The organism is Streptomyces sp. H27-H1 (genome assembly GCF_026627445.1).
Taxonomy (GTDB): domain Bacteria; phylum Actinomycetota; class Actinomycetes; order Streptomycetales; family Streptomycetaceae; genus Streptomyces.
The window spans coordinates 29,654-214,067 of the sequence record NZ_JAPNLJ010000012.1; the positions used below are offsets into that span (position 1 = coordinate 29,654).

Below are 184,414 nucleotides of genomic sequence, written 5' to 3' on the forward strand. Positions count from 1 at the left end.
CCCCCCAAAACCCACAGACCCACCCCCACACCCTTCGTACGGACCACCGGAACACCCGGTCGTTCGACTGGTCAGCTGGGCGAGGGTTCCGGGGTCGGCGACTCCTCACCGATCCGGCTCCCGGACCGGTAGACGGTGACGATCCCGTCGTGGATCTCGTAGCGGTAGGGGTCGTTGCGCGCCGTGTATCCGGCGGCAGTCTTCTCTGCCGCATGGCGATCCCCGGCTCGCGCTGGTCGCTGAACTCGCCGAAGTAGTAGAGCGATCGGGATGACGATCAGTGCGAGGCAGCCATTGCCGCCACCGCCGCTCTTCCCGGCGGGCGGAGTCCATCCGGTCCGGCAGCGCTCTTCGCCCCGGTGCCGGTGCGGGGGCCGGGGCGTCCGGAAGCTCCCGCCGGCCCGGCCGACGAGGGCGTACGGGTACTCGCACCGGAGGCCGGGCGGGCGCCGGGGACCTTCGGCGCGGCCTTCTTCGCCGTGCCCTTCGGCACGCTGCTCTTGGCGTCCGTCCTCTTCGCCGCCGCGCGCAACCCGCCCCCGAGGAACATCGTCTGCGGACGTACTCCAAGTCCCAGTCCTCCCCAGGCGTCGACATACACCTGCCCAGCACGGAAGTCGGCCGCACATACGCGAAGACCCCGTTCTCAGCGTTGGCGCTGATGGCGGTGAGGGGTGTCGATCCAGGAGGCGCCCGGCTGAATCGGCAGAGCCTGATGACCTGGGGTCAGCGGGAGTGGCCAATCGGATACTCTGCGTTACTGGCGTTCGGGATGGGACGCCTGGGTCCCCGTGGGTGACTCCTCCGGCGGCGCCCGCGGGCGAGCGTGGGTCCCGCTGGCTGGGCGTCGGCGCACGACGCCTCCCCGCCGCCCCGGTGTCGTCGACGTGGATGTCGCAGTTCTTCGGCCGGGCGGCCAAGATGACCGTACAGCCGCTGCATCTGGCCGATGTGCAGGCGATGACCGGTCTTGACGCGGCGGAATCGGTGGACGCTCTGCTGATGACCGGGGGGTTCCCGGAGATCGTTCAGTCCTGGCGGCCGGGGATGCGCCGCAGAGACTTCCTGCCGTCCGGGCATCGAAGCCCATACGCGCGGCGGCAAGGTGACGGGCCCGGAGGCGGGACCGGGACCCTGCGTCGGCACTGAGCACGGCGGTCTGAGGGGCCGCGGCCGGTTCACCCCCGCGGGGTGACCGGCCGGCGCTAGCCTGGCCGGGTGAATGCGCGTACCGCCCTCGCGAAATGGCTGGGCACCCTGGATACCGAGCGGCTGACCGCCTTGCTGGAGGAGCGGGATCTGCCGCTCGCCGCCGAGTACCGACGGATCACCACCCTCGGCGAGCTCGCCGAACACCTGCTCACCGACGAGTCGGTGGGCCAGGGCCTGATGGCGGGCACCGCCGGAGAACTGGAACTGCTCGCCTCCATCGCCGCCCTCGCCCTGGAGCGGCACGGCCCCGTAGCCGGTTGCGAGGCCGAGGACGGGCCCCGGTATCCCTGGCAACAGCGGAAGCCCGTTGCCGCGGTGGAGCCCGCGGACCGACTGGTGCCCGAGCGGGACGTACTGGCCTGGTTCGAGCCGGGAGAGAAGCGGCGGCAGGCGGAGCACACACTCGCCCGACTGCGGGAGCGCGCGCTGTTGCTCCCCGCGCCCAAGGGGAAACTGGCGCTGCCGCCGCTGTTGCATGTCCGGGCCCCTGGGTTCGACGGTTACGGGCGCACCGCCACCCGGCTGCTGACCTGCGCCTACAACGCCCCCGAGGTCAAACGGATCGCCGTAAACCTCTTCGGCGAGGGCGCGGCCCGTACCCGCGACCAGGCCCAGGAGCTGATCATCGCTCTGCTCGCCGATCCCGCCCGGGTGCGGGCACTGGTGGCGGACGCCCCGGTCCGGGCGCTGGAGCTGCTGGACCACCTGGTACCCGGCCCGCCGCTGCTGCGCACCCACTGCTTCGTCGGCCGGTACGGGGCGCAGTACGCGGGCCCGGACGCCAAGTACGTCTTCCGGGAGGGCGGCAGCGGCGACGAGGGCACCGACTGGCTGGCGGAGCGCGGACTGCTGGTCCCCGTCGGTCTCGACCTGGTGGAGCTTCCGTACGAGGTCGCCCGTGCGCTCCGCGACGGTGGCGCGGCACCCGGCCCCGAGCTGGAACCAGAGCCGTTCACCGCCACCGAGCCGCTGCCGTCCGGCTGGGAGGGTGAGGGTGGAACGGCCGCCGCGGCGGCCGCCTGGCGGGCCGAACTGGTCCTGCGGGCGCTGGCCGCCCAGCCGGTCGCGATCCGCAAGGCGGGCGGGATCGCCGTACGGGACACCCGGCGGCTGGCCAAGGCGGCCGGGGCCGATGAGGCCGACACCCGGCTGTGGCTGGACCTCGCGGTCAACGCCGGCCTGGCCGCGACTCAGGACGACGAACCGGCCCCCGCTCCCCGCGGCCGCCGGAACTCCAAGGGCCCCAAGCCCTCCGCCCGGCTGCTGCCGAGCGACCGCTACGACGCCTGGGCCGCCGCCCCGGCCGCGGGCAAGCTGCTGCCGCTGCTGGCCGCCTGGGCCGTGGTTCCCGCAGTGCTCAGCCACTGGCCGGACCCCGACGAGACCCCGGTCGCGCTCGTCAGCCCGCAGGACGAGGACGCCGTGACCCTGCGCACCGGGATCCTACGCGCGCTCGCCCTCCTCCCCGACGGACACCGGTTGACCGGGGACGCGCTGGGATACACCGAACTGCTCTCCCGGGCCGCGTGGTTCCAGCCCGCCCTGCGCGGCCACCTGGCCGCAGACGGCGCCGGGGAGCTGACCGGCCTGGACGGAGTGCTCGACCGCCTGGCGGCCACGCTGACAGAGGCGGCCCTGCTCGGCGTGGTCGCTCACGGCGCGCTCACCCCCGCCGGGCGGGCCCTGTGCCGACTGCTGGAGGCGGGAGCTGCCCACCACTACCCGGCAGTGCCCGGCGCGGGCACGGACCCGTCCGCCCGCGGCTCCGAGGGCCTGGGCGACGACCTGTCCCTGCGCCCTGCCCTGGCGCAGGCGGTGACCGTGCTGCGCGAGGACCTGTACGCGGCGCTGCCCGAGCCCAGCGGGACGGCCCGGTTCCAGAGCGACCTGACCGCCACCGTCACCGGTGCGCCCGCGCCCGCCCTCGCAGACCTGCTCTCCGCCGTCGGCGACATCGAGTCCGAAGGGCACGCCGTGGTCTGGCGGATCACCGCGACCTCCGTACGCCGGGCCCTGGACGCCGGCTGGAGCGCGGACGAACTGCTCGACCGCCTCACCACCGCGAGCGAGCGCGGCACCCCGCTGCCACAACCGCTCGCCTACACGATCAAGGACACCGCCCGTACCCACGGACAACTCAAGGTCGTCCGCTCCACCTGCTGCATCCGCTCGGACGACACCGCACTGATCGCCGAGGTGGCCCAGGCCCGCGGCCTGGCCAAACTCCGCCTGCGCCGGATCGCCCCCACCGTCCTGATTTCCACAGCACCCCCGGAGGAGACCCTCACCGCCCTGCGCGCCGCCGGCTACGCCCCCACTCAGGAAGCCGAAACCGGCACCACGGTCCTCGACCGGGCCCCGATGCACCGCGCTTGCAGCTTCGTCCCCACCCTGGACGAGGCCCACGCCACCCCCGGCCTACCGGCAAGCGCCCGCGCCCTGGCGGCGGTGCTGCGGGCGCGGACCTAACCTCGGCTCACCTGCGCGACGAACACCTGCCACGCGCCCCGCCCGACCCCGATCACGGGCCCGGCGGGCCGCGTGCTGTCGCGCACGGGGACGACTCCGGGCAGATTGTCGGCGACCTCGACGCAATCACCTTGCCCGCCGCTGTAGCTGCTGACGCGCCACGACGCCCCGGTGAGGTCGGGGGCGGGGGAGTGGATCTGGCTCATGGTCTGTGCTCCTTGGCGACACGCCGGATCAGCGTGAGTGACTCCGTTGGCGGCAATGCTGCCATGCGGGCATCGTCGAAGAGCCCTCGATAGCAGGCTACTTCCGGCTCACGCTCCATCCAGATGTTTCCCGTGGGAGCCTCGGTGAGTACGAGGTCGAGCGACGCCAGCTGGGGGAAGCTGAGCAGCAGGTACGGGCCGAACATGCCCGAATGCGCGCCGCGGGCGAACGGCAGCACCTGGATCGTCACGTTCGGCCGCTCGGCCATGGCCAGCAGATGTTCCAACTGCGCTCGCATGACCTCTGGCCCACCGACCTGCTGGCGCAGAACTCCCTCCGCGAGTACGGCCCAGAACTCGATCGGGTCCGAACCCGCCAGCCGCTCTTGCCTGGCGAGCCTCACCTGAACGAACCGGTCGATCTCTTCGGCCGTTCGCCAGGCGCGCGAGGCAACGGTCACCGCCCGCCCGTACTCCGGAGTCTGGAGGAGCCCGGGCACCACCTGCACCTGGTAGGTGCGGATGCTGTCGCAGATCGACTCCATTTCGATCTGGTCGCGGTACGCGTCGCTGAGCACGGAGGCGTAGTCGTGCCACCACCCCTCGCGCCGCCGCCGGTTGGCCCTCAGGGCAAGGGTGGTCAGACGCTCCCGCACCTCGGCGTCCACCACCCCGTAGGCCTCCATGAGAGCGATGAGATCCGGTGTGCGGACAGGGACGTGACCGTTCTCTATGCGGCTGATCTTCCCCTTCGTGCAGTCGAGTACCTCGGCAGCCGCCGCAGTAGTGAGACCGGCGGCTTCCCGGGAACGCCTCAGATCGTCGCCGAGCTGGCGACCAAGGACCGTGGACGGCATGACGTTTGGCATAGGTAACTCCCTACCAGTGGGGGAGTCTTGGCGACACCCAATTGCCCGAACGGGTGAATCGTGAGCCGAATCCTCATTCAACGTTGCGTGACTGACCGTTCTGCGGGCACCCTCCTCGTGTAGACACCTGAACTCTCCGCCCCTGTAAGGGGGTTCGCATCTCATGGGAGCTGTCATGGCCTCACAGGTGGACGTTTCCTTCCGGCTGCCCCGCCGACCCTGGAGCGTGCCCAGGGCCCGCGCGGCACTGCACGCCGTACTCGGGGACTGGGGCGCGGGCGACGACCTCCTCCATACCGCCGAACTCGTACTCTCCGAGCTCGTCACCAACGCCCTGCGCGTACGGGTACCTGCCGACCGCCAGGTCGGCATCCGCATCGCCCACTCATCCGCCGCCGGACTGCTCCGCCTGGAGGTGAGCGACGCCGGATCCGGCTGGCCAGAGCGCACGTACCCCGCCACGGAGGACGAACACGGCCGCGGCCTCCAGGTCGTAGACACCCTCAGCCACCGCTGGGGCGTAAGCCCCCGCCCGGGCGGCATCGGCAAAACGGTCTGGTCGGAACTGAAGGCCCCCGCCCTAACCCCCGCACCCCACACCAGGCAACTCGCGGCGATCGCGATCCGCGCAGGCCACCAGATCCGAGCCTGGGGCACCTGGCAAACGATCCTCAGCGTGGCCACGCTCCGCCACACCACCGGCACCTTGACGGTCACCCTCACCCTGGCCGACGGCCCCCCACTCCGCCTCCCCGCGGCAGAACCAGTCGCCGTCCGGGGGCTCCCGTAGAGTGAAACGAACCGCAGGCAAGGAGGCGCCACCGCGGCCGGCCCAGCCCAGCACCCCATCCCCGTCCGCCGCGGCCACTTGCGCGAGGCCGCCGAGCGCATCGAGGAGGCCACGGGCATGCGCGTGGAGATCATCGGCGGCACCCTCGTGATGTCCCCGAGCCCGAGCGGCAAGCACGCAGGGATCGTCATCGACCTACGCGACGCGATCCGGCCGAACCTCTCGCCCACCTACGAGGCGTACGAGAACGTCTCCGTCCCGATGCCCGACGACCCCGACGACTACTCGACCCCGGACCTGACCATCGGCCCACGCGCCTTCAAGGAGGACGACGGCTGGCTCCTGGACGCCGACGCCGTCGCGCTGGCTGTGGAGGTCATCTCACCGAGCGAGCGCCTGAAGGGGATCAACGAGAAGACCGCCTGGTACGCGGCCGCCCGTGTCCCCCGCCTCCTCCAGATCGACCCCCGCACGGGCACCTGGTCCCTCTTCACCCACCCCTCGGCGGACGACTACAAAACCATCACCCACGGCAAGTACGGCGAACCCGTCCCCTCCCCACCATCCTCGGCGGCAACCTCCCCACCTCCGACCTCCCGTTGTACGGCCAACCCCCGGTCCGCTGATGGTCACCTGCTCACGGCAACGAGACTGCCCGGGTGGACGAGGGATCGGAGCTTTTCGCGTGTCTCGGTGTCGGTCGAGTAGATGACTGTGCCCACCATTCCTCGTGTCAGCAGCACCTTGTAGGTGTTCCGGATCAGCCGGGCAACGTCGGCGTCCGGTGTCGCCTTGGTGAAGACGGGATCCTTCGACGCGCTGCGGTCGACGATCCAACGATCAGTGCGCCAGACGAGGTCTGGGCCGAGAATCACGCCGCTCCAGTCGTATTCGAACCCCTGGGCCGTGTAGACGCAGCCGACCTGTCCAAACCCCGCCGGGTCGGTGGCCCACAGAGCCGAAGGAGGGGCGCCGAGCACAGACCGGTCCCCGTACAAGTTCCACGGCCGTGCCCAGTCTCCAATGGTGACATCGGCAGGGAGTGCCGCCTGGCCGGGCGCAAGTTTGGTGGTCCACCTCCAGCAGTATCCGGCGGACATGCGTGCCCCGTAGCCTTCGGCCAGCCGGGCGGCGAGAAACTCTTCGAGTTCCTGTGGGCTCTCGACCGTTTTGAGGTAGACCCGCCCGTCAGATTCCCACTCGGTCGGCTCATCGCCCTCCAACCCGAGCAGCCGTACGACCCATCGTAGGTAGGCGTCGCTTCCGCCACACCGGAACTGGCTTTCCAGGGAAACCACCTGGCAGTTGAGGCCCTTGGCGGTGGCCGCCTCTCGGATCTGCTCGATCGTTCCCATCTCACCGGGACGGACAACCTGATGCTGATCGAGCAGAAAGACCGGCACGCGCGCCGCGTCGATCAGCTCCTCGATCTGCGCTCGGCCATTCCGCAGCTCGGCCTTGGTGTACCGGTTGGCCGAGGTCCTGCGGAGGCGATGGGCCTCGTCGCAGATCAGTACGTCGAGAGCGTTGCGCTCGGCTGCCATGAAACTGTTGAAGTACTTGAAGAGGTCCTGCACTTCACGCTTGCGTGCGCCGACGACCTTCCGCATGGTCTTCGTGAACGACTGCGAGCCGGTTGCGTGCAGGGCGGCGACCCCACGCCGGTACAGCTCGCCCAGCAGCGACAGCGCGATCACGCTCTTGCCCGAGCCGGGCCCGCCGGCTACCACGACCACCTCCTTGTGGTCGGACCGCTGGGCCCTGCGCACGGCCGACAGCACCAGTTCGTACGCGAGGCGCTGCTCGTCCAGCAGTACGAACTGTTCGCGCTCGCGGACCTCCTGCGCCGCGACGGTCATCAGTTGTGTGGAGGGCCGGATCTTGCCGTCGCGCAGGGCGTCAGCGGCAGCCGCGCCGGACCTCGGCGCAAGCCTCGACCGGAGGAAGTCCAGAAAGGCACCCCGCTTGTCTGCTGTGAAGAGCATTCCGTGGTTGCTCTGCGCCACCCCGCGCAGACTGCTGACGCCGAACTCGGTGGCATTGTGCAGATACGCCGCTCCGGCGATCCGACCCGGATGCTCCGCGAGTGCGTCATTGAAGGAGAGCAGATACTCGCAGTATCCGCGGACCTGCTCGATGGGGTTGAGGACTGGCCGGGTGTACGGATCCACCCGGCACAGCATGGGGTCGTCCTCCTCCGGGTGAGCCTCACTCCACTGCTTGAGCTCGACCACGACATAGGAAGGCTCGCCTGTCGATGGGTGCACACCCGCCAGCACCGCGTCCGCGCGCTTGCTGGTCAACGGCAGGTTGTACTCCAGAAGCACTTCGACCTGCCCCAGCCCCGCGTCAAGCAGCGCGTTCGTCAGCGCGGGAATGCTGCGTTCCCAGGAACGCACCTCCGAGGGACCCGGACGGTAGCCGTGGGCATGTACAAAGTTCTCGGTCAGGTACAGAGCCAGCGACCCCTCGAGACTGCGAGCGGCGACGGACGCGGCGGACTCGCGAAACAGCAAGGATTGCCCCCAGGCAGCACGAAGTAGCTCGTGCGGGTGGGGGCATGTCCTTCAAGACTCCGCTGAAGCGGAGCGGAAGCCCGTCGGGCCGCTGAGATGTTTGCTCGAACTCTATCGAATTCCTCCTGGGTGATCACCGGCAGTGTGAACACTTTCAGCTCAGCAGGATGCTCTCTACACTGATCCACTGACGGATGCGGCCCGACGGGCTTCCCACGTGAGGACATGCCCCCACCCGCACGAGCTTTCTCGTGCCCTGGGGGATCCACCTCGTGCCAGCCCTGCTGCTCAACCTTTCAGCGAGCAACCTGCTCATGCTCCATCGCAAACGTCGTCTGCTCATCTCGCACCTGGCGGCACGCCACGCCGCGATGTCCGGTACCGAGGCAAGCGAGGGCGAGCACCGGGCCTGGGCTGAGAGCCTGATCGAGATGGCCGGCGAGCTGACCGAATTGGGGCGTGGCGAGGTTCACATGCTCGTCGAGTGCAAGCCCGACGGCGCTCCCGCGCCGATCGACGTTGTGCTCGCCGGCCGGCACCCCGACACCGGCAGGGACTCCTTCACCTTGGTCGAACTCAAGGGGTGGTCCTCGGCCGTACAGAGCAAGCGGGAGCCGGAGAAGGTCGAAGTGCCGGGACTGGGACTCAAGACTCACCCCGGAGACCAACTCGGCCGGACCTACGATTTCTTCACGGGCGATCACGGTCCGCTCAAAGGTCTGCAGATTCACTATGCGGGTTTCAGTTATCTGCACAATGCAGAGGAAGATGCCGTACGGGATCTCTTCGCCCCGGGTAGCGCGACAGGCCCGCACGCGCTCTACTTCACCCGGGAGACCCGGTTTGATCTGCACCGTGAACTGCTACGTCAGTTCGACAGCAACTCGGGCGCCACAGCGGCGGAAACGCTGTTGCAGCGCATGGGCGTCCGCAATCCGCCCCTGCTCGACGCGATGGTCCACTCCCGGGGAGAGGACACCGTCTTCACCCTGCGAGGAGAGCAGAAGCGAGCGGCGGACGCCGTGAGTATGGCGGTGGTACGCATTGCAGCATCTGCTGGCGAGAGCCTGCTGGTGGATATCCCCCAGAGAGACGCCGTGTTCATCATCCGGGGCGGCGCGGGGAGTGGAAAGAGTGCCATTGGCCTGGAACTCATGCGGAGGCTGAGCGGGCAAGGCCACACCGTCAAGTATGCGAGCGGCTCGCGGGCTTTCGATGCCAGCATGAGGGATCACGTGGGCTTCCGTGACGGGGCATTCAAGGAGCAGTTCGCCTTCTTCAGTAGTTTCATCGACCCGCCGGTCCCGAGGCTGGACCTGCTGATCTGCGACGAGGCGCACCGACTTCGGGAGCGGTCCACGAACCGTCGGTGGCCTGAGCACCGATGGGGGAAGGGGACGCAGATCGATGAGCTCATGAACGCCGCTCGGGTTACGGTCTTCCTGCTCGACGGGCGCCAGTCGGTCCGGCCCAAAGAAGTCGGCTCCGTCGATCTTGTGACGGAGGCGGCGCGTCGTCGCGGGATAGAACCCGTCACCTTCGACCTGCACGACCAGTTCCGCTGTGGCGGTAGCGACGCCTACCGTAGTTGGGTCCACGACTTGCTCGGGTTTGCGGGTCGGAGCGGCCAGCCGTGGCAGCCGGACGGACTGATGCACGTCGAGGTAGCTGACAGCCCCGAGGAACTTGAGCAGACAATTCTGGGGGAGCACCGGTCGGGGGCCAGTGCGCGTATGGTCGCGGGTTTCTGCTGGCCCTGGAACAAGCCGAAAGGACGCGTCAGGCGCCTGGTCCGGGATGTGCGCATCGGTGGCTGGCACCGTAAGTGGAATGCCTGGGGTGACAACACCTGCGAAGACGGGGCGCCGCCTGCCAAACTCTGGGGTGTCAACCCCGCAGGCGTGCATCAGATCGGCTGTGTCTATTCGTCACAGGGCCTGGAGTGGGACTGGTGCGGAGTAATCCTCGGGGATGACATGGTATGGCGCAAAGGCGCCTGGGTGTTCCAGAGGGGTACGCAGCGACGCATCAAGCACGTGGGAATCTGGCGCGTCCGCAAACGAGGATCCTTCGACCCGGAGGTCCGTAGCAAGAAGGTGGACCAGAACGACTTCGAGGAATGCGTCCGCAACGCCTACCACGTTCTGCTCACTCGAGGCAGCCGCGCTGTGGTCGTCTATTCCACCGATCAGGAGACCCAGGACTACCTGAAGCGCAAGGTCGGAGAGGTGGCACACGAGGGATTGCGCCCCACATGGAGGAACCTGCCGCCGTCGGCCCGGCGCACAGTGCCTGCGCGCGGTTCGGCGAAGCGAGCCGTTCGAATGCGTCAGGAAGTCCTCTTCTGAGACGGGTGATCGTCTACGGGGCGGGGGATACGATGACCCGGCAAAGCTGAAGAGCGGGCCGAGGCCAGGCCGTTGGACTCCCGCCGGATTGCGATGGGGGCACAGGGCATGGGCGGCATCGGCGCCGGATACACGTACTACGTGGATGATTCCGGCATTCCGCAGGACGGTCTCGCGCTGTACTCGTGGATCGGTGTACCTGACGACGCGGCGGCAGAGGTCGAGCAGCGCTGGCTCGACTTCCGCGCTGAACTCGAGCTGGATCTAGGTGTCCCCGCCGGCTACGAACTGCATGCCCACCTGTTCATCGGCGGCCGAGGCCGCCCGGGCGGCCTCAACCCGACCAAGCTGGCCCGACGCCGAGCTGCCCAGCGCGCTCTGGATACGATTGCCGAACTTCCCGGTGTCAGTGTCGGAACCGTCTACGCATGGGAACGTTACTGGCCGGCCGTCCCCCGGAGGAGCGCCTTCGCCGGGCTGCTGCGCATCTTCGACGAGCGTCTCGCGGACCGTGGAGTGAACGGGCACGTGATCATCGATGGGGATGGTACAGACCCCATGTACGGAGATCTCCACTTCGACCTTGAGCCCGAACACATCTCAGCAGCCCCGACAGCTCTCCCCGCCCACGAGAGCACCTGGCTTCAGATGGCAGACCTGGTCGCGTACACCGCATGCCACGCTGTGGCCCGCCGACCCAACCGCGAGTTCATGTGGGGTTGGTACAGTCGGCACCTGCCGAAGGCGGAGGGGCCGATGCAGGCGTAGTGCTGCCGGAGCCACACTCGTCTGGAAATGACGGAACCCCGGCCGAAGCCGGGGTCCGTGAAAGCAGACCTGCCACTCACTTCCGCGGCAACAGGACCGCATCCACACTCTACAGCGGACATGGGGCCACCAGCCATGCATGGGGGCTGCACACCGACAGCCCCGGAGTGCCTCAGTCTCTACCGGCACACGCCCCGAGCACGGCACCCACGCGTAACAACGACAAAGGCCCGGACTCAGTGGACTGAGTTCGGGCCTTTATGTTTGGCACTTCCTGCGAAGTGCCCCCGGCAGGATTCGAACCTGCGCACACGGCTCCGGAGGCCGTTGCTCTATCCCCTGAGCTACGGGGGCGCTGTCGCTGGTGTTGCTGCGACGGGTTGAACACTACCAGCATCCGGACGGTGATCAGGAACGGATTAGGGGGGAGGGAGTGGTGGGTCGCCCGGAGGGGGTGGAAGTCGCGAAAAGCCGGACGCGGGGGTGGGGGCGGACCTACTCTCGAGTTGTGTCAGGCGCCTCGGGTCGGGTGCTTGTTGTCGACGACAACAAGGTCATCCGGCAGCTGATCAAGGTCAATCTCGAGCTGGAGGGCTTCGAGGTCGTGACCGCGAACGATGGTGCCGAGTGCCTGGACGTTGTGCACCGTGTGTGTCCTGATGTGATCACTCTTGATGTGGTCATGCCCCGGCTGGACGGGTTCGGGGCCGCCGCGCAGTTGCGGGCCGATCCGCGGACCCGGGATGTGCCCCTCGCGATCGTCAGTGCTTGTACGCAGCGCGAGGTCGAGGCCGGGATCGCCGCCGGAGTGGACGCGTTCCTCGCCAAGCCCTTCGAGCCCGCCGAGCTGGTGCGGGTCGTGCACCGGCTCATCGAGCGCCGCGACCGGAGGGAGCGGAAGGGTGCTCCCGCCGGAAGAGGTAGAGGGTGAGAGAGGGATAGGGGTAGGGGAGGGGTACGGATAGAGGTAGGGACAGGGGGCCGGGGTGATTTCGGGTCCGCCGGTGGGTGTCTTGCCCGTCCCTTGCGGGCCCGCTGTTCACATGGCGAAACCGTTCGCGTGACGTGGGGGCTTCTCCCCTAGGCTGGTCACGTGATCCCCGCTGACCTCTCCCGCTCCGTCGTGCGCGCCCTGCGCCGCGCCGTCGAGGACGGGGAGCTGCCCGCCGGTGTGGTCGTACCCGAGCGGGTCGTCGTCGAGCGGACCCGGCCGGGGGGAGTGGGGGACTACGCCTCGCCCGTCGCGTTCGGGGTGGGGAAGGGTGCCGGAGTCGCGCCCCGCACGGTGGCCGAGGTGCTGGCCCCACGGCTGGCCCGGCTTCCCGGGATCGAGCGCGTGGAGGTCACCGGCGCCGGGTTCCTGAACTTCGTGCTCGCCGCCAGTCCCGTTGGTGAACTCGTACGGGGCATTCGCGCGTGCGCGGAGAAGGAGGAGCGGAGGAGGGGGGAGGAGCGGTACGGGTACGGGTTCGTCTCCGGTGCCCCCCGCCCGGCCGACCTGCCCGCCCCCGCCCCCGCCCGCCGTGAGGACCTCGTGCGGCTCGCCGTTCTGCGGATCGGGCTCAGCCAGGGCCGGCCGGCGGACATCGGCCTCGACGCCCCGGTTGCCCCCGTCCCCCCCGCCCCCCCCATCGCCCCCGTACCCAAGCGCGACGGGGACGTGGCCGCCCTGTACGGCCCCGACGCCGCCGCCTGGGCGATGCTCTGTGTTCCCGGGCACGAGACCCCCGTGTTTCCCGCGTGGCTGCTCGTCCAGGACGAGTCCAGCGAGTTCTTCCGGGTGCGGTACGCCCACGCCCGGAGCCGGGCGCTGACCCGTAACGCCGGGCAGCTCGGGTTCCAGGGCGAGCCCGGAGACGTGGACGGCGGCGCCGCCGGCGTACTGGTACGCGCCCTCGTCGACCACCCCCTCGTGCTCGAAGCCGCCGCGCACCACCGTGCGCCCGAGCGGCTCGTCCGCCAGCTCGTCGTGCTGGCCGACGCCCTGCTCGACTTCCAGTACGGCGTCCTGCCCAAGGGGGACGAGAAACCCTCGGCCGCCCACCGCGCCCGGCTGGCCCTTGCCGAAGCCGCCGGGACGGTGCTGGCCGGCGGCCTGGCCCTGCTCGGTATAGACGCGCCCGACCACCTGTGATGCCCGCGATACGTATGTGATCCGATGTGATTCGCCTGCGATCCGGATGATTTGCGAAGAGAGAATGCCGAGATGAGCCGTTCCGCACACCCCGCCGGGCCCCGCCACGCCGACGTCCTGCCCGAGGGCCACTACTCCCCGCCGCCCGCCGACCTCAACGCGCTCGACGAGAAGATCTGGGCGCGGACCGTCAGCCGGAACGGCAATGGCGTCGTGACCGTGGGGGGCATCGAAGTCACCGCGCTCGCCGAGGAGTTCGGGACCCCGGCCTACTTCCTCGACGAGGAGGACTTCCGGGCGCGCTGCCGCGCCTGGGCGCACGCCTTCGGGCCGGACGCCGACGTCTTCTACGCCGGCAAGGCGTTCCTCTCCAAGGCCGTCGTGAAGTGGCTCAAGGAAGAGGGCCTCAACCTGGACGTGTGCTCCGGCGGAGAGCTGGCCACCGCGCTCGCCGCCGGCATGCCCCCCCAGCGCATCGCCTTCCACGGCAACAACAAGTCCACCGCGGAGATCACCCGCGCCATCGAAGCCGGTGTCGGCCGGATCGTGCTCGACTCCTTCCAGGAGATCGCCCGCGTCGCGCACATCGCCCGTGAGCTCGGGGTACGCCAGCCCGTGCAGATCCGCGTCACCGTGGGCGTGGAGGCGCACACCCACGAGTTCATCGCCACCGCGCACGAGGACCAGAAGTTCGGGATCGCCGTCGCCGACGGGTCCGCCGCCGAGGCCGTACGGCGCGCGCTCGGGCACGACAGCCTGGAGCTGCTCGGCGTCCACTCCCACATCGGCTCGCAGATCTTCGACATGGCCGGCTTCGAGGTCTCCGCCAAGCGCGTCGTACGGCTCCTCGCCGCCGTGCGCGACGAGCACGGGGTGGAGCTGCCCGAGATCGACCTCGGCGGCGGACTCGGCATCGCCTACACCTCCGCCGACGACCCGGCCGAGCCGCACGAGATCGCCAAGGCCCTGCACGAGATCGTCGCCCGCGAGTGCGAGGCGGCCGGCCTGCGCGCCCCGCGGATCTCCGTCGAACCCGGACGGGCCATCGTCGGGCCGACCGCCTTCACCCTCTACGAGGTCGGGACGATCAAGCCGCTCGAGGGCCTGCGGACGTACGTCTCCGTCGACGGCGGCATGTCCGACAACATCCGGACGGCCCTCTACGACGCCGAGTACACGGTCACCCTCGTCTCCCGGTCCTCCGACGCCGAGCCCATCCTCGTGCGCGTCGTGGGCAAGCACTGCGAGAGCGGCGACATCGTGGTCAAGGACGCGTTCCTGCCCGCCGACATCGCCCCCGGGGACCTCCTCGCGGTCCCGGCCACCGGCGCGTACTGCCGTTCCATGGCGAGCAACTACAACCACGTGCTCCGCCCGCCCGTCGTCGCTGTGCGCGACGGCCGGGCACGTGTCATCGTCCGCCGTGAGACGGAGGAGGATCTCCTGCGTCTCGACCTCGGCTGATCCGCATTCTTCTGGGGGAAGCCCTCAGGACCCCCAAATAGGTGTCTCACTCAATGGACCGAGGGTGGAAACTGTTGTCCATTGAGTGAGACTGGTTCACACCTGGGGTGCAAACCGCGCACCGGGTACTGATGTGAAGATCGAAAGGCGTAGGTCGAATGATGCGTACGCGTCCGCTGAAGGTGGCGCTGCTGGGCTGTGGAGTGGTCGGCTCAGAGGTGGCCCGCATCATGACGACGCACGCCGACGACCTTACGGCCAGGATCGGCGCGCCCGTCGAGCTCGCGGGCGTGGCCGTACGCCGCCCCTCGAAGGTGCGCGAAGGCATCGACCCGGCCCTGATCACCACCGATGCGACCGCGCTGCTCAAACGCGGCGACATCGACATCGCGATCGAGGTCATCGGCGGCATCGAGCCGGCCCGCACCCTGATCACCACCGCCTTCGAGAACGGCATCTCGGTCGTCTCGGCGAACAAGGCGCTGCTCGCCCAGGACGGTGCCGCGCTGCACGCCGCCGCCGGGGCCGCCGGGCTGGACCTGTACTACGAGGCCGCCGTCGCCGGCGCCATCCCGCTGGTCCGCCCGATGCGCGAGTCCCTCGCGGGCGACAAGATCAACCGGGTGATGGGCATCGTCAACGGCACGACGAACTTCATCCTCGACAAGATGGACTCCACCGGCGCCGGGTACCAGGAGGCCCTCGACGAGGCCACCGCCCTCGGATACGCGGAGGCCGACCCCACCGCCGACGTGGAGGGCTACGACGCCGCCGCCAAGGCCGCGATCCTGGCCGGCATCGCCTTCCACACCCGGGTCCGCCTCGACGACGTCTACCGCGAGGGCATGACCGAGGTCAGCGCCGCCGACTTCGCGTCCGCCAAGCGCATGGGCTGCACCATCAAGCTCCTCGCCATCCTGGAGCGCGCCGCCGACGGCGAGTCCGTCACCGCCCGCGTCCACCCGGCGATGATCCCGCTGACCCACCCGCTCTCCTCCGTCCGCGAGGCGTACAACGCGGTCTTCGTCGAAGCGGAGGCCGCCGGGCGGCTCATGTTCTACGGGCCGGGCGCGGGCGGTTCGCCGACCGCGTCGGCGGTCCTCGGCGACCTCGTCGCCGTCTGCCGCAACAAGCTCGCCCAGGCAACGGGGCCGGGCGAGTCGGCGTACACCCAGCTGCCGGTCAGCCCCATGGGGGACGTCGTCACCCGCTACCACATCAGCCTCGACGTGGCGGACAAGCCGGGCGTCCTCGCCCAGGTGGCGACCACCTTCGCGGAGCACGGGGTGTCCATCGATACCGTACGACAGCAAGGACGTCAGGACGGGTCCGGCAAAGAGGCCTCACTCGTCGTCGTCACCCACCGTGCGCCCGACGCCGCCCTTTCCGGGACCGTCGAGGCGCTGCGGAAGCTGGACACCGTCCGCGGTGTCGCCAGCATCATGCGTGTTGAAGGGGAGTAAGGGCCCATGAGCAGCAATCGCACCCACCAGTGGCGCGGCATCATCGAGGAGTACCGGGACCGCCTGCCGGTGACGGCGAAGACTCCCGTGGTCACGCTCCGCGAGGGCGGCACTCCCCTCGTCCCGGCTCAGGTGCTCTCCGAGCGCACCGGCTGCGAGGTGCACCTCAAGGTCGAGGGGGCGAACCCCACCGGGTCCTTCAAGGACCGCGGCATGACCATGGCGATCACCAAGGCCAAGGAGGACGGCGCCAAGGCCGTCATCTGCGCCTCCACGGGCAATACCTCGGCCTCCGCCGCGGCCTACGCGGTGCGTGCCGGGATGGTATGCGCCGTCCTCGTGCCCCGCGGCAAGATCGCCCTGGGCAAGATGGGCCAGGCCCTGATCCACGGCGCCAAGATCCTTCAGGTCGACGGCAACTTCGACGACTGCCTGGACCTGGCCCGCGCGCTGTCCGACAATTACCCGGTGGCGCTGGTCAATTCGGTCAACCCGGTACGCATCGAGGGCCAGAAGACGGCGGCCTTCGAGATCGTGGACGCGCTCGGCGACGCCCCCGACATCCACGTGCTGCCCGTCGGCAACGCCGGCAACATCACCGCGTACTGGAAGGGCTTCAAGGAGTACAAGGCCGATGGCCTGGCCTCCCGTACGCCCCGCGTGTGGGGTTTCCAGGCCTCCGGGTCCGCGCCGATCGTGCGCGGCGAGGTGGTCAAGGAGCCGCACACCATCGCCACCGCGATCCGCATCGGCAACCCGGCTTCGTGGGACTACGCCCTGCAGGCCCGGGATGAGTCGGGCGGCTTCATCGACGAGGTGACGGACCGTCAGATCCTGTCCGCCTACCGCCTGTTGGCTGCCCAGGAGGGTGTCTTCGTGGAGCCCGCCTCGGCCGCTTCGGTGGCAGGCCTGCTCAAGGCCGCCGAGCTCGGTCTGGTCGACCCCGGCCAGAAGATCGTGTGCACCGTCACCGGCAACGGCCTGAAGGACCCCGACTGGGCCGTCGCCGGCGCTCCGCAGCCGATCACCATCCCGGTCGACGCCGAGGCCGCCGCGATCCGCCTCGGTCTGCTCTGACCGAGAGTTCCGGGACGGGGCCGCGACCCGGGGTCCCAGAAGCACGGCAGTAACCGAGTTGCCGGATTCCGGATTCCGGAAGTCTTTCGAAGGCTGAGGAATCCGGCAACTCGGGCCGTACGGCACCAAAACCCGGCCAGAACCCGGCACAATTCGGCGGGAGCCCGCGACACGCATCGTGCGCCCGCCGTGCGCCCTATGTCGGAGAAGAACCTTCCTTCGATAGGCTGTACTTACATCCGCCGCCGCGCATATGACCGCGGTGCTGCCCACAGGGCCTTCGGGTGTCGTACGTTCTCCAGTACATTCACAGCGAGCCAGCGAAGATTCCGTCTCGCACAGTCACAAGGAGTGTCATCGGAAGATGGCCGGTCCAGCGTTCCGCGCCGCCGCCGTACGGGTGCGCGTTCCCGCCAGCAGTGCCAACCTCGGCCCGGGCTTCGACGCCTTCGGGCTGGCCTTGGGGCTCTATGACGATGTCGTCGTACGCGTGGCCGATTCCGGCCTGAACATCGACATCGCGGGTGAAGGTGCCGACACCCTCCCGCGGGACGAGAGCCACCTCCTCGTACGTTCCATGCGCACCGCCTTCGACCTGCTGGGCGGCCAGCCGCGCGGCCTCGAAGTCGTCTGCGCCAACCGCATCCCGCACGGTCGCGGACTCGGTTCCTCCTCCGCCGCCATCTGCGCGGGCATCGTGGCCGCCCGCGCCGTGACCATAGGCGGAGAGGCCAAGCTCGACGACACGGCCCTGCTGGAACTCGCCACCGAGATCGAGGGCCACCCCGACAACGTCGCCGCCTGTCTGCTCGGCGGTTTCACCCTCGCGTGGATGGACGGCGGCAGCGCCAAGGCGATCCGCATGGAGCCCGCCGATTCCATCGTTCCGGTGGTCTTCGTCCCCTCCAAGCCGGTCCTGACGGAAACAGCGCGCGGCCTGCTGCCGCGCACCGTCCCGCACGTGGACGCGGCCGCCAACGCGGGCCGCGCGGGCCTGCTCGTGGAGGCCCTGACCAGGCGTCCCGAGTTCCTCCTGCCGGCCACCGAGGACCGTCTCCACCAGGACTACCGGTCCCCGGCGATGCCCGAGAGCGTGGCTCTCGTGGCCCGACTGCGGGCGGACGGAATCCCCGCGGTGATCTCCGGCGCGGGCCCCACGGTCCTCGCGCTGGTCGACAACGGTGCGGCCGACAAGGTCGCACGGCTCGCGGGCGAGGGGTGGGCGGCCAACCGGCTGGCCCTCGACGCCGCGGGCGCGAGCGTACTCCCGCTGGGAACCCAGGTCGGCTGATCCGAGCAGTAGCGGATACAGCCGGTCAGGGGCGGGCGGCCAGGGCAGGCCGCCCGCGCGGAAGGGCTCGATAGCCGGTGACGGAGAGGGGGAATGTCTGTTGGATCCGGTAGTGTTAGTCTCAAGTGCGCATCCGAAGCCGCCATGGCTTGGTGCTCAGTGTCCCTATCAGGGACCACCTTTCTTCCGGGAGCCTCCCCGACTGCTTTGATCGCTGCCAGCAGTTTCGAGCACGCTCCGGAATCGGCTTGACATTCCCACGCTTCCAGCTCGGGGGCTTCTCGCCGGAACCACCCACGCACATGCACGTTTCTCCCCGCCGTATCTCTATCGGCGGACCACCGCCCCGGCACAGTCCGCTCATCCAGGACTGCCGTCGGACAGCACAACCGGTCGCCGAGCCAGACAGGCCGACGTCCGCTCCAGGGAAGGACCCTTCGTGAGCGACACCACCGATCTGATGGGCGCTGCCGACACCAACGTCGGCACCAGTGCCCCCGCCGAGGGCGCCGCGCCGACCAAGCGCCGCCGCTCCGGCACCGGCCTTGACGGCATGGTCCTGGCCGAGCTCCAGCAGGTCGCGTCTGGCCTCGGCATCAGGGGCACCGCGCGGATGCGCAAGGGCCAGCTGATCGAGGTCATCAAGGAGGCGCAGGCCGGAAGCAGCGCCCCCAAGGCCGCAGCCGCCGCGCCCGCCGCCGCCTCCGCCGACAGTGGCGAGACCAAGCCGAAGCGCCGCGCCACCAGCAAGGCCCGTACGGGCGAGGCCGCCGCCGAGAAGACCGCCGAGAAGATCGCCGCGCAGGCCCAGATCGACATCCCGGGTCAGCCGGCGGGGGCCCCCTCCCGCGCGAGCGAAGCCGAGCGTGGGGGAGAGGACGCCCCGGTCGGCGAGCGCCGCCGCCGGCGGGCGACCGCCCCGTCCGGCAGCCCCGAGGGCTCGACCCCCGCCGCCGCCGTGCAGGTGGAGCAGAAGACCGAGACCGTCGCTCCGGCCGTGCAGGCCGACGCGAAGGCCGAGGCCGCCACCGCCGCTGCCGGCCAGGCGCAGGGCCAGGAAGGCGAGGGCCGTGGCCGTCGCGAGCGCCGCGAGCGGGGCAACGACCGCGCCGACGGCCGCCGCGAGCGCCGCGACCGCGGTGCCAAGGCAGACGACCAGGGCCAGGGCGCCCAGGGTCAGGGCCAGGCCGGTCAGGGTGGCCAGGGCCAGAACCAGGGTCAGGGCCAGCAGGGCCAGGGTCAGCAGGGTGGCCGTCAGGACCGGACCGACCGTCAGGACCGCCAGCAGGGCGGCCGCGGTCAGGGCCAGGGTCAGAGCCAGAGCCAGGGCCAGCAGGGCGGCCGCCAGGACCGGGACCGTCAGGACAACGGCCCCCAGGACGACTTCGACGAGGACGGCCGTCGCGGCCGCCGCGGCCGCTACCGCGACCGCCGGGGCCGTCGCGGACGCGACGAGTTCGCTCCGGTCGAGACGCCGGTCGCCGACGACGACGTCCTGATCCCCGTGGCGGGCATCCTCGACATCCTCGACAACTACGCGTTCATCCGGACCTCGGGCTACCTGCCCGGCCCGAACGACGTGTACGTCTCCCTCGCCCAGGTCCGCAAGGCGGGTCTGCGCAAGGGCGACCACACCACCGGCGCCGTCCGCCAGCCCAAGGACGGCGAGCGCCGCGAGAAGTTCAACGCGCTCGTGCGCCTCGACTCCGTCAACGGCATGGCGCCCGAATCCGGCCGCGGCCGCCCGGAGTTCCAGAAGCTGACCCCGCTGTACCCGCAGGACCGGCTCCGTCTGGAGACCGACCCGGGCGTGCTGACCACCCGCATCATCGACCTCGTGTCGCCGATCGGTAAGGGCCAGCGCGGTCTGATCGTGGCCCCGCCGAAGACCGGTAAGACCATGATCATGCAGGCGATCGCCAACGCGATCACGGTCAACAACCCCGAGTGCCACCTGATGGTCGTCCTGGTCGACGAGCGTCCGGAAGAGGTCACCGACATGCAGCGGTCGGTGAAGGGCGAGGTCATCTCCTCGACCTTCGACCGCCCGGCCGAGGACCACACCACCGTCGCCGAGCTGGCCATCGAGCGCGCCAAGCGCCTCGTCGAGCTCGGCCACGACGTGGTCGTCCTGCTGGACTCCATCACCCGCCTGGGACGCGCGTACAACCTCGCCGCCCCCGCCTCCGGCCGCATCCTGTCCGGTGGTGTCGACTCGACCGCGCTGTACCCGCCGAAGCGCTTCTTCGGTGCCGCGCGCAACATCGAGGACGGCGGCTCGCTGACCATCCTGGCCACCGCGCTGGTCGACACCGGCTCGCGCATGGACGAGGTGATCTTCGAGGAGTTCAAGGGCACCGGCAACATGGAGCTCAAGCTCGACCGGAAGCTCGCCGACAAGCGCATCTTCCCGGCCGTGGACGTGGACCCCTCGGGCACCCGCAAGGAGGAGATCCTCCTCAACAGCGAGGAGCTCGCCATCGTCTGGAAGCTGCGCCGGGTGCTGCACGCGCTCGACTCGCAGCAGGCCATCGAGCTGCTCCTCGACAAGATGAAGCAGACGAAGTCGAACGCCGAGTTCCTCATGCAGATCGCGAAGACGACCCCGTCGGGCAAGAACGACGACTGACGTCTCCCCGTAGCACCACCTGCGTGACCACGACCGCCCCCGCCGCACACGCGACGGGGGCGGTCGTGTGCGTACCGCGTCCTACGGGGCTGCGGGGTACGCGGCGGCGTACGGGGCATGCGGTACTTCGTGCGCGGGTGCGACCTGCGCCACACTCCGTACCCCGGTCAACCCTGCGGTGTCACCCCGCGTCCCCGGTGTAATCGCAGGTGGGCGACGTAGTGCGCCGGGCCCGCTCCGGGAGCCGCGACGCGCCGCGGCGGTTCAGGTGCGCCCGGGGCCGTGGAACCCTGGATGGCTTGTGCCCGTCCTTGTCAGAAGGGAGCGGGGAGCGGACCCGAACCGAGCAGAGACAGGCGGGCAGAGGAGAGCATGAGCCAGGACAACAGGGGCAACGGCCGCAGGGCCGGCGCGGGCCGACGCCGACGGAAACCGGCCGCGAGCCGCAGGGCCGTCGTCATCGCCGCGTGGACCGCCGCCGGCGTGGTCCTCCTGGGCGGGGCGGGGCTCGGCTACTTCTACTTCAAGTTCAACGGCAACCTCAAGACGGTCGACATCGACGCGGCCCTCGGCAAGGACCGCCCGCAGAACGTGGACAACGGCTCGATGGACATCCTCGTCCTCGGCTCCGACTCCCGCGGCGGAGCCAACGGGGAGTACGGCCAGGACGACGGCGGCTCCGCCCGCTCGGACACGGCGATGATCGTCCACCTGAACGAGGGCCACACCAAGGCCACCGTCGTGTCGATACCCCGCGACACCCTCGTGACCCGGCCCTCCTGCAAGACGTCGAACGGCAAGACCGACGAGGGCGGCACGCGCAAGATGTTCAACGAGTCCTTCACCGTCGGCGGGGCCGCGTGCGCGGTCGCGACCGTGGAGAAGATGTCGGAGATCCGCATGGACCACTACCTCGAGGTCGACTTCACCGGTTTCAAGCAGATCATCGACAAGCTGGGCGGCGTCGAGGTGACGACCACCAAGCCGATCAAGGACGACTACAGCCACCTGGACCTGCCGGTCGGCACCAACCGGCTGAGCGGAGAGCAGGCCCTCGGCCTCGTCCGCACCCGCCACGGCGTCGGCGACGGCGGCGACCTGGGCCGAATACAGCTCCAGCAGGCCTTCATCAAGGCCCTCATCAAGCAGGTCAAGAGCATCGGCGTCTTCGACAACCCGAAGACGCTGCTCGACGTCGCCGACACCGCCACCAAGGCCATCACCACGGACAAGGCGCTCGGCGACGTGAAGTCCCTCATGGGGTTCGCCCAGGGACTACAGGGCATCAGCCCGGAGAACATGCAGATGATCACGCTGCCGGTGGCGGGTGACACCCGTGACCCCAACCGGGTCGTCCCGCTCACCAAGGAGTCCAAGATGGTCTGGGAGGCCCTGCTCGCGGACCGGCAGGTCCCCGCGGAGGCCACCGCGAACTCGGCGGGCGACAAGGGCACGGCCGGCGCGGTCGTCCGGTAGGCACGGCATCCCGGCCGGAGGGGCTTCGGCCGGCCGTGGAATAGATGCCGGCCCCCCTCCGTTGAGGGAGGCGTCCTCAGAATTTTGACAGGCAGCCCGGTCCTGGCAGACTGGTCTGTCGGCCCCGGTTCACGCAGCGCGCAATTCGGCTCCTGCGACCCGGCGCCCTCCCGAATCTAGGAGACACCTTGAAGCGCGATGTTCACCCCACGTACGTCGACACCCAGGTCAGCTGCACCTGTGGCGCGTCGTTCACCACCCGTAGCACCCTGACCGAAGGCACCATCCGTGCCGAGGTCTGCTCCGAGTGCCACCCGTTCTACACGGGCAAGCAGAAGATCCTCGACACCGGTGGCCGTGTGGCCCGCTTCGAGGCGCGCTTCGGCAAGGCTGCTCAGAAGTAGCGAGCCTCTGGCGCCGGATTCCGGCTGCACCCTGTTGCTACGGGGGCAGCCGGACCGGCGCCTTTCTCGTCCCGCAGCCCTTTTTCTTCACGTTCACCATCTTCAGGAGCCCCCGATGTTCGAGGCGGTCGAGGAACTGATCGGCGAGCACGCCGATCTTGAGAAGAAGCTCGCCGACCCTTCGGTCCACTCGGATCAGGCCAACGCGCGCAAGCTCAACAAGCGCTACGCGGAACTGACCCCGATCGTCGCGACCTTCCGTGCCTGGAAGCAGTCCGCCGAGGACATCGAGACGGCGAAGGAGTTCGCGGCCGACGACCCGGACTTCGCAGCCGAGGCCAAGGTACTGACCGCGCAGCGCGAAGAGCTCACCGAGAAGCTCCGCCTGCTGCTCGTCCCGCGCGACCCCAGCGACGACAAGGACGTGCTCCTCGAGGTCAAGGCGGGCGCGGGCGGCGACGAGTCCGCCCTGTTCGCCGGCGACCTGCTGCGCATGTACCTGCGCTACGCCGAGCGCGTGGGCTGGAAGACCGAGATCATCGACGCCACCGAGTCCGAGCTCGGCGGCTACAAGGACGTACAGGTCTCCGTCCGCACCAAGGGCGGCAACGGCGCCACCGAGCCCGGCAAGGGCGTGTGGGCCCGCCTGAAGTACGAAGGCGGCGTGCACCGCGTCCAGCGCGTTCCGGCCACCGAGTCCCAGGGCCGCATCCACACCTCCGCCGCCGGCGTGCTCGTCACCCCGGAAGCCGAGGAGGTGGAGGTCGAGGTCAACATGAACGACCTCCGCATCGACGTGTACCGCTCCTCGGGCCCCGGCGGCCAGTCCGTCAACACCACCGACTCGGCCGTGCGCATCACGCACCTGCCCACCGGTGTGGTCGCCTCCTGCCAGAACGAGAAGAGCCAGCTCCAGAACAAGGAGCAGGCGATGCGCATCCTGCGCTCGCGCCTGCTGGCCGCCGCCCAGGAAGCCGCCGAGCAGGAGGCCTCCGACGTGCGCCGCAGCCAGGTGCGCTCCGTGGACCGCTCCGAGAAGATCCGGACGTACAACTACCCGGAAAACCGGATCTCGGACCACCGGACGGGCTTCAAGGCGTACAACTTGGACCAGGTGCTCGACGGGGACCTCGACTCGGTCATCCAGGCCTGCGTCGACACGGACTCCGCCGCCAAGCTCGCGTCCGCGCGCTGAGTCCCGCACCGCCCGAGCAGTACCCCCGCACCACCCCCCGTACGACAGCAGCCCGGAGGACCAGCGTGAACTTGCTGCTTGCCGAGGTGGCCCAGGCCACCCAGCGGCTGGCCGCCGCCGGCGTGCCCTCACCGCGCTTCGACGCGGAGGAGCTCGCGGCCTTCGTGCACGGCGTCAAGCGGGGGGAACTCCACCACGTCAAGGACGCGGACTTCGACGCCCGCTACTGGGAGGCCATCGCCCGCCGCGAAGCGCGTGAACCCCTCCAGCACATCACCGGCCGCGCCTTCTTCCGCTACCTGGAGCTCCAGGTCGGGCCCGGGGTCTTCGTGCCCCGGCCCGAGACCGAGTCGGTCGTGGACTGGGCCATACAGGCCGTCCGGGCGATGGACGTGGTCGAGCCGCTGATCGTGGACCTGTGCACCGGCTCCGGCGCCATCGCGCTCGCCATGGCGCAGGAGGTGCCGCGCTCGCGCGTGCACGCCGTCGAGCTGTCCGAGGACGCCCTGGTCTACACGCGTAAGAACGCGGAGGGCTCCCGGGTCACCGTCCACCAGGGCGATGCGCTCAGCGCCCTGCCCGAGCTGGACGGACAGGTCGACCTGGTCATCTCCAACCCGCCGTACATCCCGCTCACCGAGTGGGAGTACGTGGCACCCGAGGCCCGCGACCACGACCCCGAGATGGCGCTGTTCTCCGGCGAGGACGGCCTGGACACGATCCGGGGCATCGAGCGCACCGCCCACCGGCTGCTGCGGCCCGGCGGCATCGTCGTCATCGAGCACGCCGACACCCAGGGCGGACAGGTCCCGTGGATCTTCGCCGAGGAGCGGGGCTGGGCCGACGCCGCGGACCACCCCGACCTCAACAACCGCCCCCGCTTCGCCACCGCCCGCAAGGCCCTGCCGTGACCGGCCCCGCCGTGACCGGTTCGGTCGGCGCGCGCGTTCCCGCCACCACCCTGCTGCACGAGGAGGCCCGCTGATGGCCCGGCGATACGACTGCAACGACGCGACGGACCGCAAGACGGGCCTGCGTGAAGCCGCCTCCGCCGTACGCCGCGGAGAGCTCGTCGTGCTGCCCACCGACACCCTGTACGGGATCGGCGCGGACGCCTTCAGCGCGGAGGCCGTCGGCGACCTGCTCGCCGCCAAGGGGCGCGGCCGCAGCATGCCCACCCCCGTGCTCATCGGCTCCCCGAACACCCTGCACGGTCTGGTCACGGACTTCTCCGAGCAGGCGTGGGAGCTCGTCGACGCCTTCTGGCCGGGCGGGCTGACCCTCGTCGCCAAGCACCAGCCCTCGCTGGCGTGGGACCTGGGGGAGACCGGCGGGACCGTGGCCGTACGCATGCCCCTGCACCCCGTCGCGATCGAGCTGCTGACCGAGGTCGGCCCGATGGCGGTCTCCTCGGCGAACCTGACCGGGCACCCGGCGCCGGAGGACTGCGACGCGGCGCGGGAGATGCTGGGCGACTCCGTGTCCGTGTACCTGGACGGCGGTCCGACCCCGAGCACGCTGCCGTCGTCGATCGTCGACGTCACCGGGAAGGTTCCCGTCCTGCTGCGCGAGGGGGCACTGACCGCCGAGCAGCTGCGGGAGGTCGTACCCGACCTCGAGGTGGCCCCGTGAGCCCTGAGGGGCGTGGCATAGCCGGGGACAGCACCTTCCGCATACTCCACGTCAGCACCGGCAACGTGTGCCGCTCGCCCATCACCGAGCGGCTGACGCGGCACGCGCTGTCCCACCGGCTCGGCGGGTTCGTCACCGGCGACCTGATCGTGGAGAGCGCGGGCACCTGGGGCCACGAGGGCGCGCCCATGGAGGCCAACGCGGCCGCCGTGCTGGCCGACTTCGGGGCGGACGCCTCCGGATTCACCGGCCGGGAGCTGCTGGACGAGCACGTCATACGCGCCGACCTGGTCCTCACCGCCACCCGCGACCACCGCGCCCAGGTGATTTCGATGGGGCACTCGGCGGGGCTGCGCACCTTCACCCTGAAGGAGTTCACCCGGCTGGTGCGGGCGATAGACCCGGCGACGCTGCCGCCGCTGGAAGAAGGAATGGTGGAACGGGCCCGTGCGCTGGTCCGGGCCGCCGCCGCGCTGCGCGGATGGCTCCTGGCGCCGTCCCCGGACGCCGATGAGGTCTACGACCCGTACGGGGCGCCGATCACCTTCTTCCGCTCGATCGGCGACGAGATCAACCAGGCGCTGGACCCCGTGGTCACGGCGCTGACGGGCGTCACCGCCTCGCGCTGACCCCGCGACGCCGTTGTCGGGGGCGCTGCCCCCGGATCCCCGCGCCTCGCATTCCCCCGGCTGCCACCGGGAGAGCTCCCCGGGCGGGGCCGGATCGCCGCCGCGAGGCGCGATGAGCGGCCTCGGCCTACAGTGGCTGGTACCCGGTACGCGGTACCCCCCTGGAGTCGCGCCATGAGCGTCATCACCCAGCCGATGGACCTGCTGCGGCAGCAGGATCCGCAGATGGCCGACGTCCTCGACGGGGAGCGGCAGCGCCAGGCGACCGGGCTGCAGCTGATCGCCGCCGAGAACTTCACCTCGGCCGCCGTGCTCGGCACACTCGGATCGCAGCTCGCCAACAAGTACGCCGAGGGGTACCCCGGCGCCCGCCACCACGGCGGCTGCGAGTACGCCGACCTCGCCGAGCGGATCGCCGCCGAACGGGCCTGCGCCCTCTTCGGCGCCGAGCACGCGAACGTGCAGCCGCACTCCGGATCCGCCGCCGTGCTGGCCGCGTACGCCGCGCTGCTGCAGCCCGGGGACACCGTCCTGGCGATGGGGCTGACGTCCGGGGGACACCTCACCCACGGCTCCCCGGCCAATTTCTCCGGGCGGTGGTTCGACTTCGTCGGGTACGGAGTGGACGCCGAGACCGGGCTCATCGACTACCTCCAGGTGCAGGAGCTCGCGCACACGCACCGGCCCAAGGCCATCGTCTGCGGGTCCATCTCCTATCCCAGACATCCCGAGTACTCCGTCTTCCGGGAGATCGCCGACGAGGTCGGGGCCTTCCTGATCGCCGACGCCGCCCATCCCATCGGGCTCGTGGCCGGCGGGGCCGCGCCCAGTCCCGTGCCCTACGCCGACATCGTCTGCGCCACCACGCACAAGGTGCTCCGCGGTCCGCGCGGCGGCATGATCCTGTGCGGCGCCGAGTTCGCCGACCGGATCGACCGGGCGGTGTTCCCCTTCACCCAGGGCGGGGCGCAGATGCACACCATCGCCGCGAAGGCCGTGGCCTTCGGCGAGGCCGCCGGGCCCGCGTTCACCTCGTACGCCCACCGGGTCGTGGCCAACGCGCGCACGCTGGCCGAGGAGCTGGGGCGGCGCGGGTTCGCGATCACGACCGGCGGGACCGACACCCACCTGATCACCGCGGACCCCGAGCCCCTGGGCCTCGACGGCGCGGGCGCCCGGGGCCGGCTGGCCGCCGCCGGCATCGTGCTGGACACCTGCGCCCTTCCCCACGGCGACCGGCGCGGGATCCGCCTCGGCAGCGCGGCCGTGACCACCCAGGGAATGGGGAAGGCGGAGATGCGGCGGATCGCCGAGCTGTTCACGGCCGCGCTGAGCGGCGGGGAGCCCGCGAAGGTCCGTAGGGACGTCAACGAGTTGGTGTTCAATTTTCCGCCGTATGGGGTTTAAACGGGGTAAGAGCGACGTACCGCAACCGGGATACCGCCACCGCGCGTCCCCGACAGCGTGTGCATCGCAGCTAGTGTGTGGGGCTGAGATGGCCGGCGATACATCTGGGGCAGCCCGTGCGTGAATATCTGCTGACGCTTTGCGTCACGATCGCGGTGACGTACCTACTCACCGGGCCCGTGCGGAAGTTCGCGATCGCCGTGGGCGCGATGCCGGAGATCCGTGCCCGGGACGTGCACCGGGAGCCCACTCCACGGCTCGGCGGCATCGCGATGTTCGGCGGACTGTGCGCGGGCCTGCTGGTCGCGGACCACCTGCAGAACCTCAACGGGGTCTTCGAGCTGTCGAACGAACCACGGGCCCTGCTCTCCGGGGCCGCCCTGATCTGGCTGGTCGGCGTACTCGACGACAAGTTCGAGCTCGACGCCCTGATCAAGCTCGGCGCACAGATGATCTCCGCCGGCGTGATGTGCATGCAGGGCCTGACCATCCTGTGGATCCCGGTCCCGTGGATCGGTACGGTCGCGCTCACCCCGTGGCAGGGCAACCTGCTCACCGTGGCCCTCGTCGTGATCACCATCAACGCGGTGAACTTCGTGGACGGCCTCGACGGCCTCGCCGCCGGCATGGTCTGCATCGCGACCTGTGCCTTCTTCCTCTACGCGTACCGGATCTGGTTCGGCTACGGGATCGAGGCGGCCGCGCCCGCGACGCTCTTCGCCGCCATCCTGATGGGCATGTGCCTCGGCTTCCTGCCGCACAACATGCACCCCGCCCGGATCTTCATGGGCGACTCCGGCTCGATGCTCATCGGCCTGGTTCTGGCCGCCGCGGCCATCTCCATCACCGGACAGGTGGACCCGGACGCGATGGCGCTGTTCGCGGGCGGCGAGCGCAACGCGACCCACGCGATGCTGCCGGTCTTCATCCCGCTGATCCTGCCGCTGACGATCATCGCGATCCCGATGACGGACCTCATCCTGGCCATCGTGCGCCGCACCTGGAAGGGGCAGTCGCCCTTCGCGGCGGACCGCGGACACCTCCACCACCGGCTGCTGGAGCTCGGGCATTCGCACAGCCGGGCGGTGCTCATCATGTACTTCTGGTCAGGCTTGATCGCCTTCGGTGCGGTGGCGTATTCGGTTCATTCCGCCTCGATGTGGATCGTGTTGGCGATCGCCGCACTCAGCGCCGTGGGCCTGCTCCTGCTCCTGCTGCCGCGCTTCACCCCGAGGACCCCGCAGTGGGCGGAGAAGCTGGTCCCGCCGCGCTACCGGCACGCGGAACGGGCCGCCGAGGCGGCCCTGCAGGACGACTTGACGGTGGAACCCGAACCGGCCCGGCCGATCGCCGCGGGTGTGTCCGGCGTCAACGGGGCGACTGCGATCGGCCCCCGTTCTCGCTTCCCCGACCGGCGCAAGGCCGGATCGTCGCGCTGACTCCCAGAGCGCATGTCGGACATGAACGCCCTTTACCAGACAACCCGGTTGGCTGTCGCGCACACACGCGCAGGGTCACTCTCATGTGTGACAGTCGGCACACTTCCTGGGTAAAGCTCTCATCAAATACTTTGTGATACCGTTCACTAAACCCGGCGACAGAGCCGAAGGACCGTAGTGCGACGGTCCATTGGCCCGAGGTACTCACTCGGACCGGGCTTACGCTCGTCCTGTACGAGTCCCTTGCCCCCACCACCACGCGGAGCAAACCGCCATGCGGTCAGATGACGTCCGATCCCTCCTGCAATCCGCCGTACCCACTGCTGTCGCCGGCGCTCTCGCCGCCGTCATCAGTGGCATCGTCGTCGGTGGCAAGGGGGCCGTGGGCGCCGTCGTCGCGACGGTGGTGGTGATGCTGTTCATGGGCATCGGATTCCTCGTACTGCAACGCACGGCGAAATCACTGCCGCACCTGTTCCAGGCCATGGGGCTCATGCTCTACACGGCCCAGATCCTGCTGCTCTTCGTCTTTCTCGCCGTGTTCAAGAACACGACACTGTTCCACCCCAAGGCCTTCGCGATCACGCTCGTCGCCACCACCCTCGTGTGGATCGGCGCACAGGCGCGTGCTCATATGAAGGCCAAGATCCTTTACGTCGAACCGGAATCGATGAAGGGCGACAAGCCCGGAAATTCGGGACCGAAGCCGTGAGGGGTAGGGGCGGAATAAGTGGCCGTTCGGGATGCTGCTATCGTCCGGTTTCAACTGTGGCAATGCGGGCGCGGGTATCTGAGCTGACGCCTGTTCCATCGCGAGGCTCGATGCCCGACCGCCGCCCCCACATCCGTTACACCAGTCCAGTGCCGAACAGCGGCTGTCCGCCGCGCCGACACAACGAGGTTGCCGTACCTATGCGCCACGCTGAAGGAGCCCGCGGTGAGTGCTGACCCGACGACGGTGCTCGCCTTCGAGACCGATTGCCACATCTTCGATGGTTGTGGATTCCCGGCTCCCGGCCTGCACTCGTTCATGTTCCAGCCGATCTTCGGGGACGGTGACAGCAGCTCGTACTTCAACAAGACGATGCTGCTGGCGCTGCTCGGTACGGTCGTCATCGTCGCTTTCTTCTGGGCCGCCTTCCGCAAGCCGAAGGTCGTCCCGGGCAAGCTGCAGATGGTCGCTGAGGCCGGCTACGACTTCGTACGTCGCGGCATCGTCTACGAGACGCTCGGCAAGAAGGAGGGCGAGAAGTACGTCCCCTTCATGGTCTCGCTGTTCTTCTTCGTCTGGATCCTGAACCTCTGGTCGATCATCCCCGTGGCTCAGTTCCCGGTGACGGCGATCTTCTCGTACCCGGTCGCGCTCGCGCTGATCGTCTACGTGATCTGGATGAGCGTGACGTTCAAGCGGCACGGCTTCGTCGGCGGCTTCAAGAACCTGACCGGCTACGACAAGTCGCTCGGCCCGGTTCTGCCGCTGGTCATGGTCATCGAGTTCTTCTCGAACGTGATCGTCCGGCCCTTCACCCACGCGGTCCGACTGTTTGCGAACATGTTCGCCGGTCACACCCTGCTGCTGCTGTTCACCATTGCCAGCTGGTACCTGCTGAACGGGATCGGCATCGCCTACGCGGGCGTCTCGTTCATCATGGTCATCGTGATGACCGCGTTCGAGCTGTTCATCCAGGCTGTCCAGGCGTACGTCTTCGTCCTCCTGGCCTGCAGCTTCCTGCAGGGCGCGCTCGCCGAGCACCACTGAGCCAGGCCCGCACAAAAACCCCCTGTCGTCCGGTGGCCAACCCCCACCGGTCCGTGAAAGAGAAGGAAGAACTGGCATGTCCCAGATCCTCGCTGCCACCGAAGGCGTCACCGGCTCCCTCAGCTCTGTCGGCTACGGCCTCGCGGCCATCGGCCCGGGCGTCGGCGTCGGCATCATCTTCGGTAACGGCACCCAGGCTCTTGCCCGTCAGCCCGAGGCTGCCGGTCTGATCCGCGCCAACCAGATCCTCGGCTTCGCCTTCTGTGAGGCGCTCGCCCTCATCGGCCTGGTCATGCCGTTCGTCTACTAAGACGAACCCAACGACTAGTCCGAATCGACGAAAGGCACTGATGTGAACCTCCTGGTTCTCGCGGCTGAGGGCGGGGAAAACCCCCTCATTCCGCCGATCCCCGAGCTCGTCATCGGTCTGATCGCCTTCGTCATCGTCTTCGGTTTCCTCGCGAAGAAGCTCCTCCCGAACATCAACAAGGTTCTGGACGAGCGCCGCGAGGCCATCGAAGGCGGTATCGAAAAGGCTGAGGCCGCTCAGACCGAGGCTCAGAGCGTCCTGGAGCAGTACAAGGCCCAGCTCGCCGAAGCCCGGCACGAGGCCGCTCGCCTGCGCCAGGACGCCCTGGAGCAGGGCACTGCGCTCAAGGAAGAACTGCGCGCAGAGGGCCAGCGGCAGCGTGAGGAGATCATCGCTGCCGGTCACGCCCAGATCGCGGCCGACCGCAAGGCCGCCTCTTCGGCGCTCCGACAGGACGTGGGCAAGCTCGCCACCGACCTGGCCGGAAAGCTCGTCGGCGAGTCCCTCGAGGACCACGCCCGGCAGAGCCGCACGATCGACCGTTTCCTCAGCGAGCTCGAGGAGAAGGCCGAGGCCGCACGATGAACGGAGCGAGCCGCGACGCGCTGGCCACCGCTCGTGAGCGTCTCGACGCGCTGACGGACAACACGTCCGTCGACGCGGCGAAGCTCGCCGGCGAGCTGGCGGCCGTCACCGCGCTGCTCGACCGTGAGGTCTCGCTGCGTCGGGTCATCACGGACCCGGCGCAGTCCGGCGAGGCCAAGGCCGAGCTGGCGGGTCGTCTGCTCGGCGGCCAGGTGGGCGGGGAAACCCTCGACCTGGTGTCCGGCATGGTCCGGTCCCGCTGGTCGCGCTCCCGTGACCTGGTGGATTCGCTCGAGGTACTGGCGGCCACCGCCGACCTCACGGCGGCCCAGGCCGGTGGCGGTCTCGACGACGTCGAGGACGAGCTGTTCCGGTTCGGCCGGATCGTCTCCGCGAACACCGAGCTGCGTGCAGCACTGACCGACCGGTCGGCGACCACCGCTGCCAAGAGCGAGCTGCTGCGCAGCCTGCTCGGCGGCAAGGCGAACGCCGTCACCGAGCGACTGGTCACGCGTCTCGTCACGCACCCGCGTGGACGTAGCCTGGAACAGGGACTCGAGTCCCTGTCCAAGGTCGCCGCCGAGCGTCGTGGCCGCATGGTCGCCACCGTGACCACCGCGGTTCCGCTCAGCGACGTCCAGAAGCAGCGTCTCGGCGCGGTGCTGGCCAAGCTGTACGGCCGCCCGATGCACCTGAACCTCGACGTGGACCCCACGGTCCTCGGCGGGATCTCGGTGCGGGTCGGCGACGAGGTCATCGACGGCACCATCTCGGACCGCATCGCAGAGGCGTCCCGACGCATGGCCGGCTGACCAGCCACACCTTTAGAAAAAAGCATTCCTAGCGGCCCGGTTGGGCCGTGCAGAACTTGCAGAAGATTCCTGGGGGTCGCCCCCAGACCCCTAAGAAGCTTCAGGCCCAACAAGGAGAGCAGGGAACCCAGATGGCGGAGCTCACGATCCGGCCGGAGGAGATCCGGGACGCACTGGAGAACTTTGTCCAGTCGTACCAGCCGGACGCGGCCTCGCGCGAGGAGGTCGGTACGGTCAGCGTTGCCGGCGACGGCATCGCGAAGGTGGAGGGCCTGCCCTCCGCCATGGCGAACGAACTGCTGAAGTTCGAGGACGGGACCCTTGGTCTCGCCCTCAACCTCGACGAGCGCGAGATCGGCGCCGTCGTCCTCGGCGAGTTCAGCGGTATCGAGGAGGGCCAGCCGGTGCAGCGCACCGGTGAGGTGCTCTCCGTCGGCGTCGGCGAGGGTTACCTCGGCCGCGTTGTCGACCCGCTCGGCAACCCGATCGACGGCCTCGGCGAGATCGCGACCGAGGGCCGCCGCGCCCTCGAACTGCAGGCCCCCGGCGTCATGGTCCGCAAGTCGGTCCACGAGCCGATGCAGACCGGCTACAAGGCCATCGACGCCATGGTGCCGGTCGGCCGCGGTCAGCGTCAGCTGATCATCGGTGACCGTCAGACCGGCAAGACCGCTCTTGCCGTCGACACGATCATCAACCAGCGCGACAACTGGCGCTCTGGCGACGTGAACAAGCAGGTTCGCTGCATCTACGTCGCCATCGGCCAGAAGGGCTCGACCATCGCGTCCGTTCGCGGCGCCCTGGAAGACGCCGGCGCGCTGGAGTACACGACGATCGTCGCCGCCCCGGCGTCCGACCCGGCCGGCTTCAAGTACCTGGCGCCGTACACCGGTTCGGCCATCGGCCAGCACTGGATGTACGCCGGCAAGCACGTCCTGATCATCTTCGACGACCTGTCGAAGCAGGCCGACGCCTACCGCGCCGTGTCGCTGCTGCTGCGCCGTCCGCCGGGCCGCGAGGCCTACCCGGGCGACGTCTTCTACTTGCACTCCCGTCTGCTGGAGCGCTGCGCGAAGCTCTCCGACGACATGGGTGCCGGCTCGATGACCGGTCTGCCGATCGTCGAGACCAAGGCGAACGACGTGTCGGCGTTCATCCCGACCAACGTCATCTCCATCACCGACGGCCAGTGCTTCCTTGAGTCCGACCTGTTCAACGCGGGCCAGCGCCCGGCGCTGAACGTCGGTATCTCGGTCTCCCGCGTCGGTGGCTCGGCCCAGCACAAGGCGATGAAGCAGGTTTCCGGCCGTCTGCGCCTGGACCTCGCCCAGTACCGTGAGCTGGAGGCGTTCGCCGCCTTCGGTTCCGACCTGGACGCCGCTTCGAAGTCCTCGCTGGAGCGCGGCAAGCGCCTGGTCGAGCTGCTGAAGCAGGGCCAGTACCAGCCGATGCCGGTCGAGGAGCAGGTCATCTCCGTCTGGGCCGGTACCACCGGCAAGATGGACGAGGTCCCGGTCAACGACATCCGTCGCTTCGAGTCGGAGCTGCTGGAGCACCTGCGCGTTTCGCGCAAGGACCTCCTCACCTCCATCGCGGACGGCGGCAAGATGTCGGACGACACCCTCACCTCCATCGGTGACGCCATCGCTGACTTCAAGCGTGGGTTCGAGACCTCGGACGGCAAGCTCCTGGGCGAGGACGCGCCGGCCGTCAACGTCTCCAAGTGACGACGGAAGGGACCTGACTCATGGGAGCGCAGCTCCGGGTCTACAAGCGTCGCATCCGTGCCGTCACGGCGACCAAGAAGATCACCAAGGCGATGGAAATGATCGCCGCCTCGCGCATCGTCAAGGCGCAGCGCAAGGTGGCGGCATCGATGCCGTACGCGGCCGAGCTCACCCGTGCGGTGACCGCGGTGGCGACCGGTTCGAACACCAAGCACGCCCTGACGACCGAGGTCGAGGCACCGGCGCGTGCCGCGGTTCTGCTCATCACGAGCGACCGCGGTCTGGCCGGCGGCTACTCCTCGAACGCCATCAAGCAGGCGGAGCGGCTCTCCGAGCGGCTGCGCGGCGAGGGCAAGGAGGTCGACACGTACATCGTCGGCCGTAAGGGTGCCGCCTACTACGGATTCCGCGAGCGCAAGGTCGCGGAGCTGTGGACCGGCTTCACCGACAGCCCGGCCTACGCCGACGCCAAGCGCGTCGCGGCGCCGCTGATCGAGGCCATCCAGACGGTTACGGCCGAGGGTGGCGTCGACGAGCTGCACATCGTCTACACGGAATTCGTGTCGATGATGACGCAGAACGCGGTGGACGGCCGGATGCTGCCGCTCAGCCTCGACAAGGTGGAAGAGGAGACCGGCGCGAAGGGCGAGATCCTTCCGCTGTTCGACTTCGAGCCGTCGGCGGAGGACGTCCTCGACGCCCTTCTGCCGCGCTACGTCGAGAGCCGCATCTACAACGCACTGCTGCAGTCGGCCGCTTCCGAGCACGCCGCCCGCCGCCGCGCGATGAAGTCGGCGACCGACAACGCCGGGGATCTCATCAAGAGCCTCTCCCGGCTTGCCAACGCGGCCCGCCAGGCCGAAATCACCCAGGAAATCAGCGAGATCGTCGGTGGCGCGAGCGCCATGGCTGACGCGACCGCGGGGAGTGACAAGTAATGACGACCACTGTTGAGACGGCCGCCGCCACGGGCCGCGTCGCCCGGGTCATCGGCCCGGTCGTCGACGTGGAGTTCCCCGTCGACGCCATGCCCGAGATCTACAACGCCCTCAAGGTCCAGGTCGCCGACCCGGCCGAGGACGGCAAGCTCAAGACGCTGACCCTGGAAGTCGCCCAGCACCTGGGTGACGGCGTGGTCCGCACCATCTCCATGCAGCCCACCGACGGTCTGGTCCGCCAGGCCACGGTGACCAACACGGGCGAGGGCATCACTGTCCCCGTCGGTGACTTCACCAAGGGCAAGGTGTTCAACACCCTCGGTGAGGTGCTGAACTACCCGGAGGAGAACGCCAACGTCACCGAGCGCTGGCCGATCCACCGCAAGGCGCCCCGCTTCGACGAGCTCGAGTCGAAGACCGAGATGTTCGAGACCGGCGTCAAGGTCATCGACCTTCTCACCCCGTACGTCAAGGGTGGAAAGATCGGTCTGTTCGGTGGTGCCGGTGTCGGCAAGACCGTTCTGATCCAGGAAATGATCTACCGCGTCGCCAACAACCACGACGGCGTGTCGGTCTTCGCGGGCGTCGGTGAGCGTACCCGTGAGGGCAACGACCTCATCGCGGAAATGGCCGAGTCCGGCGTCATCGACAAGACGGCGCTTGTCTTCGGTCAGATGGACGAGCCCCCGGGCACCCGTCTTCGCGTCGCCCTGGCCGGTCTGACCATGGCGGAGTACTTCCGCGATGTGCAGAAGCAGGACGTGCTCTTCTTCATCGACAACATCTTCCGTTACACCCAGGCTGGTTCGGAGGTGTCGACCCTTCTGGGCCGCATGCCGTCCGCCGTGGGTTACCAGCCGAACCTGGCTGACGAGATGGGTCTGCTGCAGGAGCGCATCACCTCGACCCGCGGTCACTCGATCACCTCGATGCAGGCGATCTACGTCCCCGCGGACGACCTGACCGACCCGGCGCCGGCCACCACCTTCGCCCACCTCGACGCGACGACGGTTCTTTCCCGTCCGATCTCCGAGAAGGGCATCTACCCGGCCGTGGACCCGCTGGACTCGACGTCCCGCATCCTCGACCCGCGGTACATCGCGGCGGACCACTACGCCACGGCGATGCGCGTCAAGGGGATCCTGCAGAAGTACAAGGACCTCCAGGACATCATCGCGATCCTCGGTATCGACGAGCTGGGCGAGGAGGACAAGCTCGTTGTCCACCGTGCCCGTCGCGTCGAGCGCTTCCTGTCGCAGAACACCCACGTGGCGAAGCAGTTCACCGGTGTGGACGGTTCGGACGTGCCGCTGGAAGAGTCGATCACTGCCTTCAACGCGATCTGCGACGGAGACTACGACCACTTCCCCGAGCAGGCGTTCTTCCTGTGCGGTGGCATCGAGGACCTGAAGGCGAACGCCAAGGAGCTGGGCGTCTCCTGAAGCCGGGCTCGTCTCTGAGCACAGCTGAATGACGGAGAGGGGCGGGTGTGTCCCGTCCCTCTCCCCACGCCCATTAGAATTTGACCCAACACCCGGCTTTCCCGCCGGGTGGTGACCCGAGGAGCCACCTTGGCTGCTGAGCTGCACGTCGAGCTGGTCGCGGCGGACCGTAACGTCTGGTCCGGCGAGGCCACCCTGGTTGTCGCGCGCACCACGTCCGGCGACATCGGCGTCATGCCCGGTCACCAGCCGCTTCTCGGTGTGCTGGAATCGGGCCCGGTGACCATCCGTACCGTCGGAGGCAACACTGTTGTCGCCGCGGTGCACGGCGGATTCATCTCGTTCGCGGACAACAAGTTGTCGCTGCTGGCCGAGATCGCCGAGCTTGCCGACGAGATTGACGTCGAGCGTGCGGAGCGGGCACTGGAGCGCGCGAAGTCGGAGACCGATGGGGCCGCCGAACGTCGCGCCGATGTCCGGCTGCGCGCGGTTTCGGGGCGCTGAGCCCCGGTACCGGTAAGAGTTTCAAACCTCAGCCGCGGCCTGTTCCGGAATTTTCGGACCGGGTCGCGGCTGAGGCGATGCGGGTCCGGCCCAGACTGCGTCTGGCAAGAACTCTGTCGTGTGCGTCATTCGATGAGCGAGGAGGTCGGTGAAAGATGCTCCTCGCTCTGCTTGTGAGCAGCCTGGTCGTAGTAGCCCTGGTGGTGATCGGGCTGTTTGTCTTCGGGCTGCGCCGCAGGCTGATCCAGCGCTCCGGCGGCACCTTCGACTGCAGCCTGCGCTGGGGCGTGGCCGATGAACCCGACGTCTCCGGCAAGGGCTGGGTGTACGGGGTCGCGCGCTACAGCGGTGACCGCATCGACTGGTTCCGCGTCTTCAGCTACTCCCCGCGGCCGCGCCGGCTGCTGGAGCGGTCCTCCATCGAGGTCATCGCCCGCCGTGCGCCCGAGGGCGAGGAGGAGCTGGCCCTGCTCTCCGACGCCGTCGTACTCGGCTGCGTGCATCGCGGGACCCGCCTGGAACTGGCGATGAGCGATGACGCGCTGACCGGTTTCCTGGCCTGGCTCGAGGCGGCGCCGCCCGGGCAACGGGTCAACGTGGCCTGAGGCCGCTGCGCCTCGCAGGACGTGAGGAAGCCGGGGAGACGGGGGCGGACCAGTCTTCCCGGCTTCGTCGTTCACCGGCTTCGTCCTTCACCGGCTGTGCATGTCACCGGCTGTGCATGTCACCATCCGTGCGTTTCAGAGGCCGTGCGTACGGGGCCTACTGAAGGCCGGTGTGGATCGCGGAGGCCAGTTCGCCGTTCGTGGTGTCGCCGCTGAACTCCCAGAAGAAGGCGCCCTTGAGGCCCTGCTGCTTCACCCAGGTCATCTTCCCGGCGATGGTGGCGGGGGTGTCGTAGCTCCACCAGTTGCTGCCGCACTTGGCGTACGCCGTGCCGGCGATGGTGCCGGTGGCCGGGCAGCCGGCCTTGAGCACCTTGTAGTCCTCGATGCCCTGCTCGTAGGTGCCCGGGGCCGGTCCGGTGGCGGTGCCGCCGGGGGTGGCCTGGGTGACGCCGGTCCAGCCGCGGCCGTAGAAGCCGATGCCGAGGTTGAGCTTGGAGCCGGCGATGCCCTTGCCCTTGAGCTTGGTGATGGCGGCCTCGGAGTTGAATCCGGCGATCGGGATGCCGGTGTACGAGGTGAGCGGGGAGTGCGGGGCGGTCGGGCCCTTGGCGTCCCACGCGCCGAAGAAGTCGTAGGTCATGACGTTGTAGAAGTCGACGTACTGGGCGGCGCCCGCGTAGTCGGCGAGGTCGAGCTTGCCTCCGTTGGAGCCGTCGGCGGAGATGGCGGCGGTGACCAGGTTGCTGCTGCCGAACTTGGTGCGCAGCGCGGAGAGGACGTTCTTCAGGGAGGCGGCCCCGCTGGTGTCGCAGGACAGGCCGCAGGCGTTCGGGTACTCCCAGTCGATGTCGATGCCGTCGAAGACGTCGGCCCAGCGCGGGTCCTCGACCAGGTCGTAGCAGGACTGGGCGAAGGCGGCCGGGTTCGCGGCGGCCTGTCCGAAGCCGCCGGACCAGGTCCAGCCGCCGAAGGAGTAGAGGACCTTGATGTTCGGGTACTTCTTCTTCAGCTGGCGCAGCTGGTTGAAGTTGCCCGCGACCGGCTGGTCCCAGGTGTCGGCGGTGCCGGAGACGCTGGAGCCGGCGTCGTAGGTCTTCTGGTAGTCGGCGTAGGCATCACCGATCGTGCACTTGCCGCCCTGGACGTTGCCGAAGGCGTAGTTGATGTGCGTGATCTTCGCGGCGCTGCCGGAGGTGACCAGGTTCTTCACGTGGTAGTTGCGCTGGTAGACGCCCCAGTCCGTGAAGTAGCCGAGCTTGACCGCGGAGCCCGGGGTGCCGGGGTCGCCGGGGTCGGTCCCGCCGCCGCCGGTGGTGGTCACCGAGAGGGCGCCGGAGGAGGGCCCGGTCTGGTCGATCGTGTCGCGGGCGACGACCGTGTAGCTGTAGGTCGTGCCCTTGGTCAGGCCCGTGGCGGTGTACGAGGGGCTGGTGACGGTGGCGACCTTGGCCCCGCCGCGGTAGACGTCGTAGTTCTTGACGCCCTTGTCGTCGGTGGCCGCGGCCCAGCCGAGGGTCAGTCCGGTGTCGGTGACGCCACTGGCCGTGGGGGTGCCGGGGGCGCTGGGCGGATTGTCGGTGGGGGTGGTGCCGCCGTCGCAGCTGCCGCCGTTGATCCTGCAGCCGGCGGGGGCGCCGCCGCCCGTGCCGTTGAAGCCGAAGCTGACGGTGGCGCCCGGGGCGAGGGTGCCGTTCCAGCCGACGTTCTTGCCGCTCCAGTGGGTGCCGGAGCTGGTGACGGTGGCGTCCCAGGCGGAAGTGACGGCGGTGCCGGCCGGGTAGTCCCACTCGACGTTCCAGCTGCTGAGGGTGGTCGTGCCGGTGTTCTTCACCGTCCACTTGCCCTCGAAGCCGGAGCCCCAGTCGGAGACCTTGGTGTACGTCGCGGTGGCCGAGGCGGCGGCCTCGGCGGGACCGGCGAGGGCCACGAGTCCGGCGACGGGCAGGGTGAGGACGGCCAGTGCGGCCGCGACTCTTCGCAGTAGCGGTGCGCGTCGTGGGGGTGCTGTGCTCAAGGGTGCTCCTCCGAGGTCCGCGGCGGCCGTGGGGACGGCCGCCGCATGGGGGTGGGACCTGCGCCGCCCGTGAGCGTGTCCGTATGACGTCTTGTCATGGCACGCTCACCACAGTTTTGCGTGAGAGTAGAAAGGTCTGGACCAACCGTCAAGAGGTCCAGACCTTCTGTATCCGCCCCGGAAATATTTCCGGCCGGATTCGGCTAGATCCCCAACTCCTGTGCCAGCACTGCCGCTTGAACCCGGCTGCGCAGCTCCAGCTTCCCCAGCACCCGGCTGACGTGGGTCTTCGCCGTCGCCTCCGCCATATCCAGGCGTACCGCGATCTCGGCGTTCGACAGGCCCTCGCCCAGGCACCCGAACACCTCCCGCTCGCGCGGGGTCAGCGATCGCACCGCCGCCGGCACGGGCACCCGTACCGGCCGTGGAGCCGCGAACTCCGCGATCAGCCGACGGGTCACCGCCGGGGCGATCGTGCCCTCCCCGCGCGCGACGGTCCGTACCGCCGCGATCAGCTCCGCCGCGTCCGCGTCCTTCAGCAGGAAGCCGGCGGCGCCCGCGCGCAGCGCCCCGAAGACGTACTCGTCCAAGTCGAAGGTGGTGAGCACGAGGACGTCGGCCAAGCCCTCCGCCACGACTTGGCGGGTCGCCGAGACCCCGTCCAGGCGCGGCATCTGCACGTCCATGAGCACCAGATCCGGCCGCAGCTCGCGGGCCAGCCGCACGGCCTCCTCCCCGTCCGCCGCCTCGCCCGCCACCTCGATGTCGCCGGCGCTGCGCAGGATCAGCACCAGCCCGGCCCGTACCGCGCTCTGGTCCTCCGCCACCACGACCCTGATCGTCACGCCCGTACCCCTTCCTCCGTCACGGGCAGCGTCGCCCGGACCCGCCAGAGCGCGCCGGCGCGGCCCGCTTCGAATGTTCCGCCGAGCAACTGCGTCCGCTCCCGCATCCCGGTCAGGCCGGCGCCGGAGCCGGGTGCGCGGGGTCCGGGGCGCTCCCCGTAGGGGGAGTCGACCACGACCCGCAGCGCGCCGTCCCCGTCCCCGTCCCCGGTCCTGCTCCGCCCCGTGGGGTGGTCGCGGGCCAGGCGGACGGTGACCGTGCCGGGGGCCGCGTGTTTGAGGGCGTTGGTCAGCGACTCCTGGACGATCCGGTACGCCGCCAGCTCCACCGGGGCGGGCAGCTGCTCACGGGCCTCCCCGGATTCCGTGGCCTTCCCGGGCTCCCCGGGCCTCCCGGGCCTCCCGGTCTTCCCGGTCTTCCCGGCGGTGGCCCCGGGCCGGTCGTCGAGGAGTACGAAGTCCAGCCCGCTCCCGGCCCCGGTCGTACGCGCCTGCGCCAGCAGCGCGTCCAGCCCGTCCAGGGTCGGCGTGGCGACGGCCCCCTGCCCGGCCCCCGCGTCGCGCAGCAGTCCGATCAGGCGGCGCATCTCGGCCAGACCCTGGACGCTGTTCTCCCGGATCACCCCGAGCGCCTCGCGGCTGGTGGCGGGGGAGTCGATGGAGAGCGCGGCGGTGGAGTGGATGGCGATGGCGGAGAGGTGGTTGGCGACCATGTCGTGCAGTTCGCGGGCCATCCGGGCACGCTCGGCGACGACCGCCTGCGCGCGGTCCATCTCGGCCAGCAGCGCGGTCTGCTCGGCGCGCAGCCGGGCGGCCACGGCGGCCTCGCGGTGGTTGCGCAGGGTGGCGCCGGTCAGCGCCGGGCCGAAGCTCACGATGCCGGTGATCACGCCGATCAGCAGGGCCTGCGGGGTGCGCAGCCAGGCGACGGAGGCGATGGTCACGGCGACGGTGATCAGCCCGGTGGTCACCGGCAGGCGGCGGGCCATGGCCGGTTTGCCGTAGACGACGGCCGCGTACATCAGGTCGGTGAAGATCAGGACGGTGGCCAGGCTCCCCACGGTGAACTGGTCGGCGACCAGCCCGGCGGTGCCGACCGCCAAAGTCGTGCGGGGCATGCTGCGGCGGAGCAGCTCCATGGGGCCCAGGGCCAGGAGGGGCACCAGCGCCGCCCAGGCGGGGAACAGGTCCCGGGAAGCGGAGCTGTACACGCCGAGCGACCACAGGAGCAGGCCGGCGGCCACGCTGACCACGGCGAGGAGTACGTCGTCGCGGTGCGGGGGCGGGATCTTCCTGTTCACGCTCTCATCCAACAGGGTGCGGCGCGGGCGGGCATCGCCATCGGGGCCGAGGCGCCGTACATCGAAGGATGCAGTGCGCCGCGCCCGTCTTTCGTCATCGGTGACGAGGTACCGGGGCGTGCGGGGCGGGAGGCTGGATGCGTCCCCCATCACCATCACTCACCATCACCATCACCGCCGGAACGGAGAGGCCCGTGCTCGTCGCCCTGATCATCGCCTGCGAGGTCGGTTTCTGGGTCCTGCTGACCGGCGGCCTGGCCCTGCGCTACCTCGCGAAGAAGCCGAAGCTCGGCGCGGCCGTCCTGCTGTGCGAGCCCCTGCTGGAGCTGGTCCTGCTGGTGGCCACCACCCTGGACCTGCGCGGCGGCGCCGAGCCGGACTGGAAGCACGGGGTGGCCGCGCTCTACCTCGGCTACACCGTCGCCTACGGGCACTACACGGTGAAGTGGCTCGACGGCCACGCCGCGTACCGCCTGGCCGGGGGCCCGAAGCCGGCCGGGGCCGGCTACGGGAGGGCGCGGGCCGTCCACGAGTGGAAGCTGGTCGGCCGGACCGTCCTCGCGGCGGCCGTCGCGATCGGCCTGCTCCAGATCGCCGTCTGGTACGTGGGCGGCTCGGGCGACACCGGCTCACTGCAGGGGTGGCAGTTCACGGCGCTGCGGATGACCGGCATCCGCGCGCTGATCGCCGCCGCCTACACGCTCTGGCCGAAACGCGCCCCCGCGCAGGCCGAACTACAGAACCGGTAGCTCCGGGGCTCAGCGCTCGCCGCCCGGAACCCACAGGACGTCGCCGACCTCCTTGTTGGCCGTGCGGGCCAGGATGAAGAGGAGGTCGGAGAGGCGGTTGAGGTAGGTGGCCGTCAGCGGGTTCATGACCTCGCCGTGCGCCTCCAGGGCCGCCCACGTGGAGCGCTCTGCCCGCCGGACCACCGTGCAGGCCTGGTGCAGGAGGGCGGCGCCGGGGGTGCCGCCGGGGAGGATGAAGCTGCGGAGCTTCTCCAGCTCGCCGTTGAAGAGGTCGCAGTCGGCCTCCAGCTTGTCCACGTAGAACTGCTCGACGCGCAGCGGCGGGTACTCGGGGTTCTCGGCGACCGGGGTGCAGAGGTCCGCGCCCACGTCGAACAGGTCGTTCTGCACCCGGACCAGGACCTTCACGACATCGGCGGGCAGCGCGCCGAGCGCGATGGCCGTCCCGATGGCCGCGTTGGCCTCGTTGGCGTCGGCGTACGCCGAGATCCGCACATCGGTCTTGGCCGTGCGGCTCATGTCGCCGAGCGCGGTCGTGCCCTTGTCGCCGGTGCGGGTGTAGATGCGCGTGAGGTTCACCATGCCGCCAGCCTAGTGCGGGTCAACTACGGGCCCCTGGCGCACTGCTGGGCCGTCCCGGTGTGATGTCCGTCATCTGAGACGTGACGCGTGTTACTTAGCGGTCACACCGCCCCCCACGAGCGCTAGTCTCCGCCGGAGAACGAACGAGGCTGTGCCGTATTCGAAAGCGTGGGGTGTGCAGTGGCTGGGAAGCTCGCCGTCATCGGTGCCGGACTGATGGGTTCCGGAATCGCGCAGGTCTCCGCTCAGGCGGGTTGGGACGTCGTGCTGCGCGACGTCACCGATGCCGCTCTGACGCGCGGTACCGACGGGATCAAGGCCTCGTACGACAGGTTCGTCTCCAAGGGCAGACTGACGGCCGAGGACGCCGAGGCCGCGCTCGCCCGCATCACCACGACCACCGAGCTCGAAGCGGTGGCCGACGCCGACATCGTCGTCGAGGCCGTCTTCGAGAAGCTCGAGGTCAAGCACGAGATCTTCCGCGCGCTCGACAAGCTCGTGCGCGAGGACGCGATCCTCGCCTCCAACACCTCGGCCATCCCGATCACCAAGATCGCGGCCGTGACGGAGCGTCCGGAGCGGGTCGTCGGCGCGCACTTCTTCTCACCCGTCCCGATGATGCAGCTGTGCGAGCTCGTACGCGGCTACAAGACGAGCGACGAAACCCTCGCCACCACCCGGGCATTCGCCGAGTCCGTCGGCAAGACCTGCATCGTCGTCAACCGCGACGTGGCCGGATTCGTGACAACCCGTCTGATTTCCGCACTGGTCGTCGAAGCCGCCAAACTGTACGAATCGGGCGTCGCCTCGGCGGAGGACATCGACATCGCCTGCAAGCTCGGCTTCGGCCACGCGATGGGCCCGCTGGCCACCGCGGACCTCACCGGCGTCGACATCCTGCTGCACGCCACCAGCAACATCTACACCGAATCGCAGGACGAGAAGTTCGCGCCGCCGGAGCTGATGCGCCGCATGGTGGACGCGGGCGACATCGGCCGCAAGAGCGGTCAGGGCTTCTACAAGCACTGAGCATCCGTTCGAATTCCTGCACCCCACAGGGTGAATTAGGTATCGGTTCGCTCACGGTCGGCAACTTCCCTGCCCCTGAGGCAGTCAGTTGCAGTGAGAGTTGCCGACCACGGACCAGTCGGACCATCCGTACTCCGTACCGCACTGCCGGGAGCACACATGCACATCAGGGGCGACCACGCCGAACTCGCTGTCGGGGGTCGCCTCGACGTGCGCAGCGCGGCGGACGCCCGTACGGTCCTGCACACCGCCCTGGACGACGGTCACGGCGACCTCGTGCTGGACCTCACCGGGCTCGACTCCTGGGACGCGACGGGCCTCGGCGTGATCATGGGCGCCCACCGCCGGGCCGGCCGGACCGGCCGGCGGCTCGTCCTGCGCGGGGTCCCGCCGCAGATGCAGCGGCTGCTCGTGGCCACCCGGCTGCACCGGATCCTGGCGATCGAGGGCGGGCTGGAAGCGGAGTCGCTGCCCCGTGCCTGACGCCCGCAGGCTCTCCGCGGGAGCCGCCCGAACGTAACGGTCCGGTGGTGAAGGGACCCCTGCGGTTCCCGCACCACCGGGCACGGTTTAGGGTTCGGGCGGAAACCGGACCAGTAGCGACAGCGGCGTGGGCGAAGGCCGGGCGAGACGACGGCGCACGGCGCGATCGGGGGACTGGGTCATGGACCGCAGCAGCACACAGGGGCAGGCCGATCCGGTGGAGCAGCCCGCCCGGGTGGTGACACTGACCGCCGGGGCCTTCACCGTCACCGTGAACCCCGTCGACGGCAGCGAGATCGTGTCGACCCACCGCCCCGGCGGCGAGCCCGCCCGCACACCGGCCAAGCGCACCCCTGCCGCCCGCACCTCCCGCGCGGCCGCCGCGCGGCCCCCGGTACCGCCGGGCGCCCCAGCCGGTGCACGGCCCCTGCGGGGCCGAGAGGAAGAACGCGAGCGCCTCGTACGCCTCCTCGCGCGCGGCCGCTCCGTACGGCTGACCGGGCCGCCCGGATCCGGGCGCACGGCGCTGCTCGACGCGGTCGCCGACGCCTGCGCGGACATGGCCCCCGACGGGGTCGTACGGCTCTGCGCGTACGGATACCAGCAGCCCTCCGAGCTGCTCCACGCGCTGTACGCCACCGTGTACGAGGCTCCGGCCGAACGCCCCGACCGGGCCGAACTCCTCGCCCGCGTGGGGGAGATAGGCGCCGTCGTCCTGATCGACGACCTCGACATGGGCGGAACCGCCCTCGACGAACTGCTGCGGGCCACGCCGGAGTGCGCCTACTTGCTCGCCGCCACCCCCGACACCCGGGCCCCCTCCGACGACTCGCACCTCGAAGAGGTCTTCCTCGGCGGACTGGCCCGCGCAGACTGCGTGGCCCTGCTCGAATCGGGCGCCGGACGGGCGCTGACGGACGAGGAGACGGCCTGGGCGGGAGACCTGCGCTTCGCCTCCGAGGGGCTGCCGCTGCGCTTCGTACAGGCCGCCGCGCTCCTGCGGCAGCGCGACGAGCTCAACCGGACCGACGCGAAGGACGAGGGCGAGGAGCCCGGCGTCTTCGAGGAGCGGCCGCGCGACACCGTGTTCGTGCCGCTGCCTACGCTTGCCGAGGCAGCCGCTCCGGCGGAGCTGCTCGCCTCACGCGTCAGCGAGTCGGCGCGGGCCGCCCTGCGGATCGCCTGCGCGCTGGGCGGGGAGCTGCCGCACCACGCGCACCTGCCCGCGCTGGTCGGAGACACACACGCGGACACAGCGGTCGCGGAGCTGCTCGACTGCGGGCTGCTGAGCCCCGTCGGGACGCGCTACCGGCTGGCCGCGGGGGTCGCGCGACAGCTGGAGGAGATCGGGTACGGGGACACCGCGGCCGAGGAGGCCCGTACGGCCGCCCGGCACTACGCCTGGTGGACCGGGCACACCTCGGTGACCCCCGAGCGGGTCGCGGCGGAGGCCGACGCGGTACTCGCGGCACTGGCCGGGGCCGATGTGGTGGCCTCGGTACTCCTGGCCCGGACGGCGGCCCCCGCATTCGCGGCCTCGCTGTACTGGGAGGCCTGGGAGCGCGTGCTGCGCTCGGGTGCGGAGGCCGCGCGCAAGGCCGGCGAGGTCGCGGAGCAGGCGTACTTCCACCACGAACTGGGCGTACTGGCCCTGTGTGAGGGCCGCGTCGACCGGGCGCGGGCCGAGCTGGAGGCCTCGATCGGGCTGCGCGGAGCGCTGGCCGACAAGCGGGGCACCGTGGCGGGACGGCGGGCGCTGGCCCTGGTCACCGACCGGGAGGCGGCGGAGGTCCAGGTGTCGCCGCCGCTGCGGCTCGCTCCGCCGGCCGCCTCCCCGGCTCCGGCCGGGGGCGTCGCCAGGTCGGCCGGCTCGGGTCCGCTGACGGCGGCGGCGCTGGGGGTCGCGCCGGTTCCGGGGGCATCGGGTGTTCCGGGTGTTCCGGGGGCACCGCTGGTTCCGGGAACTGGCGCCACTCCGTCGGCTCCGGGCGCTTCCGGGACTTCGGGAGTTCCGCCTGTCGCAGGGGCTCGTGGGGCCGTAGGGGCTCTCGGGGCCGCGAGGACTCCGCTGGCTCCTGGTGCTCCTGGTGCTCCTGGTGGTCCAGGTGCCCCTAGTGGTCCAGGGACTGTTGCTGTTCCCGGGGCTCCGGTCACTCCGGTGACTCCTGCGGCTCCGGTGACCCCGGCGACCCTGGGGAAGGCTCTCGCGGCCCTGCCCGCGGTCGCCCCGGTACCCGAGCGCGCGGCGGCGGGGGCTTCGGGCCCCGGTACGACGGTGCTGCCCGCGGTGGCGCCGGCGGGCTCCGTGGCGCCCGCGACCCTGGCGGAGGTGTTCGAGGAAGCCTTCCCCCTCGGCACCGAGCCGGCCCCGGCGCCCAAAGCACTGCCCCAGCCGAAGCCGAAGGGGCCCGGCCGCAAGCCGCTGCTGCTGGCCGCGGCCGGGGCGCTGGCCGTGGTGGTGCTGGGCACGGTGGTCGCACTGGCGGTGACCACCGAGGACAAGACCCCGCAGCCGGCGCGCGCGCCGGGTGTCTCCACGGCGCCGACCTCGGAGGAGGCGCAGACGCCGCCGAGTTCACCCGGTCCGAGCGGCAGCGTTCCTTCGCCGGAGCCGGAAGCCTCGGCGCCCACCACGCAGGCACCGGGTACGACCCCGACGCCGCGCAAGTCGTCCACGCCGAAGCCGACGCCGACTCCGCAGACGTCGAGCCCGGCGAACCCGCCTCCGCCGCCGGTGAGCAGTTCGGCCCCGCCGGTGAGCAGCTCGCCGCCGCCGGCTTCCCCGAGCCCGTCCCCGTCCGTGTCCTCGTCGCCGAGCGCCACGCCGACGGGACCGGTCGTTCCTCCGGAAACCACTGCGGGCGGGACGGGCGAGACGGCCCCCTGACGGGCCGTGCACGCCGGCCGGCGGCCGCTGCTAGAACAGGCGGAGCTTGTCGTCCTCGATGCCGCGCATGGCGTTGTAGTCGAGGATGACGCAGTCCATGCCGCGGTCGTTCGCCAGGACGCGGGCCTGGGGCTTGATCTCCTGGGCCGCGAAGACTCCCTTGACCGGCGCCAGGTGCGGGTCCCGGTTCAGGAGCTCCAGGTAACGCGTGAGCTGTTCGACGCCGTCGATCTCGCCGCGGCGCTTGATCTCCACCGCCACCGTCGCACCGGAGGCGTCCCGGCACAGGATGTCGACCGGCCCGATCGCGGTCATGTACTCGCGGCGGATCAGCGTGTAGCCCTCGCCGAGGGTGTCGATCCGGTCGGCCAGCAGCTCCTGCAGGTGGGCCTCGACCCCGTCCTTGATGAGGCCCGGATCGATGCCCAGCTCGTGCGAGGAGTCGTGGAGGACTTCCTCCATGGTGATGATGAGCTTCTCGCCCGCCTTGTTGACGACGGTCCAGACGCCGGCGTCGTCACCGCTCCCCTCCTTGAGGGTGCACGGCGGCGACATCCAGTTGAGCGGTTTGTACGCTCGGTCGTCCGCGTGGATCGAGACACTCCCGTCGGCCTTCACGAGGATCAGACGGGGTGCCGAGGGCAGATGGGCGGTGAGCCGGCCCGCGTAATCGACGGAGCAGCGGGCAATGACGAGACGCATGGTCGGCAACGCTACTCGACGAGAAGGCCTGTACGCGATTCGCCCCCGAAAGCCCCCTTCGTGGATGGCGCGTTGTATGCGCATTCTCCTGGTGCGGTCCCCACCGGGCGCCTACCGTGGTGAGCGGGAGGTTGCGACACGGGCACTCTGCGTCGCGAACTCCCTCCCTGCCCGTAAGGCTCCGGCAACCCAATCAGCCGGAGTCGCGAGAGGAGAACCCATGTCGCTCGACGTCTCACCGGCCCTACTCGAACAGGCCGAGCGAGGCGAGGTCGACGAAGCCGCTTTCGTCGACTGCGTCCGGACCTCCCTGCCCTACGCATGGGAGATGGTCAGCTCGCTGGTGGCCCAGCTGAAGGTGGACGGCGGACAGTTCGCCGACAACCAGACGCCGCCGCCCGACGAGCAGGCGCGTGGCCAGCTGCTGCGCGCCCTCGCGAGTGACGCGATACGGGGTGCGCTGCAGCGCCACTTCGGAGTGCGCCTGGCATTCCAGAACTGCCACCGGGTAGCCGTGTTCCCGCTGGACTCCTCGGTGGACGACCGGCTGGCCAAGTTCACTTCGATCCGTGGTCAGCTGCTGAACCAGTCGCCCGAAATGCGCGACTGTTAGCCGGAAGTCCGCAGACAGCACGACCGCACCTCCGCACGACCGGTACCTCCGCACGACCGGTACCTCGCTGCCGCTCCGGAGCCAACGGAGCGGCAGCCCTGGTCTCACCCGAGCCGGGGCAGCACCTCGGCGCCGAGGCGGCGGAGGTTCTCCTCGGTCGAGGCGAGGTCACCCGATCCCTCCGTCAGCAGGGCGAACCGTGTGATGCCCGTACGCTCCGACGTGGCCGCCAACCGGTCGGCCGCCAGCTCCGGTGTCCCCACGGGATGCAGATCGCACAACAGCTCGGTGTACGCGACCGGATCCCGCATCGCCCGCTGCCGCCCGTCCACCGTGACGTGGGCGTCCAGGCCCTGCTTGAGCCAGCCCGGCATCGCCTTCAGCAGCGTTTCGCGGGCGTCCGCCGTCCGGTCCGCCAGCTGGCAGACCCCGGCCGACACATGGCCCGCCTCGGGCGAACGGCCCGCGGCCCGCGCCGTACGCCGCCACAGCTCGACCATGGCTGCTTTGTCCTCGTCCCCGCAGTGCATGCCCAGCAGCATCGGCAGTCCACGCTCCGCGGCCAGCCGAACCGAGCCGGGGGAGGTGCAGGCAACGATCAGTTCCGGCCCACTCCCGTCGCCGTGCAGCGCCTCCGACGCGCGCGGTACGACGGGCACCTCGCGGAAGCCGTACCGGCCGCCGGCCGCCGCTGCGGACGACTGCCCCACCCGGGGTTCGGCGAGCCAGCGGCGCAGCAGGTCCAGGTCCTCCGGGAAACGGTTCTCGTACGCGTCGAGCCCGCCGCCGAAGACCTCCAGGTCCACCCACGGGCCGCCCCGGCCCACCCCCAGGGTGAACCGCCCCTCCGAGGTCAGGTGCAGCAGGGCCGCCTGCTCGCCCAGGGCCACCGGATGGGTGCTCGGCAGCACGCTCACCGCGGTGCCCACGCGCAGCCGCCGGGTGCGTCCCAGCATCAGGGCCGCCAGGGTCACCGCGGACGGGCAGACCCCGTACGGGACGAAGTGGTGCTCGGCGAGCCAGACCGAGTCGAGCCCGGCCTCCTCGGCCACCTCGGCGGTCCGCACCGCCCGGTGCAGTGCCTCTCCCTGTCCCTGGCCCGGGAACTGGGCAGCCAGTACAAACGCTCCTACGCGCATCGCCTTTAGCCTCCTCGCGGCTGACGCGGCCTCCCCCAGGCGGACCGGTTACCTCACCGGCAACAACGTCTGACACGTGCCAAAGGCACGGCCTGACAGGAAAGTTATTGGGATTGTCGGGCCGGTCGCGTACTCACGACGGTCGTCTTCGGCCACCCTGCGGGTACCCGGCCTCGCTGCGCGTAGTCTGGGAGAAAGTCACTGCCGTCCGCCCATCCGTGAGGTATACGTGTCACCGCGCCACAACCGCCCCAGGGGCGGCGAGAATCCAGTCGATCGTTCGGACCAGGGCTCGGCCCCGGGCGGCCTGGACCGGTACGGTCTCGAGCGCACGGAGGAGTACCAGGGCGAGGAGTGGAAGATCCGGCACGTCGCGGGCGCGAGCTCGGTGGGCAAGCGTTACCGCTGCCCCGGCTGTGACCAGGAGATCCCCTCCGGCACCCCGCACCTGGTGGCCTGGCCCGAGTACGGTGGCGTCGACGACCGCAGGCACTGGCACAAGGCCTGCTGGAACGCGAAGGACCGCCGCACCTCCAAGGTGCAGCGGTCCCGCAACGCTCCCAAGTACTGAACGCTCCCGAGTACTGAACGCTCCCGAGTCCTAGACGTCCCGGCGGCCGACCGCCACGTACGAGGCGGCGACCGCGACGCCCGTCACCAGCAGGATCAGCGCCAGGTGGCTCAGGCTGCCCGGGGCAGCCACGCCCTCGGCGACGGCCGAGGGGTCGGATCCGGCGGTGGGCAGGCCGAACAGCTCTATCAGCGCCACCGGGGAGTTGTACTGGAGCAGGGCGCGGCCGGCCGGGACGAGCGCTTCCCAGATGCTGAGCACCGCCCCTATCACCGGCGGCAGCGTGACGACGCCGAGCATCACGGCGATCGCCCCGGCGGAGTGCCGCACCAGCGCCCCGACCGCGAGGGCCAGCACGCCGAGCAGCGTGACGTAGAAACTGCCCAGGAGCCCGGAGGCCCACTCCGCGCTCGAATGCGCCCCGGAGCCCGTGCCGTTGCGCAGGATCGTCGCGGCCAGCCCGACCAGACAGACCGACCCGGCGATGGCGAGGAACGAGGTGACGCCGAAGACGAGGTACTTCGCGGTGAGCACCCGGTACCGGTCGGGGGCCGCCGTGAAGGTGGTGCGGACCAGGCCGGTGCCGTACTCGGAGGTGATCGTCAGCACCCCGAGCACGATCACCGCGAGCTGCCCCACCAGGAGGCCGAACAGGGCCGGGGCGATGAACGGCATCTGTTCGTAGTCCATGGACGCGGTCTGCAGGATGACCGCGCCGCCGATGCCGACGACGAGCAGCACCATCGAGCCGAGCGTCCACATCGTGGAGCGCACGGACGTCAGCTTCGTCCACTCCGAGGCCACCGCGTGGCCAAGGTGCGGCCGGGGGGTCGGCAAGGGCGAGGTGTAGCCCGCCGGGCCCGGCTCCCCGGCGGTCGCGGTCGTCGGGGCGGTCATCGGCTGTCCTCGGGCTTCTGCGCGGGGGTGCGCACGGTCGCGGGGGAGTGCGCGGTATCGGGGTGGGAGGTATCGGGGGAGTCCGCGGCCTCGCGGGCGGCGAGCTGACCGGGGCTGCCGGGCATCAGGAACGGCTGTCCGGCGCTCCCGGGCGGCGGGGGCGCGAAGAAGCCCGACTGCGGGACCTGGAGGGCCTCGGCCGGCTCCTCGTCCTCCCACTTGGGGACGGTCAGCGGTTCGGGTTCCCACAGCTCGGCGCGCGGGTCCTCGGTGGAGGTGAACTCGACGGAGGACTGGGTCATGCGCATGTACGCCTCCTCCAGCGAGGCCCGGTGCGGCGACAGCTCCCACAGCCGTACGCCGGCGGTGTGCGCGAGGTCGGAGATCCGGGGCAGTTCCAGACCCGTCACGCGCAGCGCTCCGTCGGGCTCCCGCAGGACCCGGCCGCCCGCCCGGGCGAGGACGGAGCCCAGGGTGTCCCAGCCGGCCGGGTCGGTGTCGGCCGTCCGGACCCGGGCGAATCCGGCCGAGTTGTGCGTGATGAAGTCCTGGGTGCTCATATCGGCGAGCAGCCGGCCCCGGCCGATCACGATGAGGTGGTCGGCGGTCAGCGCCATCTCGCTCATGAGGTGGGAGGAGACGAAGACGGTGCGGCCCTCGGAGGCGAGCCGGCGCATCAGGTTCCGGACCCAGAGGATGCCTTCGGGGTCGAGGCCGTTGACCGGCTCGTCGAAGAGCAGCACCTGGGGGTCGCCGAGCAGGGCGGTCGCGATGCCGAGCCGCTGGCCCATGCCGAGCGAGAAGCCCTTGGCCCGCTGCCGGGCCACGTCCTGCAGGCCCACGACCCCCAGGACCTCGTCCACCCGCTTCTCTGGGATCCCGGAGAGCTGGGCGATCGACAGGAGGTGGGTGCGGGCCCGGCGGCCGCCGTGCACGGCCTTGGCGTCGAGCAGGGCGCCGACGTGCCGCTGGGCGTTCGGGAGCTCGCGGAAGGGCAGGCCGTTGATCGTGACCTGGCCGGCGGTGGGCCGGTCCAGGCCGACGATCATGCGCATCGTGGTGGACTTCCCGGAGCCGTTGGGCCCCAGGAATCCCGTCACGTGACCGGGCTTGACCTGGAAGGAAAGGTCGTCGACAGCGGTCTTCGCGCCGAAGCGCTTGGTCAGGCCGACTGCCTCGATCATCTTGCTGCCCCTTGCCAGGCCGGGACGGGTTTCGCCCGCGTAAGGGTTAAGAGGATATCCAGTCCCTTTCGGTTCCACCTCGTCCCCGACCCTGAGGTACCCCTGAGAACCGACCCGGGGATCCCCCGTAGTACCTCAGGCGTCCCTCTTCTTGAGGACCAGGTAGCCGCCGAGTACGGCGGCCAGTACCCACAGGGCCATGATCCCGAAGCCGCCCCAGGGGCCGTAGGGCACTTTCTCGCTGCCCATCGCTCCCGGGATCACCTGCATGATCTTGGAGCCGGCCTGGTCGGGGAAGTACTGGGCCACCTTCCGGGTCGCCGGGACCGCCCCGAGGATGTTCGAGACCAGCAGGAAGAACGGCATCAGGATGCCGAGCGAGAGCATCGAGCTGCGCAGCATGGCGGCCACGCCCATGGAGAACAGCGCGAGCATCGCCATGTACAGCCCGGCGCCGAAGACGGCGCGCAGCACGTTCGGCTCGTCGATGCCGATGCTGCGATCGCCCAGGATCGCCTGCCCGATGAAGAAGGACGCGAAGCTGGTGATCAGGCCCACGGCCAGCGCGAGCCCGGTGGCGACGAGCAGCTTGCCCGTCAGGAAGCTGCCGCGCCGGGGCACGGCGGCCAGCGAGGTGCGGATCATGCCCGAGCTGTACTCGGTGCCCACGACCAGCACGCCGAAGACGATCATCGCGAGCTGACCCAGGGACATGCCGGCGAAGCTGGCCAGCGTCGGGTCGAAAGTGGCCTGTTCCTGCGCGGGCATGTCCTTGAAGGAGGAGCTGATGAACGCGCAGAGCAGGGAGCTGATGCCGACCGTGACAAGGGCGGCCGCGGCCAGGGTCCAGACGGTCGAGGCGACCGAGCGGATCTTGGTCCACTCGGACTGGAGGACGGCGGAGTAGGAGGACACGTCACTTACCGCCCTTGCGCGTCGCCTCGAAGCCGGTGCCCCACGCGGGTACGTCGGCGGGCCGGGCCGGGTTGTCCGCGGCCATGCCCGGACCGGCCGGATGCCCGGCCGCTCCCGGTGCGTGGGCGTGGTACTCGACGGAGTCCGCCGTCATGCGCATGAACGCTTCCTCCAGTGAAGCCCGTTGCGGGCTGAGTTCGTGCAGCACGATCTGGTGCTGGGCGGCCAGCTCACCGAGCCGCTCCGCCTGCACGCCGTCGATCTCCAGCGTGCCGGTGGCCGGGACGCTGATCGCGTCGATCCCGGCTCCGTGAAGGATGTCCTTCAGCCGTTCCTGCTGCGGAGAGCGCATGCGGACGTAGCTGCGGGAGTTCTGCTGGATGAAATCGGCCATGGACAGATCGGCGAGCAGCTTTCCCTGTCCGATCACGACCAAATGCTGTGCGGTCAGAGCCATTTCGCTCATCAGGTGGGAAGAAACGAAGATCGTTCTTCCCTCTGCCGCGAGCCCCTTCATGAGATTGCGGATCCAGAGAATTCCCTCCGGGTCCAGACCATTGACGGGCTCGTCGAACATCAAGATCTCCGGGTCGCCGAGCAACGCGGAGGCGATGCCGAGCCGCTGGCCCATACCCAGCGAAAATCCCTTCGACTTCTTCTTCGCCACGGCCGTCAGGCCGACCAGGTCCAGCACTTCGGAAACCCGGCTGCTCGGGATCCGGTTCGACTGGGCGAGGCAGAGCAGGTTGTTGTACGCGCTGCGGCCGCCGTGCATCGCCTTCGCGTCCAGAAGTGCCCCGATGTACTTCAGCGGCTCCGGCAGGTCCCGGTAGTGCTTCCCGTCGATCCGGACCGTACCGCTGGTCGGATTGTCGAGGTCGAGCATCATGCGCATGGTCGTGGACTTGCCCGCCCCGTTGGGGCCGAGGAAGCCGGTGACCACCCCCGGTCTGACCTGGAAGCTGAGGTTGTCCACGGCGGTCTTCGCGCCGAATCGTTTCGTAAGGCCCTCAAGCTCGATCATTACGCCACGCTAGAACGCCGAAGGGCCCTACGCCACCTCTCACAGGTGACGAAGGGCCCTCGGTGTCGAATCGGAGTATCACCTTCCGGCAATCTTCCGGCGACTGGCGGCCGGCCACTGGCAGCCGGCAATCAGCGACTAGCGGCTCTGCTGCGCCGGAACGCCGCGGGTGACCGGCTCGTCGTCGATCGGGGCAGACGCGGCGGCGACCGCGGCACCCGTCAGCGTCGCCAGCATCTCGCGGACGTTGGTGAGCTGCGCGTTGATCGAGTCGCGGCGGTTGGTGAGCGCCGCCAGCTCGCGCTCGGACTCGCTGCGGATCCGGTCGGCCTTGGCGTTGGCGTCGGCCACGATGTCCTCGGCCTGGCGCTGCGCGGTCTCCACGGTCTGGCGGGCGCGGCGCTCGGCGTCCGTACGGAGCTTCTCGGCCTCCAGGCGCAGCTGCTCCGCGCGGTGCTCGATCTCCGCGAGGCGCTTCTCGGCCTTGGCCTGACGGCCGGCCAGGTCGCGCTCGGACTGCTCGCGGCGCTTGGCCAGGTTGGTCTCGAAGTCCGCGGCGGCCTGGGCGGCCTTGGCGCGGGTCTCCTCGAAGAGCGCGTCGGCCTCCTCGCGCTTGGAGGCCGCGTCCTTCTGGGCCTCGGTGCGCAGGGTGGAGGCGTCGCCCTTGGCCTTCTCGACGATCCGGACACCCTCGTCCTCGGCGGTCGACTTCCGGTCGGCGGCGAACGACTCGGCGTCGTTGCGCACCTGCTGGGCGGCCGACTCGGCGAGCTCGCGGTGCTGCTCGGCCGCGCGACGGGCCTCCTCACGGAGGTCCTTCGCCTCCTCCTCGGCCAGGCGAAGGATCTTCTCGACCCGGGCGCCGAGGCCGGCGTACGACGGCTCGGCGTCGTTCACCTGAGCCTGGGCGTTCTGCGTTTCGAGGTGCAACTCCTCGATCCGCTTTTCCAGAGAGTTGATACGTCCGAGGGCGCTGTCACGGTCGGAGACCAGCTTGGTGATGCGGTCGTCCACCTGACCGCGGTCGTAACCACGCCGCACGAGCTCGAAGCCGAAGGGGGAGGATGTGTCGCTCATGGGGTTCCTGTCGAATGAGACCGATGAGGTGCTACGCGAGGTGTTGGGTATGTAAGGGGAATCCTAGGCGCCAGGACGGCGTGTCATCGAGTCAATCCGCGTTTGATCTGGACAATGACACCCCTTTTGAGTGGCAAGGCGACAGAATGCTTGTCACTCGTTCGCCTGAACCTCCATCAGGAGCACATAGCCTCACGTGCTGACTAGCCCTCTGACGTCTTGCCACCCGAACGAGTGGAACCCGCTGTCGCACCGGCCTTCACGCCCCCCGCGCCCTGGCCGCCGACCCCGGGCTTTCCGCCACCCGAAGGTGCCTCGAATGATTCCAACGCCTCAAGAACGTCCTGGACACGGGAGATCTCCGCCTGAATGTCCTCGCGCCTGCGCACGAGGACCTCCAGCTCGCGCCGGCCCTCCTCGACGATACGTCCGGCCTCCGCCGTCGCCTCCGCGAGAGTGCCCTCGGCCGCCCGGACCAGCTCGGCCTTCTTCTGCTCGGCCTCCTTGAGCAGCGCCTCCGCCTTGCGCACCGCGGCGATACGGACCTTGCTCGCCTCGCTGCTCGCGTCCGATACCAGCTCCTTGGCCTTCGCGTCGGCCTCGATGCTCTGCTCGGTCGCCGCCCGCACCAGCTTGTCCACGCGCTCGCCGGCCGACTTCATCTGCTCGGCCGACTCCCGGCGGGCCCGCTCGTGCAGCTCCTCGACCTCCGCCTCGACGCGGCCGCGCAGCTCCTCCGCCCGTTCCCTTATGGCCGACGCATCGCTGCGCGCCCCGACCAGAAGTTCGTCGGCGTCCGTACGGGCCTTCTCCACCAGGGAGTTGCCCTCCACGGTCGCCTCCGAGGCGATCCGCGCGGCTTCCTTGCGCGCCGCGTCGACCATCGCGTCCGCCTGCTCCTCGGCCGCCGTCGTGGCGGCCAGGGCCTGCTTCTGTGCGTCCCCGGTGAGCTTCTCGGCCTCCGAGGAGGCCTCCGTGATGAGCCGGTCGACCTGCGTCGCGGCCTCGCTGCGGCGCTTGTTGGCTTCCTCGCGGGCCTCGTCGAGCACCCGCTCCGACGCGGTACGGGCCTCGCTGCGGATCCGCTCCGCCTCGGTGGCGGCCTCGGCCTTGACCCGCTCGGCCTCGGACCGGGTCCGGGTCGCGTGCTCCTGCGCCGAGGACAGCGCCTCGGCGGCCTCGGTACGCAGCCGCTGGGCCTCGGTCGCCGCCTCGCCGACCGTGCGCTCGGTGTCCTTGCGGGTCTGCTCGGTGAGCCGGTCCGCCTCCGCGACGGCCTCGCCGATCAGCTGGTCGGCCTGCTCGGCGGCCTCGGTACGGATCCGGCCGGCCTCGGCGCGTGCCTCGTCCAGGGTCCGCTCGGACTCCCGCTCGGCGCCGGCCAGGGTCTCGTTCGCCGCGACCGTGACACGGTCCGCCTCCGCGGTGGCCTCGCCGATGATCCGGCCGCCGTCCGCGCGGGCGTCGTCAAGGGTGCGGGCCGCCTCGGCGCGCAGCCGGTCGGCCTGCGCCGCGGCCTCGCCGACGGTGGCCTCGTTGGCCCTGCGCGTCTCCTCGACGAGCCGGTCGCCCTCGGTGCGCGCATCGACGAGGATCCCCGTCGCGTCCCGCTCGGCCCCGGCCAGGGTCTGTGCGGCCTGCGCCGTGAGCTGCTCGGCCTTCGCGTTCGCCCCGTCCAGAATGGCGGCCGCCTCGGCCCGCAGGGCCTCGGCCGCCAACTCGGCCTCACGGGAAGCCAGCGCGGCTGCCGCACGGGCTTCCTCGGTGTGCCGGTCGGCTTCCGAGGTGGCCTCGGCGATCAGGCGGTCGGCCTGCTCGGCCGCCTCCGTACGCAGCCGGTTCGCCTCGCCGCGGGCCTCGTCCAGCGTGCTCGCGGACTCGGTGCGGGCCGCCTCGGCGGAGGCCTCGGCCTCGGCCGTCAGCCGCTCCGCCTCGGTCGCCGCCGCGGCGACCGTCAGCTCGTTGGCCGCGCGGGTTTCCTCGGTGTGGCGACCGGCCTCGGCCGTGGCCTCCGCGACGATCCGGCCGCCTTCGGTGCGCGCGGCCTCCAGGGACTCCGCGGCCTCGCCACGGATCCGGTTCGCGTCGTCCCGGGCGTCGGCCTTCGTACGGGCCGCGTCGCGCTCGGAGGCGGCCAGTGCGTCGGTGGCCTCCGTGCGGACCCGCTGCGCGTATTCCGCGGTGTCCGTGCGCAGCTGCTCGGCCTCGGCGATCGCGTCGCCGACGGTCCGCTCGGCCAGCGCCTTCGCCGCGTCCGTCTCGGTGCGTGCCTCGCTGCGGATCCGGTTGGCGTCCTCGGTGGCCCGCTCCCGTTCCGCGTAGGCGTCTGCGCGGACCCGGCCGGCCTCTTCCCCGGCCTCCGTCCTCGTACGCTCCGCGGAGTGCTCGGCCGCGCTGCGCAGTCCCGCGACCTCTTCCTCTGCCTGCTCGTGCAGCCCGGCGACGGAGTCGCGCACCTGCTGGGCGGTGGCCTCGGCCGCCGCGACCACCTCGGACGCGCGCCGCTCGGCCTCCTCGGTGAGCCAGACGGCCTCGGCCGTGGCCTCCTCGGAACGCTTGCGGGCCTGGGCGAGGAGCTCCTCGCTCTCCTCCCGGGCCTGCGCCCGCTCGCTCTCCGCGTCCGTACGCGCCGAAGCGAGGGTCTCCTCGGACTCCCGGCGGCGCCGGGCGGCCTCCTCCTGGGCGGCGGCCAGGGCCTCGGCGGCCTCCTGCGCGACCCGCTCGGCGGCGGCCTTGGCCTCCGATCGCAGCCGGTCCGCGGTCTCCTGCGCCTCGGAGCGCAGCCGCTCGGCCTCGGCCTCGGCCTCGCCGGTGAGCCGCAGCGCGGACTGCTCGGCCTCCGCGCGGACCCGGCCGGCGTCCTCGGCGGCGTCGGTGCGCAGCTGGTCGGCCTCCGCCTCCGACTGCGCCTGCAGCGTGCGGATCCGCTCCGCGGACTCGGCGCGCAGCCGGTCGCTCTCCTCAGTGGTCTCCTTGCGGATGTTCTCGGCGGCCGCCCGGGCGTCGCGGAGCGTCTGCTCGGCGGTCGTCAGGCGTCCCTCGGCGTCGGTGTGCAGCCGGACGAGTTCCTCGTCGGCCTCCGCCCGCTTCGCCGCCAGCGCACGCTCGGTCTCCTCGCGCCGCACGGCCGCCGCGGCGTCCGCCTCGGCCCGTACCGACTCGGCCTGCTCCTCGGATTCCGTGCGCAGCCGCTCGGCCTCGGCACGGGTCCGCTCCAGGGTCTCCTCGGCCTGCTTGCGCAGGGTGGTGGCGCGCTCGACGGCCTCGCCGCGGACCCGCTCGCTCTCGGTGTTCGCTCCGGAGCGCACCTCGTCGGCGTCGGCACGGGACTTGCCCAGCAGCTCCTCGGCGGTCCTGGCCGCCTCCTCGATCTGCTGGACGGCCTCGCGGCGGGCCTCGCCGCGGATCCGCTCGCCCTCGGCGACGGCCTCCGCGCGCAGCTGCTCGGCCTCGCCGCGCAGCCGGCGGGCTTCCTCCTGGAGCTCGACCGTACGGGCCCGGTACTCCTCCGTGTCGTCCTTCGCGGCGCCCTTGAGCTCATCGGCCGTGGTGGCGGCCTGGGCGCGCAGCCGCTCTGCCTCTGCCTCGGCCTCGCCGCGGATCCGCTCGGCCTCCTCGGACGCGGCCCGGGTGGTGGCGCGGGCGTCCTCGGAGGCCTTGTTCAGTACCTCTTCGGCGGTGCGGGCCGCCTTCGCCAGCTGGGCCGCCGTGTCCTCGGCCGCGGCGGTACGGGCCTGCTCGCCGGCCTCGGTGCGCAGCCGGTCGGTGTCCGCTCGGGCGTCGGCGAGCGCCTGCTCGGCCTCGGCCTTGAGGGTTTCGGCTTCCTTGTTGGCCTCGCCGACGAGGCGGGCCACCTGCTCCTTGGCCGTACGGGTGCGCTGCTCGTTGACGGATTCCGCCGAGGCCAGCTGCCGTGCGGCGCTCTCCTTGGCCTCCGCGAGGAGCTTCTCGGCGGCCGCGCGGGCCTCCCGCAGGGTGCCGTCGGCCTCCTGGGCGCGCTGCTCGGCGACCCGGGCGAGGTCCATCGTCTGCTGGCGGGTCTGCTCGGCCTCGGCGGAGGTGGTGGAGCGCAGCCGCTCCGCGTGCTCGGTGGCCTCCTGGGCCTGCGCGGAGGCGGCGGTCAGCAGCCGCTCGGCCTCCTTGCGGGCGCGCAGCAGCGTCGACTCCGCCTCGGCGCGGGCGGTTTCGTTGTCGGCGGCGAGCCGGCGGGTGCCCTCGGAGGCGACCCGGGCGGCCTCGGCGCGCGCTGCGTTCAGGGTCTGCTCGGCCTCGACGCGGGACTCGTCCATGAGCCGGCGGGCCTGGGACTCGGTGCGGGCACGCAACTGCTCGGCCCAGGCCACGTTCTCGTTGACGTGGGCTTCCACCGTCTGGCGGCGCTCGCTGAGCTCCTGGTCCAGGCGCTGGCGGCGGTTGACGGCCTCGGCGTGCAGTTCGGCCTGGAGCCGCGCCTGGTGTTCGGCGTGCTCCTGGAGGATGCGCTGGGTCTGCGCCCGGACGTCGCGCAGTTCGCGCTCGGCGTCGGAACGCATCTGGTCGGCCTGGATCTGGGCATTGCGAAGCAGCTGCTCCGCCTGGTACCCCATGTCCGCGCCGTCGTAGGCGGGGCGGGACGCCAGGTTGCGGCGTACCTCGTGGAGCTTGGCGCGCAGCACCTCGACCTGGTATCCCAGGTCATCGGCGTGCTGGACGGCCTTCCCGCGTTCCTTCTTCAGCCGCTCCATCTCGGCTTCGAAGCGCGAGAGATGGTCGGCCTCGGCCTGATGGCTCTCCTGGCTTTCGTAGCCCCGCACAGCGCGGTCCCATCCGTCCCCTGGTCGCAAGCTCAATCCCAAATGAGCGCCGTCCGCCCGCTGAACGACGCCCCGGGGAATCGTGTCAGACAGCGGGGCTGGGGATACAGGCCCCGACCCCGTCTCCGCGCCGAACCCCGGCCGAGCCAAAGCCACTCTACCGGCCGGGGAAACGGGACATCAGTGGTCGGGGTTGCTCGTCACCAGTTCCGTCAGGACGCCATGGCAGTCCTTGGGGTGCAGGAAGGTGATCGAGGAGCCCATCGAGCCGGTGCGGGGCTGGTCGTAGAGGACGCGGACGCCCTTGCCGCGGATGGCCTCGGAGTCGCCCTGGACGTCCTCGGTGCCGAAGGCGATGTGGTGGACGCCCTCGCCGTTCTTGGCCAGCCACTTGCCGACCGCGGAGTCCTCGCGGGTGGCTTCCAGCAGCTGGATGTACGAGGCACCGCCGTCGGAGGTGCCGTTGATCTTCAGCATGGCTTCGCGGACACCCTGCTCCTCGTTGACCTCGGAGTGGAACACCTCGAAGCCGTACGTGGCACGGTAGAACTCCACCGTCTTGTCCAGGTCGAAGCAGGCGATCCCGATGTGGTCGATTCTTGTCAGCATGGACACAGTGCAGCGCCCCGGGACGCGGTTACGCAACGTGCGCGCGATCACACTGACGGGCCGATGACGGCACGGGTACCGCTCAGTACATTCGGGTAAACCCTCGTTCACTCCTCATCTTCAAGGGGCTGTGCTCCATGTCCGGAACGAACAACACCACGTCAGTGATCGTCGCAGGGGCCCGCACGCCCATGGGGCGACTGCTCGGCTCGCTGAAGTCCTTCTCGGGTGCCGACCTCGGCGGCTTCGCCATCAAGTCCGCGCTGGAACGGGCCGGGATCTCCGGCGACCAGGTCCAGTACGTGATCATGGGGCAGGTGCTTCAGGCCGGTGCGGGCCAGATCCCTGCCCGCCAGGCCGCCGTCAAGGGCGGAATCCCGATGAACGTGCCCGCCCTCACCATCAACAAGGTGTGCCTGTCGGGTCTGGACGCCATCGCCCTGGCGGACCAGCTCATCCGCGCCGGGGAGTTCGACATCGTGGTCGCGGGCGGCCAGGAGTCCATGACCAACGCCCCCCACCTGCTGCCGAAGTCCCGCGAGGGCTTCAAGTACGGTGCCATCGAGATGCTCGACGCCATGGCCTACGACGGTCTCACCGACGCCTTCGAGAACATCCCGATGGGCCTGTCCACCGAGACCCACAACGCCCGTCTGGGCATCGAGCGGGCCCCGCAGGACGCGTTCGCGGCCACCTCCCACCAGCGGGCAGCCGCCGCGCAGAAGAACGGCGTCTTCGAGGCCGAGATCACCCCGGTCGAGATCCCGCAGCGCAAGGGCGAGCCCGTGGTGTTCTCGCAGGACGAGGGCATTCGGGCGGAGACCACCACCGAGTCCCTCGGCAAGCTGCGCCCGGCCTTCGCGAAGGACGGCACCATCACCGCGGGCACGTCCTCGCAGATCAGCGACGGGGCCGCGGCCGTGGTCGTGATGAGCAAGGCCAAGGCCGAGGAGCTCGGCCTGGAGTGGCTCGCCGAGATCGGCGCCCACGGCAATGTGGCGGGCCCGGACAACTCGCTCCAGTCTCAGCCCTCCAACGCGATCCTGCACGCCCTGAAGAAGGAGGGCCTCGGAGTCGAGGACCTCGACCTCATCGAGATCAACGAGGCCTTCGCGGCGGTCGCCGTGCAGTCAATGAAGGACCTCGGAGTGACCCCGGAAAAGGTGAACGTCAACGGCGGCGCCATCGCCCTGGGCCACCCGATCGGCATGTCCGGCGCCCGTGTGGTGCTGCACCTGGCGCTGGAGCTCAAGCGCCGCGGCGGCGGGGTCGGCGCGGCCGCCCTGTGCGGTGGCGGCGGCCAGGGCGACGCCCTGATCGTCCGCGTCCCGTAGTCGCGGGGCGGCCGCCCGGCCGCCCCGCACCCCTGCCCGTACGAGACCCGCGGGACCCGCGAGAACGAAGGAGCGCAGCAAGAATGACGGCGGTGGACGTCCCCCAGCTGGTGGCCCAGGCCCGTGAGGGCAGGCCGCGAGCGGTCGCCCGGCTGATCTCGCTGGTCGAGGGGGCGTCCCCGCAGCTGCGCGAGGTGATGGCGGCGCTGGCCCCGCTCACGGGCGGCGCGTACGTGGTGGGCCTCACCGGCTCCCCGGGCGTCGGCAAGTCCACGACCACCTCGGCGCTGGTCTCCGCGTACCGCAAGGCCGGCAAGCGGGTCGGCGTCCTGGCCGTCGACCCGTCCTCGCCGTTCAGCGGGGGCGCGCTGCTCGGGGACCGGGTGCGGATGTCGGACCACGCCTCCGACCCCGGGGTGTACATCCGCTCCATGGCCACCCGCGGTCACCTGGGCGGCCTCGCCTGGGCCGCCCCGCAGGCGATCCGGGTGCTGGACGCGGCCGGCTGCGAGGTGATCCTGGTCGAGACCGTCGGGGTCGGGCAGTCGGAGGTGGAGATCGCGGCGCAGGCCGACACCTCGGTGGTGCTGCTGGCCCCGGGCATGGGCGACGGGATCCAGGCCGCGAAGGCGGGCATCCTGGAGATCGGCGACGTCTACGTGGTGAACAAGGCCGACCGGGACGGTGCGGACGCCACCGCCCGGGAGCTGAACCACATGCTGAGCCTGGGGGAGTCCCGGGGCAAGGGCGACTGGCGGCCGCCGATCGTGAAGACGGTCGCGGCCCGGGCCACGGGCATCGACGAGCTGGTCGAGGCGCTGGAGAAGCACCGGGCGTGGATGGACGAGCGCGGGGTGCTGGCGCAGCGGCGTACGGCCCGGGCAGCGCGAGAGGTGGAAACGATCGCGATCACCGCGCTGCGGGCGCGGCTCGCCGATGTGCACGGCGACGCCCGGCTGGAGGCGCTGGCCGCGCGGGTCGCGCGGGGCGAGCTGGACCCGTACGCGGCCTCGGACGCGCTGCTGGCGACTCTGACGGAACCGGATGCGGAGCCCGCGGGCCGGTCATAGACTGGCGAACGCCCGGAATGCCCCGACGCAGGGAGGTTTCATGGCGAAGCGCGGTAACAAGAAGCGAGCCCGTAGGAAGAAGAAGGCCAACCACGGAAAGCGTCCCAACTCCTGATTCGGAGCGGCACGCCGCACGTGGACCTACGAGAGGAGCCGCGCCCCCGTTGCGGGGGGCGCGGCTCCTCTCGTAGGTCGTACGGGGGCGGTCGACGGCGGGCCGGTCAGTTCCCGTCGTCGTTGTCGTCCGAGTTGGACGAGAGCACCTTGGCCGTGGCGGTGTCCACGTGCACGTTCTGGGTCTTCCCGTCGGTCGTCTTGACCTCGACGTCCCAGTAGGCGGCTCGACCGTTGTCGTCGTCGTCATCGTCCCACTGGACGGACCAGACCTTGCCGGGGTGGGCGGCGACGGCCGCCTTCATCGCCTGCTCGGCGGTCACCTTCGCGGCGAGCAGTCCGGCGTAGTCGTCGGCCTTCTGCTCATCGTCCTGGTTCTCCTTGGTGACGCCGCCGCTCGCGGAATCCACCTCGAGTTCCGAGTGGGTGCCGTCCTTGCTGATCACGTCCACGTGCCAGACGGAGCCGTCGCGCTCGAGGGACTCGATGACGCCGGGGTTGGCCTTCAGGGCCGCCGAGGCGGCCGCCTCGGCGGTGACGTCGGCTCGCGCGGCGGTGGCCGCGGGCACGGTTTTCGCCGTGTCGGCGGTTGCCGTCGCCGCGGCCGCCACCGGCCCTCCCAATGCCAGGACCACGGCCGCGGCCGCCGAAACAAGAGTGTTGCGCTGCATGACTGAACCTCCTCAGGCCGGCCAGGAGCGCCTACGGTTGCTCGGCGGGGCCGGCAGCGAGTGGTGCGTTCCCCACCATTGTCCGGTGATTCGCCCAGATGGGCGCGCCGGGCCCCCGGAGGGGGCTCAGCCCTTGCCGCGGCCCGCGCGAAGGTGTTCGGCGACGGGGCCGAGCGCCTCGCGCAGCGCCGCGAGGGCGTCCGGCGGGAGCAGGCCGATGAAGTGCCGGCGGACCGACGCGACGTGGTGCGGGGCGACCTTGCGCATCATCTCCATGCCCTCGGGCGTGAGGACGGCGTAGAGCCCGCGGCGGTCGGACTCACAGTTCACGCGGCGGACGAGGCCGGCCGCTTCCATGCGGGTGATCTGGTGGGAGAGCCGGCTCTTGGACTGCAGGGTCGACGTCGCGAGGTCGCTCATCCGCATCCGGTGCTCGTCGGACTCGGAGAGGTTGACGAGGATCTCGTAGTCGTTGTTGGTGAGCCCGAACGGCTGGAGGTCCTTTTCCAACTGGTGCATCAGCAGTCTGCTGACGTCCAGGTGGGTGCGCCAGGCGCACTGCTCGGCGTCGTTCAGCCAGGGGGCGGCCGTCTCGGTCTCGATGGTCTCCATGAAAGAACTCTACCTAAGAAGTTGAATTGCGTACAAAAATGCTGTGAGGTCAGAGGTTTCCTACAGTCCGAAGCGCCGCTGGAGATCCCCCAGCTGCCCCGGCATCCGCGGTACGCCGACCTGGCCCAGCGGACCCTGTTGCGCTCCGGGCACACCCTGCGCGTTGCCCGTGGCCGCGCCGGCGCCCACGGCCCCGACCGCCTTCTCCGCCATCAGCATCTCCGACGACTGGAGCAGCACCGTACCCGCGCCCACGAACTCGAACTGGTGCTCCTCGCCGGAGGAGCCCCCGATGCCCGTCAGCGAGCGCAGGCCCCCGATCACGCCCGACATGTACGCGTGGTCGTAGTGGTGGCAGGGGGAGGGGCAGTCCGCCCATCCCACCAGCGCCTGCGGGTCCACGCGCAGCGGCGGCTCCATGAACACCACCGGGCCGTTGGAGGCCGCCACGAACTTCCCGGTGCCGATCAGGGTGAGGAAGCCCGGGACGATCGACTGCTTCAGCGCGAGCGAGGGCTGATAGGCGAGCAGGTTGCCCGACCGGATGGTCAGGTTGCCGTTGTCCAGGTCGTACGAGTTCACGTCGAAGGCCCGGTCGGCCAGCAGCATCTTGCCCTGGCCCTCGGCCACCACCCAGTCGCTCGCGTGCAGCGGCGAGTGGAAGCTCGTACGCAGCAGCCGGTCGAAGCGGCCGTGGCCGATGCCGTTGAACTCGATGCTCCCGTAGTAGGCGATCATCTTGCCCTTCTGCAGGAACCACTGGCTCCCCTTGAGCTCCACGCAGAAGGTGTAGGCGTTGACGTTGTCGTCGGACGGCAGGGTGTACGGGTCGAAGACCGTCGGGCCGCCGGGTCCGCCGGTCACAGGGCCAAAGTTCACAATTTCTCCTCGGAGGCCTGTACGTACACCGCGCCCTGGCCGGACAGCTCCAGCTGGAACCCCTCGCCGGAGCCGCGCCCGACCATGTCCCGCCAGCCCAGCGCCGTGGACAGTTTGTTGCGGACCTCGCCGTGGTGGGCGACGTAGGCCTGCGGGTCCACGTGGACCGGCCGCTGCGGGGTGATCGGCAGCTCGATGACCCCGCCGTGGGCCATCACGGCCACCGAGCCGTGGCCCTTGAGCGTGGTGGTGAACAGGCCCTGGCCGGTCACCTGGCCGCGCACCATGCCCATGACCCCGCCCTGTGAGCCCATGAACATCGTGCCCTGCTGCAGGGTGCCGTCGAAGGCGAGCAGCCGGTCGGCCTCCACGTAGAGCGTCTCGCCGGTGAGGCTGATGACCTGGATGTGGTGGCCGCCATGGCCGAACATCACGGTGCCGCTGCCCTCGACCTCCATCAGCGGGGTCTGTTCGTTCGCCACCCGGCGTCCGATCATGCCCATCACGCCGCCCTGGCCGCCGGTCAGGCTCGGGGTGAAGGAGACCTCGCCGCGGTAGGCGAGCATCGCGCCGCGCTGGCTGTACATCTTCTGCCCCGGTACGACCTGGGCCTCGACCATCTTCGAGTTGATCTCGCGGAACGGCATCAGACGTCGCCCCCGACGGTGTTGCGCTCGCTGGGCTGCACGTACACCAGGCCCTCGCCCTCGAAGCGGATCTGGAACGCCTCGCCGGAGCCCTCGCCCATCAGCGTGCGGAAGGTCACACCGGACTGGAAGGACTGCTGGAGGTTGCCGGTGTGCGCGATGTACGCCCCCGGGTCGACGGAAAGCGGGTACTGGGCGCTGACGCGCAGCACCACGGCGGGGCCGTCGGACATGATCGCCGCCTGCCCGTTGCCCTCCACGGTCGTGGTGAACAGGCCGTTGCCGCTCGTAGCGCCGCGCAGGCCGGTGAAGGTGGTGCCGGTGCGCAGACCGGCGTCGGTGCACAGCAGGTTGCTGGACTCGACGTACAGCTTCTCGCCGCGCAGATTGACCAGATTGATCTCACTCGCGCGGTCGGCGAAGAAGCAGGTGCCGTGCCCCTGCACTTCCATCACGGTCATCTGCTCGCCGGTGAGCCGCCGGGTCACCATTCCGCGGAGGCCTTCGCCACCGCCGGTCATCTTCTTGAAGGCCATCTGGCCGTCGTACGCGACCATGGCGCCGTTCTTCGCTTTCACGGCGTCACCGGTCAGGTCGACGGCGAGCACCTTGCTGCCTTGGAGTCGGAACTGAGCCACGGGAAGACGTTATCGGCAGCGGGCGGCAGCGAACAGGGCCCGTTGGCCGATATCCGCCCTGATCCGCCCCGATCCACCGGGACCGGGCCCCGCGCCGAGACCGGCCGGGGCGGCTGAGACACTGGGACGGACCCCCGGCATCCACCCCGAAGGCTCCCCGTGGACATCAAGACCGCTTCCGCCCTGCACAGGCTGCGCCTCGTCTCCGTACCGGAGGCGCTCTCGTTCCCGGCGCTGCTGCTCTTCGGCTCGGTGCTGAGCCGGGTCTCGGACATCGACTACCTGATGATGCCGCTCGGCATCCTCCACGGGTTCCTGTTCGTCATCTACGCGGTGTTCCTGCTGGACGTCTGGAACAAGGCGAAGTGGCCCCTGAAGAAGGTCGCGCTGTTCTTCCTGCTGGCCCTGGTGCCCTTCGGCGGGCTCTACGGCGACCGGCTGCTGAAGCGCGAGGAGTCGGCCGGCGTGCTCGCGGCCCGCGCCCGTGAGGCGGCCCGCGCATGATGATCGCCTTCTCGGTGACCCCGCTGGGCGTCGGCGAAGAGGTCGGCGAGTACGTGGCCGACGCCGTCCGCGTGGTCCGGGAGTCGGGGCTGCCCAACCGCACGGACGCCATGTTCACCACCATCGAAGGCGAGTGGGACGAGGTGATGGACGTGGTCAAGCGCGCGGTGGCCGCCGTGGAGGCGCGCGCCCCCCGGGTCTCCTTCATCCTCAAGGCCGACATCCGGCCCGGAGTCACCGACGGCATCACCTCCAAGGTGGAGACGGTGGAACGCCACCTCGCCGAGGGCTGACCAGCTCACACGGCGTGTACCCGTAGGAACAGCCCTTCGAGGGGCGGGCCCTGAAGCGCTTCCCACCCCCGCGCGGTCCTACGTGCTGGACGCGGCCGGCCGATGCCGGTTCCGGCACGGCCCCACGGGGTCCTCGGCGGGCCTCCTAGGAGCCGGCCGGGCCCGTCGCCAGGGCGATGGCCAGGGGGGTGCGTTCGTAGAGGATCTGATGGCCGTGGCGGGAGGCGATGAGGAGGCCTGCTCCCCGGAGGGCCTTCAGGTGGGCGGAGACCGTGGAAGGGGCCAGCGACAGCCGGTGGGCCAGGGCCGTGGTCGAGGCCGGGTCGGTCAGGGCGCAGAGGATGTCTGCGCGGGCCCGGCCCAGCAGCCGGGCCAGCGCCTCCGGGGCCGGGCCGGCCGGGGCCGTCCACAGGGCGCCGATGCCCCGGGCCGGGTACACCAGCGTCGGCTGCCACGGCGGGTCGTAGCCGCCGACGACCTCCGGCCAGACGAAGGCGCTCGGCATGAGCAGGAGGCCCTGGCCGTCGAGCGAGCGGTCGTGGTGGCCCCGGCGGGTGATCGTGAGGGTGTTCCCCGACCAGCGCAGGTCCGGGTGGAGGCCGTCGAAGAGCGCCTCCAGCCCGCTCGCCGCCAGCCGCCGCGAGTGGAACAGGATGTCCGCCTCCAGCAGGGCCCGCAGCCGCGGCCAGTGCGGGGCGACCAGCACGCACCAGGCCCGTTCGTACAGATCGGCCAGCTCCCGGACCGCCCGCGCCGGATCCGCCAGCATCCGCTGCCCGGCCTCGCTCTCCAGCGCCCCCGGGGTGCACACCAGGGAGCGCCGCAGGTCCTCCCGCGCCGCCCCCGGGTCGGTGGACCGGACCCGCGCCAGCTCCTCCTCGAAGGTGACGGAAGGGCCCGTCGGAGGAGGGCTGAGGAAATCCGGATTGTGTCCCGCCAGGGGCATCAGCAGCCACAGCGGCCGCAGGTCCAGGCCGGCCGCGGCGGCGCGGATCTGCCGGAGCCAGGGCAGGTGGTAGGCCTGCCGCTGCGGGCGCAGCAGAACGCGGACCGCCTCCTGGGTCTCCCAGCGCGGAGAGATCGAGAACCGGCAGCGCAGCAGGTCGGCGGGGCCGAAGCGGAAGTGGAAGGGGATGGCCGTACCTCCTGAGTGATTCGGCCGGGAACGAATCTCTGTCCCGTCAGCCTAGGCGCCGCCAGGGTGACCGCTATGACCACCGCACCTACGGATACCGGGGCCGGCACCGGGGCGACCCCGGGCCCGGCCCCGACCGGATACCGCCCCGTCTTCCGCGTCCGGGAGTTCCGGCCGGTCTTCGCCGCGCACCTGCTGTCCGTGCTCGGCGTCGTCATCGCCGAGATCTCCCTCACCGTCCTCGTCTACCGCGCCACCGGCTCCCCCCTGATGAGCGCCCTCACCTTCGCCCTCGGCTTCCTCCCCTACGCCCTCGGCGGCACCCTCCTCGCACCGCTGGCCGACCGGCTGCCCGCCCGCCGCGTGCTCGTCGGCTGCGACCTCGTCTGCGCGGCCTGCGCGGCGGCCATGGCCGCGCCCGGCACCCCGGTCGCACTGCTCCTCGTACTGCGCTGCGCGATGGCCTTCGTCGCGCCCCTGTTCCAGGGCACCCGCAGCGCCTCTCTCGCCGACATCCTCGGCGCGGGCGACGCGTACGTCCTGGGCCGCTCGCTGCTGCGCATGGTGGCGCAGAGCGCCCAGCTCATCGGCTTCGGACTCGGCGGGCTGCTGCTCACCGTCGTGGCCCCGCGCGGGGCCATCCTCCTCACGGCCGCCGGGTTCCTCGGCTCCGCGGCCCTGCTGCGCCTGGGCACCCGGGCCCGGCCCGCCCGGAGCGCGGGCAGCGGCGCCGGCCCGCGCGTCTCCCCGCTCGCGGGACTGCGCGCCGTGCTGGGGGAGCGCCGGCTCCGGGCGCTCACCCTGCTGTGCTGGCTGCCGCCGCTCTTCGTGGTCGTCCCCGAGGCGCTCCTCACCCCGTACGCCGGCGCGATGGGCATCTCCACCGCCGGGCTCGGGCTGCTGATGTGCGCGATGCCGGTCGGCGCCATCGCCGGGGAGGTGTGGGCGGGCTCCGCGCTCACCGCCCGAACGCGTTCGCGGATCACGGCCCCGCTGGCGGCCGTCTCCCTGCTGCCGCTGCTGGCGTACGCGGTCCGGCCCGGCGTACCGCTCCTGGTGGGCACGCTCGTCGTGGCCGGGCTGGCCCACGCGTACACCCTCGGGCTCGACCAGTGGTACGTCGAGGCCGTACCCGAGGAACTGCGCGGCCGGGCGATGACCCTGCTCACCACCGGCCTGATGACCCTCCAGGGCGTCGGCATGGCGCTCGCCGGAGTCGCGGCGGAGTTCCTGCCCGTCCACGTGGTGGTCGTGGCGACCTCGGTCCTCGGCACCGGGGTCGTCCTGCTGCTGCTCGCCGAGGTGCGCCGGACGGACGGGCCGAGGCGTGAGACGCATCCCGCCGCCAAATGACCGCCCGGTAGGGTCTGGTGCGTGCCCAAGCCGCTCAGCCTTGCCTTCGACCCCATCGCCCGCGCCGACGAACTGTGGCAGCAGCGCTGGGGTCCGGTGCCCTCGATGGCCGCGATCACCTCGATCATGCGGGCGCACCAGATCCTGCTGGGAGAGGTCGACGCGGTAGTCAAGCCGTACGGCCTGACCTTCGCGCGCTACGAGGCGCTGGTGCTGCTGACCTTCTCCAAGGCCGGGGAGCTGCCGATGTCGAAGATCGGCGAGCGGCTGATGGTGCACCCCACGTCAGTGACGAACACGGTGGACCGGCTGGTGAGGTCCGGTCTCGTCGCCAGGCGCCCCAATCCGAACGACGGGCGCGGCACTCTCGCGTCGATCACGGACAAGGGCCGCGAGGTCGTCGAGGCGGCGACGAAGGCGCTGATGGAGATCGACTTCGGGCTGGGCGCCTACGACGCCGAGGAGTGCGGGGAGATCTTCGCGCTCCTGCGCCCGCTCCGCGTGGCCGCGGCGGACTTCGAGGAGAGGTAGCGGTCGTCACATCGGCCCCCGTCAAGATCGTGCAAACCGGACGGCTAGGCTCGACGACATGAAACGAAGCGTGCTGACCCGCTACCGCGTCATGGCCTACGTGACCGCGGTCATGCTCCTGATCCTCTGTGCCTGCATGGTGGCGAAGTACGGCTTCGACACCGGCGCCGACCTGACCTTCGCGGTCTCCCAGGCGCACGGTGTGCTGTTCATGATCTACCTGGTGTTCGCCTTCGACCTGGGCTCCAAGGCCAAGTGGCCGTTCGGCAAGCTCCTGTGGGTCCTGGTCTCCGGCACCATCCCGCTCGCCGCGTTCTTCGTCGAGCGCAAGGTCCGAGCCGAGGTCGAGCCGCTCGTCGACGGCGGCCTGGCCACCGCCCGCGCCTGACCCGCGACGCCGGCCACCCCCCGGGGACGACTCTCCGGGGGCTGGCCATCGACATTTACTAGGACGTCCTAGTAAATTCATGGGTATGGACGCTGACGCGATTGAGGAGGGCCGCCGTCGCTGGCAGGCCCGCTACGACAAGGCCCGCAAGCGCGAGGCCGATTTCACCACGCTCTCCGGCGACCCCGTCGATCCCGTCTACGGACCCCGCCCCGGCGACTCGTACGAGGGCTTCGAGCGCATCGGCTGGCCGGGGGAGTACCCCTACACCCGCGGTCTGCACGCCACCGGCTACCGCGGCCGGACCTGGACCATCCGGCAGTTCGCCGGGTTCGGGAACGCCGAGCAGACCAACGAGCGCTACAAGATGATCCTGGCCGCCGGCGGCGGCGGGCTCTCCGTCGCCTTCGACATGCCCACCCTCATGGGCCGGGACTCCGACGACCCCCGCGCGCTGGGCGAGGTCGGCCACTGCGGGGTCGCCATCGACTCCGCCGCCGACATGGAGGTCCTCTTCAAGGACATCCCGCTCGGCGACGTGACCACTTCCATGACCATCAGCGGCCCCGCCGTGCCCGCCTTCTGCATGTACCTCGTCGCCGCCGAGCGACAGGGCGTCGACCCGGCCGTCCTCAACGGGACGCTCCAGACCGACATCTTCAAGGAGTACATCGCCCAGAAGGAGTGGCTCTTCGAGCCCGAGCCGCACCTGCGCCTCATCGGCGACCTCATGGAGTACTGCGCGAACGGCATCCCCGCCTACAAGCCGCTCTCCGTCTCCGGCTACCACATCCGCGAGGCCGGGGCCACGGCCGCGCAGGAGCTCGCCTACACCCTCGCCGACGGTTTCGGGTACGTGGAGCTGGGCCTCTCGCGCGGGCTGGACGTGGACCACTTCGCGTCCGGGCTCTCCTTCTTCTTCGACGCGCACCTCGACTTCTTCGAGGAGATCGCCAAGTTCCGCGCCGCCCGCCGGATCTGGGCCCGCTGGATGAAGGAGGTGTACGGGGCGAAGTCCGAGAAGACGATGTGGCTGCGCTTCCACACCCAGACCGCCGGGGTCTCCCTCACCGCCCAGCAGCCGTACAACAACGTCGTGCGCACCGCCGTGGAGGCCCTCGCGGCCGTCCTCGGCGGCACCAACTCGCTGCACACCAACGCCCTCGACGAGACCCTCGCGCTGCCGAGCGAGCAGGCCGCCGAAATCGCCCTGCGCACGCAGCAGGTGCTGATGGAGGAGACCGGCGTGGCCAACGTGGCCGACCCGCTGGGCGGCTCCTGGTACGTCGAGCAGCTCACCGACCGCATCGAGGCCGAGGCCGAGAAGATCTTCGAGCAGATCAAGGAGCGCGGGCTGCGCGCCCACCCGAACGGGAAGCACCCGATCGGGCCGATCACCTCGGGCATCCTGCGCGGCATCGAGGACGGCTGGTTCACCGGGGAGATCGCCGAGTCGGCCTTCCAGTACCAGCGTTCGGTGGAGAAGGGCGACAAGCGCGTCGTGGGCGTCAACGTCCACCACGGCTCGGTCACCGGGGACCTGGAGATCCTGCGGGTCAGCCACGAGGTGGAGACCGTGCAGGTCCGCGAGCTCGCGGAGCGCAAGGCCGGCCGCGACGACGCGAAGGTGAAGTCGGCGCTGGACGCCATGCTGGCCGCCGCCCGGGACGGGTCGAACATGATCCCGGCCATGCTGGACGCGGCGCGCGCCGAGGCCACGATGGGTGAGATCTGCAACCTGCTGCGGGACGAGTGGGGCACGTACACGGAGCCGCCCGGCTTCTGACGGCCGGTAACCCGGGAACGGTGACCCGGGAACGGTGACAGACCCTAAGGTGACGGCCATGACCGGCCGTCACCTTCCCGTCCCCGTGTACGGGGTGAGCGCCCGCGTGCTCATGCAGACCAACCGCGGGCCCTTCGCGTACATCGCCGCCGACTTCGAGCCGCCCGGCCGGGACGGGCTGACGGAGGTCCTCAACGCCCTGCCGGACCGGCTGCTGCCCGAGGTGTACGTGTCCTGCGTGCGGGCGGGCATCGTGCGGGGGCTGGACGGGGCGGCGGCCTCGGTGCTGCTCACCGACGCCCGGTTCCACGAGGCGGACTCCTCGGAGTACGGCTACCGGCTCGCCGGGCTGGAAGCGGGCCGGGCGGCCCTCGTGGCCTCGGGGCTGCTGCCGCCGCAGGAGGCCGACAGCCTGCGCTGGGCCGACTGGCCGGGCCGCCCCAGGCCCTGGCCGGGCCACAACCCGCGCTCGGACGCGCTGACCGCGACGGCCCCGGCCTGGTGCGCCGACTTCCTGCCCCTGTCGGACGGCGGCCGGCCCGCGGTGCTCACCCCGTCGGCGCGGGCCCGGAAGGGACGGCGGCGGCGGAGCCCTGGAGGCCGTACATGAGCAGGGCGGTGAAGGTGGCCACCCACAGCTCGTCCACCGGCTCGGAGCTGACCAGCGCGCGGTGGACGACCGTGCCCGCGATCACGTCGAAGATCAGGTCCGTCGTGTGCCCGGCGAGGGACTCGTCCTCCTCGTAGGGGAGTTCGCCCCTGGCCTGCGCCCGTTCGCGGCCCAGTACGACGAGACGTTTCTGCCGGTCCACGATCGCCGACCGGATCCGGTCCCGCAGGGCCTCGTCGCGGGTGGACTCGGCGACGACCGCCATCAGGGCCGTACGGGTCTCCGGGCGCCGCAGCAGCGCCGCGAACTCGAGCACCACGTAAGCGATGTCGGCTTCGAGCGAACCCCGGTCGGGGAGTTCGAGGGAGTCGAAGAGTTCCGCGACGGCGTCCACGACCAGTTCGCTCTTGCCCGCCCAGCGCCGGTAGAGGGTGGTCTTCGCGACCCCCGCCCGCGCCGAGACGTCCCCCATCGTCAGCTTCGACCAGCCCAGCTCCACCAGCGCGTCCCGGGTCGCGGCGAGGATCGCGGTATCCGCGGCGGCGCTGCGCGGGCGGCCGGTGCGGCCGGGCGGGGAAGTGGGCTCTGACCTGGGGTTGCGCATGGCCGAGACCATACCCGCCAGTAGGGATACGGATCCGCCCCCGGGAGGTGTGGTTCAGATCACGGAGCGCGGGCCGCCGGGGGGAGTTACGCTACGACTCGTAGCGTAAGAGCGACAACCACGCGAAGAGCTACCGGCGCCAGGTGGGGACCCGGCGCCACAGCACGGCAAACACGGCGGTACCTCCGGGCGGCAGACAGCACGGCGGTACCGCGATCGGCTCGTTTCGGCCGATCTTTTTCATCGGCGCGCGCACTCGGGGGAGGATGTACGCATGCAGCCCAGAAACATGTCCATGAGCGGCGTCGTCGACCTCGCCGCGGTGAAGGCGGCCGGCGAGGCCAAGGCGAAGGCCGAGCAGGCCCGCGCCGAGGCGGCCCGCAAGGCCGCCGAGGGCGGTGCGCCCGGGCCCGCCGGGGCCGTTCCGCCGTCCGCGCTCGTCTTCGACACCGACGAGACCCGCTTCGAGAGCCATGTCGTCCCGCTCTCGGGCGAGGTTCCGGTCATCCTCGACTTCCGCGCCGACGGCTTCGAGCAGGGCCAGGAGTTGAGCCTGCTGCTGGAGCGGCTCACGGTCGAGGCGAACGGCCGCCTCGCGCTGGCCGCGCTCGATGTCGCGGCCAACCAGAACCTGATCCGCGAGTTCCGCATCCAGGCCCTCCCGGCCGTCTTCGCCGTGGTCGCCGGCCAGGCCATGCCGCTGTTCCAGGACTTCGCCCCCGAGGCCGAGGTCCGCGCGGTCCTGGCCCAGCTGGTGCAGGTCGCCGAGGAGCGCTTCGGGGTCATCGGTGTCGCGGTCGACCCCGGCGCCGAGGGCGAAGCCGCCCCGGGTGCGGGCGCGGAGGGCGACGAGGAGCCGGCCGGTCCGTACGACGCGCTGCTCGACGAGGCGATCGAGGCGCTGGACGCCGACGACCTGGACGGGGCGGTGCGCGCCTACCAGAACGTACTGGCGGCCGATCCGTCCAATACCGACGCCAAGCTGGGCCTCGCCCAGGCCGAGCTCTTCGCCCGGGTCAAGGGCGTGAACCCGCAGGCGGTGCGCGCCGCGGCGGCCGAGAACCCGCGCGATCCGGCGGCGCAGATCGCCGCGGCCGACCTGGATCTGGCCGGCGGCCACGTGGCGGATGCCTTCGGGCGGCTGGTGGACACCGTCAAGGTGACTTTCGGTGACGACCGGGATGCGGTGCGCGTGCGACTGCTCGAGATGTTCGAAGTGGTCGGGCCGGACAACCCGCTTGTGACCTCGGCCCGTACTGCGCTTGCGCGGGTGCTGTTCTAGCACCGGGACATCACCGGTGATTTGTTGACACGGAGATAAACAGCGGCCGCACTTTGCCAAAACTTGGCAATTGCGGCCGCTGTTACTCGCAGTAAATCGAACCCCGTGAACTGTCCGGTGTGTTCACTCTTCCCCCGATCTGTCGTGGCCCTCGGTGACACCCTGTGTTGCTGCCCGACGGCTATGGGACTCCCTCCGGTTATCTGGCCGTTACCCGCCAGTAACGAACCCCCTTGTGCCCCGGCCGTGAATGGACCACGATCGGCGACGCTCGGTCCTTCCCGCAGAGCCGCTCATCCGGAGCCGCGGTGAAGGGTCCCCACCGGGCCGGCCGGTGGCAGTGGCACCGGCCGTAGGACAGGGGGGTCTCCGCCACACGGCGGGGCCTGTCCTCCAGGTTGCGTGAACGCGTGGCCAAGTGGTTGTCGCTCGGGGGTGAACGCCGGTGTACGGACGCGGTTCTGCCGCGGCCCGGCCGCCTGCGCTCCTTCCCGAGGACGTAGCACTTCTCCCATCCCAGGACGGGTACGGCCCGGACCGGAGATGTACGTCCGAGAAGGAGGAACAAAATGAGTTCTCAGATTCGTGGCGGGACCAGATGGAAGCGCTTCGCGCTCGTCATGGTGCCGAGCATCGCGGCCACGGCCGTGGTCGGTGTGGGTCTGGCGCAGGGTGCCCTCGCGGCTTCCTTCGCAGTCTCGGGCCAGGACTTCAAGGTTTCGGCCGACAAGCTTGACGGCACGAACCTGATCCAGTACGGCGGCATTGCCGAGGGGCACGACCTCAAGGGCAACGTGGCGCACCACCCGGTCACCATCTCCGGGTTCAGCCACGCCGAGATCACCAACATGTGCCAGTCGCTGGTGACGCCGACTCCGATCGGCAACATCACGCTGCAGCTGCGGACGGGCACCACGCCGGGCAAGCCCGCCGTGGCCGACAACATCTACCTGGATGTTGCCGAGCTCGACACCGACGCCGAGTTCAAGAACCTGGACATCGGTGTCGCCGTCGGCGACGCGAGTCACAAGACCAAGCCGCAGGCCGGCACGGTCGCCAGCCCGTACGCGTTCTCGCAGCGTGCGGACCGCGCGATCCTGTCGAACGTGCGCCAGAAGGCGTGGGCGACGACGGCGGGCACCTTCAAGCTGCCCGACCTCAAGCTGCGCCTCCTCGGTGGAGACCAGCCCTGCTACTAGGACGCGAAGCCATCGCTCCGAGTGCGTAACCGGACGGGCGGGCGGTGCTGGCAGCCGCCGCCGTCGCCCGCCCGTCCGGGCTCCACATAGTTCTCAGTACCACCCGTTTCCAGGGAGCTGTTGTCCATGAACCCCCAGGCCCCGGTTTACGTGCGCGCCGAAGACGACGCCTGGCTCACGAGGGTGTACTACCGCTTCCACGCATGGACCGGTACCCGCCCCTTCTGGGCCGGACTGTTCACACTCATCGCCGGATTCCCCATCGCCTACTTCCCGTACGCGGACGTCAGGCTCGGCAACGTCACCATCGCGATGGCCACGACGGCCGGTGCCGGTTCGCTGATCATCGGCGTCCTCCTGACAACGCTGGGGCTGACGCTCTGGTTCCAGCAGGGCGTACGGATCTTCGCGGGTGTCGCGGCGATCCTGCTGGGGCTGGTGTCCCTGCCGGTCTCGAACCTCGGAGGCTTCGGCATCGGTTTGATCCTCTCCATGGTCGGCGGCGGTCTCGCACTGGCCTGGGTGCCGGCCAAGACGGTGACGGAAACGGACGGGGTGGACGCCAGGGTCCCGGCGCATGCCGTGGACCTGGGCAAGGCCGGGGCGATGGCGGGCCCCTACGGGGTCCCGGGACAGCGCGAAACGGACACGCCGGCATACGCCAGCGAGACGACTGCCCACGCCGATGGCGGGAGGAACAGTGCGGGGTGACCAAACGCAGCGGGGCGAGGCCCTGGATGCGGAGTCCCGTGAGAGGAAGGGCCCGCGTCACGCGGCGCCCAGGAAGTCGCTGCTGACCAAGATCCAGATACCTGTCGGCAAGACGATGGCGCTGGCCGCCATGCCGACCGCGGTCTTCGTCGGCATGAGCATGGCGCCGAAGCTGGCCGTGGCCGACGACAAGGACATCCCCTTCGCGCCCGGCCCGTGCGTGACGCGGTCCGACGAGCCCGCGGAGCCGTCCGCCCCGGCGTCGAAGCCGCCTTCCAAAACCCCTTCGAAGACTCCGCGGACGACGCCCACACCGGGCCGGTCGCCCAGCGCGGTGCCTTCGCCGAGCGCGAGCCCGTCGGCGTCCAATCCTGCCGAGAAGCCCGTGGAGAAGCCGGTCGAGAAGCCGGGCGTCATGCCGGCGGCGGTTGACCCGGCCAAGGCCGCGAACCCGCTGGACCCGCTCGGCGTCGGCGAGGCGATCACGGGCCTCATCGGCGAGCTCGGCGAGCTCGGCGAGCCCCGCACGGGGGCCACGGCCGCGCCCACCCCGTCGGCCTCGGCGACCGTCGCGCCCGCACCGGACCCGGCCGCGGCCGCGATCCGGGACGCCGCGAAGACGGCCGGTGTCACGGTCTCGGAGCTCTCCGAGGAGGTCAAGGGAACCGCGACGGCCCCGAAGGACGAGACGGGCAAGGCCGCCAAGCCGAAGCCGAAGCCGGCGACGGCGACGGAGGGGGCCAAGGATGCCAAGGACGCCAAGGACGCGGACGGGAAGCAGCCCTTCCCCTGCCCGACCTATGACGCCAAGGCACTGGCCGACGCCGAACTGGAGCAGGGCATCCCGCTGCTCCCGGACGAGCCCTGGTACCTGGACAGCTCGCTGCTGACCCTCTACGGCCTGGACTACGAGGGCATCGTCGAGGTGAAGACGGCGGGCGGCAAGACCAAGACCGTCCTGAAGTTCACCGCGGACTCGCTGGACATCAAGGACCTCTACCAGACGGTCGGCAAGGGCTCGCAGGTCGCGCACCTGAAGTCCCGTTCCGGGTCCACCTCGAAGATCCGCGGGGCCAAGGTGACGATGTACACCGAGAGCCTCAAGGGCAACCTCTTCGGCCTGATTCCGATCGAGTTCACCCCGAAGAGCCCGCCGCCCCTGAACGTCCCCTTCGCGTTCTTCACGAACGCCAAGGTCGTCCAGGCCGGCCAGTTCGGCGGCACGCTGACCGTCCCGGGCCTGAAGAACTACATCGGCCCGGCGGAGTAGACGCGTACGGCCTCGCGCGGCCGAACGCACCGAGGGCGGCACCCGGATCCTCATCGGATCGGGGTGCCGCCCTCGGTCTCTGTGCGGCAGAGCTTCAAGCGGTGCGGCGGATGCGACGTCAGTCGCGGGTGTCGCCGCCCAGGTGGTGGACCCGGACCATGTTGGTCGTGCCGGGGACGCCGGGGGGCGAACCGGCCGTGATGATCATGGTGTCGCCCTTGTTGTAGCGCTGGAGCTTGAGCAGCTCCACGTCCACGAGGTCGACCATGGCGTCGGTGTTGTCCACGCTCGGGACGACGTAGGACTCGACGCCCCAGCTCAGCGTGAGCTGGTTGCGGGTGCCCTCGTCGGTGGTGAAGGCCAGGATCGGCTGGTTCGCGCGGTAGCGCGACAGGCGGCGGGCCGTGTCACCGGAGTGGGTGAAGGCGACCAGGGCCTTGCCGTCGAGGAAGTCGGCGATCTCGCAGGCCGCGCGGGCGACGGAGCCGCCCTGGGTGCGGGGCTTCTTGCCCGGGACCAGCGGCTGGAGGCCCTTGGACAGGAGCTCCTCCTCGGCCGCCTCGACGATCTTCGACATCGTCTTGACGGTCTCGATCGGGTAGGCGCCGACCGAGGACTCGGCGGACAGCATGACCGCGTCCGCGCCGTCGAGGATCGCGTTGGCGACGTCGGAGGCCTCCGCGCGCGTCGGGCGCGAGTTGGTGATCATCGACTCCATCATCTGGGTCGCGACGATCACCGGCTTGGCGTTGCGGCGGCACATCTCCACGAGGCGCTTCTGCACCATCGGGACCTTCTCGAGCGGGTACTCGACGGCGAGGTCGCCACGGGCGACCATGACCGCGTCGAAGGCCGCGACGACGCCCTCCATGTTGGCGACGGCCTGGGGCTTCTCGACCTTGGCGATGACGGGGACCCGGCGGCCCACCTCGTCCATGACCTTGTGGACGTCCTTGACGTCGTCGGCGTCACGCACGAAGGAGAGGGCGACCATGTCGCAGCCCATCCGCAGGGCGAAGCGGAGGTCGTCGACGTCCTTCTCCGACAGGGCGGGGACGTTGACGGCGGCACCCGGCAGGTTGATGCCCTTGTGGTCCGAGATGACACCGCCCTCGATGACGATGGTCTTGACCTGGCGGCCCTCGACCCCGGTCACCCGGAGCTCGACGTTGCCGTCGTTGATCAGGATCTGGTCGCCCTTGGAGACGTCGCCCGGCAGACCCTTGTAGGTCGTGCCACAGATGGACTTGTCGCCCGGGACGTCCTCGGTGGTGATGGTGAACTCGTCACCGCGGACGAGCTCGACGGGACCCTCGGCGAAGGTTTCCAGACGGATCTTCGGGCCCTGGAGGTCGGCGAGGACCCCGACGGCACGCCCGGTGTCCTCGGAGACCTTCCGGACGCGGTCGTACCGCTCCTGGTGTTCTGCCTGGGAGCCGTGGCTGAAGTTGAATCGGGCCACGTTCATACCGGCCTCTACGAGAGCTTTCAGCTGCTCGTAAGAGTCGACGGCGGGGCCCAGCGTGCAGACGATTTTGGAACGGCGCATGGAGCTGATCCTATCGGTTTGTTTCGTAGCGGAATATTCCGTCTGGCGGAAAGTCCAAAGTGACTAGCCGGTAACCAGCGCGTACGTCTGGCTGGCGATCTCCAGTTCCTCGTCCGTGGGAACCACGGCCACGGCCACCCGGGCGTACTCCGCGGAGACCAGACGCGGCTCGGGGGACCGTACCGAGTTCGCCTCCAGGTCGAGCGCCAGGCCCAGTTCGGCCAGACCGGCCAGGGCCATTTCCCGGATCTCGGACGAGTTCTCGCCCACGCCCGCCGTGAACGCGACCGCGTCCACCCGGCCGAGTACCGCCGAGTAGGCGCCGATGTACTTCTTCAGACGGTGGATGTACGAAGCCAGCGCCAGGCGCGCCGAGGCGTCGCCCTCCGCCGCCCGCCGCTGCACCTCGCGCATGTCGTTGTCGCCGCACAGACCCAGCAGACCGCTCTTCTTGTTGAGCAGCGAGTCGATCTCGTCGACGCTCATGCCCCCGACGCGCGCCAGGTGGAAGACGACGGCCGGGTCCAGATCGCCCGAGCGGGTGCCCATGACCAGGCCCTCCAGCGGGGTCAGACCCATGGAGGTCTCCACGCAGACCCCGCCGTGGACGGCCGAGGCCGAGGCGCCGTTGCCCAGGTGCAGCACGATCACGTTCACGTCCTGCTCGGCCTTGCCGAGGAGCGCGGCCGTGGCGCGGGCCACGTAGGCGTGCGAGGTGCCGTGGAACCCGTACCGCCGGATGGAGTACTTGTCGGCCGTCGCGACGTCGATCGCGTACCGGGCCACGTGCTCCGGCATGGTCGAGTGGAAGGCCGTGTCGAAGACGGCGACCTGCGGCAGGTCCGGACGCAGTTCGCGGGCCACCTCGATGCCGGTCACGTTCGCCGGGTTGTGCAGCGGGGCGAGCGGGATCAGGGCGCGGATCTCGGCCAGCACCGCGTCGTCGATCAGCGTCGGGTGAGTGAACTTGGTCCCGCCGTGCACCACCCGGTGACCCACCGCGGCCAGCTCGGGCGAGTCCAGACCCAGCCCGTCGGCGGCGAGCTCCGCCGCGACGGCCCGGAGCGCCGCCCCGTGGTCCGCGATCGGACCGGTCCGCTCGCGCTTGCCGACCGCGGCGCCCGGGCCGGTCAGCGGCTCGTGCACGAGCCGTGAGGTCTCCTCGCCGATGCGCTCCACCAGACCGACCGCCAGGCGGGTGGCGTCCGCCATGTCGAGCAGCTGGTACTTCACCGACGAGGAACCGGAGTTGAGGACGAGTACGCGCGATGCGGTCACGATGGGGGTCTTTCCTTTGCGGTGGGGGTTCGGCGGGGGATCGGTGAGGGCAGGGGTCAGCCGGCCACGGGCTGGGACTGCGCCTGGATCGCGGTGATGGCCACGGTGGTGACGATGTCCTGGACCAGGGCGCCGCGCGAGAGGTCGTTGACGGGCTTGCGCAGACCCTGCAGGACCGGGCCGACCGCCACGGCGCCGGCCGAGCGCTGCACGGCCTTGTACGTGTTGTTGCCGGTGTTGAGGTCGGGGAAGATCAGCACCGTCGCGCGGCCGGCCACCTCGGACCCGGGCAGCTTGGTCGCGGCCACCGACGGCTCCACGGCGGCGTCGTACTGGATCGGCCCCTCGATCAGCAGATCGGGGCGCTGTGCGCGGACGATCTCGGTGGCCTTGCGGACCTTGTCCACGTCCACGCCCGAGCCGGAGGTGCCGGTCGAGTACGAGAGCATCGCGATCCGCGGCTCCAGGCCGAACGCGGCGGCGGTGGTGGCCGACTGGATGGCGATGTCGGCGAGCTGCTCGGCGCCCGGGTCCGGGTTCACGGCGCAGTCGCCGTACGCGAGGACCCTGTCGGCCAGGCACATGAAGAAGACCGAGGAGACGATCGACGCGTCGGGCTTGGTCTTGATGATCTCGAAGGCCGGGCGGATGGTGGCGGCGGTGGAGTGCACCGAGCCGGAGACCATGCCGTCGGCGAGGCCCTCCTGGACCATCAGGGTGCCGAAGTAGTTGACGTCGGTGACCACGTCGTGAGCCAGCTCGACCGTCATCCCCTTGTGGGCGCGGGCCTTGGCGTAGTACTCGGCGAACCGTTCCCGCAGCGGGGAGGTCGCCGGGTCGATGAGCTGGGCGGCCGAGATGTCGATGCCCAGGTCGGCGGCCTTCTTCAGGATCGCCTGCTCCTCGCCCAGCAGGGTGAGGTCGCAGACCCCGCGGCGCAGCACCACGTCCGCGGCGCGCAGCACGCGCTCCTCGGTGCCCTCGGGGAGCACCACCCGGCGGCGCTCGGCGCGGGCCTGCTCCAGCAGCTGGTTCTCGAACATCATCGGCGTGACGCGCTCGGAGCGGGCCACCGAGAGCACCTCGCGCAGCTCGGCGGTGTCCACGTGGCGCTCGAACAGGCCGAGCGCGGTCTCCAGCTTGCGCGGGGTCGCGGAGTTCAGCCGGCTCTGCAGCGAGAAGAGTTCGGCCGCCGTCGGGAAGCTGTTGCCCGCCACCGAGACCACCGGGGTGCCCGGCGCCAGCTTGGAGGCCAGCGTCAGGATGTCCTTGCCCGGACGCTCGTTCAGAGTCAGCAGCACACCGGCGATCGGCGGGGTGCCGGAGGTGTGCGCGGCGAGCGCGCCGATGACCAGGTCGGAGCGGTCCCCGGGGGTGACGACCAGGCAGCCGGGGGTCAGGGCGTTCAGGAAGTTCGGCAGCATGGCTCCGCCGAAGACGAAGTCCAGGGCGTCGCGGGCCAGTCCGGCCTCGTCGCCGAGGAGCACCTCGCCGCCGAGCGCCCGGGTGATCTGGGCGACCGTGGGGGCGGACAGGTGCTTGTCGTCCGGCAGGACGTAGCAGGGCACGGGCAGCCGGGCGGCCAGGCGCTCGGCTATCACCTCGCGGTCCTCGGCGGCCACCCGGTTGACGACCATCGCGCCCACGTGGCAGCCCAGGGCCTCGTACGCACGGTAGGCGTTGCGGGTCTCGGCGCGCACGGCCTCGGCGGGGTGCTTGGTGCCGCCCACGACGGGGATCACGAGCGCGCCCAGCTCATTGGCGAGGCGGGCGTTGAGCGCCAGTTCGTCCGGGAGGTTGGTGTCGGCGTAGTCGGTGCCGAGGACCAGCACGACCTCGTAGTCGCGGGCCACCTTGTGGTAGCGGCCGACGAGCTGGGAGACCAGTTCGTCGGTGCCCTTCTCGGCCAGGATGGCGGAGGCCTCGTGGTACTCCATGCCGTAGGCCGTGGAGGCGTCCTGGTCGATCCGGTACCGGCCCTTGAGCAGGTCGAAGAGCCGGTCGGGCCCGTCGTGCAGCAGGGGGCGGTACACGCCCACCCGGCCTGTCTGGCGAGTCAGGAGCTCCATGATGCCGAGCTCGACGACCTGTCGGCCGTCCCCCCGCTCGATACCCGTCACGTACACGCTGCGCGTCACGCCTGCTCTCCGTCCCATCGTGTGAAGTCTCGGGATCGCCCCACCACGATTCTGGCCGCGGCAGGGCGGATATACGAGTCGGTTGTCCCGGTAAATGTGGGCTTGACCTCTTGACGATACCCCTGTGGATCGACAGGTCGCCCGCCGGGAAAAGGGCCTGTCGGAGAGGGTCCAAAGGCCTGTCGGACCCCCGGTGGGTGGAGCAGCGCAGAGCGCGCCGGACCCCGTCCCCGTGGAACAATCGGACAGGCTTCATCCATTACGCCCTTCATACAGACCCTCATATGTCCGGTCGGCCGTTCGCCCGCACGCGAACGGCCAGGTACGACCAGGAGCAGGAGACACAGCACGATGCGTATCGGAGTTCTCACCGCAGGCGGCGACTGTCCGGGCCTGAATGCTGTCATCCGGTCGGTCGTACACCGTGCCGTGGTCGGGCACGGGGACGAGGTCATCGGCTTCGAGGACGGCTTCAAGGGCCTCCTGGACGGTAACTTCCGCCCCCTCGACATCAACGCCGTCAGCGGCATCCTCGCCCGCGGCGGCACGATTCTCGGTTCAGCCCGGATGGAGCGCGCCCGCCTCCACGAAGCGGCCGAGAACGCTGCCGACCTGGCCAGGCGCTATGGCATCGACGCCCTGATCCCGATCGGCGGCGAGGGCACCCTGACCGCCGCCCGGATGCTGTCGGACGCCGGCATGCCCGTCGTCGGCGTACCGAAGACCATCGACAACGACATCTCCTCCACCGACCGCACCTTCGGCTTCGACACCGCCGTCATGGTCGCCACCGAGGCCATCGACCGTCTGAAGACCACCGCCGAATCGCACCAGCGCGTCATGGTCGTCGAGGTCATGGGCCGGCACGCGGGCTGGATCGCCCTGGAGTCCGGCATGGCCGGCGGCGCCCACGGGATCTGCCTGCCGGAGCGCCCCTTCGAGGTGGACGCCCTGGTCAAGATGGTGGAGGAACGATTCGCCCGCGGTAAGAAGTTCGCCGTCATCTGCGTGGCCGAAGGTGCGCACCCGGGCGAGGGCTCCATGCCGTACGAGAAGGGCGCGATCGACCAGTACGGCCACGAGCGCTTCGCCGGCATCGGCAACCGCCTCGCCGTCGAGCTGGAGCGGCGTCTCGGCAAGGAGGCCCGCCCGGTCATCCTCGGCCACGTCCAGCGCGGCGGCACCCCCACCGCCTACGACCGCGTCCTCGCGACCCGCTTCGGCTGGCACGCGGTCGAGGGCGTCCACCGCGGGGACTTCGGCAACATGACCGCCCTGCGCGGTACCGACATCGTCATGGCCCCGCTGGCCGATGCCGTCACGGAGCTGAAGACCGTCCCCGAGGACCGCATGTACGAGGCCGAGTCCGTCTTCTGACCGTCCCGGCCGGGACGGCGGTCCCGAATTCCGCCGCGGAACGCCCCCCGGGGCGGGACTCCCGCCCCGAATCGGACCGCCGAAAGGCCCCGATCGCGTCCTCGTCCGGACGCGGTCGGGGCCTCTCCCGTAGGGTGCCGGCGGGTGGAATGTGTCCTACGACGCACCGCCCGCGAGGTACCAGAACCGCTCCACGATGTCCGTGAGGTACTCGCGCCCCGAGTCGCCGCTGCCGGCCGCGCCCTGACCGCCGCCCCAGCTGAGGGTCGCCACCATCCGCGACTGGTACTCGCCGTGCAGCTGTTCCAGCACCCGCTCCAGGTGCGCCTTGGGCACCGGAAGCAGCTTGGCCAGCGGCTTGACGTACGCCTGCCAGCGCGTGGTCACCGCGCTGCGCAGGATCTCGGCCAGCTCCTCGTGCTTCCCGGTCGCCGTCACGAACTGGGCCAGCGTCAGCCCCAGCGCCGTCGCCAGAGCGGCGGACTGCCGCTCGTTGCCCTTCCAGCGGCCGGTGTCCTCCATCTTCTGGTAGGCGCCCGCCTCCACTCCGACCCGGCGGGCCAGGTCATCGGCGCCGAGTCCCCGGGAGACGCGGTGTTCCCGCAGGGTGACGGGCTCGGCGAGCAGCTCACCGGGGGAGCACCAGAGCACGCCGGCCAGGGCCGTGAGTTCCGGGGAGGTGGGCGAGATCTCGCCACGCTCCCACGCCATCACGGTCTCGGGAGTGACGAGCAGACCGTACTGGGCGCGCAGGCCATAGGCGACATGACCGGGAGCCATGCCCAGGGCCGCGCGGAGACGACGCGCGGCGGGGGCATTGAAAGGTGGGCTGGAGTGCACACGGCACACCGTAGGAGTGGCCGGGGCGTGGCGACTACAGACCAATCAAACAAGCCCATAACTCGTAGGAACGTCCTATGAAGTAAAGGGCTTTGTGCCGTTTTCCCTGCGACTGTCCGGTAATCGGATCCATCCGTGATCCACTTCCTAGCGTACGTTTCCGGCCGCCCGTAGCGATAGTCCTGGGCGTGATCCCTCTCACATGACCGGACCGACTCGAACCGGCCATCCGCGCGCCGCGTACTCCAGAGGTGGGGGCCCTCGCGCACGGGGGTGGTGAGGGCCCCGCTTCCCTCTTCTCCCTTCCCCTTCCCCTGACGTCGGCGTCAAGGATTACGGTCGGGACATGCGAATCGGCGAACTGGCCGGGCGGGCGGGCACCAGCACCCGGACGCTCAGGTACTACGAGTCGCGGGGGCTGCTGCCCGCCCGGCGCGACGGCAACGGCTACCGCACCTACGACGAGGAAGACCTGCGGCTGCTCCGCCAGATCCGCACGCTCCAGGACTTCGGCTTCGACCTGGAGGAGACCCGCCCGTTCCTGGAATGCCTGCGCGCCGGGCACCCGTCGGGCGACTCCTGTCCGGCATCACTGGCCGTCTACCGGCGCAAGCTCGCCGAACTCGACGGCCTGATCGGGCGGCTCGGCGGCGTACGCGACCAGGTCGCGCGACAGCTGGCCGAAGCCGAAGCCGAGGCCGAAGCAGGTACGGGACCCGAAGCCGACGCCGATGCCCAAACGGCACGGCCCAGATGTGAGATGACCGGCTGACCGGCCGGGACGAGAGGGGAAGCAATGATCAAAGCACACGGTGTGGCCGAAGTGAGCGACGCGGACTTCGAGGCGGAGGTGCTCGCCGAGCGGGGCCGGCCCGTCCTGGTGGAGTTCACCGCCGACTGGTGCGGCCCGTGCCGCCAGCTCGCACCCGTCCTGTCCGCCGTCGCCGCGGAAGAGGCCGGCCGACTCAAGGTCGTCCAGATCGACGCGGACACCAACCCCGCCACGGTCATCCGCTACGGGGTGCTGTCCATGCCGACCCTGCTCGTCTTCCGCGACGGCGAGCCCGTCCTGCAGCTGGTCGGGGCCCGCGCCAAGCGGAGGCTCCTCCAGGAGCTGGAAGGGGTTCTGGCGGCTACCGCCGGGGCATCGGCCTGAGCCAGACCGTCGCCAGCGGCGGGAGGGTCATGCGCAGGCTGCCCGCCCGGCCCTGTGCGGGCACCGGCTCGGGCCGCAGCGGCTGGGTGTGGTGGACGCCGCTGCCGCCGTAGCCCTCCAGATCGGTGTTGAGGACCTCCTGCCACAGCGGGACGTCCTCCGGGACCCCGATCCGGTACCCGTGCCGGACCACCGGCGAGAAGTTCGAGACGCACAGCAGCTGCGAGCCGTCCTGCGCGAACCGCAGGAAGGCGAACACGTTGTCCTCCGCCGCGTCCCCCTCCACCCACGCGAACCCCTCGGGGACGGTGTCCCGCTCCCACAGGGCGGGTGCCGCCCGGTAGGTGCGGTTCAGGTCGCCCACGAGGCTGCGTACGCCCCGGTGGTCACCGGCCGCCGCGTACGAGGAGTCCAGCAGCCACCAGTCCGGTCCGTACGTCTCGGACCACTCGGATCCCTGCGCGAACTCCTGCCCCATGAAGAGCAGTTGCTTGCCCGGGTGGGCCCACATGAAGCCCAGGTAGGCCCGGTGCGCGGCCCGCTGCTGCCACCAGTCCCCGGGCATCTTCGACACCAGCGAGCCCTTGCCGTGCACCACCTCGTCGTGCGAGATCGGCAGTACGTAGTTCTCGCTGAACGCGTAGACCATCCCGAAGGTCATGTCGTGGTGGTGGTACTTGCGGTGCACCGACTCCTTGGACGCGTAGCGCAGGGTGTCGTGCATCCAGCCCATGTTCCACTTCAGGCCGAAGCCGAGCCCGCCCCCGTCCGTGGGGCGGGTGACGCCCGGCCACGCCGTGGACTCCTCGGCGATCGTCATCACGCCGGGGCAGCGCCGGTAGACGGTCGCGTTCATCTCCTGGAGCATCGCCACCGCGTCCAGGTTCTCCCGGCCGCCGTGCTCGTTCGGCGTCCACTCGCCCTCCTCGCGCGAGTAGTCGAGGTAGAGCATCGAGGCCACCGCGTCCACGCGCAGCCCGTCGACGTGGAACTCCTGGCACCAGTACACGGCGTTGGCGACGAGGAAGTTGCGCACCTCGCGGCGCCCGTAGTCGAACTCCAGCGTCCCCCAGTCCGGGTGCGCGGCCCGCTGCGGGTCGTGGTGCTCGTACAGCGGCCGTCCGTCGAACTCGGCGAGCGCCCACTCGTCGCGCGGGAAGTGCGCCGGCACCCAGTCGAGGATCACCCCGATCCCCGCCCGGTGCAGCGAGTCCACCAGGAACCGGAAGTCGTCCGGGGTGCCCATCCGGGAGGTCGGCGCGTAGAGGCCGGTGACCTGGTAGCCCCAGGAGCCGCCGAAGGGGTGCTCGGCGACCGGCATCAGCTCCACGTGCGTGAAGCCGAGCTCCGTCACGTACGCGGGCAGCTGCTCGGCCAGCTGCCGGTACGAGAGCCCGGGGCGCCAGGACGCCAGGTGCAGCTCGTACACCGAGAGGGGGGCCTGGTGGGGCGGGCGCTCACCGCGCGTCGCCATCCACTCGGCGTCCTGCCAGACGTACGAGGAGGCCGTCACCACCGAGGCGTTGGCCGGCGGGACCTCGGCGTACTTGGCCATCGGGTCGGCGCGCAGGGTGTGCGAGCCGTCCGGGCGGGTGATGTCGTACTTGTACAGGGCGCCCTCGCCGACCCCGGGCAGGAACAGCTCCCACACGCCCGTCGCCCCGAGCGAGCGCATCGGGTACGCGACGGAGTCCCAGTACGAGAAGTCCCCGCTGACCCGCACCCCCTGCGCGTTCGGCGCCCACACCGTGAACCTGGTGCCCGCCACGCCCTGGTGCTCCATCGGCTCCGCGCCGAGCGCCGTCCACAGCTCCTCGTGCCGGCCCTCGCCGATCAGGTGCAGGTCGAGCTCGCCGAGCGCGGGCAGGAACCGGTAGGGGTCGTGGACCTCCACCTCGTCGCTGTCGTACGTCACCAGCAGCCGGTAGTCCGGCACCCCGGTCAGCGGCAGCAGCCCCGAGAACAGCCCGTCGCCGTCGTCGAAGAGCTCCGCCCGCAGCCCCTTGGCGAGGATGGTGACCGCCTTCGCGTACGGGCGCAGCACCCGGAAGGACACCCCGCCCCGCTGGGTGCGGGCCCCGAGCACCCCGTGCGGATCGTGGTGGCGGCCCTCCAGCAGCCGGGCCCGTTCCTGCGCGGCGAGCCCGGGCGCCTGGCGGACCCCGTGCGGCGGGGCGGCCCGGCGGGCCCGTGGGGGCCGGGCCTTCTTCGCCGGCTCGGGGCCGGTGACGGTGGCCTGTGCTTCGTCGCGGACGGTCGGTGTCGGCTGTCGTGCGGCGCTCACGCGAGCGGCCTCCTCGGGGGCTTCGGGTGGGGTGTGGTGGAGCGGGGGGCCGGGGGATCCTTGAGGTGGGCGGGGGGACCCTGGGGCTCGGAGAGCCGCCGGATCGCCGCCATCGGCACGTGCAGCCAGTCGGGGCGGTGCCGGGACTCGTAGCGGGCCTCGTACACCGCCTTGTCGGTCTCGTAGGCGCGCAGGAGCACGGGGTCCTCGCGCGGGTCCCGGCCGGTGGTGCGGGCGTAGCCCTCGCAGAAGGCGGCCCGGCAGGCGTCCGCCCAGGCGGGGGCGAACGGCCGGTGCGAGCGGGCCGCGTAGTCGAAGGAGCGCAGTATCCCGGCGATGTCCCGGACCGCCGGCTCCGGGCGGCGCCGGTCGGCCAGCGGCCGGGCCGGCTCGCCCTCGAAGTCGATCAGCGCCCAACTGCCGTCCGCGGTGCGCAGGGTCTGGCCCAGGTGCAGGTCGCCGTGGATCCGCTGGGCGGCCACCCCGGCCCCCCGTGAGGCGGCCAGTGCGTCGAAGGCGCCGCGCAGCCCGGCTTCGTAGGGGCGCAGCGCCGGTACCTCGCGGGCGGTGGCGGCGAGCCTGGCCGTCATCCCGGCGGCCAGCCGGGCCGTCTGCTCCGGGCCGAGGGCGACGGTGGGCAGGGCCCCGGCCAGCGCGCTGTGCACCTCGGCGGTGGCCCGGCCCAGGGCGTGCGCCTCGGCGGTGAAGTCGGCGCCGGTGCGCAGCCGGTGCAGGGCGAGCTGCCAGCCGTCGTCGGAGCCGCGCAGGTAGGGCTGGAGCACGCCCAGGGTCAGGGGTTCGGAGCCGGGCAGCTCGGCCTCGTACCAGGCGACCGGCGCGGGGACCCGGGCGCAGCCCGCGGCGGCCAGGGCGCGGGGCAGCTCCAGGTCGGGGTTGACCCCGGGGCCGACTCGTCTGAAGATCTTCAGGATGTACGAATCCCCGTAGATCAGCGAGGAGTTGGTCTGCTCCCCGGCGAGCGGCCGGGGGGTGGGTGCCTCGGGGATCACGGCGGCCGGATCCCGGTCGAAGCGGAGCGGGCCCAGGGTGCCGGGGGAGCGCAGCCGCTCCAGCAGCAGCGAGGCGAGCCGTGGATCGCCCAGGCCCTCGTAGACCGACTGGCCTGCGTACGGGCCCTGCTCGGCGTGGCCGATCAGCGCGGGCGCGAGGGCCGGCGGCAGCGGGCTCGGGCGGGTGCCGAGCAGCAGCTGGTAGCAGTCACCGTCCACGTCCAGCAGCAGGTGCAGCAGTCCGGGAGCGGATCCGGGCGGCAGCAGTTCGGCCGCCGAGATCGCTCTGAGCCGTCCGATGGCGCGGCCCTTGCCCGCGAACCAGCGCTGTGCGGGCAGCCAGGCCCGCAGCATCGGCTCCAGTGGACCGAGCCCGGCGGTTCGGTCGGCGGTGAGCCGATTCCGGGCGGATGCAGCCTCCGACATGGCGTCGCGTCCTTTCCCCGGGCCGTCAAAGAATGCGCAGAGTGTCCCGGATCGCGATGATTGCTGCTCGGGCATGAGTGAGTGTCGGGTCAGGATGATCCGTACAGGGGCGGGCGATTGACCCATTCGCCCGCCCTCGTGCGTCTTCACTCCGAGCGGGACTTCACTCCGAGCGCAGGCGGAACCAGTAGAAGCCGTGGCCCGCCAGGGTCAGCAGGTACGGCCACTCGCCGATCGGCGGGAAGCGGACGTCGCCGGTGAGTTCCACCGGGATCCGCCCGTTGAACGACCGCAGGTCGAGCTCGGTGGGCTGCGCGAAGCGCGAGAAGTTGTGCACGCACAGCACCAGGTCGTCCGGTCCGCCCTCTTGCGAGGGGGCCTCCCGAAGGAAGGCGAGCACCGCCGGATTGGACGAGGGCAGTTCGGTGTACGAGCCGAGACCGAAGGCCGGGTTGGCCTTGCGGATCTCGATCATCCGGCGGGTCCAGTGCAGCAGCGAAGAGGGTGAGGCCATCGCCGCTTCGACATTGGTCACCTGGTACCCGTGGACCGGGTCCATGATGACCGGCAGGTTCAGCCTGCCCGGATCGCAGGAGGAGAAACCGGCGTTGCGGTCCGGGGTCCACTGCATCGGCGTGCGCACCCCGTCGCGGTCGCCGAGCCAGATGTTGTCGCCCATGCCGATCTCGTCGCCGTAGTACAGCACCGGCGAACCGGGCAGGGACAGCAGCAGGGCGGTGAACAGCTCCATCTGGTTGCGGTCGTTGTCCAGCAGCGGGGCGAGCCGGCGCCGGATGCCGATGTTGGCCCGCATCCGCGGGTCCTTGGCGTACTCGGCGTACATGTAGTCGCGCTCTTCGTCCGTGACCATTTCGAGGGTGAGCTCGTCGTGGTTGCGCAGGAAGATGCCCCACTGGCAGCGGTCCGGGATCGCCGGTGTCTTCGCCAGGATCTCGGAGACCGGGTAGCGGGACTCTCTTCGTACCGCCATGAAGATGCGCGGCATGACGGGGAAGTGGAACGCCATGTGGCACTCGTCCCCGCCCTTCTCGAAGTCGCCGAAGTAGTCGACGACGTCCTCGGGCCACTGGTTGGCCTCGGCGAGCAGCACGGTGTCCGGGTAGTGCGCGTCGATCTCGGCGCGGACGGCCTTGAGGAGGGTGTGGGTGCGCGGCAGGTTCTCGCAGTTGGTGCCCTCCTCGGCGTACAGGTAGGGCACGGCGTCGAGGCGGAAGCCGTCGATGCCGAGGTCGAGCCAGAAGCGGAGCGCGGAGACGATCTCCTCGACGACGGCCGGGTTCTCGTAGTTCAGGTCCGGCTGGTGGGAGAAGAACCGGTGCCAGTAGTACTGCTTGCGGACCGGGTCGTACGTCCAGTTCGAGGTCTCGGTGTCGACGAAGATGATGCGGGCGTCCTGGAACTGCTTGTCGTTGTCGGCCCACATGTAGTAGTCGCCGTAGGGCCCCTCGGGGTCCTTGCGGGACTGCTGGAACCACTCGTGCTGATCGCTCGTGTGGTTCATGACGAAGTCGATGATCACCCGCATGCCGCGGGTGTGCGCCGCGTCCACGAACTCCACGAAGTCGGCGAGGTCGCCGAACTCGGGCAGTACGGAGGTGTAGTCGGCGACGTCGTAGCCCCCGTCGCGCAGGGGTGAGGCGAAGAACGGCGGGAGCCAGAGGCAGTCGACGCCGAGCCACTGGAGGTAGTCCAGCTTGGCGGTGAGCCCCTTGAGGTCACCCACGCCGTCGCCGTTGCTGTCGTGGAAGGACCGTACGAGGACCTCGTAGAAGACCGCCCGCTTGAACCAGTCGGGGTCGCGGTCCTTGACGGGGGTGTCCTCGAAGGTGTCGGGGACGGGATCGTTGATCATCATGAGATGGGTGACCCTCCGGTGGGCGGGGACGGTCGCAGAGCCGCCAGTACGTGCGCGGGCGTGCGGCCCGGTTCCAGGCGCACGTAGTTGGCCCTGCCCCAGTGATAGGTCTCGCCGGTGAGCTCGTCGCGCACCGCGAGGGACCCGTGCCAGTCGAGGCCGAGTACCGGCATGTCCAACGAGACCGTCGCCTCCTGGGTGTGGTGCGGATCGAGGTTGACGACCACCAGTACGGAATTTCCGCCCGAGTGCTTCGAGTAGGCGATCACCTGTTCGTTGTCGGTCGGGTGGAAATGGATGTCGCGCAGCTGCTGGAGTGCGGGGTTGCGCCGGCGCAGCCGGTTCAGTGCGGTGATCAGCGGGGCGATGGTGCGGCCCTCGCGTTCGGCGCCGGCCCAGTCGCGCGGCCGCAGCTCGTACTTCTCGGAGTTCAGGTACTCCTCGCTGCCCTCCTTGGCCGGGGTGTTCTCGCAGAGCTCGTAGCCGGCGTAGACCCCCCAGGTGGGGGACAGGGTGGCGGCGAGGACCGCGCGGACCTCGAAGGCGGGGCGGCCGCCGTGCTGAAGGTACGCGTGCAGGATGTCGGGCGTGTTGACGAAGAAGTTCGGGCGCATGACGGAGGCGGAGCGGGTGTCCGCCAGCTCGGTCAGGTACTCCGTCAGCTCGGCCTTGGTGTTGCGCCAGGTGAAGTACGTGTAGGACTGCTGGAAGCCGGTGGCGGCGAGGGCCCGCATCATCGCGGGGCGGGTGAAGGCCTCGGCGAGGAAGATCACGTCGGGGTCCGACTTGTTGATGTCCGCGATCACCTTCTGCCAGAACATCACCGGCTTGGTGTGCGGATTGTCGACCCGGAAGATGCGGACCCCGTGCTCCATCCAGTGCCGCAGGATCCGTACCGTCTCCGCGACGATGCCGGCCATGTCGGCGTCGAAGTGGATCGGGACGATGTCCTGGTACTTCTTCGGCGGGTTCTCCGCGTACGCGATCGTCCCGTCGGCGCGGTGGCGGAACCACTCCGGGTGCTTCTCCACCCACGGGTGGTCCGGGGAGCACTGCAGGGCGAAGTCGAGCGCCACCTCGATGCGCAGCTCGCGGGCCTTGGCGACGAAGGCGTCGAAGTCCTCCAGCGTGCCGAGCTCGGGGTGGACGGCGTCGTGGCCGCCCTCGGTGGAGCCGATGGCCCAGGGCACACCCGGATCCCAACTCCCCGCGGACAGGGTGTTGTTCGGGCCCTTGCGGTAGGTGCTCCCGATCGGGTGGATCGGCGGCAGGTAGACGACGTCGAAGCCCATCGCGGCGATGGCCGGCAGACGCTCGGCGGCGGTTTCGAAGGTCCCGCTGACGGGAGCCGCGCCGGGCTCCAGCACCGCCCCCTCCGACCGGGGGAACATCTCGTACCAGGAACCGAAGAGGGCCCGCTTGCGCTCGATCAGCAGCGGCAGCCGTTTGGAGGCGGTCACCAGCTCCCGGAGCGGGCGCTTGGCGAGCAGCGCGTCGATGCGGGGGCCCAGGGCGGCCGCGTACCGCTCGGCGGTGGGCCGGTCCTCGTCCCGCATCACGTCGGCGGCGGCGAGCACGTGCTCGCGGCCGTCCCGCTTGGGGATCCTCGCGGCTGCCCGCTCGTAGAGCTCCGCGCCTTCCAGGAGGGTGAGCGCCGTATCGATCCCGGCCGGGATCTTCACCGCCGCGTGGGCCCGCCAGGTGCCCACCGGGTCGCTCCACGCCTCGACGGTGTAGGTCCACCTCCCCTCGACGTCGGTGGACACCCGCGCCCCCCACCGGTCGGTCCCGGGAGCGAGTTCGGACAGGGGCACGGGTGGTCGTAGCCGCCCGCTCGGATCACGGAGCACGACATGGGCCGCCACGGCGTCGTGTCCCTCGCGGAACACGGTGGCGGAAATCTCGAAGGTCTCGTCCACGACCGCCTTGGCGGGTCTGACGCCGCAGTCGACGGCGGGGCGGACGTCCAGCACGGGAATGCGACCGATCATGATGGGATCACCTGGGGGCAGTTCGCAGGGCTCGGTGACAACAGGCCAGCCGGCATGGCGGCTGGTAGTGCACGCTCTGTTCGCTCTGTTTCTAGCTGCTCGGAAGACGGCTGGGCTGCGGGCATGGCCGCTCCTGTCCGCGTTCACTCGGGTGGCGGGAGAGGTTCGGGGGAGGCTGCGCAGTGCGCGTACCCGGGAGCCCTTCCCACTCCAGCCCGGACCAATCCGCGTGCTCGGTCAACTACTGGTACGTAGTGGCCGGCCCGCGTGCGAGCCCCGGCCCGACATCCGCCGATGCTCCGTCAACTCGGAAAGGACTACCGGAGGTCCACCGCTGATGCCGATCGGGTACGCGGACCCCCGGAACGCAACGTCTCCTCCACGCTCCTGCCCCCTCGGGCCCGGCACACGCACGGACACCGCGAAACGGGGCGGTGCGGTGGGGCGGAACCGGGCCGCACCGGGCCGCTGCGCGAGGGCGGCGGCGGCCCGTCCGCCGGAGGCACCATGGCCGGACGGGACCGGCGGCGCTAGCCTTCCGGGGGTGACGCTCGCGGTGCACAGCGTGGTGCGGCCGCTTCAATCCGTAATCCCCTGCGAAGGTGGAACGCGTGAAGGCTATCCGTCGATTCACCGTGCGCCCCGTCCTCCCCGAGACCCTCTCGCCGCTAGCCGACCTCGCGCGCAACCTGCGCTGGTCCTGGCACGGCGAGACACGTGAGCTGTTCCAATCCGTCGATCCCGAGGGCTGGCAAGCCGCCGGCGGGGATCCCGTCCGGCTGCTCGGTGCCGTGTCCGCCGCGCGGATCACCGAGCTCGCCGGGGACCGGCGGTTCCTGCGACGGCTCGCCGTCGCCGCCGCCGACCTCGACGACTACATCCACGGCGGGAGGTGGTACCAGAGCCACGAGGCCGCCGCCGAGCTGCCCGCCGGCATCGCCTACTTCTCGCCCGAGTTCGGGATCACCGCCGCCCTGCCCCAGTACTCCGGCGGGCTCGGGATCCTCGCCGGCGACCACCTCAAAGCCGCCAGCGACCTCGGCGTCCCCCTCATCGGGGTCGGGCTGCTGTACCGGCACGGGTACTTCCGCCAGTCCCTCTCCCGGGACGGCTGGCAGCAGGAGCACTATCCGGTGCTCGACCCCAACGAACTTCCCGTCGCACTGGTCCGGGAAGAGGACGGGACCCCGGCCCGGGTCTCCCTGAGCCTGCCCGGCGGCCGGGCCCTGCACGCGCACGTCTGGCAGGCCCGCGTCGGCCGGGTGCCGCTGCTGCTCCTCGACTCCGACGTCGAGGACAACGACGCCGTCGCCCGCGAGGTGACCGACCGGCTGTACGGAGGGGGCAGCGAGCACCGGCTGCTGCAGGAGATGCTGCTGGGGATCGGCGGGGTGCGGGCCGTACGGGCCTACTGCCGGATCACCGGCCATCCCGACCCCGAGGTCTTCCACACCAACGAGGGCCACGCCGGGTTCCTGGGACTCGAGCGCATAAGGGAACTGGAGGGGCAGCAGGGACTCGGCTTCGACGCCGCCGTCGAAGCAGTCCGGGCGGGCACCGTGTTCACCACGCACACGCCCGTCCCCGCCGGCATCGACCGCTTCGACCGGGCCCTGGTCGCCCGCCACTTCGGCGAAGGCGGCGAACTGGAGGGCGTACCCGTCGACCGGATCCTGGCCCTCGGCGCCGAGACGTACCCCGGCGGCGACCCCGGGGTGTTCAACATGGCGGTGATGGGGCTGCGCCTCGCCCAGCGGGCCAACGGCGTCTCCACCCTGCACGGCGCCGTCAGCCGCGAGATGTTCGCCGGGCTGTGGCCGGGCTTCGACCCCGCCGACGTGCCCATCACCTCGGTGACCAACGGCGTGCACGCCCCGACCTGGGTGGCGCCCGAGGTCGTCAAGCTCGGCGTGCGCCAGATCGGCGCCGGCCGCACCGAGGACGCGCTGTCGGTCGGCGGCTCGCAGCGCTGGGACGCCGTCGCCGACATCCCCGACCAGGACGTCTGGGACCTGCGCCGGGTGCTCAGGGAGCAGCTGGTGCAAGAGGTACGGGATCGCCTGCGCGCCTCCTGGCGCCAGCGCGGGGCCGCCGACGCCGAACTGGGCTGGGTGGACTCCGTCCTCGACCCGGACGTGCTGACCATCGGGTTCGCCCGCCGGGTGCCGTCCTACAAGCGGCTCACGCTGATGCTGCGCGACCCCGACCGGCTGCGCCGCCTGCTGCTGGACCCGGACCGGCCCGTGCAGATCGTGGTCGCGGGCAAGGCGCATCCGGCCGACGACGGCGGGAAGCGGCTCGTCCAGGAGCTGGTGAGGTTCGCGGACGACCCCCGCGTGCGCCACCGGATCGTGTTCCTGCCCGACTACGGCATGGCCATGGCCCAGAAGCTCTACCCGGGCTGCGACGTCTGGCTGAACAACCCGCTGCGCCCGCTGGAGGCCTGCGGTACCAGCGGGATGAAGGCCGCGCTCAACGGCTGCCTCAACCTGTCCGTCCTGGACGGCTGGTGGGACGAATGGTTCGAGCCGGACTTCGGCTGGGCCATCCCGACCGCCGACGGCCTCGGCGCGGACGAGGACCGCCGCGACGACCTGGAGGCCAATGCCCTCTACGACCTGATCGAGGGCCGGGTCGCCCCCCGGTTCTACGACCGGGCCGGACACGGCGGTCTCCCGGTGCGGTGGATCGAGATGGTCCGGCGCACCCTCGTCTCGCTGGGGCCCAAGGTGCTCGCGGGGCGCATGGTGCGCGAGTACGTGGAGCGGCTCTACGCGCCGGCCGCGCTCTCCCACCGCGCCCTGGACCCGGACGCGGCGCGGGACCTCGCCTGGTGGAAGGGCCGGGTCCGCGCGGCCTGGCCGCAGCTCACCGTCGAGCACGTGGAGGCCCTGACCGCGGGCCCGGTCGGCGGCACCGCCGAACTCGGGGCGACCCTCACCCTGCGCGTGCAGGTCTCCCTGGACGCCCTGGCCCCCGAGGACGTGGAGGTACAGGCCGTCGCGGGCCGGGTCGACGCCCAGGACGTGATCCGGGACGGGCGGGCCTTCCCGCTCAAGCCCGCCGGCGGACCCGACCTGGAGGGCCGCTGGCTGTACGAGGGCCCGCTCGCCCTCGACCGTACGGGCCCCTTCGGCTACACCGTGCGGATCATGCCGGCGCACCCGCTGCTGGCGACCCCGGCCGAACTGGGTCTGGTCGCCGGGCCGGTGGACACGGACACGGGCGGCGGCGTAGTGCTGCGGTAGTGGCCGCGGCCGCTTCGGCGGCGGTGGTTCAGGGGGCGGGCGGCGGGTCGACCAGCCGCCCGTCCTCCACCAGCATCCCGGCCCGTTTGACGTTGCGCAGGGTCGGGATCACCTCCACCTGATGGATGCCGGGCACCGCGCCGATCCGCTCGGTCAGGTACGTGTACAGGGCGTCGGCGTCCCTGCACACCACCACCGCGAGGATGTTCGCCGACCCGGTGACGACGGCCGCGAACGGCACCTCCGGGTGGCTCCCGATCGCGGCGCCCGCCTCGGCCATCCGGGCCGGGGAAGCGGTCAGCATCAGGGTCGTCTCCGCCTCGTACCCCAGCGTCTGGGGCACGATCTCCACGTCGAGGTACATCGCCCCCGCCTCCCGCAGCCGCTCCAGCCGGCGCCGGGCGGTGGACTCAGAGAGCCCCGTCGCGCGGGCCAGCTCCGGGTATCCGGCGCGGCCGTCCCGGCCGAGTACGGCCAGGATCGCGAGCTCCGTGTCGTCCAGGGTGTACCGCTCGCTCTGGTCACCGGACGGCCGCGGCGGCTCCAGGGCGGCCACCTGGTCGGGGCGCAGTACGTCCAGGCCGAGCCACCGGTCCGGGCCGCCGGTGAACTTTCGCAGGATGGTGTGGGCCGAGACCCCGGTCACCCGGCGGGTGCGCGGCAGCTTGTCGAGGAGCAGGGTGTCGCGGTCGGAGCGGTTGCGGGCCTTGGTCAGGCAGTGGATGTCCGTGCCGCCGGAGCCCAGCTTCACCCAGCCGATGTCCGGACGGCGGGCCAGCGCGTCCGCGACCGACCCCGCGGCGTCGGGGGCGCACTGCACGCGCAGCCAGGACTCGAAGAAGCCGACCCGGTTGCCCAGGGGCAGTCCGAGCACCCGGACCAGGCCTTCGCCGTGCAGCCGGCGGTAGCGGCGTACGACGGTCTGGTCGGAGACCCCCAGGACCTCGGCGAGACGGCTGAACGCGGCCCGGCCGTCGATCATGAGGGCCTGGATCAACGCCCGGTCGAGGGAGTCCATCACGGGCGTCTGCATGGTTTCCATCATGGCAGGGCGCCCGGTAGATGAAATCCGCCGGATTCCGGGTCCTGGGTGGGGGATGCGGGGACCGGGCTGCCACCTTGAGATCCACGACCCCCTGCCTGTGGAAGCCGAGGAGAACCCCCATGCGTAAATGGCTGCCGCTGACGGCGGTGTGTCTCGGGGCCTTCATGCTCCTCGTCGACGTCACGATCGTGACCGTCGCCCTGCCCGACATGGCAGCCGACATGCACACCGGGTTCTCCGGCCTCCAGTGGGTGATGGACGTCTACGCCCTCGCCCTGGCCGCCCTGCTGCTCGGCGCCGGTTCGCTCGCCGACCGGATCGGCCGTCGCCGCGTCTACCTCGGCGGGCTCGGACTCTTCGCCGCCGCCTCCCTCGCCTGCGGCCTGGCCCAGGGCCCGGCGGCGCTCATCGCCTTCCGCGCCGTCCAGGGCATCGGCGGCGCCGCGATGTTCGCCACCACCATGGCCCTGCTCAGCTCCACCTACCAGGGCCGCGACCGGGGCGTCGCCTTCGGAGTCTGGGGCGCGGTCAACGGAGCGGCCGCCGCGGCCGGTCCGATCATCGGCGGGCTGCTCACCGAGCAGTTCGGCTGGCGCTGGATCTTCTTCATCAACCTCCCGGTCTGCGCCCTCGCCGTCTACGTCACCCTCAAGGCGGTGACGGAATCCCGCGACCCGCACGCCAAGGGCCTGGACCTGCCCGGCATGGCCACCTTCACCGCCGGCGCCGCGGCCGTCACCTACGCCCTCATCCGCGGCGGCGAGAACGGCTGGACCTCCCTCACCACCCTCGCCCTGTTCGCCCTGGGAGCCGCCTCCTTCGCGGCCTTCGTCCTCGTCGAACTGCGCGGCTCCCGTCCGATGCTGGACCTCTCGCTCTTCCGCAGCCCGGTCTTCGTCGCCGTGATGACCGCCTCGCTGCTGATGTCCGGCGCCGCCTTCGGCTACCTGATGTACGTCTCCCTGTGGCTGCAGACCGCCGAGGGCATGGGACCGGTCGGCGCCGGTCTGGCGCTGCTGCCGATGAGCCTGGCCGGCTTCTTCGTCGCCGCGGCCTCCGGCAAGCTCCTGCACGGGGCCTCGCCCCGGATCACCATCGGCGGCGGGCTGCTCCTCATCGCCGTCGGCGCGCTGCTCCAGGGCTGGATGCTCGACGCGGGCGACGGCTGGACGGCGCTGGTGGCGGGCCTGGCCGTCACCGGGGTGGGCGTCGGCCTGATCTCCCCGGCCCTGGCGGCCGCCGCGATGGGGGCCGTGCCCCCGGCCCGGGCGGGCATGGCCGGCGGCGCCCTGAACACCGCGCGACAGCTGGGCATGGCGCTCGGCATCGCGGTGCTCGGCGCGGTGTTCCAGTCCGGGCTGGCCGACGGCCTCGCCGGCTCCGGGCAGCCGCACGGCACGGCCGAGGCGCTGGCCGGCGGCGGGGCGGCGCAGCTGCTGCACACCGTTCCGGGGGCCGGGGCCTGGGTGGAGGCGGCCTTCGCGAGCGGGCTGCGCGACACCTTCTGGGTCTCGGGGGCGATGGGTCTGGCCGGGGCGCTGATCCTGGTGCTGCTGGTCCGCCGGCCGGCCGCCACCGCTCCGCCCGCCGGCCCGGCCCCGCTGCCGGGCCAGGCCTCCGGGGCGGCGGACCGGGCCGCCGGACGCGCCGCCGCCTGAGCCGCCCGGACGGGCGTACGGGGCTGCGCGCGAAGCCCCGTACGCCGCCTCGCGCACGACCTGGAACGCCCCGGATCCGACGCGGATCCGGGGCGTTCGGGCGTTCGGCCCCCGAGGGGGACCGGGAGGGTGAATCTTCGAACGCGCTGTCGTGCCGAATCGTTTCGCCGGGCTCGTCCGCTCCTACGCTGCCCGCGGATGCCAACCGGACCCGGCATCCGAGGAACCCGAGGAACCCGAGAAACGGACTCCCATGCGTCTTCGCACCACCGCCGCCGCACTCGTAGGCGCCCTCGCGCTCGTCCTGCCGACCGCCGGACTGTCGCACGCCAACGACCACGACGACGACCGAGAGCACCTCGGCACGCTGCACTACCGGTACACCGACGAGGACGGCGACCACCGCAACGGTCAGCTCCACCCGGGGGACAACGACACCTGCTACCGGCTGACGCACACCACCGAGCGCCGCCCGGCCTTCGAGGTGAAGAACGAGACCGACTCCCTCGCGGTGGTCTACAGCAACCGCGACTGCGGCGGGGTGGCGGTAGCGGAGCTGGAGCCGGGCGAGCGGCTGCGCGACACCGAGGTGGCCTCCGTCTACTTCAAGCCGCTCGACGACGACGGCCGCCACGACGGTCGCCACGACTGGCGCGACGAGGAGAACGACGGACGGCACGACGGCGGCCGTGACGAGTGGCGCGACGACGAGGACCGCAGCATCGGCGGACGCGCCGCCTCCGCGCCGGCCGGCCAGGCCACGCCGGACATGCTCGACTCGATCTTCCGCAACATCGGCTGATCCCGCGCCCGGCCCTGGCCGGGCGCGCCCGAAGGACCCGGCACCCCGATGGGGGGTGCCGGGCCCTTTCGTATGCCGTGGATGGCCGGGGTGTCAGCGGCCGGCGGGCCGGGCAGCTCCGGCCGCGAGCCAGTGCACCACGTCAGCGGCCGTGTAGGGCTCGGCGTTCGGGGCGAGCCTCGGGAGGAACGACAGGTCCTTGCCGATCGTCACCAGCGGGGGCTCCACCCGGCCGTGCGGCCGGCGCTGGGCCAGTCCGATGGTGGCCAGCAGACCGTTGCACAGGCACTGGCGGCCCTTGGTGTCGGCCGCGTCGCCACCCTTGCGGACGTAGGCGGCCACCGGCTCGGCCGCGCACCGGTAGGCCAGACCGCGCGGGCCCCGTACGGGAGTGCGCAGGAACCCGAGGTCGCAGACCCGGCGCCGGGCCTCGGCCACCTCCGGCTCGGCAACCGTCCCCGGCAGGTCCGCCACCTTGAACGGGAACGAGGTCGGGGAGGCCTCGGGGTCGTTGCGGACCGAGAGGGTGCCTGCGCGGGCCTGGTCGAGCAGCTCCTCGCGCAGGTGGCGGGCCATCCCCGACTCCTCGCACAGGGCGAACGCGCTGCCGATCTGGACCCCGGCCGCGCCGTCGTCGAGCGCCCCGGCCACGGCCTCGGGACTGGCCTGGCCGCCGGCGAGCCAGAACGGCAGCCCGAGCGCCGACATCTTGGCGAGATCGGGGTTGTCGCGCGGGCCGTAGACCGGCTCGCCCTCCTCGTCGAGCCGCATCGGCCCGCGTGGCGGGGCGCTGTGCCCGCCGGCCTGGCTGGTCTCGATGACGAAGCCGTCGGGGCGGGTGATCTCGTCCCGGGCCAGATAGGTGGCCAGCACCGGCAGCGAGACGATGGCCAGCACGTGGGGGCGGCGCAGCGGCCCGGGCAGGTGCCCGGCGAGCAGGGCCGCGGGGTCGAAGAGGTGCTCCAGGGGCTCCTCCCCCTGAGGTCCTCCCTCTACATGGATCTTGCTCACGCAGCGTTCGTACCGCGCCAGCCGGGAGGCGAGGGCAGGGATGTGACCGGGGACTCCCGCGCCCACGAGCACGTAGTCGACGCCTGCCAGGATCGCGCCGAACATCGCGGGGGCCGTGGCGAGCTGGATCTTCTCCAGGTAGTTGATGCCGATGACACCTTCATGTCCCTCCTTGGCGAGCCAGACCTCGACGAAGTTGCCGAGGACGGTGAGGATCTCGGCCTGCGACCCGCCCGTCGCCCGCAGTCGCGGGGTGGTGCGCATCGCCGCGCCGTCCGCGAGGCCCTCCTCGCGGAAATAGAGGTCCAGCGCGGCCTGGGCGAGCTCCGGCAGCGGGAAGGCCGCCAGCGCCCGGCGGGCGTGGCCGCCGGGGTCGCCGGTCTGCAGTACGCGGGCCAGTACGACGTCCAGGGCGGTCCCGGAGACCACCCCCAGCTGGCCCTCGCCGGAGACGGCCCCGGCCAGCCGCCAGCCGGAGACGCCGACGCCCATGCCGCCCTGGATCAGCCAGGGATGGTGCGCGGCGGGGGCGGTCGTGGGGGGCTGCGGCATGGGTCACGTCCTCGGAATCACCCGAACCTACGGTTCCGTAGGTTCGCGATTTCCACTATGACCCGGGAGTCGCCCGCCGGATGGCGCCGAAGGTCCCGGCCCTCAGGGGCGCTGGACCCTGTCCGGCAGGGCGAATGGAACAGGGCCGCCCGGGGAGGTCTTCTCCCGGGCGGCCCCGTGATCTAGCGGTTCAGCTCTGGTTCACGCCCGGCCCCGGTGGGGGTCAGAAGGTGAGCTTCCAGCTGTCGATCTTGCCGGTGTCGAGGTTCGCGTTGTCGTTGACCCGGAGCTTCCACACTCCTTGGGCGACCTCGGACGAGGCGTTGACCGTGACGGACTTGATGATGTTGTCCGCACTGCCGCCGGAGCGGTTGTGCAGGTTGTAGAGGGTGCCGTCGGGGGCGACCAGGTCGACCTTCAGGTCACCGATGTAGGTGTGCAGGATGTTCAGGTCCACCTTGAGCGTGCTCGGGGCGTTGCCCGTGCGGTTCACGGTGATCGGCGAGTCGACGGTCGCGTTGTCGGCGATCGCGTAGTCGGTGGTGTTCTCGAAGACGTTCGGCTGTGTGGTGCCGACCGTCCAGCTGAACGCCGCCGTCCCGGTCTTGCTCGCCGAGTCGGTCACCGTGACGGTCACGTTGGACGTGCCCGCCGTGGTGGCCGTACCCGAGATCAGGCCGGTGGAGGAGTTGATCGACAGCCCGGCCGGGAGACCGGTCGCCGCGTAGCTCAGGGCACCCGCGTTGGTGCTGGTGGCCTGGATCTGCAGGCTGACGGCGCTGCCCGTGACGGTGCTCTGGCTACCGGGGTTGGTGACCGTGACACCGCTGACGACGCGCGGACCGACCGCGATGGCGGCCCAGGCGTTGGCGGCGTTGTTGTACGTGGTCGAGCCGGCGCCGTACAGGTCGGCGGCGGCCTGCAGGGTGGCGGTACGGGCGGCCGCGTAGTTGGTGTTCGACCTGAACAGACCGGTGGTCAGGGCGCGGAACCAGATCTTGGACGCGGCGTCACGGCCGATCGCGGTGACCGGGAGGCCGTCGGAGGTCGGCGAGTCGTAGCTCACGCCGTTGACGACCTTGACGCCCGAGCCCTCGGAGGCCAGGTAGTACCAGTGGTTGGCCGGACCCGAGGAGTAGTGGACGTCGATGCCGCCCAGACCCGAGTACCAGGCGTCCTTGGACGAGCCGTCCTTGCTCGGCTTGTCCATGTAGCGCAGCGGGGTGCCGTTGCCGCGGATGTCGATCTTCTCGCCGACCAGGTAGTCGCCGACGTCCTGCGGGTTGTTGGCGTAGAACTCCACCGCCGCCGCGAAGATGTCGGAGGTGGCCTCGTTCAGACCGCCCGGCTCACCGCTGTACGTCATGTTGCCGGTGACCGAGGTCAGGCCGTGCGTCATCTCGTGCGCGGCCACGTCGGTGGAGGTGAGTGGCTTGGCGTTGCCGTCACCGTCGCCGTACGTCATGCAGAAGCAGGAGTCGTCCCAGAAGGCGTTCACGTAGTTGTTGCCGTAGTGGACCCGGCTGTACGGGGAGACCCCGTCGTTGCGCAGGCCGTTGCGGCCGTGGACGTTCTTGTAGTAGTCCCACGTCACCTGCGCGCCGTAGTGGGCGTCGGCGGCGGCCGTCTCCAGGTTGGCCGGCAGGTTGTTGCCCCAGACGTCATCGGTGCCGGAGAACAGGGTGCCGGTGCCGGAGGTGGCCCGGTTCAGGTTGTTCGTCTTGTGACCGCCGCGCGAGGCGTCGTTCAGCGTGTAGTTGCTGCCCGACTGCGAGGTCCCGATCGTCACCTGGCCGCTGTACATGGTGTTGCCGGTGCCGGTCTCGATGGCCTGCCACTCGGTGATCTTGGCGCCGGTCCTGGCGTTGGTCACCACGTGCAGGGCGTTCGGGGTGCCGTCGTGCTGGAGGCCGCCGACGACGGTCTCGAACGCGAGGACCGGAACGCCCTCGGCCGCCCAGATCACCTTGCGGGCGCCCTTGGAGGCCTTGGTCTCCTTGGAGCCCTCGGCGTTGGCGGCGGAGACCGCCTGGCCCTCCGCCGCGGACGGGGTGACGGTGGCGTTGGTGTCCGCGACCTTGATGTCGTGGTGGGTGGCCTTGGTGACGCTCTTGGTGACGCCGTCCTTGGCATGGATGGTCAGGTCACCGCCGAGCACCGGTATGCCGGCGTAGGTGCGCTCGTACGTGGTGTGCGTGGTGCCGTCCGCGTCCTTGACCACGTCACGGACGACGAGCTTCTCCGAGCCGCCGAGGCCGAGGCCCTTGGCGGCCTGCACGGTGGTGGAGTTGGCCTCGGCCAGGAGCGTCGCACGCTCCGAAGCGCTGAGTGCGCGGTTGGCCGCGCCCGGGTTGGACTGGGCGACCGCCGCAGCCTGCGACGCGGTGGCGTCGGCAGTGGCGGTACCGGTCTGGATGCCTACGGCGAGTAGAGCGGCCGCGGCAACAAGCGCGCCGGCCGTGGTGGCACGCCGCTGAGGGGTGGGACTCAACGCAGACTCCTTCTGCAAGGGGGGTTCCGGATGGCTGGGTGGGCCTCCGGGCAGATCGGGCTGGTGCGAAGAACGGTCGAAGAGTGCCACTTGAGCGTCGTGATGTCAGGGCCGCGTCAACATGTTGGCCGGAAATCGTTCGTTGTCCGAAGAGACGTATCCGGTATGCGGAACATTCACTTGAGTGTGAGAGAGAAGCCCTCAATATCCCGAATGTGCGACACCGACCGCTAACGCTTGAGCAACAAGATGTCCGGTTCCGGGAAACGGCATTTACCGTACGGGCGTTTGTCGTACTGTTTCCCGGTGCGTCTGATGTCCGCTGCCTGGGGAAGCCGCGGACTCGCGCCACCGTCATAGACCACGTGCCAGGGGGGCCCATGAGGCATGTCCATATACCTGTGCAAAGAGTGGCCCGAGCGGCCCGGGCATCGGCGATGCCGACCCGGGGCCTCGGCGACAAGGCCCGTTGGTACCTGCCGGCCGCGATAGCCGCGGACCTCGTCGGTGCGGGCGTGCCCGTCGGCCTGGTCTTCGAGGCCGCTCAGCAGGCCAGGCCCGTGTACTGCGCCCTGGGCGCGGCCCTGGCCTGGACCGGCGTGCAGCTGATGCGCCGGCGCTACGCGGGCCGCGCGCTCGGCGAGTCCCGGGGAGTTCTGCCGGTCGTACACGACTGGCTGATTCTGATCGGCGTACTTGCCGTAGCCCGCGTGGTCACGGGGGAGAACACCCCCCGGCTGGCCGCGCTCGGCGCCCTCGTACCCGCTCTGCTCGTCACCGTCGCCTGCCACAAACTGACCTATCGCCACCTCTCCGCCGCCCGGCGCGAGGCCCACGCGGTGAGCCGCGTGCTCGTCATCGGCGAGCCCGACGCCGCCGAATCCGTCATAGGGCACCTCGCCGCACGCACCGACCACCCCTACGTGGTGGTCGGCGTGGTCCCGGTGGGTCCCGGCGGACTGGAGAGCGGGGTCCCCGTAGCCGCGCGGCTCGGCTCCGCCATGGCGCAGTCACCGAACGGCGACTGTGCCAGCGTGCTCGGCGCCGTCGCCGCCCACCGCGCCGACCTGGTGCTCGTCGCACCGGGGGCCCGGCTCGCGGGGGAGCGGCTGCGGCGGATCTCCTGGGCCCTGCACGACGCCGGGCTGGAACTGGCGGTCTTCCCCGGCCTGGTGGAGGTCTCCGTCAAGCGGCTGGAGACCCTGTCCGCGGGCGGCCTGGCCGTACTGCGGGTGGCTCCGCCGGTGAGCCGGGGCGTGCAGACCCTGCTCAAGTCGGTACTGGACCGGGCGGGCGCGACGCTCGGACTCGTCCTGCTGTCGCCGGCCTTCCTCGCGATGGTCGTGGCCATCCGCCTCGGCTCGAGCGGGCCGGCCTTTTACCGGCAGCGGCGCATAGGGCGCAACGGAGTCCCGTTCGTCATGTGGAAGTTCCGCACGATGGTCGTCGACGCCGACGCGCTGAAGGCCGACCTGTCCGGGGCGAACGAGAACGACGGCCTGATGTTCAAGATGCGCCGCGACCCTCGGGTGACCCGGGTGGGCCGGCTGCTGCGCCGTACGTCCATGGACGAACTGCCGCAGCTGATCAACGTGGCGGCCGGGAACATGTCCCTGGTCGGCCCGCGCCCGCCGCTGCCGGAGGAGGTGGCCCAGTACGACGAGGTCGAACTGCGCCGGCTCGCTGTGCGGCCCGGCATGACCGGGCTGTGGCAGATCAGCGGTCGCTCCGACCTGTCGTGGGACGAAACGATCCAGCTCGACCTGCAGTACGTGGACAACTGGTCCTTCACCAGTGACGTCGACGTCATGGGCCGCACGCTCCGCGCCGTGGTCGACGGTCGCGGAGCGTACTGAGGCCCCGAGGCCCCGTCTTGGGATCAGCTCTGCTCGCGGGCCTGCTCGCGGTTCTGCTCGCGCCACCAGGCGTACGTCGCGGCGATGCCGTCGCGCAGCGGGACCGCGGGCTTCCAGCCGAGCCCGTGCAGCCGGGTCACGTCCAGCAGCTTGCGGGGCGTCCCGTCGGGCTTGGAGGTGTCCCAGGCGAGCCTGCCCCGGAAGCCGGTCACCTCGGCGACGGTCTCGGCGAGGGCCTTGATGGTCAGGTCCTCGCCGCAGCCGATGTTGACCGGCTCGGCGCCGTCGTACTCGCGCAGCAGGACGGCGCAGGCCGCGGCCAGGTCGTCCACGTGCAGGAACTCCCGGCGGGGCGTCCCCGATCCCCACAGCGTGACCTCCTCGCGCCCCTCGGCCGCGGCCTCGTGGAAGCGGCGGATGAGGGCGGGCAGGACGTGCGAGGACTCCAGGTCGAAGTTGTCGCCCGGGCCGTAGAGGTTCGTGGGCATGGCGGAGATGTACGAGGCCCCGTACTGCTTGCGGTACGACTGGACCTGGACGATGCCGGCGATCTTCGCCAGGGCGTACGCCTCGTTCGTCGGCTCCAGCGGGCCGGTCAGCAGCGCGTCCTCGCTGATGGGCTGCGGGGCCAGCTTGGGGTAGATGCAGGAGGAGCCGAGGAAGAGCAGCCGGCCGACCTCGGCGGCGTGCGCGCCGGCGATGACGCTCAGCTGGATCTTGAGGTTGTCCTCGAGGAACTGCACCGGGAACGTGCTGTTGGCCATGATCCCGCCGACCTTGGCCGCGGCCAGGACGACGGCGTCGGGCCGGACGTCGCGCAGGTACGCCGCGGTCGCGGCGGCGTCGCGCAGATCGAGGTCGGCGCGGCCGCGGGTGAGCACCTCGTAGCCGTCGGCGGCGAGCCGGCGGACTACCGCGGACCCCACGAGACCGCGGTGGCCGGCGACGAAGACGCGGGCGTTCGGGGGCAGGAACGACGAACTTGTCATACCGCCGATGATGCCAGTCCGCCGTCCGCGGTCCTACGGGGGAGCCCCCCTCCGCGCACCCGGCGCCGCGCCCCCGGAGCTGCCTTCCGGGGGTGGTCCCGGACCCGGTTTCCGGACCCCGTGGCGTCGGCGTCCAGGGCGGATTTCGGGCGGCCCCTGCCACTTGGGTACATACCGACCTGCAAGGGGGCGAGGGGGCCCGATCCGGCGGGAGGCCCTCCGGATGGAACGTGTACGGTACCCATCCGGTACCCGTCTCCTGCCCCCTGGGGGCGGACCCGCGCAGTACCCCGGGGCCCGGCCCCGATCCGAGGCCCGGACCCCGCACCCGGGGCCCGGCCCCGACCCACACTCCGGGGCCCAGGCCCCGAGCCGCACTCCGGGGCCCGGCCCCGACCCGTACGACGAGGCGCGACCCCGAGCCACATCCGGGGCGGCGCCCAGAACCGCAGCCCGGACCGCGCCCCGAGGTGCGGCCCCACGACAGCACCGAAACGATCCCCAGGGGGACCCACATGGGCAAGACCGCGCTGATCACCGGCGTCACCGGGCAGGACGGCTCGTACCTCGCCGAGCTCCTGCTTTCCAAGGGCTACACGGTGCACGGGCTCGTGCGACGGTCCTCCAGCTTCAACACGGAGCGGATCGACCACATCTACCAGGACCCGCAGACGGCGAACCGTTCCTTCGTGCTGCATCACGCCGACCTCTCCGACGGCGTCGCCCTGGTGAACCTGCTCCGCGAGATACGCCCCGACGAGGTCTACAACCTCGGCGCCCAGTCGCACGTCCGCGTCTCCTTCGACGCCCCGCTCTACACCGGCGACGTGACCGGCCTCGGCGCCCTGCGCCTGTTGGAGGCGATCCGGGCCAGCGGCGTGGACACCCGTATCTACCAGGCCTCCTCCTCGGAGATGTTCGGCGCCACCCCGCCCCCGCAGAACGAGGCCACCCCGTTCCACCCGCGCAGCCCGTACGGCGCCGCGAAGGTGTTCGCGTACTGGACCACGGTGAACTACCGCGAGGCGTACGGAATGTTCGCCGTCAACGGGATCCTCTTCAACCACGAGTCCCCGCGCCGCGGCGAGACCTTCGTGACCCGCAAGATCACCCGCGCGGTCGCCCGGATCAAGGCCGGCCTCCAGGAGAAGCTCTACCTCGGCAACCTCGACGCCGTCCGCGACTGGGGCTACGCCCCGGAGTACGTGGACGCCATGTGGCGGATGCTCCAGCAGGACGAGCCCACCGACTACGTCGTGGCCACGGGCGTCGCCGCCACCGTCCGGGAGTTCGTCGAGGCCTCCTTCACCCACGCCGGTCTCGACTGGAACGAGCACGTGCGCTACGACCCCAAGTACGAGCGCCCCAGCGAGGTCGACGCCCTGATCGGCGACGCCTCCAAGGCCCATGAGCTGCTCGGCTGGAAGCCGACGGTCCTGGTGGCCGAATTGGCCAGAATCATGGTTGATTCCGATATCCGGCAGGTCGAGGACCAACTGGCGGGCGTGAGCGTCCGCATCGACCGCTGAGGCCTTATATTTCGCCTACGATTTGCCCCGTCCCGGTCATTCGCGCAGCTATCGGCGGGTGTGACCGGGGCAAATCTGCCATATGTCCGTAGTGCTCCATCCGCGTGGAACCCGTTGATTCCAACTTGGTATGCAATGGGTCAAGCGTGGTGACCAGGCCCTCGCGTGAGCCCTAGTCTGCGCCAGTACATGTGGCTGTTCGGATAGTTCCAGCCATTCAAACCGGGCAATTGCCCTGGGGGGCTCATGCGTAGATCCAGAGGGCTGACTGCTGCCCTCGCTCTGTCACTGGCCGGTGCCGGCACCGCGATAGGCCTGGTGCTGATACCCGAGGCGTCGGCCATCACGCAGCCGGTGGCCTTCACTGCCGACAACCTGCCGACGTGGCAGCCCAACGGGATCGTCTGGGCCATGGACGAGGCCAACGGCATCGTCTTCGCCGGCGGCACCTTCTCGTCCGTCCGGCCGCCCGACGGCGCGGCCGGCGCCGAGCAGGGGGCCGTGAACTTCGTCGCGCTCGACGCGGCGACCGGCGCTCCCACCTCCTGCAAGCTCTCCTTCACCGTCGGCGAGGGCAGCGCGACCGTGCGGGCGCTCACCGTCTCGAAGGACAAGAAGACCCTTTACGCGGGCGGCTACTTCGGTGCCGTCAACGGAACCCCGGTCTCCAGCGTCGCCGCCATCGACATCGCGACCTGCACTCCCAAGGCTTCTTTCAAACCGCAGTTCCCGTCCACCGTGCGCGCGCTCGCCGTCACCGACGACACCGTGTACGCGGCCGGAGACTTCAGCACCGTCGAGGGCGCGACCCGTGAGCGGTTCGCCGCGGTCGACGCCACCTCCGGTGCGCTGAAGCCCTTCGTCGCCAACGCGGACGAGCCCGGCCGCGCGGTCAGGCTCAGCAACGACGGCAAGAACATCCTGCTCGGCGGTGACTTCTTCACGGTCAACGGCTCCCAGAGCCACGCGCTCGCCGTCGTGAACGCCACCACCGGCGCCGTCGCCAAGACGTACGGCACCATCCCGTCGATGTCGGTCGTCAAGTCCATCGCGGCCGACACCACGGGCTACTACGTCAGCAACGAGGGCACCGGCGGCTTCGACGGCCGTATCGCCCTCGCCACCGACTTCAGCGAGAAGTGGCGCGACCAGTGCCTCGGCGCGACCCAGTACGTGCTGCCGTACGACGGAGTCCTCTACAGCTCCTCGCACGCGCACAACTGCACCGCCGAGGGCCAGTTCCCCGACGGCAAGCGCCACTTCCTGCTGGCGCAGCTGACCGACTGGGCCAACGGTGAGGCCCCCGCGCCCGTGAAGGGCTTCGTCCGCAGCCCCGCGAAGCTCGGCTGGCACCCCACCGCCAACGACGGCCTCGGCGAGGGCATCGGCCCGCGCGTGATGGCCGTGGCGGAGAAGAACACCACCAAGTACATGTGGGTCGGCGGTGAGTTCACCCTCATCAACGGCAAGCCCCAGCAGGCCCTGACCCGCTTCGCCTCCACCGGCGACGTCGGCGTCCCGACCACCCCGGTCTCCAGCGTCGCCAGCGTCAAGCCCGGCGCGGTCCAGGTCCGCTGGCGCGCCAGCTACGACCAGGACGACAACAAGCTGACCTACCGCATCTACCGCAACGGCTCCGCGACCCCGATCGCCACCGTCAGCGCGAACTCCCTGGAGTGGCTGCGCCAGCAGGCCTCCTGGACGGACACCACGGTCAACGCCGGCGCGTCCTACAGCTACCGGGTCACCGCGACCGACGCCGCGGGCAACACCAGCGCCCTGTCGGCCAGCACCTCGGTCGCGGTCCCGAACTCGGTGAGCGCGTACCCCAACCAGGTCCGCGAGGACGGCGCGGGCCTGTACTGGCGCTACGACGACGTCGTCAGCCCGTACGTGGCCGACTCCTCGGTCGCCGGGAACACCAGCGGCATCCAGCTCAACGCCCCGGCGCTGCGCCAGACCCCGGGCGCGGTCACCGGCGCCAGCACGGCCATGGGCTTCAACGGCACCAGCCAGCAGGTGTACAGCGACCACCGTCAGACGGTCGGCAGCAGCTACACGCTGGAGACCTGGTTCAAGACGAACACCACGCGCGGCGGCAAGCTGCTCGGTTTCGGCTCCAACCAGGACCGCAACAGCAACTACCACGACAAGCACCTCTACATGACCAACACCGGCCGGATCTTCTTCGGGGTGAACCCGTCGGGTACGGCGAAGACCCTCTCCACCGGTCTGCTCGACACGTACAACGACAACAAGTGGCACCACGTCGTCGCCACCCAGGGACCCGCCGGCATGGCGCTGTACCTGGACGGCAAGTCCAAGGGCACCCTCAACGTCACCGGTTCCGAGCCGATCGAGGGCTTCTGGCACGTCGGCGGCGACAACCTGGCCGGCTGGCCGTCCCGGCCGACCAGCAACTTCTTCGCCGGCCAGATCGACGAGACGGCCGTCTATCCGAAGGTGCTGACCGAGGCCCAGGTCAAGAACCACTTCAACCTGGCCACGGCGGCCACCGACACGGTCTCCAAGGTCAACGCGACCGAGGACACCTACATCAACCAGGGTGCTCCCAGCACCGCCTACGGCGCCTCCAGCTCGCTCGCCGTCCGCGGCACCTCGGCCTACGAGACGTACCTGCGCTTCGACATCCCGGCCGCTCCGGCCGGCCAGGTGCTGAAGTCCGCGTCGCTCCAGGTCAAGACCACGACGACGGCGAGCGCCGGCACCATCGACACCGTTTCCGTGGTCCCGGTCACCGGAACCTGGAGCGGTGCGGGCACGACCTTCAACAGCAAGCCCACCCTCGGGACCACCCCGCTCGGCTCCTTCGCGGGAGTGCCGGACGGTTCGGCGGTCCAGAGCACGCCGCTGAACACCACCGCGCTCTCCGCGGTGCTGGGCACCAGCTACAGCCTGGGCCTGACGAGCACGGGCACCGACCCGCTGTGGATCTGGTCCTCGGAGTCGACGGCCGTCGACGCCAAGCCGCAGCTGATCCTCACCTTCGGCGCGAAGTAACCGCTTGACGGAGTGCGGGGCCCGGCCGCCCAAGCGGCCGGGCCCCGCACACCCATCTCATACGTACGGGAGCCACCTCATGTACCGACGCTCCGCAGCGGCTGCCGTCCTGCTGGCCGCCGCCCTGACGCTGACGGCCTGCAGTTCGGACGGGGACGCCAAGGCCGAGGCCTCGGCCGCCTCGCCCAAGCCGCCGGCCGCCTCGTCGGCCCCCGACCCGGCCGACGCCACGAGCAGCCCGGCGCCGTCCGCGCCGGACGCGAAGCCGACGGGCCCCGTCCTGCCGGACGCGAAGCTCGTCCCGAAGACGGGCAGTTTCACCTCGCCGGAGAAGCAGTACCTGAGCGGGCGGGTCCCGGACAAGACGGACCCGGCGGCCGTCCTGCAGGGCGGCCAGGAGGCCTGCCAGCGGGTGGAGCGCACGGCGAAGCGGGACAAGGACGCGGCCGTCGGCGCCATCGTGGCCGGGGAGATCCCGGGCGCGAAGGACGCGATCACCTTCCTCTGCCCGGAGCAGAAGCCGGTCCTCGCCGCGGCGGAGAAGGGCTTCCCGGACGGCACGAAGCAGTCCCCGGCGGCGGGCACCTACCGTGCGCTGACCCAGAGCACGACGTGCACCTGGGAGGCCAAGGGCAAGAACGGAGCCGCCCTCGCCTCGGGTCCGCAGTCCCCGTTGAAGCCGGGCGACAAGATCACCGCCAGGATTCCCTCGGGTACGGCGCAGTTCGTCTCCAACGGTTGCTACGCCTGGGTGCCTTCCGCCTGACGAACCGCTCGCGCACTGGCACCAGTGAACGCCCCCGCTGCCCGAACCCCCGGGCAGCGGGGGCGTTTTCGTTCCCGGAACGGGGGCAGTCGAGGTTCAACACGGCGGGGGGTTCTCCCCGACCACGACTGCGGAGGCGAATTCGATGAAGGGCATCGGCGGTTGCATAGGACTGATCGTGGTGGGGGCCATCCTCACCTTCGCGGCCGACTGGCAGATGCAGAGCGTGAACCTGGACCTGGTCGGCGTGATCATGATGGTGGCCGGCGCCCTCGGCCTCGCGGTCTACGCGAGCGTCCTCAAGCGCCGCCGCGTCGGAGCCCTCCCGGTGGTGGACGAAACCCGCCGCGGACTCTGACCCCGCCGGGCCCCCGCGCACCTCAACCCCGGTGCAGGGCGCCCTCGTACACCGGCAGCAGCGTGTCCAGGACCGCGTCCATCGAGAAGGCGGACGCGGCGAGTTCGCGGGCGGACTTCGAGGCCGCGGCGTTCTGCTCCGGGTCCAGCAGCGACAGCACCGCCTCGGCGACGCCGCTCGGTCCGGGCTCGACGGCCCGGCCCGCGCCGGCCGCCGCGATATCCCGGGCCAGGCCGTTGGAGTGGGTCACCACCGACGGGACGCCCACCGACAGGGCCTCCAGGACCGACATGGGGAACGGCTCGTCCACCGAGGGCAGTACGTAGACGTGCGCGCGGCGCAGCTCCGTCAGGACCTCCGCGCCGGACAGGGCGCCCGGGACCGTGAAGCGGTCGGACAGGCCCAGCTCCGTGATCCGGGCCCGGACCGCCGCGAGCTCGCCCTCGTCCGGGCCCGCCAGCACGAACTGTGCGTCCGGGTGCGCCGCCAGGACGGCCGGCGCCGCGTCCACGAAGTCCACCGGGCGCTTACGGGCCTGCAGCCGGGCCGAGTACAGGATCCGGGGAGGTCCGGCCGGGGCGGGCCGCTCCTCCTGGGCCGGGGTGCCGTTGACGAGGCGCACCGAGCGGGGCAGCGGGCCGCCGACCACCGCTTCGAGGCCCTCGCTCTCGTGCGGGGTCAGGTACAGCACCGCGTCGGCGCCGCGCAGTAGTCGGCGTACCGCCACCGCGTCCAGCACCTTGGCCAGCGCCTTCCCGCTCGGGTCGACCATGCCGTGGGTCTGCAGGACGAGGGGTTTGCGGGCCCGCAGCGCCGCCAGGGCGACGGGCAGGGTGACCAGGTCCCGCGCCAGGTGGACGTGGACCACGTCGGCGCCCCGCACCAGGCGGCCCGCCGAGGCGAGCAGGGCGGGCGAGGTGATACCGCTGAAACCGAGCGGCAGCAGCCGCCGGGCCGGGTAGAGCTTCGCCGGGACGCCTTCCACGGAGGTGGGCCAGGGGTCGGGGAAACCTTCGCCCAGAGCCAGCAGGCTCGCCTCGTGGCCGCGCGACCGCAGCCCCTTGGCCAGGTTCAGCGCGACCCGGACCGGCCCGCCGAAGGCGTGCGTGGGGGAGTGCAGGGTGACGGCGTGCAGGACTCTCATGTGGGCTCCTCGACCGGGCGGCGGCGCCCGTCCTGGGTCTGCAGGGTCAGCGCGGGAAGGTCCTTGTGGACCACGGAGCCCGCACCCGCCACCGCGCACCGGCCGATCGTCACGCCGGCCAGCACGGTGGCCCGTACCGCCACCCACGCACCGTCCTCGACGGTGATCGGGGCGTTGCGGTAGCGGAAGTCGGCGGACCGGTGGTCGTGCGAGCCGGTGCACAGCAGCGCCTCCTGCGAGACGCAGGCGTGCGCGCCGATCGTCACCGGCTCCAGGTTCAGCAGCCAGGCGCCCTCGCCGATCCACGCGTGGTCGCCCACGGTCAGCTTCCAGGGCCACAGCACACGCACCTTGTGGCGGATCAGCACCCCTTCGCCGATGTTCGCCCCGAAGGCGCGCAGCAGCGCGACCCGGAGCCGGGCCGGGCACAGCCAGCTCATGAACAGCGTGTTCATCACGGCGAACCAGAGCGCCTGCGTCAGCAGCCCGCGGCCCTTGTCGTATCCGGCCAGCGTGAAGGCAGGAAGATCACGCACAGGCACCCCTCACAGTCCGGCCCCCGACGGCGCCTTCGAAGGCGCCTGACCGGGCGCCGAGCGCTCAGACTAGACTGCGCGCGGATCAGGCACTGGGGGTGGGGGCGAGCGTGGCGACCGACATACGCGAGAGCACCGTCAGGCCGGCCCCGCCGCACCCCGACGAGCGGAAGAGCTGGGGCCGGGTCACCACCCCGCGGACTCTGCTCTCCCGGGCGCTGTCCGTGCCGATGGCCCTCGGATTCACCGTCTTCCTGCCCCTCTTCGTCGCCGTCCAGCCCGGTGACGGCCAGCACGACGCGGCCTTCTGGCTGCAGCTCCTGCTCACCATGTACGCGGGCGCCCGGCTGTCCGCCATGGTCCTGACCAGCCGCCGCAAGCTGCTCCAGGGCTCGTTCTGGCTCTTCGTCTACATGGCCATGGGCGTGGCCCCCCTCGCCCAGGCCGTCCTGGGCCGGGTGCCGACCCCCGTCGTCGGCCCGCGCTCCGATCTCACCGCCGCCATCGGCCTGGTGCTGCTCGGCTGCGCCGCCTTCGACGTGGGCGTCCTGCTGGCCCGGCACCGGCCGGCCGGCCGGGCCGGCGGCTCGCAGAGGGAGCCGCGCCCGGTGATGGCGCACCGGCGGCGGCTCCAGGTGCTGACCGTCGTGGCGTTCCTGGGCAGCGCCGCCCTGATCGTGAAACTCGGCGGTCCGGCGGTGTTCTTCTCCAGCCGCCAGGAGATCATCGCGGGCATCGAGGAAGCGGGCGTCTCCCAGGACGGCCAGGCCGGCCAGGCCCTGCTGCGCGGGTTCGGCACGGTCCCGGCGCTGCTGGCCCTCCTGCTGTACACGCGCTGGCTGATCACCTCGAAGTTCGCCCGCCGCAAGGTGTCGATCATCGTCACCTGGTCGGCGCTGGTGGCCCTCAACCTGATCGTCAACAATCCGATCTCGAACCCGCGCTACTGGTTCCTCACGGTCATGTTCTCGCTGCTCTTCACCGTCTTCCCGGTGAGCGCCGCGATGTACCGGGTGGCGCTGTCGATGGCCGTGGTGATCGCCCTGCTCGTCTTCCCGTTCGCCGACCGCTTCCGCTACGACGAGAAGAACTACAAGCCGGTCGAGACGACCTCGTTCCTGGAGCCGATGGCGCTCAAGGACTACGACCAGATCGGCATGTTCGCGAACACCATCACCTTCTCGGAATCGGGCCCGGGCCATTCCTACGGGCGCCAGCTCGCGGGATCCGTCTTCTTCGCGGTGCCGCGCTCGGTGTGGTCGAGCAAGCCGCGCGACACCGGCGTGATGGTCGGCCAGTGGATGGGCACGGTCAACACCAACCTCTCCTCCCCGATCTGGGCCGAGCTGTGGATCGACTTCGGACCGCTGGGCATGGGGGCCGGGCTCCTGGGGCTCGGCTACGCCTCCGCGCGCGTCGACCGCCGCTACGCGAAGCGCGCCCGGCGCAGCTCGCCGCCCGGCAGCCTGATCTCCACGGTGGTCCCGCTGGTCGCGGGGTACTCCTTCATCCTGCTGCGCGGGCCTCTGCTCCAGGCCTCGGGGCGGATCGCCATCGCGGGGATGTGCCTCGCGCTCGTGGCCACGTACCGGCAGGACAAGGCCACTTCCCTGCGCTGACCGCGGAGCCCGGGCGGGGTACGGCCCGACCGATATATGTATCCGCTCAACTTGTGCATCGGATCCACCGCGCCGGTACGGTGGTGTCATGACCGAGACCGTGGGGCGCCGTGAACGCAAGAAGGCCCAGACCCGCAAGGCCCTGGCCGATGCCGCGCTGCGCCTCTTCCGGGAGCACGGGTACGACAAGGTCGGCGTCCGTGACGTGGCGGAGGCGGCCGACGTCTCCGTGACCACCCTGTTCAAGCACTTCCCGAGCAAGGAAGCCCTGGTCTTCGACGAGGACGGGGACACCGAGGCCGCGCTGGTCCGCGCGGTACGGGACCGCGCGCCCGGGCAGTCCGTCCTGCACTCCCTGCGCGAGCACCTCGTGGCGACGCGGGCGACCCGGCGCATCGACGATCCGGAGGTCCTCGCGCACCTCACCCTGGTCCGGGAGACGCCGGAACTGCTGGAGTACTGGGACCGGATGTGGCGGCGCCACGAGTTCGCGCTGGGCGCCGCCATCGCGGAAGCGGCCGGCGCCCACGAAGGCGACCTCAGGTCCGCCGCGCTGGCCCGCTTCGTGATGGACACCACGAGCCTGATCCGCGGCCAGGAGGACCAGCAGCAGGCCATGCGGGACCTGTTCGCCCTGATCGAAGCGGGCTTCGGCGACACCCCGGCCTGATCCGGCGGGGACCCGGCGCCGCATCGGGCGGGGCCCGGCGCCTCAGGCCGCCCGGACCTGGTCCGCGGGGGCGCCCGCGGCCGGCGCGGGGACCCGCAGCCGGGCCACGCGCAGCCAGCCCGCCGCCGCCTTCGAGGCGGAGCCCAGCGCCAGCCCCCAGGCGGCCCCGGCCACGCCCCACACGGCGTACCCGCCCAGCAGCAGCCCGACCGACAGCAGCGAGAAGACCACCTGGAGCGAGAGGGTGGCCCTCGGGTTCAGCACCCGCAGGGTCAGCAGCGCGCAGGTGCCGAGCCCCATGACGGCGTACTGGGCGCCGGTCGCGGGCAGCAGCGCCGCCGCCGCCTGCCAGGTGTCGCCGAGCAGTTCGCGGCCGACCCGCTCCGGCAGTGCGTACAGCACGGCCCCCCACCCGGCGCCGGTCACCGCGAGCGCGCCGCCCATGAGGGCGGTCAGCCGGACTACGCCCCGCTTCCCGGAGGCCCGGCCGACGACCGGCGGGCCGAAGGAGTTCGCGGAGTTGAACAGCACGTTCAGCGGCCCGAAGAGGGTGGTGGCACCGCGCAGCGCGCCGACGGCCAGTGGGGTCGCGAAGGCGCCGAGTCCCAGGACGGCGAGCTGGCTGGATCCGTTGCCGACGGCGAACTCGACGAGGAACCGCTGCCCCAGGTACCCGCGGCGCAGGTACGGGCGCAGCTCTTGGAGCAGCCCGGTCGCGGTGGCGCCCCGGACCGAGGGCCGCAGCAGCCACAGGCCGAGCGCGAGCGCGGGCAGTGCGGAGAGCCCCCACACCAGCACGAGGCGTCCCGCGGAGGCGCCCTCGGGCTGGAGCAACAGCGCGGACACCACGCACGCGAGGCGCAGCGCGTCGGCGGCCAGCGCCCGCCCGGGGGCCCGCAGGGCGGAGAAGCAGTAGCGCAGCCCGTCCTGCAGAAGCACCAGGGGCAGTACGAGTCCCAGCGCGAGGAACGCCGCCCCCGTCGACCGAGCGTCCCCGGGCAGCAGCAGCCCCACGAGGGCCAGGAGGGCGCCCGCCGCGGCTGCGGCGGCTCCGGTGAAGCCGAGGCCCGAGCGGCAGGCCGTGGCGAGGCGCTCGGGATCCTTCTCCAGCACCAGTGGCTGGCCGACGTAGGCCATGTTCAGGCCGAGCAGCACGGTGAAGGCCACGTAGACCATCGAGAAGTCGGCGAAGCCGGCCGCCGAGGAGAGCCGGGCGGCCAGCACCAGGACCAGGATGTTCGTGGCGCTGGACGCGGCCTGGTCCAGCACCGAGGCGACCGCGGCGAGGCCGCGCCGGCTCACCGACGGCCCGTGCGGACCGTACGCAGGGCGACCGTGTCGGTGCCGTCGCCGGGGATGTGCTGCGAGGCGTCGGCGGCCGCCACCTCGTACGGGATCGGCTGCGGCTCCCGCGAACGGGTCGGGGCCGGGGACGCGGGGGCCGGCCGGGGCCCTTCGGCGGCGGGTCCGCCGCCCTTGGGCTTGCGGCCGAGCCCGCGCTTCTTGTCACCGGGCAGCGGCGCGTGCAGTACGGCGCCCAGCACCGTGCCGCCGGCCCCGCTGATCAGCTCGCGGATGCGGGAGAGGTCGGTGCGGCGCACCGCACCCGGGTTGCAGACCACCAGGACCCCGTCGACGCGGTCGACGAGCGCGAGGGCGTCGGCGTACGAGAGCACGGGCGGGGCGAGCACCACGACGGTGGAGTTGGGGGAATCGGCCTCGGAGATCAGCCGGGAGGCCCGCTGCGAGGTCAGCGCGCGGGGCACGTTGCGCACCCGCTCGCCCGGGATCAGGTCGAAGGTGCCCGACTCGCCGGCGTCCACGAGGAGCTGGCGTCCGTCGGGCCACTCGGCTTCGCCCTGGGCGCCTTCGGCCCCCTGCGACTGGCTCCAGCGCGGCCGGCCGGCCGCGTCAGTGGGCAGCTGGCTGGCCAGCACCGGGGTGCGCAGGTCGGCCTCGATGAGGAGTACGTCCTTGCCGGTCTCGGCGAAGGAGGCGGCCAGGTTCACCGCCACGGCGGCGGCGATCTCACTGCTGCCGCGCGGGGCGACCACCAGGAGGCGGCGCCGGTCGGCGAAGCGGGCGTCGTAGGCGAGCCGGAAGGCCACCGAGCGGAACTCCTCGGCCAGGCGGGGGTCCTCCTCGCCCGCCGCGAGCAGCGGTCCGCCGTCGGCCTTGCCCCGGGGCAGGGAGCCCAGTACGGGCGCGCGCAGGGCCCGGGCGACGTCGCCCTCGGAGCGCGGCGCCGGGTCGAAGACGAGGCGGACCCAGGCGCCGAGCAGGCCCAGGGCGAGACCGACGGCCGCGCCGAGCGCGAGCGACATGGCCAGTCCGGGGCCGTCGGCCCCGTGCGGCGGGACGGCGGCGCTGGTGACCCGGCCCGGGGTCATGTCCAGGGCCTGGAGCTTGGCGATGTTGCCGTTGAGCGTGTTGATCTTGCTCTGCTGGTCGGTCTTGGAGGCGTACGCCGCGTCCCGCGCCGGACCGGACGGCATGCCGCTGACCTGCTTGGCGAGGTCCTCGAGCTGCTTGGCCACCGGCTCGCGCTGGTCCTGGTAGCCCTTGACCATCTTGTCGCGGGTGACGTCGAGGGCCTCCTGCCGCTTGAGCAGGTAGGCCTCGGTCATCGCGTTGGCGCGCTTGGCGGCCTCGGCGGGGGTGGCGGCGGTGTAGGTGAAGCGCAGCACCATCGTCTGCGGCGGGTTGGTCACCTGCAGGCCGGCGCGCAGGGCGGAGAAATCGGTGGCCGAGACCCCGAGCTTCTTCGCCGCCTCGTTGGCTATGGAGCTGGAGAGCGCGACCTGGCGCTCCGAGCCGATGTTGATCGCCTTGTCGGGGGCGAGGCTCGGGTTGAAGGGGTCGTCGGTGGGCGCGCGCAGCACGATGTCGGCGGTGGCCACGTAGGTGTCCGCCGTGGAGACGCCGAGGTAGACCCCGCCGAGCAGGCCGATGCCCACGCCCGCGCCGATGAGCCGGCGGTAGCGCAGGAGCTGGCGGAACTGGTCCCGGAGCAGGTCCGGTTCGTCCTCGGCCGGAGCCGCTGCCGGTCGGTTGGTCTCGATCACGGCCGGGGACCCCCAAGTGCTTCGTCCATCAGTGCGTCGATGCGGGCCAGGCCCGCCTCACGGCTCAGGTGCGCCGCCACGTGGCGCGGTCCGGCCGCCCCCAGCGCGTCCGCGCCCGCCGGGTCCTCGGCCAGGGCTCGTACGGCCTTCAGCAGGGCCTCCGGGTTCTCCGGCGGTACGAGGACCCCGGCGCCCGAGCGCTCCACTTCCTGGGCGGTGCCGCCGAGTGCCGCGACGGAGGCGACGACGGGACGGCCGGCCTGGAAGTACGAGGTCAGCTTGGACGGCACGCTCATGTCCATCACGGCGGCGTGCTGCGTGACCGCGAGCACGTCCGCCGCGGCGAGAATATCCGGGAACTCGCCGTCCGCGGCAGGGGGGATGATGTCGAGATTGGGAACATCGGCCGCCAGGTCGGCGAGCGCGGAGCGCTGGCTGCCGTCACCCATCAGGACGAAACGGACGCTCGGGTCCAGCCGGGCGGCGCCGACGAGGACCTCCAGCCCCTGCTTGAGGCCCATGTTCCCGGAATGCAGGACGACGGTCTGGCCGGGAGCCCAGCCGAGGTGGCTGCGGGTCCGTGCGCGCGGCTTGGTGGGCAACGCCACATGCGACCAGTTGGGCACGAGGCGGATCCGCTTCGGGTCCACGCCCATGCCGACGACCCGGTCGACGAAGGTCTCGTGGATCACGCCGACGAGGGTGGCCCGCTTGAGGGCGTGGGCCTCGGCGCGCGCGGCGAACGCGGCCGCCTTGTCCCCGCCGCTGATCCCGCTCTGCGCGGCGGCGGCGCCCATCAGGTCCTGGACCACCGGGACGTACGGGACCTTCCAGCGGGCCGCGAGACGGGCCGCGAGCAGGCCGCCGGCCAGGCTCGGCATCTGGGCGAGGACCGCGTCCGCCTTCGGCATCCGGGGCGGGGCCACGGAGCCGTGCAGCAGAATCGATCCTTCGAACAGGGCCCGACGGACGGCGGTCTGGCGCGGAGGCACGGTGTGCGCGCGCCGGTGCACGGTGACTCCCGCGCGCTGTTCCGTGCGCCGTAGCGCCCCCCTGTACTCCGGCTCGACGGACCAGGCCGGGTAGTGGGGCATGCCCGCCAGCACATGGGTCTCGTGGCCGAGATCCGCCCAGTGCTCCGCGATCTGGGTGGCGTACGGGCCGATGCCCGTGTGCTCGGGGGCGTAATTCGTAGAAACCAGCAGCAGGCGCCGCCGACCGGATTTCGACACTGGACCTCCCCCTCTCACCAGGATGATGCGCACGTCACCCTATTCGTTCACCGGCATCAGGAGGAACGTGCACGCTATTGTCTGCTAATCCGCTACACCGGGGTGTGCGGCTTCAGGGGGATAACACGTGACGGAGCTGGACATGTCCCAAATAGGTACGCCCGAGCGCAGACCGTACCGAATCGGCTACGCACCAGGCGCCTACGATCTATTCCATATCGGACATCTCAACATCCTTCGCCATGCCCGGAGTCAGTGCGACTACCTGGTGGCCGGGGTCGTCTCCGACGAAATGGCGGAAATCGCCAAGGGGCGGCGTCCCATGATCCCGCTCGTCGAGCGACTGGAGATCGTCCGCAGCGTCCAGTACGTGGATGCCGCTTTTGTCGAGACCGTCCCGGACAAATTGGAAACATGGCGGCAAGTCCGGTTTGACGTTATTTTCAAGGGCGACGACTGGCGCGGAACCCCCAAGGGGGAACGGCTGGAGAAGGACTTCGCCGCGCACGGGGTCGACGTCGTCTACTTCCCGTACACGGTCCATACCTCCAGCACCCAGCTGCGCCGGGCACTGGACGCGCTGTCCCAGCCGCTCGCCGCGGAACAGCGGGGCTGAGCCGCCCGGGAGCGGCGGCGCCGGTCACCTCGGTACGGCGCTGAGCTCCCGGAACCACTTCGCCAGGAACGCCAGCAGGAACAGCGCCGCGACGGCCCCCAGGCCGGCGTACGCCCAGCGGAACAGCCCGCTGCCGCCGAGGAACACGAACACCAGGCAGAACACCCCGTAGTCCACGGGCAGCAGTGCCACCGCGCGCAGGGCCGACGGCGCGTCGGCCGCGCTCCCCGCAGCCGCCTTCGGCTTGAGCTTCTCCGTCAGCAGCCCCCCGAAGAAGGTCACGACCGCGGCGAACTGGAAGCCCAGCGGCACCAGCAGCCAGCCGGCCCCGACCGCTCCGTCCGCCCCGCCGCCGATCCCGTACTCCTCGGGAAAGCGGTAGAAGGCGATCAGTACGCACGTGTGCAGCGAGGTGAGCTTCGCGCAGTCGACGACGTGGTCCAGCCACTCGCCCGCCGCGCTGCCGCCCCCGCGCAGCCGGGCCAGCTGGCCGTCGGCGGAATCGAAGGCGAAGCCCACGGCGAGCAGGGCCCACACCGCGATCCCCAGCCCCCACGAGGGCGAGACCAGCGCGACGGCGGCAGCTCCCGCGAAACTCAGGGCGGCGCTGATCAGCGTCACCTGGTTCGGGTTGAGCCCGAGCGCGTACGACCCGGCGGCCAGGTACCGCCCGACGGGCCGGTTGACGTACCGGGAGTAGAGCGACACCCCCTTCGCCGACTTCTGCGCCCCGCGCAGCTCCCGCAGCGCGGTCCCGACACTCGCCATCGACCCAACCCCTAGAACATCCGTATGTGCGTGTGTGTGTACGAAGGCCACATCATCGCAGGGCGTCCGAGGGCTCCCGCCCGGGGTCCGCCTGGCCCCGGGGCCACCCCGTCCCTAGTGCTGTGACCGGAAAGGTTCACCGCGTCGCGGCGCCCGGCACGGCACCTCTCCCCCAGCTACCGCGGGGAGGTGCCCCCGGCGTTGTCGGACCACGCCGGTACGTCCAGTACGGGTCGTGGTCCTCCGCCTTGCGATGCACCGCACCGGACACCGCGACCCGGCAAACCTTTCCGGCCACAGCACTAGGCGCTCCCGGCTTGGCTCAGCCCGTCCGGGACCCGGTCTGCCACCACCTTCAGCAGCAGCACCGCGCGGGCCGGGACGCTCACGCTCGCGCCCCCGCGGTGCAGGGTGGCGGGAGCGGCCGCCTGGTCCTCCCGGGAGGTGTCCAGGACCAGTTCGTACGTCCGGCCCCACGGCGCCCCCGGCAGTACCCACGTCACCGGCAGGTCCCCGGCGTGCAGCAGCGCCAGGAAACTGTCGTCCGTGACCTGGCGCCCGCGCTCGTCACGGCCCGGGATGTCCTGCCCCGACAGGTACAGGCCCACCGATCCGGCCGGGGCGTACCAGTCCCGCTCGGTCATCTCCACCCCCGCCGGGGTGAACCAGGCCAGGTCCCGCAGCCCGTCCGTCCCCTGCGAGCGCCCCGAGAAGAACGCCCGCCGCCGCAGCACCGGATGGGCCCGGCGCAGCGCCAGCAGCCGCCGGGTCAGCGCCAGCAGCGCCTGCCAGGACGGATCCTCCAGCAGCGACCAGTCCACCCAGCTCGTCTCGTTGTCCTGGCAGTACGCGTTGTTGTTGCCGCCCTGCGTCCGGCCGAACTCGTCCCCCGCCACCAGCATTGGCACGCCGGTCGACAGCAGCAGCGTGGTCAGCAGATTGCGCAGCTGCCGCCGGCGCAGCGCCCCGATCCGCGGATCCGTGCCCTCGGCGGGCTCGCCCTCCACCCCGCAGTTCCACGACCGGTTGTCATTGGTGCCGTCCCGGCCCTCCTCGCCGTTCTCCTCGTTGTGCTTGGACTCGTACGACACCAGGTCGCGCAGGGTGAAACCGTCGTGCGCGGTGATGAAGTTGACCGAGGCGTACGGCCGCCGCCCGCCCCACGCGTACAGGTCGCTCGACCCCGACAGCCGGTAGCCGAGGTCCCGTACATCGGGCAGCGCGCCGCGCCAGAAGTCCCGTACGGCGTCCCGGTACCGGTCGTTCCACTCCGTCCACAGCGGCGGGAAAGCCCCCACCTGGTACCCGCCCGAGCCCACGTCCCAGGGCTCGGCGATCAGCTTCACCCGCCGCAGCACCGGATCCTGGGCGATCACCGCCAGGAACGGCGAGAGCATGTCCACGTCGTGCATGGACCGGGCCAGCGCCGCCGCCAGGTCGAAGCGGAAGCCGTCCACCCCCATCTCCGTCACCCAGTACCGCAGCGAGTCGGTGATCAGGCGCAGCACGTGCGGCCGTCCGGCGTGCAGGGTGTTCCCGCAGCCGGTGTAGTCCGCGTACCGGCGCTGGTCCGACTGGAGCCGGTAGTACGCCCGGTTGTCGATCCCGCGCAGCGACAGCGTCGGGCCCAGCTCGCCGGCCTCCGCCGTGTGGTTGTAGACCACGTCGAGGATGACCTCGATCCCGGAGGCGTGCAGCGCCTTGACCATCCGCTTGAACTCGCCGACCTGCTGGCCGGCCGTACCGCTCGACGAGTAGCCCGCGTGCGGGGCGAAGTAGCCGACCGAGTTGTAGCCCCAGTAGTTGCTCAGACCCCGGCGCAGCAGGTGGTCCTCGTGGGCGAACTGATGGACCGGCAGCAGTTCCACCGCCGTCACCCCGAGCCCGGTCAGGTGCTCGATCGCCGCCGGGTGGGCGAGGCCCGCGTACGTGCCGCGCAGGTGCTCGGGGATGCCCGGATGGCGCATCGTGAAACCGCGCACGTGCAGTTCGTAGATGACCGAATCGGCCCACGGGGTCTTCGGCCGGACGTCGTCCGCCCAGTCGTCGTCATCGTGGACCACGACCCCCTTCGGGACGTGCGGGGCCGAGTCGCGGTCGTCGCGCACGGTGTCCGCGATGTACTGCTGCGGCCAGTCGCGGACGTGCCCGTACACCTCCGGAGGCAGCCGGAAGTCCCCGTCCACGGCCCGCGCGTACGGGTCCAGGAGCAGCTTCGCCGGATTGTGGCGGGCCCCCGTCCACGGATCCCAGCGGCCGTGCACGCGGAATCCGTACCGCTGCCCGGGCCGCACGCCCGGCAGGAAGCCGTGCCAGATCTCGTGGGTCAGTTCCGTCAGCGCGCACCGGCTCTCGGACCCGCCCTCCGCGAAGAGGCAGACCTCCACCGCCTCCGCGCCCTGGGCCCACAGCGCGAAGTTGGTCCCCGCGGTGCCGTCCGGCCCGTGGTGGAAGCGGGCCCCCAGCGGATGCGAGGATCCCGGCCACACGGGTGGTCCGGGGCGGGTCCGCTCCCGTACGACAGGGGCTCCGACCTTGCCGTTCAACGTCCCGTTCCCGGATCCGTTGCCGTTCGGGGTCCCGTTCGGGGTCCCGTGTGGGGTCCCGTTCGGGGTCCCGGTCCCGTCGGGATGCCCGGTCCCGATGGTGGGGAGCCCGTTCCCGTCGGGGTGCCCGGTCCCCGGGACGGCTTCCACCGCTTCTTGCTCGGCTGCGCTCGACACTGCCCGCCTCCACGGCTCTCGGTACCTGCGGGGGTGGGGGAAGTGCGGCACCGGCGTCCCGGCCGGTGCCCGCCCCCGTCTGGTCCTTCCCACTGTTCTGCCCGGACTGTCCTGCCTGGAACGTGGGCCGCGCCCACGTTTCCCCCGGAGGGGCCCGGTCGTTGGAGGAACGTGACTTTTCTGACGAGGCGGGCAGGGGCGGGCTTGGCCGCCGTGGCGGTATGGGTGGGCCTCCTGGGCGGCCTGGCCGGATGCACCGAGGACGGCGGCTCCCCGATCGAGATCCAGCTGCCCGGCAAACCCCGGTCACCGGACGAGGCGATCAGGATCACCCCCGACGACAACGCCAAGGGGGTACCGGCCGAGGGCCCGCTGACGGTCACCGTGCCCGAGGGAAGACTGGAGCGGGTCGTCGTCACCAAGGTGGAGGACGCCCAGGAGGAGAAGGTGCCCGGCGCCATCGCCGTCGACGGGCTCAGCTGGAGCCCCGACCCGGCGGCGGGACGGCTCGCGCTCGCGGCCAAGTACACCGTGGACGCGGTCGCGCTCGATGGACACGACCGCCGCCAGGCCCGGCACACCACCTTCACCACCTACGTTCCCGAGGAGCGGTTCATCGGCTACTTCAAGCCCGAGAACCGCTCGACCGTCGGCACCGGCATGATCATTTCCTTCGGGTTCAGCCGGTCCATCGAACGCCGCGCCGACGTGGAGCGGGCCATCACGATCACCTCCGATCCGGCCGTGGAGGTGGTGGGCCACTGGTTCGGCGACGAGCGCCTCGACTTCCGGCCCAAGACGTACTGGAAGCCCGGCACCGAGGTCACGGTCAAGATGAGGCTGCGGGACGTCGAGGGCGCCGCCGGCTCGTACGGCATCCAGGACAAGACCCTGCGCTTCACCGTCGGCCGCTCCCAGATCTCCACCGTGGACGCGGCCGCGCACACCATGGAGGTCCGGCGCGACGGCGAGCTGCTGTCCACCGTGCCGATCACCGCCGGGGCGCCCAAGAACACCACCTACAACGGCAAGATGGTGGTGATGGAGCTCTTCGACGTCACCCGGATGAACGGGCAGACGGTGGGCTTCGGCGGCGAGTACGACATCCCCGACGTCCCGCACGCCATGCGCCTCACCCGATCCGGGACCTTCCTGCACGGCAACTACTGGGCCAGCCCCGACACCTTCGGCTCCACCAACGCCAGCCACGGCTGCATCGGGCTGCGCGACAACAAGGGCGGCGGCTCGGACACCCCGGCCGGCTGGTTCTTCGACCGGTCGCTGGTCGGCGACGTGGTGGAGGTCGTGAACTCGCAGGACAAGACGGTCGCTCCGGACAACGGACTGGGCGGCTGGAACATGTCCTGGCCGGCCTGGGTCGCGGGCTCCGCGCTCGGCTGACCCCTTGTCACCTGCCATTTCCCCTGCCGGACACCGCACTCGGGTGATTGTCGTACCGGAATGCCGTAGCGGGGGAGTGTCGGTCCGCCCGGCTCGCCGGAGCCCGCCGCCAGCCTGTACGGGCCCGCCCGCACGCGGCGGCAGGCAACGGACGGAGCCTCATGCCAGCAAGGAAATGGACCCTCGGCCCCTTGGGACTCGCCCTCGGGGCCGTACTGGCCGCAGGGGCCCCCGCGGCCCTGGCGGCGCCGGCCGCTCCGGGCCCCGGCGGCCGGCAGCCGGCGCCGGCCCCGGCGGCCGCGGCCCTGCGGGCCCCGCTGCCCGGCGGGCTCGGGCCCTGCCTCGGGTCCCTGTGCCCCGACCCGTTCCCGCCGGTCGAGGTCGACACCGAGCCCAACGGCTACGACGAGGCCGTCAACATCTTCGTCGGCGACGACTTCCTGGTCCGCGAGCGCGCCGCCGAGGCCGAGGGCAAGGTCGTCGTCCTCGGCAGCTTCGACCAGAACAAGAACCTGGCCGAGGCCGGCGGCGGGTACAACATCGGGATCGTCGGGGCGGGTTCGCTCGTGCGGCCCCCGGCCGGCTCGGACTTTCTGACCACCGGCCGCAACGTCACCATCGCCACCGACCAGCGGCTGATCTCGGACGGAGGCGTCGTCCGCCACGCGGGCACAGCCCCCGGCCCCGGCACCGTCACCGGCCCCCTCGTGGCCGACCCGGCCGCGATCGCCCCGTACGCAGGTCTGCGCGACCAGCTCACCGCGGCCAGCCGCTGCTACGCCCGGGTCGACGGCGGGCCGCGCCCGGCCACGGGCACCGCCGTCAACGAGAACGGCACCACCGTCTTCACCGGGGACAACACCTCCGATCTCCAGGTCTTCAACGTGGACTTCGACATGGTGAGCGCGACCGGCGGCGCCATCGGCATCCGCTTCGACCGGATTCCGGCCGACGCCACCGTCCTCGTCAACGTCCTGGGCGGCGGCCGCACGATCAGCACCTACGGCGGCACCATCAACGACACCGGGCCGTCCGCCGACCCGTGGAACGGCTACCGCACCCGGCTGCTGTGGAACTTCCCCGACGCCACGGAGGTCCAGTTGACCGGCAGCGGGCAGTTCCAGGGCAGCGTGCTCGTCGGCGAGCAGACCTCGCGCACCGTGGTCACCCTGCCGGGAACCAACGGCCGCTTCTTCACCACCGGCGAGCTCGTCCACACCAGCACGGGTGGCGGCGGCCAGGAGTTCCACGCGTACCCCTTCGACGGCGACCTGCCCGACTGCGGGGAGCAGGGTCCGACCGTGGGCCAGGTCAGCGTCCTCAAGCAGGACGACGCGGACAGGCCGCTGGCCGGAGCCACTTACGAGCTGTGGCACGAGACCAACGGCAACGACGGAGCCCAGTTCACGGGACCGGACGCCGACACCAAGGCCGGCGAGGACTGCGTCACCCCGGCGAGCGGCATCTGCTCCCGCACCGTTCCCCTCGGTACGTACTACTGGCGGGAGACCAAGGCGCCGGCCGGCTACGAGCTGGCCGGGAACCCGGTCGCCGAGCTGACGCTGACCGCGGCCAACGCCTCCGCCGGCGTGAGCACCCGCATGACCAACGAGATGACCCCGAACGTGGCCGTCGCCCAGGTGGTGCTGTGGAAGTCCGACAAGGACACCGGGGCCCCCCTGCCCGGCGCCCGCTTCGAACTGTGGCACGAGACCAACGACGTCGCGGGCCTGCAGCGGACCGGAGCGGACCCGGACGAGAAGCTCCCCGACTCCTGCACGACCGACGCGCGGGGCAGCTGCACGGTCCGGCTGCCGGTCGGTGAGCGGTACTACTGGCTGGAGACGCAGGCCCCGGCCGGCTACGCGCTGCTGGCCGACCCGGTCATCCCGTTCGACCTCGACGAGGGCGACGTGGAGACCGGCATCATCGTCAACGTCCCGAACGAGAAGCCGGCGGAGCCCGAGTACGACGGGACGATCAAGGTCCTGAAGAAGGACGCGAAGACGAAGAATCCGCTGCGCGGCGCGGTCTTCGAGGTGTGGAAGGAGACCAACAGCACCCGGGGCCTCCAGACGCGCGGCATCAACCCCGACCGCAAGGTGACGGCGGGCTGCGCGACGGACCGGGCCGGGGTGTGCTCGTTCCCTGACCTGGACGAGGGCTGGTACTACGTGGTCGAAACGGCCGTCCCGGAGGGTTACGTCCTGCCGCCGAACCGGGTCACGGGCCCGCTCCACCTGGACGGGAGCACCCCGGGCCACCGAGTGGTGATCACTCTGGAGAACAAGCGGGACGACCACGGCAAGGGCGGCAAGGGCGGCAAGGGCAAGGGTCCGAAGCCGCGTCCGACCGCTTAACCCGTAGGGCAGGCCGCCCGGGCAGGCCGCCCGGGCAGGCCGCCCGGGCAGGCCGCCCGGGTAGGCCGCGCGGGTGGGCCGGTGACCCTGCCGGCGCACCCGGCGCGCCGGGGCCGCGCGGGTCCTGTTGGCTCGGACCCGGCGGCCCGGCCGGCGGGTCCGAGGAGGCCCGTATGACCACAGGTGGCGCGGCAGGCGCGATAGGCAGGGCGGCCGTCACGGCCGCGATCCTCGCGGCGGCCGCTCTCTGCCCGCCGACGGCGAAGGCCGTGGCCGAGGGTGCGGCCTCCTCCGCGCAGGCGTGCACCGCGGGGACCGGGCCCTACCAGCGCGAGCTGGAGACCCATCTGCGGCGGAAGGCCGACGGGATGCAGGACGCCGGGGACTGCGAGGCGATCCGCGGCTTCCAGCAGGGCAACGGGATCCGGCCCGCCGACGGCTACGCCGGGCTGGTCACCTTCCGGAACGCGGTCGCGGTCGCCGCCCGAAGCGACCCCAACGCCGCGGGCGACTGCCCGGTCCGACCGCACCGGGTGACCTGCGTGGACATGGAGCGCCAGCTCCTGTGGGTGCAGCGCGGCCGCACGGTGGTCTTCGAGCCCGTGCCCGTCCGTACCGGACGCGACGACCAGGAGACCCGTCCCGGCTGGCACGAGGTCTACTGGCGCAGCGAGGACCACAAGTCCACGCTCTACGACGACGCCCCCATGCCCTACTCCCAGTTCTTCGACGAGGGCCAGGCCCTCCACGGCCGCCCCGGCGACCTGTACGCGCACGGCGGCTCGGCCGGCTGCGTCAACCTCTCCGTCCCGGACGCACGCAGGCTCTGGGACCTGCTCACCGAGGGCGACGCCGTCTACGTCTGGGGCACCAAGCCCGGCACGGAGGACTGACTCCCGGCGCGTCGGCCACTCTTGGGACGGAACGGTGACACGACCGTACTGTCTCGTGATCCCCCATGTGTTTTCCTGGCGATAAGCGCACGACTGTCCGTGCGCGGGGGACATGGGGAGAACGAGAGTGAACCTGCAGCCGATACTCGGCCGCGCCCGGACGGGTCTGCCGGCCCTTCTGCTGGGCGCGGCCCTGCTGTTCACCAGCGCGTGCAGCGGCGGTGGCAACGGTGGGGGCGCCGGCGGGAGCGGTGGGGGAGACGGGGGTACCGGCACGACCGGTACCGAGGCGTCGAAGGCCGTCGTGAACGTCAAGCCGGACGACGGGTCCAAGGAGGTCGCGACCAGCGGCATCCTGAAGATAACCAGCACCGGCGGCAAGCTCACCACGGTGACGGTCGCCGACACCAAGGGCAACGCGGTGGAGGGCAAGCTCGCCGAGGACGGCGCGAGCTGGGAGCCCGCCCGCAACCTCGCCGCCGCCACCGAGTACAAGGTGCACGCGGTGGCCAAGGACGAGGCCGGCCGGGAGTCCGCGAAGGACACCGCCTTCACCACCCTCACGCCCGCCAACACCTTCATCGGCCAGTACACGCCCGAGGACGGTTCGACGGTCGGCGTGGGCATGCCGGTCTCGATCAACTTCTCCCGTGGCATCACCAACCCCGAGGCCGTCGAGAAGGCCATCACGGTGACGGCCGAGCCGGCCGCCCGGGTCGAGGGCCACTGGTTCGGCAACGACCGCCTGGACTTCCGCCCCGAGAAGTACTGGGCCGCGGGCACCACGGTCACCCTCAAGCTCGCGCTCGACGGAGTCGAGGGCCGTCCGGGGGTCTACGGCAAGCAGACCCGTACGGTCACCTTCAAGGTCGGCCGCTCCCAGGTCACCACGGTCGACGCCGCCGAGCACCAGATGAGCGTGGTCCGCGACGGCACGGAGATCAAGAACATCCCGATCACCGCCGGCGCCCCCTCGAACACCACGTACAACGGGCAGATGGTCATCAGCGAGAAGTACAAGGTGACCCGGATGAACGGCGCCACCGTCGGCTTCGGCGGGGAGTACGACATCTCCGACGTTCCGCACGCGATGCGGCTGACCACCTCCGGCACCTTCGTCCACGGCAACTACTGGGCCTCGTCCGGCACGTTCGGCTCGGAGAACGTCAGCCACGGCTGCGTGGGCCTCAAGGACGTCCGCGGCGCCGGTGACGGCAGCCAGCCCGCGGCCTGGTTCTTCAACGAGTCGCTGATCGGCGACGTGGTCATCGTGAAGAACTCCAAGGACAAGACGGTCGCCCCGGACAACGGCCTCAACGGCTGGAACATGGACTGGGCGGACTGGATCAAGTAGTTCCGTTCCTCGAGCAGTACATCGTGGCCCGGCGCTGTGACCCACAGCACCGGGCCACGACGGGTTAACCGGCGCTAACCTTCCCGTATGACCATCTCTCTCGAAGTCTCCGAAGGCGTCGGCGTCATCCGGCTGGACCGGCCGCCCATGAACGCCCTGGACATCGCCACCCAGGACCGGCTGGGCGAGCTCGCCGCGGAGGCGACCGGCCGGGCCGACGTCCGCGCGGTCGTCATCTACGGCGGCGAGAAGGTGTTCGCGGCCGGCGCGGACATCAAGGAGATGCAGACGATGGACCACGCGGCCATGGTCGCCCGGTCCCGCGGGCTGCAGGACGCCTTCACCGCCGTGGCCAGGATCCCCAAGCCCGTGGTCGCGGCCGTCACCGGCTACGCCCTGGGCGGCGGGTGCGAGTTGGCGCTGTGCGCCGACTACCGGATCGCCGCCGACAACGCCAAGCTCGGCCAGCCCGAGATCCTCCTCGGCCTGATCCCCGGCGCGGGCGGCACCCAGCGGCTGTCCCGGCTGATCGGCCCCTCCAAGGCCAAGGACCTCATCTTCACCGGCCGCATGGTCAAGGCCGACGAGGCCCTGTCCCTCGGCCTGGTGGACCGCGTCGTGCCGGCCGCCGAGGTGTACGAGCAGGCCTACGCGTGGGCCGCGAAGCTGGCGCAGGGCCCGGCCCTCGCGCTGCGCGCCGCCAAGGAGTGCGTGGACGCGGGGCTGGAGAGCGACATCGACACCGGGCTGACCATTGAACGGGGCTGGTTCGCGGGCCTGTTCGCCACTGAGGACCGTGAGCGCGGGATGCGCAGCTTCGTGGAGGAGGGGCCGGGTAAGGCCAAGTTCCTTTAGGCGTCCCCCCTGTGGGTGGTTTAGCCAGGACTTAAGGGAGCCTTAAGGAGAAACGGTGATCCACTCTGGGTGACTATCGTTCAGCGGTGCGTCACCGCAGGTCAGGGCCCGGGTGGCGGCCCTCCGATTGCCAATCGCATATGCCAGGGCGACCCCTCGGGATCCAGAATCCCGGGGGGTCTTTTCCTTCGGAACGCCCCGAACGGCCGTACCGGCCCTCCATGATGGGTGCATGGCGGGTCTGGAGGGTGTGGAACAGCCGCGGCGGCGCAGCAGCGCTTCCGCCCTACGGTTCACGGCGGCCTTGGAGGACGAACAGGGCCTCAAAGCACTGGAGTTGTACGGTAATCCGGCCGAGGCGGAAGTGACGCTGCCGTCCATGCCGGAGTCGGCGAGCACCGCCCGCCGGCTCACCCAGTGCGTGGCCGTGCGCCTGTGGGGCCTCCCGCCGCAGATCGCCGAGCACGCGGTCCTGCTGGTCTCGGAGCTCGTGGGCAATGCCGTCCGGCACACCGGAGCCCGCTCCTTCGGTTTACGGATGCTCAGGCGGCGCGGCTGGATCCGGGTGGAGGTGCGCGACCCCTCGCGCGGGCTGCCCTGCCTGATGCCGGTCCACGAGATGGACACCACCGGCCGCGGACTCTTCCTCGTCGACAAGCTCTCGGATCGCTGGGGCGCGGACCTGCTGCCGCGCGGCAAGATCACCTGGTTCGAGATGCGGGTGGCGGACCGCTGAGCACGCACCGCGCAACGCCTGGCACCCCGGAATGCCAGAAACCCCCTGTCGCCGTTGTGGGGCGCTGCGGGGGTTTCATGGATCTGCCGAGGATCGAAGGGGGTGTGATCCTCGGCAGGGGACTTCGCTCGGGTCAAGGGGAAGTCGTGATTCCGACTATGGCAGACGAGGGACCAAATGCCAAAAGTCCCAAGTTGGACATAAGTGTGCATATCCTAAGACTTTCTACCTAAATCTTAGGTGAGATGGGCCACTGGCCTCGTAATCAGTGAATAAAAATCGACCGCTCTGAGTGAATCGTTGATCACATAGCGGACAGCGGCCTCGTGGTGCCGGTTCGACCGAAGGTCCCGAATTGGGTCAATCAGTACCTGGGCGGGCATCCACCTCTTAAATGGGCGGGTGCTCTGCTACCCGGACCGCCGATCCGCTCTCCGTGCCGGCGCGGTGGTCGCCGTCGGCGCCCTCTCCGCCGCCTGTGGCACGGATGCCCGTACCGCCCCCGGACCGTCCGCTTCAGGGACGGCTCCCGCGGCCCCCGCCAAGGCCGCCCCGGACAAACCGGCGGCCCCGGCCAAGGCGGCCCCCGCCCCGCGCCGGTTCGCGGGGCAGCCCGTGGAGATCGGGCACGGCCCCCGCGGCCGGCCGGACGTCGCGCTCACCTTCCACGGCAACGGCGACCCCGCCATCGCCAAGGCGGTGCTCGCCGAGGCGGAGCGGGCGGGCGCGCGGGTCACCGTACTGGCCATCGGGACCTGGCTCGACGCCCACCCGGAGATGGCCCGCCGGATCCTGGACGGCGGCCACGAACTCGGCAACCACACCCGGCGCCACCTCGCGATCAACGCCATGTCCGAGGAGGAGGCGTACGCCGAGATCACCGGCTGCGCCGACCGGCTCAAACGGCTGACCGGATCCATCGGGACCTGGTTCCGCCCGTCCCAGACCCAGTACGCCACCCCCCTGGTACGAAAACTGGCCCAGCGGGCGGGCTACCCGCACGTCCTCTCGTACGACGTGGACTCCCTCGACTTCACCTCACCCGGTGCCGCGGCCGTCGTCCGCACCGTCATCGGCACGATCCAAGGCGGATCGGTGGTGAGCCTGCACTTCGGCTACGCGGACACGGTCGACGCGATGCCACCCCTCCTCGACGAACTCGCACGCCGCAAACTGCGCGCGGTCACCACCACGGAGCTGCTGACCCCATGACGACCACCCGCCTTCCCCGCAGGGCCACCGCGCTGCTGGCCGGCCTGGCCCTCGCCGCCCTCGCCGGCTGCGGAGCAGCCGACAAGGGGCCCGCCGAGGCCCTCGGCACGAAGGGGCCCGCCGCGCCCGTCAAGGCCGTACCGGTCGCGCCGCCGGGCCTGGCCGGAATGCCGCCGCTCCTCGACCCGAACGACGTGTACGCGGCCGACCGGCCGGGCAAGCTCTCCCCGGTGGTCAAAGACTTCCCGTCCCGGGTCTACGTGCCGAACACCACCTCCAACACGGTGTCCGTCATCGACCCGGTCACGTACAAGGTCATCGACACCATTCCCGTCGGCGCCCAGCCCCAGCACGTGGTCCCCTCCTGGGACCTGAAGACCCTCTGGGTCAACAACAACCGGGGCCACACGCTCACCCCGATCAACCCGGCCACCGGTGAAGCGGGCAAGCCCGTAGAGGTGCACGACCCGTACAACCTGTACTTCACGCCCAATGGCAAGTACGCGGTGGTCATGGCCTCGATGGACAAGGAGCTGGTCTTCCGCGATCCGCACACGATGGACCGCGTGAAAACCGTCCCGGTTACCTGTTTCGGCGTCAATCACGCGGACTTCTCTGCGGACGGCCGCTACTTCATCGTGAGCTGCGAGTTCTCCGGTGAACTGCTCAAGGTCGACACCGAGAAGATGGAGGTCGTCGCCCAGCAGAAGCTGCCCTTCGAGGGCGCGATGCCGCAGGACGTCAAGGTCTCACCGGACGGAAAGACCTTCTACGTCGCGGACATGATGGCGCACGGCATGTGGGTGCTCGGCGGCGACAAGTTCGAGACCCCCAAGCTGCTGCCCACCGGCAAGGGCTGCCACGGCCTGTACGTCAGCCGCGACTCCAAGGAGATGTACGTCTCCAACCGGGGCGAAGGCTCCGTCTCCGTCTTCGACTTCACGCAGAACAAGCTGACGAAGAAGTGGGAGCTCCCCGACGGCGGCAGCCCCGACATGGGCGGGGTGTCCGCCGACGGCAAGGTGCTGTGGCTCTCGGGACGCTACAACTCCGAGGTCTACGCCATCGACACCGCCACCGGAAAGGAGCTCGCCAAGATCCCGGTGGGCGGCGGACCGCACGGCCTCGCGGTTTACCCGCAGCCCGGCCGCTACTCGCTCGGCCACACCGGGATCTTCCGGTAGACGCGGGCGTGCCCCGGGAACTCGCACAGCTCCCGGGGCACGCCCATCCGCTCACCGCCGCCTCCTCACCAGGCGACGGGGAGCCGTTCCGGAAGCCGCTTGATGAAGCCGGTCCGCCATACGAGGTTCTCCGCCGGCACCGCGAGACGCAGCTCGGGCAGCCGCTCGACCAGCACCTCCAGCGCGATCTCGGCGTGCGCCCGGCCCAGCGCGGACGCCGGGCAGAAGTGCCGGCCGGCGCCGAAGGCGAGGTTGGCGTTGGAGCTCTCGCGCTCCAGGTCCAGCTCGCCGGGGTGCTCGAAGGCCTCCGGGTCGAAGTTGGCCCCCTCCAGCAGGACGAGGACCAGCTCGCCCTCCTTGACCAGCACGTCCCCGAGCTGGATGTCCGCCATCGCGAGGCGGGGCAGGCCGTCACCGACGGACAGGTTCCAGCGGAGCAGCTCGTCCACGGCCTTGCCCATGCGCTCCGGGTGCTTCTGCAGATACCCGATGAGCTCGGGCTTCTGCAGCAGCGCCAGGACCGCCAGGGTCAGGAACGCGGAGGTGGAGACGGCGCCGGCCCCGAAGAGCGAGACGGCGACGGTGGCGAACATGTCATCGGTAAGGTGCGCCGACTCCGGGTCCGCCTCCTTCAGCTCGGCGAATTTGCCGAGGAGCCCCGTACGCTCCTCGGCGGGCAGCGCCAGCTGCGCCTTCAACCGCTCCTCGAAGTAGCCGACGTCCTTGTACCAGTTGAGCGCCGAGTCGGCGAACGGTTCGCGCGCGGTCATGAACGCGACGTCCAGCCCCGACATCAGCCGCCGCCAGTCCTCGAACGGCACGCCCAGCACCTGGCAGTGCATGGCCGCCGAGAAGGGATCGGCGAACCCGGCCCGCAGGTCGGCGGGCCCCCCTTCGGCGAGGAGGTCGTCGATGAGCTCGCCGGCCTTCGCGCGCAGCCAGTCCTGCAGGCCCTTCTGGCGCGGATTGAGCGCCTTCATGACCGCGTTGCGCAGTCCGGCGCTGTTGATGTTGCCCATGTTGTTGACGACCTCGGGCGGGATCGTCAGCGCGTACTGGCGCGGGACGCCGGCGTTGGCCGTGTCCTTGAGGCTGAAGCGCTCGTCCTCCAGCACCTGCTTGGCCAGCGCGTAGCTGCTCACCAGCCAGGCCGGGTCCCCGGTGAGGGTCCGGACCTTCGCGACCGGCGCCTTCTCGCGCAGCCAGGTGCACTCCTCGGGCAGCACGTCACCGCGTCGCGAGAGCGGGAAGTCGATGAGGGGCTCGGCGGTCCGGCCGGTGCCCTCAAGCTGCTCGACGCTCATCGACGGTCCCTTCGGTTGGTGCGGTGTGCGCGTGCGTGTGTGCGTTGTTGTCCGGGTGGTTCGGGCTGCTCCGAGTCATTTCATCCGACTCGGGGCGTACGACGGCGTATGCCTGGTTCCTCGTCGCGCGCAGTCCCCCACCGCGTGCGAAGAGGACATCGGTCATCGGCATCTTGACGTGGTAGGCCGCCACGGAGGACGGCACGTCGAGAATGCTCGGGGTGTCGATGAAGAACGGCAGTTCGGCCGCCATGTAGTCGAAACACACCTGCAACTGCGCGTCAGTGATTGATTCACCATCCTGCAACTTGGAGCCCACAAAATGCAGGGCCATTTCCTCGCAGCCCTTGCGGAATTCGTCGTCGGTCTCCAGGAAATGGAGTACACGTCGGTGCAGGAGTTGGTAGACGGGGTTCGTCTGGAAATCCGAAAGTGCCCTCACTCGGATCTCGGCAAGCGGAGGTCCTGACTCCTCCACGCCTTTGAGAATCCGTCGCTTGACCGCCTTGATTTCCTTCGTCGCACGCTTCTCCGCGTGTTCCTGGGTGTAGCCGAAGGCGGCGAACATCCGGTCCACGTGGAGGTCTGCGTAGACGAAGTCGACCTGCGCGAAGCGGGTCGTGGCCCATCGGGCGAGGTTGGATATGCGCTCGGAGCTGAAGTAGCTGTTTCCAGGACTCACTCCGATGAGCACATGGTCGCCATCTTCCCAGATGTTGCGGCAAGTGCGGGTGAAGGGCAAAACTTCGAATGATGCGTCGGCTGTGATCGTCACCTGTGTGATCGCCCTTGTTGCCGCTTGTCCCTGGGAGCCCTGCGCTCCCGGTGTGGCGGCAATGTCGTTACGTTATGCCGTGGTGCCGGAGCGTGACAAGTGGGGGCCGGAATTGGTGGCTGGAATTATCGCTTCCGCATTACGGAAGAGTAATCGGATTTCTATCTGCCGCTCGAACGGGACCCGCGGCGTGAGAGGTCCGGGGCTGCCGCTACCCTGAGCCGGTCAACAAGCACCAAGAAGGGGTGGACCCAGTGGCGGACATCGAGAGCGCACGGACGACGTTCGGCAAGTTCGACGTGAACGGTGACGGCTTCGTGACGGCCGACGAGTTCCGTTCGGCGATGGCCGCGATGGGCGACCCGTTCGTCACCGGCCCGGTCGCGGAGGCCGTGATCGCCGCGAAGGACTCGAACGACGACGGCCTGCTCAGCTTCGACGAGTTCTGGGACTCCCTGAAGAAGTAAGCCCCCCGCGCCGCCCCTCGGCCCGTGCCGGGCCGGGGGTGCGCGGTCAGGCCCGACCCGGCCCGGCGGTCATGCCCTCCACCTCGGCGAGGGCCTCCTCCAGCCAGCGCAGCCAGAAGGTCTCCAGCCCGGTTCCCGCGTGCAGCACGACCCGCCGCAGCCGGTCCTCTTCGGCGTCCCGGCCGGCCGGGAAGTCCTTCTCCTCGATCCCCTCGTACACGGCCAATTGCGCCCGGTGCAGCTCGAGATGGCGCCGCAGCTCCGCGGCCAGCCCCTGTGGCCCCACCACCGCGGCCGCCCGGATCCGCAGCAGCAGGGGGTCCCGTACCGGCTTGGGATCCTGGCTCTCGCCGACCCACCGGGCCAGCTCCCCGCTCCCGGCGGGCAGCACCTCGTACTCCTTCTTCTGCCCCCGTACGGGCCCCTGGCTGGGCAGCGCCCGGATCAGCCCGGCCTCCTCCAGCCGGCCGAGCTCGCGGTAGATCTGCTGGTGCGTCGCGGACCAGAAGTACCCGATCGACTTGTCGAACCGCCGGGTCAGCTCCAGCCCGGACGAGGGCTTCTCGAGCAGGGCGGTGAGGATGGCGTGCGGGAGCGACATGCCGCCATCCTAGGTTTGCGGACGCTCCGGCACCGAGACGGGCCCGGGGGCCCGCCTACCGCCAGGCGGCCAGCGCCTGCGGATCGCGGGGGCCGGGGGCGTCCGGCGCCAGGAGGCCGCGCCCGCGCAGGAAGGCCGTCACCGCCGGGGACCAGGCCGGGCGCAGACCCGCCGAGGTGAGCAGCTGCGGGTCCGACAGGACGGGTTCGGCCGGGCCGAAGCGGATGCCCGACGGGGTCAGGACCGCCGCGTCGTCGGCCCAGCGGACCGCCAGGTCCACGTCGTGGGTGGCCATGACCACCGTCGTGCCCGAGGCCCGGAGTCCCGCGAGGACGTCGAGGAGCCGCTCCTGGCCGTCCGGGTCCAGGCCGGCCGTCGGCTCGTCCAGGATCAGCACCCGCGGAGCCATCGCCACCGCCCCGGCGATCGCCGCGCGTTTGCGCTGCCCGTAGGACAGGAGGTGCGTGGGGCGGTCCCGCAGGCCCGTGATGTCGAGCGCGGCCAGCGCCGAGTCCACGCGGGCGCGGACCTCCGGGGCGGGCAGGCCCAGGTTCATCGGGCCGAAGGACACGTCCTGCTCGACGGAGGCCGCGAACAGCTGGTCGTCGGGGTCCTGCACCACGAGCTGTACGGCGGTCCGCAGCCGGGTCAGGCCGGCCCGGTCGTAGGAGACCTCCGTGCCGTCGAGCCGCAGCGCGCCCGCGCCGGGCCTCAGCCCGCCGCTCAGCAGCCGCATCAACGTGGTCTTGCCGCTGCCGTTGCGGCCGAGCAGGGCCAGCGCCCGCCCCGGCGCGATGGCGAAGTCGACGCCGGTCAGGACCGCGGGGCCGTCCTCGTAGGCGTAGCCCGCGCCGGACAGTTCCACCACCGGGTTCAGCGACGGGTTCACAGGTACAGCCCCTTCAGGGTGAGGGTCAGGGTGGTCAGGGCCGCCAGCAGGCCGGCGGTGGCCGCGAGGAACCGCCGCGACAGGGCCGCCTCCGGTACGAGGACCCGCAGCGCGCCGTCGTAGCCGCGTCCGGCCAGCCCCGCCTGGAGCCTGGCCGCGCGGTCGAAGGCCCGTACGAAGGAGGTCGCGGCGAGCCCGGCCAGGGAGCGCCACACCGCGGCCCGGCCGGTGTGCCCGAGCCGCGCGGCCTGGGCCCGGCGGACCTGGGCCATGGAGTCGAGCAGCAGGAAGCCGATCCGGTACATGACCAGGGCCACGTCCACCACCGGCGCCGGCACTCCGGCCCGGACCAGTCGGGGCAGCACGTCGGAGACCGGGGTGGTGAAGGCGAACAGCAGCAGCCCGAGCGAGGCCGCCGAGGTGCGCAGCAGCAGGTCGGCCGCCAGCCGGGGGCCGCCGGGGGCCAGGGACACCAATCCCGCCGGGCCGCCGACCGCGAACAGCAGCGGAAGCGCCCCGGTGAAGCAGAAGCCGAGCGGGATCCGGAAGGCCCGCCAGAGCTGCCGCCCGGCCACCCCCGCCGGGCCGAGCAGCACGGTGAGGGTGGCGGCGGCCACCAGGGGCCCGCCCGGCCAGGGCGGCAGGCACACGGCGGTGACCGTCAGCCCGATCCCGAGCAGGGCCTTCTCCAACGGGTGCCGGCCGCGCCAGCGACTGCTGTGCGCGGCCACGTCGATCGGCAGCAACGCCTACGCCTCCGGGGCGGTGGCGGCAGCGGCCGCCCCTTGGCGGCGGCCCTTGCGGACGCCGAAGTAGTACGCGAGCACGCCCGCGCCGAGCGCCGCCTGCAGGGCGAACAGCGCGGACTCGACCTCGTCGGAGGGGGGCTCGTAGAGAGGGGAGAACCAGGGCTCGTAATCCGGCTGCAGTTCGGTGATCGCCGCTTCCGCCTGCGCGTCGGCGCCGGTGAAGGGCTCCTCCTTGCCCTCGCCCAGCCCGAGCGCGATCGGGAGGACGGCCAGCGCCGCCACCAGGAGCAGCAGCAGGGTGTTGATCTTCGCGTTCTTCGACATGGAGCTCATCGGGCCGTCGCCTCCTGCTGTTCGCCGCGGTCGGTGGAGGTGGCGGACGGGGCGGACGGGTCGGACACGCCGGAGGGGGTGGCCACACCGGAGACGCCGGAGACGGCGGACGTGCCGGACGTGCCGGACACGCCGGACGTCAGCTTCGCGACACCCAGCCGGACCAGGTCCGACTTGCTCGACGCCATCAGCAGCCGCATCACGAGGACGGTCAGCAGGCCCTCGCTCACGGCCAGCGGTATCTGCGTGACCGCGAAGATCCCCCCGAACTTCGCGAGCGCGCCCAGGAGTCCGGAGGACGGGTCCGGGAAGGCCAGCGCGAGCTGCACGCTGGTGACGCAGTAGGTGACCAGGTCGGCGAAGAAGGCTCCGAAGAACACGGTCACCATCAGCGGGAGTCCGGACCTGCGCAGCAGCCGGTAGACGGCGTAGCCGGCCCACGGGCCGGCGATGGCCATCGAGAAGACGTTGGCGCCGAGGGTGGTGAGCCCGCCGTGCGCCAGCAGCAGGGCCTGGAACAGCAGGGTGATCGTGCCGAGCACCGCCATGATCGGCGGCCGGAACAGGATCGCCCCGAGCCCGGTGCCCGTGGGGTGCGAGCAACTGCCCGTCACGGACGGGATCTTCAGGGCCGACAGGACGAAGGTGAACGCACCGGACGCACCGAGCAACAGGGTGCTCTCCGGGTTGGCCTTCACCTCGCGGGTGAGCGAACGCACGCCGTGGACGACGAAGGGAGCGGACGCGGCGCCCCAGGCGACCGCGTGCAAAGGGGGCAGGAACCCCTCGGCTATATGCATGAGTAGGGAGACCTCTCCAGCACCTCGTGGATGGACAACGCGCCCCGGCCGGTCTCCTGGCTCACGGGTTGGCGTCCTGGCCCCGCCTTCCCGGGCAGCGCGGAACCTCCCGCGCAGCCCAGTGGCTTTCCCGCAGGAGTGGAGCCGGACTTCCCGATCACAGTGGCGAGGGCCGCACCGGTTTCTCACCGGTTTCCCGAACACCAAGGCCCGCTGACCCTAGTCGGCCGCGCGGACCGGTAACAACCCGCCCCATCGCGCCGGACGGTGAACAGGATTCCGCTTGGCGGTGACTCTTCGTGTTCGCGGCCGGGCCGGTCGCCCCAAGGGCGCGGACCGGTGGGGGAGTTCCGCATGCCCGCCACCACCGGGCACCGGCCGTTCCATGGGGCGGCGCGGTTCCGGACGGCCGGGGCGCGCCCGGATGGGCGCGGTCCGGTGGCGGGCCGGCCCGGCGGCGCCGAGGCTGGCGAGGTGACTGCCGAATCCGCTGCCGCGCCCGCTTCTTTCGACTACTCCGACCTCACCGCCGTGTACGTCAACTGCACGCTCAAGCGATCGCCCGAGCCCAGCAACACCGAGGGCCTGATCGACAAGAGCCGTGCGGTGATGGAGGCGGCCGGGGCCCGGACCTCGCTCATCCGGGCCGTCGATCACGACATCGCCACCGGTGTCTGGCCCGATATGACCGACCACGGCTGGGAGAGCGACCAGTGGCCGGTGCTCTACAGCCAGATCATGGACGCGGACATCCTCGTGCTCTGCGGCCCGATCTGGCTCGGGGACAACAGCTCGGTGATGAAGCAGGTCGTCGAGCGGCTCTACGCCTGCTCCTCGATCCTGAACGAGCAGGGCCAGTACGCCTATTACGGGCGCGTGGGCGGAGCGCTGATCACCGGCAACGAGGACGGCGTCAAACACTGCGCGATGAACGTCCTCTACAGCCTCCAGCACCTCGGCTACGCCATCCCCCCGCAGGCCGACGCCGGATGGATCGGCGAAGCCGGACCCGGGCCCTCGTACCTGGACCCCGGATCCGGCGGTCCCCAGAACGACTTCACCAACCGGAACACGGCCTTCATGAGCTGGAACCTCATGCACCTGGCCGCCCTGCTCAAGCGGGCGGGCGGGATGCCCGCGCACGGCAACCAGCGCTCCCAGTGGGACGCGGGCTGCCGCTTCGACTTCCCGAACCCCGAGCACCGGTAGGACCCGTTCCCGCCCGGCTCCCGCCGCCGTGCTTCAGCAGACGTTCGGGTGCGCGACGTCCAGGACGAAACGCTCCGGGGCATGCAGCTTGAACGAGGTGTAGGCGGGCTTGGTGTCGAAGGCGGCTCCGAAGGTGACGTACCCCTCGTAGTCGCCGGTCAGGGCGATGCCCTTCAGTTTGGGCAGGTTGATCTTGAGGAGTTTGGGCCCCTGGTAGACGTTGTTGCCCGCGTCGTCGTGTCCGGCGGCCGGGTGCAGACGGATCTCCAGGAAGTACTGTCCGGCGAGCGGGACGGGCTTGCCGGACCCGTCGTAGACGAGCTCCGTGACGGGGGTGACGGTGACCTCGGGTACATATCCCTGCAGGTCGACGACCACGCGGTCGTACGTGCAGTGCCCGCCCCAGCGGGCGTTGACGACGAGCGGCGTGGCGGTGGCGGCGGTAGCGGTGGCGGCGGTCCTGGCGGAGGCGGAGGCCGGTGCGGCGAAGGCCAGGGTGGCGGCGAGCAGTGCGCCCACCCCCAGTGCGGTGGCCTGCCGGCGGCGTGGACGGTTCATTGCGTCCCCTCGATCGGAGAGACGTGGAACGGTGTCACCCGGGAAGACGCGCCCGGTACGGCAGCGGTTGCACCGGGTTCAGCTGGACAGCAGGGCGCTCAGTTCGGCGTCGAGATCGTAGTGCCGGTGTTCCTGGCCGCGTGGCACCAGCTCGGTCATCCGGCCGCACAGCTCCCGTACGTCCTTGGCCCGGGCGGACACCACGCACGACTGCTCGCCGTTGCTGAAGGAGAGGAAGACCCGCGGCTCGGTGCCCTTCCAGCGCGGCCACACCTGTATGTCGCCCTCGCCGGTGGCGCAGACGTGGCCGTCGAGCAGCAGCTCCCGCGAGAAGACCCAGTGCGCGAGGTGCATCCCGGCACCCTCGAAGTCGAGGGAGAGCTCGTAGGGCCGCTCGGTGCGGTAGAGGAACACGCCGCGCACCGGGACGGACGCGGGCGCGGCCTCCAGGCGGAGCGGGAGGACGCGGTGCTCGGCGGCGGACATGACGGGGCGCCTCTCTCTCGGGTGGGGTCGCGTCGACGAATGCGCGGCATGCCCACTCGGGCAAGCTAACCCACCCCCCGGGCCGTCATCCGCGGCCGAAGGTCCCGTCCGGCCGGGCCTCTCGGCCCGTCTTTCGCCCGATGCGCCGAGCCCCGCCCTCCGGGGGAGGACGGGGCTCGGCGAAACGGCGTGACCGGGGCGGGGGCCCCGGCGGGAACTACGGCAGGGGGTTGTAGATGAAGGACTCGTGCGCGTTCGACTGGCCGATCGCGGTGAATCCCGAGCCGTTGGACTGGGCGCCGTTGTTCTGGTTGGAGGCGCCGAAGCCCGAGGCGACCTGCTGCGCGGTGGAGGAGTTCCCGAGGTTGCTGCCGCCGACCCCGCTGCCGAGGATGTCGGCGAGGGCCGCGTTCGACGCGGTCCCGGCCGCACCGGCCCCGTTGTCGGCCTGGGCGACGCCCGACAGGAGCGCGAAGGCGAAGGGGAGCGATGCGACAGCCGCCATCACGCGGATGCTGCGGGTGCTTGCCATGTTTCAAATCCTCCAAGAGAGCAAAACGGCTGTTGGTCCAAGACGGTTGGCCGAACCGCCGGGGGTATGGACGCGACGTCGTGCCTCCACCCTTGCGCAGGTGATCATCAAGAAACCAGCCCAGACCGCCTCGTTCCCCCTCAGGCGTGATCAACTCCTTCCCAAACCTCATATCCTGCTCAATCTGGAACGAAGTTACTGGCGTAACCCACCTGCCCGGCACCGGAAACCGGCGCGGAAAACGACGCGGGCCCCGACGCCAAGCGTCGGGGCCCGAATCGGTCAGATGGTGCGGGTCAGCACTCGATGACGTTGACCGCGAGGCCGCCGCGGGCGGTTTCCTTGTACTTGACCTTCATGTCGGCGCCCGTCTCCTTCATGGTCTTGATGACCTTGTCGAGGGAGACCTTGTGGGTACCGTCGCCGCGCATCGCCATCTTGGCCGCGGTGACGGCCTTGACCGCCGCCATGCCGTTGCGCTCGATGCACGGGATCTGGACGAGGCCGCCGACCGGGTCGCAGGTCAGGCCGAGGTTGTGCTCCATGCCGATCTCGGCGGCGTTCTCGACCTGCTCCGGGGTGCCGCCCAGGACCTCGGCCAGCGCGCCGGCCGCCATCGAGCAGGCCGAGCCGACCTCGCCCTGGCAGCCGACCTCGGCGCCGGAGATCGAGGCGTTCTCCTTGAAGAGCATGCCGATCGCGCCCGCGGCGAGGAGGAAGCGGACCACGCCGTCCTCGTCCGCGCCCGGCACGAAGTTCATGTAGTAGTGCAGCACCGCCGGCAGGACGCCCGCCGCGCCGTTCGTCGGGGCGGTGACGACCCGGCCGCCGGCCGCGTTCTCCTCGTTGACCGCCATCGCGTAGATCGTCGCCCACTCGCTGCGGTGCATCATCGGGTCGCCCTCGGTACGCAGCTGGCGCGCCGTGGAGGCGGCCCGGCGCTTGACCCGCAGCCCGCCGGGGAGGATGCCCTCGCGGGACATGCCGCGCGAGACGCAGGACTGCATGACGCGCCAGATCTCCAGCAGGCCCTCGCGGATCTCGTCCTCGGTGCGCCAGGTCTTCTCGTTCTCCAGCATCATCGAGGAGATCGACAGACCGGTCTCCTTCGCGAGGCGCAGCATCTCGTCTCCGCTGCGGAAGGGGTACTTCAGCACGGTGTCGTCGAGCTTGATCCGGTCCTCGCCGACCGCGTCCTCGTCCACGACGAACCCGCCGCCGACCGAGTAGTACGTCTTCTCCAGCAGCGGGGTGCCCGCTTCGTCGTACGCGAAGAGCGTCATGCCGTTCGCGTGGTACGGGAGCGAGCGCCGGCGGTGCAGGATCAGCTGGTTCGGCTCGTCGAAGGGGATCTCGTGGCCATCGCCTATCTCGGTGCCGAGCAGGCGCAGGCGGCCCGTGGTGCGGATGCGCTCGACTTCGGCGTCGGCGGTCTCCACGTTCACGGTGCGGGGGGAGTGGCCCTCCAGGCCCAGCAGGACCGCCTTGGGGGTGCCGTGGCCGTGGCCGGTGGCGCCGAGGGAGCCGAAGAGCTCGGCCCGGACCGCGGCCGTCTGGGCGAGGACGCCGTCCTTCTTGAGCCGGGTCACGAACATGCGCGCGGCGCGCATCGGTCCGACGGTGTGGGAGGAAGAGGGACCGATGCCGATCGAGAAGAGATCGAAGACGGAGATGGCCACGGTTGCGGACTCCTATGTCTGCTCGTGGGTGGGAAGCGTGGGCAGGAGGGGTTGATCGGGGTGATCTGCGGATTTTGTCCGGCAGACGAGCTTAACTCGGTGAAGTGAACGGCTCGGCTGCCGGACGGGTCGGGAAGGCGGGGATCAGGCGTGGGTCAGTGCGCGCTCCGGTGAGTCGGCCGCGTCGGCCTCCCCGGTGGGGGCGGCGTCCAGGACCGGGTCCGGGCCCGGCAGGCCCGCGTAGTGGGCCTTGACCCCGGACCGTACGGCCCAGAAGTAGAAGCCCAGGGCCGAGAGGCCCACGACGGCGATGTCCACGCCGCCGGGGATGACCCCGTGGCCGCCGAATTCCTTGCTGCCGAGCGCCGAGAGCGTGCCCAGCCACAGCAGGAAGACGATCATCCACCAGGCCGGGGCGAACTGCTTGGCCAGGTTCTTCTCGCCCTTGCGCTTGAGCACCAGGGCCGCGATCGGGGCGGCGACCAGGGTGAGCAGGACGACCTTGCCGGTGTCCGGCCACTTGGACCAGTACAGGGCGCAGGCGGCGAAGGCGAAGGTGATCGGGCAGAGGATCCTGGCCGCCGGCAGGCGGAAGGGGCGCGGCAGCTCGGGCTTGGTCCTGCGGAAGACGCCGACCGCGATCGGGCCGATCAGGTACGAGACCACCATCGCGGCGGAGACCACGCTGGCCAGCGCCTCCCAGCTGTGGCCGACGGTGACCAGGAGCAGCACCGAGAAGCCGAGGTTCAGCCACATCGCGGGACGCGCGGTGCCGTACTTGGGGTGGACCTCGCGGATCTTCTTCGGGAAGAAGCCGGTGTCGGCGAGGTTCTGCGCCATGTACGAGGCCGAGGCGACGTTGCCGATGTTGGCGCCGGACGGGGAGATGAAGGCACCGAACTGGAGCATCGTGACGACCCAGTGCAGCATCAGCATCTTGGCCAGGTCGGCGAACGGCGAGGAGAAGTTGATGCCGCTCCAGCCGCCGGCCTCGGCCAGCTTCTCCGGCGGGACACCGCCGATGAAGGCGATCTGCAGGGCCAGGTAGATGACCAGGCCGAGGGAGAGCGCGCCGACCAGGGCCAGCGGAATGGCGCGGCCGGGGTTCTTCGCGGCGCCGCCGAGGTTGACGACGGCCTGGAAGCCGTTGAAGGCGAAGACCACGCCGGACGTGGTGACGGCGGTCATGACCGCGGACCAGCCGTTGGGGGCGAAGCCGCCGTGCCCGGTGAAGTTGGAGGTGTGGAATCCGGAGGCGATCAGGGCGATCACGGCGAGGACGGGGATGGCGAACTTGACCAGGGTGAGCAGGTTGTTCGCCTTGGCGAGCAGCGCGACCGACCAGTAGCAGGCCAGCCACAGGGCCACGGTCAGGAACAGGGCCATCGCCATGCCGGAGGTGGTCAGGCCGCCGTTCTCGACCAGGCCCTTGGCCCAGCCGAAGTTCCAGGAGGACATGTACTGCGTACCGGCGATGGACTCGATCGGGATCAGCGCGGCAATGGCGATCCAGACCGCCCAGCCGGTGATGAAGCCCAGCACCGGTCCGTGCGAGATGGTGCCGAAGCGGGCCATCGAGCCGGGCAGCGGGTAGGCCGCGCCCACCTCCGCGTACGACATGGCGATCATGCCGATGAAGACGGCGCCGATGATCCAGGCGACGATGGCCGCCGGTCCGGCGACCGCGGCTGCCTGGCCGGCCCCGAAGAGCCACCCCGAGCCGAAGATCGAGCCGAGCCCGATCATGATCAGGGCGAAGAGGCTGAGCCCCTTCCTGTTGGCCGCGCTCATGTCCATGAGGTGTGCTGTCCGTCCTGCCTGGGGTGCGGTGCTTCCTTTATTCGGAGCCTATTTGCCAACTTTTGGCTTATTCAGTGGCAATGGACCGCATCCACCTGGGGCTTTGGTCATGAGAAGGGCCCGGCCCTGTGCAAAACAGTGCCGGGCCCTCCCCAGGCCGGTGCCTAGAGCGTCGGGTACAGCGGGAACTTCGCGGCGAGCGCCGAAACGCGCGCCTTCAGGTCCGCCGCGTCGTACGCCGGCTTCAGCGCCTGCGCGATGATCTCGGCGACCTCGGTGAAGGCCTCGGCGTCGAAACCGCGGGTGGCCAGCGCCGGCGTACCGATCCGCAGACCCGAGGTGACCATCGGCGGCCGCGGGTCGTTCGGGATGGCGTTGCGGTTGACCGTGATGCCGACCTCGTGGAGGCGGTCCTCGGCCTGCTGGCCGTCCAGCTCGGAGTTGCGCAGGTCGACCAGGACCAGGTGCACGTCGGTGCCGCCGGTGAGGACGTCCACGCCCACGGCCTTGACGTCGTCCTGGACCAGGCGGGCCGCGAGGAGCTTGGCGCCCTCGATGGTCCGCTCCTGGCGCTCCTTGAACTCGGGCGAGGCCGCGACCTTGAAGGAGACGGCCTTGGCCGCGATCACGTGCTCGAGCGGGCCGCCCTGCTGACCCGGGAAGACCGCGGAGTTGATCTTCTTGGCCAGCTCCTGCGTCGACAGGATGACACCGCCGCGCGGACCGCCGAGGGTCTTGTGCGTGGTGGTGGTGACGACGTGGGCGTGCGGGACCGGGTTCGGGTGCAGACCCGCGGCGACCAGGCCTGCGAAGTGCGCCATGTCGACCATCAGGTACGCGCCGACCTCGTCCGCGATGCGGCGGAAGGCGGCGAAGTCGAGCTGGCGCGGGTAGGCGGACCAGCCCGCGACGATCAGCTGCGGCTTGGACTCCTTGGCGAGGCGCTCGACCTCGGCCATGTCCACCCGGCCGGTCTCGTCGACGTGGTACGGGACCACGTTGTAGAGCTTGCCGGAGAAGTTGATCTTCATGCCGTGGGTCAGGTGACCGCCGTGGGCCAGGTTCAGGCCCATGATCGTGTCGCCCGGCTTGAGCAGCGCGAACATCGCGGCCGCGTTGGCCTGCGCGCCCGAGTGGGGCTGCACGTTCGCGGCCTCGGCGCCGAAGAGCGCCTTGATGCGGTCGATCGCGATCTGCTCGACCACGTCGACGTGCTCGCAGCCGCCGTAGTAGCGGCGGCCGGGGTAGCCCTCGGCGTACTTGTTGGTCAGGACCGAGCCCTGGGCCTCCATGACGGCGACCGGAGCGAAGTTCTCCGACGCGATCATTTCCAGGGTGGACTGCTGGCGCACGAGCTCGGCGTCGACGGCGGCGGCGACGTCCGGGTCGAGCTCGTGGAGGGGCGTGTTCAGTACAGACATCAGGGTTCCCTGGGTCAGTTGCCGGAGGTGAGCTTGGCGTAGTCGTCAGCGGAGAGCAGGTCGTCCGGCTCGTCCGTGACGCGGACCTTGAAGAGCCAGCCGCCCTCGAACGGGGCCGAGTTGACCAGCGAAGGGTCGTCCACGACGTCCTGGTTGAACTCGACGACCTCGCCGGTGACGGGGGAGTACAGGTCGCTGACCGACTTGGTCGACTCCAGCTCGCCACAGGTCTCGCCCGCGGTCACCGTGTCGCCGACCTCGGGAAGCTGGGCGTAGACGACGTCACCGAGCGCGTTGGCCGCGAACTCCGTGATGCCGACCGTCGAGACGCCGTCCTCGGCGACCGACAGCCACTCGTGCTCCTTGCTGTACCGCAGCTGCTGGGGGTTGCTCATGACCTGATTCTCCTGGATGCGGGGGAGTGAATACGAACGGTGGTCGTGCGTACGGCGCGGGGGCGCCGAGGTGCGGTACGGGGCTACTTCTGCCGCTTGTAGAACGGCAGGGCCACGACCTCGTACGCCTCATGCGTACCGCGAATGTCCACGCCGACACCGGAGGTGCCGGGCGCGGCGTGCGCCGCGTCGACATAGGCCATCGCGATCGGCTTGCCCAGCGTCGGGGAGGGGGCGCCCGAGGTGACCTCGCCGACGACCCGGCCCTCGAAGGTCACGGAGAACCCGGCGCGCGGGACGCGGCGGCCCTCGGCGATCAGGCCGACCAGCTTGCGCGGCGGGTTGCTCGCGGCGCGCTCGGCGGCGGCCTCCAGGGCGGCGCGGCCGACGAAGTCGCCCTCCTTCTCGAACTTCACGACCCGGCCCAGACCCGCGTCGAACGGGGTCAGGGAGGTGGTCAGCTCGTGCCCGTACAGCGGCATGCCCGCTTCCAGGCGCAGGGTGTCGCGGCAGGACAGGCCGGCCGGGACCAGGCCGACGCCCTCGCCCGCCTTGGTCAGCGCCTGCCACAGCTCCACGGCGTGCTCGGGGGCGACGAACAGCTCGAAGCCGTCCTCGCCGGTGTAGCCCGTACGTGCGATCAGCGCGGGCACCCCAGCCACCGTGCCGGGCAGGCCGGCGTAGTACTTCAGCCCGTCCAGGTCGGCGTCGGTGAGGGAGGCGAGGATGCCGGGGGACTGCGGACCCTGCACCGCGAGCAGCGCGTACGCGTCGCGGTCGTCGCGGACCTCGGCGTCGAAGCCGGCGGCACGCTCGGTGATCGCGTCCAGGACCACCTGGGCGTTGGAGGCGTTGGCGACGACCATGTACTCGGTCTCGCCCAGCCGGTAGACGATCAGGTCGTCGAGAATGCCGCCGTCTTCCCGGCAGATGTGCGTGTAGCGGGCGCGGCCGACGCCGACGGTGGAGATGTTGCCGACCAGGGCGTAGTCCAGGACCTTGACGGCCTCGGGGCCGGTCAGGGTGATCTCGCCCATGTGGGACAGGTCGAACAGACCGGCCTTGGTGCGGACGGCGTTGTGCTCGTCGCGCTCGCTGGCGTACCGCAGGGGCATGTCCCAGCCCGCGAAATCGGTCATGGTCGCACCGAGGGAACGGTGCAGCGCATCGAGGGCGGTCAGGCGGGGGGCAGTGCTCATGGGTGTGGCTCCCGGGTCCCAGGGCATGACATGACGAGGAGGAGTTCCTCCCCATCTGTCATCGGAACCTGAGAGGTTCGCCGAGAGTTCCCCGCTTCCAGGGGAAAGGCCTCGACTTGCACCTTGGGTGGAGCCGTCGCCGAAGCCCTCACGGGCGGTGGCGCGGCTCGCTTTTCAGATCTGCCTCATCCACGCGGTACGGGGCCTGAGAGATTCAAGGGAGGTACTTGCTCCTTCGGCGCCCGGGCACCGCCTTGCGGCGTGCCGGGACTCTCCCGCGCGGATTCAAGCGGCCGGTATGCAGTTTGGTGTCCAGATGGCGCACATCATTGCACGGCGTGCGGCCGAACGGGGGAGGGGGTCCGGAAGCGGAGCGGAACCGGGGACCCCGGATTACCGTCTCTTTACACTCAGGGGGACCGGGTCCAAGGCGACCCGTCGCGGGGGAGGCGATCACTGTGCGGAGATTCGGAGTACTGGCGGCGACGAGCACCGGCACCGTCGAGAACACGCTGGCCGGCGGGGTGCCGGGGCAGCGCGGCGTCGTACGGGCACCCGCGGCGGGCATGGCGGCGGGCCCGGCCGGGACGCCCGGAGCGGTACGGGACCTGCGCGGGACCGAGGGCCTGCGGCGGCTCGGCTTCGCCGACGGGGACATCGTGGTGGTCTCCGGACTGCCCGGCGGCGGCAAGAGCACCCTGATCAAGCGGGCCGCGGAGGGCGGCGGGATCGACTCCCAGGACGCCCGCGAGCGCTGGGAGCGCCTGATGCCGGCCGCCCTGCCCTACGCGGTGTACCGCCCGGCGGTCCGCGTCGCGCACTACTGGGGCCTGTGGCGGGTGCTCCGCTCCGGGGCCCCCGCCGTCGTCCACGACTGCGGTACGCAGAGCTGGGTACGGGCCCTGCTGGCCTCGGCGGCCCGGCGGCGCGGCCGGGCACTGCACCTGGTGCTGCTGGACACCACCCCCGAGGAGGCCCGGGCCGGGCAGGCGGCGCGGGGCCGGGGCGTGTCGGCGTACGCCTTCGCCCGGCACCGGGGCGCGGTGGCCCGGCTGCTGCGCGAGGCCGAGGCGGGCCGCCCGCCGGCCGGCTGCGCGTCGGTGACCCTCCTGGACCGCCCGGCGGCGTCCCGGCTGACGTCGATCGGCTTCGGCCAGGGCGCGTAGGGCGTGCTTTTCGCAACGTGGCCGGACACCATGGGCCGCGGCCGGTCCGAAGGACGCTCCCGGGGGTCGCGGGCGCGGCCGGTCCTGCCGGGGCGGCCCCCGGCCGGAGCGTCGGACCCGCCCGTTAATCTCGGGTCGCAACCAAGGGCAAGTGAGTGGAGATGTACATGTGGCCGGGTAACGAGCTGGAGCAGGTGCTCGGGGCGGCGCTCGGACAGCCGGGCGCCGGGGGACGCATCCTCGAAGTCCTCGGGCGGAGCCCGCTGTGGATCCCGCTGCCCGGCGGGGTGAACAGCCTGAGCCTGCCCACCATGGAGATCGACGGCGCCGCGTACGTGCCCGTCTACAGCTCCGAGGAGCAGTTCCGGGCCTGCGCCGGACCCGCCATGGACTTCGCCGTGGCCCCGGCCGTGGACTTCGCCCAGGGCCTGCCCCCGCAGCTCGGCATCGCGGTCAACCCGGAGGGCTCCGTCGGCGTGCCCCTGCCCCCGCCCGCCGTCGCGGAGCTCTGCCGCATCGGCAGCAGCCCGCTCGACGGCCCCGTCACCGGTGGCAGGGTCCGGCTCTTCGAGCCCGACTGGCAGGAGGACCCGGTCGAGTTCCTGGCCGCCGCCGCGGAGGAGTTCCGCGCCACCGGCGTCGTCGCGGCCGCGCACCGCTGTCTCGCCAGCGTCGAGGGCGGCTCGCCGGAGCTCTACATCGGAGTCCAGCTGGTGGGATGGGAGCCCGAGATGCGAAACGCCCCGATGGACGCGCTGGGCCGCGCCCTGACCCGCGTACCACCGCCCTGGCCGGTGCAGTTGATCCTGCTGGGCGCCGCCGAGGACCCGGTCGTCGACTTCATCGTCACGCGCGTACGCCCCTTCTACCTGCCGTAGTGACGCTTAAGCTGGTGGCCGACACGCGTGGACGACGGGCGGACGAACAGACGAAGAGGGGTACCGGGTGAGTGCGTCAGGCACGGCCGCGGTCGGGCAGGTCGAGCACATGCTGCGCCAGGTGACTCCCGGGCGCTACGAGAGCTACGAGGCCCTCCTGCACGCCCTGGCCGAGGGACGGCTGTGGATGCTCCTCTGGCAGGGGCAGCCCGGCTCCCCGAACGCCCAGTACGGCGGCATGGAGGTCGAGAGCCTCGGGTACGCGCCCTGCGTGACCTCCCCGCAGGAACTGGCCGCCAGCGGCTGGAACCGCGGGTACGAGGTGGTCACCGGCCGGGACATCGCCCGCGCCCTCTACCCCGACCGCTGGGGGCTCTGGCTCAACCCGCACGCCCAGGGCGGCGGCGTCGGCATCCCCTGGGCGGACCTGCGCCGGATCGCCACCGGACTGGACCGGATGCCGGCCGGCCCGCTGCGGCTGTCCGAGCCCGCCATCGAGCTGCCCCAGTTCTACGGGCTGCTCACGCAGCACGCGCACCGCACGCCCGCCGTCCGCTCGCTGCGCCGCGCCTGGGTGCAGCCCGCGCTGGGGTCCCCGTACCTCGCCGTCGGGCTCGACCTCTACGACGCCTCCGCGCACGCGCTGGAGTCCGTCCGGGAGATGATGCGCCAGTCGGTCGGCGCGGTCCCCGAGGGAGTGCCCGTGTGCACGGTCGCGCTCGCGGACGAACACGATCCGGTGGCGATGTGGCTGCGGGCGCAAACCAGGCCCTTCTACGACCGCGAGGGACAGGCGCCCGCCTACTGAGACATCGGTATCAAGCCACCCGAGGCCGCACGGAACAGTCGTTCCGTGCGGCCTTCGCGTTGTCCTGATTTCACCGCTGATGTGCGCCCAATAGGCGTGCTGGTAGAACGAGTTGGGCGACATGTCCGATTCCGTACCGAACAGGATGTCTTGCTCCGCTGAGATGGCAGCGAAGTCCGGATAACGGGAACTCGCGCCTCAGATCACGGTTGCGCATCCATTCACCTGCGGGTCTGGCGGCTGATCGAGCGCCCGATGAAGACTCCCCACCCAAGAGCGGGTCAGTCCTCCAAGGGTGTGCCCGTCACGGGAACTTCGCTTGTCGTTTCGTACAGCACCGCACGCACCACCAGCAATGCCCGTAGCGCACCGCCCGGCACGTACCCGTTCCACCGAGCACGTCCGCACCTCGCACTCCGAGCGCCACTCCGCACCAACGCCGCCACAGCGGCGGGCATGGGCCGGCCCACCCGTCGGCCGAGAGGGGTCCCCACCACGATGACGGCACCACTGCACGACATGAGCGCGGAGACACCCGCACCCGTGTCCGTAGCCGACGTCCCCGCCAAGGCCATCGAAGGCCGCTCACCCGGCCGTATCGCCTGGACGCGGCTCAAGCGCGACAAGGTCGCGCTGGCCGGCGGTTTCGTCGTGCTCCTGCTGATCCTCGTCGCACTCTTCGCGCCGCTGATCGTCGCAGCCCTCGGCCACCCTCCGGAAGAGCCGCACGAGGAGCTGCTGGACCCGCTGCTGGGTCTTCCGGCCGGCGCCAACGGCGGCATGAGCAGCGACTTCCTGCTGGGCGTCGAGCCGGTCAACGGCCGCGACGTGTTCAGCCGCATCGTCTACGGCGCCCGCGTCTCGCTGCTGGTCGCCTTCCTGTCCGCCGTCGTGGCGGTCTCGATGGGCACCTTCTTCGGCATCGTCGCCGGCTACTTCGGCGGCTGGGTCGACGCGGCCATCAGCCGCGTCATGGACCTGCTGCTCGCCTTCCCGCAGCTGCTCTTCATCATCGCGCTGGTCTCGATCGTCCCCAACACGCTCTGGGGCTTCGAGGGTTCGAACCTGCGGATGGGAGTGCTGGTCCTGGTCATCGGCTTCTTCGGCTGGCCCTACATCGGCCGCATCGTCCGCGGACAGACCCTGTCGCTGCGCGAACGGGAGTACGTCGAAGCCGCCCGGAGCCTGGGCGCGGGCCGGATGTACATCCTGTTCCGCGAGCTGCTCCCGAACCTGGTGGCGCCGATCACCGTCTACGCGACGCTCATGATCCCCACCAACGTGCTGACCGAGGCCGCGCTCAGCTTCCTGGGCGTCGGCGTCAAGCCGCCCACACCGTCCTGGGGCGAGACCCTCTCGACGGCCGTGCGGACCTACGAGGACGATCCGCTCTTCATGATCTTCCCCGGTACGGCGATCTTCATCACCGTGCTGGCCTTCAACCTCTTCGGCGACGGCGTCCGCGATGCCCTCGACCCGAAGGGCTCCCGTTAGCCGTCCCCGCAGGTCATCCAGCAGGGCACCCGCAGGTCAGAACCGCAGGGCACACCGGAACCCGGCTTCGAACCGGAATCACAACGGAGGGTTGCGAGCATCGTGACTACCCATCGCATGTCCAAGCGCAGGCTCGTCGCCGGCACGGCCGTCGTGCTCGCGACGATGCTGGCCGCGACCGCCTGTGGCGGCGACGACGGCAAGAAGGACGAGAAGCCGGCCGGCGCGGGCGGCTTCAACGCCGCCATCGGCAAGGTCGCCAACGCCTCCACCAAGGCCGGCGGCGAGCTGAAGTTCGTCGGTACCCAGGAAGCCGACTCGTGGGACCCGCAGCGCGGTTACTACGGCTTCATGTGGGACTTCTCCCGCTACTACGCCCGCCAGCTCGTGAGCTTCAAGGCGGAGCCGGGCACCAAGAGCACCGAGCTCGTCCCCGACCTGGCCACCGCGAACGCGGAGATCAGCGACGGCGGCAAGACCTACAAGTACACCCTCAAGGACAACGTGACCTGGGAGGACGGCACCCCCGTCACCGCCCAGGACGTGAAGTACGGCATCGAGCGCACCTGGGCCCAGGACGTCATCTCCGGCGGCCCGGTCTACCTGATGCAGGTCCTCGACCCGAAGACCGAGTACCCGGGCCCGTACAAGGACACCAGCCCGGACAAGCTCGGCCTCAAGGCGATCGAGACCCCGGACGCGAAGACCATCGTCTTCAAGCTCCCGGCGCCCAACGGTGACTTCGAGCAGATGCTGGCCATGCCGGCCGCCAGCCCGGTCAAGCAGGACAAGGACACCGCGGCCAAGTACGGCCTCAAGCCCTTCTCCAACGGCCCGTACAAGATCGACTCGTACGAGCCCAACAAGAGCATGAAGCTCTCGCGCAACACGAAGTGGAAGCCCGAGTCGGACACGATCCGCAAGGCGCTCCCGGACTCCATCTCGGTCACGTTCATGGCGAACGCGGACGACATGGACAAGCGCCTGATGAACGGCGAGTTCGACCTGGACATCAACGCGACCGGCATCGGCCAGGCGGCCCGTTCCACCGCGCTGAAGGACCACAAGGACAACCTGGACAACGGCCAGACCGGCTTCATCCGGTACGCCGTCATGCCGCAGACCGTCGCGCCGTTCGACAACATCGAGTGCCGCAAGGCCGTCATCTACGCGGCCGACCACAAGTCCCTGCAGACCGCCCGCGGCGGCCCGCAGGCCGGTGGCGACATCGCCCCCAACATGCTCCCGCTGGGCATCAAGGGCGCTGACGGCAAGTACGACCCGTACGGCGTTCTGACGAACGACGGCAAGCCGGACACCGCGAAGGCCAAGGCCGCCCTGAAGGCCTGCGGCAAGGAGAGTGGCTTCAAGACCACGATCGCGGTCCGCAACAACAAGCCGGTCGAGGTCGCCACGGCCGTCTCCCTGCAGAACGCCCTGAAGCAGGTCGGCATCATCGCCGACGTCGACCAGTTCGACGGCGCCCAGACCTCCGGCATCATCGGTTCGCCGAAGGTCGTCAAGGAGAAGGGCTACGGCATCATCATCATGGGCTGGGGCGCCGACTTCCCGACCGGTCAGGGCTTCTCCCAGCCGCTGGTCGACGGTCGCTTCATCCTGCAGAGCGGCAACAACAACTTCTCCGAGCTGAACGACCCGGCCGTCAACAAGCTGTTCGACGACGCCATCGCGGAGACCGACCCCACCAAGGCCGGCGACATCTACAAGCAGATGAACCAGAAGGTCTCCGAGGCCGCGGTCTACCTGCCCTTCGTCTACGACAAGACGATCTCCTGGCGCAGCAGCCGCCTGACCAACGTCTACACCTCCGACGCGTACAACGGCCGGTACGACTACGCCTCGCTCGGCGTCCAGTAGACAAACCGTCCGATTCAGTTCCAGTGCCACACCCGCTAGGCACGAAGGGCAGGTGATGGCCGCGGCGGCGGCTCGGGGGCGCTCTCCAGAAGAGGGCGTCCCCGGGCCGCAGCCAGGCCGAGCGCAGTGCTTGCATATCTCATACGGCGGATCTTCGCCGTCATCGTCATGCTGTTGGTCATCTCGCTGGTGACCTTCGGAATCTTCTTCCTCTTCCCGAAAATGATCGGGACGGACCCGGCCCTTTACTTCGTCGGCAAGCAGTCCGACCCCGCCGCCATCGAGGGCATCCGGCAGAAGATGGGTCTCGACGACCCGATCCTCGTCCAGTTCGGCAAGTTCGTCGTCGGGCTGGTGGCGGGTCGCACGTACGCCAACGGCAACGACGTCACGCAATGCGCCGCGCCCTGCTTCGGCTACTCCTTCAAGACCGAGCAGGAGGTGTGGCCGCTGCTGACCGACTGGTTGCCCGTCACCCTCTCGCTCGCCGCCGGAGCCGTCGTGCTCTGGGTGATCGGCGGCATCGCCGCCGGCATCATCTCCGCCCTCAAGCGCGGTACGGTCCTGGACCGTTCGGTGATGGGCATCGCCCTCGGCGGTGTCTCCCTCCCGATCTACTTCACCGGCATGCTCGCCATCGCGCTCTTCTCCGACCAGCTCGGCTGGTTCGGGAGGCCGAACAAGACCTTCGCCGAGGATCCGGGCACCTGGTTCAACGGCATGGTCCTGCCGTGGATCTCACTCGCCTTCCTCTACGCGGCGATGTACGCGCGACTCACCCGCGCGACCATGCTGGAAGTGCTCAACGAGGACTACATCCGCACCGCGCGCGCCAAGGGGCTGACGGAACCCGTCGTCATCGGCAAGCACGCGATGCGCTCGACCATGACGCCGATCCTGACCGTCCTGGGCCTCGACCTGGGCGCGCTGATGGGCGGCGCGGTCCTCACCGAGTACACCTTCTCGCTGCACGGCCTCGGCTACAGCGCCGTCCGCGCCATCAGCGAACACGACCTGCCGGTCATTCTCGGCATCACCTTGATCTCCGCCTTCTTCGTCGTCGTGGCCAACCTCGCCGTCGACCTCTTGTACGCGGTGATCGACCCCCGAGTGAGGCTGTCATGACCGATTCGACGACCGCCGCCGTGACGGGCGCACTGAACGAGCCCGTCGCCTCCGGCGCCCCCGGCACCGCGTTCCTCGACGTACGCGACCTCAAGGTGCACTTCCCCACGGAAGACGGCCTGGTCAAGTCCGTGGACGGGCTCTCCTTCACGCTGGAGAAGGGCAAGACCCTCGGCATCGTCGGCGAGTCCGGCTCCGGCAAATCGGTGACCTCGCTGGGCATCATGGGCCTGCACCGGGTCGGCCAGTACGGCCGCCAGCGGGCCCGGATCTCCGGCGAGATCTGGCTCGACGGCAAGGAACTGCTCTCCAGCCCCGAGGAGGAGGTGCGCAAGCTCCGCGGCAAGGAGATCGCGATGATCTTCCAGGACCCGCTGTCGGCGATGCACCCCTACTTCACGGTCGGCAAGCAGATCGCCGAGGCCTACCGGGTCCACAACAAGGCCGACAAGAAGACCGCCCGCAAGCGGGCCGTCGACCTCCTCGACCGCGTGGGCATCCCCGAGCCGCACAAGCGCGTCGACAGCTACCCGCACGAGTTCTCCGGCGGTATGCGCCAGCGCGCGATGATCGCGATGGCGCTGGTCAACAACCCCGAACTGCTCATCGCGGACGAGCCCACCACCGCCCTCGACGTCACCGTCCAGGCGCAGATCCTCGACCTGATCCGCGACCTGCAGAAGGAGTTCGGCTCCGCGGTCATCATGATCACGCACGACCTCGGCGTGGTCGCGGAGATGGCCGACGACCTGCTCGTGATGTACGGCGGCCGGTGCATCGAGCGGGGCAGCGCGGAGAAGGTGTTCTACGAACCCCGGCACCCGTACACCTGGGGCCTGCTCGGCTCGATGCCGCGCATCGACCGGGACCAGACCGAGCGCCTCATCCCGGTCAAGGGCTCGCCGCCCAGCCTGATCAACATCCCGAGCGGCTGCGCCTTCAACCCCCGGTGTCCGTACGCCGACCTCCCCAAGGGGAACGTCACCCGCACCGTACGGCCCGAGCTGGCCCTCGTCGACGGATCCGCCGAGGGTGCCGGCCGGCACTGGGCCGCCTGCCACCTCTCCCCGGAGCAGCGGGACCGGATCTGGACCGAAGAGATTGCGCCGAAGCTGTGACCGACATGACTGTGCCCAATGACAACAGGAACGACGCGACCGCGGTCGCCGTCCCGGCCCAGGCGGCGGACTCCCCGGAGCCGCTGCTCAGGGTGACCGGACTGGTCAAGCACTTCCCCATCTCCAAGGGGCTGCTGCGCCGCCAGGCCGGTGCCGTGAAGGCCGTCGACGGGCTCGACTTCGAGGTCTATCCCGGTGAGACCCTCGGCATCGTCGGCGAGTCCGGCTGCGGCAAGTCGACCATGGGCCGGCTGATCACCAGGCTGCTCGAACCGACCGGCGGAAAGATCGAGTTCGAGGGCAGGGACATCACGCACCTGAGCGTGGCGGGCATGCGCCCGATGCGCCGCGACGTGCAGATGATCTTCCAGGACCCGTACGGCTCGCTGAACCCGCGGCACACGGTGGGCACCATCGTCAGCGCCCCGTTCAAGCTCCAGGGCGTCAAGCCGGAGGGCGGCCTCAAGGCGGAGGTCCAGCGGCTGCTGTCCCTCGTGGGCCTCAACCCCGAGCACTACAACCGCTACCCGCACGAGTTCTCCGGCGGCCAGCGCCAGCGCATCGGCATCGCCCGCGCCCTGGCCCTGAAGCCGAAGCTGGTCGTCGCCGACGAACCGGTCTCGGCGCTCGATGTCTCCATCCAGGCCCAGGTGGTCAACCTGCTGGACGACCTCCAGCAGGAGCTCGGCCTCACCTACGTGATCATCGCGCACGACCTGTCGGTCATCCGGCACGTCTCGGACCGGATCGCGGTCATGTACCTCGGCAAGATCGTCGAGCTCGCCGACCGCAAGTCCCTCTACGAGGCTCCGATGCACCCGTACACCACGGCCCTGATGTCGGCCGTCCCGGTGCCGGACCCGCGCAGGCGCGGAGCGAAGAGCGGCCGCATCCTGCTCAAGGGCGACGTACCGTCGCCGATCTCGCCGCCGAGCGGCTGCCGCTTCCACACCAGGTGCTGGAAGGCGACCCGGCTCTGCACCACGCAGGAGCCCCCGCTCGTCGCGCTCAAGACCGGGCACCAGGTGGCCTGCCACCACCCGGAGAACGCCCCCGACCAGGCCCCGGGCGACCCGGCCCTCCCGAGCGCCGCAGAAGCGACAGCCACCCCCACGGCCTGACCCCACCCCGGCGCCGCCCGCCCCGGCAACGGACGGCGCCGGCAAAGTCAGGCCCTCGGCGGGGCTGCGGCAGTCCCCTCTGCCGACGGACCTGCACCGGCAAATTCAGCCTCGCCGGCGTTTGGGGCGCGGGGGTTCGGGGGCGGAGCCCCTGACGGCGGCGCCGCACCCGGCTTCGGTCCGTGCCCGGACGGGCCGCCGCCCGGCCCCGCAGGGGCCGGTGGAGCCCCCGGGCGGGGTGGCTACACCCCACCCGTTCAGGCCCGCTGCCAATCGACCGGCAGAATGAGCCGGTGCTCCACGATCTCTTCCCGCCCGGAGTCCAGCACAGCCTGGACCTCGCGGGCATCTTCGTCTTCGCCACGGCCGGCGCCCTGCTCGCCGTACGCAAGAACTTCGACGTCTTCGGCATCGTCGTCCTCGCGCTCGTCACGGCCCTCGGCGGCGGCCTGTTCCGCGACATCGTCATCGGTGCGACTCCCGCCGCCGCCTTCAGCGATCTCGGGTTCTTCGTCACCCCGCTGATCGCCTCCGCGCTCGTCTTCTTCCTGCACCCCGAGGTCCAGCGCATCAACCGCGCCATCAACGTCTTCGACGCGGCCGGCCTCGGGCTGTTCTGCGTGACGGGCACGACCAAGGCGTACGAGTACGGCCTCGGCCTCACCGCGTCCGCCGCGCTCGGCCTGGCGACCGCCGTCGGCGGGGGCGTCCTGCGCGACGTCCTCGTCAACGAGGTGCCCTCGCTGCTGCGCGACCGGGAGATGTACGCCGTGCCGGCCGTCATCGGCGCCTCGATGGTGGCCCTCTTCATCAGCTTCGACACGCTGAACGCCATCACGACGGGCCTGGCGATCGTCACCACCTTCGTGCTGCGGCTGCTGGCCATCCGTTACCACTGGCGGGCACCGCTCGCGTGGAACCGCCGCTCGTCGGTGGCGGAGGAGCCGTAGCCGCCGCGCCGCCTCATCGGACCCCGCTAGGAAAGCTACCGCTTAGTAGGTAGCGGGTGTAAGGTCGTTCCATGTCACACGCAGCTGCCAAGGCCTCCATCGGCGACAGCGAGTTCGACCGCGACACCACCGTCACCGCCCGCGCGGACGAGCCCGGTGTGTACGACGCGGACCTCTCCGCCGGGTGGACGATCATCACCGCCGTCAACGGCGGCTACCTCCTGGCCCTCGTCGGCCGCGCCCTGTCCTCGGCACTGCCGCACCCGGACCCCTTCACGGTCTCCGCGCACTACCTGACCTCGTCGGTACCCGGCCCCGCCGTGATCCGCACCGAAGTCGTACGGGTCGGCCGCACGCTCTCCGCCGGACAGGCCTCCCTCTTCCAGTTCGACGAGAACGGTGCCGAGATCGAGCGGATCCGCGTGCTGGCCTCCTACGGCGACCTCTCTGCGCTCCCGGACTCCGTCCACACCACGGCCCTCCCGCCCGTCATGCCCGCCTACGAGGACTGCCTCGGCCCCGAGGCCGGCCCGGCCCCGATCCCCGGCAGCTCGGCGATCGTGGACCGGCTCCGGCTGCGCCTGGACCCGGCGACGGCCGGCTGGGCCGTCGGACAGCCGTCCGGCAAGGGCGAGATGCGGTCCTGGTTCGAACTGGCCGACGGGCGCGACGCGGACCCCTTCTCCCTCCTCCTGGCGGTGGACGCACTCCCGCCGACCTCCTTCGACCTCGGCCTGCTCGGCTGGACCCCGACCGTGGAACTCACCACCCACGTCCGCCGGCGCCCGGCGCCCGGCCCGCTCCGCGTAGCCATCACCACCCGCAACCTGGCGGGCGGCTTCCTCGAGGAGGACGCGGAGGTCTGGGACTCGGCGGACCGCCTGGTGGCCCAGTCCCGCCAACTGGCCCGCGCCCCGCGCTGAGCCACCCCTTTTCGACGCGCCGCTCGCACGGCTCGGCCCCGGAGGGCCGCTCCTTTGTGACGCGCCGCTCGCACGGCTCGGCCCCGGAGGGCCTCACCGGCTTCGCGCCGCTGCGCCGAACTCCGTCCGGCGGGTGGCCGGGCGGAGTTGTCGCCGGCGCCGTCCAGGGCGGGACCGGTGGGCGGGTGCGGGTGGCGCGCCCTGCGGGGCTCGTTCCCCTACCCACCCTTCGCCCGTTCCCCGGGGCTACGCCCGGACCTCCCGTTCTGCGGACCCGTTCCCCGGAGCCCTTCCCTGGGGCTGCGCCCCGGATCCGTTCCCGTTCCCGGGGGCTGCGCTCCGGGACCCACTCCCGTTCCCTCGGGTCGGCCCCGGACCTGCGCACCTCACGGCGGCGGTCCGGGAAATTCCAGCCCCGCCGGCGTTTGAGGCGCGGGGTCTGGGGCGGAGCCCCAGGGGCCTTGGGTGCGGCCCGGGCTTCGGGGGTGGCGGGCGGGAGTTGTGCGGGTCACGGCCGGTACTGGGGCTTCGTCCCGGGGCCCGGGGGCACCCGGCTGGGAATCGGGGGTACGGGGGACTCGTAGAATCAGGGGATCATGGCCTACCTCGACCACGCCGCCACCACCCCGATGCTGCCGGAGGCCGCTGCGGCGATGACCGCGCAGTTCGCCGTCACGGGCAACGCGTCCTCCCTGCACGCCGCCGGCCGCCGCGCCCGCCGCACCGTCGAGGAGGCCCGTGAGGCCCTCGCCGAAGCGCTCGGGGCGCGTCCGAGCGAGGTGGTGTTCACCGCCGGCGGCACCGAGGCCGACAACCTCGCCGTCAAGGGGATCTACTGGGCCCGCCGCGACGCCGACCCCGCCCGCACCCGCGTCCTCGCCAGCCCCGTGGAGCACCACGCCGTCCTCGACGCCGTGCACTGGCTCGCCGAGCACGAGGGCGCACAGGTGGAGTACCTGCCGGTGGACCGCTACGGGCGCGTGCACCCCGACGCCTTCCGCGAGGCCGTCGCGCGCAACCCCGACGACCTCGCCCTCGCCACCGTCATGTGGGCCAACAACGAGATCGGCACCGTCATGCCGATCGAGGAACTTGCCGCCATCGCCCGGGAGTTCGGCGTCCCACTACACTCCGACGCCGTCCAGGCCTTCGGTCAGCTCGATGTCCGCTTCGGCGACAGCGGCCTCGCCGCGATGACCGTCAGCGGCCACAAGGTCGGCGGACCGTACGGCATCGGCGCACTGCTGCTCGGCCGCGACCAGAGCCCCGTACCCGTCCTGCACGGCGGCGGTCAGGAGCGGCACGTCCGCTCCGGCACCCTCGACGTCCCGGCCATCGCCGCCTTCGCGGTGGCCGCCGTGCTCGCCGCCGAGCGGCGCGAACGGTTTGCCGCCGAGATCGGCGCCCTGCGCGACACACTCGTCGCCGCCGTGCTCCGCGAGGTACCCGACGCGGTCCTGGGCGGCGACCCGGACGGCCGGCTCCCCGCCAACGCGCACTTCAGCTTCCCGGGCTGCGAGGGGGACTCCCTGCTGCTCCTGCTCGACGCCCAGGGCATCGAGTGCTCCACCGGCTCGGCCTGCACGGCGGGCGTGGCGCAGCCCAGCCACGTACTGCTGGCCACCGGCACCGATCCCCGCCTCGCCCGCGGGACCCTGCGCTTCTCCCTCGGCCACACCTCCACGCGGGCCGACGTGGACGCGGTCGCCGCCGCCATCGGCCCGGCCGTGGCCCGCGCCCGCACGGCGGGGCTCAGTTAGGGCGGGGTTCAGTCAGGGCGGGGCCCGGTCAGGACGTGCCGTCGGCGCCGGCCTCGTTGATCATGCGGATGTAGCGGTTCCAGTCCCAGTGGCGGCCGGGATCCGTGTGGTCGGCTCCCGGCACCTCGGAGTGGCCGACTATGTGTTCACGGTCGGCCGGTATCCCGTACCGCCTGCAGATGTCGGCGGCGAGCCGCGCCGAAGCCTCGTACATCGCGTCCGTGAAATCCCGCGGCCGGTTCACGAACCCGACGTGCTCGATGCCGACGCTGCGCTCGTTCATGGAGCGGCTGCCCGAATGGAAGGCGACGTCGAGCTCGCGCACCATCTGCTCGACGTGGCCGTCCCCGCCGACTATGTAGTGCGCCGACGCCCGGTGGAACGGATTCTTGAAGGCGTCCACCGACGAGCCGAAGCTGCCCTGGGTGACGTGGACGACGATCCGGTCCACCCGGTAGTCGGCGGGCCGGTCCGCCATCCGCCAGTTCGCCGGAGAGGCCGCCGTCCACGTCGCCCCCACGTGGTCCAGTTCGCCGTCCCGTCTCGGCTTGGAGACCCCGGGTACCAGCCACCAGGCCCGGCCGAGCTCGTCGCGCCCGGCGACCGCCGCCACCGCCAGCACCCCGAGCCCGCCGAACAGCACCGCCCTGCGGGTCCGCCCCGGCCGCTTGGCCCCCGTACCGCCCTTGTCGCTCCTGCTCCCCATGGTGATCCACCCCCTGCCAGCGAGAACGCGCTGTGACCCCGCGCGGTTCCCCCGTACCCTGGACGGTGCCATGACTGAGAATCTGCCGAGCGCCACCCGCCCCCTTCGCATCCTTGCCGCCATGTCCGGCGGCGTGGACTCCGCCGTCGCCGCCGCCCGGGCGGTCGAAGCCGGGCACGACGTGACCGGTGTCCACCTCGCCCTCTCCGCGAATCCGCAGTCCTTCCGGACCGGCGCCCGCGGCTGCTGCACGATCGAGGACTCCCGCGACGCCCGCCGTGCCGCCGACGTCATCGGCATCCCGTTCTACGTCTGGGACCTCGCCGAGCGCTTCCGCGAGGACGTCGTCGAGGACTTCATCGCCGAGTACGAGGCCGGGCGCACCCCGAACCCCTGCCTGCGCTGCAACGAGAAGATCAAGTTCGCCGCGCTGCTCGACAAGGCCCTCGCCCTCGGCTTCGACGCCGTCTGCACCGGCCACTACGCCACCGTCGTCCTGACCGAGGACGGCACGCGCGAGCTGCACCGCGCCTCCGACATGGCCAAGGACCAGTCGTACGTCCTCGGCGTCCTCGACGAGAAGCAGCTCGCCCACGCGCTCTTCCCGCTCGGCGACACCCTCACCACCAAGGAAGAGATCCGCGCCGAGGCCGAGCAGCGGGGCCTGGCCGTCGCGAAGAAGCCCGACAGCCACGACATCTGCTTCATCGCCGACGGCGACACCCAGGGCTTCCTCGCGAACCGACTCGGCAAGGCCGAGGGCGACATCGTCGACGAGGTCACCGGCGAGAAGGTCGGCACCCACGAGGGCGCCTTCGGATTCACCATCGGCCAGCGCAAGGGCCTGCGGATCGGCCACCCGGCCCCCGACGGCAAGCCGCGCTACGTCCTCGACATCTCCCCGGTGAACAACACCGTCACCGTCGGCCCCGTCGAGGCCCTCGACGTCACCGCCCTCACCGCGATCCGCCCCCGCTGGTGCGGCTCCACCGCCGCCGCCCCGGGCACGTACACCGCGCAGCTGCGCGCCCACGGCGGCGAGACCGAGGTCTTCGCCGAGCTGGTCGAGGGCGAACTGCGCGTCCGCTTCGCCGAGCCGGTCCGCGGAGTCGCCCCCGGCCAGGCGATCGTCCTCTACGACGGCACCCGCGTGGTCGGCTCCGCCACCATCTCCGCGACGACGCGGGCCACGGCGGCCGCGGTCTAGGACGGCGCGGGCCCCGGTCGGGCCGGGCCCCGGCCGGGCCCGGCCCCAGCGCCCCGGGGGGCCCGGTCAGGCCACCGTCAGCACGATCTTGCCGGTGGTCCGGCCGCGCTCGCCGATCTCGTGCGCCTTCGCGGCCTCGGCCAGCGGCAGCACGGTGTCGACGACCGGCCGCAGCCGGCCCTCTTCCACCAGCGCGGCCACGGCCTTGAGACCCGCGTAGTCCGGCTCCACCAGCGTCCAGCCGGTGTGCACCCCGGGCGCGTCCGCCGGTACGTCGTCCGGGCTCGGCAGGGTCACCAGGTGCCCGCCGGGCTTGAGGACCGCCAGGGAACGCTGCCCGTAGTCCCCGCCGACGGAGTCCAGCACGATGTCGACGGGCGCGCCGACGGCCTCGGCGAAGTCGGCCGAGTGGTAGTCGATCAGCTCGTCGGCGCCCAGGGAGCGCAGCAGCTCGTGCTTGCCGGCGCTGGCGGTGCCGATCACGTACGCCCCGTAGGCCTTGGCGATCTGCACCGCGAGGTGGCCCACGCCGCCCGCCGCCGCGTGGATCAGCACCCGCTGCCCGGCGGTGAGGCCCGCCGTGTCGACCAGCGACTGGTAGGCGGTCAGGGCCGCCAGCGGCAGCGCGGCCGCCGCGGTGTGGTCGATGTTCGCGGGCTTGCGGACGAAGTGCCGGGCCGGGGCCGTCACGTACTCGGCGTACGCGCTCGCCTGGTGCGGGAAGCGCGGCATGCCGAAGACCTCGTCGCCCGGCTGGAACAGGGTCACGCCCGGGCCGACGGCCTCGACCGTGCCGGACACGTCCCAGCCGACGGCCGGGACCGGGCCCCAGGAGATCAGGCCGCCGGTGGCGCGGGTCTTCCAGTCGACCGGGTTGACGCCCGCCGCGCGGACCCGCACCAGGATCTCGGCGGGGGCCGGCTCCGGCCGGTCCAGCTCGGTCTCGGTGAGTACTTCGGGTCCGCCCCACTGGCTGACGACGACGGCACGCATGGATGTCTCCTCTGGTCGATTCCCGCGGTTTTCGCAGGTCCCGGCGGTCTTCCGCCGCCCGGGGACCCCAGCCTGGCCGTACGCGGCTCCGCGAGGAACTGGCCGTACGGCCACTATGTGACAGAATCTGGCCATGGACTCGCCGACCCCGCCCCGACCGCCGCGCCCGCACCGCATCGCCGTGCTCGCCCTCGAAGGGGTTCCCCCGTTCGAGCTGGGCATGCCGTCCAGGGTGTTCGGCAATGCCTTCGACGAGGCCGGGAACCCGCTCTACGAGGTCACCGTCTGCACCGCCGACGGCGAGCCCGTGACCAGCGACGCCGGATTCACCGTCGGGGTCCGCTCCGGCCCCGAGGCGCTGGCCGCCGCCGACACGGTGGTCGTCCCGCCCACCCACGCCATGGACGGGCTGATGCGGGGCGCCCCGCTGCCGCCGGAGCTCGTGGACGCCCTGGCCTCGATCCGCCCCGGCACCCGCATCGTCTCCATCTGCACGGGCTCCTGCGTCCTGGCCGCGGCCGGGCTGCTCGACGGCCGGCCCGCTACCACGCACTGGGCGCACGCTCCCGCCTTCCAGCGGGCCTTCCCGCTGGTCAAGCTCGACGAGGACGTGCTCTTCGTCGACGACGGGGACATCCTGACCTCGGCGGGCGTCGCGGCCGGGGTCGACCTCTGCCTGTACCTGATCCGCGGCGACCACGGCACGGCCGTCGCCAACCGGGCCGCGCGGCTGTGCGTCGTACCGCCGTGGCGGGACGGCGGCCAGGCCCAGTACATCGACCGGCCCGTCCCCGAACCCACGCTCGCCACCACCACCGCCACCCGGGCCTGGGCCCTGGAACGGCTCTCCGAGCCGATCGCCCTGGCCGAGCTGGCCGCCCACGCCCGGATGAGCCTGCGCACCTTCACCCGCCGCTTCCGCGACGAGGTCGGCATGACCCCGGTGCAGTGGATCACCGGCCAACGCCTCGAAGTGGCACGACAGCTGCTGGAGGCCAGCGACCTCCCCGTCGACCTGGTCGCCCACCGCTCCGGCTTCGGCTCGGCCAACTCCCTGCGCCAGCACATGCGCTCCACCCTCGGTATCTCCCCGATCGCCTACCGGCGCACCTTCCAGCCCAACTCCCCTGCCCCTACGCACCATTGATGCACCGTCAGGACATCGGCATACTGCGTGGCCCTGCACTCTTCTGCTCAGGGGGAACCACGTGCGCAACCACCAGGCCAGGGCGGGGGCGGCCGCTTCGATCGCGGCGGCCGCAGCCCTCGCGCTCGCGGCGGGGCTGACCACCCCGGCCGCCGCGACGCCCGCGACCGGCCCGTCAGGCACACGATCCGCGACCGCGTCGTCAGCCGCGAACTCCCCGCACTCCGCGACCACCCGCGTCACCCTCGTCACCGGCGACCGGGTCGTCCTCGACGCCGACGGCGAGCCCATCGCCCTCGAACGCGCCCCGGGCCGCGAGCACATACCGTTCTCGATGCGCCGCGACAACGGCCACACCAGCGTCCTGCCGTACGACGCCCAGCCGCTGATCCGCGCCGGGAAGCTCGACCCCCGCCTGTTCGACGTCACCGAACTGAACCGCCCCGAGTACCGGGCCCACCCGGACGGCCGGCTCCAGCTGATCGTCGGCTACCAGGGCCCCGCCCCCGCCGCCCGGTCCGCCCTGCGGACCGTCGGCGGCCTCGAGGTCACCGGGACCTATCCCATCCTCGACGCCGAGGCCGTCAGCGCGGCCCCCCGCGCCGCCGCCGCCCTCTGGGAGGCGCTCACCGACCCCCGGCGGGACGTCGGGGGCCGCGCCGCGGCCCCGGGCATCGCCACGGTCTGGCTCGACGCCGTACGCACCGCCACCCTGGACAAGAGCACCCGGCAGATCGGCGCCGACCGGGCCTGGGCCGCCGGGTACGACGGCGCCGGCGTGAAGATCGCCGTCCTCGACACCGGCATCGACGCCACCCACGCCGACCTCGCGGGCAAGGTCGTCGCCGAACAGAATTTCTCCGCCGCCGCGGACGCCGCGGACCACTTCGGCCACGGCACGCACGTCGCCTCCATCGCCGCCGGTAGCGGGGCCCGCTCGGCCGGCGCCTTCAAAGGCGTCGCCCCCGGCGCGAAGCTCCTGAACGGCAAGGTCCTCGACGACCGCGGCTCCGGCCGCGACTCCTGGATCCTCGCCGGCATGGAATGGGCCCTCGCCCAGGGCGCCGACATCGTCAACCTCAGCCTCGGCGGCCCCGACACCCCCCAGCTCGACCCGCTCGAAGCGGCCGTCGGCAGACTCAGCGCCGAGACGGGGGTGCTGTTCGCCGTCGCGGCGGGCAACAGCGGCCGCCGCGGCCCCGGCACCGTCAACTCCCCGGGCACCGCGGACGCCGCGCTCACCGTCGGCGCCGTCGACGACGCCGACGCCCTCGCCCCCTTCTCCAGCACCGGCCCGCGCGTCGGCGACGGCGGAGTCAAGCCGGACGTCACCGCCCCCGGCGTGGACATCACCGCGGCCGCCGCCCCCGGCAGCGTCATCGAGCGCGAGAGCGGCCAGGACCCGGCCGGCTACCTGACCATCTCCGGCACCTCCATGGCCACCCCGCACGTCGCGGGGGCCGCCGCCCTGCTCAAGCAGCAGCATCCGCAGTGGAAGGGCGCCGAGCTCAAGGGCGCGCTGACCGGCTCGGCCAAGGGCGCCGCGTACACCCCGTACCAGCAGGGCACCGGCCGGATCGCCGTCGACGGCGCGCTGGGCCAGAGCGTGGTCGCCCAGACGGCGGCGCTGACCTTCGACACGCAGCGCTGGCCGCACGCGGACGACACCCCGCAGTCCCGGAAGATCACCTACCGGAACCTCGGCTCCGTACCCGTCACCCTCGACCTCACCGTCGCGGGCAGCGGCCCCGGCGGCGCGCCCGCGCCCGAGGGCTTCTTCGCCCTCGGCGCCGGCCGGCTCACCGTCCCCGCGGGCGAAACCGCCGAGACCGCGCTGACCGTGGACACCCGGCTCGGCGGCACGGTGGACGGCACGTACAGCGCGTACACCACCGCGACCGTCACCGGCGGAGGCCAGCGGGTGCGTACGGCCGCCGTCGCCGAACGCGAGGCCGAGTCCTACGACCTGACGCTCCGCCACCTCGCCCGCGACGGGAAACCGGCCAAGGACTACTCCACCACCGTCCAGGGCACCAGGGGCAGTGCGGCGGCCCGCCGCTTCGAGGCCTACGACGCCTCCGGCACCGTCACCCTGCGCGTCCCCAAGGGCGGCTACCTGCTCGACGCCTCCCTCGTCGTCGACCCGCTCGACCTCACCAAGGGCGCCGACTGGATCGTCCAACCCCGGCTCGACGTCACCGCCGACACCACGGTCACGCTCGACGCGCGCACCACCCGCCCGGTGGAGATCACGGTCCCGTCGAAGTCGGCGCAGGCCCAGTTCGTGATGCCCACCTACACGCTGCGCGAGGGCGACGCCAGTTACGACTTCGGCTTCTGGCTCGACTCGCTCACCGGGTTCCGCAGCCGGCAGCTGGGCCCGCAGCCCGCGCCCGGCACGCTCCGCCAGCAGTGGGACGTGCACTGGGCGGACGGCGCCTCCGCGGAGTACCACGCGGTGCTGGGAGGCCCCGTGAAGAACCTCGCCACCGGCTACACCCGGCACCTCAAGCACCGGGACCTGGCGGCCCTGGTCGTCGGCCAGGGCGCCTCGGCCCCGGGCAAGGAGGGCACGCTCGTCGCGATGGGAAACCTCCCGGGCAGCCGGTCCGGGAGCTCGATGTCCTTCCGGCGGCCACTGCCGAACACGGCCACGCTCTACGTGTCCTCCCTCGACGAGGTGACCTGGGACCTGCTCTTCACCCAGAGCGCCGGCCACGACGAGAACGGCTTCCCGCGGGAGGAGGCGGCCTACGAGGCGCAGGGCGGGCGCACCTTCGAGGGCGGTCGCACCTACCGCGAGCGCTTCAACGCGGCGGTCTTCGCACCTCGCACCGACGCCGCGCACGGGGTGCTGCGCGAGGGCGGCTCGATCGCGGGCTCCGTACCGCTGCTGGCGGACGGCGCGAACCACGCGGGCGGGTTCCACGACGCCACCGGCAGCACCGTCCTGCGCCGCGACGGAGTCGAGGCGGGCCGCAGCGAGAGCCCGCTGGAGTCGAGCGAGCCGTTCGCGGTCCCGCCGGGCGAGGCCTCGTACGAGCTCACCACCACCACCCGGCTGCGCCCGGAACTCTCCGGGACCTCCTCCGAGACCACGGCGACCTGGTGGTTCCGCTCGAAGGAGACGGCCGAACCCACCCCGATCCCCGTCTCGGTGGTCCGCTTCGACGCCCGCCCGGCCCTGGACGGCACCCTGCCCGCGGGCCGCACGGCGAACTTCCCGGTCACCGTCCAGGGCCCGGCGGCCACCGCCCCCGCCTCCCTGCGGGTCCAGGTCTCCTACGACGAGGGCCGCACCTGGCGCCCGCTCCACGTCCGGGACGGCAGGGTCGAGGTCCGCACCCCGGCCAAGGGCGGCACGGTATCCCTGCGCGCCGCCGTCACCGACCGCTCGGGCAACAAGTCGGAGGTGACCGTCCTGCGCGCGTACCTCGCCGGCTGACACCCGCCGCCCGCCGATGACCCCGGAGGTAATCGACCCCGGGGCGCCGACGGGGCAGGATCGGACCAACAAGCCGATCCCGCAGGGAAGAAGAGGCCAGAGATGACCGCCTACGCCATCGCCCACATACGCCCCGAGACCATGAACGAGGACATCCTCCGCTACATCGAGGAGATCCAGGCCACCATGGACCCCTTCGACGGCCGCTTCATCGTCCACGGCCGCGAGGTCGAGGTCATGGAGGGCAGCTGGCCCGGCACGATCGTGATGATCGCCTTCCCGGCCCTGGAGGCCGCCCGCGCCTGGTACGCGTCGCCCGCCTACCAGGCACTGATCCCGCTGCGCGCCGACCACATCGCGGGAGACATCATCCTCGTCGACGGCGTCCCCCCGGACTACGACGCCGCGAAGACGGCCGCCACCCTCCGCACGGCGGCGGGCCTGTAGCGATGGGAAGCCGGTCCAGCTACCTCGTCGACGGCCGCCGGTACCAGTCCTCCCACGGCGCCGTCGGCGTGGACCTCGACCTCCTCGCCGGGCCGGGGGTGTCCGCCCACCGCGCGGCAAAGGCCCGCGAGGTGATCAACCCGGCCCGCGCGTCAGCCCTCTGACCTGGCCGGAGCGGGATGGACACGCCGGCGGAAAGAGTCCGCTGCTTCCCCCGGACCCCTCCGCGAGGACCGCCCCTGACAGCGGACTCACGCGGTCGGCGCCGGATGCCGCCCCTCGGTGTTCGGGCCGCATCCGCGGGGCCGCCGCCGCGGGCCGGCGGTGGTGGGTGGGGTGCGAGCATGGACCGTATGGCTACTCACCTGATCACCGGTGCCGGATCCGGCATCGGCGCCGCCGTCGCGGCCCGCCTCCACGCCCGCGGCGACGACCTCGTCCTGCTCGCCCGCGACGCCGCCCGCGGCAAGCAGCTCACCGAGCGGTTCCCGGGATCCCGCGCTCTCGTCGGGGACCTCGCGGACCCCGACCGGCTCTCCTGGGCCTTCTCCAAGCAGGCCGTCCCGGAGCGGATCGACTCGCTCCTGCACATCGCCGGCACCGTGGACCTCGGGCCGGTGGGGGAGCTGCGGCCCAAGACCTGGCACCAGCAGCTCAACATCAACCTCATCGCCCCCGCCGAGGTGACCCGGCTGGTGCTCCCCACCCTGCGCGCCTCCCACGCCACCGTCGTCTTCGTGAACTCCGGCGCCGGGCTCGCCGCCCACGCCGACTGGAGCGCCTACGCCGCCTCCAAGCACGGACTGAAGGCCCTCGCCGACTCCCTGCGCGCCGAGGAGAAGGAGAACGGCATCCGCGTCACCTCCGTCTACCCGGGCCGCACCGCCACGCCCATGCAGGCCAAGGTCCGCTCCCAGGAGGGCGAGTCCTACGACCCCGCCGACTGGATCGACCCCGAGTCCGTGGCGACCACCATCGTGATGGCCGTCGACCTGCCCCGCGACGCCGTGGTCAGCGACCTCACCGTCAGGCCCGGCCGATGAGCGCGAGCCGCACCGGCGGAGCCACCGGAGTCGGCTCGCTCCCCGGCGGTGACGCCCGCGAAGCCGCCAAGACCGTCACCGGCTCCTTCGAGGAGTTCCCGTACCTCGCCGAGCTGCCCGCCCGGGGCCCGGGCGCGGACATGATCGGCCGTTCCCTCGGACTGCTCGTCGACATGCACGCGCACGTGGAGCCGAGCGGCTGGCGGATCAGCGACCGCCCCGGCCGCGACAGCAAGCGCTCCCGCTCCTGGCTCGGCGAGGACCTCGACGCCCTGGAGGAGTTCACCCAGGGGTACGAGGGCAGGCTGAAGGTCCAGGCCGTCGGCCCGTGGACGCTGGCCGGCGCCCTGGAACTGCACGGCGGCGAGGCCATGCTCCAGGACCCGGGCGCCTGCCGGGACCTGGCCGGATCCCTCGCCGAAGGCGTGCGCGCCCACCTGGCCGACGTACGGGGCCGCATCCCCGGCGCCGAGATCGTGCTCCAGTACGACGAGCCCTCGCTCACCTCGGTCCTGCTCGGCAGGGTGCGCTCCGCCAGCGGCTACCGCACGTACCGCGCCGTCGACCGGCAGGTCGTCGAGGGGACGCTGCGCGAGCTGTTCGCCGTCCACGACGGGGAGGTCATCGTCCACTCCTGCGCGCCCGAAGTGCCTTTCGGTCTGCTGCGACGCGCCGGGGTCTCGGGCGTGTCGTTCGATTTCTCCTTGCTCACCGAGCGCGAGGATGACGCCATCGGGGAAGCCGTCGAAGCCGGCACCAAACTCTTCGCCGGAGTGGTGCCCGGGACCGACGGCCCGTTGTCGGACCCGGGCGGTAGCGTCATGGGTGTCAGGAAGCTTTGGCGCAGGCTGGGGCTGACCCCGGGGACTCTCGCGGAGTCCGTCGTGGTCACCCCGTCGTGCGGTCTGGCGGGCGCTTCGCCCGCCTACGCGCGGGCGGTTCAGGCGCACTGCGTCAGGGCGGCGAGGTCGCTCGCCGACAACCCTGAGTGATGGATCAAGACGGGTCACGGGAGGACACGGCATGGCAGCCGAACAGAAGCAGGGCAGCGACACGGCCGTACCGGCGGCACTGCGCGAGCAGCACGCGCTGATCGCCGAGCAGGTCGAGGAGCACCGCTTCCGGTACTACGTGAACGACCAGCCGGTCGTCAGCGACGCCGAGTTCGACAAGCTGCTGCGCTCGCTGGAGGCACTGGAGGAGGAGTACCCGGAGCTGCGCACGCCCGACTCGCCCACCCAGAAGGTGGCCGGGGCGTACGAGACGGACTTCGCCTCCGTAGTGCACCGCGAGCGGATGCTCTCTCTCGACAACGCCTTCGACGACGAGGAACTGGCGTCCTGGGCCGAGCGTGTGGCCCGGGACGCCAACACCTCCGACTACCACTACCTCTGCGAGCTGAAGGTGGACGGCCTCGCCGTCAACCTCACCTACGAGAACGGCCGCCTGACCCGCGCGGCCACCCGCGGCGACGGCCGCACGGGCGAGGACATCACACCCAACGTCCGCACCATCGCGGAGATCCCCGACCGGCTCAAGGGCGACCGGATCCCGGACCTGGTCGAGATCCGCGGCGAGGTCTTCTTCCCGATGGAGAAGTTCGAGGAGCTCAACGCCCGCCTGGTCGAGGCCGAGGGCAAGCCCTTCGCCAACCCGCGCAACGCGGCGGCCGGTTCGCTGCGCCAGAAGGACCCGAAGGTCACCGCGAGCCGCCCGCTGCACATGGTCGTGCACGGCATCGGCGCCCGCGAGGGCTTCGAGATCGAGTACCAGTCGCAGGCGTACGAGCTGCTGCACGAGTGGGGTCTGCCGACCGCCCAGCACAACAAGGTGGTCTCCTCCCTCGCCGAGGTCCGGGAGTTCATCGCCTACTTCGGTGAGAACCGGCACTCGGTCGCGCACGAGATCGACGGGGTCGTCGTCAAGCTCGACGAGATCGCCCTCCAGGGCCGGCTCGGCTCCACGGCCCGCGCGCCGCGCTGGGCGATCGCCTGGAAGTACGCGCCCGAGGAGGTCAACACCAAGCTGATCGACATCAAGGTCGGCGTGGGCCGCACCGGGCGCGTGACCCCGTACGCCCAGGTGGAGCCGGTGACGGTGGCGGGCTCGGAGGTCGAGTTCGCGACGCTGCACAACCAGGAGGTCGTCAAGGCCAAGGGCGTGCTCATCGGGGACACCGTCGTCCTGCGCAAGGCGGGCGACGTCATCCCGGAGATCCTCGGGCCGGTGGTGGACCTGCGGGACGGCAGCGAGCGGGAGTTCGTGATGCCGACCGAGTGCCCCGCGTGCGGGACGGCGCTGCGGCCCATGAAGGAGGGGGACATCGACGTCCGGTGTCCCAACGCCCAGACGTGCCCGGCCCAGTTGCGCGAGCGGATCTTCTACCTGGGCGGCCGGCAGTCCCTGGACATCGAGAACTTCGGCATGGTGGCGGCCGCCGCGCTGACCAGCCCGCTGGAGCCCGCCCAGCCGCCGCTGCTGGACGAGGGGGACCTGTTCGGTCTGACCATCGAGCAGCTGCTCCCCATCAAGGCGTACGTCCTGGACCCGGACAGCGGGCTCCCCAAGCGGGACCCGAAGACCGGTGAGCCGAAGATCGTCACGGTCTTCGCGAACCAGAAGGGCGAGCCGAAGAAGAACGCCCTGTCGATGCTCGAGAACATCGCGGCGGCCAAGGAGCGTCCGCTCGCCCGCATCATCAACGGTCTGTCGATCCGTCACGTCGGACCGGTCGCGGCACAGGCCCTCGCCCGCGAGTTCCGGTCGATCGAGCGCATCGAGCAGGCCACCGAGGAAGAGCTGACGGCCACCGACGGGGTCGGCGCGATCATCGCGGCCTCCCTCAAGGAATGGTTCGCCGTCGACTGGCACCAGGAAATCCTGCGCAAGTGGCGGGAAACCGGCGTCCGGATGGAGGAGGAGGGCTCCGGCAAGGAGGAGGGTCCGCGCCCACTGGAGGGACTGACCGTCGTCGTCACCGGCACTTTGCAGAGCCACACCCGGGACGGTGCGAAGGAGGCCCTGCAGAGCCGCGGCGCCAAGGTGACGGGCTCCGTCTCGAAGAAGACCTCCTTCGTCGTGGTCGGCGACAATCCCGGCTCGAAGTACGACAAGGCAGTGCAGTTGAAGCTCTCCATCCTCGACGACGCCGGATTCGCCGTCCTGCTGACGGACGGTCCGGACGCGGCGCGCGAGGCCGCGCTCCCGGTGGACGGCGCCACCGAAGCGGAGTAGCGAAGGCGAACGGATGCGTGGCGTGCGGCCGTACGAGCGGGCGTGCGCCGGGCGCGGTCGGCGGTGGCACCCGGCGGCGAACGGCTGGTACCGGGCTCATGCGAGGCCGGTACAAGGCTGGTGGCGGGCCCGGGGCCTGTCGGATCATCGGACGGGCCATCAGGGGGCCTGGTCCAAACTCACCCGTTCGGCGGATACCGTACTGATGAGGATGGCTGGGTCGTATTCGGGCAACCGCCGCCGACCGCTGCCCCTGGGCGCCTCCCGCGTCCTACTGTTGAGGGGTGCGCCTGTCGTGCACGGCTGCTTGACGCGCTTCCAGCCGTGATGGCATGACATCGGGGCCATCGCGTGGCATCGGCATCGCCGGCTGTGAGAGGGACGGGCATGAAACCCACCGAAAGCGCCGACCCGTCACCAGGTTTCGGCGGGAAGTTCCCATCCATGCGGACGGGCCGGCTCGGTGTCCTGGGGGCCAGGACACCGCGAACGCGACCGCTCGACACCGGATCGGGCCGGGCGGGCGGGCACCTCGCGCTGCCCGTCGTCATCGTGGCCCTCGCCGCCATCGTGCTCGGCATCGGCATCATCACCGCGCTGACCAGCCGTCACGCCCTGTTCCCCGGCGGTCAGATCGGCTGGGCGCTCGCCCTGCTCACCGGCATCATCGTCGGCCACCTCGTCGCCCTCGGCCGTGACCGCTGGTGGGGCGGCACCGGATCGGGTGCGGCCCTGACCCTCGGCGTCCTCATCCTGTACGGATGGGTCCCCGCCGGCCTGGTCTCCCTCGCCGTGGTCTCCCTCGTCGGCGCCGCCCGCAGACACCGCTGGCGCCAGGGCCTGCTGCACGGAGCCACCGACATCCTCGGCATCGGCGCGGGCGCCCTCGTCCTCGCCGCGTTCGGCGAGTCCCCCTCCGTCGAGCAGCCGTGGCGGCCCACCGGCTGGACGCTCGACGCGGTCCCCGAGGTCATCCTGGTCGCCGTCGCGTACCTGCTCGTCACCCGCGTCCTGCTCTGGCTCGCCCTCGCCCCCAGCGGCGGGGGACTGCCCACGGTGGCCCGTACCGCACTCCTGCGCCAGGCCCTCGTCGCCGTCGCCCTCCTCGGCATCGCCCCGCTGATCTGCGTCGTCGCCGAATCACAGCCGGTGCTGCTGCCACTGTTCGCCGTACCGCTGATCGCGCTGGACTCCACCCTGTGGATCGCCCGCGCCCGCGCCGAGGAGCAGCTGCGGGACCCGCTCACCGGACTGCCGAACCGGCAGTGGCTGCTGGAACGCGCCTGGAGCGCACTCGACCAGGCCGAACGCATGGGCACCCGCTCGGCCCTGGTACTCATCGACCTGGACCGCTTCCGGGCGGTCAACGACACCCTCGGCCACCTCGCGGGCGACCGGCTGCTCCTGCAGATCGCGGACCGGCTGCGCCAGGCCCTGCCTCCGGACGCCGAGGCGGCCCGGCTCGGCGGCGACGAGTTCGCCGTCCTGCTGCCCATCGCCGACTCCACCACCAGCGCCCAGCGGGTCGCCCGCAACCTGGTCGCCGAGCTCAGCTCCCCCCTCGACCTCGACGGGCTCACCCTGGTCCTGGAGGCCAGCGCGGGCCTCGCCGTCTTCCCCGACCACGCGCTCGACGCGGAGGGACTGCTGCGCCGCGCCGACGTCGCGATGTACCAGGCGAAGCGCGACCGGACGGGAGTCGAGGTCTACGAGTCCAAGCGCGACAGCAACACCCCCGACCGGCTCGGCCTGCTGGGCGACCTGCGCCGGGCGCTGGACGCGGGCGAGGTGGAACTGCACTACCAGCCGAAGGTCCGGTTCGACGGCAAGGTGGCCGGGCTGGAAGCGCTCGTGCGCTGGGTGCACCCGGAGCGCGGACGGGTCTCGCCCGACGAGTTCATCGCGATCGCGGAAACCTCCGGGCTGATGCCGCACCTGACCGAGTACGTATTGGAGACCGCGCTCGCGCAGGTCGCCCGGTGGCGGGCCCAGGGCCTCAAGGTCCCGGTCGCCGTCAACGTGTCGCCGCGCGACGTCCACACACCCGGCTTCGCGGGCGCCGTGGCCGCGCGCCTCGCCCGGCACGGGGTCCCGGCGAGCGGGCTGCAGCTGGAGATAACGGAACACGTCCTGCTCGAGGACCCGCAGCGGGCCGCCGACACCATGGCCGGACTGACCGGCCACGGCGTGAAGATGTCCCTGGACGACTTCGGCACGGGCTACTCCTCCCTCGTCCACCTGCGGCGGCTGCCGGTCAGCGAACTGAAGATCGACCGCTCCTTCGTGGCCCGGCTCGCCGTCGACGCCCAGGACGCGGAGATCGTCCGCTGCACGGTGGACCTCGCCCACTCCCTCGGTCTGCTGGTCGTCGCGGAGGGCGTCGAGGACGACGAGACGTGGGAGCGGCTGCGCGACCTGGGCTGCGACGCCGTCCAGGGCTGGCTGGTCGCCGCCGCGATGCCCCCGCAGGAGGCCACGGCCTGGCTGCTGGCCCGCGGCGAGCGCGGCTGGCGCCGGCCCGCCGACATCAAGGCGGAGCTCGCGGCGCAGGCGGCGGCGCAGACTGCCGCCGTCCAGACGGCCGCGGCCCAGCCGCAGTGAGATACGTCGAAGCACCGACGGCGCACCGGCCCGCCGCGGGGGATCCGCCGTCGGTGTTCCTGGCGGGCGGGATCACGCACTGCCCGCCGTGGCAGTCGCGGGCGGCGGCCGCGCTCGCCGAATTCGTCGTGTTCAACCCGCGCCGGGCGGACTTCGACGTGTCCGACCCGGCGCAGACGGACATCCAGATCGCGTGGGAGTACGAGCACCTCGTCCGGGCGGACCTCACGCTGTTCTGGTTCCCCGCGTGTGAGCCTTCGCTGACCGTCCAGCCGATCACCCTGTACGAACTGGGGGCGGCGGCGGCCGCTCCCGCCCGCAGGCTGGTCGTCGGGACGGATCCCGGCTATCCGCGCTGCGCGGACGTCCACACCCAGCTGCGCCTCGCCCGCCCGGACCTCACGGTCCACCTCACCCTGCCGGCCACCCTGGCCGCGGCCCGCGCCGCTCTGACCGGCTGACGCCTGCCCTGCGGGGAGGGGGCAGGCCCCGCGCAGCGGCGTATGCGTCGACGGGGAACGGGTGGGGCGCAGCCCGCCGGAGGTGTGGAATCGGCCGCGCATGAGGGGCCCGTACCGCCTCCGGAGGAAACCGTTGCGTCGGCCGGGGGCCGGGCCCCATAGGATTGGGCCCGAAAGCTACACACTCACCACCCCCAGAGGATCGCTGCATGCCTGGCATCACGCGCGAGGAGGTCGCCCACCTCGCTCGGCTGGCCCGTCTGGAGCTGAAGAGCGAAGAGCTCGACCACTTCGCTGGACAGCTCGACGACATCATCGGCGCGGTCGCCCGCGTTTCCGAGGTCGCCGACCAAGACGTCCCGCCGACCTCCCACCCGCTGCCGCTGACGAACGTCATGCGCGCGGACGAGGTCCGTCCGTCGCTCACCCCCGAGCAGGCGCTTTCCGGCGCTCCCGCCCAGGAGCAGCAGCGTTTCAAGGTGCCGCAGATCCTGGGGGAGGACTAATCACCATGGCTGACATCAACATCATCAAGCTCACGGCCGCCCAGACCGCCGAGAAGATCGCTTCCGGCGAGCTCACGGCCGTCGAGGTCACCGAGGCCCACCTGGCCCGTATCGAGGCGACCGACGAGAAGGTCCACGCCTTCCTGCACGTCGACCGCGAGGGAGCTCTCGCCCAGGCGGCCGCCGTCGACGCCAAGCGCGCGGCCGGCGAGAAGCTCGGCCCGCTGGCCGGCGTACCGCTCGCCCTCAAGGACATCTTCACCACCGTCGGGATTCCCACCACCGTCGGTTCCAAGATCCTCGAAGGCTGGATCCCGCCGTACGACGCCACCTTGACGCGCCGGCTGAAGGAAGCCGACATCGTCATCCTCGGCAAGACCAACATGGACGAGTTCGCCATGGGGTCGTCGACGGAGAACAGCGCCTACGGGCCCACCGGCAACCCCTGGGACCTCACCCGGATCCCCGGCGGCTCCGGCGGCGGCTCCGCGGCCGCGCTGGCCGCCTTCCAGGCGCCGCTCGCGATCGGCACGGACACCGGCGGCTCCATCCGCCAGCCCGCCGCCGTCACCGGCACCGTCGGCGTGAAGCCCACGTACGGCGCGGTCTCCCGCTACGGCATGGTCGCCTTCTCCTCCTCCCTGGACCAGGGCGGCCCCTGCGGCCGCACGGTCCTGGACACGGCGCTGCTCCACGAGGTCATCGCCGGTCACGACCCGCTCGACTCCACCTCCATCGACGCCCCGGTCCCGCCGGTCGTCGAGGCGGCCCGCAACGGCTCCGTCGCCGGCATGCGCGTCGGTGTCGTCAAGCAGTTCGCCGGTGAGGGCTACCAGGCCGGCGTCGTCCAGCGCTTCAACGAGTCCGTCGTCCTGCTCAAGGAGCTCGGCGCCGAGATCGTGGAGCTGGACTGCCCGTCCTTCGACCTCGCGATGGCCGCGTACTACCTCATCGCGCCGTCCGAGGCCTCCTCGAACCTGGCCCGCTTCGACGCCATGCGCTACGGCCTGCGCGTCGGCGACGACGGCACCCGCTCCGCCGAGGACGTCACCGCCCTGACCCGCGAAGCCGGTTTCGGTGACGAGGTCAAGCGCCGCATCATCCTCGGTACGTACGCGCTCAGCTCCGGCTACTACGACGCGTACTACGGCTCCGCCCAGAAGGTCCGCACGCTCATCACGCGGGACTTCGAGAAGGCATTCGAGCAGGTCGACGTGATCGTTTCCCCGACCACGCCCACCACCGCCTTCCCGATTGGCGAGCGTTCCGACGACCCTCTCGCCATGTACCTCGCGGACCTGTGCACCATCCCGACCAACCTGGCCGGCAACTCCGCCATGTCGCTTCCCTGCGGCCTGGCCCCGGAGGACGGTCTCCCGGTCGGGCTCCAGATCATCGCCCCGGCGATGAAGGACGACCGCCTGTACAAGGTGGGTGCCGCAGTCGAGGCCGCCTTCGTCGAGCGCTGGGGACACCCGCTGCTTGAGGAGGCTCCGTCGCTGTGAGTTCGAATACGAGTGCGCTGTCCAAGGCCAAGGGCTTCAGGAAGTCCAAGTCCGGTACGTACCTGTCGATCGGCACCACCGCCTTCGGTGCCCTCAGTGTGGTCAAGCAGGCCAAGAAGGCCCGCACCGAGCACGACACGCTGAAGCTGCTCGACGCCGTCGTGTCCGCCGCCGCCATCGTCACCGGCCTCGCGATCCTGTACCGCGAGCTGAAGCGTCTCGGCGACGACGACGTCCTGCTGGGCTGAGAGGGAATTTCCACTGTGACTGTCATCGAACTGCTGTCGTACGAGGACGCCCTCGCGTCGTACGACCCCGTCATGGGCCTCGAGGTCCACGTCGAGCTCGGCACCAAGACCAAGATGTTCTGCGGCTGCTCGACCGAGCTGGGCGCCGAGCCCAACTCGCAGACCTGCCCGGTCTGCCTCGGTCTGCCCGGCGCGCTGCCGGTCGTCAACGAGATCGGCATCGAGTCCGCCATCAAGATCGGTCTCGCGCTGAACTGCGAGATCGCCGAGTGGTGCCGCTTCGCCCGGAAGAACTACTTCTACCCGGACATGCCGAAGAACTTCCAGACCTCCCAGTACGACGAGCCGATCGCCTTCAACGGCTTCCTCGACGTCCAGCTGGAGGACGGCGAGATCTTCCGCGTGGAGATCGAGCGCGCCCACATGGAGGAGGACACCGGCAAGTCGCTGCACGTCGGCGGCGCCACCGGCCGTATCCACGGCGCGTCCCACTCCCTGCTGGACTACAACCGCGCCGGCATCCCCCTCATCGAGATCGTCACCAAGCCGATCGAGGGCGCCGGCGAGCGCGCCCCCGAGGTGGCCAAGGCGTACGTGGCCGAACTGCGCGAGGTCATCAAGGCGCTCGGCGTCTCCGAGGCCCGCATGGACAAGGGCCAGATGCGCTGCGACGTCAACCTGTCGCTGCGCCCCACCCCCGAGTCCGAGCTGGGCACCCGCAGCGAGACGAAGAACGTCAACTCGCTGCGCTCGGTCGAGCGTGCGGCCCGCTTCGAGATCCAGCGCCACGCGGCGGTGCTCTCCTCCGGCGGCTCCATCGTGCAGGAGACCCGGCACTTCCACGAGGAGGACGGCTCCACCACGGCCGGCCGCATCAAGGACAACGCCGAGGACTACCGGTACTTCCCGGAGCCCGACCTGGTTCCGATCGCCCCGGCCCGCACCTGGGTCGAGGAACTGCGCTCCGGCCTGCCGGAGATGCCGCGCGTGCGCCGCAACCGCCTCCTGCAGGACTGGGGCGTCACCGAGCACGACATGCAGTCCATCCTCAACGCGGGCGCGGTGGACTCCATCGTCGCCACCATCGAGGCCGGCGCCGACTCCACGGCCGCCCGCAAGTGGTGGATGGGCGAGCTGGCGCGCAACGCCAACGAGCAGGGCGTCGTCGTCGACGAGCTGCCCATCACCCCCGTCCAGGTCGCGCGCGTCGCGGCTCTGGTCGCGGCTGGTGAGCTCAACGACAAGCTGGCCCGCAAGGTCCTCGAAGGCGTTCTCGCGGGAGAGGGCACCCCGGACGAGGTCGTCGAGAAGCGCGGCCTGAAGGTCGTCTCGGACGAGGGCGCGCTCGGCGCGGCCGTCGACGAGGCCATCGCGGGCAACGCGGGCATCGCCGACAAGATCCGCGGCGGCAAGATCGCCGCCGTCGGCGCGCTGGTCGGAGCGGTCATGAAGACCACCCGCGGCCAGGCCGACGCGGCACGCGTCAAGGAGCTCATCCTGGAGCGCCTGGGCGTCTGCGAGTAGCACCACCGTACGTACGCGGCGGCCCCGCACCGGTTCTCCGGTGCGGGGCCGCCGCGTTCCACCCGGGGGGTGCCCCTATGTCTTTCGTCAACCCCCGAGCCGCCTGGTTTGAGGTAGTTCATCCGTGTCGGGTTCATGCGGCGAGTTCGATGTTCTTCGGTT

General features: G+C 71.0%; 158 protein-coding genes, 1 tRNA gene, 1 pseudogene and 2 riboswitches. Of the genes and pseudogenes, 99 read left to right on the forward strand and 61 right to left on the reverse strand.

Annotated features, from left to right (window positions below; translation table 11 throughout):
* Positions 1-1,218: 1,218 nt before the first annotated feature.
* On the forward strand, positions 1,219-3,681 hold the full coding sequence (locus tag OTB20_RS15370) for a helicase-associated domain-containing protein (protein ID WP_267817947.1): 2,463 nt from the start codon (positions 1,219-1,221) through the stop codon (positions 3,679-3,681).
* Here the strand turns inward: OTB20_RS15370 and OTB20_RS15375 are convergent.
* Entirely contained in the window at positions 3,678-3,887 is a 210-nt protein-coding gene (locus OTB20_RS15375) for a DUF397 domain-containing protein (RefSeq protein ID WP_267817949.1), read from the reverse strand. The genes OTB20_RS15370 and OTB20_RS15375 overlap by 4 nt on opposite strands.
* The gene (locus OTB20_RS15380) at positions 3,884-4,756 is read right to left on the reverse strand and encodes a helix-turn-helix domain-containing protein (RefSeq protein WP_267817951.1); all 873 of its coding nucleotides are present in this window, start codon (positions 4,754-4,756) and stop codon (positions 3,884-3,886) included. The genes OTB20_RS15375 and OTB20_RS15380 overlap by 4 nt, the downstream gene beginning before the upstream one ends.
* 175 nt (positions 4,757-4,931) lie before the next feature.
* Here OTB20_RS15380 and OTB20_RS15385 point away from each other — a divergent pair, with 175 nt between their 5' ends.
* Positions 4,932-5,546, forward strand: a complete 615-nt coding sequence (locus OTB20_RS15385; RefSeq protein ID WP_267817952.1) for an ATP-binding protein — start codon at positions 4,932-4,934, stop codon at positions 5,544-5,546.
* 78 nt (positions 5,547-5,624) lie between these two features.
* Positions 5,625-6,254 carry a Uma2 family endonuclease gene (locus tag OTB20_RS15390; protein WP_267817954.1) on the forward strand — a complete coding sequence of 210 codons (630 nt, stop codon included), beginning with the start codon at positions 5,625-5,627 and terminating at the stop codon, positions 6,252-6,254.
* On the opposite strand, the gene OTB20_RS15395 is transcribed toward OTB20_RS15390, so the two are convergent.
* The gene (locus tag OTB20_RS15395) at positions 6,176-8,062 is read right to left on the reverse strand and encodes a DUF2075 domain-containing protein (RefSeq protein ID WP_267817956.1); all 1,887 of its coding nucleotides are present in this window, start codon (positions 8,060-8,062) and stop codon (positions 6,176-6,178) included. The genes OTB20_RS15390 and OTB20_RS15395 overlap by 79 nt on opposite strands.
* 272 nt (positions 8,063-8,334) lie before the next feature.
* Between OTB20_RS15395 and OTB20_RS15400 the strand changes: the two genes are divergently transcribed.
* Both OTB20_RS15400 and OTB20_RS15405 read left to right on the forward strand, forming a co-directional pair.
* Entirely contained in the window at positions 8,335-10,410 is a 2,076-nt protein-coding gene (locus tag OTB20_RS15400; protein ID WP_267817957.1) for a DUF2075 domain-containing protein, read from the forward strand.
* A 108-nt stretch (positions 10,411-10,518) separates the two neighbouring features.
* Positions 10,519-11,178 (forward strand): hypothetical protein, encoded by a 660-nt coding sequence (locus OTB20_RS15405; protein WP_267817958.1) that lies wholly within the window; start codon positions 10,519-10,521, stop codon positions 11,176-11,178.
* A gap of 282 nt (positions 11,179-11,460) precedes the next feature.
* Here the strand turns inward: OTB20_RS15405 and OTB20_RS15410 are convergent.
* A tRNA-Arg gene (locus OTB20_RS15410) sits at positions 11,461-11,532 on the reverse strand.
* Positions 11,533-11,614: 82 nt separating this feature from the next.
* Here OTB20_RS15410 and OTB20_RS15415 point away from each other — a divergent pair.
* The 25 genes from OTB20_RS15415 to OTB20_RS15535 all read left to right on the forward strand — a co-directional run bounded on the left by OTB20_RS15415 (position 11,615) and on the right by OTB20_RS15535 (position 38,100).
* On the forward strand, positions 11,615-12,109 hold the full coding sequence (locus OTB20_RS15415; protein ID WP_420716402.1) for a response regulator: 495 nt from the start codon (positions 11,615-11,617) through the stop codon (positions 12,107-12,109).
* A gap of 162 nt (positions 12,110-12,271) precedes the next feature.
* Positions 12,272-13,312 (forward strand): ArgS-related anticodon-binding protein NrtL, encoded by a 1,041-nt coding sequence (gene nrtL, locus OTB20_RS15420; RefSeq protein ID WP_267817960.1) that lies wholly within the window; start codon positions 12,272-12,274, stop codon positions 13,310-13,312.
* A gap of 72 nt (positions 13,313-13,384) precedes the next feature.
* Positions 13,385-14,776 (forward strand): diaminopimelate decarboxylase, encoded by a 1,392-nt coding sequence (lysA, locus tag OTB20_RS15425; protein ID WP_267817962.1) that lies wholly within the window; start codon positions 13,385-13,387, stop codon positions 14,774-14,776.
* Positions 14,777-14,934: 158 nt separating this feature from the next.
* Positions 14,935-16,239 (forward strand): homoserine dehydrogenase, encoded by a 1,305-nt coding sequence (locus OTB20_RS15430; RefSeq protein WP_267817964.1) that lies wholly within the window; start codon positions 14,935-14,937, stop codon positions 16,237-16,239.
* Between the two features lie 6 nt (positions 16,240-16,245).
* A complete protein-coding gene (thrC, locus tag OTB20_RS15435; RefSeq protein WP_267752070.1) occupies positions 16,246-17,316 on the forward strand; it encodes a threonine synthase in 1,071 nt (356 codons plus the stop codon).
* Between the two features lie 364 nt (positions 17,317-17,680).
* Positions 17,681-18,607, forward strand: coding sequence for a homoserine kinase (thrB, locus tag OTB20_RS15440; protein WP_267817966.1), 927 nt, complete (start codon positions 17,681-17,683; stop codon positions 18,605-18,607).
* Positions 18,608-19,046: 439 nt separating this feature from the next.
* A complete protein-coding gene (rho, locus tag OTB20_RS15445) occupies positions 19,047-21,236 on the forward strand; it encodes a transcription termination factor Rho (protein ID WP_420716403.1) in 2,190 nt (729 codons plus the stop codon).
* A gap of 372 nt (positions 21,237-21,608) precedes the next feature.
* Positions 21,609-22,712, forward strand: coding sequence for an LCP family protein (locus tag OTB20_RS15450; protein ID WP_267817968.1), 1,104 nt, complete (start codon positions 21,609-21,611; stop codon positions 22,710-22,712).
* 188 nt (positions 22,713-22,900) lie between these two features.
* Entirely contained in the window at positions 22,901-23,116 is a 216-nt protein-coding gene (gene rpmE, locus OTB20_RS15455) for a 50S ribosomal protein L31 (protein ID WP_267752074.1), read from the forward strand.
* Positions 23,117-23,231: 115 nt separating this feature from the next.
* Positions 23,232-24,311, forward strand: a complete 1,080-nt coding sequence (gene prfA / locus OTB20_RS15460) for a peptide chain release factor 1 (RefSeq protein ID WP_267817970.1) — start codon at positions 23,232-23,234, stop codon at positions 24,309-24,311.
* 65 nt (positions 24,312-24,376) lie between these two features.
* Positions 24,377-25,222: a peptide chain release factor N(5)-glutamine methyltransferase gene (gene prmC / locus OTB20_RS15465; RefSeq protein ID WP_267817972.1), complete on the forward strand. Its 846-nt coding sequence runs from the start codon at positions 24,377-24,379 to the stop codon at positions 25,220-25,222.
* A 73-nt stretch (positions 25,223-25,295) separates the two neighbouring features.
* The gene (locus tag OTB20_RS15470) at positions 25,296-25,943 is read left to right on the forward strand and encodes an L-threonylcarbamoyladenylate synthase (protein WP_254384243.1); all 648 of its coding nucleotides are present in this window, start codon (positions 25,296-25,298) and stop codon (positions 25,941-25,943) included.
* Positions 25,940-26,572 (forward strand): protein-tyrosine-phosphatase, encoded by a 633-nt coding sequence (locus tag OTB20_RS15475; protein ID WP_267817974.1) that lies wholly within the window; start codon positions 25,940-25,942, stop codon positions 26,570-26,572. Before OTB20_RS15470 ends, OTB20_RS15475 begins: the two co-directional genes overlap by 4 nt.
* 174 nt (positions 26,573-26,746) lie before the next feature.
* Complete coding sequence (gene glyA, locus OTB20_RS15480) at positions 26,747-27,979, forward strand: serine hydroxymethyltransferase (protein ID WP_267817976.1); 1,233 nt, start codon at positions 26,747-26,749, stop codon at positions 27,977-27,979.
* 104 nt (positions 27,980-28,083) lie between these two features.
* Positions 28,084-29,418, forward strand: coding sequence for an MraY family glycosyltransferase (locus tag OTB20_RS15485; RefSeq protein ID WP_267818154.1), 1,335 nt, complete (start codon positions 28,084-28,086; stop codon positions 29,416-29,418).
* 274 nt (positions 29,419-29,692) lie between these two features.
* Positions 29,693-30,130 (forward strand): hypothetical protein, encoded by a 438-nt coding sequence (locus OTB20_RS15490; protein WP_267817978.1) that lies wholly within the window; start codon positions 29,693-29,695, stop codon positions 30,128-30,130.
* Positions 30,131-30,340: 210 nt separating this feature from the next.
* Positions 30,341-31,177: a F0F1 ATP synthase subunit A gene (gene atpB / locus OTB20_RS15495; protein ID WP_267818155.1), complete on the forward strand. Its 837-nt coding sequence runs from the start codon at positions 30,341-30,343 to the stop codon at positions 31,175-31,177.
* Positions 31,178-31,253: 76 nt separating this feature from the next.
* Positions 31,254-31,487 (forward strand): ATP synthase F0 subunit C, encoded by a 234-nt coding sequence (atpE, locus tag OTB20_RS15500; RefSeq protein ID WP_073773063.1) that lies wholly within the window; start codon positions 31,254-31,256, stop codon positions 31,485-31,487.
* Between the two features lie 42 nt (positions 31,488-31,529).
* A complete protein-coding gene (locus tag OTB20_RS15505) occupies positions 31,530-32,072 on the forward strand; it encodes a F0F1 ATP synthase subunit B (RefSeq protein WP_254384247.1) in 543 nt (180 codons plus the stop codon).
* Entirely contained in the window at positions 32,069-32,884 is an 816-nt protein-coding gene (locus OTB20_RS15510) for a F0F1 ATP synthase subunit delta (protein WP_267817981.1), read from the forward strand. The genes OTB20_RS15505 and OTB20_RS15510 overlap by 4 nt, the downstream gene beginning before the upstream one ends.
* Positions 32,885-33,015: 131 nt before the next feature.
* Positions 33,016-34,611, forward strand: a complete 1,596-nt coding sequence (gene atpA / locus OTB20_RS15515; RefSeq protein WP_267817983.1) for a F0F1 ATP synthase subunit alpha — start codon at positions 33,016-33,018, stop codon at positions 34,609-34,611.
* A 20-nt stretch (positions 34,612-34,631) separates the two neighbouring features.
* Complete coding sequence (locus tag OTB20_RS15520; RefSeq protein ID WP_267817985.1) at positions 34,632-35,549, forward strand: F0F1 ATP synthase subunit gamma; 918 nt, start codon at positions 34,632-34,634, stop codon at positions 35,547-35,549.
* The gene (atpD, locus tag OTB20_RS15525) at positions 35,549-36,991 is read left to right on the forward strand and encodes a F0F1 ATP synthase subunit beta (RefSeq protein WP_267752084.1); all 1,443 of its coding nucleotides are present in this window, start codon (positions 35,549-35,551) and stop codon (positions 36,989-36,991) included. Before OTB20_RS15520 ends, atpD begins: the two co-directional genes overlap by 1 nt.
* Before the next feature lie 129 nt (positions 36,992-37,120).
* Positions 37,121-37,495 carry a F0F1 ATP synthase subunit epsilon gene (locus tag OTB20_RS15530; protein WP_267752085.1) on the forward strand — a complete coding sequence of 125 codons (375 nt, stop codon included), beginning with the start codon at positions 37,121-37,123 and terminating at the stop codon, positions 37,493-37,495.
* Positions 37,496-37,650: 155 nt separating this feature from the next.
* Positions 37,651-38,100 carry a DUF2550 domain-containing protein gene (locus OTB20_RS15535; RefSeq protein ID WP_267817986.1) on the forward strand — a complete coding sequence of 150 codons (450 nt, stop codon included), beginning with the start codon at positions 37,651-37,653 and terminating at the stop codon, positions 38,098-38,100.
* A gap of 157 nt (positions 38,101-38,257) precedes the next feature.
* Here the strand turns inward: OTB20_RS15535 and OTB20_RS15540 are convergent, their stop codons facing one another.
* From OTB20_RS15540 to OTB20_RS15550, 3 genes are all read right to left on the reverse strand, one after another.
* Complete coding sequence (locus tag OTB20_RS15540) at positions 38,258-40,117, reverse strand: glycoside hydrolase family 18 chitinase (RefSeq protein ID WP_267817988.1); 1,860 nt, start codon at positions 40,115-40,117, stop codon at positions 38,258-38,260.
* Positions 40,118-40,320: 203 nt separating this feature from the next.
* The gene (locus OTB20_RS15545) at positions 40,321-40,962 is read right to left on the reverse strand and encodes a response regulator (protein ID WP_267817989.1); all 642 of its coding nucleotides are present in this window, start codon (positions 40,960-40,962) and stop codon (positions 40,321-40,323) included.
* Complete coding sequence (locus tag OTB20_RS15550) at positions 40,959-42,263, reverse strand: sensor histidine kinase (protein WP_267817991.1); 1,305 nt, start codon at positions 42,261-42,263, stop codon at positions 40,959-40,961. Before OTB20_RS15550 ends, OTB20_RS15545 begins: the two co-directional genes overlap by 4 nt.
* Positions 42,264-42,457: 194 nt before the next feature.
* Between OTB20_RS15550 and OTB20_RS15555 the strand changes: the two genes are divergently transcribed.
* Positions 42,458-43,012: a hypothetical protein gene (locus OTB20_RS15555; protein ID WP_267818157.1), complete on the forward strand. Its 555-nt coding sequence runs from the start codon at positions 42,458-42,460 to the stop codon at positions 43,010-43,012.
* Between the two features lie 9 nt (positions 43,013-43,021).
* Here OTB20_RS15555 and OTB20_RS15560 read toward each other — a convergent pair whose 3' ends face one another.
* Positions 43,022-43,594 (reverse strand): cob(I)yrinic acid a,c-diamide adenosyltransferase, encoded by a 573-nt coding sequence (locus OTB20_RS15560; RefSeq protein ID WP_267752090.1) that lies wholly within the window; start codon positions 43,592-43,594, stop codon positions 43,022-43,024.
* A 180-nt stretch (positions 43,595-43,774) separates the two neighbouring features.
* Between OTB20_RS15560 and OTB20_RS15565 the strand changes: the two genes are divergently transcribed.
* From OTB20_RS15565 to OTB20_RS15575, 3 genes are all read left to right on the forward strand, one after another.
* Positions 43,775-44,623, forward strand: a complete 849-nt coding sequence (locus OTB20_RS15565; RefSeq protein ID WP_267817993.1) for a 3-hydroxyacyl-CoA dehydrogenase family protein — start codon at positions 43,775-43,777, stop codon at positions 44,621-44,623.
* 159 nt (positions 44,624-44,782) lie between these two features.
* The gene (locus tag OTB20_RS15570) at positions 44,783-45,106 is read left to right on the forward strand and encodes an STAS domain-containing protein (RefSeq protein ID WP_243336243.1); all 324 of its coding nucleotides are present in this window, start codon (positions 44,783-44,785) and stop codon (positions 45,104-45,106) included.
* Positions 45,107-45,287: 181 nt separating this feature from the next.
* The gene (locus tag OTB20_RS15575; protein WP_267817995.1) at positions 45,288-47,993 is read left to right on the forward strand and encodes an ATP-binding protein; all 2,706 of its coding nucleotides are present in this window, start codon (positions 45,288-45,290) and stop codon (positions 47,991-47,993) included.
* 30 nt (positions 47,994-48,023) lie between these two features.
* Here the strand turns inward: OTB20_RS15575 and nucS are convergent, their stop codons facing one another.
* Positions 48,024-48,695, reverse strand: coding sequence for an endonuclease NucS (gene nucS, locus OTB20_RS15580; RefSeq protein ID WP_267752093.1), 672 nt, complete (start codon positions 48,693-48,695; stop codon positions 48,024-48,026).
* Between the two features lie 220 nt (positions 48,696-48,915).
* Here nucS and OTB20_RS15585 point away from each other — a divergent pair, with 220 nt between their 5' ends.
* A complete protein-coding gene (locus tag OTB20_RS15585; protein ID WP_267752094.1) occupies positions 48,916-49,308 on the forward strand; it encodes an SCO5389 family protein in 393 nt (130 codons plus the stop codon).
* 104 nt (positions 49,309-49,412) lie between these two features.
* Here OTB20_RS15585 and OTB20_RS15590 read toward each other — a convergent pair whose 3' ends face one another.
* Positions 49,413-50,447 (reverse strand): LLM class flavin-dependent oxidoreductase, encoded by a 1,035-nt coding sequence (locus OTB20_RS15590; RefSeq protein ID WP_267817997.1) that lies wholly within the window; start codon positions 50,445-50,447, stop codon positions 49,413-49,415.
* A gap of 229 nt (positions 50,448-50,676) precedes the next feature.
* Here OTB20_RS15590 and OTB20_RS15595 point away from each other — a divergent pair, with 229 nt between their 5' ends.
* Positions 50,677-51,018 carry an ATP/GTP-binding protein gene (locus OTB20_RS15595; RefSeq protein WP_267817999.1) on the forward strand — a complete coding sequence of 114 codons (342 nt, stop codon included), beginning with the start codon at positions 50,677-50,679 and terminating at the stop codon, positions 51,016-51,018.
* Positions 51,019-51,048: 30 nt separating this feature from the next.
* Here the strand turns inward: OTB20_RS15595 and OTB20_RS15600 are convergent, their stop codons facing one another.
* From OTB20_RS15600 to mce, 7 genes are all read right to left on the reverse strand, one after another.
* Positions 51,049-51,915 (reverse strand): ABC transporter permease, encoded by an 867-nt coding sequence (locus tag OTB20_RS15600; protein WP_267818001.1) that lies wholly within the window; start codon positions 51,913-51,915, stop codon positions 51,049-51,051.
* Positions 51,912-53,099 carry an ABC transporter ATP-binding protein gene (locus OTB20_RS15605; RefSeq protein WP_267818003.1) on the reverse strand — a complete coding sequence of 396 codons (1,188 nt, stop codon included), beginning with the start codon at positions 53,097-53,099 and terminating at the stop codon, positions 51,912-51,914. Before OTB20_RS15605 ends, OTB20_RS15600 begins: the two co-directional genes overlap by 4 nt.
* Positions 53,100-53,234: 135 nt before the next feature.
* Entirely contained in the window at positions 53,235-54,014 is a 780-nt protein-coding gene (locus OTB20_RS15610) for an ABC transporter permease subunit (protein ID WP_267818005.1), read from the reverse strand.
* 1 nt (position 54,015) lies between these two features.
* Positions 54,016-55,038: an ATP-binding cassette domain-containing protein gene (locus OTB20_RS15615; RefSeq protein ID WP_267818007.1), complete on the reverse strand. Its 1,023-nt coding sequence runs from the start codon at positions 55,036-55,038 to the stop codon at positions 54,016-54,018.
* 138 nt (positions 55,039-55,176) lie between these two features.
* The gene (locus OTB20_RS15620) at positions 55,177-56,115 is read right to left on the reverse strand and encodes a cellulose-binding protein (protein ID WP_267818009.1); all 939 of its coding nucleotides are present in this window, start codon (positions 56,113-56,115) and stop codon (positions 55,177-55,179) included.
* A gap of 203 nt (positions 56,116-56,318) precedes the next feature.
* Positions 56,319-60,908 (reverse strand): polarized growth protein Scy, encoded by a 4,590-nt coding sequence (gene scy, locus OTB20_RS15625; protein ID WP_267818011.1) that lies wholly within the window; start codon positions 60,906-60,908, stop codon positions 56,319-56,321.
* Positions 60,909-61,088: 180 nt separating this feature from the next.
* Positions 61,089-61,517 (reverse strand): methylmalonyl-CoA epimerase, encoded by a 429-nt coding sequence (gene mce / locus OTB20_RS15630; RefSeq protein WP_267752103.1) that lies wholly within the window; start codon positions 61,515-61,517, stop codon positions 61,089-61,091.
* 137 nt (positions 61,518-61,654) lie between these two features.
* Between mce and OTB20_RS15635 the strand changes: the two genes are divergently transcribed.
* The 3 genes from OTB20_RS15635 (at position 61,655) to OTB20_RS42755 (ending at position 64,036) form a co-directional block, all read left to right on the forward strand.
* The gene (locus OTB20_RS15635) at positions 61,655-62,851 is read left to right on the forward strand and encodes an acetyl-CoA C-acetyltransferase (RefSeq protein ID WP_267752104.1); all 1,197 of its coding nucleotides are present in this window, start codon (positions 61,655-61,657) and stop codon (positions 62,849-62,851) included.
* An 83-nt stretch (positions 62,852-62,934) separates the two neighbouring features.
* The gene (meaB, locus tag OTB20_RS15640; RefSeq protein WP_267818012.1) at positions 62,935-63,921 is read left to right on the forward strand and encodes a methylmalonyl Co-A mutase-associated GTPase MeaB; all 987 of its coding nucleotides are present in this window, start codon (positions 62,935-62,937) and stop codon (positions 63,919-63,921) included.
* 40 nt (positions 63,922-63,961) lie between these two features.
* Positions 63,962-64,036 (forward strand): 50S ribosomal protein bL37, encoded by a 75-nt coding sequence (locus tag OTB20_RS42755; protein WP_420716411.1) that lies wholly within the window; start codon positions 63,962-63,964, stop codon positions 64,034-64,036.
* 106 nt (positions 64,037-64,142) lie between these two features.
* Here the strand turns inward: OTB20_RS42755 and OTB20_RS15645 are convergent, their stop codons facing one another.
* From OTB20_RS15645 to OTB20_RS15665, 5 genes are all read right to left on the reverse strand, one after another.
* On the reverse strand, positions 64,143-64,706 hold the full coding sequence (locus OTB20_RS15645; RefSeq protein WP_267818014.1) for a PepSY domain-containing protein: 564 nt from the start codon (positions 64,704-64,706) through the stop codon (positions 64,143-64,145).
* 126 nt (positions 64,707-64,832) lie between these two features.
* Entirely contained in the window at positions 64,833-65,309 is a 477-nt protein-coding gene (locus OTB20_RS15650; RefSeq protein WP_267818159.1) for a MarR family winged helix-turn-helix transcriptional regulator, read from the reverse strand.
* 69 nt (positions 65,310-65,378) lie between these two features.
* Positions 65,379-66,182, reverse strand: a complete 804-nt coding sequence (locus OTB20_RS15655; protein ID WP_267818161.1) for an AIM24 family protein — start codon at positions 66,180-66,182, stop codon at positions 65,379-65,381.
* An 11-nt stretch (positions 66,183-66,193) separates the two neighbouring features.
* Positions 66,194-66,844 carry an AIM24 family protein gene (locus OTB20_RS15660; RefSeq protein ID WP_267752107.1) on the reverse strand — a complete coding sequence of 217 codons (651 nt, stop codon included), beginning with the start codon at positions 66,842-66,844 and terminating at the stop codon, positions 66,194-66,196.
* Positions 66,844-67,482, reverse strand: a complete 639-nt coding sequence (locus OTB20_RS15665) for an AIM24 family protein (RefSeq protein ID WP_267818016.1) — start codon at positions 67,480-67,482, stop codon at positions 66,844-66,846. The genes OTB20_RS15660 and OTB20_RS15665 overlap by 1 nt, the downstream gene beginning before the upstream one ends.
* 159 nt (positions 67,483-67,641) lie before the next feature.
* Between OTB20_RS15665 and OTB20_RS15670 the strand changes: the two genes are divergently transcribed.
* Together OTB20_RS15670 and OTB20_RS15675 are read left to right on the forward strand one after the other, a co-directional pair.
* Positions 67,642-67,986, forward strand: coding sequence for a DUF3817 domain-containing protein (locus OTB20_RS15670; RefSeq protein WP_267818018.1), 345 nt, complete (start codon positions 67,642-67,644; stop codon positions 67,984-67,986).
* Positions 67,983-68,279, forward strand: a complete 297-nt coding sequence (locus tag OTB20_RS15675) for an MTH1187 family thiamine-binding protein (RefSeq protein WP_267818020.1) — start codon at positions 67,983-67,985, stop codon at positions 68,277-68,279. The genes OTB20_RS15670 and OTB20_RS15675 overlap by 4 nt, the downstream gene beginning before the upstream one ends.
* 145 nt (positions 68,280-68,424) lie before the next feature.
* Here the strand turns inward: OTB20_RS15675 and OTB20_RS15680 are convergent, their stop codons facing one another.
* Complete coding sequence (locus OTB20_RS15680; RefSeq protein WP_267818163.1) at positions 68,425-69,414, reverse strand: ArsR/SmtB family transcription factor; 990 nt, start codon at positions 69,412-69,414, stop codon at positions 68,425-68,427.
* Between the two features lie 75 nt (positions 69,415-69,489).
* Between OTB20_RS15680 and OTB20_RS15685 the strand changes: the two genes are divergently transcribed.
* The 5 genes from OTB20_RS15685 (at position 69,490) to OTB20_RS15705 (ending at position 74,082) form a co-directional block, all read left to right on the forward strand.
* Positions 69,490-70,767 (forward strand): MFS transporter, encoded by a 1,278-nt coding sequence (locus OTB20_RS15685; protein WP_267818022.1) that lies wholly within the window; start codon positions 69,490-69,492, stop codon positions 70,765-70,767.
* 21 nt (positions 70,768-70,788) lie between these two features.
* Entirely contained in the window at positions 70,789-71,298 is a 510-nt protein-coding gene (locus tag OTB20_RS15690; protein WP_267752114.1) for a MarR family winged helix-turn-helix transcriptional regulator, read from the forward strand.
* Positions 71,299-71,356: 58 nt separating this feature from the next.
* On the forward strand, positions 71,357-71,686 hold the full coding sequence (locus tag OTB20_RS15695) for a DUF3817 domain-containing protein (protein ID WP_267818024.1): 330 nt from the start codon (positions 71,357-71,359) through the stop codon (positions 71,684-71,686).
* An 85-nt stretch (positions 71,687-71,771) separates the two neighbouring features.
* Entirely contained in the window at positions 71,772-73,472 is a 1,701-nt protein-coding gene (locus tag OTB20_RS15700) for an acyl-CoA mutase large subunit family protein (protein WP_267818026.1), read from the forward strand.
* A 58-nt stretch (positions 73,473-73,530) separates the two neighbouring features.
* Positions 73,531-74,082 carry a hypothetical protein gene (locus OTB20_RS15705; protein ID WP_267818028.1) on the forward strand — a complete coding sequence of 184 codons (552 nt, stop codon included), beginning with the start codon at positions 73,531-73,533 and terminating at the stop codon, positions 74,080-74,082.
* On the opposite strand, the gene OTB20_RS15710 is transcribed toward OTB20_RS15705, so the two are convergent.
* Entirely contained in the window at positions 74,021-74,686 is a 666-nt protein-coding gene (locus tag OTB20_RS15710) for a TetR/AcrR family transcriptional regulator (RefSeq protein ID WP_267818029.1), read from the reverse strand. The genes OTB20_RS15705 and OTB20_RS15710 overlap by 62 nt on opposite strands.
* A gap of 274 nt (positions 74,687-74,960) precedes the next feature.
* Here OTB20_RS15710 and OTB20_RS15715 point away from each other — a divergent pair, with 274 nt between their 5' ends.
* The 3 genes from OTB20_RS15715 to OTB20_RS15725 all read left to right on the forward strand — a co-directional run bounded on the left by OTB20_RS15715 (position 74,961) and on the right by OTB20_RS15725 (position 77,878).
* Entirely contained in the window at positions 74,961-75,968 is a 1,008-nt protein-coding gene (locus tag OTB20_RS15715) for a co-chaperone YbbN (RefSeq protein WP_267818030.1), read from the forward strand.
* A 569-nt stretch (positions 75,969-76,537) separates the two neighbouring features.
* Positions 76,538-77,167, forward strand: coding sequence for a DUF6230 family protein (locus OTB20_RS15720; protein WP_267818032.1), 630 nt, complete (start codon positions 76,538-76,540; stop codon positions 77,165-77,167).
* Between the two features lie 126 nt (positions 77,168-77,293).
* On the forward strand, positions 77,294-77,878 hold the full coding sequence (locus OTB20_RS15725) for a DUF6114 domain-containing protein (RefSeq protein WP_267818034.1): 585 nt from the start codon (positions 77,294-77,296) through the stop codon (positions 77,876-77,878).
* 57 nt (positions 77,879-77,935) lie between these two features.
* On the opposite strand, the gene OTB20_RS42425 is transcribed toward OTB20_RS15725, so the two are convergent.
* The gene (locus OTB20_RS42425) at positions 77,936-78,295 is read right to left on the reverse strand and encodes a hypothetical protein (protein WP_324290373.1); all 360 of its coding nucleotides are present in this window, start codon (positions 78,293-78,295) and stop codon (positions 77,936-77,938) included.
* Between OTB20_RS42425 and OTB20_RS15730 the strand changes: the two genes are divergently transcribed.
* Positions 78,294-79,148, forward strand: a complete 855-nt coding sequence (locus OTB20_RS15730) for a hypothetical protein (protein WP_324290374.1) — start codon at positions 78,294-78,296, stop codon at positions 79,146-79,148. The genes OTB20_RS42425 and OTB20_RS15730 overlap by 2 nt on opposite strands.
* A 118-nt stretch (positions 79,149-79,266) precedes the next feature.
* Here OTB20_RS15730 and pyk read toward each other — a convergent pair whose 3' ends face one another.
* From pyk to pta, 3 genes are all read right to left on the reverse strand, one after another.
* Positions 79,267-80,697 carry a pyruvate kinase gene (pyk, locus tag OTB20_RS15735; protein WP_267818037.1) on the reverse strand — a complete coding sequence of 477 codons (1,431 nt, stop codon included), beginning with the start codon at positions 80,695-80,697 and terminating at the stop codon, positions 79,267-79,269.
* A gap of 63 nt (positions 80,698-80,760) precedes the next feature.
* Positions 80,761-81,975 (reverse strand): acetate/propionate family kinase, encoded by a 1,215-nt coding sequence (locus OTB20_RS15740; protein WP_267818039.1) that lies wholly within the window; start codon positions 81,973-81,975, stop codon positions 80,761-80,763.
* A gap of 56 nt (positions 81,976-82,031) precedes the next feature.
* Positions 82,032-84,113, reverse strand: a complete 2,082-nt coding sequence (gene pta / locus OTB20_RS15745) for a phosphate acetyltransferase (RefSeq protein ID WP_267818041.1) — start codon at positions 84,111-84,113, stop codon at positions 82,032-82,034.
* Between the two features lie 351 nt (positions 84,114-84,464).
* Between pta and OTB20_RS15750 the strand changes: the two genes are divergently transcribed.
* Positions 84,465-85,490 (forward strand): ATP-dependent 6-phosphofructokinase, encoded by a 1,026-nt coding sequence (locus tag OTB20_RS15750; protein WP_267818043.1) that lies wholly within the window; start codon positions 84,465-84,467, stop codon positions 85,488-85,490.
* Positions 85,491-85,646: 156 nt separating this feature from the next.
* Here the strand turns inward: OTB20_RS15750 and OTB20_RS15755 are convergent, their stop codons facing one another.
* Entirely contained in the window at positions 85,647-86,270 is a 624-nt protein-coding gene (locus tag OTB20_RS15755) for a helix-turn-helix domain-containing protein (RefSeq protein ID WP_267818045.1), read from the reverse strand.
* A gap of 406 nt (positions 86,271-86,676) precedes the next feature.
* Between OTB20_RS15755 and OTB20_RS15760 the strand changes: the two genes are divergently transcribed.
* Entirely contained in the window at positions 86,677-87,102 is a 426-nt protein-coding gene (locus OTB20_RS15760; protein ID WP_267818047.1) for a MerR family transcriptional regulator, read from the forward strand.
* A 24-nt stretch (positions 87,103-87,126) separates the two neighbouring features.
* Positions 87,127-87,486, forward strand: coding sequence for a thioredoxin family protein (locus tag OTB20_RS15765; protein ID WP_324290375.1), 360 nt, complete (start codon positions 87,127-87,129; stop codon positions 87,484-87,486).
* Here OTB20_RS15765 and glgB read toward each other — a convergent pair.
* The 4 genes from glgB to OTB20_RS15785 form a co-directional block, all read right to left on the reverse strand.
* On the reverse strand, positions 87,464-89,770 hold the full coding sequence (gene glgB / locus OTB20_RS15770; RefSeq protein WP_267818049.1) for a 1,4-alpha-glucan branching enzyme: 2,307 nt from the start codon (positions 89,768-89,770) through the stop codon (positions 87,464-87,466). The two genes, OTB20_RS15765 and glgB, sit on opposite strands and share 23 nt — an antisense overlap.
* Positions 89,767-91,206 (reverse strand): maltokinase N-terminal cap-like domain-containing protein, encoded by a 1,440-nt coding sequence (locus OTB20_RS15775; RefSeq protein WP_267818050.1) that lies wholly within the window; start codon positions 91,204-91,206, stop codon positions 89,767-89,769. The genes glgB and OTB20_RS15775 overlap by 4 nt, the downstream gene beginning before the upstream one ends.
* A 163-nt stretch (positions 91,207-91,369) precedes the next feature.
* On the reverse strand, positions 91,370-93,082 hold the full coding sequence (treS, locus tag OTB20_RS15780) for a maltose alpha-D-glucosyltransferase (RefSeq protein WP_267752131.1): 1,713 nt from the start codon (positions 93,080-93,082) through the stop codon (positions 91,370-91,372).
* On the reverse strand, positions 93,079-95,073 hold the full coding sequence (locus OTB20_RS15785) for an alpha-1,4-glucan--maltose-1-phosphate maltosyltransferase (RefSeq protein WP_267818052.1): 1,995 nt from the start codon (positions 95,071-95,073) through the stop codon (positions 93,079-93,081). The genes treS and OTB20_RS15785 overlap by 4 nt, the downstream gene beginning before the upstream one ends.
* 611 nt (positions 95,074-95,684) lie before the next feature.
* On the opposite strand from OTB20_RS15785, the gene glgP reads away from it, so the two are divergent.
* Positions 95,685-98,321 carry an alpha-glucan family phosphorylase gene (gene glgP / locus OTB20_RS15790; protein ID WP_267818054.1) on the forward strand — a complete coding sequence of 879 codons (2,637 nt, stop codon included), beginning with the start codon at positions 95,685-95,687 and terminating at the stop codon, positions 98,319-98,321.
* Between the two features lie 28 nt (positions 98,322-98,349).
* Here glgP and OTB20_RS15795 read toward each other — a convergent pair whose 3' ends face one another.
* Complete coding sequence (locus tag OTB20_RS15795) at positions 98,350-99,354, reverse strand: Lrp/AsnC family transcriptional regulator (RefSeq protein WP_267818056.1); 1,005 nt, start codon at positions 99,352-99,354, stop codon at positions 98,350-98,352.
* A gap of 131 nt (positions 99,355-99,485) precedes the next feature.
* Here OTB20_RS15795 and OTB20_RS15800 point away from each other — a divergent pair, with 131 nt between their 5' ends.
* Together OTB20_RS15800 and OTB20_RS15805 are read left to right on the forward strand one after the other, a co-directional pair.
* Positions 99,486-101,024 carry an MFS transporter gene (locus OTB20_RS15800; protein WP_267818058.1) on the forward strand — a complete coding sequence of 513 codons (1,539 nt, stop codon included), beginning with the start codon at positions 99,486-99,488 and terminating at the stop codon, positions 101,022-101,024.
* Positions 101,025-101,277: 253 nt separating this feature from the next.
* On the forward strand, positions 101,278-101,826 hold the full coding sequence (locus OTB20_RS15805) for a hypothetical protein (RefSeq protein WP_267818060.1): 549 nt from the start codon (positions 101,278-101,280) through the stop codon (positions 101,824-101,826).
* Positions 101,827-101,919: 93 nt separating this feature from the next.
* Here the strand turns inward: OTB20_RS15805 and OTB20_RS15810 are convergent, their stop codons facing one another.
* Both OTB20_RS15810 and OTB20_RS15815 read right to left on the reverse strand, forming a co-directional pair.
* Positions 101,920-103,389, reverse strand: coding sequence for a nitronate monooxygenase (locus OTB20_RS15810; protein ID WP_267818062.1), 1,470 nt, complete (start codon positions 103,387-103,389; stop codon positions 101,920-101,922).
* 223 nt (positions 103,390-103,612) lie between these two features.
* Positions 103,613-105,880 (reverse strand): M4 family metallopeptidase, encoded by a 2,268-nt coding sequence (locus OTB20_RS15815; protein ID WP_267818064.1) that lies wholly within the window; start codon positions 105,878-105,880, stop codon positions 103,613-103,615.
* A gap of 380 nt (positions 105,881-106,260) precedes the next feature.
* Here OTB20_RS15815 and OTB20_RS15820 point away from each other — a divergent pair, with 380 nt between their 5' ends.
* Positions 106,261-107,736, forward strand: coding sequence for a sugar transferase (locus tag OTB20_RS15820; protein WP_420716404.1), 1,476 nt, complete (start codon positions 106,261-106,263; stop codon positions 107,734-107,736).
* 23 nt (positions 107,737-107,759) lie between these two features.
* On the opposite strand, the gene OTB20_RS15825 is transcribed toward OTB20_RS15820, so the two are convergent.
* Positions 107,760-108,725, reverse strand: a complete 966-nt coding sequence (locus OTB20_RS15825) for a GDP-L-fucose synthase family protein (RefSeq protein ID WP_267818068.1) — start codon at positions 108,723-108,725, stop codon at positions 107,760-107,762.
* 515 nt (positions 108,726-109,240) lie between these two features.
* Between OTB20_RS15825 and gmd the strand changes: the two genes are divergently transcribed.
* From gmd to OTB20_RS15845, 4 genes are all read left to right on the forward strand, one after another.
* On the forward strand, positions 109,241-110,254 hold the full coding sequence (gmd, locus tag OTB20_RS15830; RefSeq protein WP_267752142.1) for a GDP-mannose 4,6-dehydratase: 1,014 nt from the start codon (positions 109,241-109,243) through the stop codon (positions 110,252-110,254).
* A 246-nt stretch (positions 110,255-110,500) separates the two neighbouring features.
* The gene (locus OTB20_RS15835; protein ID WP_267818070.1) at positions 110,501-113,275 is read left to right on the forward strand and encodes a DUF7594 domain-containing protein; all 2,775 of its coding nucleotides are present in this window, start codon (positions 110,501-110,503) and stop codon (positions 113,273-113,275) included.
* Between the two features lie 79 nt (positions 113,276-113,354).
* Entirely contained in the window at positions 113,355-114,041 is a 687-nt protein-coding gene (locus OTB20_RS15840) for a hypothetical protein (protein WP_267818071.1), read from the forward strand.
* A gap of 145 nt (positions 114,042-114,186) precedes the next feature.
* On the forward strand, positions 114,187-114,399 hold the full coding sequence (locus OTB20_RS15845) for a hypothetical protein (protein WP_267752145.1): 213 nt from the start codon (positions 114,187-114,189) through the stop codon (positions 114,397-114,399).
* 22 nt (positions 114,400-114,421) lie between these two features.
* Here the strand turns inward: OTB20_RS15845 and OTB20_RS15850 are convergent, their stop codons facing one another.
* Both OTB20_RS15850 and OTB20_RS15855 read right to left on the reverse strand, forming a co-directional pair.
* A complete protein-coding gene (locus OTB20_RS15850; RefSeq protein ID WP_267818072.1) occupies positions 114,422-115,543 on the reverse strand; it encodes a glycosyltransferase in 1,122 nt (373 codons plus the stop codon).
* The gene (locus OTB20_RS15855) at positions 115,540-116,079 is read right to left on the reverse strand and encodes a WcaF family extracellular polysaccharide biosynthesis acetyltransferase (protein ID WP_267818074.1); all 540 of its coding nucleotides are present in this window, start codon (positions 116,077-116,079) and stop codon (positions 115,540-115,542) included. The genes OTB20_RS15850 and OTB20_RS15855 overlap by 4 nt, the downstream gene beginning before the upstream one ends.
* 110 nt (positions 116,080-116,189) lie before the next feature.
* On the opposite strand from OTB20_RS15855, the gene OTB20_RS15860 reads away from it, so the two are divergent.
* Entirely contained in the window at positions 116,190-117,698 is a 1,509-nt protein-coding gene (locus OTB20_RS15860) for a hypothetical protein (protein ID WP_420716405.1), read from the forward strand.
* A gap of 88 nt (positions 117,699-117,786) precedes the next feature.
* Positions 117,787-118,368, forward strand: coding sequence for a TetR/AcrR family transcriptional regulator (locus OTB20_RS15865; protein ID WP_267818075.1), 582 nt, complete (start codon positions 117,787-117,789; stop codon positions 118,366-118,368).
* Between the two features lie 42 nt (positions 118,369-118,410).
* Here OTB20_RS15865 and OTB20_RS15870 read toward each other — a convergent pair whose 3' ends face one another.
* Genes OTB20_RS15870 through OTB20_RS15880 form a run of 3 tightly spaced genes read right to left on the reverse strand, consistent with a single transcriptional unit; the run spans position 118,411 to position 122,635 of the window.
* Positions 118,411-119,670 (reverse strand): hypothetical protein, encoded by a 1,260-nt coding sequence (locus OTB20_RS15870; protein WP_267818076.1) that lies wholly within the window; start codon positions 119,668-119,670, stop codon positions 118,411-118,413.
* The gene (locus OTB20_RS15875; RefSeq protein ID WP_267818078.1) at positions 119,667-121,433 is read right to left on the reverse strand and encodes a lipopolysaccharide biosynthesis protein; all 1,767 of its coding nucleotides are present in this window, start codon (positions 121,431-121,433) and stop codon (positions 119,667-119,669) included. The genes OTB20_RS15870 and OTB20_RS15875 overlap by 4 nt, the downstream gene beginning before the upstream one ends.
* Positions 121,430-122,635, reverse strand: coding sequence for a glycosyltransferase (locus tag OTB20_RS15880; protein WP_267818167.1), 1,206 nt, complete (start codon positions 122,633-122,635; stop codon positions 121,430-121,432). The genes OTB20_RS15875 and OTB20_RS15880 overlap by 4 nt, the downstream gene beginning before the upstream one ends.
* Positions 122,636-122,807: 172 nt before the next feature.
* Between OTB20_RS15880 and OTB20_RS15885 the strand changes: the two genes are divergently transcribed.
* Positions 122,808-123,281: an adenylyltransferase/cytidyltransferase family protein gene (locus tag OTB20_RS15885; RefSeq protein WP_267752232.1), complete on the forward strand. Its 474-nt coding sequence runs from the start codon at positions 122,808-122,810 to the stop codon at positions 123,279-123,281.
* A 24-nt stretch (positions 123,282-123,305) separates the two neighbouring features.
* Here the strand turns inward: OTB20_RS15885 and OTB20_RS15890 are convergent, their stop codons facing one another.
* Together OTB20_RS15890 and glgX are read right to left on the reverse strand one after the other, a co-directional pair.
* Positions 123,306-124,049, reverse strand: coding sequence for a CDP-alcohol phosphatidyltransferase family protein (locus tag OTB20_RS15890; protein ID WP_267818080.1), 744 nt, complete (start codon positions 124,047-124,049; stop codon positions 123,306-123,308).
* 302 nt (positions 124,050-124,351) lie between these two features.
* Complete coding sequence (glgX, locus tag OTB20_RS15895) at positions 124,352-126,772, reverse strand: glycogen debranching protein GlgX (RefSeq protein ID WP_420716406.1); 2,421 nt, start codon at positions 126,770-126,772, stop codon at positions 124,352-124,354.
* A gap of 204 nt (positions 126,773-126,976) precedes the next feature.
* Between glgX and OTB20_RS15900 the strand changes: the two genes are divergently transcribed.
* The 8 genes from OTB20_RS15900 to OTB20_RS15935 all read left to right on the forward strand — a co-directional run bounded on the left by OTB20_RS15900 (position 126,977) and on the right by OTB20_RS15935 (position 136,767).
* The gene (locus tag OTB20_RS15900) at positions 126,977-128,173 is read left to right on the forward strand and encodes a L,D-transpeptidase (RefSeq protein ID WP_267818082.1); all 1,197 of its coding nucleotides are present in this window, start codon (positions 126,977-126,979) and stop codon (positions 128,171-128,173) included.
* 161 nt (positions 128,174-128,334) lie between these two features.
* Positions 128,335-130,533, forward strand: coding sequence for a choice-of-anchor A family protein (locus OTB20_RS15905; protein ID WP_267818084.1), 2,199 nt, complete (start codon positions 128,335-128,337; stop codon positions 130,531-130,533).
* Positions 130,534-130,706: 173 nt separating this feature from the next.
* Positions 130,707-131,426 carry a L,D-transpeptidase family protein gene (locus tag OTB20_RS15910; protein ID WP_267818086.1) on the forward strand — a complete coding sequence of 240 codons (720 nt, stop codon included), beginning with the start codon at positions 130,707-130,709 and terminating at the stop codon, positions 131,424-131,426.
* A gap of 112 nt (positions 131,427-131,538) precedes the next feature.
* Entirely contained in the window at positions 131,539-132,780 is a 1,242-nt protein-coding gene (locus OTB20_RS15915; protein WP_420716407.1) for a L,D-transpeptidase, read from the forward strand.
* Between the two features lie 87 nt (positions 132,781-132,867).
* Positions 132,868-133,635, forward strand: a complete 768-nt coding sequence (locus OTB20_RS15920) for an enoyl-CoA hydratase/isomerase family protein (protein WP_267818088.1) — start codon at positions 132,868-132,870, stop codon at positions 133,633-133,635.
* A 232-nt stretch (positions 133,636-133,867) separates the two neighbouring features.
* A complete protein-coding gene (locus OTB20_RS15925; protein ID WP_267818090.1) occupies positions 133,868-134,371 on the forward strand; it encodes an ATP-binding protein in 504 nt (167 codons plus the stop codon).
* A gap of 402 nt (positions 134,372-134,773) precedes the next feature.
* Positions 134,774-135,583, forward strand: coding sequence for a polysaccharide deacetylase family protein (locus tag OTB20_RS15930; protein WP_267818091.1), 810 nt, complete (start codon positions 134,774-134,776; stop codon positions 135,581-135,583).
* Positions 135,580-136,767, forward strand: coding sequence for a YncE family protein (locus OTB20_RS15935; RefSeq protein WP_267818093.1), 1,188 nt, complete (start codon positions 135,580-135,582; stop codon positions 136,765-136,767). The genes OTB20_RS15930 and OTB20_RS15935 overlap by 4 nt, the downstream gene beginning before the upstream one ends.
* 65 nt (positions 136,768-136,832) lie before the next feature.
* On the opposite strand, the gene OTB20_RS15940 is transcribed toward OTB20_RS15935, so the two are convergent.
* On the reverse strand, positions 136,833-138,071 hold the full coding sequence (locus OTB20_RS15940; RefSeq protein WP_267818095.1) for a cytochrome P450: 1,239 nt from the start codon (positions 138,069-138,071) through the stop codon (positions 136,833-136,835).
* Positions 138,052-138,846, reverse strand: coding sequence for a tRNA-dependent cyclodipeptide synthase (locus tag OTB20_RS15945; protein ID WP_267818097.1), 795 nt, complete (start codon positions 138,844-138,846; stop codon positions 138,052-138,054). Before OTB20_RS15945 ends, OTB20_RS15940 begins: the two co-directional genes overlap by 20 nt.
* A gap of 254 nt (positions 138,847-139,100) precedes the next feature.
* Between OTB20_RS15945 and OTB20_RS15950 the strand changes: the two genes are divergently transcribed.
* Positions 139,101-139,313, forward strand: a complete 213-nt coding sequence (locus OTB20_RS15950; protein ID WP_267818098.1) for an EF-hand domain-containing protein — start codon at positions 139,101-139,103, stop codon at positions 139,311-139,313.
* Between the two features lie 46 nt (positions 139,314-139,359).
* Here the strand turns inward: OTB20_RS15950 and OTB20_RS15955 are convergent, their stop codons facing one another.
* The 5 genes and pseudogenes from OTB20_RS15955 to OTB20_RS15975 form a co-directional block, all read right to left on the reverse strand.
* Positions 139,360-139,914, reverse strand: a complete 555-nt coding sequence (locus OTB20_RS15955) for a PadR family transcriptional regulator (protein WP_267818100.1) — start codon at positions 139,912-139,914, stop codon at positions 139,360-139,362.
* A gap of 55 nt (positions 139,915-139,969) precedes the next feature.
* Positions 139,970-140,803 carry an energy-coupling factor ABC transporter ATP-binding protein gene (locus OTB20_RS15960; protein WP_267752163.1) on the reverse strand — a complete coding sequence of 278 codons (834 nt, stop codon included), beginning with the start codon at positions 140,801-140,803 and terminating at the stop codon, positions 139,970-139,972.
* On the reverse strand, positions 140,800-141,549 hold the full coding sequence (gene cbiQ, locus OTB20_RS15965) for a cobalt ECF transporter T component CbiQ (protein WP_267818102.1): 750 nt from the start codon (positions 141,547-141,549) through the stop codon (positions 140,800-140,802). The genes OTB20_RS15960 and cbiQ overlap by 4 nt, the downstream gene beginning before the upstream one ends.
* A 3-nt stretch (positions 141,550-141,552) precedes the next feature.
* Positions 141,553-141,885 carry an energy-coupling factor ABC transporter substrate-binding protein gene (locus tag OTB20_RS15970; RefSeq protein ID WP_420716408.1) on the reverse strand — a complete coding sequence of 111 codons (333 nt, stop codon included), beginning with the start codon at positions 141,883-141,885 and terminating at the stop codon, positions 141,553-141,555.
* A 122-nt stretch (positions 141,886-142,007) separates the two neighbouring features.
* Positions 142,008-142,685 (reverse strand): annotated as a pseudogene (locus tag OTB20_RS15975) (energy-coupling factor ABC transporter permease); the annotation flags it as partial.
* A gap of 28 nt (positions 142,686-142,713) precedes the next feature.
* A riboswitch (cobalamin riboswitch) is annotated at positions 142,714-142,908 on the reverse strand.
* A gap of 131 nt (positions 142,909-143,039) precedes the next feature.
* On the opposite strand from OTB20_RS15975, the gene OTB20_RS15980 reads away from it, so the two are divergent.
* Positions 143,040-143,894, forward strand: coding sequence for a flavodoxin family protein (locus OTB20_RS15980; protein WP_267818106.1), 855 nt, complete (start codon positions 143,040-143,042; stop codon positions 143,892-143,894).
* A 33-nt stretch (positions 143,895-143,927) separates the two neighbouring features.
* Here the strand turns inward: OTB20_RS15980 and OTB20_RS15985 are convergent, their stop codons facing one another.
* The 8 genes from OTB20_RS15985 to gcvT form a co-directional block, all read right to left on the reverse strand.
* On the reverse strand, positions 143,928-144,452 hold the full coding sequence (locus OTB20_RS15985; protein WP_267818108.1) for an AMIN-like domain-containing (lipo)protein: 525 nt from the start codon (positions 144,450-144,452) through the stop codon (positions 143,928-143,930).
* 78 nt (positions 144,453-144,530) lie between these two features.
* Entirely contained in the window at positions 144,531-144,938 is a 408-nt protein-coding gene (locus OTB20_RS15990; RefSeq protein WP_267818110.1) for an SsgA family sporulation/cell division regulator, read from the reverse strand.
* Between the two features lie 217 nt (positions 144,939-145,155).
* Positions 145,156-145,470 (reverse strand): hypothetical protein, encoded by a 315-nt coding sequence (locus tag OTB20_RS15995; RefSeq protein ID WP_267818112.1) that lies wholly within the window; start codon positions 145,468-145,470, stop codon positions 145,156-145,158.
* Positions 145,471-145,766: 296 nt separating this feature from the next.
* Entirely contained in the window at positions 145,767-147,149 is a 1,383-nt protein-coding gene (locus tag OTB20_RS16000) for an L-serine ammonia-lyase (protein ID WP_267752170.1), read from the reverse strand.
* Between the two features lie 144 nt (positions 147,150-147,293).
* Positions 147,294-148,946 (reverse strand): APC family permease, encoded by a 1,653-nt coding sequence (locus OTB20_RS16005; protein ID WP_267818114.1) that lies wholly within the window; start codon positions 148,944-148,946, stop codon positions 147,294-147,296.
* A gap of 167 nt (positions 148,947-149,113) precedes the next feature.
* Positions 149,114-150,370, reverse strand: coding sequence for a serine hydroxymethyltransferase (glyA, locus tag OTB20_RS16010; RefSeq protein ID WP_267818116.1), 1,257 nt, complete (start codon positions 150,368-150,370; stop codon positions 149,114-149,116).
* A 14-nt stretch (positions 150,371-150,384) separates the two neighbouring features.
* Entirely contained in the window at positions 150,385-150,765 is a 381-nt protein-coding gene (gene gcvH / locus OTB20_RS16015) for a glycine cleavage system protein GcvH (protein WP_267752173.1), read from the reverse strand.
* Between the two features lie 83 nt (positions 150,766-150,848).
* The gene (gcvT, locus tag OTB20_RS16020) at positions 150,849-151,964 is read right to left on the reverse strand and encodes a glycine cleavage system aminomethyltransferase GcvT (RefSeq protein WP_267818118.1); all 1,116 of its coding nucleotides are present in this window, start codon (positions 151,962-151,964) and stop codon (positions 150,849-150,851) included.
* 184 nt (positions 151,965-152,148) lie between these two features.
* A riboswitch (glycine riboswitch) is annotated at positions 152,149-152,252 on the reverse strand.
* A 278-nt stretch (positions 152,253-152,530) separates the two neighbouring features.
* Between gcvT and OTB20_RS16025 the strand changes: the two genes are divergently transcribed.
* From OTB20_RS16025 to OTB20_RS16075, 11 genes are all read left to right on the forward strand, one after another.
* A complete protein-coding gene (locus tag OTB20_RS16025) occupies positions 152,531-153,130 on the forward strand; it encodes an AAA family ATPase (RefSeq protein WP_267818174.1) in 600 nt (199 codons plus the stop codon).
* Positions 153,131-153,297: 167 nt separating this feature from the next.
* Entirely contained in the window at positions 153,298-154,008 is a 711-nt protein-coding gene (locus OTB20_RS16030; protein ID WP_267818120.1) for an enhanced serine sensitivity protein SseB, read from the forward strand.
* A 67-nt stretch (positions 154,009-154,075) separates the two neighbouring features.
* Complete coding sequence (locus tag OTB20_RS16035) at positions 154,076-154,816, forward strand: enhanced serine sensitivity protein SseB C-terminal domain-containing protein (RefSeq protein ID WP_267818122.1); 741 nt, start codon at positions 154,076-154,078, stop codon at positions 154,814-154,816.
* A 498-nt stretch (positions 154,817-155,314) separates the two neighbouring features.
* A complete protein-coding gene (locus OTB20_RS16040; RefSeq protein ID WP_267818124.1) occupies positions 155,315-156,310 on the forward strand; it encodes an ABC transporter permease in 996 nt (331 codons plus the stop codon).
* A gap of 102 nt (positions 156,311-156,412) precedes the next feature.
* Positions 156,413-158,188, forward strand: coding sequence for an ABC transporter substrate-binding protein (locus OTB20_RS16045; protein WP_420716409.1), 1,776 nt, complete (start codon positions 156,413-156,415; stop codon positions 158,186-158,188).
* Between the two features lie 126 nt (positions 158,189-158,314).
* The gene (locus OTB20_RS16050; RefSeq protein ID WP_267818126.1) at positions 158,315-159,313 is read left to right on the forward strand and encodes an ABC transporter permease; all 999 of its coding nucleotides are present in this window, start codon (positions 158,315-158,317) and stop codon (positions 159,311-159,313) included.
* Positions 159,310-160,431 carry an ABC transporter ATP-binding protein gene (locus OTB20_RS16055; RefSeq protein ID WP_267818128.1) on the forward strand — a complete coding sequence of 374 codons (1,122 nt, stop codon included), beginning with the start codon at positions 159,310-159,312 and terminating at the stop codon, positions 160,429-160,431. Before OTB20_RS16050 ends, OTB20_RS16055 begins: the two co-directional genes overlap by 4 nt.
* 5 nt (positions 160,432-160,436) lie before the next feature.
* On the forward strand, positions 160,437-161,552 hold the full coding sequence (locus OTB20_RS16060) for an ABC transporter ATP-binding protein (RefSeq protein ID WP_267818130.1): 1,116 nt from the start codon (positions 160,437-160,439) through the stop codon (positions 161,550-161,552).
* A 293-nt stretch (positions 161,553-161,845) separates the two neighbouring features.
* Positions 161,846-162,502, forward strand: a complete 657-nt coding sequence (locus tag OTB20_RS16065) for a trimeric intracellular cation channel family protein (RefSeq protein ID WP_267752181.1) — start codon at positions 161,846-161,848, stop codon at positions 162,500-162,502.
* Positions 162,503-162,573: 71 nt separating this feature from the next.
* The gene (locus OTB20_RS16070; protein WP_267818131.1) at positions 162,574-163,425 is read left to right on the forward strand and encodes a thioesterase family protein; all 852 of its coding nucleotides are present in this window, start codon (positions 162,574-162,576) and stop codon (positions 163,423-163,425) included.
* Between the two features lie 596 nt (positions 163,426-164,021).
* Complete coding sequence (locus OTB20_RS16075) at positions 164,022-165,185, forward strand: cysteine desulfurase family protein (RefSeq protein WP_267752183.1); 1,164 nt, start codon at positions 164,022-164,024, stop codon at positions 165,183-165,185.
* A gap of 28 nt (positions 165,186-165,213) precedes the next feature.
* Here the strand turns inward: OTB20_RS16075 and OTB20_RS16080 are convergent, their stop codons facing one another.
* A complete protein-coding gene (locus OTB20_RS16080) occupies positions 165,214-165,891 on the reverse strand; it encodes an N-acetylmuramoyl-L-alanine amidase (protein ID WP_267818132.1) in 678 nt (225 codons plus the stop codon).
* A gap of 70 nt (positions 165,892-165,961) precedes the next feature.
* On the opposite strand from OTB20_RS16080, the gene mnmA reads away from it, so the two are divergent.
* Positions 165,962-167,098: a tRNA 2-thiouridine(34) synthase MnmA gene (gene mnmA / locus OTB20_RS16085; RefSeq protein ID WP_267818133.1), complete on the forward strand. Its 1,137-nt coding sequence runs from the start codon at positions 165,962-165,964 to the stop codon at positions 167,096-167,098.
* A 66-nt stretch (positions 167,099-167,164) separates the two neighbouring features.
* On the opposite strand, the gene OTB20_RS16090 is transcribed toward mnmA, so the two are convergent.
* Complete coding sequence (locus tag OTB20_RS16090; protein WP_267818134.1) at positions 167,165-168,091, reverse strand: NADP-dependent oxidoreductase; 927 nt, start codon at positions 168,089-168,091, stop codon at positions 167,165-167,167.
* 133 nt (positions 168,092-168,224) lie between these two features.
* Here OTB20_RS16090 and OTB20_RS16095 point away from each other — a divergent pair, with 133 nt between their 5' ends.
* From OTB20_RS16095 to gatB, 13 genes are all read left to right on the forward strand, one after another.
* Positions 168,225-169,238, forward strand: a complete 1,014-nt coding sequence (locus OTB20_RS16095) for a GlxA family transcriptional regulator (RefSeq protein WP_267818135.1) — start codon at positions 168,225-168,227, stop codon at positions 169,236-169,238.
* Positions 169,239-169,299: 61 nt separating this feature from the next.
* Positions 169,300-172,683 (forward strand): S8 family peptidase, encoded by a 3,384-nt coding sequence (locus OTB20_RS16100; protein WP_267818137.1) that lies wholly within the window; start codon positions 169,300-169,302, stop codon positions 172,681-172,683.
* A gap of 102 nt (positions 172,684-172,785) precedes the next feature.
* Positions 172,786-173,130: a DUF1330 domain-containing protein gene (locus tag OTB20_RS16105; protein ID WP_267818138.1), complete on the forward strand. Its 345-nt coding sequence runs from the start codon at positions 172,786-172,788 to the stop codon at positions 173,128-173,130.
* A 2-nt stretch (positions 173,131-173,132) separates the two neighbouring features.
* Positions 173,133-173,294 carry a hypothetical protein gene (locus tag OTB20_RS16110; RefSeq protein ID WP_267818139.1) on the forward strand — a complete coding sequence of 54 codons (162 nt, stop codon included), beginning with the start codon at positions 173,133-173,135 and terminating at the stop codon, positions 173,292-173,294.
* 189 nt (positions 173,295-173,483) lie between these two features.
* Positions 173,484-174,173, forward strand: coding sequence for an SDR family oxidoreductase (locus OTB20_RS16115; protein ID WP_267752189.1), 690 nt, complete (start codon positions 173,484-173,486; stop codon positions 174,171-174,173).
* Positions 174,170-175,165: a methionine synthase gene (locus tag OTB20_RS16120; protein WP_267818140.1), complete on the forward strand. Its 996-nt coding sequence runs from the start codon at positions 174,170-174,172 to the stop codon at positions 175,163-175,165. The genes OTB20_RS16115 and OTB20_RS16120 overlap by 4 nt, the downstream gene beginning before the upstream one ends.
* 31 nt (positions 175,166-175,196) lie before the next feature.
* Positions 175,197-177,407, forward strand: coding sequence for an NAD-dependent DNA ligase LigA (gene ligA, locus OTB20_RS16125; RefSeq protein WP_267818141.1), 2,211 nt, complete (start codon positions 175,197-175,199; stop codon positions 177,405-177,407).
* A 387-nt stretch (positions 177,408-177,794) separates the two neighbouring features.
* Entirely contained in the window at positions 177,795-180,008 is a 2,214-nt protein-coding gene (locus tag OTB20_RS16130; RefSeq protein ID WP_267818143.1) for a putative bifunctional diguanylate cyclase/phosphodiesterase, read from the forward strand.
* Positions 180,005-180,469 carry a nucleoside 2-deoxyribosyltransferase domain-containing protein gene (locus OTB20_RS16135; protein WP_267818145.1) on the forward strand — a complete coding sequence of 155 codons (465 nt, stop codon included), beginning with the start codon at positions 180,005-180,007 and terminating at the stop codon, positions 180,467-180,469. Before OTB20_RS16130 ends, OTB20_RS16135 begins: the two co-directional genes overlap by 4 nt.
* 209 nt (positions 180,470-180,678) lie before the next feature.
* Positions 180,679-180,975 (forward strand): Asp-tRNA(Asn)/Glu-tRNA(Gln) amidotransferase subunit GatC, encoded by a 297-nt coding sequence (gene gatC / locus OTB20_RS16140; RefSeq protein ID WP_007266718.1) that lies wholly within the window; start codon positions 180,679-180,681, stop codon positions 180,973-180,975.
* A 5-nt stretch (positions 180,976-180,980) separates the two neighbouring features.
* Positions 180,981-182,480 (forward strand): Asp-tRNA(Asn)/Glu-tRNA(Gln) amidotransferase subunit GatA, encoded by a 1,500-nt coding sequence (gene gatA, locus OTB20_RS16145; RefSeq protein WP_420716410.1) that lies wholly within the window; start codon positions 180,981-180,983, stop codon positions 182,478-182,480.
* Entirely contained in the window at positions 182,477-182,728 is a 252-nt protein-coding gene (locus OTB20_RS16150; protein WP_267752194.1) for a hypothetical protein, read from the forward strand. The genes gatA and OTB20_RS16150 overlap by 4 nt, the downstream gene beginning before the upstream one ends.
* Before the next feature lie 15 nt (positions 182,729-182,743).
* Positions 182,744-184,252 (forward strand): Asp-tRNA(Asn)/Glu-tRNA(Gln) amidotransferase subunit GatB, encoded by a 1,509-nt coding sequence (gatB, locus tag OTB20_RS16155; protein ID WP_267752195.1) that lies wholly within the window; start codon positions 182,744-182,746, stop codon positions 184,250-184,252.
* Positions 184,253-184,414 lie beyond the last annotated feature (162 nt).

Bases quoted from the DNA above. Each gene is read 5' to 3' on its own strand.
- gatA (WP_420716410.1), top strand. From the start codon at position 180,981: ATGGCTGACATCAACATCATCAAGCTCACGGCCGCCCAGACCGCCGAG.
- mnmA (WP_267818133.1), top strand. From the start codon at position 165,962: ATGACTGAGAATCTGCCGAGCGCCACCCGCCCCCTTCGCATCCTTGCC.
- OTB20_RS16130 (WP_267818143.1), top strand. From the start codon at position 177,795: ATGAAACCCACCGAAAGCGCCGACCCGTCACCAGGTTTCGGCGGGAAG.
- pyk (WP_267818037.1), bottom strand. From the start codon at position 80,697: ATGCGCCGTTCCAAAATCGTCTGCACGCTGGGCCCCGCCGTCGACTCT.
- OTB20_RS15535 (WP_267817986.1), top strand. From the start codon at position 37,651: ATGCTCCTCGCTCTGCTTGTGAGCAGCCTGGTCGTAGTAGCCCTGGTG.
- OTB20_RS15585 (WP_267752094.1), top strand. From the start codon at position 48,916: ATGTCGCTCGACGTCTCACCGGCCCTACTCGAACAGGCCGAGCGAGGC.
- OTB20_RS16025 (WP_267818174.1), top strand. From the start codon at position 152,531: ATGGCGGCGGGCCCGGCCGGGACGCCCGGAGCGGTACGGGACCTGCGC.
- OTB20_RS15750 (WP_267818043.1), top strand. From the start codon at position 84,465: ATGCGTATCGGAGTTCTCACCGCAGGCGGCGACTGTCCGGGCCTGAAT.
- OTB20_RS15760 (WP_267818047.1), top strand. From the start codon at position 86,677: ATGCGAATCGGCGAACTGGCCGGGCGGGCGGGCACCAGCACCCGGACG.
- OTB20_RS16070 (WP_267818131.1), top strand. From the start codon at position 162,574: ATGTCACACGCAGCTGCCAAGGCCTCCATCGGCGACAGCGAGTTCGAC.
- OTB20_RS15765 (WP_324290375.1), top strand. From the start codon at position 87,127: ATGATCAAAGCACACGGTGTGGCCGAAGTGAGCGACGCGGACTTCGAG.
- OTB20_RS15795 (WP_267818056.1), bottom strand. From the start codon at position 99,354: ATGCAGACGCCCGTGATGGACTCCCTCGACCGGGCGTTGATCCAGGCC.
- OTB20_RS15890 (WP_267818080.1), bottom strand. From the start codon at position 124,049: ATGGCGAGTGTCGGGACCGCGCTGCGGGAGCTGCGCGGGGCGCAGAAG.
- OTB20_RS15635 (WP_267752104.1), top strand. From the start codon at position 61,655: ATGTCCGGAACGAACAACACCACGTCAGTGATCGTCGCAGGGGCCCGC.
- OTB20_RS15675 (WP_267818020.1), top strand. From the start codon at position 67,983: ATGATGATCGCCTTCTCGGTGACCCCGCTGGGCGTCGGCGAAGAGGTC.
- OTB20_RS15645 (WP_267818014.1), bottom strand. From the start codon at position 64,706: ATGCAGCGCAACACTCTTGTTTCGGCGGCCGCGGCCGTGGTCCTGGCA.
- OTB20_RS15980 (WP_267818106.1), top strand. From the start codon at position 143,040: ATGCCCGCCACCACCGGGCACCGGCCGTTCCATGGGGCGGCGCGGTTC.
- OTB20_RS15775 (WP_267818050.1), bottom strand. From the start codon at position 91,206: ATGTCGGAGGCTGCATCCGCCCGGAATCGGCTCACCGCCGACCGAACC.
- OTB20_RS15810 (WP_267818062.1), bottom strand. From the start codon at position 103,389: ATGCCGCAGCCCCCCACGACCGCCCCCGCCGCGCACCATCCCTGGCTG.
- OTB20_RS16115 (WP_267752189.1), top strand. From the start codon at position 173,484: ATGGCTACTCACCTGATCACCGGTGCCGGATCCGGCATCGGCGCCGCC.
- gmd (WP_267752142.1), top strand. From the start codon at position 109,241: ATGGGCAAGACCGCGCTGATCACCGGCGTCACCGGGCAGGACGGCTCG.
- OTB20_RS15510 (WP_267817981.1), top strand. From the start codon at position 32,069: ATGAACGGAGCGAGCCGCGACGCGCTGGCCACCGCTCGTGAGCGTCTC.
- OTB20_RS15935 (WP_267818093.1), top strand. From the start codon at position 135,580: ATGACGACCACCCGCCTTCCCCGCAGGGCCACCGCGCTGCTGGCCGGC.
- OTB20_RS15940 (WP_267818095.1), bottom strand. From the start codon at position 138,071: ATGAGCGTCGAGCAGCTTGAGGGCACCGGCCGGACCGCCGAGCCCCTC.
- OTB20_RS15380 (WP_267817951.1), bottom strand. From the start codon at position 4,756: ATGCCAAACGTCATGCCGTCCACGGTCCTTGGTCGCCAGCTCGGCGAC.
- OTB20_RS15430 (WP_267817964.1), top strand. From the start codon at position 14,935: ATGATGCGTACGCGTCCGCTGAAGGTGGCGCTGCTGGGCTGTGGAGTG.
- OTB20_RS15805 (WP_267818060.1), top strand. From the start codon at position 101,278: ATGCGTCTTCGCACCACCGCCGCCGCACTCGTAGGCGCCCTCGCGCTC.
- OTB20_RS15590 (WP_267817997.1), bottom strand. From the start codon at position 50,447: ATGCGCGTAGGAGCGTTTGTACTGGCTGCCCAGTTCCCGGGCCAGGGA.
- gatC (WP_007266718.1), top strand. From the start codon at position 180,679: ATGCCTGGCATCACGCGCGAGGAGGTCGCCCACCTCGCTCGGCTGGCC.
- OTB20_RS15685 (WP_267818022.1), top strand. From the start codon at position 69,490: ATGACCACCGCACCTACGGATACCGGGGCCGGCACCGGGGCGACCCCG.
- atpA (WP_267817983.1), top strand. From the start codon at position 33,016: ATGGCGGAGCTCACGATCCGGCCGGAGGAGATCCGGGACGCACTGGAG.
- ligA (WP_267818141.1), top strand. From the start codon at position 175,197: ATGGCAGCCGAACAGAAGCAGGGCAGCGACACGGCCGTACCGGCGGCA.
- OTB20_RS15970 (WP_420716408.1), bottom strand. From the start codon at position 141,885: ATGAGCTCCATGTCGAAGAACGCGAAGATCAACACCCTGCTGCTGCTC.
- OTB20_RS15800 (WP_267818058.1), top strand. From the start codon at position 99,486: ATGCGTAAATGGCTGCCGCTGACGGCGGTGTGTCTCGGGGCCTTCATG.
- OTB20_RS15605 (WP_267818003.1), bottom strand. From the start codon at position 53,099: ATGATCGAGGCAGTCGGCCTGACCAAGCGCTTCGGCGCGAAGACCGCT.
- OTB20_RS15450 (WP_267817968.1), top strand. From the start codon at position 21,609: ATGAGCCAGGACAACAGGGGCAACGGCCGCAGGGCCGGCGCGGGCCGA.
- thrB (WP_267817966.1), top strand. From the start codon at position 17,681: ATGGCCGGTCCAGCGTTCCGCGCCGCCGCCGTACGGGTGCGCGTTCCC.
- OTB20_RS15615 (WP_267818007.1), bottom strand. From the start codon at position 55,038: ATGATCGAGCTTGAGGGCCTTACGAAACGATTCGGCGCGAAGACCGCC.
- OTB20_RS15850 (WP_267818072.1), bottom strand. From the start codon at position 115,543: ATGAGAGTCCTGCACGCCGTCACCCTGCACTCCCCCACGCACGCCTTC.
- OTB20_RS15925 (WP_267818090.1), top strand. From the start codon at position 133,868: ATGGCGGGTCTGGAGGGTGTGGAACAGCCGCGGCGGCGCAGCAGCGCT.
- OTB20_RS15725 (WP_267818034.1), top strand. From the start codon at position 77,294: ATGAACCCCCAGGCCCCGGTTTACGTGCGCGCCGAAGACGACGCCTGG.
- OTB20_RS15720 (WP_267818032.1), top strand. From the start codon at position 76,538: ATGAGTTCTCAGATTCGTGGCGGGACCAGATGGAAGCGCTTCGCGCTC.
- OTB20_RS16120 (WP_267818140.1), top strand. From the start codon at position 174,170: ATGAGCGCGAGCCGCACCGGCGGAGCCACCGGAGTCGGCTCGCTCCCC.
- atpD (WP_267752084.1), top strand. From the start codon at position 35,549: ATGACGACCACTGTTGAGACGGCCGCCGCCACGGGCCGCGTCGCCCGG.
- OTB20_RS15700 (WP_267818026.1), top strand. From the start codon at position 71,772: ATGGACGCTGACGCGATTGAGGAGGGCCGCCGTCGCTGGCAGGCCCGC.
- OTB20_RS15710 (WP_267818029.1), bottom strand. From the start codon at position 74,686: ATGCGCAACCCCAGGTCAGAGCCCACTTCCCCGCCCGGCCGCACCGGC.
- OTB20_RS15990 (WP_267818110.1), bottom strand. From the start codon at position 144,938: ATGTCCGCCGCCGAGCACCGCGTCCTCCCGCTCCGCCTGGAGGCCGCG.
- atpE (WP_073773063.1), top strand. From the start codon at position 31,254: ATGTCCCAGATCCTCGCTGCCACCGAAGGCGTCACCGGCTCCCTCAGC.
- OTB20_RS16040 (WP_267818124.1), top strand. From the start codon at position 155,315: ATGACGGCACCACTGCACGACATGAGCGCGGAGACACCCGCACCCGTG.
- OTB20_RS15570 (WP_243336243.1), top strand. From the start codon at position 44,783: ATGCACATCAGGGGCGACCACGCCGAACTCGCTGTCGGGGGTCGCCTC.
- OTB20_RS15575 (WP_267817995.1), top strand. From the start codon at position 45,288: ATGGACCGCAGCAGCACACAGGGGCAGGCCGATCCGGTGGAGCAGCCC.
- OTB20_RS16030 (WP_267818120.1), top strand. From the start codon at position 153,298: ATGTGGCCGGGTAACGAGCTGGAGCAGGTGCTCGGGGCGGCGCTCGGA.
- OTB20_RS15905 (WP_267818084.1), top strand. From the start codon at position 128,335: ATGCCAGCAAGGAAATGGACCCTCGGCCCCTTGGGACTCGCCCTCGGG.
- nucS (WP_267752093.1), bottom strand. From the start codon at position 48,695: ATGCGTCTCGTCATTGCCCGCTGCTCCGTCGATTACGCGGGCCGGCTC.
- OTB20_RS15985 (WP_267818108.1), bottom strand. From the start codon at position 144,452: ATGAACCGTCCACGCCGCCGGCAGGCCACCGCACTGGGGGTGGGCGCA.
- OTB20_RS15885 (WP_267752232.1), top strand. From the start codon at position 122,808: ATGTCCCAAATAGGTACGCCCGAGCGCAGACCGTACCGAATCGGCTAC.
- glyA (WP_267817976.1), top strand. From the start codon at position 26,747: ATGAGCGTCATCACCCAGCCGATGGACCTGCTGCGGCAGCAGGATCCG.
- OTB20_RS15845 (WP_267752145.1), top strand. From the start codon at position 114,187: ATGAAGGGCATCGGCGGTTGCATAGGACTGATCGTGGTGGGGGCCATC.
- OTB20_RS15715 (WP_267818030.1), top strand. From the start codon at position 74,961: ATGCAGCCCAGAAACATGTCCATGAGCGGCGTCGTCGACCTCGCCGCG.
- OTB20_RS15695 (WP_267818024.1), top strand. From the start codon at position 71,357: ATGAAACGAAGCGTGCTGACCCGCTACCGCGTCATGGCCTACGTGACC.
- OTB20_RS15835 (WP_267818070.1), top strand. From the start codon at position 110,501: ATGCGTAGATCCAGAGGGCTGACTGCTGCCCTCGCTCTGTCACTGGCC.
- OTB20_RS15755 (WP_267818045.1), bottom strand. From the start codon at position 86,270: ATGGCTCCCGGTCATGTCGCCTATGGCCTGCGCGCCCAGTACGGTCTG.
- glyA (WP_267818116.1), bottom strand. From the start codon at position 150,370: ATGTCTGTACTGAACACGCCCCTCCACGAGCTCGACCCGGACGTCGCC.
- OTB20_RS15785 (WP_267818052.1), bottom strand. From the start codon at position 95,073: ATGATCGGTCGCATTCCCGTGCTGGACGTCCGCCCCGCCGTCGACTGC.
- OTB20_RS15375 (WP_267817949.1), bottom strand. From the start codon at position 3,887: ATGAGCCAGATCCACTCCCCCGCCCCCGACCTCACCGGGGCGTCGTGG.
- OTB20_RS16005 (WP_267818114.1), bottom strand. From the start codon at position 148,946: ATGGACATGAGCGCGGCCAACAGGAAGGGGCTCAGCCTCTTCGCCCTG.
- OTB20_RS15955 (WP_267818100.1), bottom strand. From the start codon at position 139,914: ATGTCGCTCCCGCACGCCATCCTCACCGCCCTGCTCGAGAAGCCCTCG.
- OTB20_RS15660 (WP_267752107.1), bottom strand. From the start codon at position 66,844: ATGCCGTTCCGCGAGATCAACTCGAAGATGGTCGAGGCCCAGGTCGTA.
- OTB20_RS15920 (WP_267818088.1), top strand. From the start codon at position 132,868: ATGACCATCTCTCTCGAAGTCTCCGAAGGCGTCGGCGTCATCCGGCTG.
- lysA (WP_267817962.1), top strand. From the start codon at position 13,385: ATGAGCCGTTCCGCACACCCCGCCGGGCCCCGCCACGCCGACGTCCTG.
- OTB20_RS16090 (WP_267818134.1), bottom strand. From the start codon at position 168,091: ATGCGTGCCGTCGTCGTCAGCCAGTGGGGCGGACCCGAAGTACTCACC.
- OTB20_RS15865 (WP_267818075.1), top strand. From the start codon at position 117,787: ATGACCGAGACCGTGGGGCGCCGTGAACGCAAGAAGGCCCAGACCCGC.
- OTB20_RS15520 (WP_267817985.1), top strand. From the start codon at position 34,632: ATGGGAGCGCAGCTCCGGGTCTACAAGCGTCGCATCCGTGCCGTCACG.
- gcvH (WP_267752173.1), bottom strand. From the start codon at position 150,765: ATGAGCAACCCCCAGCAGCTGCGGTACAGCAAGGAGCACGAGTGGCTG.
- OTB20_RS15995 (WP_267818112.1), bottom strand. From the start codon at position 145,470: ATGGCAAGCACCCGCAGCATCCGCGTGATGGCGGCTGTCGCATCGCTC.
- treS (WP_267752131.1), bottom strand. From the start codon at position 93,082: ATGATGATCAACGATCCCGTCCCCGACACCTTCGAGGACACCCCCGTC.
- OTB20_RS16095 (WP_267818135.1), top strand. From the start codon at position 168,225: ATGGACTCGCCGACCCCGCCCCGACCGCCGCGCCCGCACCGCATCGCC.
- OTB20_RS16105 (WP_267818138.1), top strand. From the start codon at position 172,786: ATGACCGCCTACGCCATCGCCCACATACGCCCCGAGACCATGAACGAG.
- OTB20_RS15560 (WP_267752090.1), bottom strand. From the start codon at position 43,594: ATGGTGAACCTCACGCGCATCTACACCCGCACCGGCGACAAGGGCACG.
- OTB20_RS15620 (WP_267818009.1), bottom strand. From the start codon at position 56,115: ATGAGCGACACATCCTCCCCCTTCGGCTTCGAGCTCGTGCGGCGTGGT.
- OTB20_RS15385 (WP_267817952.1), top strand. From the start codon at position 4,932: ATGGCCTCACAGGTGGACGTTTCCTTCCGGCTGCCCCGCCGACCCTGG.
- OTB20_RS15840 (WP_267818071.1), top strand. From the start codon at position 113,355: ATGTACCGACGCTCCGCAGCGGCTGCCGTCCTGCTGGCCGCCGCCCTG.
- OTB20_RS15490 (WP_267817978.1), top strand. From the start codon at position 29,693: ATGCGGTCAGATGACGTCCGATCCCTCCTGCAATCCGCCGTACCCACT.
- prfA (WP_267817970.1), top strand. From the start codon at position 23,232: ATGTTCGAGGCGGTCGAGGAACTGATCGGCGAGCACGCCGATCTTGAG.
- OTB20_RS42425 (WP_324290373.1), bottom strand. From the start codon at position 78,295: ATGACGCCCGGCTTCTCGACCGGCTTCTCCACGGGCTTCTCGGCAGGA.
- gcvT (WP_267818118.1), bottom strand. From the start codon at position 151,964: ATGAGCACTGCCCCCCGCCTGACCGCCCTCGATGCGCTGCACCGTTCC.
- OTB20_RS16055 (WP_267818128.1), top strand. From the start codon at position 159,310: ATGACCGATTCGACGACCGCCGCCGTGACGGGCGCACTGAACGAGCCC.
- OTB20_RS15730 (WP_324290374.1), top strand. From the start codon at position 78,294: ATGCCGGCGGCGGTTGACCCGGCCAAGGCCGCGAACCCGCTGGACCCG.
- OTB20_RS16080 (WP_267818132.1), bottom strand. From the start codon at position 165,891: ATGGGGAGCAGGAGCGACAAGGGCGGTACGGGGGCCAAGCGGCCGGGG.
- OTB20_RS15405 (WP_267817958.1), top strand. From the start codon at position 10,519: ATGGGCGGCATCGGCGCCGGATACACGTACTACGTGGATGATTCCGGC.
- OTB20_RS16075 (WP_267752183.1), top strand. From the start codon at position 164,022: ATGGCCTACCTCGACCACGCCGCCACCACCCCGATGCTGCCGGAGGCC.
- mce (WP_267752103.1), bottom strand. From the start codon at position 61,517: ATGCTGACAAGAATCGACCACATCGGGATCGCCTGCTTCGACCTGGAC.
- OTB20_RS15820 (WP_420716404.1), top strand. From the start codon at position 106,261: ATGAGGCATGTCCATATACCTGTGCAAAGAGTGGCCCGAGCGGCCCGG.
- meaB (WP_267818012.1), top strand. From the start codon at position 62,935: ATGACGGCGGTGGACGTCCCCCAGCTGGTGGCCCAGGCCCGTGAGGGC.
- OTB20_RS15915 (WP_420716407.1), top strand. From the start codon at position 131,539: ATGGGGAGAACGAGAGTGAACCTGCAGCCGATACTCGGCCGCGCCCGG.
- OTB20_RS16060 (WP_267818130.1), top strand. From the start codon at position 160,437: ATGACTGTGCCCAATGACAACAGGAACGACGCGACCGCGGTCGCCGTC.
- thrC (WP_267752070.1), top strand. From the start codon at position 16,246: ATGAGCAGCAATCGCACCCACCAGTGGCGCGGCATCATCGAGGAGTAC.
- OTB20_RS16110 (WP_267818139.1), top strand. From the start codon at position 173,133: ATGGGAAGCCGGTCCAGCTACCTCGTCGACGGCCGCCGGTACCAGTCC.
- OTB20_RS15825 (WP_267818068.1), bottom strand. From the start codon at position 108,725: ATGACAAGTTCGTCGTTCCTGCCCCCGAACGCCCGCGTCTTCGTCGCC.
- OTB20_RS15600 (WP_267818001.1), bottom strand. From the start codon at position 51,915: ATGACCGCCCCGACGACCGCGACCGCCGGGGAGCCGGGCCCGGCGGGC.
- OTB20_RS15470 (WP_254384243.1), top strand. From the start codon at position 25,296: ATGGCCCGGCGATACGACTGCAACGACGCGACGGACCGCAAGACGGGC.
- OTB20_RS15910 (WP_267818086.1), top strand. From the start codon at position 130,707: ATGACCACAGGTGGCGCGGCAGGCGCGATAGGCAGGGCGGCCGTCACG.
- OTB20_RS15705 (WP_267818028.1), top strand. From the start codon at position 73,531: ATGACCGGCCGTCACCTTCCCGTCCCCGTGTACGGGGTGAGCGCCCGC.